The organism is Pseudomonas sp. W15Feb9B (genome assembly GCF_000828175.1).
GTDB classification, from domain to species: Bacteria; Pseudomonadota; Gammaproteobacteria; order Pseudomonadales; family Pseudomonadaceae; genus Aquipseudomonas; species Aquipseudomonas parakoreensis.
On sequence record NZ_JTKF01000018.1, the window covers coordinates 57,672 to 286,476 of the forward strand.

Annotated in this window: 192 protein-coding genes, 1 tRNA gene and 2 pseudogenes (1 of these 195 running past the window's edge); 97 read left to right on the forward strand and 98 right to left on the reverse strand. The window is 60.4% G+C overall.

The annotated features are described in order from the left end of the window. The 10 genes from OC71_RS10500 to OC71_RS10550 all read right to left on the reverse strand — a co-directional run. A protein-coding gene (locus tag OC71_RS10500; protein WP_041068329.1) for a sigma-54 dependent transcriptional regulator crosses the window boundary here: on the reverse strand, positions 1-257 show its 5' end (the start). The gene continues 1,072 nt to the left of window position 1, outside the view; 257 of the gene's 1,329 nt are visible here — the first part of the coding sequence; it begins with the start codon at positions 255-257; its stop codon lies beyond the left edge, outside the window. Then, the gene (locus OC71_RS10505; protein WP_041068331.1) at positions 254-2,155 is read right to left on the reverse strand and encodes a sensor histidine kinase; all 1,902 of its coding nucleotides are present in this window, start codon (positions 2,153-2,155) and stop codon (positions 254-256) included. Before OC71_RS10505 ends, OC71_RS10500 begins: the two co-directional genes overlap by 4 nt. Before the next feature lie 215 nt (positions 2,156-2,370). Further along, on the reverse strand, positions 2,371-3,105 hold the full coding sequence (locus OC71_RS10510) for an amino acid ABC transporter ATP-binding protein (RefSeq protein WP_041068333.1): 735 nt from the start codon (positions 3,103-3,105) through the stop codon (positions 2,371-2,373). Then, on the reverse strand, positions 3,102-3,773 hold the full coding sequence (locus tag OC71_RS10515; RefSeq protein ID WP_041068335.1) for an amino acid ABC transporter permease: 672 nt from the start codon (positions 3,771-3,773) through the stop codon (positions 3,102-3,104). The genes OC71_RS10510 and OC71_RS10515 overlap by 4 nt, the downstream gene beginning before the upstream one ends. Next, positions 3,773-4,519 (reverse strand): amino acid ABC transporter permease, encoded by a 747-nt coding sequence (locus tag OC71_RS10520; protein WP_041068336.1) that lies wholly within the window; start codon positions 4,517-4,519, stop codon positions 3,773-3,775. Before OC71_RS10520 ends, OC71_RS10515 begins: the two co-directional genes overlap by 1 nt. 191 nt (positions 4,520-4,710) lie before the next feature. Further along, the gene (locus tag OC71_RS10525; RefSeq protein ID WP_041068338.1) at positions 4,711-5,637 is read right to left on the reverse strand and encodes a glutamate/aspartate ABC transporter substrate-binding protein; all 927 of its coding nucleotides are present in this window, start codon (positions 5,635-5,637) and stop codon (positions 4,711-4,713) included. A 465-nt stretch (positions 5,638-6,102) separates the two neighbouring features. Next, entirely contained in the window at positions 6,103-7,638 is a 1,536-nt protein-coding gene (glpD, locus tag OC71_RS10535; protein WP_041068342.1) for a glycerol-3-phosphate dehydrogenase, read from the reverse strand. A 246-nt stretch (positions 7,639-7,884) separates the two neighbouring features. Next, positions 7,885-8,640 carry a DeoR/GlpR family transcriptional regulator gene (locus OC71_RS10540; RefSeq protein ID WP_007916700.1) on the reverse strand — a complete coding sequence of 252 codons (756 nt, stop codon included), beginning with the start codon at positions 8,638-8,640 and terminating at the stop codon, positions 7,885-7,887. Between the two features lie 238 nt (positions 8,641-8,878). Continuing rightward, positions 8,879-10,381 carry a glycerol kinase GlpK gene (gene glpK / locus OC71_RS10545; RefSeq protein ID WP_041068348.1) on the reverse strand — a complete coding sequence of 501 codons (1,503 nt, stop codon included), beginning with the start codon at positions 10,379-10,381 and terminating at the stop codon, positions 8,879-8,881. A 78-nt stretch (positions 10,382-10,459) separates the two neighbouring features. Then, entirely contained in the window at positions 10,460-11,311 is an 852-nt protein-coding gene (locus tag OC71_RS10550) for an MIP/aquaporin family protein (protein ID WP_041068350.1), read from the reverse strand. Between the two features lie 362 nt (positions 11,312-11,673). Here OC71_RS10550 and ybaK point away from each other — a divergent pair, with 362 nt between their 5' ends. Both ybaK and OC71_RS10560 read left to right on the forward strand, forming a co-directional pair. Further along, entirely contained in the window at positions 11,674-12,144 is a 471-nt protein-coding gene (ybaK, locus tag OC71_RS10555) for a Cys-tRNA(Pro) deacylase (protein WP_041068352.1), read from the forward strand. A 95-nt stretch (positions 12,145-12,239) separates the two neighbouring features. Next, positions 12,240-13,022, forward strand: a complete 783-nt coding sequence (locus OC71_RS10560; RefSeq protein WP_041068354.1) for a PhzF family phenazine biosynthesis protein — start codon at positions 12,240-12,242, stop codon at positions 13,020-13,022. Positions 13,023-13,109: 87 nt separating this feature from the next. Here the strand turns inward: OC71_RS10560 and OC71_RS10565 are convergent, their stop codons facing one another. Then, on the reverse strand, positions 13,110-14,219 hold the full coding sequence (locus OC71_RS10565; RefSeq protein WP_041068357.1) for an ABC transporter ATP-binding protein: 1,110 nt from the start codon (positions 14,217-14,219) through the stop codon (positions 13,110-13,112). After that, positions 14,216-15,136 carry an ornithine carbamoyltransferase gene (gene argF, locus OC71_RS10570; RefSeq protein ID WP_041068359.1) on the reverse strand — a complete coding sequence of 307 codons (921 nt, stop codon included), beginning with the start codon at positions 15,134-15,136 and terminating at the stop codon, positions 14,216-14,218. The genes OC71_RS10565 and argF overlap by 4 nt, the downstream gene beginning before the upstream one ends. A gap of 406 nt (positions 15,137-15,542) precedes the next feature. On the opposite strand from argF, the gene OC71_RS10575 reads away from it, so the two are divergent. The 3 genes from OC71_RS10575 (at position 15,543) to grxD (ending at position 18,515) form a co-directional block, all read left to right on the forward strand. Continuing rightward, the gene (locus OC71_RS10575) at positions 15,543-15,833 is read left to right on the forward strand and encodes a hypothetical protein (RefSeq protein WP_041068361.1); all 291 of its coding nucleotides are present in this window, start codon (positions 15,543-15,545) and stop codon (positions 15,831-15,833) included. A 137-nt stretch (positions 15,834-15,970) separates the two neighbouring features. Then, the gene (locus tag OC71_RS10580) at positions 15,971-18,076 is read left to right on the forward strand and encodes a molybdopterin oxidoreductase family protein (protein WP_041068363.1); all 2,106 of its coding nucleotides are present in this window, start codon (positions 15,971-15,973) and stop codon (positions 18,074-18,076) included. Between the two features lie 97 nt (positions 18,077-18,173). Then, the gene (grxD, locus tag OC71_RS10585) at positions 18,174-18,515 is read left to right on the forward strand and encodes a Grx4 family monothiol glutaredoxin (RefSeq protein ID WP_003227729.1); all 342 of its coding nucleotides are present in this window, start codon (positions 18,174-18,176) and stop codon (positions 18,513-18,515) included. A 184-nt stretch (positions 18,516-18,699) separates the two neighbouring features. On the opposite strand, the gene bfr is transcribed toward grxD, so the two are convergent. Together bfr and OC71_RS10595 are read right to left on the reverse strand one after the other, a co-directional pair. Continuing rightward, complete coding sequence (bfr, locus tag OC71_RS10590) at positions 18,700-19,173, reverse strand: bacterioferritin (RefSeq protein ID WP_041068365.1); 474 nt, start codon at positions 19,171-19,173, stop codon at positions 18,700-18,702. A gap of 200 nt (positions 19,174-19,373) precedes the next feature. Beyond that, complete coding sequence (locus OC71_RS10595) at positions 19,374-19,592, reverse strand: bacterioferritin-associated ferredoxin (RefSeq protein WP_003227725.1); 219 nt, start codon at positions 19,590-19,592, stop codon at positions 19,374-19,376. A gap of 313 nt (positions 19,593-19,905) precedes the next feature. On the opposite strand from OC71_RS10595, the gene OC71_RS10600 reads away from it, so the two are divergent. Further along, positions 19,906-20,508 carry a peroxiredoxin gene (locus tag OC71_RS10600; protein ID WP_007963972.1) on the forward strand — a complete coding sequence of 201 codons (603 nt, stop codon included), beginning with the start codon at positions 19,906-19,908 and terminating at the stop codon, positions 20,506-20,508. Positions 20,509-20,582: 74 nt separating this feature from the next. On the opposite strand, the gene rnt is transcribed toward OC71_RS10600, so the two are convergent. Further along, positions 20,583-21,260: a ribonuclease T gene (rnt, locus tag OC71_RS10605; protein WP_003227721.1), complete on the reverse strand. Its 678-nt coding sequence runs from the start codon at positions 21,258-21,260 to the stop codon at positions 20,583-20,585. Further along, positions 21,257-22,303: a dihydroorotase gene (gene pyrC, locus OC71_RS10610; protein ID WP_041068370.1), complete on the reverse strand. Its 1,047-nt coding sequence runs from the start codon at positions 22,301-22,303 to the stop codon at positions 21,257-21,259. Before pyrC ends, rnt begins: the two co-directional genes overlap by 4 nt. Positions 22,304-22,463: 160 nt before the next feature. Here pyrC and OC71_RS10615 point away from each other — a divergent pair, with 160 nt between their 5' ends. Continuing rightward, positions 22,464-23,372 carry an OmpA family protein gene (locus tag OC71_RS10615; protein WP_041068372.1) on the forward strand — a complete coding sequence of 303 codons (909 nt, stop codon included), beginning with the start codon at positions 22,464-22,466 and terminating at the stop codon, positions 23,370-23,372. Between the two features lie 129 nt (positions 23,373-23,501). Then, entirely contained in the window at positions 23,502-24,719 is a 1,218-nt protein-coding gene (locus OC71_RS10620; protein WP_027612065.1) for an argininosuccinate synthase, read from the forward strand. Between the two features lie 149 nt (positions 24,720-24,868). On the opposite strand, the gene OC71_RS10625 is transcribed toward OC71_RS10620, so the two are convergent. Beyond that, the gene (locus OC71_RS10625; RefSeq protein ID WP_041068375.1) at positions 24,869-25,573 is read right to left on the reverse strand and encodes a hypothetical protein; all 705 of its coding nucleotides are present in this window, start codon (positions 25,571-25,573) and stop codon (positions 24,869-24,871) included. Between the two features lie 496 nt (positions 25,574-26,069). Here OC71_RS10625 and OC71_RS10630 point away from each other — a divergent pair, with 496 nt between their 5' ends. Next, positions 26,070-26,696 (forward strand): response regulator transcription factor, encoded by a 627-nt coding sequence (locus OC71_RS10630; protein ID WP_003227711.1) that lies wholly within the window; start codon positions 26,070-26,072, stop codon positions 26,694-26,696. Between the two features lie 87 nt (positions 26,697-26,783). Here OC71_RS10630 and OC71_RS10635 read toward each other — a convergent pair whose 3' ends face one another. The 8 genes from OC71_RS10635 to metG form a co-directional block, all read right to left on the reverse strand. Continuing rightward, positions 26,784-26,963 carry a PA3496 family putative envelope integrity protein gene (locus OC71_RS10635; protein WP_041068377.1) on the reverse strand — a complete coding sequence of 60 codons (180 nt, stop codon included), beginning with the start codon at positions 26,961-26,963 and terminating at the stop codon, positions 26,784-26,786. Positions 26,964-27,070: 107 nt separating this feature from the next. Continuing rightward, entirely contained in the window at positions 27,071-27,709 is a 639-nt protein-coding gene (nth, locus tag OC71_RS10640) for an endonuclease III (protein ID WP_003227707.1), read from the reverse strand. After that, positions 27,706-28,287: an Rnf-Nqr domain containing protein gene (locus OC71_RS10645; RefSeq protein WP_041068379.1), complete on the reverse strand. Its 582-nt coding sequence runs from the start codon at positions 28,285-28,287 to the stop codon at positions 27,706-27,708. Before OC71_RS10645 ends, nth begins: the two co-directional genes overlap by 4 nt. Further along, positions 28,284-28,889, reverse strand: a complete 606-nt coding sequence (locus OC71_RS10650) for an RnfABCDGE type electron transport complex subunit G (protein WP_041068381.1) — start codon at positions 28,887-28,889, stop codon at positions 28,284-28,286. The genes OC71_RS10645 and OC71_RS10650 overlap by 4 nt, the downstream gene beginning before the upstream one ends. Further along, a complete protein-coding gene (locus OC71_RS10655) occupies positions 28,886-29,869 on the reverse strand; it encodes an RnfABCDGE type electron transport complex subunit D (RefSeq protein ID WP_041068382.1) in 984 nt (327 codons plus the stop codon). The genes OC71_RS10650 and OC71_RS10655 overlap by 4 nt, the downstream gene beginning before the upstream one ends. Further along, positions 29,856-31,067, reverse strand: coding sequence for an electron transport complex subunit RsxB (gene rsxB / locus OC71_RS10660; protein WP_041068384.1), 1,212 nt, complete (start codon positions 31,065-31,067; stop codon positions 29,856-29,858). The genes OC71_RS10655 and rsxB overlap by 14 nt, the downstream gene beginning before the upstream one ends. Beyond that, positions 31,064-31,633, reverse strand: a complete 570-nt coding sequence (locus OC71_RS10665; RefSeq protein ID WP_041068386.1) for an electron transport complex protein RnfA — start codon at positions 31,631-31,633, stop codon at positions 31,064-31,066. The genes rsxB and OC71_RS10665 overlap by 4 nt, the downstream gene beginning before the upstream one ends. Before the next feature lie 132 nt (positions 31,634-31,765). Next, entirely contained in the window at positions 31,766-33,817 is a 2,052-nt protein-coding gene (metG, locus tag OC71_RS10670) for a methionine--tRNA ligase (RefSeq protein WP_041068388.1), read from the reverse strand. 342 nt (positions 33,818-34,159) lie between these two features. Here metG and apbC point away from each other — a divergent pair, with 342 nt between their 5' ends. After that, entirely contained in the window at positions 34,160-35,254 is a 1,095-nt protein-coding gene (gene apbC, locus OC71_RS10675) for an iron-sulfur cluster carrier protein ApbC (RefSeq protein ID WP_041068390.1), read from the forward strand. A gap of 95 nt (positions 35,255-35,349) precedes the next feature. Here the strand turns inward: apbC and OC71_RS10680 are convergent, their stop codons facing one another. Continuing rightward, a complete protein-coding gene (locus OC71_RS10680) occupies positions 35,350-36,108 on the reverse strand; it encodes an SDR family oxidoreductase (protein WP_041068700.1) in 759 nt (252 codons plus the stop codon). Between the two features lie 163 nt (positions 36,109-36,271). On the opposite strand from OC71_RS10680, the gene OC71_RS10685 reads away from it, so the two are divergent. The 4 genes from OC71_RS10685 to groL all read left to right on the forward strand — a co-directional run bounded on the left by OC71_RS10685 (position 36,272) and on the right by groL (position 39,794). Further along, entirely contained in the window at positions 36,272-37,003 is a 732-nt protein-coding gene (locus tag OC71_RS10685) for a HugZ family protein (RefSeq protein WP_041068392.1), read from the forward strand. 65 nt (positions 37,004-37,068) lie between these two features. Beyond that, a complete protein-coding gene (locus OC71_RS10690) occupies positions 37,069-37,545 on the forward strand; it encodes an FxsA family protein (RefSeq protein ID WP_041068394.1) in 477 nt (158 codons plus the stop codon). Positions 37,546-37,803: 258 nt separating this feature from the next. After that, the gene (locus OC71_RS10695; RefSeq protein WP_003227685.1) at positions 37,804-38,097 is read left to right on the forward strand and encodes a co-chaperone GroES; all 294 of its coding nucleotides are present in this window, start codon (positions 37,804-37,806) and stop codon (positions 38,095-38,097) included. Between the two features lie 50 nt (positions 38,098-38,147). Beyond that, the gene (gene groL, locus OC71_RS10700; protein WP_041068396.1) at positions 38,148-39,794 is read left to right on the forward strand and encodes a chaperonin GroEL; all 1,647 of its coding nucleotides are present in this window, start codon (positions 38,148-38,150) and stop codon (positions 39,792-39,794) included. Positions 39,795-40,011: 217 nt separating this feature from the next. Here the strand turns inward: groL and OC71_RS10705 are convergent, their stop codons facing one another. Beyond that, positions 40,012-41,961 carry an LTA synthase family protein gene (locus OC71_RS10705; protein ID WP_041068398.1) on the reverse strand — a complete coding sequence of 650 codons (1,950 nt, stop codon included), beginning with the start codon at positions 41,959-41,961 and terminating at the stop codon, positions 40,012-40,014. A 201-nt stretch (positions 41,962-42,162) separates the two neighbouring features. On the opposite strand from OC71_RS10705, the gene colR reads away from it, so the two are divergent. The 5 genes from colR (at position 42,163) to OC71_RS10730 (ending at position 45,878) form a co-directional block, all read left to right on the forward strand. Next, entirely contained in the window at positions 42,163-42,846 is a 684-nt protein-coding gene (gene colR, locus OC71_RS10710; protein WP_041068401.1) for a two-component system response regulator ColR, read from the forward strand. After that, the gene (locus tag OC71_RS10715) at positions 42,836-44,110 is read left to right on the forward strand and encodes a HAMP domain-containing sensor histidine kinase (RefSeq protein ID WP_041068403.1); all 1,275 of its coding nucleotides are present in this window, start codon (positions 42,836-42,838) and stop codon (positions 44,108-44,110) included. Before colR ends, OC71_RS10715 begins: the two co-directional genes overlap by 11 nt. Positions 44,111-44,261: 151 nt before the next feature. After that, positions 44,262-44,930 (forward strand): class I SAM-dependent methyltransferase, encoded by a 669-nt coding sequence (locus tag OC71_RS10720; RefSeq protein ID WP_041068703.1) that lies wholly within the window; start codon positions 44,262-44,264, stop codon positions 44,928-44,930. Between the two features lie 4 nt (positions 44,931-44,934). Continuing rightward, positions 44,935-45,648, forward strand: coding sequence for a lipopolysaccharide kinase InaA family protein (locus OC71_RS10725; protein WP_041068405.1), 714 nt, complete (start codon positions 44,935-44,937; stop codon positions 45,646-45,648). Positions 45,649-45,650: 2 nt separating this feature from the next. After that, positions 45,651-45,878 (forward strand): hypothetical protein, encoded by a 228-nt coding sequence (locus OC71_RS10730; protein ID WP_041068407.1) that lies wholly within the window; start codon positions 45,651-45,653, stop codon positions 45,876-45,878. Between the two features lie 184 nt (positions 45,879-46,062). On the opposite strand, the gene OC71_RS10735 is transcribed toward OC71_RS10730, so the two are convergent. The 10 genes from OC71_RS10735 to OC71_RS10780 all read right to left on the reverse strand — a co-directional run bounded on the left by OC71_RS10735 (position 46,063) and on the right by OC71_RS10780 (position 60,136). Beyond that, positions 46,063-49,092: a multidrug efflux RND transporter permease subunit gene (locus OC71_RS10735; RefSeq protein ID WP_041068409.1), complete on the reverse strand. Its 3,030-nt coding sequence runs from the start codon at positions 49,090-49,092 to the stop codon at positions 46,063-46,065. Between the two features lie 13 nt (positions 49,093-49,105). Beyond that, positions 49,106-50,254, reverse strand: a complete 1,149-nt coding sequence (locus OC71_RS10740) for an efflux RND transporter periplasmic adaptor subunit (RefSeq protein ID WP_041068411.1) — start codon at positions 50,252-50,254, stop codon at positions 49,106-49,108. Between the two features lie 225 nt (positions 50,255-50,479). Beyond that, a complete protein-coding gene (locus OC71_RS10745; protein ID WP_041068413.1) occupies positions 50,480-51,580 on the reverse strand; it encodes a DUF1513 domain-containing protein in 1,101 nt (366 codons plus the stop codon). A 14-nt stretch (positions 51,581-51,594) separates the two neighbouring features. Then, on the reverse strand, positions 51,595-52,659 hold the full coding sequence (locus OC71_RS10750) for an imelysin family protein (protein ID WP_041068415.1): 1,065 nt from the start codon (positions 52,657-52,659) through the stop codon (positions 51,595-51,597). Positions 52,660-52,685: 26 nt separating this feature from the next. Further along, on the reverse strand, positions 52,686-54,113 hold the full coding sequence (locus tag OC71_RS10755; RefSeq protein ID WP_041068417.1) for a di-heme oxidoredictase family protein: 1,428 nt from the start codon (positions 54,111-54,113) through the stop codon (positions 52,686-52,688). A 292-nt stretch (positions 54,114-54,405) separates the two neighbouring features. Further along, a complete protein-coding gene (locus OC71_RS10760) occupies positions 54,406-55,749 on the reverse strand; it encodes an imelysin family protein (RefSeq protein WP_041068419.1) in 1,344 nt (447 codons plus the stop codon). Between the two features lie 139 nt (positions 55,750-55,888). Beyond that, a complete protein-coding gene (locus OC71_RS10765) occupies positions 55,889-57,940 on the reverse strand; it encodes a bifunctional diguanylate cyclase/phosphodiesterase (RefSeq protein WP_041068421.1) in 2,052 nt (683 codons plus the stop codon). 412 nt (positions 57,941-58,352) lie between these two features. Next, the gene (locus OC71_RS10770) at positions 58,353-58,949 is read right to left on the reverse strand and encodes a superoxide dismutase (RefSeq protein WP_003227660.1); all 597 of its coding nucleotides are present in this window, start codon (positions 58,947-58,949) and stop codon (positions 58,353-58,355) included. 176 nt (positions 58,950-59,125) lie between these two features. Continuing rightward, entirely contained in the window at positions 59,126-59,728 is a 603-nt protein-coding gene (locus OC71_RS10775; RefSeq protein ID WP_041068423.1) for a LysE/ArgO family amino acid transporter, read from the reverse strand. 6 nt (positions 59,729-59,734) lie between these two features. After that, positions 59,735-60,136, reverse strand: coding sequence for an ACT domain-containing protein (locus OC71_RS10780; RefSeq protein WP_041068425.1), 402 nt, complete (start codon positions 60,134-60,136; stop codon positions 59,735-59,737). 96 nt (positions 60,137-60,232) lie between these two features. Here OC71_RS10780 and OC71_RS10785 point away from each other — a divergent pair, with 96 nt between their 5' ends. From OC71_RS10785 to OC71_RS10800, 4 genes are all read left to right on the forward strand, one after another. Then, positions 60,233-61,126, forward strand: a complete 894-nt coding sequence (locus OC71_RS10785) for a LysR family transcriptional regulator ArgP (RefSeq protein ID WP_041068427.1) — start codon at positions 60,233-60,235, stop codon at positions 61,124-61,126. 53 nt (positions 61,127-61,179) lie between these two features. Further along, a complete protein-coding gene (locus OC71_RS10790) occupies positions 61,180-62,172 on the forward strand; it encodes an NAD(P)-dependent oxidoreductase (protein WP_027612479.1) in 993 nt (330 codons plus the stop codon). Between the two features lie 116 nt (positions 62,173-62,288). After that, positions 62,289-63,143, forward strand: coding sequence for an ATPase (locus tag OC71_RS10795; protein WP_041068430.1), 855 nt, complete (start codon positions 62,289-62,291; stop codon positions 63,141-63,143). A gap of 233 nt (positions 63,144-63,376) precedes the next feature. Next, positions 63,377-64,225: a cache domain-containing protein gene (locus OC71_RS10800; RefSeq protein WP_041068432.1), complete on the forward strand. Its 849-nt coding sequence runs from the start codon at positions 63,377-63,379 to the stop codon at positions 64,223-64,225. A gap of 97 nt (positions 64,226-64,322) precedes the next feature. On the opposite strand, the gene OC71_RS10805 is transcribed toward OC71_RS10800, so the two are convergent. Next, positions 64,323-65,840: an MDR family MFS transporter gene (locus OC71_RS10805; RefSeq protein WP_041068434.1), complete on the reverse strand. Its 1,518-nt coding sequence runs from the start codon at positions 65,838-65,840 to the stop codon at positions 64,323-64,325. 79 nt (positions 65,841-65,919) lie between these two features. Continuing rightward, positions 65,920-67,104: a 4-hydroxybenzoate 3-monooxygenase gene (gene pobA / locus OC71_RS10810; RefSeq protein ID WP_177327911.1), complete on the reverse strand. Its 1,185-nt coding sequence runs from the start codon at positions 67,102-67,104 to the stop codon at positions 65,920-65,922. Between the two features lie 187 nt (positions 67,105-67,291). On the opposite strand from pobA, the gene OC71_RS10815 reads away from it, so the two are divergent. After that, the gene (locus tag OC71_RS10815; RefSeq protein WP_041068438.1) at positions 67,292-68,176 is read left to right on the forward strand and encodes a helix-turn-helix domain-containing protein; all 885 of its coding nucleotides are present in this window, start codon (positions 67,292-67,294) and stop codon (positions 68,174-68,176) included. Between the two features lie 136 nt (positions 68,177-68,312). On the opposite strand, the gene OC71_RS28370 is transcribed toward OC71_RS10815, so the two are convergent. Both OC71_RS28370 and OC71_RS10825 read right to left on the reverse strand, forming a co-directional pair. Further along, positions 68,313-68,489: a hypothetical protein gene (locus tag OC71_RS28370; RefSeq protein ID WP_174376820.1), complete on the reverse strand. Its 177-nt coding sequence runs from the start codon at positions 68,487-68,489 to the stop codon at positions 68,313-68,315. A 140-nt stretch (positions 68,490-68,629) separates the two neighbouring features. Next, positions 68,630-69,535 carry a LysR family transcriptional regulator gene (locus OC71_RS10825; RefSeq protein WP_218186293.1) on the reverse strand — a complete coding sequence of 302 codons (906 nt, stop codon included), beginning with the start codon at positions 69,533-69,535 and terminating at the stop codon, positions 68,630-68,632. A 114-nt stretch (positions 69,536-69,649) separates the two neighbouring features. Here OC71_RS10825 and OC71_RS10830 point away from each other — a divergent pair, with 114 nt between their 5' ends. Together OC71_RS10830 and OC71_RS10835 are read left to right on the forward strand one after the other, a co-directional pair. After that, positions 69,650-70,528 (forward strand): MBL fold metallo-hydrolase, encoded by an 879-nt coding sequence (locus tag OC71_RS10830; RefSeq protein WP_041068444.1) that lies wholly within the window; start codon positions 69,650-69,652, stop codon positions 70,526-70,528. A gap of 220 nt (positions 70,529-70,748) precedes the next feature. Continuing rightward, positions 70,749-71,363, forward strand: a complete 615-nt coding sequence (locus OC71_RS10835; RefSeq protein ID WP_041068445.1) for an NAD(P)-dependent oxidoreductase — start codon at positions 70,749-70,751, stop codon at positions 71,361-71,363. A 59-nt stretch (positions 71,364-71,422) separates the two neighbouring features. Here the strand turns inward: OC71_RS10835 and OC71_RS10840 are convergent, their stop codons facing one another. Beyond that, a complete protein-coding gene (locus tag OC71_RS10840) occupies positions 71,423-72,304 on the reverse strand; it encodes a LysR substrate-binding domain-containing protein (protein ID WP_041068447.1) in 882 nt (293 codons plus the stop codon). Positions 72,305-72,529: 225 nt separating this feature from the next. Here OC71_RS10840 and OC71_RS10845 point away from each other — a divergent pair, with 225 nt between their 5' ends. The 6 genes from OC71_RS10845 to OC71_RS10870 all read left to right on the forward strand — a co-directional run bounded on the left by OC71_RS10845 (position 72,530) and on the right by OC71_RS10870 (position 79,960). Then, a complete protein-coding gene (locus tag OC71_RS10845) occupies positions 72,530-74,167 on the forward strand; it encodes a 5-guanidino-2-oxopentanoate decarboxylase (protein ID WP_041068449.1) in 1,638 nt (545 codons plus the stop codon). Next, positions 74,164-75,615: an aldehyde dehydrogenase family protein gene (locus tag OC71_RS10850; RefSeq protein ID WP_041068451.1), complete on the forward strand. Its 1,452-nt coding sequence runs from the start codon at positions 74,164-74,166 to the stop codon at positions 75,613-75,615. Before OC71_RS10845 ends, OC71_RS10850 begins: the two co-directional genes overlap by 4 nt. A gap of 217 nt (positions 75,616-75,832) precedes the next feature. Continuing rightward, a complete protein-coding gene (locus OC71_RS10855) occupies positions 75,833-76,936 on the forward strand; it encodes an ABC transporter substrate-binding protein (protein WP_041068453.1) in 1,104 nt (367 codons plus the stop codon). Positions 76,937-77,137: 201 nt separating this feature from the next. Continuing rightward, entirely contained in the window at positions 77,138-78,046 is a 909-nt protein-coding gene (locus OC71_RS10860) for an ABC transporter permease (protein WP_007965862.1), read from the forward strand. After that, the gene (locus tag OC71_RS10865) at positions 78,043-78,891 is read left to right on the forward strand and encodes an ABC transporter permease (protein WP_041068455.1); all 849 of its coding nucleotides are present in this window, start codon (positions 78,043-78,045) and stop codon (positions 78,889-78,891) included. The genes OC71_RS10860 and OC71_RS10865 overlap by 4 nt, the downstream gene beginning before the upstream one ends. A gap of 13 nt (positions 78,892-78,904) precedes the next feature. Further along, on the forward strand, positions 78,905-79,960 hold the full coding sequence (locus OC71_RS10870) for an ABC transporter ATP-binding protein (RefSeq protein WP_041068457.1): 1,056 nt from the start codon (positions 78,905-78,907) through the stop codon (positions 79,958-79,960). 151 nt (positions 79,961-80,111) lie between these two features. Here OC71_RS10870 and OC71_RS10875 read toward each other — a convergent pair whose 3' ends face one another. After that, the gene (locus OC71_RS10875; RefSeq protein ID WP_041068459.1) at positions 80,112-81,041 is read right to left on the reverse strand and encodes an AraC family transcriptional regulator; all 930 of its coding nucleotides are present in this window, start codon (positions 81,039-81,041) and stop codon (positions 80,112-80,114) included. Between the two features lie 430 nt (positions 81,042-81,471). On the opposite strand from OC71_RS10875, the gene OC71_RS10880 reads away from it, so the two are divergent. Then, a complete protein-coding gene (locus OC71_RS10880) occupies positions 81,472-81,825 on the forward strand; it encodes an antibiotic biosynthesis monooxygenase family protein (protein WP_027612495.1) in 354 nt (117 codons plus the stop codon). 43 nt (positions 81,826-81,868) lie between these two features. Further along, positions 81,869-82,111, forward strand: a complete 243-nt coding sequence (locus OC71_RS10885) for a hypothetical protein (protein ID WP_041068461.1) — start codon at positions 81,869-81,871, stop codon at positions 82,109-82,111. On the opposite strand, the gene OC71_RS10890 is transcribed toward OC71_RS10885, so the two are convergent. Together OC71_RS10890 and OC71_RS10895 are read right to left on the reverse strand one after the other, a co-directional pair. Further along, on the reverse strand, positions 82,112-82,741 hold the full coding sequence (locus OC71_RS10890) for a flavin reductase family protein (protein WP_041068463.1): 630 nt from the start codon (positions 82,739-82,741) through the stop codon (positions 82,112-82,114). It abuts the gene before it with no gap. 254 nt (positions 82,742-82,995) lie between these two features. Beyond that, positions 82,996-83,187: a hypothetical protein gene (locus tag OC71_RS10895; RefSeq protein WP_041068465.1), complete on the reverse strand. Its 192-nt coding sequence runs from the start codon at positions 83,185-83,187 to the stop codon at positions 82,996-82,998. A 342-nt stretch (positions 83,188-83,529) separates the two neighbouring features. On the opposite strand from OC71_RS10895, the gene OC71_RS10900 reads away from it, so the two are divergent. Then, on the forward strand, positions 83,530-84,285 hold the full coding sequence (locus OC71_RS10900) for a membrane protein (protein WP_041068467.1): 756 nt from the start codon (positions 83,530-83,532) through the stop codon (positions 84,283-84,285). Between the two features lie 148 nt (positions 84,286-84,433). Here the strand turns inward: OC71_RS10900 and OC71_RS10905 are convergent, their stop codons facing one another. From OC71_RS10905 to OC71_RS10935, 7 genes are all read right to left on the reverse strand, one after another. Continuing rightward, positions 84,434-85,753 carry an MFS transporter gene (locus tag OC71_RS10905; protein ID WP_041068469.1) on the reverse strand — a complete coding sequence of 440 codons (1,320 nt, stop codon included), beginning with the start codon at positions 85,751-85,753 and terminating at the stop codon, positions 84,434-84,436. A gap of 322 nt (positions 85,754-86,075) precedes the next feature. Further along, positions 86,076-87,407: a sigma-54 dependent transcriptional regulator gene (locus OC71_RS10910; RefSeq protein ID WP_041068471.1), complete on the reverse strand. Its 1,332-nt coding sequence runs from the start codon at positions 87,405-87,407 to the stop codon at positions 86,076-86,078. Beyond that, positions 87,407-89,167, reverse strand: a complete 1,761-nt coding sequence (locus OC71_RS10915) for an ATP-binding protein (protein ID WP_041068473.1) — start codon at positions 89,165-89,167, stop codon at positions 87,407-87,409. Before OC71_RS10915 ends, OC71_RS10910 begins: the two co-directional genes overlap by 1 nt. Before the next feature lie 78 nt (positions 89,168-89,245). Next, on the reverse strand, positions 89,246-92,068 hold the full coding sequence (locus tag OC71_RS10920) for an RHS repeat-associated core domain-containing protein (RefSeq protein ID WP_041068475.1): 2,823 nt from the start codon (positions 92,066-92,068) through the stop codon (positions 89,246-89,248). Between the two features lie 26 nt (positions 92,069-92,094). After that, complete coding sequence (locus tag OC71_RS10925) at positions 92,095-94,872, reverse strand: RHS repeat domain-containing protein (RefSeq protein WP_041068477.1); 2,778 nt, start codon at positions 94,870-94,872, stop codon at positions 92,095-92,097. Next, positions 94,872-99,410, reverse strand: coding sequence for a SpvB/TcaC N-terminal domain-containing protein (locus tag OC71_RS10930; RefSeq protein ID WP_041068479.1), 4,539 nt, complete (start codon positions 99,408-99,410; stop codon positions 94,872-94,874). The genes OC71_RS10925 and OC71_RS10930 overlap by 1 nt, the downstream gene beginning before the upstream one ends. 170 nt (positions 99,411-99,580) lie before the next feature. Then, positions 99,581-101,104, reverse strand: a complete 1,524-nt coding sequence (locus tag OC71_RS10935) for a fumarate hydratase (RefSeq protein ID WP_027612504.1) — start codon at positions 101,102-101,104, stop codon at positions 99,581-99,583. Between the two features lie 485 nt (positions 101,105-101,589). Between OC71_RS10935 and OC71_RS10940 the strand changes: the two genes are divergently transcribed. The 3 genes from OC71_RS10940 (at position 101,590) to OC71_RS10950 (ending at position 104,558) form a co-directional block, all read left to right on the forward strand. Further along, positions 101,590-102,696 carry a GGDEF domain-containing protein gene (locus OC71_RS10940; protein WP_041068481.1) on the forward strand — a complete coding sequence of 369 codons (1,107 nt, stop codon included), beginning with the start codon at positions 101,590-101,592 and terminating at the stop codon, positions 102,694-102,696. Further along, positions 102,689-103,624: an iron-sulfur-binding ferredoxin reductase gene (locus OC71_RS10945; RefSeq protein WP_041068483.1), complete on the forward strand. Its 936-nt coding sequence runs from the start codon at positions 102,689-102,691 to the stop codon at positions 103,622-103,624. The genes OC71_RS10940 and OC71_RS10945 overlap by 8 nt, the downstream gene beginning before the upstream one ends. A 184-nt stretch (positions 103,625-103,808) precedes the next feature. Further along, the gene (locus OC71_RS10950) at positions 103,809-104,558 is read left to right on the forward strand and encodes an enoyl-CoA hydratase-related protein (RefSeq protein WP_041068485.1); all 750 of its coding nucleotides are present in this window, start codon (positions 103,809-103,811) and stop codon (positions 104,556-104,558) included. A 204-nt stretch (positions 104,559-104,762) separates the two neighbouring features. On the opposite strand, the gene pyk is transcribed toward OC71_RS10950, so the two are convergent. Then, the gene (gene pyk / locus OC71_RS10955; protein ID WP_041068487.1) at positions 104,763-106,214 is read right to left on the reverse strand and encodes a pyruvate kinase; all 1,452 of its coding nucleotides are present in this window, start codon (positions 106,212-106,214) and stop codon (positions 104,763-104,765) included. Positions 106,215-106,386: 172 nt separating this feature from the next. On the opposite strand from pyk, the gene OC71_RS10960 reads away from it, so the two are divergent. From OC71_RS10960 to OC71_RS10985, 6 genes are all read left to right on the forward strand, one after another. Then, positions 106,387-106,773 (forward strand): tol-pal system YbgF family protein, encoded by a 387-nt coding sequence (locus tag OC71_RS10960; protein ID WP_041068489.1) that lies wholly within the window; start codon positions 106,387-106,389, stop codon positions 106,771-106,773. A 228-nt stretch (positions 106,774-107,001) separates the two neighbouring features. After that, entirely contained in the window at positions 107,002-107,361 is a 360-nt protein-coding gene (locus OC71_RS10965) for a PilZ domain-containing protein (protein WP_041068491.1), read from the forward strand. Between the two features lie 681 nt (positions 107,362-108,042). Beyond that, positions 108,043-111,570, forward strand: a complete 3,528-nt coding sequence (locus OC71_RS26800; RefSeq protein ID WP_152620444.1) for a hypothetical protein — start codon at positions 108,043-108,045, stop codon at positions 111,568-111,570. Next, positions 111,567-115,190 carry a Tc toxin subunit A gene (locus OC71_RS10975; protein WP_041068493.1) on the forward strand — a complete coding sequence of 1,208 codons (3,624 nt, stop codon included), beginning with the start codon at positions 111,567-111,569 and terminating at the stop codon, positions 115,188-115,190. Before OC71_RS26800 ends, OC71_RS10975 begins: the two co-directional genes overlap by 4 nt. A 46-nt stretch (positions 115,191-115,236) precedes the next feature. After that, complete coding sequence (locus OC71_RS10980) at positions 115,237-119,295, forward strand: neuraminidase-like domain-containing protein (RefSeq protein ID WP_041068495.1); 4,059 nt, start codon at positions 115,237-115,239, stop codon at positions 119,293-119,295. Beyond that, positions 119,288-123,598: a hypothetical protein gene (locus tag OC71_RS10985; RefSeq protein ID WP_052510594.1), complete on the forward strand. Its 4,311-nt coding sequence runs from the start codon at positions 119,288-119,290 to the stop codon at positions 123,596-123,598. Before OC71_RS10980 ends, OC71_RS10985 begins: the two co-directional genes overlap by 8 nt. A gap of 17 nt (positions 123,599-123,615) precedes the next feature. On the opposite strand, the gene OC71_RS10990 is transcribed toward OC71_RS10985, so the two are convergent. The 6 genes from OC71_RS10990 to OC71_RS11015 form a co-directional block, all read right to left on the reverse strand. Then, positions 123,616-124,947, reverse strand: coding sequence for a DUF58 domain-containing protein (locus tag OC71_RS10990; RefSeq protein WP_041068497.1), 1,332 nt, complete (start codon positions 124,945-124,947; stop codon positions 123,616-123,618). 115 nt (positions 124,948-125,062) lie between these two features. After that, positions 125,063-126,064 carry a MoxR family ATPase gene (locus OC71_RS10995; protein WP_041068499.1) on the reverse strand — a complete coding sequence of 334 codons (1,002 nt, stop codon included), beginning with the start codon at positions 126,062-126,064 and terminating at the stop codon, positions 125,063-125,065. Then, positions 126,061-127,224, reverse strand: coding sequence for a DUF4350 domain-containing protein (locus tag OC71_RS11000; RefSeq protein WP_041068500.1), 1,164 nt, complete (start codon positions 127,222-127,224; stop codon positions 126,061-126,063). Before OC71_RS11000 ends, OC71_RS10995 begins: the two co-directional genes overlap by 4 nt. Further along, positions 127,221-128,765 carry a DUF4129 domain-containing protein gene (locus OC71_RS11005; RefSeq protein WP_041068502.1) on the reverse strand — a complete coding sequence of 515 codons (1,545 nt, stop codon included), beginning with the start codon at positions 128,763-128,765 and terminating at the stop codon, positions 127,221-127,223. The genes OC71_RS11000 and OC71_RS11005 overlap by 4 nt, the downstream gene beginning before the upstream one ends. Beyond that, positions 128,752-129,729 carry a stage II sporulation protein M gene (locus OC71_RS11010; RefSeq protein ID WP_041068504.1) on the reverse strand — a complete coding sequence of 326 codons (978 nt, stop codon included), beginning with the start codon at positions 129,727-129,729 and terminating at the stop codon, positions 128,752-128,754. The genes OC71_RS11005 and OC71_RS11010 overlap by 14 nt, the downstream gene beginning before the upstream one ends. Next, positions 129,726-130,451 (reverse strand): RDD family protein, encoded by a 726-nt coding sequence (locus OC71_RS11015; protein ID WP_041068506.1) that lies wholly within the window; start codon positions 130,449-130,451, stop codon positions 129,726-129,728. The genes OC71_RS11010 and OC71_RS11015 overlap by 4 nt, the downstream gene beginning before the upstream one ends. Before the next feature lie 181 nt (positions 130,452-130,632). Between OC71_RS11015 and sbcB the strand changes: the two genes are divergently transcribed. After that, the gene (gene sbcB / locus OC71_RS11020) at positions 130,633-132,063 is read left to right on the forward strand and encodes an exodeoxyribonuclease I (RefSeq protein WP_041068508.1); all 1,431 of its coding nucleotides are present in this window, start codon (positions 130,633-130,635) and stop codon (positions 132,061-132,063) included. 103 nt (positions 132,064-132,166) lie between these two features. Here the strand turns inward: sbcB and mvaT are convergent, their stop codons facing one another. Next, positions 132,167-132,544 (reverse strand): histone-like nucleoid-structuring protein MvaT, encoded by a 378-nt coding sequence (mvaT, locus tag OC71_RS11025; protein ID WP_041068510.1) that lies wholly within the window; start codon positions 132,542-132,544, stop codon positions 132,167-132,169. A gap of 338 nt (positions 132,545-132,882) precedes the next feature. Between mvaT and purU the strand changes: the two genes are divergently transcribed. Together purU and OC71_RS28375 are read left to right on the forward strand one after the other, a co-directional pair. Then, positions 132,883-133,731, forward strand: a complete 849-nt coding sequence (purU, locus tag OC71_RS11030; protein WP_003227580.1) for a formyltetrahydrofolate deformylase — start codon at positions 132,883-132,885, stop codon at positions 133,729-133,731. Positions 133,732-133,820: 89 nt separating this feature from the next. Beyond that, the gene (locus tag OC71_RS28375) at positions 133,821-133,994 is read left to right on the forward strand and encodes a hypothetical protein (protein WP_174376823.1); all 174 of its coding nucleotides are present in this window, start codon (positions 133,821-133,823) and stop codon (positions 133,992-133,994) included. Here the strand turns inward: OC71_RS28375 and OC71_RS11035 are convergent. The 5 genes and pseudogenes from OC71_RS11035 to OC71_RS28730 all read right to left on the reverse strand — a co-directional run. Further along, a complete protein-coding gene (locus OC71_RS11035; RefSeq protein ID WP_041068512.1) occupies positions 133,978-134,976 on the reverse strand; it encodes a lysylphosphatidylglycerol synthase transmembrane domain-containing protein in 999 nt (332 codons plus the stop codon). The genes OC71_RS28375 and OC71_RS11035 overlap by 17 nt on opposite strands. Then, positions 134,973-135,749 (reverse strand): DUF2334 domain-containing protein, encoded by a 777-nt coding sequence (locus OC71_RS11040; RefSeq protein ID WP_041068514.1) that lies wholly within the window; start codon positions 135,747-135,749, stop codon positions 134,973-134,975. The genes OC71_RS11035 and OC71_RS11040 overlap by 4 nt, the downstream gene beginning before the upstream one ends. Next, positions 135,742-136,833 (reverse strand): glycosyltransferase family 1 protein, encoded by a 1,092-nt coding sequence (locus tag OC71_RS11045; protein ID WP_177327912.1) that lies wholly within the window; start codon positions 136,831-136,833, stop codon positions 135,742-135,744. The genes OC71_RS11040 and OC71_RS11045 overlap by 8 nt, the downstream gene beginning before the upstream one ends. A gap of 230 nt (positions 136,834-137,063) precedes the next feature. Continuing rightward, positions 137,064-137,828: a methyl-accepting chemotaxis protein gene (locus OC71_RS28725; protein WP_371260380.1), complete on the reverse strand. Its 765-nt coding sequence runs from the start codon at positions 137,826-137,828 to the stop codon at positions 137,064-137,066. A gap of 93 nt (positions 137,829-137,921) precedes the next feature. Next, positions 137,922-138,953 (reverse strand): annotated as a pseudogene (locus OC71_RS28730) (cache domain-containing protein); the annotation flags it as partial. 186 nt (positions 138,954-139,139) lie between these two features. On the opposite strand from OC71_RS28730, the gene OC71_RS11055 reads away from it, so the two are divergent. Further along, entirely contained in the window at positions 139,140-140,627 is a 1,488-nt protein-coding gene (locus OC71_RS11055) for a helicase HerA-like domain-containing protein (protein WP_041068519.1), read from the forward strand. A 90-nt stretch (positions 140,628-140,717) separates the two neighbouring features. Here the strand turns inward: OC71_RS11055 and OC71_RS11060 are convergent, their stop codons facing one another. After that, positions 140,718-141,173: a DUF721 domain-containing protein gene (locus OC71_RS11060; RefSeq protein WP_041068521.1), complete on the reverse strand. Its 456-nt coding sequence runs from the start codon at positions 141,171-141,173 to the stop codon at positions 140,718-140,720. Positions 141,174-141,480: 307 nt separating this feature from the next. Between OC71_RS11060 and secA the strand changes: the two genes are divergently transcribed. From secA to OC71_RS11080, 4 genes are all read left to right on the forward strand, one after another. Continuing rightward, a complete protein-coding gene (gene secA, locus OC71_RS11065; RefSeq protein ID WP_041068523.1) occupies positions 141,481-144,216 on the forward strand; it encodes a preprotein translocase subunit SecA in 2,736 nt (911 codons plus the stop codon). A gap of 122 nt (positions 144,217-144,338) precedes the next feature. Beyond that, a complete protein-coding gene (gene argJ / locus OC71_RS11070) occupies positions 144,339-145,556 on the forward strand; it encodes a bifunctional glutamate N-acetyltransferase/amino-acid acetyltransferase ArgJ (protein ID WP_041068525.1) in 1,218 nt (405 codons plus the stop codon). Positions 145,557-145,848: 292 nt separating this feature from the next. Then, positions 145,849-146,481 carry a glutathione S-transferase family protein gene (locus OC71_RS11075; RefSeq protein WP_041068527.1) on the forward strand — a complete coding sequence of 211 codons (633 nt, stop codon included), beginning with the start codon at positions 145,849-145,851 and terminating at the stop codon, positions 146,479-146,481. Further along, positions 146,478-147,425, forward strand: a complete 948-nt coding sequence (locus tag OC71_RS11080; RefSeq protein ID WP_041068529.1) for a Nudix family hydrolase — start codon at positions 146,478-146,480, stop codon at positions 147,423-147,425. The genes OC71_RS11075 and OC71_RS11080 overlap by 4 nt, the downstream gene beginning before the upstream one ends. Positions 147,426-147,525: 100 nt before the next feature. Here the strand turns inward: OC71_RS11080 and OC71_RS11085 are convergent, their stop codons facing one another. From OC71_RS11085 to OC71_RS11095, 3 genes are read right to left on the reverse strand one after another with little or no spacing between them, the layout of a single operon-like run. After that, positions 147,526-148,110, reverse strand: a complete 585-nt coding sequence (locus tag OC71_RS11085) for a cob(I)yrinic acid a,c-diamide adenosyltransferase (RefSeq protein ID WP_041068531.1) — start codon at positions 148,108-148,110, stop codon at positions 147,526-147,528. Positions 148,111-148,113: 3 nt separating this feature from the next. Beyond that, complete coding sequence (locus OC71_RS11090) at positions 148,114-150,150, reverse strand: HAMP domain-containing sensor histidine kinase (protein WP_041068533.1); 2,037 nt, start codon at positions 150,148-150,150, stop codon at positions 148,114-148,116. Between the two features lie 45 nt (positions 150,151-150,195). Continuing rightward, positions 150,196-151,113: a putative 2-dehydropantoate 2-reductase gene (locus OC71_RS11095; RefSeq protein ID WP_041068535.1), complete on the reverse strand. Its 918-nt coding sequence runs from the start codon at positions 151,111-151,113 to the stop codon at positions 150,196-150,198. Positions 151,114-151,253: 140 nt separating this feature from the next. Between OC71_RS11095 and OC71_RS11100 the strand changes: the two genes are divergently transcribed. Both OC71_RS11100 and OC71_RS11105 read left to right on the forward strand, forming a co-directional pair. Beyond that, complete coding sequence (locus OC71_RS11100; RefSeq protein WP_003227548.1) at positions 151,254-151,739, forward strand: YajQ family cyclic di-GMP-binding protein; 486 nt, start codon at positions 151,254-151,256, stop codon at positions 151,737-151,739. A gap of 180 nt (positions 151,740-151,919) precedes the next feature. After that, positions 151,920-152,762, forward strand: coding sequence for a mechanosensitive ion channel family protein (locus OC71_RS11105; protein WP_041068538.1), 843 nt, complete (start codon positions 151,920-151,922; stop codon positions 152,760-152,762). A gap of 118 nt (positions 152,763-152,880) precedes the next feature. Here OC71_RS11105 and OC71_RS11110 read toward each other — a convergent pair whose 3' ends face one another. Then, positions 152,881-154,230, reverse strand: coding sequence for an OprD family porin (locus OC71_RS11110; protein WP_041068541.1), 1,350 nt, complete (start codon positions 154,228-154,230; stop codon positions 152,881-152,883). An 894-nt stretch (positions 154,231-155,124) separates the two neighbouring features. Here OC71_RS11110 and OC71_RS11115 point away from each other — a divergent pair. Continuing rightward, on the forward strand, positions 155,125-155,550 hold the full coding sequence (locus OC71_RS11115) for an HIT domain-containing protein (RefSeq protein ID WP_041068712.1): 426 nt from the start codon (positions 155,125-155,127) through the stop codon (positions 155,548-155,550). 3 nt (positions 155,551-155,553) lie between these two features. Continuing rightward, positions 155,554-155,760 (forward strand): SlyX family protein, encoded by a 207-nt coding sequence (locus OC71_RS11120; RefSeq protein WP_007962092.1) that lies wholly within the window; start codon positions 155,554-155,556, stop codon positions 155,758-155,760. 72 nt (positions 155,761-155,832) lie between these two features. On the opposite strand, the gene OC71_RS28620 is transcribed toward OC71_RS11120, so the two are convergent. Next, the gene (locus OC71_RS28620; protein WP_041068544.1) at positions 155,833-156,435 is read right to left on the reverse strand and encodes a cold-shock protein; all 603 of its coding nucleotides are present in this window, start codon (positions 156,433-156,435) and stop codon (positions 155,833-155,835) included. 310 nt (positions 156,436-156,745) lie between these two features. Here OC71_RS28620 and OC71_RS11130 point away from each other — a divergent pair, with 310 nt between their 5' ends. The 19 genes from OC71_RS11130 (at position 156,746) to nadA (ending at position 171,793) form a co-directional block, all read left to right on the forward strand. Continuing rightward, on the forward strand, positions 156,746-157,216 hold the full coding sequence (locus OC71_RS11130) for a Dps family protein (RefSeq protein WP_003227537.1): 471 nt from the start codon (positions 156,746-156,748) through the stop codon (positions 157,214-157,216). A 183-nt stretch (positions 157,217-157,399) separates the two neighbouring features. Then, complete coding sequence (locus OC71_RS11135) at positions 157,400-157,750, forward strand: ribbon-helix-helix domain-containing protein (RefSeq protein WP_041068547.1); 351 nt, start codon at positions 157,400-157,402, stop codon at positions 157,748-157,750. A gap of 118 nt (positions 157,751-157,868) precedes the next feature. Further along, on the forward strand, positions 157,869-158,090 hold the full coding sequence (locus OC71_RS11140; RefSeq protein ID WP_003227532.1) for an FmdB family zinc ribbon protein: 222 nt from the start codon (positions 157,869-157,871) through the stop codon (positions 158,088-158,090). A 100-nt stretch (positions 158,091-158,190) separates the two neighbouring features. Further along, positions 158,191-159,966 carry an aspartate--tRNA ligase gene (aspS, locus tag OC71_RS11145; RefSeq protein WP_041068550.1) on the forward strand — a complete coding sequence of 592 codons (1,776 nt, stop codon included), beginning with the start codon at positions 158,191-158,193 and terminating at the stop codon, positions 159,964-159,966. A 127-nt stretch (positions 159,967-160,093) separates the two neighbouring features. Continuing rightward, the gene (locus OC71_RS11150) at positions 160,094-160,840 is read left to right on the forward strand and encodes a YebC/PmpR family DNA-binding transcriptional regulator (RefSeq protein ID WP_003227527.1); all 747 of its coding nucleotides are present in this window, start codon (positions 160,094-160,096) and stop codon (positions 160,838-160,840) included. A gap of 141 nt (positions 160,841-160,981) precedes the next feature. Further along, the gene (ruvC, locus tag OC71_RS11155; RefSeq protein WP_007951206.1) at positions 160,982-161,509 is read left to right on the forward strand and encodes a crossover junction endodeoxyribonuclease RuvC; all 528 of its coding nucleotides are present in this window, start codon (positions 160,982-160,984) and stop codon (positions 161,507-161,509) included. Positions 161,510-161,623: 114 nt separating this feature from the next. Then, complete coding sequence (gene ruvA / locus OC71_RS11160; protein ID WP_041068555.1) at positions 161,624-162,232, forward strand: Holliday junction branch migration protein RuvA; 609 nt, start codon at positions 161,624-161,626, stop codon at positions 162,230-162,232. Further along, positions 162,233-163,294 carry a Holliday junction branch migration DNA helicase RuvB gene (gene ruvB, locus OC71_RS11165; protein WP_041068559.1) on the forward strand — a complete coding sequence of 354 codons (1,062 nt, stop codon included), beginning with the start codon at positions 162,233-162,235 and terminating at the stop codon, positions 163,292-163,294. A gap of 127 nt (positions 163,295-163,421) precedes the next feature. Continuing rightward, positions 163,422-163,889: a tol-pal system-associated acyl-CoA thioesterase gene (ybgC, locus tag OC71_RS11170; protein WP_027612533.1), complete on the forward strand. Its 468-nt coding sequence runs from the start codon at positions 163,422-163,424 to the stop codon at positions 163,887-163,889. After that, entirely contained in the window at positions 163,879-164,574 is a 696-nt protein-coding gene (gene tolQ, locus OC71_RS11175) for a protein TolQ (RefSeq protein WP_007912733.1), read from the forward strand. The genes ybgC and tolQ overlap by 11 nt, the downstream gene beginning before the upstream one ends. Before the next feature lie 23 nt (positions 164,575-164,597). Continuing rightward, positions 164,598-165,050, forward strand: coding sequence for a protein TolR (gene tolR / locus OC71_RS11180; RefSeq protein WP_161794900.1), 453 nt, complete (start codon positions 164,598-164,600; stop codon positions 165,048-165,050). Beyond that, positions 165,050-166,126 (forward strand): cell envelope integrity protein TolA, encoded by a 1,077-nt coding sequence (gene tolA / locus OC71_RS11185; protein WP_041068568.1) that lies wholly within the window; start codon positions 165,050-165,052, stop codon positions 166,124-166,126. The genes tolR and tolA overlap by 1 nt, the downstream gene beginning before the upstream one ends. A 17-nt stretch (positions 166,127-166,143) precedes the next feature. After that, positions 166,144-167,424, forward strand: coding sequence for a Tol-Pal system beta propeller repeat protein TolB (gene tolB / locus OC71_RS11190; protein WP_164747834.1), 1,281 nt, complete (start codon positions 166,144-166,146; stop codon positions 167,422-167,424). A gap of 52 nt (positions 167,425-167,476) precedes the next feature. Then, a complete protein-coding gene (gene pal / locus OC71_RS11195; protein WP_003178634.1) occupies positions 167,477-167,974 on the forward strand; it encodes a peptidoglycan-associated lipoprotein Pal in 498 nt (165 codons plus the stop codon). Positions 167,975-167,980: 6 nt separating this feature from the next. Then, a complete protein-coding gene (gene ybgF / locus OC71_RS11200; protein ID WP_041068579.1) occupies positions 167,981-168,817 on the forward strand; it encodes a tol-pal system protein YbgF in 837 nt (278 codons plus the stop codon). A 166-nt stretch (positions 168,818-168,983) separates the two neighbouring features. Next, the gene (gene queE, locus OC71_RS11205; RefSeq protein ID WP_041068581.1) at positions 168,984-169,631 is read left to right on the forward strand and encodes a 7-carboxy-7-deazaguanine synthase QueE; all 648 of its coding nucleotides are present in this window, start codon (positions 168,984-168,986) and stop codon (positions 169,629-169,631) included. A gap of 1 nt (position 169,632) precedes the next feature. Then, positions 169,633-170,325: a 7-cyano-7-deazaguanine synthase QueC gene (gene queC / locus OC71_RS11210; RefSeq protein ID WP_003227501.1), complete on the forward strand. Its 693-nt coding sequence runs from the start codon at positions 169,633-169,635 to the stop codon at positions 170,323-170,325. A 62-nt stretch (positions 170,326-170,387) separates the two neighbouring features. Further along, positions 170,388-170,463 (forward strand) — tRNA-Lys (locus OC71_RS11215). A 271-nt stretch (positions 170,464-170,734) separates the two neighbouring features. Further along, on the forward strand, positions 170,735-171,793 hold the full coding sequence (gene nadA / locus OC71_RS11220; protein ID WP_003227499.1) for a quinolinate synthase NadA: 1,059 nt from the start codon (positions 170,735-170,737) through the stop codon (positions 171,791-171,793). 136 nt (positions 171,794-171,929) lie between these two features. On the opposite strand, the gene OC71_RS11225 is transcribed toward nadA, so the two are convergent. The 12 genes from OC71_RS11225 to arcD (OC71_RS11280) form a co-directional block, all read right to left on the reverse strand. Further along, positions 171,930-172,418, reverse strand: a complete 489-nt coding sequence (locus OC71_RS11225; RefSeq protein WP_041068583.1) for an RDD family protein — start codon at positions 172,416-172,418, stop codon at positions 171,930-171,932. Positions 172,419-172,515: 97 nt separating this feature from the next. Next, a complete protein-coding gene (locus tag OC71_RS11230; RefSeq protein WP_007951194.1) occupies positions 172,516-172,728 on the reverse strand; it encodes a cold-shock protein in 213 nt (70 codons plus the stop codon). A 404-nt stretch (positions 172,729-173,132) separates the two neighbouring features. Next, a complete protein-coding gene (gene gcvT, locus OC71_RS11235) occupies positions 173,133-174,257 on the reverse strand; it encodes a glycine cleavage system aminomethyltransferase GcvT (protein ID WP_041068588.1) in 1,125 nt (374 codons plus the stop codon). 51 nt (positions 174,258-174,308) lie between these two features. Beyond that, the gene (locus OC71_RS11240; RefSeq protein ID WP_041068596.1) at positions 174,309-175,685 is read right to left on the reverse strand and encodes an L-serine ammonia-lyase; all 1,377 of its coding nucleotides are present in this window, start codon (positions 175,683-175,685) and stop codon (positions 174,309-174,311) included. A 200-nt stretch (positions 175,686-175,885) separates the two neighbouring features. Further along, positions 175,886-178,738 (reverse strand): aminomethyl-transferring glycine dehydrogenase, encoded by a 2,853-nt coding sequence (gene gcvP / locus OC71_RS11245; protein ID WP_041068599.1) that lies wholly within the window; start codon positions 178,736-178,738, stop codon positions 175,886-175,888. 11 nt (positions 178,739-178,749) lie between these two features. Further along, positions 178,750-179,133 (reverse strand): glycine cleavage system protein GcvH, encoded by a 384-nt coding sequence (gene gcvH / locus OC71_RS11250; protein WP_003227486.1) that lies wholly within the window; start codon positions 179,131-179,133, stop codon positions 178,750-178,752. Positions 179,134-179,568: 435 nt separating this feature from the next. Further along, entirely contained in the window at positions 179,569-181,077 is a 1,509-nt protein-coding gene (locus tag OC71_RS11255; protein WP_041068602.1) for a sigma-54-dependent transcriptional regulator, read from the reverse strand. A 196-nt stretch (positions 181,078-181,273) separates the two neighbouring features. Next, positions 181,274-181,636: a DUF5064 family protein gene (locus OC71_RS11260; RefSeq protein ID WP_041068604.1), complete on the reverse strand. Its 363-nt coding sequence runs from the start codon at positions 181,634-181,636 to the stop codon at positions 181,274-181,276. Positions 181,637-181,699: 63 nt separating this feature from the next. Then, positions 181,700-182,629, reverse strand: a complete 930-nt coding sequence (gene arcC / locus OC71_RS11265) for a carbamate kinase (RefSeq protein WP_041068605.1) — start codon at positions 182,627-182,629, stop codon at positions 181,700-181,702. 176 nt (positions 182,630-182,805) lie between these two features. Continuing rightward, positions 182,806-183,816 carry an ornithine carbamoyltransferase gene (locus tag OC71_RS11270; RefSeq protein ID WP_041068606.1) on the reverse strand — a complete coding sequence of 337 codons (1,011 nt, stop codon included), beginning with the start codon at positions 183,814-183,816 and terminating at the stop codon, positions 182,806-182,808. Positions 183,817-183,885: 69 nt separating this feature from the next. Next, positions 183,886-185,142 (reverse strand): arginine deiminase, encoded by a 1,257-nt coding sequence (arcA, locus tag OC71_RS11275; protein WP_041068607.1) that lies wholly within the window; start codon positions 185,140-185,142, stop codon positions 183,886-183,888. 34 nt (positions 185,143-185,176) lie between these two features. Next, positions 185,177-186,604, reverse strand: coding sequence for an arginine-ornithine antiporter (arcD, locus tag OC71_RS11280; protein ID WP_041068609.1), 1,428 nt, complete (start codon positions 186,602-186,604; stop codon positions 185,177-185,179). A 425-nt stretch (positions 186,605-187,029) separates the two neighbouring features. On the opposite strand from arcD (OC71_RS11280), the gene arcD (OC71_RS11285) reads away from it, so the two are divergent. Further along, complete coding sequence (gene arcD, locus OC71_RS11285; RefSeq protein WP_041068612.1) at positions 187,030-188,457, forward strand: arginine-ornithine antiporter; 1,428 nt, start codon at positions 187,030-187,032, stop codon at positions 188,455-188,457. 157 nt (positions 188,458-188,614) lie between these two features. Here arcD (OC71_RS11285) and OC71_RS11290 read toward each other — a convergent pair whose 3' ends face one another. The 9 genes and pseudogenes from OC71_RS11290 to gap all read right to left on the reverse strand — a co-directional run bounded on the left by OC71_RS11290 (position 188,615) and on the right by gap (position 199,432). After that, positions 188,615-189,961, reverse strand: a complete 1,347-nt coding sequence (locus OC71_RS11290) for a CoA transferase (protein WP_041068615.1) — start codon at positions 189,959-189,961, stop codon at positions 188,615-188,617. A gap of 188 nt (positions 189,962-190,149) precedes the next feature. Beyond that, positions 190,150-190,905 carry a methyl-accepting chemotaxis protein gene (locus OC71_RS28735; RefSeq protein WP_371260381.1) on the reverse strand — a complete coding sequence of 252 codons (756 nt, stop codon included), beginning with the start codon at positions 190,903-190,905 and terminating at the stop codon, positions 190,150-190,152. A gap of 150 nt (positions 190,906-191,055) precedes the next feature. Continuing rightward, positions 191,056-192,363 (reverse strand): annotated as a pseudogene (locus OC71_RS28740) (cache domain-containing protein); the annotation flags it as partial. Positions 192,364-192,652: 289 nt separating this feature from the next. After that, positions 192,653-193,045 carry a YbaN family protein gene (locus OC71_RS11300; RefSeq protein WP_041068620.1) on the reverse strand — a complete coding sequence of 131 codons (393 nt, stop codon included), beginning with the start codon at positions 193,043-193,045 and terminating at the stop codon, positions 192,653-192,655. 168 nt (positions 193,046-193,213) lie between these two features. Then, positions 193,214-193,810: a biliverdin-producing heme oxygenase gene (locus OC71_RS11305; protein WP_041068623.1), complete on the reverse strand. Its 597-nt coding sequence runs from the start codon at positions 193,808-193,810 to the stop codon at positions 193,214-193,216. Positions 193,811-193,924: 114 nt separating this feature from the next. Continuing rightward, positions 193,925-196,510 carry a TonB-dependent receptor gene (locus OC71_RS11310; protein WP_041068625.1) on the reverse strand — a complete coding sequence of 862 codons (2,586 nt, stop codon included), beginning with the start codon at positions 196,508-196,510 and terminating at the stop codon, positions 193,925-193,927. Positions 196,511-196,632: 122 nt separating this feature from the next. Beyond that, positions 196,633-197,598, reverse strand: a complete 966-nt coding sequence (locus OC71_RS11315) for a FecR domain-containing protein (RefSeq protein ID WP_041068628.1) — start codon at positions 197,596-197,598, stop codon at positions 196,633-196,635. Between the two features lie 124 nt (positions 197,599-197,722). Further along, the gene (locus OC71_RS11320) at positions 197,723-198,241 is read right to left on the reverse strand and encodes an RNA polymerase sigma factor (protein WP_041068631.1); all 519 of its coding nucleotides are present in this window, start codon (positions 198,239-198,241) and stop codon (positions 197,723-197,725) included. A 189-nt stretch (positions 198,242-198,430) separates the two neighbouring features. Next, positions 198,431-199,432 carry a type I glyceraldehyde-3-phosphate dehydrogenase gene (gap, locus tag OC71_RS11325; protein ID WP_041068634.1) on the reverse strand — a complete coding sequence of 334 codons (1,002 nt, stop codon included), beginning with the start codon at positions 199,430-199,432 and terminating at the stop codon, positions 198,431-198,433. A gap of 220 nt (positions 199,433-199,652) precedes the next feature. Between gap and edd the strand changes: the two genes are divergently transcribed. The 11 genes from edd to OC71_RS11380 all read left to right on the forward strand — a co-directional run bounded on the left by edd (position 199,653) and on the right by OC71_RS11380 (position 213,465). After that, entirely contained in the window at positions 199,653-201,479 is a 1,827-nt protein-coding gene (edd, locus tag OC71_RS11330) for a phosphogluconate dehydratase (RefSeq protein ID WP_041068637.1), read from the forward strand. Continuing rightward, on the forward strand, positions 201,476-202,426 hold the full coding sequence (locus tag OC71_RS11335) for a glucokinase (RefSeq protein WP_041068640.1): 951 nt from the start codon (positions 201,476-201,478) through the stop codon (positions 202,424-202,426). Before edd ends, OC71_RS11335 begins: the two co-directional genes overlap by 4 nt. 177 nt (positions 202,427-202,603) lie before the next feature. Then, the gene (locus OC71_RS11340; protein WP_007917879.1) at positions 202,604-203,335 is read left to right on the forward strand and encodes a response regulator; all 732 of its coding nucleotides are present in this window, start codon (positions 202,604-202,606) and stop codon (positions 203,333-203,335) included. Beyond that, complete coding sequence (locus OC71_RS11345; protein WP_041068645.1) at positions 203,325-204,794, forward strand: ATP-binding protein; 1,470 nt, start codon at positions 203,325-203,327, stop codon at positions 204,792-204,794. The genes OC71_RS11340 and OC71_RS11345 overlap by 11 nt, the downstream gene beginning before the upstream one ends. A gap of 212 nt (positions 204,795-205,006) precedes the next feature. Further along, positions 205,007-206,266, forward strand: coding sequence for an AGE family epimerase/isomerase (locus OC71_RS11350; protein ID WP_041068648.1), 1,260 nt, complete (start codon positions 205,007-205,009; stop codon positions 206,264-206,266). Positions 206,267-206,384: 118 nt separating this feature from the next. Next, positions 206,385-207,686: an ABC transporter substrate-binding protein gene (locus OC71_RS11355; RefSeq protein ID WP_007969316.1), complete on the forward strand. Its 1,302-nt coding sequence runs from the start codon at positions 206,385-206,387 to the stop codon at positions 207,684-207,686. 153 nt (positions 207,687-207,839) lie between these two features. Further along, positions 207,840-208,748 carry a carbohydrate ABC transporter permease gene (locus OC71_RS11360; RefSeq protein WP_003227452.1) on the forward strand — a complete coding sequence of 303 codons (909 nt, stop codon included), beginning with the start codon at positions 207,840-207,842 and terminating at the stop codon, positions 208,746-208,748. After that, on the forward strand, positions 208,741-209,586 hold the full coding sequence (locus OC71_RS11365; protein ID WP_007969317.1) for a carbohydrate ABC transporter permease: 846 nt from the start codon (positions 208,741-208,743) through the stop codon (positions 209,584-209,586). The genes OC71_RS11360 and OC71_RS11365 overlap by 8 nt, the downstream gene beginning before the upstream one ends. A gap of 2 nt (positions 209,587-209,588) precedes the next feature. Continuing rightward, positions 209,589-210,749: an ABC transporter ATP-binding protein gene (locus OC71_RS11370; RefSeq protein ID WP_027612564.1), complete on the forward strand. Its 1,161-nt coding sequence runs from the start codon at positions 209,589-209,591 to the stop codon at positions 210,747-210,749. Between the two features lie 224 nt (positions 210,750-210,973). Next, entirely contained in the window at positions 210,974-212,323 is a 1,350-nt protein-coding gene (locus tag OC71_RS11375) for a carbohydrate porin (protein ID WP_041068654.1), read from the forward strand. 287 nt (positions 212,324-212,610) lie between these two features. Continuing rightward, on the forward strand, positions 212,611-213,465 hold the full coding sequence (locus OC71_RS11380) for a D-hexose-6-phosphate mutarotase (RefSeq protein ID WP_041068657.1): 855 nt from the start codon (positions 212,611-212,613) through the stop codon (positions 213,463-213,465). 147 nt (positions 213,466-213,612) lie between these two features. Here the strand turns inward: OC71_RS11380 and OC71_RS11385 are convergent, their stop codons facing one another. Then, positions 213,613-214,473, reverse strand: coding sequence for a MurR/RpiR family transcriptional regulator (locus OC71_RS11385; RefSeq protein ID WP_169842436.1), 861 nt, complete (start codon positions 214,471-214,473; stop codon positions 213,613-213,615). Positions 214,474-214,699: 226 nt separating this feature from the next. Between OC71_RS11385 and zwf the strand changes: the two genes are divergently transcribed. The 4 genes from zwf to OC71_RS11405 all read left to right on the forward strand — a co-directional run bounded on the left by zwf (position 214,700) and on the right by OC71_RS11405 (position 218,449). Further along, positions 214,700-216,166 (forward strand): glucose-6-phosphate dehydrogenase, encoded by a 1,467-nt coding sequence (gene zwf, locus OC71_RS11390; protein ID WP_041068660.1) that lies wholly within the window; start codon positions 214,700-214,702, stop codon positions 216,164-216,166. Then, complete coding sequence (pgl, locus tag OC71_RS11395; RefSeq protein WP_041068663.1) at positions 216,153-216,866, forward strand: 6-phosphogluconolactonase; 714 nt, start codon at positions 216,153-216,155, stop codon at positions 216,864-216,866. The genes zwf and pgl overlap by 14 nt, the downstream gene beginning before the upstream one ends. A gap of 17 nt (positions 216,867-216,883) precedes the next feature. Continuing rightward, entirely contained in the window at positions 216,884-217,549 is a 666-nt protein-coding gene (locus OC71_RS11400) for a bifunctional 4-hydroxy-2-oxoglutarate aldolase/2-dehydro-3-deoxy-phosphogluconate aldolase (protein ID WP_007969324.1), read from the forward strand. A gap of 174 nt (positions 217,550-217,723) precedes the next feature. After that, positions 217,724-218,449: an intradiol ring-cleavage dioxygenase gene (locus OC71_RS11405; protein ID WP_041068667.1), complete on the forward strand. Its 726-nt coding sequence runs from the start codon at positions 217,724-217,726 to the stop codon at positions 218,447-218,449. A gap of 5 nt (positions 218,450-218,454) precedes the next feature. On the opposite strand, the gene OC71_RS11410 is transcribed toward OC71_RS11405, so the two are convergent. Beyond that, positions 218,455-219,636 (reverse strand): aminotransferase class V-fold PLP-dependent enzyme, encoded by a 1,182-nt coding sequence (locus tag OC71_RS11410; RefSeq protein ID WP_041068670.1) that lies wholly within the window; start codon positions 219,634-219,636, stop codon positions 218,455-218,457. Between the two features lie 28 nt (positions 219,637-219,664). Continuing rightward, positions 219,665-219,901 (reverse strand): DUF3820 family protein, encoded by a 237-nt coding sequence (locus OC71_RS11415; protein ID WP_003213031.1) that lies wholly within the window; start codon positions 219,899-219,901, stop codon positions 219,665-219,667. A gap of 206 nt (positions 219,902-220,107) precedes the next feature. On the opposite strand from OC71_RS11415, the gene OC71_RS11420 reads away from it, so the two are divergent. Further along, the gene (locus OC71_RS11420) at positions 220,108-220,575 is read left to right on the forward strand and encodes a PA2169 family four-helix-bundle protein (RefSeq protein WP_025112834.1); all 468 of its coding nucleotides are present in this window, start codon (positions 220,108-220,110) and stop codon (positions 220,573-220,575) included. A 142-nt stretch (positions 220,576-220,717) separates the two neighbouring features. On the opposite strand, the gene OC71_RS11425 is transcribed toward OC71_RS11420, so the two are convergent. Together OC71_RS11425 and OC71_RS11430 are read right to left on the reverse strand one after the other, a co-directional pair. After that, the gene (locus tag OC71_RS11425) at positions 220,718-221,188 is read right to left on the reverse strand and encodes a MaoC family dehydratase (RefSeq protein WP_003227420.1); all 471 of its coding nucleotides are present in this window, start codon (positions 221,186-221,188) and stop codon (positions 220,718-220,720) included. A gap of 43 nt (positions 221,189-221,231) precedes the next feature. Further along, positions 221,232-222,176 (reverse strand): alpha/beta hydrolase, encoded by a 945-nt coding sequence (locus OC71_RS11430; RefSeq protein ID WP_041068683.1) that lies wholly within the window; start codon positions 222,174-222,176, stop codon positions 221,232-221,234. A gap of 241 nt (positions 222,177-222,417) precedes the next feature. Here OC71_RS11430 and fadD2 point away from each other — a divergent pair, with 241 nt between their 5' ends. Both fadD2 and fadD1 read left to right on the forward strand, forming a co-directional pair. Then, positions 222,418-224,106 carry a long-chain-fatty-acid--CoA ligase FadD2 gene (gene fadD2 / locus OC71_RS11435; protein ID WP_041068686.1) on the forward strand — a complete coding sequence of 563 codons (1,689 nt, stop codon included), beginning with the start codon at positions 222,418-222,420 and terminating at the stop codon, positions 224,104-224,106. 361 nt (positions 224,107-224,467) lie between these two features. Beyond that, entirely contained in the window at positions 224,468-226,165 is a 1,698-nt protein-coding gene (gene fadD1, locus OC71_RS11440) for a long-chain-fatty-acid--CoA ligase FadD1 (protein ID WP_041068688.1), read from the forward strand. Between the two features lie 210 nt (positions 226,166-226,375). Here the strand turns inward: fadD1 and OC71_RS11445 are convergent, their stop codons facing one another. Then, on the reverse strand, positions 226,376-226,753 hold the full coding sequence (locus tag OC71_RS11445; protein ID WP_041068691.1) for a hypothetical protein: 378 nt from the start codon (positions 226,751-226,753) through the stop codon (positions 226,376-226,378). A gap of 196 nt (positions 226,754-226,949) precedes the next feature. Between OC71_RS11445 and OC71_RS11450 the strand changes: the two genes are divergently transcribed. The 3 genes from OC71_RS11450 (at position 226,950) to def (ending at position 228,798) form a co-directional block, all read left to right on the forward strand. Next, positions 226,950-227,141: a CsbD family protein gene (locus OC71_RS11450; RefSeq protein ID WP_027612573.1), complete on the forward strand. Its 192-nt coding sequence runs from the start codon at positions 226,950-226,952 to the stop codon at positions 227,139-227,141. Positions 227,142-227,305: 164 nt separating this feature from the next. Then, positions 227,306-228,256, forward strand: coding sequence for a YihY/virulence factor BrkB family protein (locus OC71_RS11455; RefSeq protein WP_041068694.1), 951 nt, complete (start codon positions 227,306-227,308; stop codon positions 228,254-228,256). A 2-nt stretch (positions 228,257-228,258) separates the two neighbouring features. Next, positions 228,259-228,798, forward strand: coding sequence for a peptide deformylase (def, locus tag OC71_RS11460; RefSeq protein WP_003227403.1), 540 nt, complete (start codon positions 228,259-228,261; stop codon positions 228,796-228,798). Positions 228,799-228,805 lie beyond the last annotated feature (7 nt).

Consider the following 228,805-nt stretch of genomic DNA (forward strand, 5'->3'; position numbering starts at 1 on the left):
CCATGACCGGTGATCAGCACCACCGGCAGACTGCGGTCGCGTTGCTTGAGGCGGGTCAACAGTTCCAGGCCATCGATGCCCGGCAGGCGGATGTCGCTGATGACGATGCCGGCGAAGTTGTCGCCAACCTGCTCCAGCGCTTCTTCGGCACTGCCGACACCGATGCAGGGAATGTCTTCCAGGGTCAGTGCCTGCTGGCAGCCGAGCAGCACATGGGGGTCGTCTTCGACGATCAGCACACTAAGGTCGTGGTTCATATTGGCTCGGCAGGAGTAGGGCTTACCAACGGTAAACTGAGGACGAAGGTGGTGCCACCGCTGGCCGGATGTTCGACACCCAGGTGCCCGCCGGTGGCGGCAGCGAGGCTGGCGGAGAGGGTCAGGCCGAGGCCCAGGCCCTGTTCGCCGGGTTTGGTGGTGAAGAACGGCTCGAACAGATGCTTGCGCGCCTCGGCATCGACGCCGTGGCCGTTGTCGCGCACCCGCAGACGATATTTGCCGTTGAACTCTTCACCCTCCAGCCACAGTTCCGGCTGCGGCTGCGCCTGCATGGCGTCGAGGGCATTGCCGATCAGGTTGACCAGAATCTGTTCGAGGCGGGTCTGGTCGATCTGCACTTGCACGTCGATGAATTGCCGATGCAGTTGCAGTGACGCGCTCTCGACCCTGGCACCCAGCACCTGCAGCGCGGCGTCCACCGCTTTGCCGAGACTGGCCTGGCCCTTGTCGTCCCCGCGTCGGGCGAACGAGCGCAGGCTGGCGGTGATCCGGCCCATGCGGTCGATCAGGTCGTTGATGGTCTTGAGGTTGGTGCTGGCGACGTCGAGCTGGCCGCGTTCGAGGAACCGAATGGTGTTGCCAGAGAGGGTGCGCATCGCCGCCAGCGGCTGGTTCAATTCGTGGGCAATGCTGGTCGACATCTGGCCGATGGCTGCGAGTTTGCCGGCCTGCACCAGTTCGTCCTGAGCGCGGCGCAGGGTTTCTTCGGCCTGCCGTCGTTCGCGGATCTGGCTCTTGAGGCGTTCGTTGCTGGCGCGCAGGTCGCCGGTGCGTTCGGTAATCCGTCGTTCGAGTTGACCGTTGGCTTCCTGCAAGGCTTCGCGAGCGGCGAGGCGGGTGGCGATGACCTTGCGCCGCTCGTTCCAGGCAATCAGCAGGAACGCCACCAGAGCGAACGCCACCGCCACCAGAATGCCTTGGTTGATCGCTTCACGGCGCAGGTCCTGCAACGGCGTGAGCAAGGTGAAATTCCACGGTGTGTCGCTCAGTGGCCGGGTCTGAGCCAGATAGCTGATGCTGTCGTCATCGGCGCTCACTTCGCTGTTGGCGGGGAAGGTCAGTTTCTCCACGCCTTCGGCCAGGGTTTCGCGGGCCAGTGGTTGCAGTTCGTTGAGCGGGAACCAGTAATACTGCAGGCTGCGGGCGAGCTTCTCTTTGGTTTCATCGCTCAGCGGAACCACCGATTTCAGGCGCCGCGCCGGATCGCTGGAAAGAATGATGATGCCGTTCTCGTCGCTGACGAAGGCTTCCAGACGGGCGCGCTGCCAGCGTTCTTCCAGGGCTTCGAGACGCACTTTGACCACGGCGACGCCAATGATCTTGCCGTGCTCTTCCAGGCCGTGGGCCAGGTAGTAACCGGGTTCGCCGCTTGTGCTGCCGATGCCGTAGAAACGTCCGGGCTCGCCGCGCACGGCTTTCTGGAAATAGGCGCGGAACGACAGGTCTTCACCGAGGTAACTGTCGACGTCGCGCCAGTTGCTGGTGGCCATCACGCGGCCGGTGGTGTCCATGACATAGATGGCCCGACTGCGGCTGCGCCGGTTCAGGCCTTCAAGGTAAGCATTGACCGTTTGCCGGTGTTCCGGGGTTGGATCGGCCAGCAATTGCGGGACGCTGGTTTCCAGTTCCAGCAGGCTGGGCAGGTAGGTGTATTTGCTGATCTCGCTTTCGACGGTGCGCGCGTGCAGTTCAAGCTGACGCTGGCCGTTTTCGCTGAGGCTGCGGATGCCGAAATGTTCACTGGTCCAGAAACCGGCGTAACCCAGTCCGATCATCAGCACGATGATCAGCGGCGGCAGAAACAGATGGCGAATCAGACGAGGCTTCACGGCAAGTGATGGCGGCGCTGCGCGATAGAGATTGGGGTCGCATTTCATCACAGTTGCCTTGGGTCAACCAGCATGGCTAACAGCATCCTGGTTTGTTCGAGCGCGGAACCTGTGGCGAGGGAGCTTGCTCCCGCTCGGCTGCCAAGCAGTCGTAAATCCATTCAATGCGGTGTTTCAGATGGATCGCATTGGCAGGTTTTGGGGTCGCTGCGCGACCCAGCGGGAGCAAGCTCCCTCGCCACAAGGGCAAATCGGTCGTGCTTTTAGTGCTGCAGGATTTTCTCGAGGAAATGCTGCGCGCGTTCGGAGCGTTGGCTGATGTCGCCAAAGAACTCTTCTTTCTTGCAGTCTTCGATGATCTTGCCGGCATCCATGAAAATCACGCGGTCAGCCACTTTGCGGGCGAAGCCCATTTCGTGGGTTACGCACATCATGGTCATGCCTTCCTGGGCCAGTTGCACCATCACGTCGAGCACTTCGTTGACCATTTCCGGATCGAGCGCCGAGGTCGGTTCGTCGAACAGCATGACGATCGGGTCCATCGCCAGCGCACGGGCAATCGCCACACGCTGCTGCTGACCGCCGGACAGTTGCCCCGGGTGCTTGTGGGCATGCGCCGACAGGCCAACGCGTTCCAGCAGTTGCAGACCTTTTTTGGTCGCTTCTTCCTTGCTGCGGCCCAATACCTTGATCTGCGCAATGGTCAGGTTTTCGGTAATGGTCAGGTGCGGGAACAGCTCGAAATGCTGGAACACCATGCCGACGCGCGAGCGCAGTTTCGGCAGGTTGGTCTTCGGGTCGGCAATCGAGGTGCCATCGACGACGATGTCGCCTTTCTGGAACGGCTCCAGCGCGTTGACGCATTTGATCAGGGTCGACTTGCCCGAGCCCGACGGGCCGCAGACCACGATCACTTCGCCTTTCTTGACCTCGGTGCTGCAATCAGTCAGCACCTGGAAGTCGCCATACCACTTGTTGATGTTCTTGATGGAGATCATACGGCAAACCTTTTTTGCAGACGCTTGACCAGCAGCGAGGCGGAAAAGCTGATGATGAAGTAAACGACACCGGCAAAGATCAGGAACTCGTTGGAACGACCGATGATGTCGCCGCTGGAGCGGGCGGAGTTGAGGAAGTCCACCAGGCCCACGGTGTAGACCAGCGAGGTGTCCTGGAACAGGATGATCGACTGTTGCAGCAGCAACGGGGTCATCTTGCGGAACGCCTGGGGCAGGATGATCAGACGCATGGTCTGGCCATAGGTCATGCCCATCGCCTGCGCGGCGGCCATCTGGCCTTTGGGGATCGACTGCACGCCGGCCCGGACGATTTCACAGAAGTACGCGGCTTCGAACATCATGAAGGCCACGACGCAGGAGGTGAACGCGCCGATCGGGGTGTCTTCGCCGGTGATCCAGCGCAGCACGAACGGTACCGCGAGGTAGAACCAGGTGATCACCAGCAGCAGCGGGATCGAGCGGAAATAGTTCACATAGGCGCCGGCCACGCGGGACAGCAGTTTGCTGGACGACAGGCGCATCAGCGCGAGGATCGTACCGAGCACGATGCCGCCGACCACGCCCATGACCATCAGCTTCAAGGTCATGAGCATGCCGTTCCACAGGCCCGGGATCGCGGGGATGATGCCGCTGAAATCGAAGTCCATTATTTACCCCCCACGGAGATCAGGCCGGGCACCGCGACTTTCTTCTCGACCATGCGCATCAGCAGCATCAGGCTCATGTTCAGGGTGAAGTAGATCAGCGTGGCCAGGGTGAACGCTTCAAACAGGTTGGCCGAGAATTCGGCGGTCTGTTTGGTTTGCGCCAGCAGTTCCATCAGGCCGATCAGGGACGCCACGGAGGAGTTCTTGAAGACGTTGAGGAATTCCGAGGTCAGCGGCGGAATGATGATGCGGTAGGCCTGGGGCAGCAGCACGTTCCAGTAGATCTGCGGCAGCTTGAAACCCATGGCGCGGGCAGCGGATTCCTGGCCCCGTGGCAGCGCCTGGATACCGGTGCGCACTTGCTCGCAGACCCGGGCGGCGGTGAACAGGCCCAGGCACACGACGACGCTCAGGTAGGCCGAGGTGGTCGGGTTCAGATCCTGTTTGTACCAGTCCTGCAGGTTTTGCGGCAGCAGGTCGGGCACCAGGAAGTACCAGATGAACAGCTGAACCAGCAGCGGCACGTTGCGAAACAGCTCGACGTAGCACGTCGCGATGCCCGACACGAGGCGGCTCGGCACGGTGCGCATGACCCCCAGAATGGAGCCCAGCAGCAAAGCGATGATCCAGGCCACGACGGCGATGGCGATGGTCCAGCCCAGACCGGAGATGAACCAGTCGAGATACGTCTCGCTGCCCACGCCGGTGGACTTGAAGAACACGCCCCAGTCCCAGTTGTAATTCATTAGGGTCTCCCCTCGAAATCGATCGATGTACAAGCACCCGCTTGGGGAAGATCCTTTCCCGTCCGACGTTGAACGTCGGGCACACGCGATCGGCTCGGAAACCGCCTGGTCGAGTGTTCCACAGTAAAGCCAGCAGGTAGTAACAGACGTCTGAGGGAGGTTGCTCCCTCAGACGACAGGTTAGTCAGGAATCAGATTTTTACGTCAGGCGCAGGCTTGTCGCTCGGATTGGCGATCAGCTCTTTCACCTTGTCGCTCATCGGGAAGTTGAGGTTCAGGCCTTTCGGTGGGATCGGGCTTTCGAACCACTTGCTGTAGATCTTGTTGATCTCGCCGGACTTGAACAGGCCGACGATGGCGTCATCCACCGCTTTCTTGAACGCCGGGTCGTCCTTACGCACCATGCACGCGTAGGCTTCGAAGGACTGTGGCGTACCGGTGATGACCCAGTCAGTCGGCTTCTTGGCCTTGGCTTCTTCACCGGCCAGCAGGGCGTCGTCCATCATGAAGGCAACGGCGCGGCCGCTTTCCAGCATGTTGAAGGATTCGCCGTGGTCCTTGGCGGAGATGATGTTCATGCCCATCTGCTTGTCGGCGTTCATCGCTTTGATGATGCGCTCGGACGTGGTGCCGGCGGTGGTCACGACGTTTTTGCCCTTGAGGTCGGCGAAGTCTTTGTAGGACGGGTTGCCATCCTTGTCTTTCTTGACCAGCAGACGGGTGCCGATTTCGAAGATGTTGACGGTGAAATCGACCTGTTGGGCGCGTTCGGCGTTGTTGGTGGTCGAGCCGCACTCGATATCCGCGGTGCCGTTCTGGATCAGCGGGATACGGGTTTGCGAGGTCACCAGATTGTACTTGACCTGCAGGTCTGGCTTGTTCAGGTCTTTTTTCAGGGCTTCAACGATGGCCACTTGAATGTCGTGGGAGTAGCCCACTGGCTTGCCGGAAGCATCCGCGATGTAGGAAAACGGGATGGAGCTGTCGCGGTGAGCGAGGGTGATGGTGCCGGAATCGTTGATTTTCTTCAGGGTGCCGGTGAGTTCGGCGGCGAAAACTGGTGTGCTGATCAGAGCGGCCGCAATGGCTGCGCCCAGGATAGGGGGAACGATGCGCATCAAATTTTCCTCGAATTGTTTTTTTTATGGAGCCAGTTCGTCGGCCCTTTTGTGCTTCGAATGCCTGACGGCTCCTGAAGTGTTGGCACGGCAGGCATTCGTCGAGAGAGTGTAGAGCATGAGTCGTGCCAGACCAGTTGTAGTGGATCAACTGATTGATTAATAAGGAAATTAAAGTTTTTGGTTAATGTTTTTGGCTGAAATTGATCCGGTTATCCGAATCGACCAGGAGGTCGCGTTCGGAAAACCGAACGATCTATCGTCGGTTGTTTTCCGCAGCGCGACCTTTGTGGCGAGGGAGCTTGCTCCCGCTGGAATGCGCAGCAGGCCCGCTTTTATGAATGGGGCCGCTACGCGACCCAGCGGGAGCAAGCTCCCTCGCCGCAGGTAAAGTGGCCGGCCCGGATAAACAAAAAAGCCCCTGAATCGTGAGATTCAGGGGCTTCGTTTCAAGCGCTGTAAACGTCAGGCCGCTTCAATCTTGCGGTTCTGCTCGACCTTGCCCAGGTAGGCCGCCAGTTTCTCCTGCTCGGCCGGGGTGGTGAACAGGCCCAGTTTGCTGCGGCGCCACAAAATGTCGTGCGCCGTGGTCGCCCATTCTTCGCTGCACAGGTAGTCAACCTCGCGAGTGTAGAGCCCGCCACCAATGTGTTCGCCCATGTCGGCGAGGGTTTCCACGCCTTCGAGCATGCGCCAGGTGCGGCTGCCGTAGGTGGTGGCCCAGCGGCGGGCGATTTCGCTCGGGACGAAGTCGAACTTGTCGCGGATCTGTGCGCTCAAGGCTTGTGGGGTGGTCATGTCTTCGCCGCCGGGCAGGGTCGCGGTAGCGGTCCAGCTCGGGCGCATCTGGGTGAAGTACGGCATCAACTGGGCCATCGCCGACTCTGCGAGCTTGCGGTAGGTGGTCAGCTTGCCGCCGAACACCGACAGCAGCGGTGCCTCTTCGCCGCCGCCAGACAGGGCCAGGGTGTAGTCGCGGGTTACGGCCGACGGGTTGTCGGATTCGTCATTGCACAGCGGGCGCACGCCCGAGTAGCTGTGCTGGATGTCGTCGCGGCTGATCTGCTTCTTGAAGTGGGCGTTGACCACTTTCAGCAGGTAATCGGTTTCGCCGTCGGTGATTGCCACTTTCGCCGGGTCGCCGGTGTACTCACGGTCGGTGGTGCCGATCAGAGTGAAGTGGTTCAGGTACGGAATAGTGAAAACGATGCGCTGATCTTCGTTTTGCAGGATATGCGCGTGATCGCCTTCGTACAGCTTCGGCACAATGATGTGGCTGCCCTGAATCAGGCGAATGCCGTACGGCGATTCCATCTTCAGGTCGTCACGGATGAACTTGGCGACCCATGGACCGGCGGCGTTCACCAGCGCTTTGGCGGTGATCGAAAACAGGCTGCCATCGGCGCGTTCCAGGTTCAGGTACCACAGGCCCTTGGCGCGGCGGGCGCTGACGCAACGGGTCTGGGTGTGAATGTGCGCGCCGTGTTCACGGGCAGCCATCGCATTCAACACAACGAGGCGGGCGTCGTCGACCCAGCAGTCGGAGTATTCGAAGCCTTTCTTGATTTCGCTTTTCAGTGCGCTGTCGGCGCTGAACTTCAGGCTTTTCGAACCTGGCAGCTTTTCGCGCTTGCCGAGGTTGTCATAAAGGAACAGGCCCGCGCGGATCATCCACGCCGGACGCAGGTGCGGGCGGTGCGGCAGCACGAAACGCATCGGCTTGACGATGTGCGGCGCCTTGGCCAGCAGCACTTCGCGCTCGGCCAGTGCTTCACGCACCAGACGAAATTCGTAATGTTCGAGGTAGCGCAGGCCACCGTGGATCAGCTTGCTGCTGGCCGACGAAGTGTGGCTGGCCAGGTCATCCTTTTCGCAAAGGAACACCGAAAGACCGCGACCGGCGGCATCCGCTGCAATCCCCACGCCATTGATCCCGCCGCCAATCACGGCAACATCATAGATCTCGGCAATCGGGGGCGTACGCAAGGTAGAGGTGGACATCGGCTGGCCTCGGGCTCTTTTGATTTTCTGTCTTGGAAATCGAACATAAATGTTCATTTGCGAAAATGGTAGCCCATAAAGACGCGCGCAGCCAGTCGCCTTCGATTGAAAAAACTCATCGAAGGGCGGCTAAAAGAAAATATTCGAACATTAAAAGCAAAAAGATCGCAGCCTTCGGCAGCTCCTACAGGTCAAATGGATCCATGTAGGAGCTGCCGAAGGCTGCGATCTTTTGATCTTGGGGGATTAAACGACTTCCAGACGAATCTTGTGCTGGCTCAGCAGTTGCGCCAGTGCCGGCACTGGCTGCTGATCGGTCACCAGGCAGTCGATCAGGCTGATCGGCCCCAAACGAATCATCGCGTTACGCCCGAATTTGCTCGAGTCCGCCGCCAGAATCACCTGTCGCGCGTTGGCGATGATCGCCTGCGACACGCGTACTTCCTGATAATCGAAGTCGAGCAGGCTGCCGTCTTCGTCGATGCCGCTGATACCCACCAGCGCAAAATCGACCTTGAACTGATTGATGAAGTCCACGCTCGCCTGACCGACCACGCCGCCGTCACGGCGCACGTTGCCGCCGGTCAGCAGCACATCGAAATCATCCTTGGCACTGAGCATCGAGGCGACGTGCAGGTTGTTGGTGATGATCTTCAAATGGTTGTGATTGAGCAGGGCGCGGGCAATCGATTCGGTGGTGGTGCCGATGTTGATGAACAGCGAGGCGTGATCGGGGATCTGCGCGGCGATGGCTTCACCGATGCGTTGTTTTTCGTCGCGCATCTGATCGGCGCGCATCGCATAGGCGGTGTTTTCGACGCTGGAATCGTAGGCCGCGCCGCCATGGTAGCGACGCAACAGATTGGCTTCCGCGAGCTGATTGATGTCGCGGCGGATGGTTTGCGGGGTCACAACGAACAGCGTGGCCATTTCCTCGATGCTCACATAGCCGCGTTCGCGGACCAGCTCGAGGATTTGCTGCTGACGGGGAGGCAGATTCATGGGGCTTCCTTTGGGCTGCCGTGCAAAATTTGCCCATGATGACGCAGGAATCTCCTCCCGACCAGTTTCCAAACAACGTGAAAGCTACTGCGCTCGGCAATCCTGCGTTAAAAACAGGCTCGGACTGCTCATTTACAAACCCGTAAACTCCGCGTCCTCGCCTGTTTTTGCCTTGTCTTGCCTTCGCTCGCTACGCTTTCACGCTGTTTGGACAGCTTAAGTCAGTCTTCAGACTGGCTTATTCAGCGTCTTCACGCGCCCAGTCACGGGTGCGGCTGACGGCTTTTTTCCAGCCTTTGTACAGTTTCTCTTTCTCGACTTCGTCCAGGCTCGGTTCGAACTCGCGCTCGATTACCGCTTTGCCGCGCAGTTCTTCCAGGCTGCCCCAGAAACCGCACGCCAGACCGGCCAGATACGCCGCGCCCAGTGCCGTGGTTTCGCGCATTTGCGGGCGCTCGACCTGGGTGCCGAGGATGTCGGCCTGGAACTGCATGAGGAAGTTGTTGGCGACCGCGCCGCCGTCCACGCGCAGGGCCTTGAGGCGTTCGCCGGAGTCCTGTTGCATGGCGTCGAGCACATCGCGGGTCTGGTAGGCGATCGACTCCAGCGCGGCACGGATGATGTGATCCACGCGCACGCCGCGCGTCAGGCCGAACAGTGCGCCACGGGCATACGGGTCCCAGTACGGAGCGCCCAGACCGGTGAACGCCGGTACCAGGTACACGCCGTTGCTGTCCTTCACTTTGTTGGCGAAGTATTCGGTGTCGTGAGCGTCGTTGACGATCTTCAGTTCATCGCGCAGCCACTGCACGGTCGAGCCACCGTTGAAAACTGCGCCTTCCAGGGCGTAAGCCACTTCGCCACGCGGGCCGCAAGCGATGGTGGTGAGCATGCCGTGCTGCGATTTCACCGCTTTGTCGCCGGTGTTCATCAGCAGGAAGCAGCCAGTGCCGTAGGTGTTTTTTGCCTGGCCCGGCTCGACGCACATCTGGCCGAACAGTGCCGCTTGCTGGTCACCGGCGATACCGCCGATGGCGATGCCGCTCTTGGTGCGACCGTAGATTTCCGAAGACGCTTTCACTTCCGGGAGCATCTCGCGCGGGATGTCGAGGATTTCCAGCATCTTCGAATCCCACTCCAGCGAGTGGATGTTGAAGAGCATGGTGCGCGAGGCGTTGGTGTAGTCGGTGACGTGCACTTTGCCGCCGGTGAATTTCCAGATCAGCCAGCTGTCGACGGTGCCGAACAGCAGTTCGCCGTTGCGCGCACGTTCGCGGCTGCCTTCGACGTTGTCGAGGATCCACTTCAGCTTGGTGCCGGAGAAGTACGGGTCGGTGACCAGACCGGTGTTGTCGCGGATGTACTCTTCATGGCCATCGCGCTTGAGCTGCTGGCAGATCTCGGTGCTGCGGCGGCACTGCCAGACGATGGCGTTGTACACCGGACGACCGGTGGTCTTGTCCCAGACCACCGTGGTTTCACGCTGGTTGGTGATACCGATGGCGGCGACCTGATCGTGATGCAGACCGGCCTGGGCCAGCGCTTCGACCATCACCGCGCTCTGGGTGGCAAAGATTTCCATCGGATCGTGTTCGACCCAACCGGCTTGCGGGTAATGCTGGGCGAATTCGCGCTGGGCGGTGCAGACCACGTTCGCGTCGCGGTCGAAGATGATCGCGCGGGAGCTGGTCGTACCCTGATCGAGGGCAATGATGTAGTTCTTATTCTGAATGTCGGTCATGTCGATTGCCTTGGACGAAATAAGGGAGAGTGGGCCGTGGCGCGGGTTCTAAATGGGCAGGAGCCCGCGCCGACTGTTTCAAGAAGTTCTTGGTTTGCCGTCAATGGCCGGTTCTGCATCCTTTGTAGCAGGTGTGGCGCCGTTCAGGTGACGGGCAATGAGCCCGCGATACCCGGCAGCGCCGAGGCAGGCACCGACAATCGGTGCAAAAATCGGTATCAGGAAGTACGGAATATCGCGGCCGCCAGTGAAGGAAATTTCACCCCAGCCGGCGAAGAAAGTCATCAGTTTCGGACCGAAGTCCCGTGCCGGGTTCATCGCAAAACCGGTCAGCGGGCCCATCGAACTGCCGATCACGGCAATCAGCAAACCGATCAGCAGCGGGGCCATCGGGCCTTTCGGCAGGCCGTTGTTGTCGTCGGTCAGGGCCATGATCACGCCCATCAGGATCGCGGTAATGATCATCTCGACCAGGAACGCCTGGGCGGTGGACAGCACTGGATTGGGGAACGTCGAGAACACCGAGGCCAATTCGAGGCTGGCGGCCGTGCCACGCACCATGTGATGGGTTTGTTCGTAATCGAAGAACAGGTTGCTGTACAGCGTGTAAACCAACAGCGCGCCGCAGAAGGCGCCAGCGATCTGCGACAGGATATAGAACGGCAGTTTGCGCTTTTCGAAGTCGGCGAAAATGCTCAGGGCGATACTCACGGCAGGGTTCAGGTGCGCGCCGGAAACGCCGGCGGTCAGGTAGATCGCCATGCTCACGCCGACGCCCCAGATGATACTGATTTCCCACAGACCGAAGCTGGCGCCCGCGACTTTGAGCGCGGCGACACAGCCAGTGCCGAAAAAGATCAGAAGTGCAGTCCCCAGAAACTCGGCCAGGCATTGGCCGGAAAGCGATGGTTGCTGTAAAGCAGTTGTCATTGAAAACCTCGGTTTTTGTTGTTGTCTGGCGCGTTTGCCGTCAGGGCAAGGCGCGATTTTCCCCGGGGCAGGATCCCCATCCTGTTCCCGGTTTACTGCTGGGTGCTGCGGTGACGATAATTCTTACATTATTCAGATTCGAAAAAATATAGACAAGAAACAAACCTGTCAAAGGTCGAAAGTGAACCATCGGTCACAATTCAACTATCAACCTGCTGAATGGTCCTGCCGATGGCGGCGGCGATAGCCTGGCGGCTCGCGCGCAAAGCCCGGAAAACGGGGCCTGCGCTAGAGCCTTTTGCGCTGTGATGACCTAGAATCCGGCGCAGGATTTTTCTGTTGATGCCGAGCCTGGAGCTGCCATGACCCCTGCGTTGGACTTGTTGAAAAAAGTTCGTGCCGAACATCGCGTGCACAGTTACGAACATGACCCGAAGGCCGCGTCTTACGGGCTGGAGGCCGCAGAGAAACTGGCGCTGGAGCCGGCGCAGGTGTTCAAGACGTTGCTCGCTGCCAGCGAAAAAGGTGAACTGCTGGTGGCGGTGGTACCGGTCGTCGGAAGCCTTGATCTCAAGGGGCTCGCACACGCGGCGGGCGTGAAGAAAGTCGAAATGGCTGACCCGGCTGCGGCGCAGCGTTCCACCGGTTACCTGCTGGGCGGGATCAGTCCGCTGGGGCAGAAGAAGCGTCTGCGCACCTTCATCGATAACTCGGCTCAGGGTTTTGCGACTATTTATGTCAGTGCTGGCCGACGCGGCCTGGAGGTCGAGTTGGCGCCCGCCGTACTCGCCGAGCATACACAGGCCAAATTTGCCGACATCGGTCGGGTGTAACGCTGAATTCTGTATGAAGAAAATTGACCGGTTCTGTCACTGGCGCTGAACCGGCCCGCGCCGCATGCTCTGCCCACGGACTTAGGGAGAAGGTTATGCAGCTTGAGTTTCATCAGGTCGACGCGTTCAGCGACCGACCGTTCAGTGGCAATCCGGCGATGGTGTATCGGCTCGACGCATGGCTTGCGGATGAGTTGATGCAGAAGATCGCCGCCGAACACAATCTGGCGGAAACCGCGTTCGTGGTGCGCGAAGGCGCCGCGTGGCACATCCGCTGGTTCACTCCGACTACCGAAGTGCCATTGTGCGGGCATGCGACGCTGGCCAGTGCCCACGTGTTGTTCGAGGTCTACAAGGAAAACGTCGAGCGTCTGGACTTCACCTGCAAGTCCGGGCCGTTGAGCGTCAGCCGCGAAGGCGATCGCCTGTGGCTGGACTTTCCGTCGATCGTGCCATCGGCGATTGGCGTGACGCTGGATGTCGAGCGTGCGCTGGGTGTCGAGGCGGTGGATGTGCTCGGTTCCAACGAGTTGTTCGTGGTGCTGGAGTCGGAGCAGGCAGTGCTCGACTGCACACCGGACATGGTCGCGCTGGCGAAACTGCCGTGGCTCGGCGCCATCGTGACGGCGCGCGGCAATCAGCATGATTTTGTCTCGCGTTATTTCGCGCCGGCCATTGGTATCAACGAAGACCCGGTCACCGGTTCGACGCATTGCAGCTTGATTCCGTACTGGTCGAAACGTCTGGGCAAGTCGAGCCTGACCGCGTGCCAGCGTTCGGCGCGGGGCGGGGAGTTGTTCTGTCGGCTGGAAGGCGAGCGGGTGAAGATTGGCGGCAATGCGACGCTGGTTGCCAGCGGCACATTGATCCTCGGTTAACGCAAAACTTTGTTGGAGTGAGCCTTTGTAGTGAGGGGATTTATCCCCTCACCACAAAAAACCTCCACACTCCGATGTTCTGTTTGATCAGAGGGCGGTGCTGTAGCGGCGGACGCCGTTTTCCGCCGCCGGGATTTGTGCCGCGGTGCTGCCCGATGCCTGGAACAGGACCAGGTGTTCTGCAGCAACCCGAATCCCGACATTCGCACCCACCTGATGGTCGGCATGGCTGGGGAAGATCGATTCCAGCTGCGCGCCGGTCGGCAGTTGCAGGCGATACAGGGTCGAGGCACCGAGGAAGGTCTTGCCGACGATGCGTGCTTTCAACGCGCTGTCCGGTGCATAAACGATGTCATCCGGACGCAGCAACACATCCACCGCGCCGCCCACCGGCCAGGTATAGGCCCGGTTGCCGCGCAGTTCGCCGAGTTCGGTCTGCACCGATTCCGGGCTGCCGAGCTGACCGCGAATGAAATAACCCTGACCAATGAAGCTGGCCACAAACGGCGTCGCCGGCTCGTGGTAGAGGTTGTAGGGCGTGTCCCACTGTTCCAGCCGGCCTTCCTTGAATACGCCAACGTGATCGCTGACGGCGAAAGCTTCTTCCTGGTCGTGGGTCACCAGAATCGCACTGGTGCCACGGGCCTTGAGAATGTCGCGCACTTCGTGACTGAGCTTGCGGCGCAGCTCGCCATCGAGGTTGGAGAACGGTTCGTCGAGCAGCAGCAGTTGCGGTTCCGGCGCCAGGGCGCGGGCGAGGGCGACGCGTTGTTGCTGGCCGCCGGAGAGTTCGTGCGGGAAGCGTTTGCCGAGGTTCTTCAGGTTGACCAGTTCCAGCAGCTCTTCGGTGACGCGCGCCTTGTTCGGGTGCTTGCGGATCCCGAAGGCGATGTTGTCCGCGACGCTGAGGTGCGGGAACAGTGCGTAGTCCTGGAACACCATGCCGATCCGGCGTTTCTCCGGGGCCAGAGTGAAACCGGCGCTGGAAATGGTTTCGCCGCCCAAAGTGATTTCCCCTTCGTGCACCGGTTCAAAACCGGCAATCGCGCGCAGGGTGGTGGTCTTGCCGCAGCCGGACGAGCCGAGCAGGCAGCCGATGTCGCCGGCGTTGAGGTGCAGATTAAGGTTCTGCACCACGCGTTGATCTTGGTAGCCGCAAGCGAGGTTGCGCAGGTTCAGCAGTAATTCATGACTCATGCGTGGTGATATGCCGGTTCGACGAGGAACTCAAGCAGGGCCTTCTGTGCGTGGAGACGGTTTTCTGCCTGATCCCAGGCAACGGAGCGCGGGTCATCGAGCAGGTCGAGGCTGATTTCTTCACCGCGGTGCGCCGGCAGGCAGTGCATGAACAGCACATCTTCAGCCGCCAGATCGAGCAGGGCGCGGGTCACCTGGAACGGTGCAAACAGCTTCAGGCGCTTGGCAGTTTCCTCTTCCTGACCCATCGAAGTCCAGACGTCAGTGCTCACCAGGTGCGCACCGCGCACGGCGTCTTGCGGATCACGGACGATGGTCACGCGATCGCCGGCGCGGGCGACGAACTCAGGATTGGGCTCGTAGCCTTGCGGGCAGGCAACGCGCAACTGGAAGTCGAACTGGATCGCCGCTTCTATATAGCTGTTGCACATGTTGTTGCCGTCGCCGATCCACGCCACGGTCTTGCCCTGAATCGAGCCACGGTGCTCAAGGAAGGTCTGCATGTCGGCCAACAACTGGCACGGGTGCAGGTCATCGGACAGGCCGTTGATCACTGGCACGCGCGAGTTGGCGGCGAATTCGGTCAGGGTGCTGTGGGCAAAGGTACGGATCATCACCGCATCGAGCATGCTTGACATGACGATGGCGCAGTCGCCGATCGGCTCGCCACGACCCAGCTGGGTGTCACGTGGCGAGAGGAAGATCGCCTGGCCACCGAGCTGGATCATGCCGGCCTCGAAGGAGATCCGGGTACGGGTCGAGGATTTCTCGAAAATCATCCCCAGGACGCGGTTTTTCAGCGGCTCGAACAATACGCTGCGGTTACGCAGGTCCTTGAGCTCAACGCCTCGACGGATCACGCTGACCAGCTCTTCGGGCGTGCAATCCATCAGGGAGAGAAAGTGCCTTGCGCTCATCATTGACTACCTTTTTGTTACAAACCGCAGATGCTCAAAGCCTTGTTTAACGGAACAACGGGCGAGACCTGCGGCGTAAGCCGCACGGGGCGACGAAATAGGGGAAGGCGCGATATTGACACTAAATGTCGCGTTACGCCAATAGGCTACGGATTTTGCGGGATTCGGTTGAGCGTCGGATGTTGCTGTCGCACGTTTGATGAAGCCGGGTTCAGAGCCGCCACGAGCCTCTTTGTACACTGGCCTTGCAGGGCTTGGCAATTCAGCGTGGCGGGGATCGAGTCGCTTGGGTCGGTTTACGACCGTGGCGCCATGCCATCACTTGGTCGGATGCTCGGACTGAAACATTTGCTAAAGCAAAGTGCTGGGTTATAAATAAGTTTCGAGCGACGCAGGAAGCCTCCGCATGGAATCGAAAGAAAAACTGTTAATGGAACTGCTGGGTCACACGGCTCGCTCTTTGACCCATCTCACCGCGTCGGTGACCTCAATGTCCTTCGAACTGCTGCGCAGCGACGACGAAGTGGTCAAGACCGCTGGCCGTCACATGATCGATCGCATGGCGACCATCAGTGCCGGGCTCGACGAGCACTGGCGGCTGATCGGCGAACTCACCGGTGTGCACATCGCTCACGAGCAGATCGAGACCATTCAGGAAATCCAGTTGCAGGCGCCGCCGCAGCTGCCGTCGAATTGATCATGACGGCTTATCGGCTCGCCTGATAACCGTCGATTCACAAGATAAACGTCGCTGGCGCAGGATCTGCGCGGGGGCCATAGTTTTGTTCCCGCAGGCATGCCCGTTGCCTGCCCAGAACAAGACAGAGACTGGCCATGACCAAGACTCTCCATCACCGTGCCTGCCACCTGTGCGAAGCCATCTGCGGCCTGACCATCGAGACCACCGAGTCCGATGGCAACGTTGCGATCACCTCGATCAAGGGCGATGCCCTCGACACCTTCAGTCGCGGGCATATCTGCCCCAAGGCCGTGGCCTTGCAAGACATCCAGAATGACCCCGATCGCCTGCGTCAGCCGATGCGCCGGGTCGGCAGCGAATGGCTGCCGATCGAGTGGGACGAGGCCTTTGCACTGGTGGCCGAGCGTCTGGCGGCGATTCAAGAGCGTCACGGGCAGAATGCGGTGGCGGTCTACCAGGGCAACCCGAGCGTGCACAACTATGGGCTGATGACTCACAGCAACTACTTTCTCGGCCTGCTGAAGACGCGCAATCGCTTTTCGGCGACTTCGGTCGATCAGTTGCCGCATCACCTGAGCAGTTACCTGATGTACGGCCATGGCTTGCTGCTGCCGATCCCGGACATCGATCACACTGATTTCATGCTGATCCTCGGCGGCAACCCGCTGGCGTCCAACGGCAGCATCATGACCGTGCCGGATGTCGAGAAACGCCTGAAGGCGATTCAGGCGCGCGGCGGCAAAGTGGTGGTGGTCGATCCCCGGCGCAGCGAAACGGCGGCCATCGCCGATCAGCACCTGTTCGTGCGGCCCGGTGGCGACGCGGCGCTTCTGTTCGGGGTGCTCAACACCTTGTTCAGCGAAGGCCTGACCCGTGACAGCCACTTGCCGGTTGATGGCCTTGATGAAGTGCGCGCAGCCGTCGCCACGTTCACTGCCGAAGCCATGAGCCCGCTGTGTGCGGTGCCGGCCGAGCAGATCCGCCAACTGGCGCGGGATTTCGCTGCGGCGCCGAGTGCCGTGTGCTACGGGCGCATGGGCGTTTCGACTCAGGCGTTCGGCACCTTGTGTCACTGGGTGGTGCAGTTGATCAATCTGGTCACCGGCAACCTTGACCGGGTGGGCGGTGCATTGTGTACCGAGCCGGCGGTGGATCTGGTGGCATCGACCTCGGGCGGGCATTTCAACAAATGGCAAAGCCGGGTCTCCGGGCGACCCGAGTACGGCGGCGAGTTGCCGGTGTCGGCGCTGGCCGAAGAGATGCTCACCGAAGGCGAAGGGCAGATTCGCGCGCTGATCACTGTGGCCGGCAATCCGGTGTTGTCGACGCCCAACGGCCGGCAACTGGAGCAGGCGCTGGACGGTCTGGAGTTCATGCTCAGCATCGACCTGTACATCAACGAAACCACGCGTTACGCCGATTTGATCCTGCCGTCGACCTCGGCGCTGGAGAACGATCACTACGACACTACGTTCAACCTGTTCGCGGTGCGCAACGTCACTCGCTTCAACCGGGCGATTCTCGCCAAACCAGAGGGTGCGCTGCACGATTGGGAAATTTTCGTCGGCCTGGCCAAGGCTTTCGCCGAAAAGACCGGCAAGGAACTGAAACCGACCTTGCCGCCGGCGCAGATGATCGACATGGGCCTGCGCATGGGCCTGTATGGCGATGCGTCCGATCAGAAGCTGTCGTTGGCGACATTGTTCGATCATCCGCACGGGATTGATCTTGGGGCGTTGAAACCGAATCTTGCCGCTCGCCTCAAGACGCCAAATCAACGGGTGCAGGCTGCGCCGCCGGAGATCCTCGCTGATCTCGCACGCTTTGCGGCCTTGCAGGCGCCGGCAGCCGATGAGTTGTTGATGATCGGCCGGCGCCATGTGCGCAGCAATAATTCGTGGATGCATAACTACCATCGTCTGGTGAAGGGCAAGCCACGGCATCAATTGCTGATGCACCCGGATGACCTCGCCAGCCGTGGGCTCAACGATGGTCAGTTAGTTCGCGTTAGCTCGCGGGTAGGGCAGATCGAGGTCGAGGTGCTCGGCAGTCTGGATATGATGAAGGGAGTGGTCAGCCTGCCGCACGGTTGGGGACATGCTCGGCCGGGCGTGCAGATGGCGATTGCCAGTGGTCAGCCGGGGTCGAGCGCCAACGACCTGACCGATGAATGCCAGCTCGACGAGCTGTCGGGCAACGCGGCGCTCAATGGCGTGCCGGTGACGGTGGTGGCGGCTTGAATATGCCTGTCGGGGAGACCGAGCAGTGCGCTCGGGATTCCGTTACAATGCGTCACCGTGCCGACCCATGAGTCGGAAAGTTCAGCCGAGGTGCTCCATGGATATCATCGAAACGATTAAAGAGCAGATTGCCAACAACACCATTCTGCTTTACATGAAAGGCTCGCCGAATGCCCCGCAGTGTGGCTTTTCCGCGAAAGCTGCGCAGGCTGTGATGGGCTGTGGCGAGAAGTTCGCCTACGTCGACATCCTGCAGAACCCGGAAATCCGCGCCAACCTGCCGAAGTACGCCAACTGGCCGACTTTCCCGCAACTGTGGGTCGGCGGTGAACTGGTCGGCGGCAGCGACATCATGGCTGAAATGTTCGCCAACGGTGAGCTGCAGACTCTGGTCAAGGAAGCATCGGCCAAGGCGGCTGCGGCCAAGTCCGAAGCCTGATCCGGCTTTCACTCGGCACATGCTTCTGCTGTAGGAGCTGTCGAGTGAAACGAGGCTGCGATCTTTTGATCTTCAGCCAATAAAAAGCCCCGCACCTCGAAAGAGGGCGGGGCTTTTTAGTGCGCTGGAAAAGTTAACGCGAGTTGCCGGTGCAATCTGAAAAGATCGCAGCCTGCGGCAGCTTCTACTCTTCGCCCATCTGCGATTGCAGATAGTTCTCGAGACCGACTTTATCGATCAGACTCAGTTGGGTTTCCAGCCAGTCGATATGCTCTTCTTCGGATTCGAGAATGTCTTCAAGCAGTTCACGGCTGCCGAAGTCGCCAACCGATTCGCAATGGGCGATGGCGGCTTTCAGGTCGGCGTGGCCGGTCTTCTCGATACGCAGGTCACATTCCAGCATCTCCTGGGTGTGCTCGCCGATGTGCAGCTTGCCCAGATCCTGCACGTTCGGCAGGCCTTCCAGGAACAGGATGCGCTTGATCAGCTTGTCCGCGTGTTTCATCTCGTCGATGGATTCGTGGTACTCGTGCTTGCCCAGCTTGTTCAGGCCCCAATCTTCATACATGCGGGCATGCAGGAAGTACTGATTGATCGCGACCAGCTCATTGGCAAGGATCTTGTTGAGATGCTGGATGACTGTAATGTCGCCTTTCATGATGGGAGTCCTGCCCTGTAATAGCCGTATATAAGGCGGAGTTTGAGCCGGGTACTTATAAGTGTCAAACCTAAGTTATTGAATAATAAATGAAATTAAATCTGAATAAGAATGTTTGTGTTCCGCGTCTGGCACCTAAGCACTTGATTTGCGGACATAAAAAAACCGGACATAAGTCCGGTTCTTCGAAATCTGGTTAATTACGCAGCCGTAAATTCTACTGGATAGGGGATCGCGGCCTGAGCGGTTTGCAGCTTGGTCAGGGTTTCGCGAACCACTTCCTTGGCCAGGCAGGCACATTTGCCGCATTGGCTGGCGACGCCAGTGGCCTGGCGGACTTCTTTGTAGCTGCAGCAACCTTCATAGATCGCTTCGCGGATCTGTCCGTCGGTGACGCCAGTGCAGAGGCAAACATACATAAGTGAGAACCGTCGCTGGTTGTGACTCAATTGCGATGGATCTTAATGTTAACGAGAATGATTGTCAAAGTGCTTTCTGAATGGTTTTCGATCGAAAGGCCGGTCACTGACGAACGGTGATTAATGGCGGATTGCCTGGCCCGAAAATGCTGGTCCGTTATCCGCCTTGGGCAAAAAACCGTTAAGGACAGGCGAAAAACGCAGTGTATGATGGTCGGCCCTTGCGAAGCGGGTTCGTGTCACAGGGCTGTCGCCTGAGGGTGGCAGGCTGGCCCGGACCCTGAACTTCAAAGTTATTCACCAGGAGATATCCATGAGCGTACTCGTAGGCAAACAAGCCCCTGACTTCACCGTCCCGGCCGTACTCGGCAATGGCGAGATCGTTGACAGCTTCACCCTGTCCTCGGCCATCAAAGGCAAATACGGCCTGGTGTTCTTCTACCCGCTGGACTTCACCTTCGTCTGCCCGTCCGAGCTGATCGCTCTGGACAACCGCATGGCTGACTTCAAGGCGCGCAATGTGGAAGTGGTCGCCGTGTCGATCGACTCGCACTTCACCCACAACGCCTGGCGCAACACCCCCGTCAACAACGGCGGCATCGGCCAGGTGAAATACACCATGGCTGCCGACATGAAGCACGAAATCGCCAAGGCCTACGACGTTGAGTCCGAAGGCGGCGTGGCTTTCCGTGGCGCGTTCCTGATCGACGACAAGGGCGTTGTCCGCTCGCAGATCATCAACGACCTGCCGCTGGGCCGTAACATGGAAGAGCTGATCCGTCTGGTCGACGCTCTGCAATTCCACGAAGAGCACGGCGAAGTCTGCCCTGCCAACTGGAAAAAAGGTGACAAAGGCATGAACGCTTCGCCAGAAGGCGTTGCGGCTTACCTGACCGAGAACGCTGCTGCCCTGTAAGGCGCAACGTCGCGGTACAAAAAAACCGGCCCATGTGGCCGGTTTTTTTATGCGCGGGAAATACCCGACGAGGATCAGTCGTCGAAATCTTCCCAGCCGCCCATCTGTTTCCAGCGGTTGACGATGCCGCAGAACAGCTCGGCGGTCTTCTCGGTGTCGTAACGCGCCGAATGCGCTTCACGGCCGTCGAAGTCGATGTCCGCTGCCTGACAGGCTTTCGCCAGCACGGTTTGACCGTAAGCCAGACCGGCCAGCGTCGCGGTGTCGAAGCTGGAGAACGGATGGAACGGATTGCGCTTCATGTCCAGACGCGCAACCGCGGCATTCAGGAAGCCGAGGTCGAAGCTGCTGTTATGCCCGACCAGAATCGCGCGTTTGCAACCATTGGCCTTCAGCGCCTTGCGCACGCCACGGAAGATGTCGGTCAGCGCGGTTTCTTCGCTGACCGCCATGCGCAACGGGTGATCGAGCTTGATCCCGGTGAATTCCAGCGCTGCCGCTTCAATGTTCGCGCCTTCGAATGGCTCGACGCGGAAGAAGTAGGTGTGGTCCGGGTAAACGAAACCCTTTTCATCCATGGCGATGGTGGTCGCGGCAATCTCCAGCAGAGCGTCGGTGGCCGAGTTGAAGCCACCGGTCTCTACGTCGACGACAACCGGCAGGTAGCCGCGAAAACGCGCTGCCATTGGATGACGGGAACCGCCGCCGCCACCTTGACCGTCCAGTTCGTCGTCGAAATGGTCTTCACTCACGCGTGTTCCTCCAGCAGGCGCCAGCGCAGTTTTTCACCGGCGCGCAGCGGGATAACGTTCAGCTCGCCGAATGGCAGGCTGGTTGGGGCGGTCCATTCTTCGCGAACCAGGGTGATGCGATCGGTGTTGGCCGGCAGACCGTAGAAGCGCGGGCCGTTAAGGCTGGCAAACGCTTCGAGCTTGTCCAGTGCATTACGCTGTTCGAACGCTTCGGCATACAGCTCGATGGCGGCGTACGCGGTGTAGCAGCCGGCGCAGCCGCAGGCGGCTTCCTTGGCGTGCTGGGCGTGCGGCGCCGAGTCGGTGCCGAGGAAGAACTTCGCGCTGCCGCTGGTGGCGGCGTCGAGCAGGGCTTCCTGATGGGTATTGCGCTTGAGGATCGGCAGGCAGTAGAAGTGCGGCCGGATCCCGCCCACCAGCATGTGGTTGCGGTTGTACAGCAGGTGATGCGCGGTGATGGTCGCGCCAACGTTGGCCGAGGCTTCGCTGACAAACTGCACGGCGTCGCCGGTGGTGATGTGTTCGAACACCACTTTGAGCGTCGGGAATCGCTCGACCACCCGGCGCATGTGCTCATCGATGAAAATCTTTTCGCGGTCGAAGACATCGACGTCGCCACGGGTGACTTCGCCGTGGATCAGCAGCGGCATGCCGACTTCGGCCATGGCTTCCAGCGCCGGGAAGATCTTGTCGATGCTGGTGACTCCGGAATCGGAGTTGGTGGTGGCGCCAGCCGGGTACAGCTTGGCGGCGTGCACGAAACCGCTGGCCTTGGCCTCACGAATTTCTTCGGGCTGGGTGCGGTCGGTGAGGTACAGCACCATCAGCGGTTCGAAACGACTGCCGGCCGGGCGGGCAGCGAGAATCCGCTGGCGATAGCCATCGGCTTCAGCGGCGTTGCGCACCGGTGGTACCAGGTTGGGCATGATGATGGCGCGGCCAAAGGTGCGCGCCACATCGGCAACGGTATTGGTCAACACGGCACCATCGCGAAGATGAATGTGCCAGTCGTCGGGACGCAGCAGGGTCAGGCGGTCGGACATGAGGGGATTCCAGGCGGGTCAAACTGAGGGGAATGCTACCGGAAAAGACTCTTGCAGGCACTCGCTATCAAGTTTTGCCGGAACCTTCCGATAGCCCGTAGGTATGCCGTAAACATAGTGTGAATCGGTCTTTGTGTTACAGAAGCCAATGGAGCCTCCCGTGCGCCAGCGATATTTAGCCTTGCTCAGTGTGTTTGCCAGCCTCCCCGCGATGGCGCTCACCTACCAGACGCGTCTGGAGAACATTGAGTGGACGGTCGAGGGCGACAAGTTCGAGTGCCGTCTGACCCAGCCGATCACCGATTTCGGCTCGGGCCAGTTCGTGCGCAAGGCCGGCGAGCAGGCGATTTTCCGCCTCAATGCCTACAACGCCATGCTCGGCGGCGGTTCGGCGACGTTGCTCGCGGCGGCCGCGCCCTGGCAGCCGGGGCGCAACGACATCAATTTGGGCAGCGTGAGGATCGGCACCGGTAACGTGCTGTTCAACAGTTCGCAATCCCAGGCCGGCGGACTGATCAGCGGTTTGCTCGACGGGCGCAGTCCGGTGGTGCGTCGTGCGTCCGGCGATGGCCGGGTTTCTGAAGTGCGTCTGTTGCCGGTCAAGTTCAGCAAGGCGTTCAACGAATACCAGACATGCGTGGCGAAGCTGCTGCCGCAGAATTTCGACCAGGTCAAACACTCGCAGGTAGGCTTTCCTGGCGAAGGCACCGATCTGGATGCCGACGCCAAGGCCAGGCTGCAGGTGATGCTCGAGTTCATGAAGGCCGACCCGACGGTCAATCACATCGAACTGGATGGCTATTCCGACAACAGCGGTAATCGTCTGACCAATCGTGAACTGTCGCGCCGGCGCGCGCTGGCGGTGGTCGACTTCTTCAAGGCCAACGGCATCGCCGAATCGCAGATCACCGTGCGCTTCCACGGCGAGCAGTACCCGCTGGTGCCGAACAACAATGCGGCTAACCGGGCGAAGAATCGCCGGGTCAGCGTGAAGCTTGCACGAGTGGCGCCGACCACCGCGCCAGCGCCGCAAGCCAGCACACCCGCCAATGCTGCGGCGACTTCCTGACCCGCCGGTCATCGTCGCGCTCTCGACAGATTCTGTCGCTTTGTCGTCTTAAGCTGTCGCGCCTCTGTAAATTATCGGATTTGAGCGGTAGACTCCTCGGCTTTCCGTAGAACCCCGTGGAGTGATGGCATGGCGGACGTAAACAAGGTCGTTCTGGCGTATTCCGGCGGCCTGGACACTTCGGTGATCCTCAAGTGGCTGCAGGATACTTATAACTGTGAAGTGGTGACTTTCACCGCTGACCTGGGTCAGGGCGAAGAGGTCGAGCCGGCTCGCGCCAAGGCTCAGGCCATGGGCGTCAAAGAAATCTACATTGACGACCTGCGCGAAGAATTCGTGCGTGACTTCGTGTTCCCGATGTTCCGCGCCAACACCGTTTACGAAGGCGAGTACCTGCTGGGTACTTCCATCGCACGTCCGCTGATTGCCAAGCGCCTGATCGAAATCGCCAACGAAACCGGCGCCGACGCCATTTCCCATGGCGCCACCGGCAAGGGCAACGACCAGGTGCGTTTCGAACTGGGTGCCTACGCGCTCAAGCCTGGCGTGAAAGTGATCGCGCCATGGCGTGAGTGGGACCTGTTGTCGCGCGAGAAGCTGATGGACTACGCCGAGAAGCACGCGATCCCGATCGAGCGTCACGGCAAGAAGAAGTCCCCGTACTCGATGGACGCCAACCTGCTGCACATCTCTTATGAAGGCGGCGTGCTGGAAGACACCTGGACCGAGCACGAAGAAGACATGTGGCGCTGGACCGTCTCCCCGGAGAAGGCTCCCGACACCCCGCAATACCTGGAACTGACCTACCGCAACGGCGATATCGTTGCCCTCGACGGCGTCGAAATGACACCGGCCACCGTACTGGCGACGCTGAACAAGATCGGTGGTGCTCACGGCATCGGCCGTCTCGACATCGTGGAAAACCGCTATGTCGGCATGAAGTCCCGTGGCTGCTACGAAACCCCGGGCGGCACCATCATGCTGCGTGCTCACCGCGCCATCGAATCGATCACTCTGGACCGCGAAGTCGCTCACCTCAAAGACGAGTTGATGCCGAAATACGCCAGCCTGATCTACACCGGTTACTGGTGGAGCCCGGAGCGTCTGATGCTGCAACAGATGATCGACGCTTCGCAGGTCAACGTGAACGGTGTGGTTCGTCTGAAGCTGTACAAAGGCAACGTGATCGTTACCGGCCGCAAGTCCGACGATTCGTTGTTCGACGCTAATATTGCGACCTTCGAAGAAGACGGCGGCGCTTACAACCAGGCTGACGCGGCGGGCTTCATCAAGCTTAACGCGCTGCGCATGCGCATTGCAGCCAACAAGGGCCGCAAGCTGTTTTAAGTCACGCAGGTCTGTATGAAAAATGGCGGCTTGTCCCTGGACAATGCCGCCATTTTTTTATGCTCGTCTGGCGCTCTCCTGGATTGTCTGTCGCTACGGCCCACTCCGGGGTTTTCTTGAATACCCATTTCAGGCATCTGCCTTGCGTTTCATAGTTCTCTCAGAACCGTAGTGCTTTGTGTACTCACGTTATAGGCGACCAAGAGTTTCGCGCCGCCGCTTTTCTTCGACTGTCTGATAAGGCTGAGCGTCATTTGCTTGAGCAAAACCTCGGATGCGGGATCAGTCAAAAAAAGCACTGCCTTGGCCGATTGTTTGCCCAGGCGCGGAAAGTGTTCGACCAGCGTATTGAACGCCTGTGAGTTGTTCATCGGACGAACATCTATCGCACGCAACGTGCCCATGGGTTTGGGTAACTGAATGTTGTGTTCAATCCACGGTTCCTCGGGGCAGGCTATTTCAGCAGACCAATGGGATTGCGTCTGGTCAGTACCTTGTTTTGGTAGCGTTCGTTCTGGTTTATTCGAATTTGATTTCTTTCCGGTTGCAATGGAAGTGTCTGTCGGAGACAAATCCGGGTTGCTCTCGGTGGTCTTGAGTTCCTCAAAGGTTTTTAGAAAGCTGTCGTCTTTCTCGAAATCCGAGGGGGCGTACAGAGAACGGTAGTTGAAGTTCAGTGTTAGAAAAAACAGCAGCAACAAGTAAAACGGGAAGCTGATCAGAAACCAGACATAGACCTCCCTTTCGTTGTTATCTAAAAAAGGCAAGGAAATGGCGGCTGATGATTCGGAAATAAATGCAAATATCGCAATTATAGTCATGGGGTTGGTTATCTTTTTTCTGACTTTTATCATGGGGAGTGCTCATTAAATGTGTGTTTCCAATAGGTGGAGTGGTTGGGTGTGGGTTGAAGTTTATACTTGAGGCTATTTTTATATTAAAGAAAATCAGTTGGGTAGAAGTATCTTGTTTCAGACATTGATTGTTAAAGTACTTTGAATGGTTTTTATGTTGTTTTTTACAATTGGTCATCTGCCAAGTGCCGATCGCGGATGAGCCATAGGTATTCATTGAACAGCAATATTCTGTCTGCATTCGATGAGCAACTTGCTCTGAAAGCGAGTGCGCAAGGGCTTCAGGGCGTAGTATTTTTCACGTCGGTGCAGGGGGCGGAAAAACAGTTGTGTCATGGAAATAGTGCGTAAGTGGGTTTTTTTGTAGGAATAGTCTTTATTTGTTGTAGGGAATGTCTTTCGCTGGGAGTGCGATGGAACTCTCTTGTGCCATGTCGGAAGTGACTGGGCTATTGTGCGTGCTCTAAAAATTCGAACAGCGAAACTGGACTTGCCCATGAATAAAGTGCTGATCGTGGATGATCATCCCGTCATTCGTCTTGCTGTGCGTATGCTGATGGAGCGTCATGGCTACGAAGTCATTGCAGAAACGGATAACGGTGTAGATGCGTTGCAACTTGCGCGTGAACAGATGCCGGACATTGTTATTCTGGATATTGGAATACCGAAGCTTGATGGTCTTGAAGTTATTGCGCGTTTGAACTCAACACCGATGCCCTTGAAAGTTTTGGTGTTGACTTCCCAGGCTCCAGGGCATTTTTCAATGCGCTGCATGCAATCGGGGGCGGCAGGGTATGTCTGTAAACAGCAGGATCTGACAGAGCTGCTCAGTGCGATCAAAGCCGTACTGTCCGGATACAGTTATTTTCCCAATCAGGCCCTGCATACCGTACGTACCAGCCTCGGTAATGCCAGCGAGGCCGATATGGTAGACCGCCTGTCCGGGCGGGAAATGATGGTGTTGCAGCAATTGGCGCGAGGTAAAACGAACAAGGAAATCGCCGATGGCATGTTTCTCAGCAACAAGACGGTCAGCACTTACAAGACCCGCCTGCTATTGAAACTCAATGCCCGGTCGTTGGTGGATCTGATTGAACTGGCGCAACGCAACGGGCTTGTCTGATGCTCCTGAAGCCCGAGGCAACGTGGGCTGCGCCATGTCAGATGCTGCAGAAAGTAAAAAGCCTCCGGTCAGGGAGGCTTTCAAGTGTCAAAGATCAAAATCGTAGTCGGCCAATTGCTTTTGCAGTCGGCGCTCCTCAAGCAGGTTGTCGATGGTGCGGCGTTTGCTCAGATTGGTCTTGGCGACTTCGACCACCGGTTCGGCGTCGTCGGTTTCTACAGCGGTGAAATCGTCATCTACATCCAGTTGTTCTTTGCTGTCAGTCATAAGGTGAACTCCAGGCTAAGACTGCCTTTGGCGCTCCTTATATCGATATTCCTGCTGCGGGTAAAAAAGATTTTTTCAATCGATAAATCAATTATTCCAATAGCCAATCAATCGTCCGAGGTTTTGTGTTTGTACTCGCACAAATCCTCGATCCGGCAGCTGCCACAGCGTGGCTTGCGCGCCAGACACACATAGCGACCGTGCAGAATCAGCCAGTGGTGAGAATCCAGCAGGTAGTCTTTTGGCACAAATTTCATCAGCTTCTTTTCAACTTCAACGACATTTTTACCCGGGGCGATACCGGTGCGGTTGCTCACGCGAAAAATGTGCGTGTCGACCGCCATGGTCAACTGACGGAAAGCGGTATTCAGGACCACGTTGGCCGTCTTGCGGCCGACGCCGGGCAGCGCTTCCAGTTCTTCGCGCGTCTGCGGGACTTCGCCATTGTGCAGTTCGACCAGCATGCGGCAGGTCTCGATCACGTTTTTCGCTTTGCTGTTATAGAGACCGATGGTTTTGATGTATTCGGACAGCCCTTCGACGCCCAGTGCGTGGATCGCAGCGGGGGTGTTAGCCACCGGGAACAGTTTGGCCGTGGCCTTGTTGACGCCGACATCGGTTGATTGCGCCGAAAGAATGACCGCGATCAACAACTCGAACGGCGAGGAATAGGCCAGTTCGGTCTTCGGCTCGGGATTGTCTTCATGAAGTCTGCGGAAGATTTCCAGACGTTTTGCGGCATTCATGGATGATGTGTTTCCTTGGAGAGAGCGTTCGAGCGGGTCCAGGCCTGGCGGGCGGCGAGCAGAAGCCCAAGCACGATGAATGCGCCGGGAACCAGGGTGAACAGGTGCAGCCCTTCGTTGAACAGCACCAGGCCTTGCCAGTGCTCAGGCAGGCCACGGCCGATATGGCCCTGACCGAACAGTTCACGCAGTGCCGCCAGTGCTAGTAGCAGCCCGCTCGACAGGCCAAAAAACTTCAGGCGCAGGCCAAATGCCTGGGCAAAGAATCCATTGTATTCCAGCACTACGCATTGCAAGGCGATCAGCCCGGTATAGATTCCGAGTGACTGTTGCCACTGCAACGCCCAGCGTTGCGCGAGGATATTGGCGCAACTGGTCAGGGTGGCGGCCAGCAGCAGACTGGCCAGCATCCGGTCGCTGTCAGACAGTCGCGAGCGCAATGCGCCGAAACAGACACCGTAAACCGCCACGACGACGCCCGACATCAGCAGCATGCCCAGTGCGCTAGCCAGTGTTGTACTGGTGCCAAGCAGCACAATCAGCATCGAAGCATTCGTCAGGTTCGTCGGCCGGTTCATGATCCGATCCCCAGCAAGGTTGTCCGGTGCTCATCAAAGTAGCGCAGGGCGTCGTGGATGGCATTGACGGTGGCCCGGGAGGTGATGGTCGCGCCCGCCAGTTGATCGAACTGTCCCTGATCCTTTTTCAGCGCCCAGCCTGCGTCGTCAGGCGCGTGACGCGATTGCCCGGCAAATGTCGCCAGCCAGTGGTTCGGCCAGTCGCCAATCAGTCCGCCGAGTGCGGGCGTTTCGTTGTGCCGCAGGGTTTTGACCCCCAGCAGTCTGCCGTTGGCATCGATGGCGATCAGCAGCTCGATAACGCCGGCATAGCCCTCAGTCTGCGTGCGCAACAGCACCGCCACCGGCTGCCCGGCTTTGCTGGCGCGGTAACCCGCCAGCAATTTGCTGTGGCTCAACGACGCGTCAGTCAACGCCAGTGGCTGCTCCAGCGGCTGATTGTCGTATGCATCGGCCGCGAGCACATCGAGCAGCTTGCGGCTGTCGAGCAGGGCCTGCTCGCTGGCAATCTGCGGCGCACTGGCGCGTTGCACCACGTAAGTCAGGCCGAGCCCCGCGCCGGCCAGCAGCACGAGCATCACGACAGAAACCATGCGGCTCATGATTGCACCTGCGTCTGGCGGGCGGCGGCAAAACGTTCCAGCGCTGGCACGCAGAGATTCATCAGCAACACCGCAAATGCAACGCCGTCCGGGTAGCCGCCCCAGGTGCGGATCAGGTAGGTGAGCAAGCCGACGCCAACGCCGAACAGCAGCCGGGCCAGCGGACTTCTGGCGCCCGACACCGGTTCGGTAATGATGAAAAAGGCACCGAGCATGGTTGCCCCGCTCAACAGATGAAACAGCGGTGAACCGTGGGAATCGGAACCCGAACCGTTCCAGCAGAGCAGGCTGACGAGAAACAGGCTGACCAGCATGCCGACCGGCGCTTGCCAGGCGATTACCCGGCGCTGCAACAGCCACAGCCCGCCGGCGAGAAACGCCAGATTGATCCACTCCACGCCGCGTCCACCAAAGCGGCCGAACGCCGGGTTGGCGGCGAACAACTCATCCATGGTCAGGCTCTTGTTGATGCGCAGACTGTCCAGTGCAGTCGCCTGTACCCAGGCGTCCGGGGCCTGGCCCAGATTCAGGACTTGGGCAAAAGCGGCCTGCAGATTCATGCCGTGCGCCGGCCAGTGGGTCATCGGTTGTGGGAACAGCACCATCGCCAGGGCGAAACCGAGCATGGCCGGGTTGAACGGATTTTTGCCGACACCACCGTACAAATGCTTGCCGAGCAGCAGACCCGAAGCAACCGCGGTCACGGTCAGCCACCACGGGCAGTAAGGCGGCAGGGCAGCGGCCAGCAGTGTCGCGCTGACCAGCGCGCTGCCATCGCTGAGCGTCGGTTGCAAAGGTTGGCGCCGCAGGCGGGTGACGCCAGCTTCGATCAGCAGCGCCGTGCTCGCCGCCAGAATCAAATTGATCAGCACGCCCCAGCCGTAACACCAGAACAGTGCCAACAATCCCGGCAGCGTGGCCAGCAGCACCTGCCTCATCGCCTGTTGCAGGCGATCATCCGGTGCCTCACGGGGCGACATGGTCTTGCACCTGACGCTCGGCGGCCAGCAGGCGAGCGCGGGCCTTGTCGAGGATGTCATTCGGTGTGTCGGCACGGCGTTCGAGTTTGCTCAGGTCGGCGCGGGCGTAGGCCAATTCGGTTTTCAACTGGCGGAGCTGGTTGTCGATCGGGCGCTTTTCCACCCGGACCAGATCAGGCACAGGCTGCTCACTGGCCGCCTCTGCCACATGCAGGGCTTGCTCGGCATCACGCAGTGCCTGTTCCAGCGTGGCAATCTGCTGCGCGGGTGCTTCGGCGGTCTGAGCCTTTTTCAGTTCGGCGCGACGCATGGCCAACTGGATTTTTGCCCGTTTCAGATCCGCGTCTTTCGCTGGAGCCGGAGCCGCAGCGGCTGGAACGGCGGCGCTGCTTTCGAGTTTTGCCAGCGCCTGTTCTGCCGCTTCGAACTGCTGTTGCAGCACGATCAGTTGCGATTGCTGTTCGAAGGTCGGCGGATGACCGAAGGCTTTCAGCGATTTGTGCAATTGCGCGCGGCTCATGGCGACATCGATCTTGGCTTTCTTCAGCGCCGCATCGGCGGTTGCGGCTTTCTGCGCGCGCACCCGTTCCAGAGCTGCCTGCACCGGATCGAGAGTGGCCGTCGCCGGTTGCGCCGCCCGATGCGCACGGGCTTCGCGCTCAGCCTGTTTGTGCTGTTCTTCGCGTTGCAGGCGGGCGTTGCGGCGTTCGAAACGCTGGCGCGCATGATCGCGTTTGGCCGTGCGTGCGCGCAGCTCTTCAAGGCTGGTCGCCAGGCCACCGACCACCGGCAAGGTGCCGAGCGGCAGCGGGTGCATCTCGATGCAATCCACCGGACACGGTGCCACGCACAGGTCGCAACCGGTGCATTCGTCGATCAGCACGGTGTGCATCAGTTTCGCCGCGCCGACGATGGCGTCGATCGGGCAGGCCTGGATGCACTTGGTGCAGCCGATGCACTCGGCCTCGCGGATGTACGCCACTTGTGGCGGTGCCGCGCCGCGGCTGACGTCCAGTTCCAGCACCGGCACGTTCAACAGTTCAGCCAGCGCGGCGATGGTTTCGTCACCGCCGGGCGGGCACTTGTTGATCGGTTCGCCGTCGACGATGCCTTGCGCATAGGGCTTGCACCCGGGGTGGCCGCATTTGCCGCACTGGGTCTGCGGCAGGAGGGCATCGATGAGTTGAATCAGACTCATGTTTTGATCAGTCCACTGAATCCGAGAAAAATCACTGCGATCAGTCCGGCGCCGATCAGGTCGATCGGCAAGCCGCGAAAGGGCAGGGGAATGTCGTTGTCCGCCGTGCGTTCACGCAAGTCGCTGAACAGGCTCAGCACCAGCCAGAAACCTAGCCCGGCGCCGAGGCTCAGTGCCGCCGCCTGCAACAGGCCATGATCATTTTGCGCATTGATCAAGGCCAGCCCGAGCACGCCGGCATTGCCCAGCAACAATGGCCATAGCCCATCGAAGGGCCAGTCAGGCAGCGCACGGGTCAGCAGTTTCAATACCGGCGCGATCAGCAGCACGTTGAGTGGCAAGAACACGAACAGGTGCAGGGCCTGCAGTTGCAGCGGTACCAGCAGCCAGTGCCAGATTGCGTAACCGAAGATGCCGACGCTCAGCATCAGGCACCCCGTCGCCAGCCCCAGCGCATGCACCTGGCGCCGACTGCCGGCCAGCAACGGATCGACGCCCAGCGGCCAATGCAACACGAAGTTGTTGAGCAGGGCGGCACTGATCAGCGTAAGCGCAAGTTCGGTCATGGTTCTGCCGGCAGCAACGGGCGGGTGTCACTTAAGGTTAGGCATTATCCGGCACCCGCGAAGGGTGGGCCAGATATGAAAAATCCCACAGGCCTGCAGAACATGCCTGTGGGATCGTTTTACCACTGGGTCTTACTTGATGCGTTGACCCGGCTTGGCGCCGCTGTCCGGGCTCAGCAGGTAGATTTCTTCACCGCCAGGGCCGGCGGCCATCACCATGCCTTCGGACATGCCGAACTTCATTTTCCGCGGCTTGAGGTTGGCGATCATCATGGTCAGGCGACCGTCGAGTTTCGACGGGTCCGGGTAGGCGCTCTTGATTCCGGAGAACACGTTGCGCTGCTCGTCACCGATGTCCAGGGTCAGGCGCAGCAGCTTGTCGGCACCTTCCACATGTTCAGCCTTGACGATCAGCGCGACGCGCAGATCGACGGCGGCAAAGGTGTCGAAGTCGATTTCCGGCGACAGCGGATCCTTGGCCAGTTCGCCATTGCCCGCAGGTGTGGCGGCGCCGGTGTCGGTCTGGCTGGCGGTCAGGTCTTCTTTCGAGGCGTCGGTCATGGCTTGCACTTTTACCGGGTCGATGCGGGTCATCAACGGCTTGAATTCATTGAGCTGATGGTTGGCCAGCAGCGTGGTGTGGTCGTTCCAGGTCAGCGGGGCGACATTGAGGAATGCCTCGGCGTCGGCGGCCAGCAGCGGCAGCACCGGTTTGAGGAAGATCACCAGTTGGCGGAACAGGTTGATGCCGGTGGCGCAGATCGCCTGGACTTCATCCTGCTTGCCTTCCTGCTTGTTCAACGACCATGGGGCTTTGTCGGCGATCCAGGCGTTGGCGCGGTCGGCCAGGGCCATGGTTTCACGCATGGCGCGGGCGAAGTCGCGCGCTTCATAGGCGTCGGCAATGCTTGGCGCCGCGGCGAGGAAGGCTTCGGTCAGCTCTGGCGCGGCATTGTTGTCGACCAGCAGGCCGCCGTTGCCCTTGTGGATGAAACCGGCGCAACGGCTGGCGATGTTGACCACTTTGCCGACCAGGTCGGAGTTGACCTTCTGCACGAAGTCTTCGAGGTTCAGGTCGAGGTCATCGACACCACGGCCCAATTTGGCCGCGTAGTAGTAACGCAGGTATTCCGGCGACAGGTGATCCAGGTAGGTACGCGCCTTGATGAACGTGCCACGGGACTTGGACATCTTCTGGCCGTTGACGGTCAGGTAGCCGTGCACGTTGATCCCGGTCGGCTTGCGGAAACCGGCGCCTTCGAGCATGGCAGGCCAGAACAGGGCGTGGAAGTTGACGATGTCCTTGCCGATGAAGTGGTACAGCTCGGCGGTGGAGTCCTTGCCCCAGAACGCGTCGAAGTCCAGCTCCGGCGTGCGGTCGCAGAGGTTCTTGAAGCTCGCCATGTAGCCGATCGGCGCATCCAGCCACACATAGAAATATTTGCCCGGCTCGTCCGGAATCTCGAAACCGAAGTACGGCGCATCGCGGGAGATGTCCCACTGTTGCAGGCCGGCGTCCAGCCACTCGGCAATCTTGTTGGCCACGGCGTCCTGCAGGGTGCCGCTGCGGGTCCAGGTCTGCAGCATCTGCTGGAAGTCTGGCAGCTTGAAGAAGAAGTGCTGGGAATCCTTGAGCACCGGAGTCGCGCCGGAGATGGCCGACTTCGGATCCTTCAGGTCGGTCGGGGCGTAGGTCGCACCGCATTTTTCGCAGTTGTCGCCGTACTGGTCTTCAGTGCCGCATTTCGGGCAGGTGCCCTTGATGAAGCGGTCGGCCAGAAACATTTTCTTTTCCGGGTCGAAATACTGGGTAATCGAGCGCTGGGCAATGTGCCCGGCATCGCGCAGTTTCAGGTAGATCTGGCTCGACAGCTCACGGTTTTCTTCGGCGTGAGTGGAGTGGAAGTTGTCGAAGTCGACCAGGAACTCGGCAAAGTCGGCGCTGTGTTCAGCCTGCACATTGGCGATCAGTTGTTCCGGGGTGATGCCTTCCTTTTCCGCGCGCAGCATGATCGCCGAACCGTGGGCGTCGTCGGCGCAGACATAAATGCATTGATTGCCGCGATGCTTCTGGAAGCGCACCCACATATCGGTCTGGATGTATTCCAGCATATGGCCAAGGTGGATCGAACCGTTGGCGTAGGGCAGGGCGCTGGTGACGAGGATCTTGCGTGGTTCGGACATGTGGGGCTTCGCTACTTGATGAAACGGAGGTCGGCCACTATAAAGCGCTGGCGCATATTTTTCACCCTGTGCACCTGTTTCCGGATGCGGCCACTGCAATAACCGGATGGGCCGACCGCAATAAATTGTGGCGAGGGAGCTTGCTCCCGCTGGGTGGCGAAGCCGCCCCATCCCGGCAATGTCGAATAGACCGGATAAGCCTGATTGCGCCTGCTGCGCAGTCGAGCGGGAGCAAGCTCCCTCGCCACAAAGTCGAGTCAACGCATAAATCGCCTGACCACAAATCAATCTGCGGGGTACGATACCCGCCATCTTTTCCCAGTCTTGTTATCGGAGTTGCCCATGAGTGCCGTCACTCGCGCAGCGGTGGAAGCCGTCCTCAGCCAATACACCGACCCCTACCTGAACCAGGACCCGGTCAGCGCCGGTTGCGTGAAGCACATCGAGATCGATGGCGACCGCGTCAAGGTTCAGCTGGAAATCGGTTACGCCGCCGGCCTGTTCAAGAGCGGCTGGGCGCAGTTGCTGCAACTGGCCATCGAAAACCTCGATGGGGTGACGAGCGCCAAGGTCGAGGTCAACAGCGTGATCGCCGCGCACAAGGCCCAGGCGCAGATCCCGGGGCTGGCCAACGTCAAGAACGTGGTCGCCGTGGCGTCGGGCAAGGGCGGTGTGGGCAAGTCGACCACCGCGGCCAACCTCGCGCTGGCGCTGGCCCGTGAAGGCGCCAAGGTGGGGATTCTCGACGCCGACATCTATGGCCCGAGCCAAGGCATCATGTTCGGCATCCCCGAGCGCACGCGCCCCGAGGTCAAGGATCAGAAGTGGTTCGTGCCGCTCAAGGCCCACGGAGTCGAAGTCATGTCGATGGCGTTCCTGACCGACGACAACACGCCGATGGTCTGGCGTGGGCCGATGGTCTCCGGCGCACTGCTGCAACTGGTGACGCAAACCGCGTGGGGCGATCTCGATTATCTGGTCATCGACATGCCGCCAGGCACTGGCGATATCCAGCTGACCCTGGCGCAGAAAGTCCCGGTGGCCGGTGCGGTGATCGTCACCACCCCGCAGGATCTGGCGCTGCTGGACGCACGCAAAGGCGTGGAAATGTTCCGCAAGGTCAACATCCCGGTGCTGGGCGTGGTGGAAAACATGGCGGTGCACATCTGCTCGAACTGCGGACATGCCGAGCATCTGTTCGGTGAGGGCGGTGGCGAGAAACTGGCCACCCAATATGGCGTTGAACTGCTGGCCTCGCTGCCGCTGTCGATGCTGATCCGCGAGCAGGCCGATGGCGGCAAGCCAACGGTGATCGCCGAACCGGACAGCCAGATCGCGATGGTCTATCAGGAACTGGCCCGCCACGTCGGCGCGCGCATTGTGTTGCAGGAAGCGGCGACGCCGGCGATGCCTAACATCAGCATCAGCGACGATTGATCGGCGTCGTTTGCTAAAAGATCGCAGCCTGCGGCAGCTCCTACAGAAAAGCTCTGTGTAGGAGCTGCCGCAGGCTGCGATCTTTTGATCTTGCTTTAGATGCGCAACCCGCCATCCATCTCCAGAATCCGCCCGGTGTAGTAGTCGTTCTCGAAGATGTACGCTGCCGAATGGGCAATCTCTTCCGGCTTGCCCATGCGCTTGAGCGGGATACCCGAAGTCATTTTCTCCAGCGCTTCGGGCTTCATGCCCAGGGTCATCTCGGTTTCGATGAAGCCCGGCGCAATGCCCGCCACACGAATGCCGTAACGCGCCAGTTCCTTGGCCCAGGTCACAGTGGCTGCGGCCACGCCAGCCTTGGCGGCGGAATAGTTGGTCTGGCCGACGTTACCGGCGCGGGAGATCGATGAGATGTTGATGATCGCGCCGCTGGTCTTCAGCTCGACCATTTTCGCCGCCACTTCACGGGTGCACAGGAACACGCCGGTCAGGTTGACGTCGATCACCGCCTGCCACTGGGCCAGGCTCATTTTGGTCATTTCGCCATCTTTGACCTTGAGCAGCAGGCCATCGCGCAGGATCCCGGCGTTGTTGATCAGGCCGTGGATCGCACCGAAATCTTCGGCAACCTGCGCGACCATGTGCTCAACCTGTTCTTCATTGGCCACGTTGCACAGATAGCTGCGCGCCTCGACGCCCTTGGCCTTGCAGGCTGCCACCGCGTCATCGAGTTTTTCCTGATTGAGGTCGACCAGTGCGAGCCTGGCGCCTTTGCCGGCGAAATACTCGGCCATGGAGCGGCCCAAACCCTGGCAACCGCCGGTGATAATGATTACTTTGTCGTTGAGTTGCATGCGCATGCCCCGATAGCCGGTCTGAGTGGTTTTTGTTATTGGCGACGCTCGATCTGTACCGGTATGGCCAGATTGCACATGAGCATTGCCCGATGGCGTTACAGGGACTTATCCCCCGGCGCCTGTCCGTTTTTTCGACGGATTCTATTTAAGGAGTCATAAATTGAGCGTTGAAGCGGCCAAGAATGCCCGAGAATTGCTTCTCAAGGAATACCGTGGCGTATTGTCGACCCACTCCAAATCGATGCCCGGTTTCCCGTTCGGCTCAGTGGTGCCGTATTGTCTGGACGAGCAAGGCCGCCCGCTGATCCTGATCAGCCGCATCGCCCAGCACACTCACAACCTGCAGAAAGACCCGAAGTGTTCGCTGCTGGTGGGGGAACGCGAGGCCGACGACGTGCAGGCCGTTGGTCGCCTGACCTATCTGGCCGAGGCGCAAAAGCTCGAAGAACCGGCGGCTATCGAAGCCGCCGCCGAGCGTTACTACCGTTATTTCCCCGATTCGCAGAATTACCACAAGGCCCACGATTTTGATTTCTGGGTGCTCAACCCGGTACGTCACCGCTACATCGGCGGTTTCGGCGCGATTCACTGGGTCGATCAAGTGACCCAGGCCAACCCGTTTGCCGGCAAGGCGGAAATCAGCATGGTCGAGCATATGAACAGCGATCACGCCCAAGCCATCGCGCATTACGTGGAACTCAGCGGATTGCCGCAAACCGTGCCGGCGCAACTGGCCGGGATCGACAGTGAAGGCATGCACCTGCGCATCGGTCAGGCACTGTATTGGCTGCCGTTTCCAGCGCCTTGTCATACGCCGATACAAGTGCGCGAGGCCTTGGTTTCTCTGGCTCACGCCGAGGTCTGGCCAAAAAATGCAGGGGCCGACGCTTGAATTCACGAAAGGGCGACGTCATCTAAGGCTTACTGCAAGGCATTTCTTGCGTTGAGGAATCTTTGATGCGCCCTTTTTTGTTGCTCTTTCTGCTGTTTCCGGTGCTGGAGCTGTTCGTATTCGTCAAAGTGGCAGGGGCGATCGGGTTTTTCCCGGCCCTGCTGCTGATCATTCTCGGCTCGATGTTCGGTGTGTTCGTACTGCGCGTCGCCGGTCTGGCCACGGCACTGCGTGCCCGTGAAAGCCTGAATCGCGGTGAGTTGCCCGCACAGACCATGCTTGAAGGCCTGATGCTCGCCTTGGCCGGTGGCCTGTTGATCCTGCCGGGCTTCATCAGCGACGTGGTCGGTCTGGTGATGCTGCTGCCGTTCACCCGTCGCCTGCTGGCCAATAAAATGCGTCAGCGCGCCGAAGAACAGGCGATGCGTCAGCGGGCCTTCGCCGACGACCTGCAACCCCGTGGCGGTCCTGCACCGCGCCAGCCTCTGGGCCGCGAGGGTGATGTGATCGAAGGCGAGTTCGAACATCGCGACAGCCAGTAACCCCTGCATCGACACGGCACCTTCGGGTGCCGTTTCTTTATGCGCGGCATTCAAGGGGCACATGATGAAAAAATTTCTGTCCCCGCCCTTGTAATAAGCTTATGCGCCCTTATGTATCGGTCACCGAAAGGTTTCCGGCATTCAAGCCGGACAGACTTCCGCGGTTTGCTCGACGAACCGCAACCGGCGCAGGCCGGATTTGTTAAACCCGCCGGGACTACACCGGCCGATGAAAACCACAATTAGGAGAGATCGACAATGAAGCTTCGTCCTCTGCATGACCGCGTCGTCATCCGTCGCAGCGAAGAAGAAAAGAAAACCGCTGGCGGTATCGTCCTGCCAGGTTCGGCTGCTGAAAAAGCCAACCACGGTGTGATCGTCGCTGCAGGCCCAGGCAAGACTCTGGAAAACGGTGAAGTGCGTGCGCTGGCCGTTAAAGTCGGCGACAAGGTTGTGTTCGGTCCTTACTCCGGCAGCAACACTGTGAAAGTCGACGGCGAAGACCTGCTGGTAATGGCTGAGAACGAGATTCTCGCTGTACTGGAAGGCTGATTTCCCCGCTCATTTTCCCGTTACTACAAAGTATTTAAGGAATATCGATCATGGCTGCTAAAGAAGTTAAGTTCGGCGATGCCGCCCGCTCCAAGATGCTCAAAGGCGTCAACGTTCTGGCTGACGCGGTAAAAGCGACCCTGGGCCCGAAAGGCCGTAACGTGATCCTCGAGAAGAGCTTCGGCGCTCCGACCATCACCAAGGACGGCGTATCCGTCGCCAAGGAAATCGAACTCGAAGATCGCTTCGAAAACATGGGCGCGCAGCTGGTCAAAGACGTTGCCTCCCGTGCCAACGATGACGCTGGTGACGGTACTACCACCGCGACCGTTCTGGCTCAGTCGATCGTCAACGAAGGCCTGAAAGCCGTCGCTGCCGGCATGAACCCGATGGACCTGAAGCGCGGTATCGATAAAGCCACCATCGCCATCGTCAAAGAGCTGAAAGCCCTGTCCAAGCCATGCGCTGACACCAAGGCAATCGCTCAGGTCGGCACCATCTCCGCCAACTCCGACAACTCCATCGGCGACATCATTGCCGAAGCCATGGAAAAGGTCGGTAAAGAAGGCGTGATCACCGTTGAAGAAGGCTCGGGCCTGGAAAACGAACTGTCGGTTGTAGAAGGCATGCAGTTCGACCGTGGCTACCTGTCCCCGTACTTCGTCAACAAGCCGGACACCATGGTGGCCGAGCTCGACGGCCCGCTGATCCTGCTGGTCGACAAGAAGATCTCGAACATCCGCGAAATGCTGCCAGTGCTGGAAGCCGTTGCCAAAGCCGGCCGTCCACTGCTGATCGTTGCCGAAGACGTTGAAGGCGAAGCCCTGGCGACTCTGGTTGTGAACAACATGCGTGGCATCGTCAAGGTTGCAGCCGTCAAGGCTCCAGGCTTCGGCGACCGTCGCAAGGCCATGCTGCAGGACATCGCCGTTCTGACTGGCGGTACCGTGATCTCCGAAGAGATCGGCCTGAGCCTGGAAAGCACCACCCTGGAGCACCTGGGTAACGCCAAGCGTGTGACCCTGTCCAAGGAAAACACCATCATCGTTGACGGTGCTGGCGTTGAAGCCGACATCCAGGCGCGTATCGCTCAGATCCGTGCTCAGGTTGCCGAAACTTCCTCGGACTACGACCGTGAAAAACTGCAAGAGCGTCTGGCCAAACTGTCCGGCGGCGTTGCAGTGATCAAGGTTGGCGCTGGTTCCGAAGTTGAAATGAAAGAGAAGAAGGCCCGCGTTGAAGACGCCCTGCACGCAACCCGTGCAGCCGTTGAAGAAGGCGTGGTACCTGGCGGTGGCGTTGCGCTGATCCGTGCTCTGGAAGCCCTGACCGAACTGACCGGCGACAACGCTGACCAGAACGTCGGTATCGCTGTGCTGCGTCGCGCTGTTGAAGCGCCGCTGCGCCAGATCGCTGCCAACTCCGGTGACGAGCCAAGCGTAGTGGTCAACGAAGTGAAGAACGGCAAAGGTAACTTCGGTTACAACGCTGCTTCTGGCGAATACGGCGACATGATCGAAATGGGCATCCTGGACCCAACCAAGGTCACCCGTTCCGCTCTGCAAGCTGCAGCCTCGATCGGCGGTCTGATCCTGACCACCGAAGCAGCTGTTGCTGATGCACCGAAGAAAGAAGGCTCGGCTGGCGGCGGTATGCCAGACATGGGCGGCATGGGTGGCATGGGCGGCATGATGTAAGCCAGCCTTACCCCTGTAACGAAAAACCCCGCCTGCGATGAGCAGGCGGGGTTTTTTATTGCCTTCGATTTGTCGTTGGCGCTATACCGAGGTGCGCCCATCGCTGGCAAGCCAGCTCCCACAGGTTTAGCGCAATCCTTGTGGGAGCTGGCTCGCCAGCGATGGCGTCATGTCAGTCAACACAGAGGCTGACTGACACAACAACGTCCATCTTCAGTTAACGATCACTGACCTGCGGAGCCTCTTCTTTCACAGGCTTCCAGCTCAGCAACTGCTGTTTGAAGCCATAACTGGCGGTCTGGTAATAGGTGATCGCGCGGGTAATCAGCGGGTCGTCACTGCTGACCCGCGATTCACGGCTCTCGGTCAACGCATCGTCATGCCGGCGCAAGCCCTGGCGCGGACTGAGGATCGCCAGATCCTTGCCATCGAACAGGCCCAGATGTTGATAGTTGCCGACCACCACGCGCGGTGGCAGCGGGTTGTCCTGCAACAGGTTGCGGCCGAAGAACGTCGAGGTGTAATCCAGGTTCAGCAAGCCCAGCAGCGTCGGGGCCAGATCGATCTGGCTGGCCAGTTGCGCGCTTTCGCGAGCCTCGATCATTTTCGGCGCGTAGATGAACAGCGGGATCTGATAGTTGGTGATCGGCAAGTCTTCTTTACCGGCACTGCCTGCAGTGTGGTCAGCGACGAAAATGAAGATCGTATTGTCGAACCACGGTTTCTGCCGCGCCTGCTCGAGGAACTGGCCAATCGCATAGTCGGTGTACTTCACCGCGCCATCGCGGCCGTTTCCGGACTTGATGTCGATGCGGTTGTCCGGGTAGGTGTAAGGGCGATGGTTTGAGGTGGTCATCAGTTGCAGCAGAAACGGCTGCTGTTTGGCGTAGTCGGCGTCCGCCAGTTTCAGGGTCTGGCGATACAGATCTTCGTCGGCCATGCCCCAGGCGTTTTTGAAGTGGATTTCGGCTTCATCGACGCTGCTCTGATCGACGACGCGATAGCCGTTGCCGCTGAAGAACGCGTTCATGTTGTCGAAGTAACCGCGTCCGCCGTAAACGAACACACTGTCGTAACCTACGGCGCTGAGCTGTTGGCCAAGGCTGGCGAAACCGCTCTCACGACCGATGCGCTTGACGATCGAGCGGCCCGGCGTTGGCGGGATGGCCAGGGTGATGGCTTCCAGACCGCGGTCGGTGCGGGTGCCGGTGGCGTAGAAGTTATTGAAGTACAGACTCTGCTTGCGCAAGGCGTCGAGGTTCGGCGTCAGGTTGCGCCCGTCGCCGTTGCTGCCCAGGTACTTGGCGCTCAGGCTTTCGATGGTCACCAGCACGATGTTCGGCTTGCGCGGGGTGCCCGGGTTGTCGATCACCCGGCGGATGTCCTGTGGATCTTTGCCAATGAAGCGCGCGTCGCTTTCACTCAGCTCGGAACGGATCTGGCTGGCGACTTTTTCCGCCGGCAGGCTTTTGTAGAACTGGGTGTAGTCCAGTTCATTGTTACGGAACGCGGCGAAGAACTGATACGGACCGTTGCTGGCCAGTTCGTTCTGGTAGGCGTTGCCGCCCTGGGCACGAGGGGCGTCCTGGCTGAGCAGTTGCAGGCTAAGGCCCGCGACGATCAACAGGCCCAAGGCACTGAGCAGACGTCCGCGCAGCGCTGGCAGCGGAGCATTCATGGCGGCATTGAACGGCTTGCGCAAAGCGAAACTGATGACAACGGCCAATACGGCGAGGAGGCTCAGCAGTTTGCCGATCGGGTAGGATTCGAGGACGTTGTTCAGCACTTCGTCGGAGTACACCAGGTAATCGACGGCGATGAAGTTGAAGCGTACGCCGAACTCGTCCCAGAACAGCCATTCGGCCACCGCCACGAACAACATGGCGAACAGGCTGATCGTCAGCAGGACGCGCAGGAATCCGCGATGTCCGCGACGACGCCACAGGCCCGGCGGGCAGAGCAGCAGGTACAGGCCCATTGGCAGTGCCGCGTAGGCAAGGAACCCCAGGTCATACAGCGCACCGATGCCGAACACGGAAAGGGCGAGGCCACCGGCCTCATCCAGGTGAGTCAGCAGCAGGACTGCTCGCGTCAGGAGAAAAATGACCAGCCAGGCGCCGGTGATCAGCAGCAGAAAGCGCATGGGCGCTGTCTTGAAAGAGTCCATTGTCTCGTTTTCCTTATATCAATGGCGCGCGAGTGTCGCGGCGTCACTGTAATCAGGTTGTGAATCGATAGTGAAAACTTTGTTAATTATTTAATTTGTCCGGGCAAATGGACTTGCGCGTATGCCGGCCCTAGCCCTGAACCGGCGTAGGCCTTAAGCTGCGCGGGCCAAGACGGCCGTTACTGTACGGAGGAAATGCCAATGCGAATTCTATTGGTCGAAGACAACCGCGATATCCTGGCCAATCTGGCCGATTACCTGGGGCTCAAAGGCTATACCGTCGATTGCGCCCAGGACGGTTTGTCGGGCTTGCATCTGGCGGCCACCGAGCATTACGACCTGATTGTGCTCGACATCATGTTGCCCGGGATCGATGGCTACACCCTGTGCAAGCGCCTGCGTGAAGACGCGCGGCGCGACACGCCGGTGATCATGCTCACCGCCCGCGATCAACTGGACGATCGTCTGCAGGGCTTCAAGTCCGGGGCCGACGATTACCTGGTCAAGCCGTTTGCCCTGTCCGAACTGGCGGCGCGCGTCGAGGCCGTCATGCGCCGGACTCAGGGTGGCGGACGCCGTGCGCTGCAGGTCGGTGACCTGAGCTACGACCTCGACACCCTGGAAGTGACCCGCGAGGGCAAGCTGCTCAAGCTCAACCCGGTCGGCCTCAAACTGCTGGCGGTGTTGATGCAGAAGAGCCCTCACGTCCTACGGCGGGAAATTCTCGAAGAAGCGCTGTGGGGCGATGACTGCCCGGACAGCGACAGCCTGCGCAGCCATGTCCATCAATTGCGTCAGGTGATCGACAAGCCCTTCGCCAAACCGTTGCTGCAAACCGTGCACGGCGTGGGTTACCGCCTGGCCGAGGGGCGTGATGGAGTTTAAGCAAAGCCTTTCACAGCGGATCATCATCGCCTTTGCGCTGATGAGTGCGCTGGTGGCCGGGGCCTTCGCCATGGGTATTGTGGCGACCGTGCACCTGGTGGAGGAAAAACTGATTTCGGCGGGGCTGGGCGGCGACCTGCAACGTCTGTTGCTGATGGACAACGTCTCGGACTGGAGCCATCGCCCGGAACCGGATCAGTTGTTCTATTTCAGCGGTGGGCCAGGCGATTTCGAGCTGCCCAAGGATCTGCGTCACCTTGATGCGGGCTTCCACGAAGTGTTCCGCGAGCAGTTGTCTTATCACGCGATGGTCGAGATCGTCGACGGCCGTCGTTATGTCCTGCTGCAGGATCAAAGCGATTTCGAAGAGCGTGAACGCGTGCTGTTTGCCGTGGTGCTGGTGGGTTTTGTGCTCAGTCTGGCGCTGGCGGTGTTTCTCGGCTGGGTGTTGGCGCGCAAGGTCATGGCGCCAGTGGTGCGCCTGGCGCGGCAAGTGCGCCACCGCGATCAATTGCTGGGGCTGGCGCCGCCTCTGGCGCCGGATTATGCGGCTGACGAAGTCGGCGAACTGGCGGTGGCGTTCGATGCCACGCTCGGGCGTCTGCGGCAGGCGCTGACCCGCGAGCGGCTGTTCACCAGCGATGTCAGCCACGAACTGCGTACGCCGTTGATGGTGTTGGCCAGTTCCTGCGAGCTGCTTCTGGAAAACCCGGGGCTGGATCAGCGCGGTCGGGCCCAGGTCGAGCGAATTGCCCGAGCCAGCGAGGAAATGCGCGAACTGGTGCAGACCTTCTTGATGCTCGCCCGCGCTCAGCGGGAAGACGCCGGTTCCGCGCCGCAGCAGACCCTTGCCCAGGTGGCTGACGGACTGCTGGGTATCTGGCGTGAACCGATCGAGTCGAAAGGGCTGCGACTGATGTACGAGTCGGGCAACCCGCCGGACACCTGCTTCAATGCCACCCTGCTCAGCGCAGTCATGGGCAATCTGCTGCGCAATGCCTGTCACTACACCGAACATGGATTCATTCGCCTGACACTCAACGACAACGGTTTCGTTGTCGAAGACTCGGGTGTGGGTATTCCCGAGGAAAAACGCGAAGCCATGTTCCAGCCCTTCGTGCGTGGCAATGAAAAGCGCGGTGAAGGCTTGGGGCTGGGCTTGTCACTGGTGCAGCGAATCTGTGAAAACCAGGGCTGGGAGGTGACATTGAGCACCATGGAGCCTAATGGTTGCCGCTTCGAGGTCACGCTGGGCAAGCGCTGAAGATCGTTGATGGCCCCGCGCTATTGCTTTTCGCGTGTAAAACCCTGTAATAATTTGTCGGTTTACCTGACGTAATTTTCACATAGGGACGACCTGACGCTGACATGCCACTACCTATGGTAAGGGTATCAGTCAATCAGGAGCCCCCATGATGAGCAGACCGATCAAGCTCGATTTTTCCGAAAAGTATGATGACCAGCATGCACAAAAATATTTGCGCAAGCATCAGGACGGTCTAGGTCGTCGGTTGTCTCACTGGCGGGACGAGCAGTTGGCCCGCAAGGCGTTGACGCTGGCCGGCGAGCCGGGGCTGGTTCTGGATCTGCCGTGCGGTGCAGGGCGTTTCTGGCCGTTGCTGGCGGAAAAACCCAACCGGGTGATCATTGGTGCGGACAATTCCGAGTCGATGATCAAGACCGCGATGCAATCGCAACCGGCTGACGTCGTGAAACGGGTACAGCCTTTGCACACGTCAGCGTTCGACATTGCTTTGCCCGATAACGCCGTCGACAGCATTTTCTGCATGCGGTTGCTGCATCACATCGGTGAAGCCGAGCACCGGCGGGCGATTCTGCGCGAGTTCGAGCGCGTCACCCGTGATAGCGTCATCATTTCGTTGTGGGTGGACGGTAATTTCAAGGCCTGGAAACGCAAGCGCGCCGAGCGGCGTCGCGGGCAGGAAGGTTACCAGAACCGGTTTGTGTTACCGGCTGTGACAGTTGAAAAAGAATTCGAAGAAGCAGGTTTTCGCATTCAGGAACAACTCGATTTTATCCCGCTCTATGCCATGTGGCGGGTTTACGTATTACGCAAGAGGTAACAGGATGGTGGTGCAAATAGCAGCAGAAACGGAAGTCGCTCCCCAGGATCGCTTCGATTACTACTGGAACCAGCGCGGTGAATGGGTGGAAGAGCCCAACGTACGCCGTGGCGGGGAAAGTGGTGTGCAACGGGTCGTGGGCCGTGACGGCCAGTTACTGTATGCCAAGCGCCAGACCGGACATATCTATCGCAGCTGGTTGCATCCTTTCGGCCGTCCGACGGTCTTGCGCGAGCTGGATGCGCTGACCGGCGTCAGCCGTCTCGGCGTCCGCGTCCCGCAAATCGTCTTCTGCGGCGCGCAGCCCGATCCGCAATACAAGTGGCGTGCGCTGTTGGTGACCAAGTCACTGGACGGCTTCGACGAACTTGAAAAGTGGGAAGCCGCCGGTGGTCGTGCGCAATACGGCGAAGCCGTCTACGAGCGCGTGCTCAAGGACCTGGCAGAAAACCTCGCGCGCATGCACAAGGGCCGCTGGCAGCACAGCTGTATCTACATCAAACACGTATTTGTACGGGTGACCGGTGAGGGCGACGCGGCGCAGGTCGAGGTGGCATTGATCGATCTGGAAAAATGCCGCCAGCGTCTGACCGCTTATCGCGCGGCCTCCCATGACATGAAGCAATTGCGTCGCCATTCGTCGTTCAGCGACACGGACTGGAAAAAACTCGTCTACTTTTATGAGACGGCGTTTGGCAGCGCTATCAAAGGTTTATAGCGATGAAACTCGAAATTGCACGAGGTTTGTTTTTGGTTGGAGCCTTGGCAGTTGCTTCATTGGCGGTGGCGGCCTGGGAGCAGCCCCGCATGCAGGTGATCGGTGCCACTACCGGCGATGCTCACTGCGCAGTACCACGGGTGGCGAAAGCCACCGTGGCGACTAAACCCGACCATGATCTGTTGTTGTTCATGTTCGGACTTTCTCAAGGGATGAGGCCACAGAGTTGAACCGATTGAAGCCAAAATGAAAGGCCTCGCAGATGCGAGGCCTTTTTTATGCATGAATGAAAATCCCCTGTGTAGGAGCTGCCGAAGGCTGCGATCTTTTGATCTTGATCTCGGCTTTTAAAAACAAAATCAAAAGATCGTCCGAACGCGGCCCGAACCTTCGGCAGCTCCTACAGGGGTCAGGTCATGGCTTTGGATCAGGTTTGGCCAGCAGGGTGTAGATGCATGGCAAAACGAACAGGGTAAACAAGGTGCCGATCGACATCCCCGTGGCAATCACCATGCCGATATCAAACCGGCTCACCGCACCGGCACCGGTCGCCAGAATCAACGGCACCATGCCGAACACCATCGCCGCCGTGGTCATCAACACCGGGCGCAAGCGGATTGCCGCGGCTTCCTCGACCGCTTCGCGCGCGGTCAGGCCTTTGTCCTTGCGTAACTGGTTGGCGAATTCGACGATCAGGATCCCGTGCTTGCTGATCAACCCGATCAATGTCACCAGACCGACCTGGGTGTAGATGTTCATGCTCGACCAGCCAAGGAACAGCGGAATCAACGCACCACAGATCGACAGCGGCACCGTCACCAGAATCACCAACGGGTCGCGGAAGCTTTCGAACTGCGCCGCCAGCACCAGGAAAATAATCGCCAACGCGAGGGCGAAGGTTACCCACAGGGCGCTGCCTTCCTGCACGTACTGGCGCGAGGCGCCACCATAGTCGAAAGCGAAACCCGCCGGCGCTTCTTCGCGGGCGATCTGCAGCACGGTGTCGATGGCCTCGCCCATGCTGACCAGCGGGAATCCGGAAATCTTCGCCGCGTTGAGTTGCTGGAACTGGTTGAGCTGGCGCGGTCGCGCCCGGTCGCTGACCTTGATCAGCGTCGACAGCGGCAGCAGCTCGCCCTGGGTGTTCTTCACGTAGTAGTTGTTCAGCCAGCCGGGGTTTTCGCGGTACGGTCGCTCGACCTGGGCAATCACCTTGTAACTGCGGCCTTCGATGGTGAAACGGTTGATTTCCGCCTCACCCAGCAGCGTCGCCAGGGTGCCGCCCAGGTCGAGCATCGACACGCCCATCTGCGCGGCTTTGGCACGGTCGATATCGACCACCACTTCCGGTTTGTCGAATGCCAGGTCGAGGTCGACGAAGGCGAACTTGCCGGACGCCATGGCGCGTTTCTTGATCCGGTCAGCGACTTGCAACAGCAACTCGTAGTCGTTGGCCGTGTTGACCACAAACTCGAACGGCAAACCTTCGCCGGTGCCAGGCAGGGAGGGCAGGTTGAAACCGAAAATCTGCAGGCCGGGGATACTCGCCAGTTTGCCTTGCACCTCGGGCAGGATCTGCATCTGCGTGCGGCTGCGCTCGTTCCACGGCTTGAGCAGGAAGCCACCGATGCCCGCCTGCACGCCGTTGTAGCCGTTGATCTGGAACGAGGAGTAGTACTCCGGAAACTCCTTGAAGATCTTGATGAATTCGTCGGTGTAGGTGCTCAGGTAATCGAGGTTGGTCGGCTGGGGGGCCGTGGCCATCATGAAGATGATGCCCTGATCCTCATCCGGTGCCAGTTCCGACTTGGTGAACTTGAGAAACACCGGGATCAGGCACAGCACGATCACTGCGAACACCAGCACCACCGGCCGCGTGTTCAAGGTGCCGTGGAGCATGCTCTGGTAGCGGCGTTTGAGGCTGTCGAAAATGCGGTCGAGGCGGTGCGCCAGGCCACTGGGGTTTTCTTCGTGGCGCAACAGCAGGGCGCACATCATCGGCGACAGGGTCAGGGCGACAATCCCGGAAATCACCACGGCACCGGCCAGGGTCAGGGCGAACTCCTTGAACAAGGCCCCGGTCAGTCCGGTGAGGAAGCCGATCGGCGCATACACCGCCGCCAGGGTGATGGTCATCGACACCACCGGCATGGCGATTTCCCGTGCGCCTTCCAGTGCGGCCTCCAGCGGCGTCTTGCCTTCCTCGATATGCCGGTGGATGTTCTCCACCACCACGATCGCGTCGTCCACCACCAGACCGATGGCCAGCACCATTGCCAGCAGGGTCAGCAGGTTGATCGAGTAGCCCATCATCTGCATGAAGAACATCACGCCGATCATCGACAGCGGGATGGTCACCACCGGGATCACCACCGAGCGCAACGCGCCGAGGAACAGGAACACCACCACGATGACGATCAGCACCGCTTCGAACAGGGTTTTCACCACTTCATCGATCGAGGCCTGAATAAACAGCGTGGCGTCGTAGGCAATCTCGCTCTTGAGGTTGGGCGGCAGCTGCGCTTCCAGCTCCGGCATCAGCTTGCGCACTTCGCGGATCACGTCCAGCGGGTTGGCGCCGGGTGTGGCCTTGATGCCGATGTACACCGACGGCGTGCCGCCGAACGAGCTGATCGAATCGTAGTTTTCCGCGCCCATCTCGACCCGCGCCACGTCACTGAGCAGCACGCGGCTGTCGCCACTGACCTTGAGCGGAATCGCCGCGAAGGCTTCGGCGGATTTCAGTTCGGTGTTGGCGTTGATGCTGGTCACCACGTATTCGCCCTTCACCTCGCCGGCGGCGGAGAGGAAGTTGTACTGGCGCACGGCGTTGGTCACATCGCTGGCGCTGAGGCCGAAACCGGCGAGCTTCACCGGGTCGAGCCACAGGCGCATGGCGAATACCTGATTACCGAGAATCTCCGCTTCGGCCATGCCCGGCAGGGTCGCCAGTTTCGGCTGGATCACCCGCGACAGGTAGTCGGTGATCTGCGGGTTGCTCAAGTCCTTGCTGAAGAAACTGATGTACATCAGCGCCGAGGCGTCGGCTGATTCCTTGCTCAACACCGGGTCTTCGGCGTCTTGCGGCAGTTTGTTCTTCACCTCGTTGGCCTTGGCCAGCAGTTCGGTGAACAAACGGTCGGTGTTGGAACCGATGCGCGCGTAGATCGAGATCACCGAGAAGTTCTGACGGCTGACCGAGGTCATGTAGTCGATGCCTTCGGCGCTGGCCAGGCTTTGCTGCATCGGTTGGGTGATGTAGCCCTGAATGGTCTCGGCGTTCGCCCCGGGGTAGGCGGTGGTCACCGTGATCAGGGCGTTTTCCATTTGCGGGTATTGGCGCAGCGGCAGTTTGCTCCAGGCCTGGAAACCCAGCAGCACAATCAGCAGGCTGACCACGGTGGCGAGCACCGGGCGGCGGATGAACGGATCGGTAAAAGCCATGGGGATTCCTTGATCAGTCGGCGCGGGGCGGACTGTTCTGCTCGCCGAGGGTCTTGTCGTCGCTGATGGCAATGTGTGCGCCGTTGTCCAGTTTGATCTGGCCGGCGGTCACCACTTGTTCACCGCTCTGCACGCCCTTGTTGATCATTACCAGGCCATCGCGGCGTTCACCGGTCTCGATGAAACGGCGTTCGGCGATCAGCACCGGCTGGCCCTGGTCGTCCTTGATCACGCTGCCATCCTCGGCCTTCTGTTGCCCGACCACATACAGCGAGTTGCCGTAGAGGGTGTAGGTGATCGCGCTTTCCGGCACCACGATGTGTTGCTGTGGATCGGGCAGCAGCACGTCGAGGCTGGCAAACATGCCCGGCAGCAACTTGCCGTCGGGGTTGGCCAGGGTCGCGCGCACCAGAATATTGCGCGTGGTGCTCTCGACAATCGGGTTGATCGCGCTGATGGCGCCGGGGAAGGTCTGTCCGGGATAGGCCGCGACACCGATCTGCACCGGTTGGCCGATAGCCAGTTTTGGCACCGATTGCTCCGGCACATAGAAGTCGGCGTAGAGGCTGCTCAGATCCTGCAGGGTGGCGATTTTAGTGCCGCTGGCGAGGTAGTCGCCGATGTCGACCTGGCGAATCCCGATGGTGCCGCTGAACGGCGCGACGATGCGCTTTTTCGCCAGTGCTGCATTGAGCTGATTGACCGTGGCCCGCTCCTTTTGCAGCACCGCCGAGAGCCGGTCGTATTCACCTTTGGAGATGGCCCGGCTGTCGATCAACTGGCTGCCACGGCCGAAATCCAGTTGCGCCAGGCCCAGGTCAGCCTTGGCGGTTTCCAGCAGGGCGGCTTCGACGGCACTGTCGAGCTGCAGCAGTGGCTGCCCGGCCTTGACCTTCTGTCCGGATTCGAATTTGAGTTCAGTGACGGTGCCGGCGACTTCCAGACTCAGCTCGACGCCTTGCAAGGCCTTGAGCGAACCGACGGTGGGCAAACGCATCTGCCACGGCTGTTCGGTAGCGCGGGCCACGGCGACGCTGATCGGCGGTTTCGGTTTGGCAAAGCCCTGGATCATGGTGTAGATCGAAAAGGCTTTGTACCCGCCCAATACCAGGACGACCAGCAAGACAACACCCAACATGATCAGCATGCGGCGACGCAGCATTTTTCCAGTTCCTTGGATAAATCAGGTGAGACAGGCGGGCACATTACCCCGAGTCAGGTGGGGATTCCAACTGCCAGTTATTACAGTGAGGACGAATAAAACCCCTGTGGCGAGGGAGCTTGCTCCCGCTGGACTGCGCAGCAGTCCCATGCTTTTGAGTTAAAAAGCGGGGCCGCTTCGCGCCCCAGCGGGAGCAAGCTCCCTCGCCACAGTTACAGCGTTGATTCAGGCCATCAGATGAAGATGGTTATCCCAGAGCCCCGCCGGCAATTCCAGCGGTTTGGCCAGCAGTTGATCCTGGCGGCAATCGTAGTAACGGCAACGGCCCTGACCCGAGGTCACGACGAAGCCGTCCTGCACCGCACCGACGCCGGCGCAATCGGGCAGCGGCGCGTCGAGGCGCACTTCGCCGCTGTCCAGGTCCCAGATGAAGAAGCGGTTGCCGCGCGGTGCGGTCAACGCCACCAGACGCAGTTCACTGTGCACCGCAACGCTGGCGGTGTAATGCCCCATCGACTGCAACTGATGCTCCGGCACCGGGAATGCCACGAAAGGCTGGCCCGGACGCTTGATCGCCAACAGCTCGGAACGCTCATGCGAGGCGCCCATGAACTGCTGGCCGGCGACGATGGTGCCGTCGCTGGCAATGCCCAGGTGGCGCACGCTGTTCATCTGCTGGGAAAGGGTTTCCTTGCTCAGCAGCGTGCCGTCGCGCTGCATCAGCACCAGGCTCGGTTCCATGGCGTTGAGGTTCATGTCGACGCGGCTTTCGGCCTCGGTGCGGATCCCGCCGTTGGCCACCACCAGGGTTTCGCCATCGGGCATCCACGACACCTGATGCGGGCCGAGGCCATGGGTGGAAATCTCGCCGCTGTGCACCAGCCGCTCGCCTTCGAACTTGTACACCCCGAGCAGGCCACGCCCCGGATCAGTGGTGTCGTTCTCGGTGGCGTACAGGTATTCGCCGTCCTTGTGCACCACGGCGTGGCCGTAGAAATGCCGGTTCGGCTGCGAGGTCACGGTTTGCAGCAAGGTCCCGTCGCGCAGGTCGATCAGGTAGCTCTCGGTGCCCGGGCGGCGGGCGACGAACAGCGCGATCGGCAGCGTCGGGTGGTTGATGATGTCGTGACAACGCTGGCCGACTTCGGTGGCGAACACTCGCGTACCGTCCAGCCGATAACCGACGGCGTAATGCTTGCCGTCGGTGTCATCGCGCGCCGAGAGCAACAGCGGGCTCTGATCCTTGCGCTTGAACAGCGTCCAGCCGCCCAGTGTCACTGCTCCCAGCAGCAAACTACCTAAAGTCAGAGCCTGGCGTCGCAGCATGGCACTTGCCCTCATCAGTCACCGTCGTTGGCGTTGAAGCCCAGTTGGATGCCCAGCGCCTTGGCCAGTTCGCCTTCGTGCAGGCGATGGACGACGTTGAGGCTGTCGTAGAGATCGTTGAGTTGTTGACGACCGGCGTCGTCCTGGAGCATTTCGGTCAGCGAGCGCTGCGTGCTGTCGAACAGTTTCAGCGACGCGGCGTAAGCGGCGTCGATCTTGTCCGCCAACGGTTTCTGCTCGGCCGGCAGCAGACCGCGCAGGCCTTTGTTGTCGACGCCTTCCCAGACGGTTTTGGCTGCAGCGAGGCTGGCTTCCAGCGCGGTCAGCGACGACTGGCTGCGCCAGGCATCAGCCTGGAACGGCTGCGGCACGCCTTTGCTCTGACGGCCCATTGGCGTGCCGAGTTTTTTCTTCAGGGTGTCGAGGGCGGTGACCTGCACACGCAGCAGATCGGCGATCGCTTCGTGCGAGTCGGCGTAGCGCTGGTTGGGGAACTTGCTCATCTGCGCGAGCATGCCGTCGGTGTTGTTCCAGCTCTGCAGAATCTCTTCTGCCAGTTGCTTCTGGCGCTCGCCGATGGCGATCAGCAACGGGCAGTACTTGGCTTTCTGCTCGGCGTTGGCGACGTCCGGCTTTTCATCGAAAAGGATGTACTCGTACGCCGACAGGCCCTGTACCACCACGCTGGATTTGGCCAGTGCGGCGGCGTCGATCTGCGGCTGGGCGGTGACCAGTTGCTCGACCTGACGGCCGACCAGGTTCTTCTTGTCCGGCCAGAATTGCACCTGCCACGAACGGTTGCCCTCGGCCAGTGGCCCGATCAGCAACGGTTGCAGCTCGGCCCAGGCTTTCTGCGCATGCAGGAAGTCGGCGCGGGCGGTTTCCAGGGTTTCCTTGCCTTGGCAGTAGGCGAGGGCGCTGACCGCCAGTTGCTTGTCGGCTTCGACCCAACGGGTGTAGGTCGGCAGGATCACCGATTTGGCGATGGCCGCCGACGTGACTGCTTGCGGGTCCTGCGGCGAGCAGGCGCCAAGAGCAAGTGCGGCAAGGCTGGTGAACAACAACTTGGGACGGAACATGTCGGGCTCCCGATTCTTTTAAGTGTTTAAAGTGAGTTCAAGAACGCCAGCAGCGCGGCTCGCTGCTCGGCGTTAAAAGACAAAACCTGTTGCTGCGCCTGCTGCGCTTCGCCGCCATGCCAGAGCACGGCTTCGAGCAGGTTGCGGGCGCGGCCGTCATGCAGAAACTGAGTGTGGTCACTGACCGCTTGCGTCAGGCCGATGCCCCACAACGGCGGGGTGCGCCAGTCGCGGCCGGAGGCCTGGAATTCGGTGCGGTGGTCGGCCAGACCCTCGCCCATATCGTGCAGCAGCAGATCGCTGTACGGGCGAATCACTTGATTGGCCAGTTCAGGTTCGGCGGCGTTGGCGGCGGTGGTGTATTTCGGGGTGTGGCAGGACTGGCAACCGGCCTGGAAGAACAGGTTCTTGCCGGCCAGCACTTGCTCGTCGTTGACGCCACGGCGCGCCGGCACCGCCAGGTTGCGCGTGTAGAACAGCACCAGACGCAGGATGTTGTCGCTGACTTCCGGCTCGCCGTCCGGGCCATTGCCGTTGGGTGCCTGTTTGCACGCGGTTTGCGCGTCGGTGCAGTCATCGAAGGGGCGCAGGCTGGTCGTGAGGCCCATGTCTCCGGAAAACGCGTGGACATTCTGCTGATTGAGATTGGGTTGCCCGGCTTTCCAGCCGAATCGACCCATGACGGTCTTTTGCTGCGCGTCATCCCAGACCCGATTCGCTCGGCCGTTGATGCCGTTGTTCTCTTTGGCTTGCGCGGCGGCGTTGGCGAGTATCGCGTCCTCGGGAATCGCTTCGAGCAGGCCGAGGCCGATCATCGGCGGCGCAACCCGGGCCGAGAAACGCGTGTCCGGGTGCATCGGGCCGTAACCCAACTGAGTGAATTGCAGCGCCGGTTTGCGCAGCTCGACTTCGGTACCGTCCTTGAAACGAATCGACACCGGGGTGTATTCGACACGCACCTTGCCTTCCGGGGTGACACCGGGCACGGCCATGTCCTGGAACTGGCCGCCGTAGACCGGCTCCGGCACCACGCCGAGTTGCTCGATGACGTTGGCATAGGCCGGCGAATCGGGAATCGACAGGCGCACCAGCATCGACACCGCGTTCGCCGCTTCCGGTGCCGGCGGGTGGCCACGGCCGTCCTTGATGTGGCAGTTCTGGCAAGCGTTGGTGTTGAACAGCGGGCCGAGGCCATCGCGTGCGGTGGTGGTCGACGGGGCGATCACCCACGGACTGCGGAAGAAACTGTTGCCGACACTGAAGTCGACCCGACGTGATGGCGGCAGATTGGCCGAAGGCAGCGAGAACGCATTCTGATCGGTCTTGCGCACAGTCGTTGCCCCGCCCGAACGCGCTTCACCGGGCTCAGCCTTGGTAAAGCGCGGGGCGTCATCGCAGGCACTCAGGCCCAGGGCCAGAAACAGTGCGGACAAGCGAAGCAGCAGCGAGGGCATCAGACATCCTGCGGACGGGCGAAAACAAAGGCGCAAAGTCTAACAGGGCGGGGGAGTTTGAATAAGAGGAATTATCGTTTGCTTGATTTGCGGCAGGGTTTCACTCGAGACCGAGGCGCAGCCATCGCTGGCAAGCCAGCTCCCACAGTATTTGTGTTGTACTCGGAGTGTGTGAACACCGCGAAACCTGTGGGAGCTGGCTTGCCAGCGATGAGGCCATCAGCATCACCGCAAAAAGCAGGCATGAAAAAGGCGACCCGAAGGTCGCCTTTTTTGGCGCAGACGCGCGTGATCAGAATTCGTGATCAGCGTTGTCCGGGTTCAGGTCGCTGATGCCCAGCTTGCCGGCAGCGGCTTCGATCGAACCGGTCTGCTTGACCAGCGCGGCGATGGCGTCACGCACGATCTGATTGCCGGCGGTGTTGCCCGCAGCGATCAACTGGTCGTAGTGCTCACCCTTGTTGGCGTGATCGACCATGACCTGGATCTTGGCTTCGGTAGCGGCCAGATCGGCTTTCAGCGCGGTGTCGGCAGCCGGGTCAGCCTTGGCCACCAGCGACGACAGGCTGGCGCCGGTCATCTTGCTGCCATCAACCCGGGTGTACTCGCCCAGGTACACGTTACGAATGCCTTTGGCATCGTAGAAGTGCGAGTTGTGGGTGTTGTCGCTGAAGCAATCCTGTTCGTCTTCCGGCGAGTTGGCTTCCAGCGAAACTTTCATGCGCTCGCCCGCCAGTTCGCCCAGGGACAGGCTGCCCATGCCGAACAGCATTTTGCGCAGGCCGCTTTCAGCCGGTTCGGCTTCCAGGGTGGCGCGGTAGTTGTCAGCCACGTTCGGCTTCCAGTTGCCGACCATTTCTTCGAGGTCGCTGACCAGCAGTTGAGTCACGGCTTTCAGGTACGCACGGCGACGATCGTTGTGACCGCCGGTGGCGCCTGCGCCTTCCAGGTAGTCCGACGCCGGACGGTTGCCGGCGCCCGGGCCGGTGCCGTTCAGGTCCTGGCCCCAGAGCAGGAATTCGATCGCGTGGTAGCCGGTGGCGACGTTGGCTTCGGAACCGCCCAGCTCGTTGAGGCTGGCGAGTTTTTCCGGGGTGATGTCCTTCACGTCGACCTTGTCTTCGCCGACCTGCACTTCAGTGTTGGCGATGATGTTGGCGGTGGCGCCCGGGTTGCCCAGCGCGTGCTCGTAGGATTTGTCGACGTAGTCGATCAGGCCTTCGTCCAGCGGCCAGGCGTTCACCTGACCTTCCCAGTCGTCGATGATGGTGTTGCCGAAGCGGAACACTTCGCTCTGCAGGTAAGGCACGCGCGCAGCGACCCAGGCTGCACGAGCGGCTTTCAGGGTGTCGGCGTTCGGCTTGGCGAGGAACGCGTCGACCGCGGTTTGCAGGGTTTTCGCAGTGGATTCGGCATCGCTGTAAACGGCGAAGACCATGTCGGCGTAGTGCGCGACCACAGCCTTGGCGGCGGCTTCATCGACTTTACCGGCAGCGGCAGGTGCTGGAGCGGCGGCGGTGCTGGCGGCCGGCGTCGGTGCGGCCGGGGCGGCAGCCTTGTCTTTGCCTTCGCCGCAACCGGCGAGGGAAATAGCGATGGCCAGCAGACTGGCGGTAGCCAGAGGCATACGAATCATGGCGAACATCCTGCTTCGGTAATGGAATGGACAGGGCGCGGGGGTGCGCAAAGCTGCGACATAATGCAAATCTTTCGCATTATGTGTAAAGGGTTGTGGCTGGAAATATTTCTTATTTAGCCGGTTGTTATGCGCGGCATCAAAGGATCGCCGCGTTGCTACGCTGCGCCTGTTTGAGGTAGGCCGTCAGCTCCCGGGCAGGCAGCGGCTTGCTGTAGTGGTAGCCCTGACCTTCGTGGCAGCCTTCGGAGATGATGTAGGACTCCTGCTCGGCGGTTTCCACGCCTTCGGCGATCACCTGCATGCCCAGGCTTTTGCCCAACTGAATGATTGCGCGAACGATGGTCGCATCGTCGTCGTCATCCAGCAGATCCTGAACGAAGCTCTTGTCGATCTTGATCTTGTCCAGCGGCAGGCTTTTCAGGTAACTCAGCGATGAATAGCCGGTGCCGAAGTCGTCGATGGCGATCAGCGCCCCGGAACGACGCAGGCTCAGCAGATGCTGGGCGGCGGTGCTGATGTCTTCCATCAGGCCGGTTTCGGTGACTTCCAGCTCCAGGCTGCGCGGCGGCAAACGGTAGATCTGCAGCAGGTTGTTGACTACTCGCGGCAACTCGGCGTGGTGCAGTTGCACGGTGGACAGGTTGACCGCCATGCGCAGATCGACGAAGCCCTGATCGTGCCATTCGCGCAATTGCTTGCAGGCCTGATCCAGCACCCATTCGCCGATGGCGATGATGGTGCCGTTCTGCTCGGCCAGCGGGATGAACAGGTCCGGCGGCACCAGACCATGCTCCGGATGCTGCCAGCGAATCAGTGCTTCGACCCCGACCACGCGGTGATCGCGGTAGCTGATCTGCGGCTGATAAACGAGGTAGAACTGGTCGCGAATCAGTGCGTCGCGCAGGTCTTTTTCCAGTTCGCGACGGCGGCGCATCTCGCTGTCGACGCTGGCAATGTAGAACTGATAGCGATTGCGCGAGCGGGTCTTCGCCAGCGTCATGGTCTGCTCGGCTTTCTGCAACAGTTTCTCGGTGCTGTCGCCGTCTTCGGGGAACAGGGTGATGCCGATGGTCGCGCGCAGGCGGATTTGTTGATGATCGAGGTCAAACGCCGCTTCCAGATCATCAAGGATGCTTTGCGCCAGTTCTGCCGCCTCGTAAGGCTGCTCTATATCGGCCTGCACCAGCGCAAACTGGTCGCCACCCAGTCGGGCGAGGGCGCCAAGGCGACCGCTGTGGGCGCGCAGTCGGTCGGCCAGTGCCAGCAATAACTGGTCGCCGGTCTGATAGCTGAACTGCTCGTTGATCCCTTTGAAATCATCCAACCCCACGCACAGCACCGCGACCCGGCGTTGCAGCTTGCCGGCGTCGACCAGAATCTTGTCCAGTTGCTGCTGCAATTGCTGGCGGTTCGGCAGGCCGGTGAGGAAGTCGTACTGGGCCATGCGCAGCAGGCTGTTTTCCGCTTCGTGGCGCAGGTGGGTGTTGCGTTCGATGGATTCGAGCAACTGGTTGGCGGTGTTGATCCAGATCCCCAGTTCGTTTTTCTCGTGGCCCTTGAGCTGCGGAATCTTGTGCTCGCTGGGGCGATCGGGATTGATTTCGGTGAGGTGCTCGATGATCCGCGACAGCGGCTTGGTCAGCAGCCAGTGATAGACCAGATACAGCACCAGGCCCATGGCCAGGGCGCGCAATACGCCGGAAATGAAAATGATCACCGAACTGACAATGAAGCTCTCGCCATAGGTGGCGGTGTCGAGGGTGATGCTCAGGTCGCCGTAATACTCGCTGTACGGGCCGCGACCGACCAATTGGGTGGTGAAGGTGCGTTCCTGACCGAGGATCAGATCGGTCAGCCAACGGCTGTTGGAGTGCTGCAACTCACGGGACTTTTGCGCGAGCATCGCTTCATTGGGGTGGCCAATGGAGGCCTGGCGCACGGCATCGTCCTGGAACAGGCCTTCAATCACCTGCATGCCCATTTCCCGGTCCAGGCTGTAGACGGCCTGCGTCGAGGGATCACGGAACATGTCGAGGATGCGCTGCGCGTCGCCGGCCACCGCCTGGCGGGTTTTATAGGCATCGAAAACAATCTGGGCGCAGCTCAAGACCACGCCGACGATCAATGCCGAAAGGAGCACGACCCGGAGCAACTTCACCGACAAGCTGTTCTTGAGTTCCAGCTTCAAAGGGTTATTCCTTGTTCCGTGCGGGTAGCGTCAAGTTGCCATGAGTATTGGCAATCCCGTGTTGGCAGTCAAAGGGACAATCAAGCCTCGGAACATTTGCCCGTGGCCTTGGCCGAAATACTGCTGTCTGGAGTCTCAGCTCTATTTGTACTGTGTCGGTAGTTTCGGCCCTCAACTTGAGCGGTGCGGGACAATTTTTCCTCTGTTTGATGTTAGTCCGATGTGCTTCCCCGGCAAGCCGTCGCAGACAACGTTCATCGTGAGAAAAACGCTATTTCCTGTAGGAGCTGCCAAAGGCTGCTCCTACAGAAAAACAGAGGCGCCAGAAATCGTGGCACGGTGCGGCAGCTCCTACACAAAGCAAAGGCATAAAAAACCCGGCAATAGCCGGGTTTTTTGACTGGGGCGCAGCTTAAGCGGTGAAGGTTTTACCTTCGAACTGCTCGGCAACGAACTTCCAGTTGACCAGGTTCCAGAACGCTTCAACGTACTTCGGACGCAGGTTGCGGTAGTCGATGTAGTAAGCGTGTTCCCAGACGTCGCAGGTCAGCAGCGGGGTGTCGCCGCTGGTCAGCGGGTTGCCGGCGCCGATGGTGCTGGCCAGGGCCAGGGAACCGTCAGCCTTTTTCACCAGCCAGCCCCAGCCGGAACCGAAGGTGCCGATCGAGGTTTTGCTGAACTCTTCCTTGAACTTGTCGAACGAACCGAACGCTGCGTTGATGGCTTCAGCCAGTGCGCCGGTTGGTTGACCGCCGGCGTTTGGCGCCAGGCAGTTCCAGTAGAACGTGTGGTTCCAGACCTGAGCGGCGTTGTTGAAGATGCCGCCCGAGGAAGTCTTGACGATCTCTTCCAGGGTCTTGCCTTCGAACTCGGTGCCTGGCACCAGGTTGTTCAGGTTCACGACATAGGTGTTGTGGTGCTTGTCGTGGTGAAATTCCAGGGTTTCCTTGGAAATGTGCGGCTGCAGGGCATCGTGTGCGTAAGGCAGCGGCGGCAATTCGAAAGCCATGATGATTCTCCTAATCAGGTCTGTTGCGGTGAGCGCAAGGCCGATCACGGGCGGCCAGAAATGCACCGACGAGTTTTTACTCTTTGCGGCGCAGGGTTCGGATCATAGCACCGGGGTCAAGGCTTAACCACGCAACAACTGTGTGGGATAGAGGTTCCAGAGCTGTTTGGAATAAATCACTGCGCCAATATCAATTGCCCGGCGACCGTGAACATCATCAACGCCACCACCAGATCGAGAATCCGCCAAGTACTCGGCCTTGCCAGCCACGGCGCGAGCCATGCGGCACCGAGGGCGAGGGTGAAAAACCACAGCAGCGAAGCACTTGCCGCACCCACGACATAAGCGCCAGGCACCGATTGCTGCGCCCCCAGCGAGCCGATCAGCAACACCGTGTCCAGATAAACGTGCGGGTTGAGCAGCGTCACCGCCAGCGCGCTGAGCATCACCGCGCGCAACGAGCGTACGGTGTGGTTTTCTCCCTGATCCAGACTCTGTTTCGAGAACGCCCGGCGCAGCGCCTGGCTGCCATACCAGATCAGAAAGACCGCGCCGCCCCAGCGCGCCACTGCGAGCAATGTCGGGTTCTGCGCCAACACCGTGGCCAGGCCGAAAACCCCGGCCGCCACCAGCAGCGCATCACAGGCCACGCACAGCGCCGCTACCGGCACGTGATGTTCGCGTCGCAGACTCTGCGCCAGTACAAAAGCGTTCTGGGTGCCGATCGCCATGATCAGCCCCAAGGCCACCAATAGCCCGTTCACATAGCTTTGCCACATCAATAATTACTCCGCATTGGCTGCGAGATCGCGCAGCACGTGCATGGCGCGTTCGGCGTCGGCCTGACCGACAAACAAATGATCGTGGTAGTACCCGGCGATCACGTTGCAACTGATCCCGGCCTTGCCCAGTGCGCTGGCGAACGCAGCGGTCAGGCCAACGGCTTCCAGTGCCGAATGCACGTTGAGGGTGATCCACGCCGCGACATAATCGAAACTGAACCCGGCGCGTTCAGCCTGGGAACGCTCGAGAATCACGGTCAGGCCTTCCTGCTCGCGGAAGCTGCCGACAATTTCCAGACCATTGGGCAACGGCGCGTCGCGCAGGGTGCAGAACACGTATTCGCCGGCATTGAGCTGCGGGCTCATGCTGCGCAGCAGCGTCGTGAGAGAGGTTTCGCCAGCCATTGCCGTGTTCCTTGATAAAGAGTGCTTGCTGGCTATTCTCCGGTCGAAAGCGGTATAAGAAAAACCAATAGTGCTGATCGCTCATTAGGAAAACTGATGTTCGACTATAAATTACTTTCCGCGCTGGCCGCTGTGGTCGAGCAGGCCGGATTCGAACGCGCTGCACAGGTGCTGGGCTTGTCGCAATCGGCGATCTCCCAGCGGATCAAATTGCTGGAAGCGCGGGTCGGCCAACCGGTGCTGGTACGCGGCACGCCGCCATCTCCGACCGAGATTGGCCGGCGGCTGCTCAACCATGTGCAGCAGGTGCGCCTGCTCGAACGTGACTTGCAGACCCTGGTGCCAGCGCTCGACGAAGAGGGGCTGCCGGAACGTTTACGCATCGCCCTCAACGCCGACAGCCTCGCCACCTGGTGGGCCGAAGCCGTGGGCGATTTTTGCGCCGAGCAGCATTTATTGCTGGATCTGGTGGTGGAAGATCAGACCGTCGGCCTCAAGCGCATGCGGGCCGGGGAAGTGGCGGCGTGTGTCTGCGCCAGCGAACGCCCGGTGGCCGGTGCGCGCAGCGTGTTGCTCGGGGCGATGCGCTATCGAGCGCTGGCCAGTCCGGCATTCATCGAGCGGCATTTCCCCGACGGGGTACGCGCCGAACAGCTGCCGCGCACCCCGGCGCTGGTGTTTGGCCCGGACGATTTCCTTCAGCATCGCTATCTCGCATCGCTGGGTGTCGATGGCGGATTCGAGCACCATTTGTGTCCGTCCTCTGAAGGATTTGTGCGCCTGACCGAAGCCGGGTTCGGCTGGGGCCTGGTGCCGGAACTGCAAGTGCGCGAGCAACTGCAACGCGGTGTGTTGCGCGAACTGTTACCAGATAAACCGATCGATGTGCCGTTGTACTGGCATCATTGGCGCAATGGCGGTCAGCTGCTGGCCTTGCTGACCGAACAATTGCTACGTTCTTCATCGCGCTGGCTGGTGCCCTTGGGCTGATGATCAGCGTCAAGACAGACGTATCAGGTAAACGAAAGTCATCGGAGCGTTACATGAAAATTCTGGTCACCGGCGCAAGCGGCTTCATCGGCGGACGCTTTGCGCGTTTCGCCCTGGAGCAGGGCCTGGACGTGCGGGTCAACGGTCGCCGGGCCGAAAGCGTCGAGCATCTGGTGCGCCGTGGCGCCGAGTTCGTCCCGGGCGATCTCACCGATGCGGATCTGGTGCGCGAACTCTGCGCCGACGTCGAAGCCGTGGTGCACTGCGCTGGCGCCGTCGGCTTGTGGGGGCGCTATCAGGACTTTCATCAGGGCAACGTGCAGGTCACTGAAAACGTCGTCGAAGCCTGCCTCAAGCAGCGCGTGCGGCGACTGGTGCATCTGTCGTCGCCGTCGATCTACTTTGATGGCCGCGATCACCTCGGTCTGACCGAAGAACAAGTGCCCAAGCGCTTCAAACATCACTACGCGGCGACCAAATACCTGGCCGAACAAAAGGTCTTCGGTGCGCAGGAATTCGGTTTGGAAACCATTGCTCTGCGTCCGCGCTTTGTCACGGGTGCCGGCGACATGAGCATCTTCCCGCGCCTGCTGAACATGCAGCGCAAGGGGCGTCTGGCGATCATTGGCGACGGTCTGAACAAGGTCGACTTCACCAGCGTGCAGAACCTCAACGAAGCGCTGCTCAGTAGTCTGCTGGCAGCCGGTTCCGCGTTGGGCAAGGCCTACAACATCAGCAATGGCGCGCCGGTGCCGCTGTGGGATGTGGTCAATTATGTGATGCGCAAGATGGAAGTGCCGCAGGTCAGCAAATACCGCTCGTATGGCCTGGCCTACAGCGTTGCGGCGCTCAACGAAGGCGTGTGCAAACTCTGGCCGGGCCGCCCGGAGCCGACCCTGTCGCGGCTGGGCATGCAGGTCATGAAGAAAAATTTCACCCTCGACATCAGCCGCGCCCGGCATTATCTGGACTACGATCCGAAAGTCAGCCTGTGGTCGGCCCTCGACGAGTTCTGTGGCTGGTGGAAAGCCCAGGACATCCGTTGATACAAGTCGCCCGGCCAGCAATGAACCGCACTGCCGCTTGAGGGTCAATCCCTGCGGCTGCGGCGGTTATACTTCGCAGCATTTAGCCATCACCGCGTTCCACAAAGGTTGCCTCAATGTCCATGCGTAACGATGCCAACGACGATTTCGACGATGTACCGAGCCTGCGGGCCGACACCTTTGACGACGATGACATTCCGCCCAGCGCCCGCACCTCGGTGCACTCGCGCACGCCGCCGGTGGTCAAGGTCAAGGCTGCGAGCACCGGGCCGCTGTGGGCACTGGTCGGCGCGCTGTTCTTCGCCTTCATCGGTCTGGCCTGGTGGAGTTTCCAGCAGATTTCGCTGATGGAGCAGCAATTGGTCGCGACCCAGGAAAGCTTTGCGCGCATCAGCGAGGAAGCAGCGGGGCGCCTTCAGGACATTTCCGGCAAGGTCGTCGCCAGCCAGAGCAACGTCAACAGTGACAGCGAGGCCTTGAAGTTGCAGATCAAACAGCTGGAAACCCAGTTGCTGGATCAGAGCAAACAGCAGCAAGGCGTGGTCGGTCAGGCCAGTGATCTGGACAAGCGTCTGGCGCAAATGACCGCGCAGACCACCGAACAACAGAACGCCAATAGCCAGTTGCAGGCGCAGGTCAAAGCCTTGAGCGCCGAACTGGCCACTCTGAAAAGCGCCCCGGCCGACACCGGCAAGGTCGATGCCCAGCTCAAGAGTTATGACGCTCAGTTGAAAAGCCTCGGCGCTGATATCACGGCGCTGAAGAAGCAGGGCAATTCGAACGCGGCGATCGAGCGTCTGGAGCAGGAAATCGTCGTTCTCAAGAGTGAACAGGACAACCGTCCGGCCGCTGCGCAGGGTGGCGGCAATACCGCCGAGTTCGACGCATTCCGCGGGCAGATGACCCGCAACCTCAACACCCTGCAGGCGCAGATCCAGAACTTGCAGCAGCAGATCAACGCCCGGCCGTAGGGCCGAAGTCAGGATATCTGTGGCGAGGGAGCTTGCTCCCGCTGGAGTGCGAAGCGCTCCCCTGCTTTCGTTCAGGTAGAGCGCATTTGCAGGTTTTGCGACTGCTTCTCAGCCGAGCGGGAGCAAGCTCCCTCACCACAGGAAAAGCGGCAACTTCTGGATTCATCTTCGACCTCCGTCCGACCCCAAGCCGTCTACGCTCTTGAAACACCAACAAGAACGAGGGATGCGTTATGGGGTTTTTGCATAAAGTGGCGTGGCTCGGGGTGATGCTTTTTGTGGGGGCAGGGCAGGTCAACGCTGCCGCCACGCAAAAGGACGACAGCAAGGCCGCCATCGCTTTGCTGGAAAAGGCCCTGGCCTATTACCACGACAACGGCGATAAGGCCTTCGCCGCGTTCAGCCGTCAGGGCGAGTTCGTCGACAAGGATCGCTACGTGTTCGTGGTCGACACCAAGGGCGTGATGCTCGCCAGCGGCGGGCCTTCTTCAGCCTTGATCGGCCGTGACGTCAGCGAGGTGCTCGCGCCGGATTTGCAGAAAGCCTTCAAGGACGCTCTGCTGGTGCCGGAAGGCAACGGCATTCAACAGGCCGAGTACCGCTGGCAGAACTGGGCCGACGGCAAGGTCGAGCGCAAGCATGTCTACTACCAGCGCATCGGCCAGCGGATTCTGGCCGTCGGTTATTACCTGCCGCGTGCATCAGCCGAGCAGGCCAAGGCACTTCTCGACAAGGCTGCAACCGATCTGGGGAAAAACGAGAAGGGCACCCTGACCGCCATCAACTCGCTCAAGGGTGGTTATCTGCAGGATGACCTGTATGTATTCGTGGTCGATCTGCAGACCCAACGCTACGTTGCCCACGGCACCAACCTGCGCTTGATCAACACCGATTTCAGCAAGATCAAGGACCCGGAAGGCAAACCGGTGGGCGAGCCGATGCTGGCGCTGATCGCCAAACAGGACGATGGTGAATACGAATACCGCTGGAAAAACCCGGTGACCGGCAAGGTCGAGGACAAGCATGCGTACCTGAAGAAGGTCGGGCATTTTCTGGTGGCGGTGGGTTACTACAGCCCCTGAAAATCAAAAGATCGTCCGAACGCGGCCCGAGCCTTCGGCAGCTCCTACATGGGAATGCATCTCTGTAGGAGCTGCCGCAGGCTGCGATCTTTCGCTGTTATTTGGCACCATGCTCGCGCCCGCGCAGCAGGTTGTTCGGCATCGCAATCGCCGCCGCCAGCCCCAGCAACGACACCGCTGTACTCACCCACAGCAAATGCCGGAACGTGATCGAAAGCTCGGCGCGCAAGGCGTTCTGCGCATCGCCCGGTGCGGCGTTCAAACCGTCGAGCAGCACGTTGCCCGAATGCCCCTCGCTGAGCAGCGAGTTGCTCGCCAGGTGGGCAAAACTCGAATCCTGCAACAACGCCAGCAACAGCGCCGACATCAACGCCACACCCACTGCGCCGCCCAGCGAGCGGAACAGGTTGGTGGTGCTGGTGGCGACGCCGATGTCGCGCTGTTCCACCGAGTTCTGTGTGCCCACCAATGAAGTCGGGAACTGCATGCCGCCGGCAATCCCGCTGAGCAGCATGAACAGACTGCTGACCAGCGTCGCATCCGGTGGGCTGAACGCCATGCCGAGAATCGAAATCGGCATCAGGATCGCACCCGTCAGGATCTGGGGTTTGTAACGACCGGTCACCGAGGTGCGGCGTCCGGCGAAATAGGCGCCTATCGGCAGTCCCATCGCCAGCGGCAGCAAGTGCAACGCCGCCGCATCGGCACCGGCGCCAGTGACGCTCTGAAAGCGCAGCGGCATCAGCACAATCAGCGAGATCGCCTGAAAACTGGTGAAGAAAATCGTGCACCAGCACAGCAACGCGTTGCGGTTGGTGAACAGATGCATCGGCAGCAGCGGCTCACGCGCCCGGCGTTCATGCCAGACGAACACCGCCAGCACCAGCACCGCACAGGCGAACAAGCCAAGCACTTCGCTGCTGCGCCACGAATGGCCCTGACCGACCTGAGTGATGGCCAGCAGCAACGCGGTCAAACCGATGATCATCAACAGCGTGCCGAGGTAGTCGATGATCGGTTTGCGTTGCGGAATCGGCAGCCCGCGCAGGTTGCGATTGGCCACCCACCAGGCGCCCAGCCCCAGCGGCAGGTTGATCAGGAATACCCAGCGCCACGACAGGTATTCGGTCATGTAACCGCCGAGCACCGGCCCGGCGACGCTGGCCACCGCATACATGCTGCTGAAGTAACCCTGATAGCGCCCGCGTTCGCGGGGCGGGACGATGTCGCCGATGATCGCCTGACTGACCGAGATCATTCCGCCGGCGCCGATGCCCTGGAGAATCCGCGCCAGCACCAGTTGTTCCATGCTTTGCGCCATGCCGCAAAACAGCGAGGCGAGGGTGAACAGGCCCATGCCGAACAGCATCAGTTTGCGCCGCCCGTACAAATCGCCGAGCTTGCCGTAGATCGGCACGGCCACGGTCATCGCCACCATGTACCCGGAAATCACCCAGGCCAGCAGGCTGACGTCCTTGAACTGTGCGGAGATGGCAGGCATCGAGACGGCGACGATGGTCTGGTCCAATGCCCCGAGAAAGATCGCCAGCATCAGCGCGACCAGCACGCTGCGAATGGCCGGTTTGGGTGTTTCAGGCTGGTGAAGATTGGTCACGGGCGGAACCTGCGGGCAGTGAGAATCCCGCAGGCCATCGGGCGAGCGGGGATGCTCGCCAGTGTAAGTCGGTAGGAAGCTATTCGATAGCCTCATAAGGAAGCCCGACGTAATTTTCTGCAATGGTTTTCCGACCCGCTTCTGAACTGACGAAATAGTCCAGTTCCGAGGCGCTGATCCGTTGGCTGAAAGCATCATGTTCGTCGAAACGGTGCAGCATCGAGGTCATCCACCAGGAAAACCGTTCGGCTTTCCAGACCCGGCGCAGGCAGATTTCCGAGTATTTCTCCAACAGATCTGTGCGGCCTTCGCGATAAACCTTCAGCAGAATGTTGAACAAAGTGCTGACATCGCTGGCGGCCAGGTTCAGGCCCTTGGCCCCGGTGGGCGGCACAATATGCGCGGCATCGCCGAGCAGAAACATCCGCCCATACTGCATCGGCTCAACGACAAAGCTGCGCAGCGGCGCGATGCTTTTTTCAATCGACGGGCCGGTGACCAGTTTTTCGGCAAGCTCGGCGGGCAGACGGGTTTTCAGCTCAGCCCAAAAGCGCTCATCGGACCAGTCCGCGACGTTTTCTTCCGCCGGCACTTGCAAGTAGTAACGGGTGCGGGTGGCTGAACGCATGCTGCACAGGGCGAAGCCGCGTTCGTGGCGGGCGTAGACCAGTTCTTCGTGCACCGGCGGGGTGTCGGCGAGAATTCCCAGCCAGCCGAACGGGTAGACCCGTTCGAAAATCTTCAGGCAGTCTTCGGGAATCGACTGCCGGGCCACGCCGTGGAAGCCATCGCAACCGGCGATGTAATCGCAATCGACGCGCCAGGTTTCACCGTCCTTTTCGAAGGTGACAAACGCTTCGTCGCTTTTCATGCCGTGAGGAACGACATGGCTCGCCTCGTAAATCGTCGACGCACCGGCCTCCCGACGAGCGGCCATCAGGTCCCGCGTGACCTCGGTCTGGCCGTAGACCATCACGGTTTTGCCACCGGTCAGACCCTGCAGATCGATGTGGGCCAGACGCCCGTCCAGGGCCAGATCGAAACCGCCGTGCACCAGTCCTTCGGCGTCCATGCGCTGGCCGACTCCGGCCTGGCGCAACAGCTCTACCATGCCTTGTTCGAGCACGCCGGCGCGAATCCGCCCGAGTACGTAATCGGGTGTCTGGCGTTCGAGAATCAGGGTGTCGATGCCGGCGTTGTGCAGCAACTGACCGAGGAGCAATCCGGAAGGACCGGCGCCAATGATGGCGACTTGGGTTTTCAGCGTTTTCATTGTTTTTATGACTCGCAAGCTTCACGCGACGTGAGTCGGTGAATGATTTTTATGGATCGAGTGCTTGCATTTTTCCCTTGCGGGTCTGTCAATTGAAGGTGAAAACTGAGCCGATACCTGTACATTCTGCCAATCGGTGCGATTATCGCCCGCAAACCTCGAGGCCTGGATTGAAGTGATGAACAAGCCTGACCTGCCTTCGATTCCGGTGTTCAAGCTCTACGGTGAAAGCCTGGACTGGCCGACCCCTGACTTGCTGCACTGTGAAACCATTTCCAAACGCAGCCGCGAACATCAATGGGAAATCAAACCCCACCGCCACGCCGATTTGTGCCAGTTACTCTTCGTTTTCAAAGGTCAGGCAGAGCTTGAAATCGAAGGTCAACGCACGCAGCTCAACGAACCCGCCATTCAAGTCCTGCCCCCGTTGTCGGTGCATGGCTTTCGTTTTTCCGAGGACGTCGAAGGTTTCGTCGTTACCCTCGCCAATCCGTTGATCAACCACCTGCAGGCGCAACTGGGCAATTCGGTGCATGCCCTGGCGCAGGCCGAGCACTATCCGGCGGGCAAGGATGCGGAATACCTGCACAGTCTGTTTTCAGCATTGCAGGCCGAGTACAACGGCCATCAACCCGCGCGGGAAATGCTCATGCATTCGCTGGTCAGCGTGATCATGGTCTGGGTCAGCCGTCAGGCGATCGTGCGCCATAACGCCAGTCAGCGCCCACAACGCCAGCGCGAATACCTCAACGGTTTCATTCAATTGGTCGAGGAGACATACCGCCAGCATGTGAAGGTCGAAGACCTGGCGCATCGCCTGGGGATTTCGGTGTCACACCTCAACGGTACTTGCCGGGAGCTGGCAGGGCAGCCAGCGCTGCAGATCATGCACGAACGCCAGTTACTGGAAGCCAAACGTTTGCTGACCTATACCAGCATGACCATTTACGAGATGTCGGAATTGTTGGGGTTTTCCGATCCGACCAACTTCACGCGCCTGTTCCGGCGCAGGGTGGGGATTTCGCCAAAGGCGTTTCGCGACCGGCTGAAGGCCGAGCAGTGATCTTGTAAACGCTGCAAAGTCCTGTGGGAGCGAGCCTGCTCGCGAAGACGGTTTTTCATTCAGCATTGTTGTTGGCTGACACACCGCTTTCGCGAGCAGGCTCGCTCCCGCAGGATCGCATTCCAGCTCCGGCCAATCAGCGCAATGCGTTCAGCGTCGCATTGTGCGGAATACAACGCTCGAAATTGCAGCTCGCATAATCGCGGGGCAGTTGTCGCAGTTGCTCGACCCGCCAGGCCGCAGTGCCGTACAGCGCCAGCGTGGCGGCGCAGGTGATGAAGATCGCGAAGTACCTTCTTGTTCTGATGTTCATGGCGTAGACCTCTGAACGCATACCCTGCGGTATTACTTTCAGCATAGAACAAGATCAAAGGATCGCAGCCTGCGGCAGCTCCTACATTTGGAATGCATTTCCTCTGTAGGAGCTGCCGCAGGCTGCGATCTTTTGCTTTTCTACAACCCCACATCCCACTCTGGATGCTCGGGAAACCGTTGCACCAGAAAATCCAGCATGCTGCGCAGCGCCGCCGGCATGTGCTTGCGCGAGGCGTACACCGCGTAGATGTTCATCTGCCGTGGTTCGGCATCCGGCAGCAGACGCACCAGTTCTCCGGCATGCACATGCACCCCGGCCTGGTAGGTCGGCAGCATCGCCACGCCGGCTCCGGCCAGGGTTGCGCGCAGCAGGGTGCTGGCCTCGTTGGCGCTGATGTTGCCTTGCACCGGCACCGAGACCGGTTCGCCATCCTCTTCGAAATGCCACAGGCTCTTGCCGAAATACGAGTGCGTCAGGCAGTTGTGCCGGCTCAGGTCCTCGACCCGCTGCGGTGGCGGATTGTCGCGCAAGTAGGCGGGCGCGGCGCAGACCACCGAACGGCACACCGTCAGGCGCCGGGCGATCAGGTTCGGGTCCAGGTCATTGCTGGTGCGGATCGCCAGATCGATGCGTTCATCCACCAGATTCACCGTGCGGTCGAGCATTTGCAGATCGATGCTGACCCCGGGGTAGCGCTTGACGTACGCCGCCATGGCATCGGCCAGTTGTGCCTGGCCAAACGAGGTGCTGACACTGATGCGCAGCAGTCCGCGCGGCGCATCGTGGGGTTCGCTGACAGCGGCCTGCATATCGCTTGAGAGTTCGAGCATCTGTCGGCAGCGCGGCAGGATTTCGCTGCCGGCGGTGGTCAGGCTCAATTTGCGCGTGGTGCGGTGCATCAGACGCGCGCCGACCCAGTCTTCCAGCTCCGCCAGATAGCGCGACACCACCGGCCGTGACAGGTCCAGATGATCGGCGGCTGCCGACTGGCTGCCCAGATCCACCACCGTGACAAACACGCGCATTGCTTGAAGACGATCCATGATTTGCCCGCTTTCAGAAACAAACTATGTTCAAGCATCGCATTTTTTGTACCGAGTCAGGCAACTAAGCTCTGTCCCATCGCCAAACACGGCATTCGGATCACGGAGCAACAGATGATCGGCTTCACCACCCTCAAGCGCGTTTTGCTGGCCACCGCCACCCTCGGTTTTGCGGCCCATGCCGCTGCCGCCAACCTGACCCTGGACGTTTACAACCCGGGCACCAACGCGATCTTCCCGGTGACCTCGGTGCTGGTCAGCGGCGAGAAAGACGCGATTCTGGTCGACGCGCAATTCGGCAAGGCCCAGGCCGAACAGGTGGTGGAAAAGATTCGCGCCAGCGGCAAACACCTGACCACCATTTACATCAGCCACGGTGACCCGGATTACTACTTCGGCCTCGACACCCTGACCCAGGCCTTCCCCGACGCCGAGGTCCTGGCGTCGCAGCCGACCGTTGATCACATCAACAAAACCGTCGCCGGCAAACTCGCCTTCTGGGGCCCGAAAATGGGCGCCGACGTGCCGGCCAAAACCATCGTGCCGGGCGTGCTCAGAGGCGATAGCCTGATGCTCGAAGGACAGAAATTGCAGGTGGTCGGTCTTGAAGGCAAACAACCGGATCGCAGCTTCGTGTGGATTCCGTCGCTCAAGGCGGTGGTCGGTGGTGTTGTGGTCGCCGAGAACATTCATGTCTGGATGGCTGATACCCAGACTGCGCAATCCCACGCCGACTGGCTGCAAACCCTGCATTCGATTGAAACCCTGAAGCCGAAAACCGTGGTGCCCGGTCACTTTCTGGGCGAGAGCAGCCGCTCGCTGGCCAGCGTGAAATTCACCGCCGACTACATTAAGGCTTTCGACGAAGAAACCGCCAAGGCCAAGGATTCCGCCGCACTGATCAAGGCCATGCAAAAGCGCTACCCGACACTCGGCGAAGAAAGCTCGCTGGAGCTGAGCGCCAAAGTCGCCAAGGGCGAGATGCAGTGGTAAGCCGATTGATCTGAAACACAGGTCGAGAGGACTTTTGTGGCGAGGGAGCTTGCTCCCGCCCGCCTGCGCAGCAGGCGCAAAAGCTGCCAATGCGTTGTAGCTGAAACAGGCGGGGAGTGCTTCGCCCTCCAGCGGGAGCAAGCGCCCTCGCCACAGGGAATACCGCTTCAAGATTAGATTTATGCCGTCGTTGAAACTCTCAAGCCAACTGGAGAATGTCATGAGCAAGATCGCAATCATTGGTGCCACCGGTCGTGCCGGTAGCCAACTGCTGGAAGAAGCCCTGCGTCGTGGCCATAGTGTCACCGCCATCGCCCGCGACACCTCGAAGATCGGCACACGTGCCGGTGTGGTCAGCAAGAATGTCGATGTGCTGGATTCGGCAGCGCTGCAAGCCGCCGTCGCCGGTCACGACGTGGTGATCAGCGCTGCGCATTTCGCCACGGTACCGGCCAGTGCCGTGGTTGGCCCGGTGAAGCAGGCGGGCGTGAAACGTCTGCTGGTGGTCGGCGGTGCCGGTTCGCTGTTGCTGCCGGATGACACCCGAGTGATCGACAGTGCCGGTTTCCCGGCCGAGTACAAAGCCGAGGCCAGCGCCGGGGCAGCGTTTCTCGATGCCTTGCGTCAGGAGAAGGAACTGGACTGGACCTTCCTCTCGCCATCGGCCGAGTTTGTCGAAGGTGAGCGCACCGGCAGTTTCCGCGTCGGCAAGGATCACTTGCTGGTGAGTGCCGAAGGTCGCAGCTGGATCACCTTCGCCGACTACGCGATTGCGTTGATTGACGAAGTGGAAACGCCGAAGCATTCGCGTCAGCGGTTTACCGTCGGCTACTGACCTGCAAACGCCCCCTGTAGGAGCAGCCTGCGGCAGCTCCTGCAGGGTGTTTGGGTGGGTCAGCGGGTGTGCGCCTGCTCCACCAGCCAGATCATCAGTTCTTCCAGCTGCGGCGACGCCCCTGCACCCTGCGGCATCACCACGTAGTAACCCAGCCCCGTTTTCACCTTCAGCTCAAACGGCATCACCAGCCGCCCGGCGCGCAGGTCGTCGCCGATCAACGACCAGTCGCCAATCGCCACACCCGTCCCGTGGGACGCCATCGACATCGCCTGATCCAGTGTCTCGAAATGCTGGCCCGTGTTGACGTTGTTCAACTGCAATTCGGCCGCCGTCAGCCACACCGTCCAATCCTGCGTATCGCGGGTCGGATGCAATAGCAGATGCTGTTGCAGATCGGCCGGTTCGCTCAGCACCGGTGGGCCTTTCAATAACGCAGGCGAACAGACCGGCGTCAGTTGTTCATCAAACAGATGCAGCGCGGTCGATGAGTTGTCCGGCGGCGTGCCGTAGATCACCGCCGCATCGAATTGCTCGCGCTGAAAGTCGACGCCATGGGCCAGTGTAGTGGTCAGTTTGACCGGCACGTCCGGGCGTTCCTTTTGCCATTGCAACAGACGCGGCACCAGCCAGCGCATCACGCAGCTGGGCGCCTTGAGTTGCAGGGTCTGACGCTTGCGACCGATCTGCTCGGTGGCCTCGCTGATCAACCCGAAAATCTTCTCCACCCGCGGCAGCCATTCGCGCCCTTCGGCGGTCAGCTCCAGGCCTCGGGCCAGACGGATGAACAGCTCATACCCCAAATGATCTTCCAGCCCGGCGATCTGCCGGCTCACGGCGCCCTGGGTGATGTGCAACTGCTCGGCCGCCCGGGTGAAGTTGCAGCACTGCGCAGTAATCAGAAACGTGTGCAGGGCGGGCAGGGGAGGCAGTCGTTTCATGTGGATCCAAGGTATGACGTGAGGACATGGCTAGTATGACTTTTAATCGATTGTTGCCGCTACCTGCCCCCCGTTCAATGAGCCCATGTTCAGATCATGTGGGAGCGAGCCTGCTCGCGAAGGCTGTTTCACATTCAGCATTGATGTTGGCTGATCCAGCGCTTTCGCGAGCAGGCTCGCTCCCACACGGGATCTGTGTTTTTAGCTGACAGAAGGGCAATCGACATGGCGACGTGTGGCGAAGTACTGGTCAAGTTACTCGAGGATTACGGGGTCGAGCAGGTGTTCGGCATTCCCGGGGTGCACACCGTGGAGCTGTATCGCGGGCTGGCCCGTTCGAGCATCAACCATGTCACCCCACGGCATGAACAGGGCGCCGGTTTCATGGCCGACGGCTACGCGCGCACCAGCGGCAAACCGGGTGTGTGCTTCATCATCACCGGCCCGGGCATGACCAACATCACCACCGCGATGGGCCAGGCTTACGCCGACTCGATCCCGATGCTGGTGATCTCCAGCGTGCAGACCCGCAGCCAGTTGGGCGGCGGTCGCGGCAAGCTCCACGAGTTGCCGAACCAGAGCGCGCTGGTCGGCGGCGTCGCGGCGTTCTCCCACACTTTGATGTCGGCGGCAGAATTGCCGGCCGTGCTGGCCCGTGCTTTCGCACTGTTTCAGGCCGGGCGTCCGCGTCCGGTGCACATCGAGATTCCTCTGGATGTGTTGGTGGAACAGGCTGACGAACTGCTCGCCAGCGTTCCGGTGAATATTGACCGCGCCGGGGCTGCACCGGCTGCCGTACGGCGCATGAGCGAGTTGCTGGCCGGCGCTCAGCGTCCGCTGATTCTCGCCGGTGGCGGTGCCATCGATGCCGCCGCCGAACTCACCGAACTGGCCGAGTTGCTCGACGCCCCGGTGGCGCTGACCATTAATGCCAAAGGCATGTTGCCGACCAGCCATCCGCTGCTGATCGGCTCGACGCAAAGCCTGGTCGCGACGCGCGCGCTGGTGGCCGATGCCGACGTGGTGCTGGCAATCGGCACCGAACTGGCCGAAACCGATTACGACGTGACCTTCGCCGGCGGCTTCGAGATTCCCGGCAAGTTGCTGCGCATCGACATCGACGCCGATCAGACCGTGCGCAACTATCCGCCGCACGTGGCGTTGGTCGCCGACTCGCGCAACGCTGCGCAAGCGCTGCTCGGTGCGCTGTCGCAGCAGGCGCTGGCTGAGCGACGCAACGATTGGGGCCAGGTGCGGGCAGCGCGTCTGCGCGATGAGCTGGCCGCGACCTGGGACGTGCCAACCCTGGCACAGACCCGTTTTCTGGAAACCGTGCTGCACGAGTTGCCGGACGCGGTGTTCGTCGGCGACTCCACGCAACCGGTGTACACCGGCAACCTCACCTTCAACCCGGAGCGACCACGGCGCTGGTTCAACTCGTCCACCGGTTACGGCACCCTCGGTTACGCCCTGCCGGCGGCGATTGGTGCGTGGCTTGGCGGCAACCTCGAGGGCGGCGCTCGTCCGCCGGTGGTGTGCCTGATTGGCGACGGCGGCTTGCAGTTCACCCTGCCGGAACTGGCCAGCGCAGTTGAAGCGCGCACCCCGGTGATCGTGCTGCTGTGGAATAACCAGGGTTACGAAGAGATCAAGAAATACATGGTCAACCGCGCCATCGAGCCGGTCGGCGTCGACATCTACACCCCGGATTTCATCGGCGTCGCCAAGGCCCTGGGCTGCGCCGCTGAAGCGATCAGCTCGGTTGAGCAATTGCGTGGCGCGCTGCGTGCCGCCACCGATCGTCAGGGCCCGACCCTGATCGAAATCGACCAGACCCAATGGATGCAGGCGGTGGCCCAATGATCAACTTCCCGACCACACTCGACGGCCTGTACATCAACGGTCAATGGTCGGCCGGGCGTGAGCACCTGCGGGTGATCAATCCGGCCACCGAAGCACTGCTGACCACGGTCAATGGCGGCGATGAACGCGCGGTTGATCTGGCCGTCAGCGCGGCCACTGCAGCGTTCAAGAACTGGTCGAAAACCAGCGGTGCCGAACGCGGCGCGATCCTGCGCAACATTGCCAACGGTGTGCGCAACGGGCGTGACCACTTGATGAAGTTGCAGTCGAGCAACAACGGCAAGCCACAGTTCGAAGCGGCCATCGACGTCGATGATGTGATCGCCACCTTCGAGTATTACGCCGGTTTGGCCGAAGGCCTCGACGCACAACTCGACAGCAACGTGGCGCTGCCCAGCGACGATTTCAGTGCGCGTCTGCGCCGTGAACCGTGCGGTGTGGTCGGGCTGATCGTGCCGTGGAATTTTCCGATGGTCACCACTGCGTGGAAGCTCGCACCGGCCTTGGCCGCCGGTTGCTGTGTGGTGCTCAAACCGTCGGAAGTCACGCCGCTGCCGGAGCTGGAACTGGCGGCGATCATCGCTGAATCCGGTCTGCCCAATGGCGTATTCAACCTGGTGTGCGGCACCGGTCTGGCGGTCGGTGCACCGCTGTCGGCGGACCCGCGTATCGCCAAGATTTCCTTCACCGGCAGCAATGCCGTCGGCGTGCAGGTGATGCAGCGTGCCGCCGAAACCGTGAAGGGCGTGAGCCTGGAACTGGGTGGCAAGTCTTCGTTGCTGGTGCTCGAAGATGCCGATTTGGAACTGGCGGTGGAACTGGCTTGCGGCGGCGGTTTCTTCAATGCCGGGCAGATGTGCTCAGCCACCAGTCGCGTGCTGGTCGCCGATGAGCTGGGCGATGAATTTCTTGAGCGTCTGCAAAAGCGCGCGCAAGCGATTCGCGTGGCCGACCCGTTCGACCCGGACGTGGAGATGGGCGCACTGGTCAATCAGGCGCAATACCAGCGCGTGCTCGGCCACATCGACCGTGGTCTGAGCGCCGGGGCGAAGCTGGTGTGCGGCGGCAATCGTCCGGCGGATCTGCCGCGCGGCTATTTTTTGCAGCCGACGGTGTTCACCGACGTGCCCCTCGACAGTGCGTTGTGGTGTGAAGAGATCTTTGGCCCGGTGCTCTGCGTGCGCAGTTTCAGCAGCGAAGCCGAAGCGATTGCCTTGGCCAACGACAGCCAGTTCGGGCTGGTCGCCAGTGTGGTGACGCGTAACGCCGAGACCGCCGACCGGGTCGCCAACGCCCTGCAGGCGGGGCTGGTGTGGCTCAATGCGCCGCAAGTGATCTTCCCGCAGACGGCGTGGGGCGGCTACAAGCAGAGCAGCATCGGCCGTGAATTGGGGCCGTGGGGCCTGGCTGCGTTTCAGGAAATCAAACACGTGATCCGGGCGCTCTGAACGCCCAAAAAAGGTGAGCGCATGCCTCGCAACGAGGCATGCGTCGGTGTCATGGCTTCGATGAGTTTTTATCGATAGTCAGGTGTATTGCACGACCTCAGGATGAACCCGTCGGCTGCGCTGCAGGCCTTTGAATACAAGGCCTGTAGCGGATCCGGCCGCGCGGATGCAACGGTTGCGACCAACCTCATACTTAAAAGAACAAAGGGAGTCCTTCATGGGCGAGCATGATCTGAACAGGCGTCAATTCATTAAAACCGTCGGCGTCGCCTCGGTAGCGGCGGCGGCCCTGAGCATGCCCTTCATCCGGGCCAGCGCCAGCGACACACGGTTTGCCGGCAAGACCTTGCGTTTGCTGACCTGGTCGGATGACACCGGCCTCGCCGCACTGCGCAACATCGCCGCCACGTTCGAGGCCAAGACCGGCGCCAAGGTCATTGCCGACCGCACTGGCAGCACCTCTGAAATGGTCGCCAAACTCAAGGCCGGCGGTGACCGTCCGCAGTACGACATCATCACCCTGGCCGGGGTCGGCGCTGAAGGTCTGGCCGCCGCCGGGCTGCTGGAAAAGCCCGACCTCAACCGCATTCCCAACCTGATCGACGTACCGGAACAATACCGCACCGGCGCCAACGGGCATGGCATCGGTTACCTGCTGTGGTGCAACAGTCTGGTCTACAGCACCCGCACCCTCAAACAGGCTCCGGACAGTTACGCCGCGCTGTGGGATGCCGATCTGGCGCCGAACATTTTCCTGCCGCCGCCGAACTGGACCGAGGCCATGGACCTGATCATCATCGCCGCAAAACTCGCCGGTGGTGATGAACACAACATCGAGCCGGGCTTCAAGAAACTCGCCGAGCTCAAGGATCGCGTGGTCACCCTCGGCGAGAACCCGAACCAGATCGCCGAGCTGTTCCGCACCGGGTCGTTGGACATGGGTGGGCTGTACGCCCCGGCATTCTTCCCCAAGCAGATCCGCGATCCGAACTACGGTCTCGGTGCCACGTTCGGCATGAAGGAAGGTTTCTACACTGACCTGATGCTCTCGGTGATGCCGAAGAACCGTCCGGGCGACACCGACCTGGCCTACGCCTTCATCGATCACTCTCTCGATCCGCTGGTGCAGGGCAAGATGGCCGAAGACATCTTCAACGGCCCGGTCAACGCCAAGGCGATCATCTCCGCCGAAGCGCGCAAGAGCCCGTACATCCTCACCCCGGAGCAGATTGCCGAGAAGGCGATCATGCACGACAACGCCTTCCTGGCGACCGTGCATGACCAATGGATTCGTCGCTATACGGAAATTTTTTCTTCCTGATTTCCGAGGACTGAAGATCTTTTGTGGCGAGGGAGCTTGCTCCCGCTCGGCTGCGAAGCAGCCGCAATCTGAATGGCAACCTTGCGAATGCGTCTAGCCATTCATGGGGCCGCTTCGCGACCCAGCGGGAGCAAGCTCCCTCGCCACAGGGTTTATCCCGGATTTCAATCCTGTTGTTTTTCCATTGACGAGATCATTGCTATGGAACATCAATCCCTGACCCAACCGGTCGGCGCCGCTGACGTGCGTCCGGCGCGCGGTGTTTCGCCGACTGCCCGGGCGTGGTTTTTCCTCACGCCGTCGATGCTGTTTCTCGGTGTGCTGATCGCCGCCAGCCTGCTGGTGCTACGCATGAGCGTCGGCACTAAAGGCGCGGAATGGAGCGGGTTCAGCCTCGCCAGCTACGCGCAATTACTCGAACCCTATTACCTCAAATCCCTGCTGCTGACCCTGCGTCTGGCGCTGATCAGTGCGGTGATCGCGGTGCTGCTGGCGATCCCGGTGGCGTACACCATGTCGCGGCTGACCTCGCCGTTCGTGCGGCGGATTTTTCTCGCGGCGGTGCTGTTGCCGCTGCTGGTCAACCTGCTGCTGCAAAGCTACGGCTGGCTGGTGATTCTCGGCCCGGGCGGAATGCTCAACCAGACGCTGATGGGCCTGGGCCTGATCAAGCGCCCGATCATGTTGCTGTACAACCAGAACGGCGTGCTGATGGGCCTGGTGCAGACTGCGTTTCCACTGGCCGTGCTGCCGATTGCCAGCGCCATGCGCGGTGTTGCGCGCACCTACGAAGAGGCCGCCGCTACCTTGGGAGCCAGTCGTTTTCAGGTGTTCCGTCAGGTGGTGTTGCCGATGAGTCTGCCGGGGATCATCACCGGGGCGACGCTGGTGTTCGCCTACAACGCCAGCAGTTTTGTCGTGCCGTTGCTGCTCGGGGGGCGCCGTGTGCCGATGCTCGCGGTGATGGTGCATGACCAGATCGCGCCGCTGATGAACTGGCCCGCCGCATCGGCGGCCGGGGTGGTACTGATCGTCACCACGCTGGCGATCATGACTTTGTCCGAATACATCACCGGCCGTCGTCGGCGCCTGCTGGAGGCTTCGCAATGAGTACCCTGACCAACAAGCGCATGGCGCTGCTGCCCGGCGACACCGGCAAGTTCGCCGGGATCCTTTCCGGGGTCATTCTGCTGCTGGCGGTGTTGCCGATCCTGACCATGATCGTCATGTCGTTCAGCGGCGCGTCGAACCTCGACTTCCCGCCGAGCAGCTACAGCCTGCAATGGTACAAGGCGGCCTGGCACACCTTCGTTTCGCCGGACGCCAGCGACGTGCTGAGCCTCGGCCAGGCCATGGCCACCAGCCTGCTGGTGTCGTGCCTGACCATGGTCTTCGCCACGCTGATCGCGGTGCCCGCCGCCTATGCGCTGACCCGCTGCGAGTTCCGTGGCAAAGCCGTGGCGCTGCAACTGATGTCGCTGCCGCTGGTGTTTCCGATGGTGGTGTTGGGCCTGGCCTTGCTGCTGGTGTTCGACAGCCTGCCGTTTCACCTGACCACCTCGCGGCTGGTGATTGCCCACGTGATTCTGGCGCTGCCGTTCGTGGTGAAAAACTGCACCGCCGCGATGCTCTCCATCGGCAACGAAGTCGAAGAGGCGGCGCGGATGCTCGGCGCCTCACCGCTGCGGGCGATTGTCGATGTGGTGGTGCCGTTGATGAAGTCGGGGATTCTGGCGGGGATGCTGCTGGCGTTCATCGTCTCGTTCAACGAATTCACCGTGACCTATTTCCTCTACACCATCGACGTCATGACCGTGCCGATCTGGATGTACAGCCGCACCGTGTCATCGCTCGACCCTACCGTGTTCTCGTTTGCCGTGCTGATCGTGCTGATCGACTTCGTCCTGATCTGGGCGCTGGAGAAGCTGGTGGGCGAGGGCGGCGTTTCCTTTTGATTTGAGGTGCAACATGACTGGTCTGATTCTGGAAAACGTCGAGAAATTCTACGGCTCGGCGTGCGCGGTACAAGACGTCAACCTGCATTTGCCGGAAGGCAAACTGGTGTGTTTTCTCGGCCCGTCGGGCTGTGGCAAAACCACCTTGCTGCGGATGATCGCCGGGCTGGAAACCCTCAGCGGCGGTGAGATTCGCCTCGACGGCGAGGACATCGGTCGCACCCCGGCACACCTGCGCAACTTCGGCATGGTGTTCCAGTCGCTGGCGCTGTTTCCGCACATGACCGTTGGCGAGAACATCGCCTACCCGCTGAAACTGCGCGGCGTGAGCAAGGCCGAGCAGCAGACGCGGGTGGTGGAGTTGCTGGAGCTGATCCAGTTGCAAGCGATGATCGACCGGCCGGTGGCGAAACTCTCCGGCGGGCAACGACAGCGGGTAGCGATTGCCCGGGCCATCGCCTCGCGGCCGAAAATCCTTCTGCTCGACGAACCGCTGTCGGCGCTGGACGCCAAGTTGCGCGAGTCGATGCAGGTGGAAATCCGCCAGTTGCAGCAGCGCTTGAACATCACCACGATCATGGTCACCCATGATCAGCGCGAAGCCATGACCATGGCCGACATCGTCGTGGTGCTCGGCGAGCACAAGGTGCAGCAGGTGGGCACGCCGATCGAAATCTATCGGCACCCGGCCAACGAGTTCGTCGCCGACTTCATCGGTTCGGGCAACATCTTTCCGGCCACGGCGCTGGGCGACGGCAAGGTCAGCTTGCCGGGCGGTGACGCGCTGCAAGTGCCGATCTGCAGCAGCATCGAGGCGGGGCAGAAAGTGAAGATGCTGATTCGCCCGGAGGACCTGCAACTGTCCGCGCCACAAGCCACGGCGGGTAATCGCTTGCTCGGCAAGGTGACGTTCGTGCGCGATATCGGCGCGACCATCGAGACCACGGTGGAGTGTTCCGGGGTGACGTTCACCGCGTTGAGCACGCCGTGTCAGGGGATTGGTTTGGGGATCGGGCATCCGGTGTCGGTGACGTTGCCGAGCGAGGCGTGTCGGGTACTCGGTGCCTGATTCTGGATTGAGGTTGTCTTGACTGGCCCCATCGCTGGCAAGCCAGCTCCCACAGGTTTTTCGGGGGTGCACAAATTCTGTGTTCAGCACAAAACCCTGTGGGAGCTGGCTTGCCAGCGATGGCGTCAGCCGATACAACACAACACCTTGATCAGACCGACTGCCGCAACCGCGCCAGATCCCTTAACGGCGGCGCACCAAACAAGCGGCTGTACTCACGGCTGAATTGCGACGGGCTTTCATAGCCCACGCGATAGCCTGCCGCCGACGCTTCCAGCCCTTCAGCCAGCATCAGGCGTCGCGCCTCTTGCAGGCGCAATTGCTTTTGATATTGCAGCGGACTCATCGCCGTCATCGCCTTGAAACGGTGATGTAGGGTCGAGACGCTGAGGTTCACTTCTTTCGCCAGATCATCAATGCGCAGCGGTTGTTCGAAGTTGCCGTTGAGCCATTTGATCGCCTGGCTGATGCGATGGCTCTGACTGTTGGCAATCGCGATCTCATACAAGCGGTGGCCCTGCGGACTGCGCAGCAGGCGATAGAGAATCTCCCGGCGAATCAGTGGCGCGAGCATGGCAATGTCTTTCGGCGCATCCAGCAGTCGCGCCAGACGCAACACTGCGTCGAGCATCGCGCTGTCGATCTTTTCCACATACAGGCCACGCCCGGTCGGTCGGGTCGGCACGCCCATGGGGCCGGCGTCGGCGATCAGTGCGGTGATTTCCGCCGGGTCGATGTCCAGGCGCACAGCGAGGATCGGCTCCTCCGGCGAGACATTCACCACCCGCCCGCTGAGCGGCATCGAGACCGAGACCACCAGGTAATTCAGCGGGTCGTAATTGAAGAACTCATCGGCCAGCCGTACCTCTTTGCGACCCTGGGCCATGATGCACAGCGCCGGTTGCGCCAGCACCGGGGCGAAATCATGGGATTTTGTGTGGCGCGACATGAACAGTGAGCCGATGGCGGTCTGGTAACTGCCGTCGTCGGTGGTGTTGCGGCGGATGATCCCCGCGAGCTCCGCACGCTGTTTTTCCATGTCGGCATCGGGCGGAGACTGGAAACGATCGAATGACGTCATGCGCGGCATCCTCTGCTAAGACGGTGGAATGGGGCAGAGCCTATATTTGTGCAAGCGCCAGCGGTAGACACATCCTGTCAAATGCTTGCCTGATTCTGCATGGGCAGCTTTTGCTTGCCGGCCATCAGCCCGCGACCGCCACCTTACCCCTTGGGTCGAAGACCCCTGTAGGAGCTGCCGAAGGCTGCGATCTTTTGATTTTAAAAACAAAAGTCAAAAGATCGCAGCCTTCGGCAGCTCCTACACAAAAGCGTTGTGACAGCGGTGTGACAGGTTTCTACCCATCGATGCGGGGCGTTTGTGCAGTCTCGCAGGATTGTGCAACGCAGCGGCAGGAATCGACTAACGGCACCTTGCGCGCGGCCCTTAACCTTGGATCCTGTCGCAGCCCGTCCCCCGGCTGCCACGCGACTCCCTGGGAGGGTTGAACATGTCCAAGCAGATTCCCGTCAGTCATATGGCCTTCGTTCGAGCGCGCGCCGGACGCTCCGCCGAACTGGGTGTACGCCTCAGTGCCTTGATCGAACCGTCACGCAACGCCCCCGGTTGCCTGAACTTCGCCTTGCAGCATTCGCAATGCGATCCGGAACTGTGGCTGGTCTCCGGTTTCTGGAGTCATCAACAGGCAATGACTGCGTATTTCAACAGCCCGTCGATGCAGATCTTTGCCGAGCTGGTCCAGGACCTGGTGGTCAACAGCCTTGATTTCCACACCTTCAAAGAGGTGTCGGCGGCGCAGGCGCTCGGACAATGTCCGGCACCGATACACAAACTCGCCGGTTGAGGGTTTAATGTCCGGCTTATTGGTCTGAGCCGGGATGTGTGCCATGGCACGTAAAGAGTTTGAACACTTCGAAGCAGTCTCCGCAGTCGTCCCCGTCGAGTTGGGCGGCAACAAGGGTTATCACGCGGCAATCGCGGTCAAGGCCCTGGTCGATGGCGGTGTGCCACGCTTTCACAAACTGCTGGGTGACCAGGTGTTCCCCGGCGCCATCGCTGCCGATGAGGCTGCCATCAATGAGCTGGATCGCCTCAAGGGTGTCACTGATGACGCCGAGTTGATCTGGTAGTTATTTGACCGCCCCCGGGCGCCACATTTTGAACAGGGCTTCAGGCCCCAACTGGAAATAATCCGCCGGCCCGCCGCCGCGCAGAATCGGTTCTGCCGCGGCGGTGTCGTAGATCCCGTCCTTCAACAGCCACTTGGCGATATGCACGGCAACCACTTCGCCGAGAATCAGCCAGCTCGGCACGGTTTCGCCATCGGCGCGCTGCAACTGAATGATCTGCGTGACCTTGCACTCGAAAGACACCGGGCTTTCGGCGACCCGTGGCACCGCAATCACCTTCGACGCTACGGGCGTCAGTCCGGCCAGTTCAAACTCGTTGACCTGCGGCGCGACCATCGCGCAGCTCTGGTTCATCTGCTCGGCCAGCGGCCGGGTGGCGAGGTTCCAGGCGAACTCGCCGGTCTGCTCGATGTTGTTCAGGCTGTCTTTGCGCCCGACGCTGGAAAAACCAATGATCGGCGGAATGTAGTTGAACGCGTTGAAGAAGCTGTAAGGCGCCAGGTTCAACTGCCCATTGGCATCCTGCGAAGAAATCCAGCCGATGGGGCGCGGGCCGACGATGGCGTTGAACGGATCGTGGGGCAGGCCGTGGCCGTGAGCGGGTTCGTAGAAGTGGATGTCATCGGACATGGATGGAGTTCCTCAAAAGGGCAATCTGAAAGACGCCATAGTGTAAGAGCGCACCGCGTATTTCCAGTCGAACGCTGATCCCACTGTAGGAGCTGCCGAAGGCTGCGATCTTTTGATCTTGATCTTAAAAACAAAATCAAAAGATCGCAGCCTTCGGCAGCTCCTACAGGGGATTTGTATGGATTTCAGAAATTGTGCTGCCCCAGAAATGACTAAGCCCGGCCGAGGCCGGGCTGTGAATGGACTGCTGAAACTTAGCTGATGGCTGCAGCAGTACCGGTCTTGTCGAAGCCGTCAGCCGCGTAAGTGCCCGAGTGGCTGGTTTCGATGGCGGCGCTGGCGCCGGAAATGAAGTCGGCCGATTTGGTTTTGTCCGAACCATCGGCAGCGAAAGTGTTGGCGGCCAATACGGACAGGGTCAGGGCGAGGATCAGTTTGGTTTTCATGTCAGTTACTCCAGATGCGTTGGCGATGTGTCTTGCTTGGATCTAATGCTACGCCAACTAAATTGATTAAAAAGCGCAAATAAATGCTAAAAACAATCGATTAACTTGATATTAAGGGCGGCGCATTCAATTCGCTTTCGTCGTTAGAGCGAGCGCCGCGCAGGTCATCGATCAGGCAGGTGCAGGATGCGGGAGATGCATTAACCGCTAATTAATGGCCTCCTTCGGGCTGTGTGACAGATTTTTCATACATTCCCGACCGGTTTTTCACCGGTGCAACGCCAGTCTGCCCACGGCCAGAAAACCAAGAACCGGCCGTCTCACACTGGAGCTTTGCTTGCGATGAATAAACTGCCTCAAATCACCCTGGCGTTCTGGGTCATGAAAATCTGCGCGACGACCCTGGGGGAAACCGCAGGGGATTTGCTGTCGATGACCCTCAACGTCGGTTACGCCCTCAGCTCGCTGATCCTGATCAGCGTGTTCGTGCTGACCCTGATCACCCAGTTGATGGCCAAGACCTACAAGCCGCTGCTGTACTGGATCGTGATTCTGTCGACCAGCACCGCCGGCACCACCATGTCCGACTTCATGGACCGCACCCTTGAACTGGGCTACGCCACCGGATCGATGATCCTGATTGCGATTCTTCTGGCGATCTTCGCTGCCTGGCGCCTGAGCGGCGATTCGCTGAACGTCAGCAAGGTGCAAACCTTCCGCGGCGAGATGTTCTATTGGATGGCGATTCTGTTTTCCAACACCCTGGGGACCGCGCTCGGCGACTACCTGGCCGATGATTCGGGCCTGGGTTTTGCCGGTGGCGCGCTGCTGATCGGCTCGACCATTGCCGTGGTGGTTGCGCTCAAATACTTCACCAGGATTTCGACCGTGGTCTTGTTCTGGGTGGCGTTCGTGCTGACCCGGCCGTTCGGTGCGACCTTGGGCGACCTGATGACCAAATCCCATGAAAAGGGTGGCCTGGACTTCGGCACCATCGGCTCGTCGGCGGTGCTGGCAGGGATTCTGCTGGTGATGATTGTCGGCGCGTCGTATGCGCAGAAGCGTTATGGCAAGCCGCCGGTTGCCGAGTTGACTTGATACCGAGTCGCCCCAATCGCTGGCAAGCCAGCTCCCACAATGAGCGGTGATGTTCACCAAATCTGTGTGCACCACCTGAACCTGTGGGAGCTGGCTTGCCAGCGATGAGGCCACCACAGCCACCATTGCAGTGGCTGTGAAAACCCGATCAGTCAGTCACGATCCGCGAATGTTTCTGCGTGTCTTTCATGGTGATATACACCAGCAGCGACACCGCGATGCACGCGGTCACGTACCAGTAGTAACCGGTTTCCATGCCGATGCTCTTGAACCACAGTGCGATGTATTCGGCGGTACCGCCGAAGATCGACACGGTCAGTGCGTACGGCAGGCCGACGCCCAGCGCGCGGATTTCGGTCGGGAACAGCTCGGCCTTCACCACGGCGTTGATCGAGGTGTAGCCGCTGACAATGATCAGTGCCGCCATGATCAGGAAGAACGCGCCCCACCAGGTCTGGATGGTGTGCAGGGTCATCAGGATCGGCACGGTGAAGATCGTCCCGAGCACACCGAAAGCGATCAGGATCGGACGCCGGCCGATTTTATCCGACAGGCCACCGATGATCGGTTGCAGGCACATGAACAGGAACAGCGTGGCCGCGGAAATGGTGGTGGAGTCGGAGATGCTCATGCCGACGGTATTCACCAGGTATTTCTGCATGTAAGTGGTGTAGGTGTAGAACGCCAGCGTACCGCCCATGGTCAGGCCGACCACGGTGAGCAGCTCTTTCGGATGGCGCAGCAAGGTGCGCATGGCGCTTTCCTTGGACTTCTCTTTCTTGGTGAACGACTCGGTCTCTTCCATGCCGCGACGCAGGTACAGCGCAACGATCGCGCACAACGCGCCGATGGCGAACGGAATACGCCAGCCCCACGCGTACAGCTGTTCGGTGGTCAGCAGGTTCTGCAGCACGATCAACACACCCAGCGCGATGAGCTGGCCAGAGATCAGGGTCACGTACTGGAAGCTGGAGAAGAAACCGCGACGTTCCTTGGTCGCCATCTCCGACAGGTAGGTGGCCGAGGTGCCGTATTCGCCGCCCACCGACAGGCCCTGCAGCAAGCGCGCGAAGACCAGCAGGATCGGCGCGCCGATGCCGATGGTTTCGTAGTTCGGGCTGAGGGCGATCAGCAAGGAGCCGAAGCACATCAGGTAGACCGAGGCCATCAAGGCTTTCTTGCGACCGACCTTGTCGGCGTAGAGGCCCATCAGCCAGCCACCGATCGGACGCATCAGGAAGCCCACGGCGAAGATCGCGGCGGTGTTCATCAGTTGCGCGGTGGTGGAACCGGCGGGGAAGAAGGTCTTGGCGAAGTACAGCGAGAAAGCGGCGTAGACGTACCAGTCGTACCACTCGACCATGTTGCCGACCGAGCCGCTGAAGATCGATTTGATCCGGCTGGCGGTGGTTCTTTCTTTGGCGGGCGCGGCAGCCGACCCAAGGGGCAGGGCGTTGGAGTTATCCATTGAAGGATCCTTCGTTTAATTGTTTTTGTGGAGCGCGTAGAAACGCAGCCTGCAGGGGCTATAGCAGGAGCTGTGCCAACGGAGGGAGGGCCGGTTTAGAGGGGGCGGCAGGACTTTATGAGCGGAAATCCGCTTATGGCTGGATTGTGGTGAGCGGAAAGTCGCTCATTCAGGCTGATGGATAAATGTTGCCTGCGCGGGCCTCTTCGCGGGCAAGCCCGCTCCCACAGTGGTCGGTGGTGTTCACACATTCTGTGTTCAGCACAAAACCCTGTGGGAGCGTGGCTTGCCCGCGAAGAGGCCCGATCAGACACTGCAAAACTCAGCTGCCCGAAACAAACATCTCCCGATTCAACCCATGCCGCTGCAGCTTTTCATTGAAGGTGCGGCGCGGCAGCTGCAATTCTTCCAGCACCGCTTTCACATCGCCCTTGTGCCGGGTCAACGCTGCACGCAGGCACTGCGCTTCAAACGCTTCCTGCTGCGCAGCGAGGGATTGGCCGGGGTCGATGTCCTGCACCGGCTCATCCAGCCCCAGCACCTGCCGCTCGGCAACGTTCGCCAGTTCCCGCACGTTGCCCGGCCAGTCGTGGCTGAGCAGGTGACTCAATTGCGCTCCGGAAAGAGGCGCAAAGGTGCGGCCCAAACGCTGGGCGGCGTTGAAGGCGAAGGATTCGAACAGCAGCGGAATGTCTTCGCGCCGATCACGCAGCGGCGGCAGCCGCAGCTCGGCGACGTTCAGGCGATACGCCAGGTCTTCGCGAAAACGTCCGGCCCGGGCCTCATCCAGCAGATCCGGTTTGGTCGCGGCGACAATCCGCAGATCGACACGAATGCTCTGGTTCGACCCGAGGCGCTCCAGCTTCTGTTCCTGCAACACCCGCAGCAGTTTCACTTGCTGGGCCAGCGGCATGCTTTCGATTTCATCGAGAAACAGCGTGCCGCCGTCGGCGTATTCCAGCTTGCCGATACGCTTGCCGGACGCTCCGGTGAACGCACCACTTTCGTGACCGAACAACTCGGCTTCGAACAACTGCTCGGGAATCGCCGCGCAGTTCAGCGCCACGAAGGGCTTGTCAGCGCGCGGGCCGAAATCATGCAGGCAGCGGGCGATCAGTTCCTTGCCGCTGCCGGTTTCGCCGCGGATCAACACGTTGACCGGCAGCGCCGCCAGATCCAGCACCTGGCGGCGCAAGGTCTGCATGCCACGGGACACGCCGAGCAGCGTCGCATCGAGGCGGGCGCGGTGGTCGGCCTGCGCGTGCAAGGCGCGGTTTTCCAGGACCAGCCGACGCTTGTCGAGCGCGCGGCGCAGGCTGCCAAGCAGGGTGTCCGGGCTGAACGGTTTTTCGAGGAAGTCGTAGGCGCCGTCACGCATGGCTTCGACTGCCATCGGCACATCGCCGTGACCGGTCAGCAGAATCACCGGCAGATCGGCATCACGTTTCTGCACTTCGGCCAGCAACTGCAGACCACTGAGCCCGGGCATGCGTACATCGCTGAGGATCACCCCGGGAAAGTGCGCCGGCAGTGCCGCCAGGCAATCTTCGGCGCGGCTGAACAGCTGCACCTCGAATCCCGAAAGACTCAGCCATTGCTCCACGGCGTTGCGAATGCTGCTTTCGTCATCGACCACCATCACTGAATTGAGCATCAGAGGTGTGCCTCCAGATCGATCGGCAGGGTCAGGGCAAGCACCGCGCCGGCTTCGCCATTTTCCGCGCTCAGACGCCCACCGGATTCGTGCACGATAGCGAAGGATACCGCCAGCCCGAGGCCGAGTCCGTCACCCACCGGTTTGGTGGTGAAGAACGGGTCGAACACCTGATTCAGGTGTTCTTCGGCAATCCCGCCGCCATTGTCGATCACACTCAGGCGCCACAGCTGTTCGTCGGCTTCCAGGCGGATTTCCAGACGCTTGCACGGCTTGCCCTGCATCGCATCGAGGGCGTTGCGCAGCAGGTTGATCAGCACCTGTTCGAGGCGGATCGCATCACCCCGCACCCACGCCGGACGCGTCAGGTGCAGCACCAGGCTGACCTGTTCATCGCGCAGTCGGGCGTCGAGCAATTGCAGCGATTGATCGACCACCGTCGCCAGATCCAGGCGTTCGCGCAGGCCGCTGGGGCTCTTGCGGGCGAAGGTTTTCAGGTGGCCGGTGAGCGACGCCATGCGCGTGAGCATGTCGTCTACCGGTTTGAGCGCCTTGTAGGCGTCATCGACGCGGCCATGCTCGAGCAGCAGGCGCAGGGTCGCCAGTTGCATGCGTTGCGCGGTCAGCGGTTGATTGATTTCGTGGGCCAGGGCGGCGGACATCTGCCCCAGCGCCGCCAGTTTGGCCGATTGCACCAGACCGTCTTGCGCGGTGCGCAGGTCGCGGGTACGTTCCTCTACCAATTGTTCGAGTTCTTCGCGGTTGCGCTGGCGGACTTTCGACAGGCGCCAGCGCTGATTGAGGAACAACAGCAAAAACACCAGCGCCAGCCACACACCCGCAGCCGCCAGCCCGGCGTTGCGCAAGTCTTCGAACGCCACCTGCGGGCGGCGCAGCAGGTGCAGGGTCCAGCCTTCGGTGGTCAGCGGCAGCGATTCCCACAAGTAATCCGCTGTTCCGTCCGGGCCTTCGACCCGGCGCAAGTCGCTGTTGTCGTCGAAGTGACGCAGCGACAAATGCGTCAGCGGGATCAGCGATTGTTTGTCGTACTGGCGCGTGCGCTTGATCTCGTCCATGTCGCGGCTATCCAGCGGCCGTAACGAGCGATAGCGCCAGCCAGGCTGGTTGGCGATGAAGATGATCCCGCGCGCATCGCTGACCAGCAGCGTGTCACTGCCCTGGCTCCATTCGCGTTCAAGCTCGGGGAACTCCAGCTTGACCACCATCGCCCCGAGGAACTCGGCGTTGTCGCCGAGCACGGCGCTGGACAGAAAATAACCGGGGATGCCGCTGGTCACGCCCACTGCATAAAAGCGCCCGCTGCCCTGAGTGCGGGTCTGGCTGAAGTACGGACGAAAACCGTAGTTGTGGCCGACGTAACTGCTCGGCAGGCGCCAGTTGCTGGCGGCCACCGCAAGGCCAGTGTGATCGAGCAGTTCGAGGGTCGAAGACTGCGCCGCGCCGTTGATCTGCTCCAGCTTCAGATTCAGCACGCTCTGTTGTTCCGCACCTACCGGCCCGGCCAGCGCGCCGCGCAATTGCGGATCCAGCGCCAGCACGGCGGGCAGGGCGCGGTAGCGGTCGATCAGGGTATGCAGTGAATTGGCATACAACGCCAATTGCTGGCTGGCGCGGGTGGCGTCTTCCTCCAGCGCCTGACGCTCGGCGTGGCGGATGGCAAGGGTCGCGGCGATGGCCGTACCGGCAATGATCAGCAGGGTGTACAACGACAAACGCAGGGTACGAGAAGTCGGCAGCATGCTGGACTGATGAATAAGGGGACGGGCGGGCACGATAGCATGGGGCCGGCGATCCTGTTCGCTTCATGTGTCAGCGGATCAGACCGCAGTGAACTGACGGGATCTGGAGCGCAATAGAGTGCGCGTGTATTCCAGCTCGTTGATCACGGCCGCCGTGGCATGCCATAGATTGTGCGGTGTATCGCCTTCGTTTCGGCCCAATAGCCCATAGGTATTGATTGCCGTCAAACCTGCGCTTTCGAAGGCTTTTTCGATATCGAGCATGTTGGCAGACAAATAATCGATCAGGCCGCTCGCATTGGCGATGCCCTTGGCCATTTTTTCAGCGCTGAGCTCATGACTGGCTCCGGCGATTTCATGGCCTATTTCAATTGCACCCAACAGTGCCCCCGCCGTGGCGCTGATTTCAGCGGCAGCTTGCGGCAGCATTTCCTTGGCGCCAACACTGATCAGAGTCGACGCCACTTCCTTGGAGCCTTTGAGCACGCCCTTCTGCGTATCGGGGATCATTTTCGCGTACTTTTGCTGCAGGTAATTGATCGGTGCCATGGTTTTATATTCGGCTTTCTCGACAATTTTTTCTTTGGACAGACGGCTGGCCTTGAATTTGACAGAAGCGCTGGTGCCGGTGCGTTCTGCGGCGTAATCCCACAATCCGCTGATCAGTTTCTTCGCGCCAATGCCCATTGCAACCCCTACGACGTTACCTGCGCCGGGAGCGACGGCGCCCAGCGCCTGGGCGCCGATACCGACCAGAATGCCGCCGCCGTAAGCCACGACTTGGCCGGTCAGGTGTACACCGGTGCGGCGCAGGACGGCCCCGGCAAATTGCCCCGTCGAGCGCTGGTTGAGTACCTGTTGCTGGGCATCCAGACCGCGACGCAGCGACAGCGCCAGAATGTTCAGGTGACGTTCGACCTGATGCGACAGGTTTGCCCGAGCCCGGTACTGCTGCTTTTTCTCTTTGCTCAGTGCCTTTCTCTGATCGCGTTGAGCGGGTGTTTCGAGAAACCCGTCCAAGGTCTGGCCGTCGGTGTCGATGTGGCCAATCGGATTGTTGGCGACAAAGGCATACAGGTTCAGCCCGTCGATATCCAGGGCCGGATCAGCGCTGACCCAGCGTTGCAACCACGGTGCGTAATAGCGTGCGCCGTAGTAGTAAAGGCCGCTGCTGTCCATTTCCCGGCCTGAATAGCGAATGGTTTTATAGCCGACTTCCAGCGTCGAGCGAGTTGCCAGCCAGGCGGTTCCACCAAATGCGTAGTAATGCTCCAGGCTGATGACGTCAGCCTGCCGATCAAGCTCCAGTGCGCAGGAGCCAAGATGGTCATCAAGGTTGAAGCGCAGTTGATCGGCTTCGATGCCGGGCGGTCGGCCACTGAGCCAGTGCAGGCAACGCGCCCCTGGAAGAATGATGACGTGCAGTTGCTGGCCGTCGCTGCGGCTGTGGATTTCCAGGCCTGGCAGGTAGCGTACCTCGTGACGGTGGGTGACGGATGGGGTGTGGCTCAGCGCGCACTTGTAGGTCCGCTCACCTTGGCTGTAGCGGTAGGTTTCATTGTCGTCGGACAAGCCGTTGCTGTGTTGCAGCAAGGTAACGCGGATCAGTTGATCACGACTGTCCCACGCCAGAGGCTGAGCGCCGGGTTGCAGTCTCAACTGGTTACCGTGCTCGTCGAAGTGATCGCTGAACACCGGGTCGGGATCACCGGATTTGCAGCGCACCCCACGATTACTGTTCGGGTCGATCTTCATCAGTTGAGTGAAATTGTGGCCTTCGCGCACATGCACAAGCTCGACGAGGTTGTTTCCCGCGTCATATGCATAATGTTCGGTGTAGTTGTAGCGTCTCCCTGGATCGACAGGCTGTGTCGGTTGCGGTAAACCGGGCGCCTGCTGCGGGATCTCGCCTTCGAAGCCAAGACTTTCGATCAAACGATAAAGCGAGTCGTAGACAAAGAGACGGACGCCATCGACGCGCTGATTGGCAAAATACACCGTGGCCAGGGTGCGGTCTTCGATACGCAGGACATTGCCGACCGGGTCGTAGGTGTAGCGCAAGTCCTGCAGCGGTTTTTCCTGATCCTTGCCGGCCAACAGCTTCAGCAGCCGACCGTCAGCGGGATCGTATGCGCGGCGGCTGCGAACACCATTGCCGGCCAGTTGTTCCAGCGGCTGACCCGAGGCGTTGTACGTGGCAGCGTCGAGCACCGGTTGTGCCGCGTCAGCCCCGGCTATCCACAGTGATACCCGACTTAACTGGCCGGCGACATCGTAGCTCGAGCGTTGTCGGTGACCACCGGCATCGGTGACTTGCACCACATTGCCGTGCGCGTCGAAATCCATACGAGTGATGAACGCTGCCGTCTCGCCAGACAGCGTACGGGTTTCACCCAAGGCCTTGCCATGCAGGTTGTATCCGTCGACCACCACCGTGGCGCCCGGGTCGGCGCTTTCGCTCAGCTCACCGCGCAGGTTATGCCCGGGGTCGGCATTGTGGTCGGCATAGCTGTAGCGCTCGACATCGTCTTGCGCATTTTCAGTGACGGCGATCAACCGCATCAGCGGGTCGTATCGATAGTGCCATTGCTTGCCGCGCTGGTCGTGGCGTTGCAACACTTCATTGGCCAGACCGGGCAGATTGACGCGCCAGCCGGAGTCGACGCTGTCGACTCTCAGTCGTTCGCCGTCCAGACGGTAGGCGGTGGTCAGGCAGGGCTCTGGGAGCCGTGGGTCATATTGTTCGATCAGACGGCCGTGGGGGTCGTAACATTGGCGGCTGGTCAGGCATTGGACTTCGGCGTCCACCACCGCCCGCAGATAAGCAACGGTTCTGACCGGCAGCCCCCTGGGATCGTGAGCCGACAGGGTGGGCGTTCGCCAGTGCACTGAAGAACTCATGCCCGCCCCTCCGTGAAACGGATCATTCAGGCTGCCTTTTTCCGGGTTCGGCGCTGCGCCAGCAAGAACTGATTGTCAGTAGTGCCCATCGCTTTGTACGCCGTCATCATGTCTTGAGAGCGCTTGATGTTGGACAGCGTAAAACGGGTCAGACGACGCAGGTCTGAGCGAGAGATGGGGGCCAGGGTCTCTGCCGATGTCATATGGTTGATGTTCGGCAAGGAGTTGGCCGGGTAAACGATGTCGGTGCCCAGCGCATCGAATGCATTTTCAGCCCAGCCGGCGCGTTGTTCTACCGCCGTTTTCCAGTCATCGAGCATTGTGTCTATTTTCTTGATCTTTACCGGATCAAGGCGGTTTTTGATGTCTTCTGCTTCTACTGCCCGGGCAAACATGTTCAGTGCTGCGGGGATGATCGATATCCACGAAGCCATGAGCCGGCCCATCACGAAGGAGGGGTTGAGTACCGCATCAAGGCCCGGATGAATCAGGTTGTCCTTCACGTCTCGCCAAGAGTTGATTTCCTTGGCGCCCTCTCTGATGCCCAGCCCGTGATCAATGGCCTTGACCGAGATCTGCGAGGTTTGCGGAATCAGTGGGCCCGTTCTGAAACCAGCGCTGTCGGCTATCGGATCGATCATGGCTGTGGCGGAGTCGCCGCCTATATTGCCGCCGATCACCCCGCCGGTGGTGGTGTAGGGTGTGGTGCCAGGTACATTGGGCATGATCAGGTCAACCTGCTTGCCGCCTGCGACACCGCCCTCATAGCCGACGACCCCTCTCACGACTTCTCCTGCCATGTTCAGTGCCAGATTCATTGCCACACCCTCCTCATGGAGAATGTTGTGGATTTGCCCCGCCACCTGCGTGGAGTGTCCCTGGAGCCTTGAAAGAAAGGCTGAATACAGCATGATCACACTTTCCTCCCTGCTGTTCCCGTCAGGGTCCACATAGCGCAGCGGATTGTTACCGACGAACGCAAACCGGTTCGGCCCATCGACATCTCCCGCCGGATCCGCACTGACCCATCGTTGCAACCACGGCGCGTAATACCGCGCACCGTAGTAATACAAACCGCTGACATCCATTTCCTTGCCTGAATAGCGCAGCGTCTTGTAGTCAACCTCAACAGCCGAGTTCGCGCTCATCCACGCGGTCGCACCGAACGGGTAATAGCCTTCGTGGCTGATCAGGCGTGCCTGCTGGTCCAGTTCCATCACGCAGGAGCCCAAGTGATCATTGAGGGTGTAGCGCAGCTGGTTGTCGGCAACGCCCGGCGGTTTTCCGCTGAGCCAATGCAGGCAAACGACATGGGCACCGCCGGTGGCGAGGCTGATGACGTGCAATTGCTCTGCGTTGTCCTTGCTGCGGATCTCCAGTCCGGGCAGGTAGCGCACTTCGTGGAAATGCCGGGTAGAACCGTTGTAGGTGTCATGGCGTTTGTAGACGCGCGCGCCTTGGCTGTAGTGATAAAACTCGGCGTCATCCGCGCCGTTTTCGCGTTGGACCAGGGTCACCGAGGCCATTTGATCGCGGGCGTCCCAGCGTAATGTCTGTCCCGGTTGCAGGGCCATCAGGTTGCCGTGGCGGTCGAATAGCTGATCGAAATCCGGAGCGGGGTCACCTTCTTTCCAGCGCACACCGCGATTACTCGCAGCATCGATACGCATCAACCGGGTCTGGCAGGCGCCGTCGCGCACATGACACAGTTGCGTCAGGTTGCCGCCGTGATCGTAGGTATAGGTCTGCAGGTAATTGCGTCGGTCGTTGGGGTCGCTCGGTTGCGGTCGGCCGGGGAGGTCGTCGGGTGCTGCGTCGTCGTAACCGCTGGCGCTGATCAGCCGATACAGCGAGTCGTAGCTGAAGGTGCGTTCGCCGTCGACCCGCTGATTGGCGAAATGGCGGGGCGTGAAAGCGTGGTCGAGGATCCGGGTCGGATTGCCGACCGGGTCGTATTCATGCTCGAAGTCCTGCAGGGGCTGCTGCGCACCTTTCTGTGCCCATTGCCGTTGCACAAGCCCGGTGTCCGGCTCATAACGCCAGTAGCGGCTGACACCATTGCCGGCATGCTGCGCGATGATCTGTCCGGCGGCGTTGAAGTGCGCGTCGAGCAATACCGCTTGCCAAGAGTTGTGTCCGGCCAACTGCAGTTGCAGATGCTTGAGCTGACCCGCGAGGTCATAGCGCGATTGCTGGCGGTGGCCGCCGGCGTCGGTCTGTTCCAGCACCGCGTCCAGCGGGCTGAAGATGCGCTGGGTGACAAATTCCCGGGCATCGGTATAGGTGCGCCGTTCACACCGCAACTGACCGGTCAGGCTGTAGTTGTCCAGGTACAGGGTGCCGGACGGGTCGAGCTGTTTCAGCAATCGTCCGCGCTGATTGTGATCGGCCGGGGCACTGGCATCGGCATAGGTGAAGGTGTCGCTGAGCGGGTCGGCGCTGTTGCTGATCGACACCAGGCGCAGCAACTCATCGTAGCGGTTGCGCCAGTGCACGCCGCGTGCGTCCCAGCGCTGCAAGACTTGCCCCGCCAGCCCGGGCAGACTCAGGCGCCAGCCGGCATCGACGTTGCTGACCTTGAGTGGCTGGCCGTTGAGGTCGTTGAGGTGGGTGATAGTCGGACCGTTCAGGCGTGGATCGAACTGCGCCACCAGATGCCCGGCCATATCGTGCTGTTGCCGCGTCACCAAGGCCACGGCCGGTTCATCAGCCCGTGCGCGCAGGTAGGCAACCTGACGCAGCGGCAAGCCGCGACTGTCGATCACGAGGAGCGACGGCGTGCGCCGATGGAGATTAGCGTTCATCAGTGCAGGGTCCAGGGTGATGCCGGCTTCGACTCGACGGATTCGTCGGTGTCGTTGAAGTCTTCACTGGTCTGATACCACGGATGATAAGTCTCGCGAGAAAAATAGCCCTTGGCGTTGATCAACTTGACCGGACGCCCGAGCGGGTCATAGAACAGTTGATCGAAGTAGCCGTACCGTCGTAGCGATTGATCATTGACGTAGCCGTGAGTGTCGGCAAAAAACGGCCGGAACTGCCGCACCGCCAGGCCCTTGTTGTTGTATTCGACCCGGGCGCTGACCCGCCAGCGTGACTCGGCGTGTTCCTCGCGCAGCTGTCCGCGATCGACGATCAGCGACCCATCAGCGGCCACCGCACAGGCGATGCCGGGTTCGACCCGTTGCAGGGTTTGCAACGCGCGGCCAAAACCGTCCACGTAGCTGATGATGATCTGCACCTGTGCCGCCACCGGATCATCGGGATAACGGTCGGCACTCAGCGTCACGCTGTGCACCGGTATGCGCGCAACCGCGTCGATGAACTCACGCAGTGCCTGTTCGGCGGATGTCGGCGCTGTCAATTGCGCCAGCCGTCGACGCGCGCTGGCGCGAATGTGCAGGCTCGGCAACACATCGCCGCTGGCCAGCCATTGGTCAAGCAGCTGCGGCGTTGCGTTGATCGTCGCAGGCAACCGTCCCATCCAGCTGAACAAATCCCTGTGCAAGGTGCTGGCCGCTTTTTGTACGGTCGCTTGCGGGTTGGCGATGGCGGCGTCCGGGCCTGGATCTACTGGGCGGACGTATTCGTCGAGCGGTCGAAAACCGGCAGCGACAGCGTTTTCTGTGCCATGGAAACTGGTCGCAAAAGGTTGGCCGGAAGGTGCATAAAGCGCTTCCTGGATGTTCTCGTTGGCATCGATGATGCGCACGGGCTGCAGGGCATGGCGATCGTATTCGCAGCGGGTGATGCAGCCATCCGGCAGTTCGACGCTGATGACCAACAGGCGATACTCGTCGTATTGCGCCTCGGTCCAGCCGTGGCTCAGGGTTTCGCGGTACTCAAGGACCCGGAAGAAATCCTTGGCCTCGGCGTACTTCGCGTAGTTGTAATGCGCGGACCAGAGGCTTTCTGCGTCCGCATTGATCGCCGAGTCTTCGAACAGCAACGCCATCGGTGTGTAACCGATGTTCGCCAGCTCCTGCAGGATATCGAACGGTGGCGGCACAACGTCGTAGGCGGCGAGGGCCGTCTTGTCAAAGCTGGCCATTTCCAGCGGCGCTTTCAGCGCTTCGAATTGCGCCGAGCCATCGGGCAGCAGACTGCCGTCCTCTTTGTTGATATAGCGCTGCACGGATTGCCCGGTCAGCACCCGCAGGGCATTCCACTCGGGCGAGCGGACATGCTCTTTGAGTAATTCCCATGTCACCTGTTGCGGATTGAGGCCCGACGGCAGATCACCTTTGGGCAGCGCCAGCGCATTGCTGCGTTGCTGCCAGGGCAGGCCCAGCCGCCATTGATAGAGCTTGTCGTCCAGATCAATCGCGCGCGCGCGTGTTTCGTTGATATAAAACGACTGCTGCGCCGGGTCATGCGCGTCCCGCCACCACTGTTGCTCGTCGGGGTCGCTGAAAGGCGGCGGGTCACCGGGCAGGCGCCGTCGTGCATAACTGATGGTCAGGCTGTGCGTGGCGTGGCCGTATTCGCTGCTGTTGAGCAACACTTCATGCCGGCACAACGGGTCGTCAATGAAACCATCGTACTGATAGCTGAGTTTTTCCAGGGTCTGCACCAGCAGCACGGCTGCCGCTCCCTGCCGACCTGTGGGCTGGACATCTCGTACCCGATAACGAAACTCTTCTACCGCACAGAGCCGTGTATTGGCCGGCTCGTCAGTGCCGGTCCAGGTTTCGATGCGGGCGACGGCGCCGACCAGCGCGCGCGCGATTGTATGGCGTACGCCTTCGTCCTCTGGCGTTACGGGTTCATCGTATTCATCGCCGGGGTGATAGCGACTGAAGACGGTGGGTCGCAAATCAACTGCGTCACGATCACCGCCGAAGTAGCCGTGCCTTGACCGATCCATCGCCTGCCCGGTCAAGAACCAGGTACAGACCCGCACCGGTGCTGTGAAGCCAACGTCGTCATCGCCCGCCGCACGTTCACTGTCGCTCTGCTGCAGGTGACCGAAACCTCGAAACTCACGCTCGATACTGTCGTAGACGCCTTCGCGATAGAGGCACGATTGCGTCAGGCAATTGCCGGTGATTTCATCCAGTTGGCGTTGCCGGCTGACGACTTGAACCGCGAACGGTAAATGGCAGACCGGTATTTCTCCGGGATGATCGGTGAGCCACTGCTGTTTTTCATCCAGCCATTCCTGGGCAGAGCTGCGATAGACCACTTGCGTGGCGCAGCCCATGTTGTTGTTGCTAGCGGTCAGCAAGTAAGGCTTGGCCGCGACGAAGTCGTAGCGCCAGTGCTGCGGGGTCATGTGCGGCACCGTCAGAATCAGGCTGGCACAACCCAGGCCTTGCAGGTCGGCGAAACTGACCTGACACAGGCGGTCGTAACTCACGCCTTCCGGCCACGGCACGAAGACGGGCGTCTGTTCCAGGCCTTTGCCGCCGCGATTGAGGTAGATCTCGAAGCCGGCGGTTTTCAGATAAAACAAGGCCGGTGCGCCGGAGCCGTCGATGTCGGCGATCCGCAGTTGTTCGACGTTGAATTCGCCATACAGGAAGGGCAGGGCACTGATCACCCGGCCTTGGCCGAATTTGCCATGCCCCAGATTGGGCCAGGATTTGATTTCGTTGTGCCGGATCCGGCACAGCTCGCTCATGTCACTGCCGAGCATGTTGCCCAGAAACACCAGTTCTGTGGGGGCGTTGCCGAACAGCGGCAGACTGTCCTCATCGTCTTCGCGAGGCACGTCTTCGGCGCTGGAAAATCCCTGCTCCCGGCGGTTGGCATACAAGCGCACCGCGCGCGGACCGATCAGTGCCAGTGAGTTGAGGCCATCACCGACCAGGTCGCCGAGCTGCGAAAGCGTGTTGAAAAATTCCAGCGGCATGCCGTTAAACGCGATGAATGGCGCCCAACTGCGGTCGGCATTCAACGTGCGATATCCGCTGATGCCCGGTTGGGCAACGCTCCAGTCCAGTCGTCCGTTGCCGGTCAGGTCGAGCAAGATTTGCCGGGCGGCGCCGTCGCGTCTGGCCACCGGGATCTGTTCCAGTTCAGTCCAGGGCGCATAGGTGATGGCGTCAGGTCCCGCCATTGCACGAAGCGGTTCGCGGTAATACCAGCACTGCTCGTAGCGGCAGAGAAATCCCGGTACACCTTCGCCGTACAGATCGACGCACTGGTAAAACTGCCCATCCTCGATGCCTGGCACAGTGTCTTCGGCGAACATCTGTGTGGGGATTTTATTGATCTCGAAGGGCGAATAGTCAAACTCCACCGGCGGTGTCGTCTCCAGCGCGCCGCTGGCATCGAAGGCCTGATAGTGAGCGGCGTTGATCCGGTTGTAAGTCCACGGATCAGAGGGCGACGGGTATTCGAGCAGCAGCCGCCGCACCAGCTGTGGATCCGCACCGGCAGGTCGCGAGAAGTTGTGGAACATCAGGATTTGTCGGCACAGGCGCCGCGTACCCAGCTCGAAACCCTGACCGAAGGTGGAGAACGGATCCCGGCGTTTATCCCAGACAGCCAGGCTGTCGCCAGCGTACACGGGAGCCTCCGTCAGTGAACGGGTGCGCTCGCCGTAGTCGAGCAACAGATGAAAATGCCAATCCAGTTCGGCCGGATCGTCCACGGTCCAGCTGTACAAATGCTGGCTGGCCGTGACATTGCCATAGAACACCGCGTGCAAGTAACGCTGGGCGCGGTAATCGTGAATCGGGTCGAGGTCCTGATCATCGGCCAGATAGACGAAGCAGATGTGCTCGCCAAGCGCATTCATGCTCTCGCACAGCAACCAACTGCCGACGCGATGTGCATCGTCCGGATCGGCCCGGCGCGAGGCGCTGGTCTTGCCGTATACGTGCAGCGAACCGTCCGCGCCGTGTATCAGCCAGAAGGGTGGCTCCTCTGGTTCACCCTGCGCAGAGACCGGCTGCCAGCGTTCGCGCAGGGTAAAGTCGCTCTCTACCCGTGGCCAGAAGCGCACCACGTTATGAGCGCCGACGGGAATGGCGTTGTAGCTGTCTTCTACACGTGACTTTAGTGTGCCGTCACTGTTCAGTTCGGGGTGCCAGACTTCACCATCGTCACCGATGATTTCATCGAGATCGCTATAACGCGGTACACCTTTTTGAGTACGACGGCTGATCTGTCCAATGCCCAGGCTCCAGCCGATGCCGAACGGCCCGTTGCCGGCCTGGCTGCTGTAAGTCAACGTGAGTTGTGGATCCCAACCGCGTCCGGCGGACAAAGGCAGCGGCAGTTCAAATGAAGCCGCGCCAGTGGCACCCACTGCCCCCCAGCTTTTGCCGATCGTTGTGATCGATGCACTGCTGGCGATGGACGGGGTGATGATGCTCAGCTCTTGATCGGCCATGGTCGGATCCATTGCACACGTGACACACGTGAGTGCACAGACGCTACCAACAAGTAGGGAGTACGTAACCTGTCAGATCTGACAGGTGCCAAAGGGCTATTGATGTGCTGGGTACAAAAAAGGCCGGCCCGTCACAGGACGGGCCGGCCTTGTTCATGGCTATGAAGCGCTTACTGCACTTCTACCGCCAGGCTTTCGGCGATTTTCTGTTGCCAGATCGCCGGGCCGGTGATGTGTACCGACTCACCGTTGCTGTCCACCGCGACGGTGACTGGCATGTCCTTGACCTCGAACTCGTAGATCGCTTCCATGCCCAGTTCGGCGAAGGCCAGCACCTTGGATTTCTTGATGGCCTGGGCCACCAGATAAGCGGCGCCGCCCACGGCCATCAGGTACACAGCCTTGTTGTCCTTGATCGCTTCGATCGCGGTCGGGCCACGTTCGGACTTGCCGATCATGCCCAGCAGACCGGTCTGCTCAAGGATCTGACGGGTGAACTTGTCCATCCGCGTCGCGGTGGTCGGGCCAGCCGGGCCCACCACTTCGTCACCGACCGGATCCACCGGGCCGACGTAGTAGATGAAGCGACCTTTCAGATCCACTGGCAGGGTTTCACCCTTGTTCAGCATCTCGACCATACGCTTGTGCGCCGCGTCGCGGCCGGTGAGCATCTTGCCGTTGAGCAGGACGGTTTCGCCCGGCTTCCAGCTCTGCACTTCTTCCGGGGTCAGGGTGTCGAGGTTGACGCGACGGGCCGACGGGCCGGCTTCCCAGACGATTTCCGGGTAGGCGTCCAGCGATGGCGCTTCCAGCGAGGCCGGACCGCTGCCGTCGAGCACGAAGTGTGCGTGACGGGTGGCGGCGCAGTTCGGGATCATGCACACCGGCAGAGAGGCGGCGTGAGTCGGGTAGTCCATGATCTTCACGTCGAGCACGGTGGTCAGGCCACCGAGGCCCTGGGCGCCGATGCCCAACTGGTTGACCTTCTCGAACAGCTCCAGACGGATCTCTTCGATACGGTTCTGCGGGCCACGGGCTTTGAGTTCATGGATGTCGATGGACTCCATCAACACTTCCTTGGCCATGACCGCGGCTTTCTCGGCGGTGCCGCCGATGCCGATGCCGAGCATGCCCGGTGGGCACCAGCCGGCGCCCATGGTCGGAACGGTCTTCAGCACCCAGTCAACGATCGAGTCGGACGGGTTGAGCATGGCCATTTTCGACTTGTTCTCGGAACCGCCGCCCTTGGCCGCCACGTCCACTTCCACGGTGTTGCCCGGGACGATGGAGTAGTGGATGACCGCCGGGGTGTTGTCCTTGGTGTTTTTACGAGCGCCCGCCGGGTCGGCGAGGATCGAGGCACGCAGGACGTTTTCCGGCAGGTTGTAGGCGCGGCGCACGCCCTCGTTGATCATGTCGTCCAGGCTCATGGTCGCGCCATCCCAACGTACGTCCATGCCCACACGCACGAACACGGTGACGATGCCGGTGTCCTGGCAGATCGGACGGTGGCCGGTGGCGCACATGCGCGAGTTGATCAGGATCTGCGCGATCGAATCACGGGCCGCTGGCGATTCTTCGCGCAGGTAGGCTTCGTGCATCGCCTGGATGAAGTCCACGGGGTGGTAGTAGGAAATGAATTGCAGGGCGTCGGCAACGCTCTGAATCAGGTCATCTTGCTTGATCACGGTCATGAGTCGCGCTCCTCTAAAAGACGGGAACATTCAATAAGGTGCTTGCAGCTTGGGTGCATCGGTCGGTTGCAAGCACCTTTCAAGGCACGCCGGGGCTGCTGGCGCGACGCTAAAAAGGCGCGGCAGTATACCGCGCCTCTTCGGGGCATACACGCGTCGGCAGTCATTCGTTGGTCGCATACCGAACACTGCTGGCCCCTGTGGCGAGGGAGCTTGCTCCCGCTCGGCTGCGCAGCAGCCGTAAATCGGTATACACAGTGGAACTGAAATCTTGAGTTGGCTGGATTTGGGCCTGCTGCGCAGGCCAGTGGGAGCAAGCTCCCTCGCCACAGAGGGCGGCATCAATCCGACAATCGGGTCATGCATTTGACGTCAATTTTTGGCGCCGAAAATCGATGGTCATTTATCGACTACGCCTCTAAAGTGGCATCCGGTCTGTAGAGTAGGACACTCGGTCAGCCTCCTATCGCACGGTGAGTCAACGATTGACCCATAACGCCATTCAACGTCTTTTGCTCAAACGCTTCGCCCTCGCTGCGGCCACCTATGGATTGGCTTTGCTGCTGCTGTGGCTGGCGTTTTTCACCGGGCATTACCCGCAATCACTGAACAGCGTGGCCATCGGCAGCGCGCTGGTGGTGATCTGCCAGGCGACGTTGTTTGCGCTGTTCTGGTCCGGGCGCAACCAGCGCTTTGCCGACCCCAGCCTGACCGAAGCGCAAGTGCTGCTCGGGCTCGGCTGGCAGACCTGGCTGATCGCTCATCTGGACGAAGCACGCGGCGCGTTTCTGGTGTTCTACGTGCTGATCCTGCTGTTCGGCCTGTTTCATTTAACCCGTCGCGCGTTCATTCGTTGTGCGCTGCTGGTGTTTTTCAGTTTCTGTGCGATCACCCTCTGGGACGGCTACCACTTCCGTCTGCCGGATCCGGCGCTGGCGGCGTTGCAGGTGTGCATTCTGGCGATGGTCCTGGCGTGGCTGGTGATTTACGCACGCTTTGTCCAGGTCTCACGACAACGCATGCGCCAGCGCCGGTTTGCCCTGCAGGCGCATCAGGACACCCTGCGCGGCATGATGCGCCAGCTCGAAGATCTGGTGGCCACCGATGAGTTGACCGGGCTGTTCAACCGCCGGCATTTTCTGCGTCTGGCTTCCCGCGAACTCGACGACATGGAGCCGGGTGTGGTTCACGGTCTGGCGCTGATCGATCTCGACCATTTCAAGCGCATCAACGATTTGCACGGCCATGCCGCCGGCGATCAGGTGTTGCAGGCATTCGCTGGCGTGGCGGGTGCCTGTCTGCGTGACGGCGACGTGCTGGCGCGTTACGGTGGCGAGGAGTTCGTGGTGTTGCTGCCCGACTGCGATGCCGAACGCTTGACTGCTTGCTGTGAACGCCTGCGCATTGCTTTCACCGACGTTGAACTGGTGGGGCTGAATGTGCGCAACCTCAGCCTCTCGGCGGGCATGACCCTGCTGGAACTGGGCGATGATCTGGACGATGCCTTGCAGCGCGCCGATCAGGCGCTGTACCGGGCCAAGCGCGACGGGCGCAATCGCTGTGCAGCGGCGTGGGAGAATGTGGATGCCTGAACTTCGGGTCGGTGACCGGCAATGGTCGGTGACGGCGGGCAGCAATTTGCTCGACGCGCTGAATCAGCACGGCGTCGCGGTGCCTTACAGCTGCCGCGCCGGCAGTTGCCATGCCTGTCTGGTGCAGTGCGTGAACGGCTTGCCCGCCGACAGTCGCCCGGACGCCTTGAGTGCTGAACAGCGCCAGGAAGGCTGGCGGCTGGCCTGTCAGTGCCAGGTCACGCAAGACTTGCAGGTACACACGTTCGACCCGCTCACTGACGGTCGCCCGGCGCTGGTCGAGGCGCTGGACTGGCTCAGCGACAACGTGCTGCGTTTGCGCCTGACCCCGCAACGACCGCTGCGCTACAGCGCCGGGCAACATCTGGTGCTGTGGATCAACCACATCGCCCGACCGTATTCGCTGGCGAGTCTGCCGCAGGAAGACCGCTATCTCGAATTCCACCTCGACTGTCGCCAGCCCGGCGAATTCAGCGATGCGGCGCGGCGCCTGCAGATCGGCGACACGATCCGCCTCGGCGAGCTGCGCGGCGGCGCCCTGCATTACGACCCGGACTGGCACGCGCGCCCGCTGTGGCTGCTGGCCGCCGGCACCGGGCTGGGGCCACTGTTCGGCGTGCTGCGCGAAGCCTTGCGTCAGGATCACCAAGGCGCCATCCGCGTCATTCACCTGGCTCATGACGCGCGCGAGCACTATCTGGCCAAACCTCTGGCGGCGCTCGCCGCGCAGCGCGAAAACCTCAGCGTCGAGCTATGGACGGCGGCCGAGTCAGCCGCCGCTTTGGCGCAACTGCGCCTTGTTTCACGGCAGACCCTGGCCTTAGTCTGCGGCTCAACGGCCAGCGTCGATGCGTTTGCCAAGCGTCTGTACCTGGCCGGACTGCCGCGCAATCAACTGCTGGCCGATGTGTTTTTGTCCCGCCGTTAAGCGCTGATCCTTTTGGAGCAAAGCGGAACCCTGTGGCGAGGGGATTTATCCCCGATGGGCTGCGCAGCGGCCCCAGGATTTTGTGAGTGCTGCGCACTCAATCGGGGATAAATCCCCTCACCACAGAAGTTTTGCCTCACCAAAAAAGAACTTTGTCAGCCCTTTTTAATGTTGAGTAACGCTGATGACCGAAGCCATCCTGCTGGAACGCGAACGCGGTTTGCTTACCCTGCGCCTCAACCGCCCGGACAAGAAAAACGCCCTGACCCGCGCGATGTACAGTCGCCTTGCCGAGGCCCTGAAGCAGGCCGACAGCGATCCTGAAATCAATGCCGTGCTGATCACTGGCAGCGCCGAATGCTTCACCGCCGGCAACGACATCGCCGACTTCATCCAGCAACCGCCGAGCGACCTCGACAGCCCGGTGTTCCACTTCATGCTCAATCTGCTCGAATGCCGCAAGCCGGTGATCGCCGCCGTGGCAGGCGCGGCGGTGGGCATCGGCACCACGTTGCTACTGCATTGCGATCTGGTTTACGTCAGCCGCGATGCGCGGTTGCGCATGCCGTTCGTCAACCTGGGGCTGTGCCCGGAGTTCGGTTCCAGCCTGATCCTGCCGCGTTTGCTCGGGCAGGCCAAAGCGGCCGAGTTGTTGTTGCTCGGCGAAGGCTTCACGGGGGAGCAAGCGGCGCAGTGGGGCATCGCCAGCGAGGCGCTGGGCAGCGGCGAAGCGGCGCTGAACAAGGCGCGGGAGATGGCGTTGCGTTTCGATGAATTGCCGCCGGACGCGGTGCGCATCAGCAAGCAATTGATGAGGGCACCGGATCGCGAGTTGATTCGTAAGGTGATCGAGGAGGAGGGCGCGCTGTTCACCCAACGCTTGCGCTCGCCGGAGGCGTTGGCGGCATTGACCGGGTTTATCAAGCGGCATTGATAGGTTCGCTGGCCGGGCTGGCCTCATCGCTGGCAAGCCAGCTCCCACAGTTTTTGTGGTGGATGCAAGATCTGTGATCACCGCCTAGCCCTGTGGGAGCTGACTTGCCAGCGATGAGGCCAGAGCCGATACAAAATCTGTTGGATCCGAATGCAAAAAGCCCCGACACTCACATGCCGGGGCTTTTGTTTTTCAGCGAATCACTCAGACCTGTGGATCGCCCACGTGCAGGATCTTCATGCCGTTGGTGCCACCGGTGGTGTGGTAGCTGTCGCCCTTGGTCAGGATGACCCAGTCGCCTTTTTCCACGACGCCGCGCTTGACCAGCTCGTCGATGGCTTTCTGGCTGACTTCGTTCGGGGCCAGTGAAGCCGGATCGAACGGAACGGTGTACACGCCACGGAACATCGCCGCGCGGGCCTGGGCTTCGCGGTGCGGGGTGAAGCAGTAGATCGGCACCGACGAACGGATACGCGACATGATCAGCGGGGTGTAGCCGCTCTCGGTCAGCGCGATGATCGCCTTGACGCCCGGGAAGTGGTTGGCGGTGTACATGGTCGCCAACGCAATGCTCTCGTCGCAGCGCTCGAATTCCTTGCCGATGCGGTGGCTGGAGGTCTTGCTGGTCGGGTGCTTCTCGGCGCCAACGCAGATGCGCGCCATGGCCTGCACGGCTTCCAGCGGATAAGCGCCGGCAGCGGATTCGGCAGACAGCATCACGGCGTCGGTGTAGTCGAGCACGGCGTTGGCCACGTCGGACACTTCGGCGCGGGTCGGCATCGGGTTCTGGATCATCGACTCCATCATCTGGGTCGCCACGATCACCGCTTTGTTGTGGCGGCGTGCGTGCAGAATGATCTTCTTCTGAATGCCCACCAGCTCGGCGTCGCCGATTTCCACACCGAGGTCGCCACGGGCAACCATGACGGCGTCGGAGGCCTTGATCAGACCGTCGAGGGTTTCGTCATCGGCCACGGCTTCGGCGCGTTCGATCTTCGCCACCAGCCAGGCAGTGCCGCCGGCTTCGTCGCGCAGTTGACGGGCGTAGTTCATGTCGGCCGCATCACGCGGGAAGGACACGGCGAGGTAGTCGACTTCCATTTCGGCGGCGAGCTTGATGTCGGCCTTGTCTTTTTCAGTCAGGGCTGGCGCGGTCAGGCCGCCGCCGCGACGGTTGATGCCTTTGTGGTCGGACAGCGGGCCGCCGATGGTCACGATGCAGTGCAGTTCGGTCGCGGTGGCGGTTTCGACGCGCATCACCACGCGGCCGTCGTCGAGCAGCAACTCGTCGCCCACGCCGCAGTCCTTGACCAGATCCGGGTAGTCGATGCCGACCACTTGCTGGTTGCCTTCGGTCAGCGGATGGCTGGTGGAGAAGGTGAACTTGTCACCGATCTTCAGCTCGATGCGCTTGTTGGCGAATTTGGCGATACGGATTTTCGGGCCTTGCAGGTCACCCAGCAGGGCGACGAAGCGACCGTGCTTGGCCGCGAGGTCACGCACCAGCTTCGCGCGAGCCTTGTGCTCGTCGGGGGTGCCGTGGGAGAAGTTCAGACGGGCGACGTCCAGACCAGCCAGAATCAGCTGTTCGAGAACTTCCGGCGAGTTACTGGCCGGGCCAAGGGTAGCGACGATTTTGGTACGACGGACGGACATGCAAAGACTCCTCAGGTTCAAGCGCTCGCAGAGGCTACTACGCTCTTTGGGTGTAGTCATTGTTCGTTTGCACTACTTATTGTTTTCTTTATTGAACGCGACAATCGGAACAAAGGGCTCTGAAGATTTCTCGCCCGAGGTCGATAATGATCACAAGACAGGAGAATACCCCATGCGATTCGTGCCCATTGCCGCCCTTGCCCTCAGCGTCCTCGCCGTCACGGGCTGCACCCGTTGGTCGATGAACCATCATCTGAACAATGCCTACAGCGCTTATGACCGGGGCAATTGCGAGCAGGTGATGCTCGAACTGTCCAAGGTCGAACGCGCCAGCCGGGCCCGCCCGTATGTGTGGCCGGAAGTGTCGATGATGCGTGGCCAGTGTCTGGAACGGCAAAAAATGTACATCGACGCCGCGCAGACCTACCAGTTCATCATCGCCTCGTACCCCAACAGCGAATACGCCTTCCGTGCTCGCGCGCGCCTGGAAACCCTGCAGAGCCTGGGCCATTACCCGACGCGCAGCGCAGTGGCCGTGCCAGGTCCGCAACGCTTCTGATGCCGGGTGTCATACAAACGCTGGCTGACTGTACAAGCTGAGCTATAGTCCAGTGATCCGGTTCGCGCCTGGCGTCTGAACCGGGGCAACACCTGCGACTGGTAGAGGTTGAGGTGATGGCGTATTGGCGACCGTCACACCGGGAGCGGGGAGAGCGTGTCTGCGAGACAGGCACGTTCCGAAGCAAAGGTGCGGCTCCGTGATGGAGCCTTGCATGGCGTACTGCGCATGTTTACCGACCGCCGAATCGAACGGCATCAACTGCCGTACTTCCTCCGGGTGTACAACAGCGTCACCGACAAACCCATCGGTTTTCTGGGCAACGTGTCCGAAGACGGGTTGATGCTCATCAGTCAGTTGCCGATGATGATCGGCGCCGAATTCCATCTACGCCTGAAAATCCCTGCCAGCGATGCTTGCCAGCAGGTGATCGACCTCAACGCGTGTTGCCTGTGGTGCCAGGAAGACGCCACACCGTTGCATTACGATGCCGGCTTCAGCCTGCAATGCCCGCCTCCGGAATACGGGCAACTGGTCGAGGCGCTGCGCCAGTACTTCAGCTTCCAGCCATTGCCGGCTTCGGCCTGACTTCGGCGGCGCTCGCACGATTGCAATCGCGGGCAAGCCGGCTCCCACAGTGTTCTCGGTTGATCAAAGCGTTTGTGCACACTACAAATCCCTGTGGGAGCGGGCTTGCCCGCGAATGCATCAGCCCAGACAACGTCTATTCATGAGCTGACCCACAGCAATCGCCCGCTCACTGTCCAGCGTCTTCTGCGCCGCAACGGGGAACATCTGCATGCCGCGATCCACGGAATTGCGCGAGGGTGGCGGCTGGACGCAAGTTCAGTCGACCGGGGGAAACCATCACTAAAAACCGTTGCGCCCCAAGGCGACCTGCGACAGCCACCATCGAGTGCGGGGATAGGGAATACCCGACTTGATGACGCTTATGCACATTGGTGAACCCCCCGGGCGACTGAACCCGACCACTGATTGGCAGCGGCACGGATCACGTTACGGGGCATCGGCAAGGCGCACAAGCCGGCGGATTCTGACGGATCTGTAGGCAAAGGCACAAGGCGATGTAGTTTGCTGCGGGTGTCGAAATAGGGCGTGGAAAGCCTTAGCTGTTCTAGTAATCAAACAATGTTTTTTTTAGATGAATTGGATCTTTTGAACTGTCAGTTCTGACAGTGGTTGCGCGCAATGAGCACACGTATGTTGATCCCACAACGTGAGCGATCCATTGCCCGGAGCACTGCCGACATGAACGAAACCGTCGAGGACGACGAGAAAGGACGAGCCTGGCTTGAGACTGAAAAGGTTCAGATCAGTGTCGCTCAGGTCACGAAACTGGCAGACGGATCACTCAAGGAACTGGGCGATGGAGCGCAGTTTTCCGAGGTGTTCTGGGCGGATGCGGTCGAAACATCGCTTTACCAGACCCACCCCCGAGTGCCGCAGCTGCAAACTCAGATGGTGTGCCGGTACAAGTTCGAATCCGGACGCATCTATGTGAAGACCTTGCGTTACAAAATGACCACGCGCTCCGGGAACTGGTATCGCGCCAATATCGATGTGGGTCTTCAAGCTCGTGACTGGGTTCGCAAGGACTCCCCTGACTCCATGCGTCAGGACACCCAATGGCACGATTACGAAGTTCTGCTCGACTCCCCGCTCGGTCCTCCTGATTATGGCGTGTCGCTGGCAATCAGGGTTGACTACGACGGAACCAACAACGATGTTGAACCCCACGAAGGCTGGGGCCTTGATATCTATCCAGCACAGAAACCGATCATTGAGGTTCCGACTTCCGGAGCCGAGATCGATGTCGAGAAGCCGTTCACTGTTTCCGGTAGAAACGGGCTTGTCCCCGGCACAATTCACTTGAAGTGTCAGTACAACGGTACCGAAATTCCAGTGGGTACTGCTCCTGTCCTGAGCAACGGGAGGTGGAATACCTCCATCGGGTTGCCACCCGGCGTATTGGCTTTCTACGCCGAGCAAATCATTGGCAACCAGAACTCCGGTAAGTCCAATATCGTTAACCTCAAGCCAAGGTACGTGGCACCACGCGTCGACTCTCCGGCGAACGGCGCTGTGCTTCAGTCGGCCAGCGGATTGCTGATCAAAGGCCGAGGCACGCCAGGCAAAGTCATCGATGTGATGACACCGGGGGGCGCTGTGTTACACGCCACGACAACCGTCAAGCCTGACGATACATGGGAAGCATCATTCAACCAGTCCAACTACCCTGACGGCGGTCGCGTCGATATCACGGCTGGCCACCGTGACATGAATGATTGGACCACTCCGCAATTCTTCACCTTGCTTCTGCGCCCGACAATCACGACGCCGGCCGAAGGCGCAGTGACCGATCCGAGAGGCACAATCGCTGGGGGGCGAGCTGTTTCAGGCGCCGTCGTCGAAGTCCTCAAGGATTTAGAACATTCATTCAAGATTGGCCAGGGCACAGCAGATAGCAACGGACAATGGCGGGTCACGACGTTCACCCGAGACATGCCGTTCGGTTCGTTCACGATCGTCGCAAAGCAAACGGTGTCAGGGGTTACTTCCGATGCGGGTCCGCCACGTACTTTCAAGGTTCGCCCGCCCGCACTGACCGCAGTCAGCGTCATCTACCCGACACTCACTACTATCGAGTTTTCCGGTGCAGGGCTTACCAACGCCACAGTCGAGATCACGATTGTCAAAGGCCCGGCAGGTGCGACGCTGCCACCTGCTGTAGTTGTGTCCGCAGGCAGTTGGAGAGCAACTTCACAGAACTGGCCCATCGGCGACTACGATCTGAAGATCGTGCAGAAGGTTTCCGATAACGCCGGGGGCTGGATTCCCTCCCACGAGTACCTGTTCAAGACTTCATCGAAGTTGCCGGCGCCCACGGAGGTGACTTACACCGTTTCCAATTACACCCCCACCTTCACCGGAAAGGGCGTTACCAACGCATCGGTCGAGGTTACCGACGAGGCCAATGGCAATGCGGTTGCGCCGGCAACCACCGTCACGGCGCAAGGCTGGTCGACCCGGGCTTCTCAAGCCTGGGCGCCAGGTTCGACGCGCACGGTACTCATCCTGCAAAAACTGGGTAATGCGGTGTCGGATGCGGTAAAGCGGATCATCAATATCGACCGTTTTCCAGCGCCAACCGACCTGTCTTATACGGTGGTCGATTACACGCCGATACTCACTGGCAAGGGGATCAGTGGCGCGACGGTGCACGTGACGGACAAGGCTACCGGAGCGGCGATTGCGCCGCCGGCATCGGTATCGGCTCAGGTTTGGTCGGCACAGGCATCTGCACGCTGGGAACCGAACACCACCAAGGTGGTGCTATTGGTGCAAAAGGACGGTGCGCTGGCTTCCGACCCGGTGGAAATGACGATCACCGTGCCGCTGCTGGCCCCCATCATCACTGCCGTCGAGGACGATGGACTGTCACCGAAAATCTCCGGCACCTGCTGGCCCGGCGCGACGTTGAGCCTGAAGTACAGCGACAGTGCGACCGAGCACCGGCCGGTCGGCACCAGCGGCACATGGACCTTCAAGCGCGACGCGGGATTCGCTCCGGACAAGCAGCACACCGTGACAGTGATCCAGACCATTGCCGGACGTCCTTCGCCGCCAGTTTCGCAAGCGTTTTCGGTCAGCCCGGAAAAACCGGTCATCACCGAGCCGGGTGAAAACGCAGACACCCACTACGACATGACCGTGCGCGGTATCAACGGCTACAGCGGTGCGACGTTGCAACTGCGGGACGCGCAATTCGGGCGGAATCTGGGTGAGCCGAAACGGCTGACCACTCATGGCGCCTGGTTCGTCGAACTGAAAAAACTCGAGTTTCGCAAATACCAGATCGATGCCGTGCAAACCATTGCTGGCAGACCCTCTTTGCCCAGTGCCGTGCGCAGCTATTTTGTAGTGGTGGTGCCGCCGGTCATCGAGGTGCCGGCGCCGAATCAATCGCTGGCCCGTACCTCGACGCTTTCGGGCACCGCCGAACCCTTTGGTCAAGTGACGATCTGGCGTGAAAATCCGAGTGAAATCCTGCTCGATAAAGTTCCGGTCGACTCTTTGGGAAAATGGCGTGCCGAGGTAACGTCGCCGGTCGGCAATTACACCGTAAAAGGCCGGCAATTTCTCGAGACCCACGAGTCAAAGGAAAGCGCTCCGCGCACTTACAAAGTGGTGCCTGCCGCCCCCGTTATCGAAAGCCCCGGGCGAGGCGTGCATGTCGGTCGTCAGGTCGTTGTGTCCGGCTTCGGCTATCCGGGTGACACCGTTCTTGTGACGCTGACAGGCAACGGAGGCACGGTGCGAGCGAGCGCTCCGGTGCTTGAAGACCGTACCTGGTCATTGATGCTTGAAACGGGGCAGTCCCTCGGCCCCGCGGATCTGGTGGCGGTGGCTTCGCGTGATGATTTCCAATCTGCCGCCTCGGCTGCACTTCCAGTGGTACTGGGCACATATTTGCCAGCGTTCGATGAACCGGCGCCGGGGTTCTGGGTAGAAAATCCGTTGCGCTTCGTCGGCAAAGGCCGCACGGGCGTCGGGCGCGTAGTGCCCTGGTTCAACCCTGAAACCGTGCTGAGCGCAGGCATTGCCGTCACTGCTGAAGGCTGGTGCGGCGAGGCCACGCAACCCCTGCTCCCGGGCGGCCAGTGGTGTCGATTCCAACAAACCATCACCGACGCAGCGGATGGCTCGACCGTATCCGACTGGGTTGAAAGCGAGCGTTTCGAGATAGCGTCGATTGCTCCGGGAGCCCGACCATGACCGAGCCTTTGATCCGCCCAGTGCAGCAGTGGCTGAAACAAGTATTCAGTGACGAACAGCGGGAAAGCTACGCCGATTTTTGTGAACACCTCGAAAACGGTGGTTCGATTTTTCCGCTGGTCGAGCAAGGCGTTCAGGGGCTGGTCAAGCATTACCGGTTGAACCCCGACGATGCGCAGACCTTTTTACGCAGAGCCAACAGCCTGGCTGTTTTTGTCCGGCGCCGGTTCATCGAACACTCGTTGAGCGGTTCGAACGCCCGGGTCACCCGCCCCGCCAGCGGTCTGTTGTCGAGGGTCGAAGGGCCAAGCTACGAGCAACTGTTCTCCCCAGATTTCGATGGCCTGTGCCCGCCGCAGGCACTGGAGTCAATCGTCTCCCCGGTGGCCTACCTGATCGAGCTGTTGCGCTGGATCGAGGAGAAAATATACGCCGTTGGCAGCGCCGAAAAACTCGATTTGCATAGGCGTCGTCAGGATCTGAAGAGGCTGCTGGTTGACTTCAATGCCGTGCATCAGGCGGTGTCGGCGCTGGACATCATCGTCCCGGTGCTCGAAACGTTCATCAAGGAAAACGATAACACTGCTGACCTCGAAGAGGCGTTGATCCAGATCCGTTATCCCAACGGTCTGCCGTACTACCAGCACTGGGTCACGCTTGATTTTGTCGCCCGTGAACACGGCTTGTCGGTGGGCAATATCGTCCAGATGGTGGATTTGGCCTATCCCTACTTCCTGCAGCCCGAGGCGTGGGACAACGATGCAGGTCGCGCCTTTACCCATGCGTCGCGGTTGGGGCCTCACCAGCGTGAACTGTTGACGGAAGCGCCCACTGACGAGGCAAACAAACTCGAATATTACCAACGCAACTTTGGTACGACCGAAGAAGATTGGCAGGACCTCAATCAGGTGAAGTTCTTTGGCCAGCAAACAGGGCTGGACACCCGGGATATCGAGTCGTTGCTGTCGATTCGCGAATTCGCCCCGACGCGTTCGGCCAACGTCACCGTGTATGAAAGCGAGCAACCGGGCGCTGACGAGAGCCAGCGATCCGGCTCGGTGTATCTCAATGCCGCGACCAGCCCGGCACTCGGCATTGCTTACAGTGAAGACAGCGCAACTTTTCTGCATCGTTTTACACAAGACCCGGACACCATTGACCGCTACGAGCGAATGAATCGCAAGTTGCGCCTGGATCGATGGCTGGAGCTGCCCAGCGAGCAGGTGGATGCGTTGTTGACGGCGGCGATCAGGGCAGAGGCACGTCAGGCGAAACTGGCAGACCCGTGGTGGATTTCCACCCATCAGGTGCAGGCCCTTGGCTTGTTTCATTCGCTGCGTGAACGTTATGGCTGTTCGGCAGAGGACTTCGCGGTATTTATCGATGAAATCCCGATTTACGGCCGTGCCGATGCCCTGTCACTGTTCGATCGTACCTTCAACAGCCAGGGCAATTATCGTCAGCCGCTGGTGCTGGACGGCGAAGCATTTGCGACGCTGCCGGTGCAGTCTGGGGCGGAGCTGACGATCAGCCAGTTGTGCAGCGGATTGGCTATCGATCTGCAGACGTATGCCTACCTTGCGGTCGCGATCGAACGGGCACACGGGTTTAACGGCACGCTCTGGCGCACCCCGGCAGTCATTTCGAGTTTCTACCGATTGGTGAAGTTGCCACGGTTACTGGGCATCACCCCGGTCGAAGGGGTGCTGATGCTGACCCTGTTGGGTGGCGAGCGCTGGGTCGACGGGCTCGCAGGCGTACCGCGCCTGTACACACGGCTCGAAACCGAAACCCCACCGGATGTGCTCAATCTGATTGATGCCCTGCACGCCTGTGTTTCCTGGTGCAGGGATCGCGAAATCCCTGTCCTGTGGATGTTGAATCAGGTGGCACCGCTGCAGGCGCTGGCGGTGGCCACGCAAGCTGAGCGTCGGTTGTTTGAGCAGATTCTCAACCTGCTGCCGGCGACGCTGTTCAACAATGCCGGGTTGTCGATGGCTGGCGTACCCTCGCTGGAGGGGCTGGACTGGCTGCAATTGCTGACCAAGCTGGTCGACCACAAGGGGTTGATCATCGATCTGCAATTACCCGAGGCCCAATACTTGAGCCTTGCCCGGGAGATTTTCGACCAGGCCATCAGGGAAGGGCTGGGCGAGGACGATGCCAGTGTTCGGGGCGCGCTTGTCGAGCGAATGCTTGGCGTGCTGTTGCAGGCGCGGGAAGCGCAGTTCTCGGTCGCCAGGGAGTGCCTGGTGGCGTACACCGGCCTTGATATCGAACGCGGATTGCTGATGCTGACCTGGGCAAAGTCCACGGTTTATCAATTGTTGTCTCAGGTCAGCGCGCGTGCCGATCGTGATGCCGCTGATGCGCTCAGCCACGCTGCACGTGCTTCTGAACAACCCGACCCGCTGCTGAGCCTGTTGGCTGATGTGCGACGTCGCAGCGCCGTGACGAACAAGCTGGATCTGTCTGCGGTGTTGCTCGAAGATTTTCTGCAATACGGCCATAAGGCCTGGATGGCTCAGAACGATCGACATCTGCTGTCTATCCGTACCCTGTATTACCTGAGCACACTGGGTCGGGCTTTCGAGCTGAGCGAGCAGCCGGCCGGCAAACTGCTCGATTACCTGCGTCAGGTCAATGCATTGCCCAGCCCTCTGACAGGCGATGCGTTGCGCCTGGCACAGGAAGCGGCCGCGTTGCGGTTGGCGGCGTTTTTCGACTGGAGCGTGCAGGAGGTGCGTGAGTGTGTCAGCCGCATCGACCCGACGTTGAAGATTCTCAAGACACTGCCCCAGCTCGATTTGCTGATGCGCATCCGCGTATTGGCCCGGGACAGCGGCATGGATGCCCTGACGATTTTCCTCGTGGGAAACCTGCCACAGACCGTAGACAGGGAGGCTTATCGAGTCGCTGCCGAGCGCTCGCTGTTCAGCCTTTCAGGCAACCGTGAGTCGGAGGGCGCCTTCGCCGATGAGGTAGCGCAACCGCTGGTCACCATGACCTGTGTTGTAGACAAGACTGAGGTGGTGGCCGGCAAACCCGGCGAGAAAGTGACGTTTACCGTGACGCTGCGCGATGCCGACAAGCGGCCATTGAGGGGTGTCAATGTGTACTGGCAGGTGAGCCTCGGCACACTTGCGACCAAGGCCACCGATGTCGACGGAACGGTATCGGTCGAGTATCTGCCGGGCAAGGTCATGGGGCAGGAAACGCCACTGTTCTGGCTTGACCTGATCGACGCGCAACAGGCTCCGACCATCAACATCTCCGATGACCCCGAGACGCTCTCCTTCCCGGGACCATTAACGTCTCTGGTGCCGCTGGAGCCGGTTCCTGCGGGGCAGGAAGTCGCGTTGTACGCCACGCTGCGCGACAACTATCGAAACCCCGGGCGCAACCGTCTGGTGCGCTGGTTTGCCGTACCCGTCAGCGGCAGTAGCGGCTCGGCGGTGATCCGTCCCGAACAGAATTATGCCGATGCCGAGGGGATTACACGGGTGTACGTGTCGAGTTCGTCCGGTGGCACGTTCACTTTCAGCGTGCGCTGCGATGCCAATAACAGCGAAATATTTTTTGACCCGGTCACTTTCACCGAAGCCCCGATTCTCCAATGACAGCGTTGGTTGACGCAGCGTTCACCCCACGACTCAGGACAAGACCATGACCCAACGCAAATTGTCTCCCTTGTTGGAAAAACGCCGCGCAGCATTGGTCGAGTACTGCATCGGTCAGGCTGCCAGGAAGAATTACCCTTTCGTGAAAACGCCGCAGGATCTGTTCGAGTTATTGCGCATGGATCCGCTGGACAACTACCCGGTGCAAAGTTCATGGGTTGCCGAGGCGACCAGTTGCGCGCAGCAATTCATTCATGCGGCTTATCGCAAGCTTGAGCCAGGCTACCAAGACACCGCATTCCCGGCGGCGGAATTGAAGCTCTGGGAGCTGTACAGCAATTACCCCGACTGGGCGGCGCTGGCGTTGATCGCGGTCTATCCGGAAAACTTCATCAATCCCTTTGTGCGGCAACGCAAGACACGTCTGTTCAAGGCGCTGGAAAATGATTTGAATCAGACGCGTCTGACCGACGATTCGGTGCGGCGTGCGTTGCAGGGATATCTCAAGGCATTCGAACAGACCTGCAATCTGGACGTTATCAGCGCCTGTCTGGATGGCGATTCGCCAAGCCGTGCAACTTACTATTTCGTTGGTCGTCAGCGGGTGCAGCCGTTGCAGTATTACTGGCGCAAGGCCGACATCGAACTCACTGCTGCCGGTAATCCAGTCAACCCGGCGACATGGAGTGAATGGCAACCTATCGACATTCCGGTGGGGGGCCGGGTTCTGGATTTACGGCCGTTGTTCTGGGCGGGACGCATGTGTCTGGTGTGGGCCGAATGGCGCGACCAGGTGGGTAAAAAAGGGGAGGACGGCTATTTGCCCCCCAAGCTGGATATCAACCTGGCGTTCATGAGCCAGAACGCGGAATGGTCTGCACCCCTGAGCTTGTACAGCGCTGATCAGGACAGTGATACCGGTGCGGGTGCCCGGTTGCTGGCGATGACGTTGGCCGATGACCTCATTCACCCCAAGGGACGGCTGGGTGTATTGCTCACCAGCCCGGCGGGTCTGAACATACGCGCCACCCGTGATGTGTTTTTTCGTCCGCTGGCCGAAGACGACGGCACTTGGCTCAATCATCTGGCCACTCATCGCTTCACCGATATTTTGACCTTGCAACATCCGCTGACACCGAAGAATCAGCCAGTGGTCGCGATCAAGAGTGAGACTTCGGGGGCGCTGACGGATTATTACGGGCTGCAGGCGGTGTTTTCGGAGGAGGGCACAGAGGATTTTCTCTGGGTCAGGGGGCTGTGTCGGGAAAAGGGCGGAATCACCAGCGAAGTTGCCGAGTTTGAGCTGGCGTTCCGCGATGGTGCAGAAGGTGACCCTACACCTGTCAAGGCTTCAAAACCGGTTGCAGGGGGGTGGGCCACCGACTGGATGCACCTCAAGCGCTTGAAAGGAGGATTCACCGGGTTGTTCGAGTTCTCGTTGAGCAACGCCGAACAAGGCAGCAGGCAATTTACAGTCTCGCTGACCGGGATCACCCGTTTCGTGCCGCCGACGCTGGAAAAAAATACGCTGAATGCCGCGCAGTTCATCGGATTCAGACAGCCCGACATGTTGCCCCGCACACGCTTGAACTCGCTGTTCGGCCCGGAGCTGGTGCTGCGGAGCAATATTTCCGTGGATGCCGTACTGGACTGGGACACCCAGTTCCTGACGGAACCCCCTCCAGCTGCGGGTCCGATCGCTGAGCCGAACGGGGCGTTCGACGGGGCCAATGGTCTGTATTTCTGGGAGCTGTTTTTTCATCTGCCGCATTTGGTGGCGACCCGTTTGCGGGCTGAGGATCGCTATCTGGAGGCGCAGAACTGGCTGCATTATGTGTTCGATCCGCAAGCCGTTGAAACGTCGGTCGAACCGAAGAAGCCTCGTTATTGGCGCTGCCGTCCCCTGGCGAGCGAGGGGAACGCCGGGTACGAAACGCAGATGCCCACCGATCCTGATGCGATTGCCTATGCCGCGCCACGACACTATCGGATTCTGGTGTTCACCGAATACGTGAGAAACCTGGTCGCGTGGGGCGACTGGTACTACCGCCAGCTCACCCGCGATGCGCTGGTGGCGGCAAAACTGTGTTACGTACAAGCCGAGTTTCTGATGGGCAAACCGCCCTTTGCCCGAGCGGTGACTCGCTGGCAAGCGCGGACGGTAGATGACTTGTTGAAGCAGAGCACGAACCGCCCGACGCTCGAACAGTTCGAGCAGGAACTGCAGTTTTCTCCGGCAGACATTCCTCCGGCTGCCGAAGCGTCACCGTTGTTGGGCCTGCTGGCGAACGAGCCGTTCAAACTGCCGATCAACGAACAGTTGCTTGATCTGTTCGACTGGCCGGGCCAGCGTCTGAACAACCTGCGCAACAATCTGACCCTGGATGGCAAGCTACTGGATGTTCCGCTGTTCAGCCCGCCCACCGATCCCGACCAATTGTTGCGTGATCTGGCCGCTGGCGGGGTTGGCATGCCGCGGCCGATGGGCGGACGTCTGGTGGTGGGCGCCTTCCGCTGGCGGGTCACCTACGAGGCGGCCTTGCGCGCCGTGCAGACCTTGCAGGATTACGGCAGCCAGGTTTTGCGCCTGCTGGAACAGCGCGATCGGGCCGAGCAGGAAGAACTGCAACAAGAGCATCTCAAGGAACTGGGCGAATACGCCCACGCGATTCAAGAACAATCCATTGCCCAGCTTGAAGCGGGGCTCACGGCCCTGAGGCAGAGTCAGGCCATGGCCAGGCAGCGGGCCGATCGATACAAGGCCTGGTACGACGAACACATCAGCGATGCCGAATACCAGGTCATGGAAAAGCTGCAGGCCGTCAAATGGATGAATGCCGGGACGCACGCGATCAAGACCGGAGGCGCGGTCGTGGGGGCCCTGCCGAGCATTTTCGGCATGGCCAACGGTGGCCATCGTCCAGAAAAAGTCGCCGATGCCGTGGTTTTTGGTCTGGAAATCGGCGCGATGCTGTTGCAGGTCGACGCGGATAAACAGGCCATCACCGAAAGCTACCGCCTGCGCCGCAGAGAGTGGGAATTGCAACGCGATCAGGCATTGGCCGAAGTCGCGGCGCTGGCCGAGCAGATCACCGCGCAAACATTCGCCCTCGAAGCGGCCAGGACGAGTCTGGAGCAAACCCGGCGGGCCAACGGTCAGGCTCTGACGCTCTACAACTATCTGAAAAAACGTGCGACCAACGCAGAATTGTTCGGTTGGCTTCTGGGTCAGCTCAAGGCCTTGCACTATCAGGCTTACGATGCGGTGGTCAGTCTATGCCTGAGTGCCCGTGCGTCGTTGAGTGCTGAAACCGGCGATTACGAAACCGCGGAAGCGTTACCGCAGGTCTGGCTGGACAACCGTCACGGATTGACCGCCGGTGAGCATTTGCGCGAATACCTGCTGCGCATGGATCGCCTGTACCTGCAAAGCCATGAGCGCCGTCTGGAGCGGGTCAAGACCGTTTCGTTGCGACGGTTGTTCGATGACCGGGTTGATCCGCAGACGGGTTTTTCCGACTGGGCCCAGGCACTAAAAGAGCTGATCGACAAGGGCACGCTGGAGTTTCAGCTGACGCAGCTGTCATTCGATCGCGATCACCCCGGCGAGTATTGCCGGCAGATCAACCTGGTCGAGATCGATCTGCCCGGACTGCTCGGACCTTATCAGGATGTACAGGCGACGCTGCTGCAGATTGGCAGCATGACCGCTACCCAGGCCTCGGCACGCTCGGTCGAGTACCTGCATCAGCCGGCGGGCAAGGTGGCGCCGGCCGAGGTGCTGTTCAACTTGCGCAGTGGTCAGCAGATCGGTTTATCGGCAGGGCTCGCCGACACCGGCATGAACGCCGGTAAACCGGACGAGGGCTTGCTCAACCCGTTCGAGAACACCGGCGCGGTTTCGCGCTGGCAGTTGCACTTTCCTTGGCCCAAAAGCGAGGGGCAAGCGTCGATGCTCGAATCGCTTACCGACATCATTGTGCGCGTCCGGTACACGGCCAAGGCCGGTGAGCCGACGTTTACCCTCGCTGTCAAAGACCTGGTCACCCGGGCGCTGACTTCCCGCCAGTCACGTAATAATCAAGGAGCAGACCATCATGTTTGAACCGGTGATTCAGGCTAATGACAGTCTGGTGCTCAATGGGGATTTCCGTGAGGCTCTGAAGTTCTGGGAAAAGGGCGACAATCCCCGTGAGATTTCAGTCACCGGCGAGGTGTATGAAGATGTGCAGATTAAAGTGCTTACTGCGGGAAACTGTGCCTCTGTCTCTCAACAGTTCACTTTACCTTTGGAACCGGGTGCCAGCGCCAGGTATGTGCTGAGTTTTCTGTATGAAACGCGGCACACCGACCCGGGAAAAATGCTCATCACGGCTGAAAATGGCACCCTGTTGAGAGAAATACGGCTGCCGCCGGGCGACCCTCGCAACTCTGCAGAAGATCAGATCCGGATTGCCAGTGGGCAGCCGCTGGAATTCAAACCGAAGATCTACAACGCTCCGTTCGATCTGCCGGTGCAGCGCCAGGACAAGATTCGCCTCACAATCGTCGCTCCGGCCAATGCTGATCCCGAGGACTATCACCTGCAGGTTGTGATCACCCGCATTCGCCTGGACTTGCACCTTGCGCTGCCGCAGATGCGCACGGTTAGGGTAGACGCAGAGCACTTGTTGCCTGGCGAGTCGGTTTTTCTAGGTCTGGGCGCAACGGAGGACTTGCAGCACCGACTTGAGTTCATACTCGCCCCCGACAGTCCCTGGCTGCACACCAAAGCTGCGTTGGTGTGCGATGACAATCCACAAGGCGCCATTATTGCGACCCCTGACTGGGGCGTGGATCAACCACTCGATTCACCGTGGTTCCTTCAATGCCCGTTGATCGGTGACCAGGAACCTTACTTGTTCACGGTGCAACTGGTGAACCAGTTCACCGCCGAGCCTTACTCGATGCAGGTCTCGCTGGGGCATCACCGGCTGATGTTCGGTGAGGTGCTGGAGGCCGCGTATTTCCCGGTGCTGGAGTTGGAGCAATCAGTGCGTCTGGGGGTGCGAGTGGCGTCCTGGTACACCGGTCAGTTTCTGGCTGGGCGCACGGTGACCTGGGCCACAGAAGAGCGGGGGGTTCTGAGCACGACACCGACCGATCGGGAAGGCTGGGCGTATTTCGATTATCTGCCCGTTGCAGCAGGCGACATCGTCATTCTGGCCTCGGTGGCGAGCCCTTACTACGCCAGCGGGGTCGAGACCACGAAGCTGGACGTTCGTGTGCTGGCGACCGATCCATGGAAGGACGTACTGGCCGTGGTAGAAGGCGATGCCTCGCCCTGGGCGCAAAAGACCGGTTATCCCAATCGGGGTTCGACTTATCAGCTGAGTGTGCGGCTGCCTGAGGCGTTACGTGGCACCGAACTGGCGATGCGCTGGGAAGGCGATTCTGCGGCACAGTTGGGTGTGCGGGTACGTCCCGAGCTGGAGGAATGGGTGCCGTCCGACGCCGCTGACTTGAGCTGGGAACTGGACTGCCGGGACGAGCTTGACGGGCGTTTCCAGCTGCTGCTGTCGTGCTCGAAGTTGCTACTGCGTTCAAACGGGAAACAGATGTCATTGGCACGCAACCTGGTGCGCATTGGCGACGTTCAGGAGGCCAACAAGTTTCCCGTGGTGGACGAAGGCGAAAGTGTTCTGTTGCGGGTGCAGGTGGTGCATGTGGTCACCAGCGGCGACGGCGAGCCGGTCAACAATGCACGGGTGGACTGGCAGACGCCCGAAGGCACGATTGTCACCCGATCGGGGCTCGGCGGCTGGGCCAGTGTGCTGTATCAACCGAGCCGCGCCGGTGAGCTGCTGGTGACCGCTCGCGTGCGGGCACACGATGACGCGGTGCCGATGGAGCGAACGTTTGCAGTGACGGCGCTGGCCAGCAGTCCGTGGAAGAATCAGGTCAGGATTTTGTTCGACGATGTCGCAGTCGATCTGGCCGAGTTGGGGTTGCTGTGCTGGCGCGGAGCCCCCCACACACTGAAAGTCGAACCCACGGCCGGCAGTGTGCTGCTTGACCAGATGGTGACGCTGCAATGGCGGGGGGAGTCGCCGGGAATCGGGTTGACCGTCACGTCTATCGGCGAGCCGCGCAAGCTTGAGGCAAAAGGGCTGGAGTGGACGTTCAGTTCGCAGGTCGCCTCGAGTACCAGCAGTCTGTTCAGCCTGACCTTGAGCAGTCCGGTGCTGGCCGCACCCCGGGAGTTGTTCGGTCGGCTGATCTCTACGGAGCTTGTAGATGAACTGACGGTGATGCTGGATCAGATGACTGCGACCATCGCCAGTCAGAGAATGTTTCCTTGCATCGGGGCCACGCACAGCTTGCGCTACCTGCCCAATGCCTTGAGCCCTCTGGTGGGGCTGCAGGGGACGTTGATGTGGCTGGGAACCCCGGCTGAAGAGCTGGACGCGAGCGTCGAGCCTCCGCTCGATACTGCCCGGCCACTCGAAGACGGCGGTGTCGGATGGGTACTGGACTTCAGCGCGAGCAAGGTCTCCGGCACCTTTATGCTGGGTCTTTATTTGCCGGCATTGAACCTGTCCATGACCGCCAACCCGATGCAGCTCGGCCACAACAAGTTGCGAATCGAAGACTGGCGTGAGTCTGCGGTCGATGCCGTCCTTGGCAAGGATAAAGCCTGGAGCTGGATCCGGGTGGTCTCGGCTTTCACCCACCAGGCAGTCGCGCAGGTGGCGGTGCAGTGGACGAGCGCAATCGGCTCCGACACTGTCGCCAGCGATGACCTCGGCTGGTCGGGGTTTGGCCTGCTGCCGGTTACGGCGGGTCAGCAGGAGGTGGTGGCTAACGTGCACAGCCGCTTTGATGGCTACGAAGAGCAGCGTGCCCTGTCCTTTACGGCACTTGCCCGTGACCCTTGGGAGGATGTGCGGGTGCGGTTCGATGGGCATGATGAACATCCATGGGGCAGTCACACCTTCTTTCCGCGACGCAACGGTTCACATGTCGTCGAAGTGCTGTTCCCGGACAACAGCCCGTTACTGGAGCAGGATCTGACCTTGGGATCGACCGGTACCGGGCCCGTGGAACTGGGGCTGAGTTTCGAACCCGCACTCGGCGCGCCACGCCAGCCTTCAGCCTTCGGTTTTCTGCGCTATTCCTTGCGTTGCGCCGACCTGAAGGACGGCAGCTTCGCGCTGCGCCTTGGAGCCGAGCGCCTCGCCAGCCTGTCGCCGGCCAACGCGATGTCGTTGGGGGAGGGCGCGCAGGTGTGGAAGCTTCTTACCAGTAGCAGCGCTCAGCAAGTACTGGAATGGGAGCAGGAACTGGTCGAGCAGGTGAAAGTGGTGTCGTCCGTTTCCGGTCAAGGTATTGCCGGCGTATTGGTGACCTGGCGCAACGAAGATCTGGGGACGACCACCAGTCTGACCGACTTTTATGGTGTTGCCACTGTGCGCTTCAAACCGCAGACGCCGGGCCCGGCGGTAGTGACGGCGAAGGTGGGAGAGACGGCGCATGGGGAATCGGTTGAGCTGCGGTATACGCTTGAAGAACCGCGCGTCATCAGCGAATTGTACGAACCGGAAGACTCTCGTTTGCCACCCAATGAGGAACGCGCGCAAGCCATCGCCAAAGTGGTGTCGGCACGCACCGGTTTGCCGCTGGCGGGGGTGCAGGTGCGCTGGGATTTTGCTGGCAGTGCCTTGACGCCGTCGGTGACGGATGAGGAGGGGCTTGCGCGTTTGACCTTTACCTATTCTGCTGAGCAGGATGCCATATTGTCTGCCACGGTCAGTGGTGGAGTGGGCGGTTGGGATATGGCGCAGTTGGTGTATGGCGGGCTGGTGCCGGTGATTGAGTCGTTGACCAGTTGGTACAGTGACATCAACTTGGGGCAGTCAGTCAGCGCGGTTGTGCGTGTAGTTTCCCGGAATGATGGCCAACCGCTGGAAGGGATTAAAGTCCGGTGGCGGATCCCTGGTCTGGATTTGCCTGTCACCGCCACAAATGAGGATGGCAAGTCGACACTGCAACTGAGCCCGAACGAGTTGGGGCCGAACAGGCTCGAAGCGACTGTTGGTCTTGGAAGTTCCAAAACATGGACTTTCTACGTATTCGATCCTGCACAAATTCCCATGTTTGAGCGCATCACTAATCTCTCACCGCAAAATGTTGTCGGCAGCGAGGCACATGTCGAAGTCAGAATCATAGACCAGCAGACACGGCTGCCTGTAGCCAACAGAAATATTGCGTGGTTCTATTCGAATTTGTCGCTGGCCTCGATGAGGTCCGACGCTGACGGGATCGCCTACGTCAAATTCATCTTCCCGCGAGCAGGTCGGGAAAAACTGAGCGCCCAAACCTTTTTGGCCTTCGTGGAGCTGTTCATTACCGTAACTGAGAACTTGTGAGGGAACGGCAGACGGGCTCAGAGCGTACCGGCCTTCTTCCAGTTGAGGTACTCAGTAACCAGTGCGGCGCTCAGCTCTGCGGGTTGTACATCAAGCACTTGGACTGCCTGCGCATTCAACTGCTCATGCAGCTCGGCCCGGGCATTGAGGTAATCCACCGTGCCGCAATAAGCCAGTGCTTCGGGCAGCGTTTGTACCGGAGCATTGCGCACGCGATCTAGGGTTTCCTCGCGCAGGCTGACCACCAGCACTTGATGCTGCTGGCTCAGACGTTTGACGCTGGCGAGAAGGTCTTCAGTGTCCTCGTCACGCAGGTTGGTCAGCAGCACGATCAGCGCCCGGCGCTTCTGCCGCGCCAACAGCTGATTGGTCGCGGTTGAATAGTCGGCAGGACGCTGACTGCTGTCCAGATCATAAACGGCGTTGAGCAGGACCTTGAGCTGACTGGCACCCTTGATCGGCGCGAGAAAACGCGGTTGCGCGACGGCGAATGTGCTCAGCCCCACGGCATCACCCTGACGCAGGGCCACGTGGCTCAGCAGCAGACACGCATTCAGCGCATGGTCGAAATGCGACAGCTCACCATCCTGGCTGCGCATTTGCCGGCCGCAATCGAGCATGAACATGAGCTGTTGATCACGCTCGTCCTGATACTCGCGGGCAATCGGCGTGCGCTGACGGGCGGTGGCTTTCCAGTCGATCTGGCGCAGGCTGTCGCCCTCGTGAAATTCGCGCAGTTGATGAAATTCCATCCCCTGGCCACGACGCTGGCGCTGACGTACGCCGAGCTGGCTGAGCCAATTGTCCACTGCGAGCAGTTCGCCGCCGTACAGCCGGGCGAAGTCGGGATAGACGCGGATCTCGCCGCGCACGTCGAGCAGGCGTTTGCCTGTCCACAGACCGAACGGGCTGGGCAGATTGATTTCGCAATGCTCGAAGCTGAAGTGGCCACGCTTGAGCGGGCGCAGGCGATAGCCGACCTCGCTGTATTGCCCGGGTTGCAGTTCGACCGCCAGCGGCAGGTTTTCGAAGCTCAGCCCCCGTGGCACATGGTCGAAAATATCCACCGCAACCGGTTCTTTGAAGTCATGGCTGAGCTGCAGCCGTGCCTCGCTCCAGCGTCCGAGCGCCAGGCTGCCGGGCGTCTGGCGCTGTATACGCGGCGACGGCAGGTGGCTGAGGCGCAGCGCATCGATGATCGCCAGTACCAGCAGCGCCAGGAGCAAGCCCCAGTTGACCGCCGACAGCGGGGCGGGCACGTCGATGTCGAGGGCTTGCAGGGTGCCCGTGAGGATACCGATGAGGCACAGGGCGGCGAGCCAGATCAATAACAGGCGCGAAGGTTTCATGGCGCTGTACCGGGTTGTCTGCTGAAAAGATCGCAGCCTGCGGCAGCTCCTACAGGGAGCGTGATTCCGTGTAGGAGCTGCCGAAGGCTGCGATCTTTTGATCTTTCCTGAACTCTCACAAGCGCGGCGCCGGCACTTGGTCGAGCAACTGCTGCAGCACCTGATCGACCTGCAGGCCTTCGATGTCCAGCTCTGGCGCTACTCGCACCCGATGGCGCAGCACCGAGAGCGCGCAACCCTTGATGTCATCAGGGATCACGAACTCGCCGCCACGCAGCAACGCACGGGCGCGGGCGCATCGCACCAGCGCAATCGAGGCTCGCGGGCCAGCGCCGAGGGTCAGGCCGGGCCAGGAGCGGGTGCTGCGTGCCAGTCGCACCGCGTAATCCAGCACTTGGTCGTCAATCGGCAGGTCGCTGGCGATGCGTTGCAAGGCCTGCACATCCTTGGCCTGCAAGACCGTGCGCAGCGGTTGCACATCGAGCATGTCGGCACGGGTCGAGCGGCTGACCTGACGCACCATGTTCAACTCCTGCTCGGCCTCCGGGTAATCCATGCGCACCTTGAGCATGAAGCGGTCGAGCTCGGCTTCCGGCAGCGGATAAGTGCCTTCCTGTTCGATCGGGTTTTGCGTGGCGAGCACCATGAACGGCTGGGGTATCGGCAGCGCCCGGCCTTCGAGGGTGACCTGGCGTTCCTGCATGGCTTCGAGCAATGCGGCTTGAGTCTTGGCCGGGGCGCGGTTGATTTCGTCGGCCAGCAGCAGGTGGGTGAACAACGGCCCTTTGCGCAGCTTGAATTGTTCGCTTTGCAGGTCGTAGACCGCGTGGCCGGTGACGTCGCTGGGCATCAGGTCCGGGGTGAACTGGATGCGCGCGAACTCGCCGCCGAAGCATTTCGCCAGGGCGCGAACCAGCAGCGTCTTGCCAAGTCCGGGGACGCCTTCGAGCAGCACGTGGCCGCCGGCGATCAATGCGGTCAGCACGTCGTCGATCACGCTGTTCTGGCCGATCAAGGCCTTCTGCAATTCGCCGCGCAGCGCTTGCGCCAACTGGCTGGCACGCTGGCGTTGCTGGGCGGCGTGAGTGGCGCTGCCGGGCTCGATCTGTTCACTCATAGCGTGTTCCTCAAGGTTTGCAGGTGGGCCACCTGGCGACTGAAATCGGCGCTGCTCATGCGCTGTTTCGGCACCGGGCTCAGGGCTTGGCTGATGGCGCGGGTCGGCTGTCGGGTCAGGCGCGACAGCACCAGCCATTGCTCAGCCACATTCAACTGGTCGAAGCCGGGATGGCGGCGGCGAGCGCGGCGCAGCACATCCTGTTGCAGGGCTTGCAACAGCGTGTGCTGACCGTTGTGGCGCAGGATGAAATCAGCACTGGTGCGCAAGTGTTCCTGCAACTGGCGACGGCCACTCGGGGCAGGTGCCTGCAGTGGCCCCTGGCGCACAGCAACGTGCCACAAACCAAGGACGATCAGCGCCAGCAGGGCGACGATGGCTTGCGGGAAGTAGCGCCAGAGCAAGGTCAGCAGACCATCGTGCGCCGTGCTGTAAATCAGCGTGACGTCGGTGTCGGCGCTCAGGTACCAGAGCAGCCAGGCGTTGTCGTGCTTGCCGATAGCCGGGGTTTTCCACAGTTCGGCATCGGTGACCACCGTGATCGAGCCGACGCCGTAGGGTAATTGCATCATGTGCGTGGCCTTGGCGCTGTTGGCCCAGGCCTGGGCGAGATTCTTCGGGTCGTCCAGATGGAACGCGGTGTCGAAACCGGCGTAGGCCGGCGCGTCCTCGTCTTCGAGGTAGAGTTTGGTCAGGTTCGGGTACGGGTCATCGGCCAGGTCCGCCGGCGGTTCCTTGAGATCCTTGCTCAGCGACTGGTGCAACTGCACCCGGTCCAGCAACAGGTCATCGCTCTGTTTGGCCTGCTTGTCCCACAACGCTTCGGCCACGAACACGATTCGCCCGCCGGCGCGAGCCCAGTTCAACACTTGATCAACTTGCCGTGGTGTCATCCGCGAACGCTCGCCAAACAACAGCAGGGTATGCCGGCGCGGATCAATATCGGGCAGCACCGCCAGCGTTTCGGCATGGCTGACGTTGAGGCCGTGCTCGCGCAAAAACATTTCTGCCGCCAGATAAGGATTGGCTTGCGCCTGGGGCGACGGGCCGTGATCGATCACTTCCTGATAGGGCCGGGCCTTGAGGTACAGATAAACGCTCAACGCGGCGAGCAGGGCGACGATCAGCCCGACAAGCAGCCACGCGCTGCGCCGGCTCAAGCGTGCGCTCCATGGTCGAACAAGGCGCGCCAACCGTCACACAGTTCTTGTCGCAGATGGGCCGCCGGCTCGCGGTGCCCATAGGCCATGTTCTGCCAGTGCAGCGTCAGGCTGCGACTGAACGCCAGCAGTTCAGGGCGCTGCAATTGCTCAACCCGCAGCAGTACCTGATGCTCGGTGTCGGCGGGTTTCAAGGTCAGGGCAAAATCGTGCAGCAGACGGCTGAGCAATCCGCGATAGAGCAGGCCCAGCGCGGCGCGCGGCTGGGTTTGCCAGAGTTGTTCGGCGCTGGCGGCGATGTCGTCGGGCAGGGATTGCGGGTTCAGGTCAAGGCCGAATGCTTGCTGTGGAGCAGGAGGCCGGACGCGGGCGGGCGGCTTCGGCCGACGGCTGACGAAGGTGCGCAGGAATTCGCGGTAGCGCCAGACCAGCCAGCCGATAGCCGCGAGCAACGCGCCCCACAGCAGCACTTCGATCAAGACCGCCAAAGCATTGAAGCGTTGACCGTCGAGCCAGCCGAGCAGGGTTTTCAGCCATTGCGGGGCCTCGCCGGGTTTGCTCTCGGCCGGGGCTGCCGGGTCGTCACCCAAGCGATAGCGGGTCACGCTTTCCTTGTTCTTGAACGGTGGTTGCTCGAGCAGCGCCTTGATACTGTCGTGCGCAGCCTGACTGGTCAGCGGTTGATTCAGCAGGCGAGGTGCCTCCGGGGCGTTGGCCGGCGCATCCGCCCACGCCGGCGGCACTGTCGGCAACCATAGACAGACGGCCAACAGCAGGCCCAGAGCGCTGCCGCTCAGGCGCTGGCGCAAACGGCGGAATACCAGTTCGATGTCCCACGCCTCCAGTACAGTGCGTCGGTTCAGATACAGACTGAAACCGCAGGCGACATACACCGGTTCCCAGAGCACCAGTACCAGCGCGTAGAAAGCGTTGGTCAGGTGCTCCAGCCAACGCCAGTGGTGATCGCTGTCGAGGATCAGCGATTGCCAGTCCCAGTCGGTTTCGATCTGCTGCGGCAGGAGCATGTAGAACAGCACCATCAGGCCGATCCACAGCGCGGTCTCCAGGTGCATGCCGATGATCGTCAGCCATTGCGCGGCGCCGGCATTGCGTTGCAGCAACACCTGCAAGCGCTGCTGACGCGCCGTGCCGTCGAGGCCTTCGAGTTGCAGCACCGGCAGCAGGAAGCTGCGACTCAGGCTCAGGCGGCGCCAGGTCAGGCTGGCCAGCAGCTGTGGTTTCAACAGCCGCGGAAATTCGCGCAGGGCCTGTTTCAGCGTGGGCGTTTCGCCGAACAGGGCCTTGGACAGGATGTACAGCGGCAGGCGCTCGTACGCCGGTTTCAGCCACCAGAAAATCAATACCGCCAGCGACGGCGAATCCCACAGCAGCAAGGTCAGCACGGCGAACAGCGGCAGGGTGACGATGGCCCAACTGGTCATCAACAGGCGTCGATGCTGCTGGCTCATGAGCACGCCCAGGTCCATGGCTTCCCAGCTGCTGCGCGGGCGGATCGCCACGGTGGCATCACTCAGGCGCATGGCGTGTCTTTCCGGCGAGCAGCAGATAAGCCGCGACGGCGATCCACAGCGCAGCACCGACCGCGTATTTGATCTGCGGCGTGACCCCGGTCTTCGACGACCAGTACGCTTCGATGAACGCCGCGATCAACAGGAACAGCATGACCCCGCACACCAGCAGCACGCTTTTGCGCGCGGCCTCCACCAGCGCTTCGCCGCGCGTCAGCCGCCCGGGCGCAATCACGCTCCAGCCCAGTTTCAGCCCCGCCGCCCCCGCCAGGGCAATGGCCGTCAGCTCGAAGGCGCCGTGGCCGATCACGAATGACCAGAACGTCTGGCCAAAACCGATTTCGGTCAGGTGCCCGGCCACCGCACCGATGACCAGCCCGTTGTAGAACAGGAAAAATGCGCTGCCCACGCCCAGCAGCAAACCGCTAGCGAAGGTCTGGAAGGCGATACCGATGTTGTTCATCACGTAATAGCCGAACATCACCCAGTCCTCACTGGCCGCCCGCTCGGCCGAGCGCCCGAGATGCCCGGCCACCGGGTCGTACATGCTCTGCATCTCGCGCACCTGTTCGGCGGGGATCAGGTTGTAGATCAGTTCGGGAAAGGCATACACCAGCAAGGCGAAGCCGATCAGGCTGCCGAAAAACACCAGGCCAGCGGCCAGCACGAACGGCCATTCGGCGCGCACCAGCCGGGGGAAGTCAGCGAGGATGAAACCGAGCAGGTTGGCGGCGAAGCGACTGCGGTGCCGATACAGCTGCTGGTGGCCGCGCAACACCAGTTGTTGCAGCGAGTCGATCAGAAAACTGCTGTAGCCGCGCTCCTGCGCCAATGCCAGATGCTGGCAGAGGCGTCGATAAGCCTTGGGGAATCCGGCCACCTGCGAAGTGTCCTTGCCACGTTCGAGGCGTTCCAGAGCCAGCGTGAAACGCTCCCATTCGGCCTTGTGGCGAGCTTCGAAAAGACTTTGCTTCATGTCGGACCCAGCAAGCCGCGTGCGATGCCATTGAGCTCGCTGACCGCTTTGGGCGCCGGGATGTGCAGCGGCTGGGCGAGCAGGGCGGCCAGCTCATTGACCCGCGCCGGCGACAGTTCGGCCTGGCGTTCGGCGAAGGCGAGCAGGGCCCGTTGTTCACTGAGGTTGAGCGGTACGGGCGAGCGGCGCGGCTGGACGTCGGGTAATTGTGGGCGAAGCAGGGCGGGTTCGCTGTAGACCACCAGAGTGCCGGCGGCGATGTCGCCCAGGCGTTTGAAGGTGGGATGTTGCAGGCAACTGATGGCGCCAAAGGCGTAACCGAAGGGCAGCAGATCGACAAAACGCAGCAGGTTGCGCAGCAGCGACGCCGACCAGCCAACCGGTGTGCCGTTGTCGTGGATCACTCGCAGGCCCATCCATTGCTTGCCTGGCGAACGGCCCTGACGCAGCACTTCGAACAGCACCATGTACCACCAGCTGACGGCAAACAGCAGCAACGAACCCAGTCCCATTCCGAGCTGGCCAAGAAACGCCAGCACCAGGAACAGCACGCCGAGGATGGCGCCGCGAATGCCCAGGTCGATGCCGAAGGCGAGGCTGCGCACCAACAGACCGGCCGGGCGCAACGGCAGGTCGATGCCCTCCGGGGTTTCCACTGGATAGCGGGTATCGAGTGGCGGGTTCAGCGGTGCTTTCCGTGGCAGTGCTGTGTTCTCGAGCATGGGCTACCTGAGGGGGCCGGATCGGGATACGAGATTTGTCCGATGCTAGCAGCCTCTTGGGGGAAAACGACATAACTATGTATTGCACCGCGTGTGGCGAAGGCTGGCCGAATGACACGGCGCTGGCCGCAATGGCGGTTGAACGCCTAGACTTTGCCGATCTCAAGTTCAGGAACCGCCCGTGACTTCAATCTTCTGGTACGACTACGAAACCACCGGCATCAATCCGCGCAATGACCGTCCGCTGCAGGTCGCCGGGATTCGCACCGACCACGATCTCAATGAAATCGACGAACCGGTCAACCTCTACTGCCAGCCCAGCGAAGACATCCTGCCGCACCCGGCGGCGTGCGCCATTACCGGTATCACCCCGAGCCGTCTCGCCGAACAGGGTTTGAGCGAAGCCGACTTCATGACTCGGGTGCATGCGCAACTGGCGGCACCCGGAACTTGCGGTGCGGGTTACAACACCCTGCGTTTCGACGACGAGATGACCCGCTACAGCCTCTATCGCAATTTCTTCGACCCGTATGCCCGTGAATGGCAGGGCGGCAACAGTCGTTGGGACCTGATCGATGTGGTGCGCGCCGCGTATGCATTGCGCCCCGACGGTCTGGTCTGGCCGACCGATGACGAAGGCAAGGTCACCCTCAAGCTCGAACGCCTGACGGTCGCCAACAACATCGACCATGGGCATGCTCACGAAGCGCTGTCGGACGTACGTGCCACCATCGCCCTGGCGCGGTTGATCCGCGAGAAACAGCCGAAGTTGTATGAGTGGCTGTTCCAACTGCGCAGCAAACAGAAAGTCATGGATCAGATTCGCCTGTTGCAGCCGCTGGTGCACATCTCCGGGCGCTTTTCGGCGGCGCGCCACTATGTTGGTGTGGTATTGCCATTGGCCTGGCATCCGCGCAATCGCAATGCCCTGATCGTCTGTGACTTGCACCTTGACCCGCAAGGTCTGCTCGATCTGGACGCCGAAACGCTGCGTCAGCGCCTGTACACCCGTCGCGACGACCTCGCCGAGGGGGAACTGCCGGTGCCGCTCAAACTGATTCACATCAACCGTTGTCCGGTGGTGGCGCCGTTGTCGGTATTGCGTGCCGCAGATCAGCAGCGCCTGGACCTGGACATGGCGCTGTATCAGGCGCGTGCGCTGCGGCTAAGTGACGCACAACAAGTTTGGAAAGATAAAGTAACGGCAATTTATGCCAGCGAAGATTTCACCCCGAATGAAGATCCGGAACAGCAGTTGTACGATGGATTTATCGGTGATCGCGATCGGCGCCTGTGCGAGCAAGTGAGGACAGCAGATCCGGCGCAATTAGCGCAAGAGCACTGGCCGTTCGATGATGAACGTCTACCGGAATTACTCTTTCGATATCGCGCACGCAACTTTCCCGATACGTTGAGTTTTGCCGAGCAAGAGCGCTGGAGAATATTCTGTCAGCAGCGTTTGTCCGAGCCGCACATGGGCGCACCTAATACCCTGCAATCTTTTGCCGAAGCCGCGCAGCAATGGGCGCTTAGTGCTACGCCGATGCAGAATCAAGTGCTCAATGAGTGGCAGAATTATGTCCAAGCATTGCGCAAACGTTTGAATCTTTGAAATCGAACATAGTGCGTCGATGAAACATCACGCATAAAAAAACGCCAGCGTATGCTGGCGTTTTTCATGGGTCGCAGAGGCTATCGGCGACCGGCGTTGCGGCTTAGCCCAGCAGGGTAGCCCAGCCTTCAACCACGTCACCGCCCCACTTGGCTTTCCACTCTTTCAGCGTCTTGTGGTTGCCACCTTTGGTTTCGATGACTTCGCCGTTGTGCGGGTTTTTGTATTGTTTAACTTTGCGTGCGCGCTTGGTGCCAGTAGTTTTGACTGCGACGCCACGGGTGCCTTTGGTTTTCGATTCCGGATCCAGCAGGGCGATGATGTCGCGCAGGGACTTGGAGTATTCGCCCATCAGGGTGCGCAGTTTGCCTTCGAATTCCAGCTCGGCTTGCAATTTGTCGTCTTGCGACAGATTCTTCAAACGGGCTTGCAGCTCTTTGATAGCTTCTTCGGTGGCGCGATATTCGTTGATCAAGGACATGGTAACTACCTTATGCGGATGTGTTGAATGGCAGGGGACAGTGCGGCAATAATAGTCAGGCTGTTTCATCAAGTAAACATTTAAGCGGTTTTTTTATTTGAATTAGTTACGTGAAATAACCGGTAAATTGAATGGTCATCTAAATAATGTGATGCAGTCATCACGAATATTCACAATTATCTGGCCGAACAGCTTCACGAGCACATCATCGCTTTGTCGTACAGTGCGCTCAGGCGCCATGAATCGCGCCTTCTCGGGGCGAGTGCTGATCAATACTGCAGTTTCCGCGCACAGTCGCTAGAATGGCCGCCTTTGCGAAGTTCTGGAGTTTCCCCCTCATGCGCACCTTTCGGTTGGTGATTTCCTGCCCTGACCGCGTTGGCATCGTTGCCAAAGTCAGTAACTTTCTGGCATCCCACAACGGCTGGATCACCGAAGCGAGCCATCACTCGGATAATCAGAACGGCTGGTTCTTCATGCGTCACGAGATCCGCGCCGATTCGCTGCCGTTCGGTATTGAAGTGCTGCGCGAGAAGTTTGCGCCGATTGCCGAAGAGTTCTCGATGGACTGGCGAATCACTGATACCGAGCAGAAGAAACGCGTGGTGCTGATGGCCAGCCGCGAATCCCACTGCCTGGCCGACTTGCTGCACCGCTGGCACAGCGACGAGCTCGATTGCGAAATCTCCTGCGTGATTTCCAACCACAATGACCTGCGCAGCATGGTCGAGTGGCACGGCATTCCTTATTACCATGTCCCGGTCAATCCGCAGGACAAGGAGCCAGCGTTCGCCGAAGTCTCGCGTCTGGTCAAACAGCACGACGCCGAAGTGGTGGTGCTGGCGCGCTACATGCAGATCCTGCCGCCGGCGCTGTGCCGCGAATACGCGCACAAGGTGATCAACATTCACCACAGCTTCCTGCCGTCGTTCGTCGGTGCCAAGCCGTACCATCAGGCGTCGTTGCGCGGCGTGAAGCTGATCGGCGCGACTTGCCACTACGTGACCGAAGAGCTGGACGCCGGTCCGATCATCGAGCAGGACGTGGTGCGCGTCAGCCACAGCGACAGCATCGAAGACATGGTGCGTTTCGGCCGTGACGTCGAGAAGATGGTGTTGGCCCGTGGCCTGCGTTATCACCTCGAAGACCGCGTGCTGGTGCACGGCAACAAGACCGTGGTGTTCTGATCTACCCCACGCGTGCTTGAATAAAGAAGGGCCTGGGCGTTCAATCGTCCCAGGCCCTTTTTTCGTTTCAGCCCCTTGAGGAACTGCCCGTGAGCGACCCACTGGACAAAGCCACTTCGAAAGCGCCAGCCACATTGGGCGAAGGTTGTCTGAGCCGTTTTGACCCGGATGACCTGAGCCCGGAAGACGGCACCGAGTTTCCCGGCGCCGCCGAGTTGTGGGAGCAGATGAAGGAGACGGACGAACCTAAGAAGCCTGCCTGAACTTCAGCAGCTTCTTGAGCAGCGGCCGCCCGAGCATCAACAGAAACACCGGGCCGCCCACCACCAGATAGAAATAGAACGTCACCACCCGCCAGATCAGAATCGCTGCCGCCGCGGTGGATTTGCCGACCATCGGTGCCAGCAGCGCCGCCGAAGTCAGTTCCGCCGCCCCCGCGCCACCGGGCAACAGGCTCATTTGACCAGCTCCCAGCGACAGCATCTGCACCAGAAAACTCCAGGCCCACTGCAGGTCCGCGCCGAGTCCGCGCAGGGCCAGATACAGCACGCTGTAACGCAGCAGCCAGTGCATGCAGGTCAGGGCGAAAACCTTGGTCAGCGTCTGCCACGGCAACTTGAGTGTGTCGATAAACGCATCGAGAAAATGCAGCAGCTTGCGTGCCCAGCGCCGGCGCGTGGCCGGTTGCACATTGAGGCGGGCGAGCAGGCGTCCGCTCAGAAGAAGCAGTCGACGGTGGTAGCGCGCCAGCAGCACGCAACTGAACAACCCACCGAACAGTGACACGGCGCTGACCATCAGCAGCCACTCCAGACGATCACTGAGGTGCTGGAACAACGCGTAAATCAGAATCCCGCTCAGGGCGCAGAGAAAGAACAGCAGATCGCTCAACTGATCCATGGCAAACACCGCACTGCCTCGGGCCGGGCGCACGCCGCTGCGCGCCAGCAAGGCCATGATCGTCAGCGGCCCGCCACTGCCGCCGGGCGTGGCGCAGTAGGCGAACTCCGCGGCCATCACCACACCGAGGCTTTTCAGCGGCGTGACCCGATCCCGCTGATCGCCCAGCAGCAGGCGCAGGCGCAGGGTGTTGATGCCCCAGCAGAGCAGAATCATGCCGAACATGATCAGCAGCCAGTGCAGCGGAAAGTTCTGCAACCGCGCGCCGATCTCGCCGCCGCCGAGCAGCACCGGGATCAGTACAGCGGCGAGCAGTCCGATCAACAACACAATGCCGCGACTCATGCAGCGCGCTCCATTCGCTCGCGGTGCTCGGTGAGCCAGTCGATTTTGCTCATGGGCGTGCGTCCTTCTGCCAGCAGCCGTTCAAGGGTTTGCAGCCAGTAATCACGCGCGAAGGCGTGGCGCATGTCTACCGGATGCAAGCCTAGACGAATCACCGCGGCGTCGCGCCAGTGCTGTTGGCGCTGTTCGCTGACGATTTTTGACAAACCCCGGCGCCAGGCACTGCGCGCGCTCCAGACCAGACCCGGGGCGTTGATGGCGGTGAAATCCGGCAGTTGATAAAGATGTTGCGGGTCGCTGGTGTAGCTCAATGGCGTTTCACGAAGGGCCTGGCGGGTGCCCTCGCTCATCAGCCAGGCCGGGGCGACGAAGCCATGCAACGGCCAGCCATTGCGCCGGAACAGTTCGATGCCGTGGCGCAGGCGAGCCTGCGCCGCTTCCCGGGACAGGCGATAAAACTCACCCTCGTGGGTGTAGATGCGGCGCATAAACCAGTCGCGGGGCGTGGTCGGGGCTGGCTCGCGGTCGTCATGGTAATAGCCGTGCAAGGCCAGTTCATCGCCACGGACAAGCCGCTCGCCGAGCATTCGGCAGAACGCGGGATGATCCTCAAGCGCATCGTGACCATGGAAATCCGGAACGACCAGCCAGGTCATCGGCACGCCACCCATTGCGTCGACCGCCTCGACAAATGGCCGATAATCCGCCCACGTCGACGGCGCCACGTCGTGCAGCACCAGCAGCACTGCGCGGTCATTCAAGGAATCAGCCATTGGCCACTCTTTGCCGCGAGTGACCGAGCACCGCGTGGTAATGACCGAGCAGACTGTCGACCACGCTGTCCCAGGAATAACGCCGTTCGACATGTTGTCGCGCTTGTCGGCCGAGTTTCAGGCAGCCGCGACTGAACAGCTCGCGCACCGCATTGGCCATGGCTTGCGGGTTGTTCGGTGCACAGAGCAAGCCGCAGTCTTCGGCGATGATTTCTTCAAACGCACCGGCCGCCACGGCGACTACCGGAATCCCGCAGGCCATGGCTTCGAGGATCACCAAACCGAAGGTTTCCTGATCGCCGGCATGGATCAGGGCGTCGGCGCTGGCCATTAATCGCGCCACGGTGGCGGCAGGACAGAACCCGTCGATCACGCTGACATTGTCCGGCACCACGGCGGGCATCGATGAACCGACCAGCAACAGGTGATAGCGCGGGCCGAGGCGTTGCATGCATTGGAGCAGCACCGGCAGGTTCTTCTCTTTGGAGCCGCGTCCGGCAAAGATCAGCAGACGGGTGTCTTCGGCAATTCCCAGTTCGGCGCGCAAACCCTTGTCGCGGGCGCCAGGATGGAAAGTTTGCAGATCCACCCCCAGCGGCTGCACGAACACGTTGCGCACCCCCAGGCCCCGGAGCTTGTCGGCCATCACCTGACTCGGCGCCAGCACCCGGTCGAAGTTGCCGTACAGTTTGCTGACGTAAGCCTCGACATTCGGCGTGAGCCAATGGCCCATTCGGTTACTCACCAGCAACGGCAGGTCCGAGTGATAAAAGCCGATCACCGGTACATCCAGTTGACGCCGCGCGTCGAGCGCCGCCCAGGCAGTCAGGTACGGGTCGCCGACTTCGATCAGATCCGGTTGCAAGTCCTGCAGGACATTGCGCCACGGCGCAAGACGCACGGGGAAGCGATAACCTTTGCCGAAGGGCAGGGCGGGTGCGGGCACTGTGTAGACGCCGTCGTGTTCACCGAAGTGCGCACCGGGGATCAACAGGCTGTGGCGAATGCCCGGTTTGACGCCCAATCGTCGATGCTTGGCGTCCAGGTACGTGCGTACGCCGCCGCTAGCCGGGGCGTAGAACATGGTGATATCGGCGATGTGCACAATGACGAGCCCTCCGCTGTGCTGCTCTCCCTTGGTTGACCTTTATCCAGAATAGATGTTCGGTCGGGAATACGCGGAGGGGTTTTTGCGAGGTGTTGTGGTGTTTGACAGGATGCCTTCGCGAGCAAGCTCGCTCCCACAGGGATCTGCAAACGACACAGATACAATGTGGGAGCGAGCCTGCTCGCGAAGAGGCCAGTGGCAGCGCCTTAGATGCGGAAACTGCCGACCAACTGCTGCAGCCGCGAAGCCTGCTGCTCCAGATCCGAACAGGCGCGCAAGGTCGCCTGCAGGTTTTCGACGCCTTCCTGGTTCAATGTATTGATCTCGGTGATGTCGACGTTGATCGACTCGACCACCGCGGTCTGCTCTTCGGTCGCGGTGGCCACCGACTGGTTCATCCCGTCGATCTCGCCGATGCGCTGGGTCACGCTGTTCAGGCGTTCGCCGGCAAGATTGGCGATTTCCACGCTGTCCTGGCTGTGGCGCTGGCTGTCGCTCATGGTACTCACCGATTCACGGGCGCCGACTTGCAGCTCCTCGATCATGGTCTGCACCTGCTGCGCCGATTCCTGAGTGCGGTGCGCCAGGTTGCGCACTTCGTCGGCGACCACGGCAAAACCACGTCCGGCCTCACCGGCACGCGCCGCTTCGATGGCGGCGTTGAGGGCCAGCAGGTTGGTTTGCTGGGAGATGCTGGTGATCACTTCCAGAATCTGCCCGATGTTCACGGTTTTGCTGTTCAGCGACTCGATATTGGTGCTGGAGGCGCTGAGCATGCTCGACAGTTGGTTCATCGCCTTGATGCTGCGATCCACCACTTGCTGGCCGTCTTCGGCGAGGCCGCGGGCGTCGCTGGCCTGGTTCGAGGCTTGTGCGGCATTGCGCGCGATTTCCTGGGCGGCAGCGCCCAGTTGATTGATCGCGGCGGCGACACTGCTGGTGCGCGAGGCTTGCTGGTCGGAGTTGTACATCGACGAGTTGGACGCGGCGACCACGCGCAGCGCGACCTCGTTGACCTGGCCGGTGGCCGACGACACTTCGCGGATCGAGCCGTGGATACGCTCGACGAAGCGGTTGAATGCGGTACCCAGCACGCCGAATTCATCGTTGTTGACGATAGTCAGGCGCTTGGTCAGGTCGCCCTCGCCATCGGCGATGTCTTCCATGGCGCGGGTCATGACGTGCAGCGGCTGAATCAGCAGGCGAATCAGCATGCCCAGCAGCGCAATGATGATCACCACCGCAATCACGGTGGCAATCACCGCCGAGGTGCGGAACTCGCTGAGCATCGAGAAGGCTTTGTCCTTGTCCACCGACAGACCGATGTACCAGTTGACTGACGGCAGGCCTTTGATCGGGGTGAAGCTGACGATGCGCGTCTTGCCGTCGACGGTGATTTCACTGAAGTCGCTGCTGATGTGCGGGGTGTCCTGCGGATAGGCTTCTTTCAGTGACTTCATCACCAGCGCCTTGTCCGGGTGCACGAGGATCTTGCCGTCGGCGCTGACCAGGAACGCGTAGCCCATGCCGGAGAAATCCCGGGCGGTGAGGGTGTCGACCAGGGTTTGCAGGCTCAGGTCGCCGCCCACCACGCCGACGCTCTGACCAGCTTTTTTCGAGGCGGTGGCGATGGAGATGATCAACTGTCCGGTGGCAGCGTCGATGTACGGTTCGGTCAGGGTCGAGGCGCTGCTGCTCTCGGCCCCTTTATACCAAGGGCGCACCCGAGGATCGAAACCGTCCGGCATCTTCACGTCCGGACGGATGGTGAAGTGACCGGTGGCATCGCCCAGGTAAGTGGCCATGAACGTCGAGGTCAGGGATTTCTGTTCCAGCAGGCTGGCGACGTTGGCCGGCTCCGGATTGATGGCAATATTCTGGGCGGCGTTCTCGACCAGCAGAATGCGCCCGTTGAGCCAGGTCTGGATGTTATCGGCGGTGACTTCGCCCATCTCGTTGAGATAGTTGTTCAGGTCATCGCGGATCGCGTTGCGTTGCAGCCAGTCGTTGTACAGCGTGAACGAGGCGAAAGCGGCGATGACGATGAGGGCGGCGGCAAGCAAAATTTTATGGCTGAAGCGCAGGTTTTTGTTCATGGCTTGGGGTTCCGCTAAGGTCTTAATGTCCTGGGCGTGCTTTTATGAAGACGCGCAATATGGGCAAGGGTGAAAAAAACTGATATTTCCGGCTCTCCTTAGGGAAATGTCCGACCGACTTTTCAGTCAGGTTCTCGCCCTTAGCTATCGGCCACAGCGGATTAAAGATTAACCATAGGTGACAAAATGCCTGACACATCGCAACTCGTTATCGGCGCCGATCTGGCGGGGCAACCGATTGCTCAGGCCATGCGCCTGGCCAACCGCCACGGGCTGATCGCCGGTGCGACCGGGACCGGCAAGACCGTGACTTTGCAACGCCTTGCCGAAGCGTTCAGTGACGCCGGGGTCGCGGTGTTCGCCGCCGACATCAAGGGCGACCTGTGCGGCCTGGGCGCTGCCGGCAATCCGCAGGGCAAGGTCGCCGAGCGCATCGCCGGGATGCCGTGGCTCGACCACAAGCCGCAGGCCTATCCGGTAACGCTGTGGGACATTCACGGCGAATCCGGTCATCCGTTGCGCACTACCTTGAGTGAAATGGGCCCGCTGCTGATCGGCAGCCTGCTGGAACTGACCGACAGCCAGCAGGCGGCGCTGTACGCGGCATTTAAAGTGGCGGACCGTGAAGGACTGTTGTTGCTGGACCTGAAAGACCTCAAAGCGCTGCTCAACCACCTCAAGGACAACCCGCAACTGTTGGGCGAAGACGCCGCGCTGATGACCACCGGTTCCAGCCAGGCACTGTTGCGCCGGCTGGCGACCCTGGAGCAGCAGGGCGCTGAAGCCTTGTTCGGCGAACCGGCGCTGCAACTCGAAGACATTCTGCAACCGTCCGCCGATGGCCGTGGGCGGATTCATTTGCTTGATGCCAGCCGTCTGGTACACGAGGCGCCGAAGGTCTACGCGACGTTCCTGTTGTGGCTGCTGGCCGAGCTATTCGAGCAGTTGCCGGAGCGCGGCGACGCCGACAAACCGCTGCTGGCGCTGTTCTTCGATGAAGCGCATTTGTTGTTCGGCGATACGCCAAAGGCGTTGCAGGAACGTCTGGAGCAGGTGGTGCGGCTGATCCGCTCGAAAGGTGTCGGCGTGTATTTCGTCACCCAGTCGCCGGGGGATTTGCCGGATAACGTGCTGGCGCAGCTTGGCCTGCGCATCCAGCACGGTTTGCGCGCGTTTACCGCCAAGGAACAGAAATCCCTGCGCGCGGTGGCCGATGGCTTCCGGCCGAATCCGGCGTTCGATACGTTGTCGGTATTGACCGAACTGGGCATCGGCGAAGCACTGGTCGGGACGCTGCAGGAAAAGGGCACGCCGGAAATGGTCCAGCGGGTGCTCGTGGCGCCGCCGCAGTCGCGGATCGGGCCGCTGAGCGAAACCGAACGCACCGTACTGATCGCCGGGTCGCCGTTCAAGGGCCGGTATGACAAACCGATCGATCGTGAATCGGCGTATGAAATCCTGATGGGCCGCAAGGATCTGGCGCCGGAGGCGGATGCGCCAGCGGGTAAGCCGGCAGCCGAAGAACCGAGCCTGGCCGATCGGGCCGGGGAATTCCTGGGGACTGCGGCGGGGCAGGCGCTGAAGTCAGCGATGCGTCAGGCGGCCAACAATCTCGGCAAACAACTGGTGAGAGGGCTGATGGGCTCGTTGCTCGGCGGCAGCAAACGCCGCTAAAAGCAAAGATCGCAGCCTGCGGCAGCTCCTGCAGGGGAACGCATTCCCAATGTAGGAGCTGCCGCAGGCTGCGATCCTTTGATCTTGCCTTCAGCTTTTGTCTTTAGCGTGCGCCGCCAGACGCTCAAGCGCTGCACGCAGACCTGGATCGCTGATCCCGTCGGCCGTTGATTGAATCGTCTGCGCTGCATCCGTCGACAGATCCATTGAGTGTCCGCCTGGCCGATGCTGGACCAGTGGCGGTTGCACGCGGAACAGGATGCGCGTCAGGTTGGCGAATTCTTCGAACAGCTGCAGTTGGCGTTGCAGGCGTTTTTGCTGGTAACGCAGACGCGTCGCCCAGTGCCCGTCGGTCACCACCAGCGTCAATTGGCCTTCACGCCATTTGGCCACATGGCAATGCGTGCGAGCGGCAGGTTGCAGCTGGCTTTCAAGCAGGCGTTGCAGATGAGCGAGGCGTTGGGCATGACCAAGAATGGCTTTGAGCGGCTTGGCTTCGCGTAGCAGAACGGCGGGCGCTCTGGCTGTAAGAGGGCGAAATGCCATGATCGAACACCTGAAGTAACAGAAGCGCCATGTTAGCAGAAAGCAACGGAACCACTCGCCCATTGCTTTTGTCCCTGCTTTACCCATTAAATCAACAACTAACTTCTTGCCTTGATGGGTTGAAGTTGAGCAAAACGCCCTTATTTTAAGTGAGCCCCGTCAAAGCGCAGTGCCAGCATCGTGGAATATCGCCACTTTCCTCACCACCGTTTCCGGGTAGAATGCTCGTTCGCATGCGGCCATGAGGGCTGCACGGGCGACTCACGGGGCCGCCCTCCATCCCTTTAGTGTGGAAGATCCTGCCGATATGTTTGCGCCTTTGTTAAAGAAACTTTTTGGAAGCAAGAACGAGCGTGAAGTCAAACGCATGCTCAAGACGGTGCAGCTCGTCAATGCCTTCGAAGAGCAAATGGTGGCCCTTTCGGACGATCAATTGCGTGCCAAGACCAACGAGTTCAAGGCCCGTATCGCCAAAGGGGAATCCCTCGACAAGCTGTTGCCTGAAGCCTTCGCGGTCGCCCGTGAAGCCGGCAAGCGCGTCATGGGCATGCGCCACTTCGACGTCCAGTTGATCGGCGGCATGACCTTGCATGAAGGCATGATTGCCGAGATGCGTACCGGCGAGGGTAAAACCCTCGTGGCCACCTTGGGCGTTTACCTCAACGCGCTGTCCGGCAAGGGCGTGCACGTTGTGACCGTGAACGACTACCTGGCCCGCCGCGACGCCAACTGGATGCGCCCGCTGTATGAATTCCTCGGCCTGACCGTCGGCGTCGTGACGCCGTTTCAGCCGCCGGAAGAGAAGCGCGCCGCCTACGCTGCCGACATCACCTACGGCACCAACAATGAATTCGGTTTCGACTACCTGCGCGACAACATGGCGTTCAGCATGGAAGAGAAATTCCAGCGCGAACTCAATTTTGCCGTGATCGACGAAGTCGACTCCATCCTCATCGACGAAGCCCGTACCCCGCTGATCATTTCCGGTCAGGCCGAGGACAGTTCCAAGCTGTACATGGAGATCAACAAACTGATCCCGCAGCTGGAACTGCATGTCGAAGAAGTCGAAGGCCAGGTCACCAAGGCCGGTCACTACACCATCGACGAGAAGACCCGTCAGGTCGAACTCAATGAAGCCGGTCACCAGTACATCGAAGAAATGCTCACCGGCGTCGGCCTGCTGGCCGAAGGCGAGAGCCTGTACTCGGCGCATAACCTGGGCCTGCTGACCCACGTTTATTCGGGTCTGCGTGCGCACAAGCTGTTCCACCGCAACGTCGAATACATCGTGCAGGACGGTCAGGTCGTACTGGTCGACGAACACACCGGTCGTACCATGCCGGGTCGTCGTCTGTCCGAAGGCCTGCACCAGGCCATCGAAGCCAAGGAGGGTCTGAACATCCAGGCCGAGAGCCAGACCCTGGCCTCGACCACGTTCCAGAACTACTTCCGTCTGTACACCAAGCTGTCCGGCATGACCGGTACCGCTGACACCGAAGCGTTCGAATTCCACCAGATCTACGGCCTGCAGGTCATGGTGATTCCGCCGAACAAGCCGTTGGCGCGTAAAGACTACAACGACCTGGTGTTCCTGACCGCCGAAGAGAAATACGCGGCGATCATCAACGACATCAAGGAAGGCATGGCCCAGGGCCGTCCGATCCTGGTGGGTACCGCGACCATCGAAACCTCCGAGCACGTGTCCAGCCTGCTCAACAAGGAAGGTATCGAGCACAAGGTACTGAACGCCAAGTTCCACGAAAAAGAAGCCGAGATCATCGCGCAAGCCGGTCGTCCGGGCGCCCTGACCATCGCCACCAACATGGCCGGTCGTGGTACCGACATCCTGTTGGGCGGCAACTGGGAAGTGGAAGTCGCGGCGCTGGAAAACCCGAGTCCTGAGCAGATCGCCCAGATCAAGGCCGACTGGCAGAAACGTCACCAGCAAGTGCTGGAGTCCGGCGGTCTGCAGGTGATCGCCTCCGAGCGTCACGAATCCCGTCGTATCGACAACCAGCTGCGTGGCCGTGCCGGCCGTCAGGGCGATGCCGGTTCCAGCCGCTTCTACCTGTCGCTGGAAGACAGCCTGATGCGCATCTTCGCCTCTGACCGGGTGAAGAACTTCATGAAAGCCCTGGGCATGCAGCCGGGCGAAGCGATCGAGCACCGCATGGTGACCAACGCGATCGAAAAGGCGCAGCGCAAGGTGGAAGGTCGCAACTTCGACATCCGCAAGCAACTGCTCGAGTTCGACGACGTCAACAACGAACAGCGTAAGGTGATCTATCACATGCGTAACACGTTGCTGGCCGCCGACAACATCGGTGAAACCATCGCCGATTTCCGTCAGGACGTGCTCAACGCCACCGTCAGCGCGCACATTCCACCGCAATCGCTGCCAGAGCAGTGGGACGTGGCCGGTCTGGAAGCGTCGATTGCCAGCGACTTCGGGGTGAAACTGCCGATCCAGCAATGGCTCGACGAAGACGATCACCTGTACGAAGAGACCCTGCGCGAGAAGCTGATGGTCGAGCTGATGGCAGCGTACAACGAGAAAGAAGATCAGGCCGGTGCCGAAGCACTGCGCTCGTTCGAGAAACAAATCGTTCTGCGCGTTCTGGACGATCTGTGGAAAGACCACCTGTCGACCATGGATCACCTGCGTCACGGCATCCACCTGCGTGGCTACGCCCAGAAGAACCCGAAGCAGGAATACAAGCGCGAGTCGTTCACGCTGTTCTCCGAGCTGCTGGATTCGATCAAGCGCGACTCAATCCGTGTGCTGTCGCACGTTCAGGTGCGCCGCGAAGATCCGGAAGCCGAAGAACAACGCCTGCGTGAGGAAGCCGAAGCACTGGCCGCGCGCATGCAGTTCGAACACGCCGAGGCCCCTGGTCTGGAGCAGCCGGAAGTGTTGGGTGAAGAGGTCGATGTAGCCCTCGCCACCGCGCCGGTTCGCAACGAGCAGAAGCTGGGTCGCAACGAACTGTGCTACTGCGGTTCGGGCAAGAAATTCAAGCATTGCCACGGGCAGATCCAGTAAACCCCGTTTCAATCGCTGAAATACCCGCGCCGCGACCGGCTCCTGCCGTCGCGGCGTTTTGCCATTTACACCACCGCCATCACTCTGAGCGGTGCTGACATCATTGAGTAAGGAGCGCATTCATGGCTGTTGGTCTTGGTCCTTTGCCAACGTTGCACCCGGTTGCCGGTTTTGAACTCGGTATCGCTTCGGCCGGCATCAAGCGCCCCGGGCGCAAGGATGTGGTAGTGATGCGTTGTGCCGAAGGCTCGACCGTGGCCGGGGTGTTCACGCTGAACGCCTTTTGCGCCGCGCCGGTAATCCTGGCGAAAAAGCGTGTGCAGAACGACGTGCGTTATCTGCTGACCAACACCGGCAACGCCAACGCCGGCACCGGTGAGCCGGGCCTGGCGGCTGCCGAGCGCACCACGGCGAAACTGGCCGAACTGACCGGTGTCGATGCCAGCCAGATCCTGCCGTATTCCACCGGTGTGATCGGTGAACCGCTGCCGGTCGAGAAGATCGAAGGCGCGCTGCAAGCGGCGCTGGATGATCTGTCGGAAAACAACTGGGAAGCGGCCGCCACCGGCATCATGACCACCGACACCCTGCCCAAGGGCGCCAGCCGCCAGTTCCAGCATGACGGCGTGACCATCACCGTTACCGGCATCAGCAAAGGCGCCGGCATGATTCGCCCGAATATGGCAACCATGCTCGGCTACATCGCCACCGACGCCAAAGTTTCCCGCGACGTGCTGCACAACCTGATGCTCGACGGTGCGAACAAATCGTTCAACCGCATCACCATCGACGGCGACACCTCGACCAACGACTGCTGCATGCTGATTGCCACCGGCAAGGCTGCCCTCCCGGAAATCACCCGTGCCGAAGGCGAGCTGTTCGGCAAGCTGAAACAGGCGGTATTCGAAGTGTGCATGGACGTGGCCCAGGCCATCGTGCGTGACGGCGAAGGCGCAACCAAGTTCGTCACCGTTGAAGTCAACGGTGGCGGCAATCATCAGGAATGCCTGGACGTCGGCTACACCGTGGCCCACTCGCCGCTGATCAAGACCGCGCTGTTTGCTTCCGATCCGAACTGGGGCCGTATTTTGGCGGCTGTCGGCCGTGCCGGCGTGCCGAACCTGGATGTGAGCAAGATCGACGTGTTCCTCGGCGACGTGTGCATCGCCAGCCGTGGCGCGCGCGCAGCGACCTACACTGAAGCGCAGGGTTCGGCGGTGATGCAGCAGGAAGAGATCACCATCCGTATCGAACTGGGTCGCGGCGACTGCAGCGAAACCATCTGGACCACCGACCTGTCGCATGAGTACGTGAAGATCAACGCCGAGTACCGCACCTGATTTAATCTGAGACCGAGTCGCCGCCATCGCGCGCGGGCTCACTCCTACAGTAGATTAGTGAACGACACGGATCCCCTGTAGCAGTGAGCCTGCTCGCGATGGCGTTGTGTCAGGCAACATCAATGTTGAATGTGTCGGCCTCTTCGCGGGCAAGCCCGCTCCCACAGGGTTCTGTGGTGTACACGAGATTTGTGCACGACCGAAACTACTGTGGGGGCGGGCTTGCCCGCGAAAGCGTCGGTCCAGTCACTACAAGTCTTGAAGCTTTCCACTGACGAAAAGGCGCCACACCATGTCCCTGCACCTGATCATCGGCGACAAACTGCTTTCCTCCTGGTCTTTGCGCGCCGCCCTGGCGTTGGAGCTGACCGGCGCCCCTTACAGCGAAGAACTGATCAAGCTCGGCAAGCCCGACACCCGCGAGCGGCTGCTCAAGCATTCGCCGACCGCCAAGGTGCCGTTGCTGCAAACCTCTCGCGGCACCATCGCCGACTCTCTGGCGATTGCCGAATACCTGGCCGAGCAGTTCCCGGCCGAACAGCTCTGGCCGAGCGATCTATTCGCTCGCGCGCAGGCCCGCTCTGCGTGTGCGCAGATGCACAGTGGCTTTTTCGCCATGCGCAATCACATGCCGTTCAACCTGAGTCACGACGCTCCGCTCAACCCGGTACCGCCGGAGGTGAGGGTCGATATCGAACGCATGCTCGCGTTGTGGGCTGAATGCCGCGCCGCCGCCACGGAGCCCGGGCCGTATCTGTTTGGCCGGGTTAGCCTGGCTGACGCGTTCTTCGCACCGATTGCCGTGCGTCTGCGAACTTACCAGGTGCCGTTACCGGCGGTTGATCAAGCCTATGTTGAAACCGTCTACCAATGGCCCGCCTTCAAGGCATGGCAAAAGGCTGGACTGGAGGAGTTGAATCCGTGAAACGCGTACATGTCGCCGCTGCCGTCATTCGTGACGACAGTGGCAAAATCCTGATCGCCCGCCGTGCTGATACCCAGCATCAGGGAGGTCTATGGGAATTTCCCGGTGGCAAGGTCGAGGCTGATGAATCCGTCGAAAGCGCCTTGGCGCGCGAGCTGCACGAAGAGCTGGGCATTGTCGTCGGCGCTGCTCGTCCGCTGATCAAGGTCCGCCATGATTACCCGGACAAGCAGGTGTTGCTGGATGTCTGGGAAGTGTCGCAGTTCAGCGGCGAACCGCACGGTGCCGAAGGTCAGCCATTGGCCTGGGTGACCGCCAAGGATCTGCTGAACTACGAATTCCCGGCCGCCAACCAGCCGATTGTCGCCGCCGCGCGTTTGCCCGGCGAATACTTGATCACTCCGGAAGATCTGGAAGCCCCGGCCTTGCTGCGCGGCATTCAGAAGGCGATTGCCGGCGGGATCAAACTGATCCAGCTGCGCGCACCGAACGGCTATGACCCCAAGTATCGAGACCTGGCGGTGGATGCGGTCGGCCTGTGTGCTGGCAAGGCGCAGTTGATGATCAAGGGGCCGTTCGAATGGCTCGGTGATTTCCCGTCGGCCGGTTGGCACATTACCGCCGCGCAACTGCGCAAATACGCCGAAGCGGGGCGCCCGTTGCCGGCGGAGCGCTGGCTCGCGGCTTCGTGCCATAACGCTGAGGAGCTGGCGCTGGCCGAGCAAATGGGCGTGGATTTCGTCACGCTGTCGCCGGTACAGCCGACCCTGACCCATCCGGATGCGCAGCCGTTGGGCTGGGAGCAAGCGTCGATGTTGATCGAGGGCTTCAGCAAGCCGGTGTTCTTGCTCGGCGGCGTTGGCCCGGCGGAGCGCGAGAAGGCTTGGGGTGTCGGGGCTCAGGGTGTAGCGGGGATTCGCGCATTCTGGCCGGATTCTCTGTAGAGGCTGCTGGCCTCTTCGCGAGCAGGCTCGCTCCCACAGGTTCTATGTCGTTCACATACCTGTGGGAGCGAGCTTGCTCGCGAAGGCGTCCTTACAGGCGCTAGATATCTGAAGGTTTGGCCGCCGGCTGCCACAGAATCTCTGCAATCCCCTGCCGCCGCGCAATCAACCTTGCGGCCACAAACAGCAAATCTGACAACCGATTGATGTACGCCAACCCCACCCCGGTCAACGGCTCAATCGCATTCAAATGCTGACAGCGCCGCTCGGCACTGCGCGCCAGGCTGCGGCATACATGAGCCTGGGCGATCAGCATCGAACCGCCGGGCAGAATGAAATTCTCCAGCGGCCCCAATTCTTCGTTCCACACATCAATCGCTGCTTCCAGGCGTTCGATTTCCGCCGTGTTCAGCGCCTGATAGGCCGGCATCGCCAGCTCACCGCCCAGATCGAACAAACGATGCTGGCAAGGCGCGAGCACCTCGATCAGTTCATTCAGATCGGGGAACGCCTCGCGCTCGGCGATCAGCCCGGCCAGCAGCACACCGACCTGACTGTTCAGTGTGTCGACTTCGCCAATGGCTTCGATGCGCGGGTGATCCTTGGGCACGCGGCGGCCATCGCCCAGGCCGGTTTCGCCTTTGTCGCCGGTGCGGGTGTAGATCTTCGACAAGCGAAAGCCCATGGGTTACCTCGTTAGTTGATTGGTTTCGGCGGCGATGGCTGCCGGTTGTGTCAGCGGCAGACGCAGGGTGAAACAGGTGCCCTGGCCCGGCGCCGATTGCACTTCCATCTGGCCTTTATGGTTGTTGGTAATGATGAAGTACGACACCGACAGCCCCAGCCCCGTGCCCTGGCCGATTTCCTTGGTGGTGAAAAAGGGCTCGAAGGTGCGTTTGCGCACGCTCTCGCTCATGCCGATGCCGTTGTCTTCGACCTGAATCTCGGCCCATGGCGGATTGAGTCGGGTGCGCAGGATGATCCGCCCGGGCTCGCTGTCATCGTCGCGCTGATGAATGGCTTGCGCAGCGTTTTTCAGCAGGTTGAGCAGCACCTGCTCCAGTTCGTTGGCGGTGCCTGGCACCGGGCCGAGCGCCGGGTCGAACTGGCGGATAATCGCCTGACCCTTGAAGTCGAAACCGATCGCCAGATCGAAGTCGTTGCCGGCAATTTCCACCGCTTGATCGATCAACGCGGGCAGATCGCACGGGGCCATTTGCCGGGTGCTGCGCCGGCTGAAACTGAGCATGTGGGTGACGATTTTTGCCGCGCGGGCGCCGGCCTGCTGGATGCCGTCGAGCAGTTTCGGCACTTCGCGGCTTTGCAGGTAACGGTTGACCGTGTCCAGTTCGATGCCGAGCTGTTCAGCGGTTTCGAGGTTCTTCGGCAGATCCGCCGACAGCCGCCGGCGAATGTTCTGTACGTTGTGCAGGATCGCGCCGAGCGGATTGTTGATCTCATGGGCCATGCCGGCGGCGAGGCCACCGACCGAAAGCATTTTTTCCGATTGCACCATCATTTCTTCCAGCGACAGGCGCTGGGTGATGTCGTCGATGCGGATCACCACACCGCGCCCGGCACCGCCCATCAGTGGGTAGAAGGTCAGGGCGTAATGCTTGGGCTCGTCGTCCTTGAACCAGGTCACTCGTTCGATCTTCGCCACCGTGTGTTCTTCCACGGTCTGCTTGAGTTGCGGCAGAAACGGCTTGAGCGGTTCGAAGGCGAGGAAGATCGGCTGGTTCAACGCTTCATCCAGGCGCGTGCCGGAGAGGGCGCTGGCCTCCTGGTTCCACTGCGTCACGTAGAGCTGTTCGTCGAGGGCGATCAGCGCCGAGGGCATGGAGTCGATGATGCTGTTGAGGTAGTTCTGGAAGCCGGTGAGCTTCTTCTCGATCTTGCTGCGAACCTGGACTTCCAGTTCCAGCTTGCGGTTGGTGTGACGGGTTTCTTCGGCCAGCCCCTGAGCCTGATCGTAGGCGGCCTGCGAGTCATCGCGGGCGCGCTTGAGCTGCTGCTCGCGGGCTTCGATGCGCGAGAGCATGGTGTTGAACGCCTCGGCGAGGCTGCCGATTTCGTCGTGATTGCCGCGCGAGGCGCGCAGGGCGTAGTTCTCTTCGCGAGTGACCTGGCGCGAGAGCTCCTCCAGCTCATGGATCGGGCGGGTGATCAGGCGTTTGATCTGCCGCGCGATTACCAGCCATAGCAGCACGCTGAAAATCAGGATGCCGAGGCTGGCAGTCAGGGTGCCGGTGTAAAACGCCATCGGCAGTTCACTGCTGGCCACCAGCAGCAGATGACCCGGTGCAGTGCCCGGGCGAGGCAAGGTGATCAATTGGTTGCTGCGAAACTCGGTGAGTTGCCAGGCTTCGATGTGTCGATAGTGTTCCGGCAGATTGAGCTTGTCGCCACGCTGCACCTGAGCGAGACGGTCACCTTTGCCGTCATACAGCGCTGCCGCGCGCAGCGGCGAATAACTGTCGAGTTCCTTGAGCAGGCGTTCGGCGCTTTGTGGCGATTCCAGAGCTTGCGCGACCAGGCTCGGGTTGGAGATCAGCCGGCCGATGGTCTGCAGCGCCTGTGGCGCCATGCTTTCCTGGGAGATGTAATAGGCGGCGCTGATAAAAGTCAGGTTGGCGACCAGCAGAACGGTGGTCAACAACACCAGCAGGGCGGCCAGCAGTTTCTGGCCGACCGGCAGGTTTTCAAGGCGCTGGCGCAATGGCATCAGGTTTATCGCAGCAAAGGAACAAGTGGGCAGCGTAGCCGCTGCTCAGTCGCTGGGCAATCCAAGGCTGCGCAGATGCTCGACCAGACGCTGCTGCAATTGCTTGAGGTGCGGCAGGTTCAGTTGATGACGGGTGGCGACTTTGCAGGCGTGGCCCAGCAAGTAGCTGATTTCGGTGCGGCGCTGGTTCGCCACGTCCTGATACATCGACGAGTAGTTGGCCGCCGTGGCGTGGATTACTCGTTCGACTTCCTGTTGCAGATTGAGCGCGGCTGCCGGTTGACCGCAACGCTCCAGCAACTCGGCCAGTTCTGCGCACAGCGTGGCGACTTCGCATTGATGCTGCTCCAGTCCGCCGTTACGGCAATCGTGAAGCACGGTCAAAGGATTGATCGCACAATTGAGCGCCAGTTTGCGCCACAGCCGGGTGAGGATGTCGGTGCTCCATTCGTGGGGGATGTTCGCCGCTTGCAGGTCGTCCAGCCAGATCGGCGCCACCGGATGACCGGCATCGCCCAGCCAGGTGAAACCGTGCCCGGCAAACACCACGCGCCAGTCGCCGTCGCGGAATGCGCCTTCGGTGCTGGAGGCGCTGATGCAGCGTGCCTGCGGAACCACCGCTGCGACCGCGTCCTGGCTGCCGAGGCCGTTCTGCAGCAGGATCAGCTCGGCGTCTGCGCTCAGGCGCGGGGCGAGGCGGGCGACCGCGCTTTCGGCATCATAGGCTTTGCAGGCGACGAGCAGGCGGCGGATGGGCTCCGGGTCATCCGCCGTTTGCGCGGGGACGGCGTAGGTGGTGGCTGCGCCGTGCTCGACCAGAGTCAGCCCGCCGGCCGCCTGATAGCTGCGCAAACGCTCGGCATCACGCACGATCAGCCGCACCGGCAGACCCGCGCGGGCCAGACGCGTGGCCCAGAGGGTGCCGAGGCTGCCGGCGCCGAGAACGTGCCAAGGGGTGGACATCAGTTTTTCACTCGGTAAGGTACTGGCATGCAAGGCTCGCCGTGTCGGTGGGAAAAGACCCGTTATAATGAGCCGGATTTTAACCGCAAGCCAAGCGCGCTCCTTCCTGATCGAGCGCGCCTTTTTATTGGAGAGACTACATGCCGTCGTTCGACGTGGTATCCGAACTGGACAAACACGAGCTGACCAACGCGGTCGAGAACGCCGTGAAGGAACTCGATCGTCGTTATGACCTGAAAGGCAAAGGCAGCTTCGAGTTCAAGGAAAAGGACCTGACCGTCAACCTCACCGCTGAAGCCGGGTTCCAGCTGGAAGCGATGATCGAGATCCTGAAGCTGGCCCTGACCAAGCGCAAGATCGATGTGCAGTGCCTTGAAGTCAAAGACGCTTATGCCTCGGGCAAACTGATGAAGCAGGACGCGATCCTCAAGGAAGGCATCGACAAGGAGCTGGCGAAGAAAATCGTCGCTCACATCAAGGACGCCAAGCTCAAGGTGCAGGCCGCCATTCAGGGCGAACAGGTGCGTGTGACCGGCAAGAAGCGCGATGACCTGCAGGAAGCCATCGCGGCCCTGCGCGCCAAGGAATTCGGCATGCCGCTGCAGTTCAACAACTTCCGCGACTAAGTCCGGTCAGATGATCTGTGGGAGCGAGCTTGCTCGCGAAAGCTGTATGTCATTCAGCCATGAGTTGACTGACACATCGCCTTCGCGAGCAAGCTCGCTCCCACATTGTTTTATGTATACCTGGCGGTTTCTGCCGCTGATTTTTTACAGCCCGGGTAGCCGGAAATCAGGAGATGGAAGATGGATTTGAATGCTGAGGTAGACAACCTGGTCAAGGCGTCCCAGGCGTGGATTCCGATGATCATGGAATACGGCAGTCGTGTGCTGCTGGCGGTGATTACCCTGGCGATCGGCTGGTGGCTGATCAACAAGGTCACGCAAAAGCTTGGCGGTCTGCTGGCCCTGCGCAATGCCGACCTGGCGCTGCAAGGCTTTATCAGCAGCCTGGCGAACATCATCCTCAAGGTGTTGCTGATCGTCAGCGTCGCCTCAATGATCGGCGTGGAAACCACCTCGTTCGTGGCCGCGATCGGTGCTGCTGGCCTGGCCATCGGTCTGGCGTTGCAGGGCAGCCTGGCGAATTTCGCTGGCGGCGTGCTGATTCTGCTGTTCCGTCCGTTCCGTATCGGCGACTGGATCGAAGCGCAAGGCGTGGCGGGTACTGTCGACAGCATCCAGATTTTCCACACCGTGCTGCGTACCGGTGACAACAAGACCATCATCGTCCCGAACGGCAATCTGTCGAACGGCATCATCACCAACACCAACCGTCAGCCAACCCGTAAAGTGGTGTTCGACGTAGGTGTGGATTACGAAGCGGATCTGCAGAAAGCCCGTCAGGTACTGCTGGATCTGGCCAAGGATGAGCGCGTATTGCAGGACCCTGCGCCACAAGCGGTCATTTCAACGCTGGGTGACAGTTCGATCACTGTTTCCCTGCGTGTATGGGTTAAAACTGCAGACTACTGGGACGTGATGTTCATGTTTAACGAACAGTCGCGTGATCGTTTGAAGACGGCCGGTATTGATATTCCGTTTCCACAGCGGGTGATTCGTGTGGTTCAGGAAACAGCTACACAATGATAGGTTGCTAATTAAATGCCTGACTTGTTGGTCAGGCATTTATGACAAGTGACAGGCAATAAAAAAGGCCCATCCGAAGATGGGCCTTTTTTTATGCTTCCAAACTAACCACTGATAATTACAGGATGTTCAGTGGGTATTCGGTGATCAGGCGGAACTCTTTAACGTCGCCTTCGCCTTCGTCAGCGTTAGCAACGTGCCAGGCTTGACGGATGCGGAAGGACAGGTCTTTCGCTGGGCCAGACTGAACAACGTACTTGGCTTCGAAGTTGGTTTCGTGGTGTTTACCGTCTTCACCGTACAGGCCGGCGTAAGCGCTACCCGCTGGAGTGTGGGTACCGTCGATATCCCAACCTTTAACGTAACGAACCATGAAGCTCAGGCCAGGAACGCCGTACTCGGCCATTTTCAGGTCGTAACGGGCTTGCAGGGATTTCTCGCCTGCACCGTTGAAGTCGGAGTACTGGATGGAGTTGGCGAGGAAGATCGAGTCGCCACCACGGTTGTTCTTGCCTACGCCGATGTAGTCGAACGGAGTGTCGCCGTTGACCTTCTGGAAGGCCAGGGTGAAGGTGTGTGCCTTCAGGAACGACAGGGCGGTTGCCAGCGAGAAGGCGGTGTTGCTGATGTCGCCCGCTTTGGCGCTGCCGGTGTCGGTGGTGCGGTAGATGTTGAAGTCAGTGTTCAGCGAAGTGTCGCCACCGAATGGGGTGGTGAGGTTCACGTTGGCGTAGTACTGGTTCCAGATGTCTTCCAGCTTGGCGCCGTACAGCGAGGCAGTCAGGTTGTCAGTGATGCCGTATTTGCCACCGAAGTAGTCGATGTTTTTGGCTTCAACACCCGCGTAAGTGGCGTAAAGGCCGCCTTCACGAGCGTTTTTGTCCTGGCTGGTGGCCGAGTAGAAGTGACCGGCTTCGAGGTCAAGGTCTTTGACTTCGCTGCTCTGCAACTGGAAGCCAGTGGCCGTTTGCGGAAGGATACGGGAGCCGCCAACAGCGAATACCGGAGCGGTGCTTGGCTGCATGTCACCAAATTTCAGCTCGGTTTTGGAGATGCGGAATTTAACGGCTGCGCCGGCTTTGCCTTGGCTGTCGTTAACGTCGTGTGCATAACCGTTGGCTTTGACGGTGTCGCTACGGCTCATGTTACCGGTGCCGGAAGTACCATCACCGCCATCCAGTTTGACCGCCAGGTAACCGAATGCATCGATACCGACGCCTACGGTGCCTTGGGTGTAACCGGAAGTGAAGTTACCGAGAAAGCCCTGAGTCCAGTCTTTCTGGTCGTGGCCGCCGTTCTTGTTGTCGCGGTTGAAGTAGTAGTTCTTCAACGTTTCGGTGAGTTTTGCATCTTCAACGAAACCTTTGGCTTCTGCCTGGTCACTAACAAACGGGGCGGCCGTAGCCAACTGAGTGCTGGCTGCTGCTGCAACTGCCAGTGCGATTGTGCTCCACTTCATCACGCGCATCGTGATTTGCTCCTTTGGTTTTAGAAGAGTACTGCCGTCCCACCTGTTTTATTATCTGGGCGGCTCTTTCTTTTTGTGTCGGCGCAAACTTATATCACGCCGACAATGTTGGCGATACTTGCTCATACAACCTTTCATGATCTTTACGACGACGTCGCAAACAGCTGGGTTGATGTCGCAAATTCACGTTACCCATGCAGCCGGGCTGACAACTTTATCGCTGTTTCTGGGCCTTTTTGCATCGGTAAAAAAGAGTCCCTGGCAAAACACTTGAATCTCCATTGGGGCAACCCTGCCACCGTATTTGTTTGGTCTCAAGCTGCCACTTCCCGTGGTGCGCTATAGACCATGTGTGTCTCAATGCAACAAGCGTGCACAAAGTGCAGGGTTGCCACGTTTATTTTTCTGCACACCCGCCTTTCGCTGTAAAAACCGCATAAAAACGGGGGTTCAAGCCCTTTTGTATCAGGGGCTTGACGCATACCTTTGCATCGTGTTGTCAGGTTCGCGTGGGGCCATGACAACCAAAAACGTTACCGGTTCACCCCGTCAGTGAGTATTTGGCGGATGCCCGACGCACTGAGCGTAGACGCACTGTGCGGTTTTGGTGCAAAAAATTTACAGGCTGTACCGGATTCATACAGCTTGTGACGAGCCCGCTGTCAATGAATCTGCCCATTTCGGGTGTTTGCCCGTGTCCGGGCACCGTCCTGGCGCTGTAATGGTGCGCGGTCTCTGCAAATGTCCCTTGCCTGGGCTGTGATGGCCTGGGTGGGCACGGCGCTCGTGAAGCCTGATGGATTCGCAGGTATGCTGCCTGCCTGTCGCTTGGTGTGTCGCCTGTCTTTCATGGCCGCTAAGCTGAATTATGTCGATCAGCCGGGAGTGCACGCAGTGTTTGCTTTAGATTCACGACTTCAACAGGACACCCTGACCATCGGTGACTTCCCGCTCTGCCGGCTGCTGCTGTCCAACGATGCCAATTACCCGTGGTTCATCCTGGTGCCACGTCGCGACGATATCAGCGAGTTGTTTCAGTTGGATGTCGCCGATCAGCAGCAGTTGTGGCAGGAGACCACGGCGCTGGCCGAGCTGCTGAAGGATCTGTTCGACGCCGACAAGTTGAACGTTGCAACGCTGGGCAACGTTGTCAGCCAGTTGCACATGCATGTGATCGTGCGCAAGCGTGATGACGCGGCCTGGCCGGCGCCGGTCTGGGGTAAACACCCGGCCAGACCCTACAGCGCCGAGGAGGTTGCGGGCATTCGTGAGCGGCTGAGTCTGGTGCTGACCGAACACTTCACGTTTCTGGAGGGTTGAACCATGAACCTTGAAGAACGCGTCACCGATCTGGAAAGCCGTCTGGCTTTTCAGGATGACACCATTCAGGCGTTGAACGACGAACTGGTGGCGCAGCAGCGCGTGATCGAACGCCTGCAACTGCAGATGGCGGCCCTGCTCAAGCGTCAGGAAGAGATGGTCGGGCAATTCGATTCTTTCGAGGAAGAAGCACCACCGCCGCATTACTGATGCCAACACGTTTGTGCAGGCGTAAAAAAACCGCGAGCAGCCTGGCTGCTCGCGGTTTTTTGTTGCCTCGAATCAGCGACGCGGCAGGGCGGCGATCACGTCCTCGGCTTGCAGGCCTTTGTCCCGGTTCATCACCGAGAACTCCACGCGTTGGCCTTCGACCAGGACGCGGTGGCCTTCGCCACGGATTGCACGAAAGTGCACGAAAATATCATCGCCGGAATCCCGGGAGATAAAGCCGAAGCCTTTGGACGTGTTGAACCACTTGACGGTACCGGTATCGCGGTTGCTCATGTCATAGGTAGTCGGTGCGGCGGCCGGTGAAGACTTGTAGAAGCTGATGGCCAGATGCAGGACCACGGCAACCAGGGCGATCACCAGGCTGAACAACACGGCCGGTTGACCGGCGATGACAGGCATCGGTGCGATCAGGGTCAGGGTTTGCAGGACGACAGTCAGCACGAGAAGAGCGCTGACCAGATTTTGCAGATGCTGGCGCGGGCCTTTGTTCCAGTAAGGAATCACTGGAGCGATGACCAGATTCAGCAGGCCGAAAAAGGCCAGGTAAAGTGCATCGGGTTGTTGCAGGTAAGGAACAGCTTCGGCTTTCAAGCTGGGTATGAACGACAGCAGCAAAGCCGCTGCGCCCATTAGCAGGTGGACGATTTTCAACATTTTGATTGGCTCACGTTATGACGGCTCACAAGGAAGAGCTGAAGGCGCACGGTTCGCTTCGGAAACAATAAAGAGGCGTTGGACACGTGCCCGGCATCAGCCTATGCGCGAGGCCCCGAAAAATGGGGCATAGCGACACACTGCCTATTTAACAGCAAAGCCTGCAGCGACTCAAATCACCCCGGCCAGCGGCACCTGCCCGGTCGATTTGTCGCACGGCGAGCGAAAATTGCCGGCTGCGAGGTCGCGGCTCCCTTGCTAGAGTGGGTCTGCACCTGTTGGATGAATTCAATCGCCTTAGGGGGTAAGCATGGCAATCGATATCGGTATCAGTGAAGAAGACCGCAAGTCCATCGTCGAGGGGCTGTCGCGGTTGTTGTCGGACACCTATGTGCTGTATCTGAAAACCCATAACTTCCACTGGAACGTCACAGGTCCCATGTTCAGGACCCTGCATCTGATGTTCGAAGAACAATACAACGAGCTGGCGCTGGCGGTGGATCTGATCGCCGAGCGTATCCGCGCCCTGGGTTTTCCGGCGCCGGGTGCCTACGCGACTTACGCGCGACTCTCCTCCATTAAAGAGGAAGTCGGCGTGCCAAGCGCCGAGGACATGATCAAGCAGTTGGTCGAGGGCCAAGAGGCTGTGACTCGTACCGCTCGCGGGATCTTCCCGCTGTTGGACAAGGTCAGTGACGAGCCGACAGCCGACCTGCTGACTCAGCGCATGCAGGTGCATGAGAAGACTGCGTGGATGCTGCGCGCGTTGCTCGAGACCTGACAAGCGTTTGCGCGGATGTCCGGGGGGATGTCCGCGTACTGTTTCAAATCTTACTGAACATGTCGGCTTATCCTACGTTGCTGGGCAACTAGTCATCTGGCGCTGACTTTGCGTCTGCGTTTTTATGAAGGCACAGGATGTTGTCTTTATTACAAGCAGCGATGGCAAAGGAGTGTCAGCGATATGGTAGGTGGAGACAGGCGATGCGAGCATGTCGGTTCGCAACGGGAAATGAAGGTCGATCCGTTTGTCAGCGATTTTGATTTTGAGTTGATCCGGCCGCTGGCAAGGTCGGTGCGTTTGAACGGGTTTGCCACTTGCTTGAGGCTCGAGCAGGTTTACTGGAACATTCTTGGTGACATGGCCGGGCACAACGGCTGTTCGGTCAGTACGCTGCTGTCACATGTGGACCGTGAAGTGCACCTGCGCCACGGCGGGGTGAAAAACTTCAGCGGTCTGGTGCGGGTGGTGTGTGTGATGAATGGTCTGCGGGATACCCCGGCGACCGTCATGCCCGGAACGACCAATACTTGAAATGACGTGGCGGGCTGTGCAGTCTTACGGCTGCACAGCCCGCATTTAATGGATATAATCCCGCTCTTTCGCCGCAAAGCCCTGCGCGCGGTGGCAATCTGATCGCCGAGACACCCCCATGCCGATGTACGATTACCAATGTGCTTCCTGTGGTCATCAGTTGGAAGCCATTCAAAAGATCAGCGAGGCACCGCTGGTCGACTGCCCTGCCTGTCAGGCGCCAGAGCTCAAAAAACAGCTGTCCATGCCGGGTTTTCGCCTCAGCGGCAGCGGTTGGTACGAAACCGATTTCAAGACCGGAGCCAAGAAGAATCTGGCCGGTGGCGACAAATCTGACTAGGGTTCAGGCCCAGGTCGAACGACACGCGTGAGATTCCGCAGTGCTTGAGTGCGACGGTATCTCCACCGAATTTCGAATTACGAGAAGCGAAACCACTACCATGATGCGCAGCCATTATTGCGGCCAACTGAACGAAAGCCTGGAAGGCCAGGAAATTACCCTTTGCGGATGGGTTCACCGTCGTCGCGACCACGGCGGGGTGATTTTCCTCGATATCCGTGATCGTGATGGTCTGGCGCAGGTGGTGTTCGATCCGGATCGCGCCGAAAGCTTCGCCGCCGCCGATCGCGTGCGCAGCGAGTACGTGGTGAAAATCACCGGCAAGGTGCGTCTGCGTCCGGCTGGTGCAACCAATGCCAACATGGCGTCGGGCATGATCGAAGTGCTGGGCTACGAGCTGGAAGTGCTGAACGAAGCGGAAACCCCGCCGTTCCCGCTCAACGAATACTCCGACGTCGGCGAAGAAACCCGTCTGCGCTACCGCTTCCTCGATCTGCGTCGTCCGGAAATGGCCGAGAAGCTGCGTCTGCGTTCGCGCATGACCACCAGTATCCGTCGCTTCCTCGACGAGAACGGCTTCCTTGACGTGGAAACGCCGATCCTGACCCGCGCGACCCCGGAAGGTGCTCGCGACTACCTGGTGCCGAGCCGTACTCACGCCGGTTCCTTCTTCGCCTTGCCGCAATCGCCTCAGCTGTTCAAGCAACTGCTGATGGTTGCCGGTTTCGACCGCTACTACCAGATCGCCAAGTGCTTCCGTGACGAAGACCTGCGTGCCGACCGTCAGCCTGAGTTCACTCAGATCGACATCGAGACCAGCTTCCTCGACGAAAGAGACATCATGGGCCTGACCGAAGGCATGATCCGCAACCTGTTCAAGGAAGTGCTGGATCTGGAGTTCGGCGAATTCCCGCACATGACCTTCGAAGAAGCCATGCGTCGTTACGGCTCCGACAAGCCGGACCTGCGTAACCCGCTGGAACTGGTCGACGTTGCCGATCAACTCAAAGAAGTCGAATTCAAGGTCTTCAGCGGCCCGGCCAACGATCCGAAATGCCGTATCGCTGCACTGCGTGTTCCAGGCGGAGCGAGCATGCCGCGCAAGCAGATCGACGACTACACCAAGTTCGTCGGCATCTACGGTGCCAAGGGCCTGGCGTACATCAAGGTCAACGAGCGCGCTGCCGGTGTTGACGGTCTGCAATCGCCGATCGTGAAAAACATCCCTGAAGCCAACCTGAACGTGATCCTTGATCGCGTTGGTGCAGTTGACGGCGACATCGTGTTCTTCGGCGCCGACAAGGCCAAGATCGTCAGCGAAGCCCTCGGCGCGCTGCGTATCAAGCTGGGCCACGACCTCGACCTGCTGACCTGCAAATGGGCGCCAATGTGGGTCGTCGACTTCCCGATGTTCGAAGAAAACGACGACGGTAGCTTCTCTGCGTTGCACCACCCGTTCACCGCACCGAAGTGCTCGCCTGAAGAGCTGGAAGCCAATCCGGCCGGCGCTCTGTCCCGTGCCTACGACATGGTACTGAACGGCACCGAGCTGGGCGGCGGTTCGATCCGTATCCACCGCAAGGAAATGCAGCAAGCGGTGTTCCGCCTGCTGGGCATCAACGAAGCGGAACAGGAAGAGAAGTTCGGCTTCCTGCTCGACGCGCTGAAGTACGGTGCGCCGCCGCACGGTGGTCTGGCCTTCGGTCTGGACCGTCTGGTGATGCTGATGACCGGCGCCCAGTCGATCCGTGAAGTGATTGCTTTCCCGAAAACCCAGAGTGCTGCGGACGTCATGACGCAAGCGCCGGGTGTGGTGGATGCCAAGGCGCTGCGCGAGCTGCACATTCGTTTGCGCGAAACGCCAAAGGCTGAGTAAGACGGGCCTGAAGGCGCATCTTCGGATGCGCCTTTTTTCTTTCTATAGAGAGCAGGTCGAGATTTTTTGTTTGCTGGCCACTGCGTGAGCAGGGCGGGCAACGTTTCAAGAGAATTCGGAGCGAGTTATGGCAGGTCATTCCAAGTGGGCGAACATCAAGCACCGCAAAGAACGTCAGGATGCCAAGAGAGGCAAGATCTTCACCAAGTGGATCCGTGAACTGACCGTTGCGGCCCGTCAGGGCGGCGGCGATCCGGGTTCCAACCCGCGTCTGCGCCTGGCCCTGGACAAGGCCCTCGGTGCGAACATGAGCCGCGACATCATCGACCGCGCCGTGGCACGTGGCGCCGGTGCGACGGAAGCGGACAACGTTGAAGAGCTGACCTATGAAGGTTACGGCCCGGGCGGCGTGGCGGTGATGGTCGAATGCATGACCGACAACCGCAACCGTACCGCTGCAGCCGTCCGCCATGCATTCAGCAAATGCGGCGGCAACCTCGGCACCGACGGTTCGGTGGCGTACCTGTTCGAGCGCAAAGGGCAGATCAGCTTTGCCCCGGGCGTCGATGAAGACGCCCTGACCGAAGCGGCGCTGGAAGCCGATGCCGACGACGTGGTCAGCCATGAAGACGGCTCGATCGACGTGTTCACCTCGTTCACCAGCTTCTATGCCGTGCGCAACGCGCTGGAAGCGGCGGGGTTCAAGGGCGACGACGCGGAAATCGTCATGCAGCCGACCACCAGCGCCGAACTGGATCTGGAAGGCGCGGAGAAGGTGCTCAAGCTGATCGACATGCTTGAGGATCTGGATGACGTGCAGAACGTCTATTCCAACGCGGACATTCCGGAAGACGTGGCCGCTCAGCTCGGTTAAGAGCGACTACGATTCAATGTGGGAGCTGGCTTGCCAGCGATGGCGTCGGCACCTCAGGCAATGATGGCGCCTGACACTCCGTCATCGCTGGCAAGCCAGCTCCCACATTTGTTTTTGTGTTATTTCGAACCAGCAGGCGTTATGACATTAATTCTGGGTATCGACCCCGGCTCGCGCATCACCGGTTACGGGATTGTTCGCGATACCGGACGTGGCGGCTGCATCTATGTGGCCTCGGGCTGCATCCGTACCGGCGCTGGCGAGCTGCATGAGCGGCTGCAGATCGTTTATCGCGGTGTGCGTGAAATCATTCAGACCTATGGCCCGGTGACCATGGGCATCGAAAAAGTGTTCATGGCGAAAAACGCCGATTCCGCCCTCAAACTCGGGCAGGCCCGCGGCGCCGCCATTGTGGCTGGCGCCGAGGAGAGCCTGGAGATTGCCGAGTACACCGCGACTCAGGTCAAGCAAGCCGTGGTCGGCACCGGCGCGGCCAATAAAGAACAGGTGCAGATGATGGTCATGCACATGCTCAAGCTGACCAGCAAGCCGCAGATCGATGCCTCGGATGCTCTGGCCATTGCCATTTGTCACGCGCATACCCGTTCCAGCCTGCTGCCGCATGGTTTGGGAACCGCACGCAGTCGTGGCGGGCGCCTGCGTCTCTGATAGCATCAGCAATCATTTTTGCGGAACGCGGATTTCGCGCCTGGGTCGTCGGCCCGATTCCCGCCTTCCATCTGTCGCCAGCCCACGGCTGGCCAACGCTCAAGGATCTGAAACGTGATTGGACGCTTGCGCGGCACCCTGGCTGAGAAACAGCCGCCGCACCTGATTCTGGATGTAAACGGCCTCGGGTATGAGCTAGAAGTGCCCATGACCACCCTTTATCGTCTGCCGTCGGTCGGTGAACCGCTGACGCTGCACACCCATTTGGTCGTACGCGAAGACGCGCAGTTACTCTATGGCTTCGCTGGCAAGCGTGAGCGAGACTTTTTTCGTGAGTTGATCCGTCTCAATGGTGTCGGGCCGAAACTGGCCCTGGCGCTGATGTCGAGTCTGGAAGTCGATGATCTGATCCGCTGCGTGCAATCGCAGGACACCTCGGCGTTGACCAAGGTCCCGGGTGTCGGCAAGAAAACCGCTGAGCGCCTGTTGGTCGAACTCAAGGATCGCTTCAAGGCCTGGGAAACCTCGCCAGCCATGTTCGCTCTGGTGCCGAACCAGCCGGACGGCCCGGCGCCGGTCAGCACTGCCGAGAACGATGCCGTCAGTGCGCTGATTTCCCTGGGCTACAAGCCGCAGGAAGCGAGCAAGGCGATTACCGCCATCAAGGACAAGAATTTGAGCAGTGAAGACCTGATCCGCCGTGCCCTGAAGGGAATGATTTAAGTGATTGAAGCTGATCGTCTGATCGCCGCCGCGCACAGTCCGCGCGAGCGCGAAGAAGTCCAGGATCGGGCCATTCGTCCGGTCAGTCTGGCCGACTATATTGGCCAGCCGACCGTGCGCGAGCAGATGGAACTGTTCATCCAGGCGGCGCGTGGCCGTAGTGAATCCCTCGACCACACGCTGATCTTCGGCCCGCCGGGTCTGGGCAAAACCACACTGGCCAACATCATCGCCGAGGAAATGGGCGTGTCGATCAAGAGCACGTCCGGTCCGGTACTTGAACGTCCGGGCGATCTGGCGGCTCTGCTGACCAACCTTGAGCCGCACGACGTGTTGTTCATCGACGAAATCCATCGTCTGTCACCCATCGTTGAAGAAGTGCTGTACCCGGCGATGGAGGACTTCCAGCTCGACATCATGATCGGTGAAGGGCCGGCGGCACGCTCGATCAAGCTGGATCTGCCACCGTTCACTCTCGTGGGCGCCACAACCCGTGCCGGCATGCTGACCAATCCGTTGCGTGACCGCTTCGGTATCGTCCAGCGTCTTGAGTTCTACAGCACGGCGGATCTGGCGACGATTGTCAGTCGTTCGGCGTCTATTCTCGGACTGCCGCTGGACCCGGAGGGCTCTTTTGAAATTGCTCGTCGTGCTCGCGGTACGCCGCGGATCGCCAACCGTCTGCTGCGGCGGGTACGCGATTTTGCCGAAGTGCGGGCCAAGGGCCACATCACCAAGTCGGTGGCCGATCTGGCGTTGAACCTGCTGGACGTCGACGAACACGGCTTCGATCACCAGGACCGGCGCTTGCTGCTGACCATGATCGAGAAGTTCGATGGCGGCCCGGTGGGCATTGACAGTCTGGCGGCGGCGATCAGTGAAGAGCGCCACACCATCGAGGACGTGCTGGAGCCGTACCTGATTCAACAGGGCTACATCATGCGTACGCCGCGGGGCAGGGTGGTGACGCGGCATGCGTACCTGCATTTCGGTTTAAACATTCCGTCACGAATGGGCGAGATGCCCGTGGCAGACGAGTTTCTCGATGCCGTGGACGATTGATACACATTTTTTGGCGATTTATTCAGCGTTTGTACTGTCACAGGACGGTACTTTTGCGGTAAAGCCTTAAACACTGAAAAAACAGTTGCCTGGCCGGATTGGCAACCCGAGGAGTAAGCACTAGAGTATGCGCGCGCAAAACGGGCTTGAGCCGTTCGCACATCGTTGTCGCGTTTATTACGAGGACACCGATGCGGGCGGCATCGTGTATTACGTTAATTACCTCAAGTTTATGGAACGGGCTCGAACCGAGCGGCTCCGGACGCTGGGCTTTGCCCAGTCGGAACTGGCCGGAGAGGACCTGTTGTTTGTCGTGCATTCCAGCGAAGCGCGCTACCACGCGCCGGCGCGACTGGACGACGAACTGCTGGTAAGCGCTGATGTAATCGAATTGAACCGTGCCAGCCTGCGCTTCAAACAGCAGGTCAGGCGGGCCACGGATAATGTGCTGCTCTGTGAAGGGCAGTTTCTGGTGGCCTGCGTGCGCACCGACAGTTTGAAACCCCGGGCCATGCCCGAATCCTTGCGTGCGGCCTTTGCCGACGCGGGCGGCACGGGTACACACTCAAAGCAGGAGATAAAGCGTGGAAGCTAACGTCGTCGACCATTCCTCCATGTGGAGCCTGGTCAGCAATGCCAGCATCGTGGTGCAGTTGGTAATGTTGACCCTGGTGGCCGCATCGGTGACCTCATGGATCATGATCTTTCAGCGCAGCAATCTGCTGCGCGCCGGTCGACGCGCCCTGGAGAGCTTTGAAGAGCGCTTCTGGTCGGGTATCGACCTGTCCAAGCTGTACCGTCAGGCCGGCAGCAACCCGGATCCGGATTCCGGCGTGGAGCAGATCTTCCGTGCCGGCTTCAAGGAATTCTCCCGTCTGCGTCAGCAGCCAGGTGTTGACCCGGAAGCGGTGATGGAAGGTGTGGCGCGGGCCATGCGCGTTGCCATCTCCCGCGAAGAAGAAAAGCTGGAGCAGAGCCTGCCGTTTCTCGCCACCGTGGGTTCGGTCAGCCCGTACATCGGTCTGTTCGGTACCGTGTGGGGCATCATGAACTCCTTCCGCGGTCTGGCCAGCGCCCAGCAGGCGACCCTGGCCACCGTGGCCCCGGGCATCGCCGAAGCCCTGATCGCCACTGCGATCGGCCTGTTTGCCGCGATCCCGGCCGTTATCGCTTACAACCGTTTCTCTGCCCGCAGCGAAACCTTGCTGAGCCGCTACTACACCTTCGCCGATGAGTTCCAGGCGATCCTGCACCGCAAAGTGCACACCAGCGAAGAATAAGCAGGTATTTCCCGATGGCTTTAATCGCTCGAGCCCGAAACAAGCGCAAGCCGGTCGCCGAGATGAACGTGGTGCCATACATCGACGTGATGCTGGTGCTGCTGGTTATCTTCATGGTGACCGCGCCGATGCTCAATCAGGGCGTGAAAGTGGATCTGCCCAAGGTTTCCAGCGAAGCCTTGCCGCAGGACAACAACACTCAGGTGCTGACCATTTCGATCAAGGCTGACAAGACCTACTACTGGAACCTTGGCAGCGAAGTCGATACTGAAAAGCAGCAGGACAGGGCAATGACGCTGCCACAGATGACTGACGCAGTGACCAAGATCATTCGCGCCGGCACCGAAGGCGGCAAGCGTACCCAGGTCTTTATCCGTGGCGACAAGTCGGTCGACTACGGCGCCGTCATGGGTGCCATGGGCGGGTTGCAGAAAGCCGGGGTCGGTAATGTTGGTTTGATTACCGAGGCCCCCTGATGCAGCAACAGCGAGAGCCGTCCGCCTCGGAAAGCTACTTCTGGCCCAGTGTTCTGGCGATTGTCCTGCACGTGCTGGTGTTCGGCATGCTGTTCGTCAGTTTCGCCTTCACACCCGAGTTGCCGCCGGCCAAGCCGATTGTCCAGGCGACCCTGTACCAGCTGAAATCGAAAAGTCAGGCAACCACCCAGACCAATCAGAAGATTGCGGGTGAGGCGAAGAAATCCGCCGCGCGCCAGACCGAAGTCGAGCAGATGGAACAGAAAAAGGTCGAGCAGGAAGCGGTGAAGGCTGCGGAACAAAAGAAAGAAGAAGCGGCTCAAAAGGCCGAGGAAGCCAAGAAGGCCGACGAGGCGAAGAAAGCGGACGAGGCGAAAAAGGCTGATGAAGCCAAGAAAGCCGACGATGCGAAGAAAGCCGAGGCCAAGAAGGCAGAAGAGAAACAATTGGCTGATATAGCCAAGAAGAAAGCCGAAGAAGAAGCCAAGAAGGCGGCTGAAGAAGAGGCCAAGAAAGCGGCCGCTGAAGAAGCCAAGAAGAAGATCGTCGAAGACGCGAAGAAGAAAGCCGCCGAAGACGCCAAGAAAAAAGCTGAAGCTGAAGAGGCGAAGAAGAAAGTCGCCGACGAAGCGAAGAAGAAAGCTGCTGCCGATGCTGCGAAGAAAAAATCGCAGGAAGCGGCACGTAAATCCGCCGAAGAGAAAAAGGCTCAGGCCCTGGCAGATTTGCTTTCCGATACGCCACAGCGTCAGCAGGCCTTGGCCGATGAGCAGGGTGACGAAGTCGCGGGCAGTTTCGATGACCTGATTCGTGCGCGGGCAGCGGAAGGCTGGGCTCGTCCTCCTTCGGCACGCAAAGGCATGACGGTCGTGCTGCAAATCGGCATGTTGCCGGACGGTACGGTGACTTCGGTCAGCGTGGCCAAATCCAGTGGCGACGGTCCGTTCGATGCTTCGGCGGTCGCGGCGGTCAAAAATATTGGACGTTTGACGGAAATGCAGGGAATGAAGCCGAGCGATTTCGCTCCGTATCGTTCATTCAAGATGACATTCACACCTGAGGATCTAGCCTTGTGAGAAACCTTCTTCGAGGAATGCTGGTCGTGATCTGCTGCATGGCAGGGATCGCGATGGCTGATGAAAAGAACATTCTGGTCACCAGCGGCAGCGATCGGGCGACTCCGATTGCCGTCGTACCGTTCGGTATGCAGGGCGGTGCCGTGTTGCCGGACGACATGGCTGAAATCATTGGTAACGATTTGCGGAACTCGGGCTATTACTCGCCGATTCCAAAGCAGAACATGATCAGCCAGCCAAGCCAGCCGAGCGAAATCATCTTCCGTGACTGGAAGGCGGTGGGTGCTCAATACATGATGGTTGGCAGCATTGCGCCAGCGGGCGGTCGTCTGCAGGTGCAGTGGGCACTGTTCAACGTGGCCACCGAGCAGAAAGTGGCTGACGGCAGTGTTTCCGGTACCACCGAGCAACTGCGTGACATGGCGCACTTCATTTCGGACCAGTCGTTCGAAAAACTCACCGGTATCAAAGGTGCGTTTTCGACCCGTCTGCTGTACGTGACAGCCGAGCGTTTCTCCGAGAAGAACACTCGCTACACCCTGCAGCGTTCGGACTACGACGGTGCCCGTGCCGTGACTCTGCTGCAATCGCGCGAGCCGATCCTGTCGCCGCGTTTCGCACCGGATGGCAAGCGCATTGCCTACGTGTCGTTCGAGCAGAAGCGTCCACGGATCTTCATGCAGAACATCGACACCGGTCGCCGTGAGCAGATCACCAACTTCGAAGGCCTGAACGGCGCACCAGCCTGGTCGCCGGATGGCAATCGCCTGGCGTTCGTACTGTCGAAAGACGGCAACCCGGACATCTATGTGATGAACCTGGGTTCGCGTCAGATCACTCGTGTGACTGCAGGCCCTGGCATCAACACCGAACCGTACTGGGGCAAGGATGGTTCGACCATCTACTTCACCTCGGACCGTGGCGGCAAGCCGCAGATCTACAAGACCAGCGCCAGCGGCGGTGGTGCCGAGCGTGTGACCTTCATTGGCAACTACAACGCCAACCCGAAGCTTTCGGCTGATGAAAAGACCCTGGTGATGATCCATCGCCAGGACGGTTTCACCAATTTCAAGGTGGCGGCCCAGGATTTGCAGCGAGGCAGTGTAAAGATCCTCACTGATAGCACTCTGGACGAGTCACCCACTGTTGCGCCCAACGGCACCATGGTAATCTACGCCACCCGCCAGCAGGGCCGGGGAGTCTTGATGCTCGTGTCCATTAATGGACGCGTGAGGCTCCCGCTTCCTACCGCACAAGGCGAAGTCAGAGAACCGTCCTGGTCCCCTTACCTGAACTGACGCGGCGCTTTACGTTTTACTTAACACACTGGGGTTCATTAGGAGTTTCACGATGGAAATGCTGAAGTTTGGTAAATTTGCTGCGCTGGCTCTGGCCATGGCTGTAGCTGTAGGTTGCTCGTCCAAAGGCGGCGACAACGCCGGTGAAGGCGCTGTTGATCCAAACGCTGGTTACGGCGCAAACACTGGTGCCGTTGACGGTTCCCTGAGCGAAGAAGCTGCTCTGCGCGCAATCACCACCTTCTACTTCGAATACGACAGCTCGGACCTGAAGCCAGAAGCCATGCGCGCTCTGGACGTTCACGCCAAAGACCTGAAAGCAAACGGCGCTCGCGTTGTTCTGGAAGGCAACACCGACGAACGTGGTACTCGTGAGTACAACATGGCACTGGGCGAGCGTCGTGCGAAAGCCGTTCAGCGCTACCTGGTACTGCAAGGTGTTTCCCCAGCTCAGTTGGAACTGGTTTCCTACGGCGAAGAGCGTCCAGTTGCTACCGGCAACGACGAGCAGTCCTGGGCTCAAAACCGTCGCGTCGAACTGCGTAAGTAATTCGATATGCGAACGTGCCGTCGTGCTGTAACTGTTCTGGCTCTCAGCCTCGCGCCGCTTGCGGCGTGGGCTGCGGTTCCTGTGGTCGATGACAACTCCGGTTATAACAATAGCGGGAGCAGTTATCCGCCTGCGGGTTACGGTACGAACGGCGCCTATGCCGGGGGAGCGGCTTCGGCCCCTGCCTCGGCACAGGGCATGCTGTTCAACCAACTGCAACAGATGCAGGATCAGATATCGCGCCAGCAAGGTGTGATCGAAGAACTGCAGAATCAGGTTGCGCGCATGAAGCAGGAATCCCTGGAGCGATACCAGGATCTTGATCGGCGCATAGGATCCGGTGCTGCACCTGCCGCGACTCCTGAGAATTCTTCTGCCGGTGGCGATGCAAGTGCTGCTGCCGGTGCTGCCGCTGGCGCCGGGGCTACTGCCGCCCAGGCACCTGCTGCCAGTAGCGAACCGGGTGATCCGGCCAAGGAAAAGCTGTATTACGATGCGGCTTTCGACCTGATCAAAGCCAAGGATTTCGACAAGGCCAGCCAGGCTTTCTCGGCATTCCTGCGCAAATACCCGAACAGCCAATATGCGGGCAATGCCCAGTACTGGTTGGGCGAAGTGAACCTGGCCAAGGGCGATCTGCAAGGTGCGGGTCAGGCTTTTGCCAAGGTTTCACAGCTCTATCCCAAGCACGCCAAAGTGCCGGATTCGCTGTACAAGCTGGCTGATGTAGAGCGCCGCCTCGGTCATACCGACAAGGTCAAAGGCATACTGCAACAGGTGGTTTCCCAATACCCGGGGACCTCCGCTGCTCAGTTGGCCCAACGCGATCTGCAACGCATGTAAGTGTGTTTGACCCGTTTGGAAGAAACCCGCGCTTGTCGCGGGTTTTTTCGTTAGAATTCACGCCCTTTTTCTGAAACACGCTTCTGGTGATCTACGCGTTGGCGGGGTTGCCTGAAGTGCCTGACGGAGGCGGACAGCCTGTTTAGCTGTTACGCCCGTGGCGACTATGCAAGACACATTGAGAATCACCGAAGTTTTCTACTCGTTGCAGGGGGAAACGCGGACTGCCGGGCTGCCCACGGTTTTTGTGCGCCTGACCGGTTGCCCATTGCGTTGCCAATACTGCGACAGTGCCTATGCGTTCAGCGGCGGTACGATCCGCACCCTCGACGACATCCTCGAGCAAGTGGCCGGGTTTCGCCCACGCTATGTCTGTGTGACCGGCGGTGAGCCTTTGGCACAGCCCAATGCCATCCCTTTGCTCAAGCAGCTGTGCGATGCCGGTTATGAAGTGTCACTGGAAACCAGCGGTGCGCTCGATATCTCGGCGGTCGATCCGCGCGTCAGTCGCGTTGTCGACCTGAAGACGCCGGACTCCAAAGAGGCGCACCGCAACCGCTACGAAAACATCGAACTGTTGACGCCCAACGATCAGGTGAAGTTTGTCATCTGCTCGCGGGACGACTATGACTGGGCGGTCTCGAAGCTGATCCAGTACGGTCTTGATCGCCGTGCGGGTGAAGTGCTGTTTTCCCCAAGTCATCATGACCTCAATGCCAGGGATCTGGCGGACTGGGTGGTGGCAGATAACCTGCCAGTGCGGTTGCAGTTGCAGCTGCATAAATATCTATGGAATGACGAGCCGGGGCGCTGATATGACTGAACAACTGAACACTCACGAAAAACGTGCGGTAATCCTGTTATCGGGTGGCCTCGATTCGGCCACTGTGGTCGCGATGGCCCGGGCTGAAGGTTACGCCTGCTACACCATGAGTTTCGATTACGGCCAGCGCTCTCATGCGGAGCTGCATGCCGCCGCGCGCGTCGCTCGCGATCTGGGTGTGGTCGAGCACAAAGTGATCGGCCTGAACCTCAACGGCATGGGCGGCTCGGCGCTGACCGACACCAGCATCGACATCCCGGAAGAGCTGGGCGAGGGCATCCCGGTGACCTACGTGCCGGCGCGCAACACGGTGTTTCTGTCGCTGGCACTGGGCTGGGCCGAAGTGCTCGGCGCGCGTGACATCTTTATCGGCGTCAACGCCGTGGACTATTCCGGTTACCCGGATTGCCGTCCCGAGTTCATTGAATCGTTCGAGCGCATGGCCAACCTGGCAACCAAGGCGGGTGTGGAAGGCAACGGTTTCCGTATCCAGGCGCCGCTGCAGAACCTGAGCAAGGCGCAGATCGTCCAGGCGGGCGTGAAGCTGGGCGTCGATTATGGCCTGACCGTTTCCTGCTATCAGGCGGACGATGAAGGCCGCGCGTGCGGCAAATGCGACAGCTGCCGCCTGCGTGCAGAGGGCTTTGCGGCGGCCGGTGTGAGCGATCCAACACCTTATTTTTGATTTTTTTCAAAAAGGTGTTGAATAGTCCTTAAAAATCAGTATTATACGCGCCACCACACAGCGGGTCGTTAGCTCAGTTGGTAGAGCAGTTGGCTTTTAACCAATTGGTCGTAGGTTCGAATCCCACACGACCCACCATATTTGGCGGTTTAGAAAATCCGGAAGGCCCACGAAAGTGAGGATTTCCGGGTTTTTTTTTGCCTGCGAATCAGGCACCGCTCCTTTCATCATTGCCTGCGCTGACACAGGTCAGAATCATCTTTTGTATCAACGGGATATTCTGTAGCCTTGCGCAGCTTCAATGCTGTCCGTGCCTGATAATACTCACTCTCCCGGCGGTACCCTCAAGTGGTCCGGAGCCGGGTGTATACTCGACTTTCGCGCGAAAGCGCCTGCAGGTCTTGCGAACATGACGCAGATTTCCGAACGCCTTCTGGTTCAAGCCCACCTCGATGCCAAACAGCCCAAACCGCTGACTGCCGAGGAAGAGGCCTACTACCGTTCTGCCATCGCCGCCGAGCTCAAGGCTCAGGACGCGGTGCTGGTGGCCCACTTCTATTGCGATCCGGTGATTCAGGCCTTGGCCGAAGAAACCGGCGGCTGTGTGTCCGACTCCCTCGAAATGGCGCGCTTCGGCAACGCTCACCCGGCCAAGACCGTGGTGGTCGCCGGCGTAAAGTTCATGGGCGAGACCGCGAAGATCCTCAACCCGGAAAAACGCGTGCTGATGCCGACCCTGGACGCGACCTGCTCGCTGGACCTGGGTTGCCCGGTGGACGAGTTTTCGGCGTTCTGCGATCAGCACCCGGAGCGCACAGTGGTGGTGTACGCCAACACTTCGGCCGCAGTCAAAGCCCGCGCTGACTGGGTGGTGACGTCGAGCTGCGCACTGGAGATCGTCGAAAGCCTGATGGACAACGGCGAGACCATCATCTGGGGCCCGGACAAGCATCTGGGCACTTACATTCAGCGCAAGACCGGCGCCGACATGCTGCTGTGGGACGGTGCCTGCATCGTCCACGAAGAGTTCAAGTCCAAGCAGCTTGAAGACATGAAGGCGTTGTACCCGGACGCCGCGATTCTGGTGCACCCGGAGTCGCCGACCTCGGTGATCGAGCTGGCCGACGCCGTCGGTTCCACCAGTCAGTTGATCGCTGCCGCGCAAAGCCTGCCGAACAAGACCCTGATCGTCGCCACCGACCGCGGCATTTTCTACAAGATGCAGCAGTTGTGCCCGGACAAGGTCTTCATCGAGGCGCCAACCGCCGGTAACGGCGCCGCGTGCCGCAGTTGCGCACATTGCCCGTGGATGGCCATGAACACCCTTGAGCGCACGCTCAAGAGCCTGAAGGAAGGGACGAACGAGATCTTTGTCGATCCGGCGCTGATTCCACAGGCGATCCGCCCATTGAAGCGCATGCTGGATTTCACCCAGGCAGCGCGGATGAAGCTGGCGGGTAACGCCTGAGGTCCTTCAGAAACACCCCAAAACCTGTGGGAGCGAGCTTGCTCGCGAAGGCGGTGAATCAGCAAACATAAATGTCGGCTGATGCTACGCTTTTGCGAGCAGGCTCGCTCCCACAGTGGTATTCGGTGTCAGGAAATTATTTGCTCTTCTTCGGAATCCGCACCACGCGGGTATCGGAATAGATGTCATGCCAGGTGCGCTTCTGCTTGTCGTACAGCGACCAGAGAAATCCAAGCCCTGCGCACAGCCACGACGCGATCGACACCATGAAGCGCAGCAGCGCCTGCCACAGGCTGATCGCGCTGCCATCGGCGTTCTGCACTCGAATCCCCCACACCTGCATGCCCAGTGTCTGCCCGCCGTGAGTCCAGAACTTGGCGAAGAACGCAAACAGCACCAGCAACAGCACCGTGGAATACAGCGGATCGCCATCCATCTTGCCGGCATCGGTCAGTGCACGCAGGCGTTCTTCACCGATGATCGCTGCCTGGATCAACTTGTAAACGAAGCCGGTGACGATCAGCAGGGCGGTGCACAGCAGGAAGTCATAGAACATTGCTGCCAGACGCCGGCCAAGGCCAACAGCAGGGAAGTCGCCCTGGGGAGTGAGCAGGTTTTTCGACATGGCAGCCTCTGGGCGCAAAATGAAGCGCCATTTTACGGATTCGCGCGCACAAAAAAGCCCCTGATATCAATATCAGGGGCTTTTTTGTGACAGAAAATCAGGCTTCGGCGATGACTTCGTCAGCCTGCATGCCTTTCTGACCTTGCACAGCAACGAAGGTCACTTTCTGGCCTTCTTTCAGGCTCTTGAAGCCGTTGCCCTGAATGGCGCGGAAATGCACGAACAGATCCGGACCGCTTTCTGGAGTGATAAAACCAAAACCTTTCTCGTCGTTAAACCACTTGACGGTACCGCTCTGACGTGTCGACATTTCTTATTTCCTTTGACGCATAAATTGATGACAGTCTCTTTCTCATGAAAGAGTACTGGGGCTGGTTGCAGGAGAGTAAGAAGACGTCGAGCGGGATGTAGCTAACTTTGTAGGCTACTGCCCAGGTCACGATTCCAAGCTGACCCATGCAAACACAGTGGACAAACTCTACGCCAACTACGGGAGAAAAAACAAGCCCCGCGAAGGCCCGGTTTTCCTGCACTTGCTGGCAGTTAGTCAATCCACTAGTGTCGGCTTAGACGATGAACGGGTTCAATTGTTTTCGATCGTTATAAGCAAAGTTCATATTCGAATCAGATGTTAGAAAATGCACTTTTTTGTGGCGATTGCGTTACACATTAGTGCACGCATAACGCAATCGCGTTACTTATAGAAACAGTCAATCAACCACGATAGTAGCGTTGTGGAACAAATGGCATTTTGCTTACAAGCATTTGCACCTTTTTCCCACGAACGATGGCCCAGACTGGCGTGTCCAGTGCCACATAAGCGCTGTCGAGATAACCCATCGCCAACGGCCCGCCCAGGGTCGGACCGAAGCCGCCGCTGCACACGCTGCCGATGATTTCGCCGGCTTCGTTGACGATTTCCGCACCTTCACGTACTGGCGTGCGTTCTTGCGGCAGCAAGCCGACACGTTTGCGTGCCACGCCGTTTTGCTGCTGAGCAAATACTTGCTCTGCGCCCGGGAAACCGCCGGCTCGCGCGCCGTCGGCGCGGCGTGGCTTGGAGATCGCCCACAACAGGCTGGCTTCGATGGGGGTGGTGTCGGTGTTCATGTCGTGGCCGTACAGGCACAGGCCGGCTTCCAGGCGCAGCGAGTCGCGGGCGCCGAGGCCAATGGCCTGGACTTCCGGTTCGGCCAGCAGGGCACGGGCGAGTTTCTCCGCATCGGCTGCCGGTACGGAAATCTCAAAACCGTCTTCACCGGTGTAACCCGAACGGCTGACGAAGCAATCGATGCCCAGCAGCTGCACGCGGTTGAACTGCATGAACGTCATCTTCGCCACCTCTGGTGCAAGACGCGCCAGTACGGTGACTGCAGCCGGACCTTGCAACGCCAGCAACGCACGCGCTTCGAACAGCTCCGTTATGGTGCACTGATCACCGATGTGCTTTTGCAGATGCGCCAGGTCCTGATCCTTGCACGCGGCGTTGACCACCAGGAACAGCTCGTCGTTACCGAGGTTGGCGACCATCAGGTCGTCGAGGATGCCGCCGTTGTCGTTGGTGAACATCGCGTAGCGCTGCATGCCCACCGGCAGGTCGATGATGTCCACCGGCACCAGGGTTTCCAGGGCCTTGGCGGCATTGGCGCCGGTCAGGCGAATCTGGCCCATGTGCGAGACATCGAACAGCCCGGCCTGCTCACGGGTGTGTTGGTGCTCTTTCATCACGCCGAGCGGGTATTGCACCGGCATGTCGTAGCCGGCGAACGGCACCATGCGGGCGCCGAGTTCGAGGTGCAGAGCGTGCAGCGGGGTTTTCGACAGTTGTTCGGTGGACATGCGTGACTCCTTGATTCATACCAGCTCTCTCCCGGAGGAAGAGGGGACTAATTAGCATTCGATAATGTTGACTGCCAGACCGCCGCGGGCGGTCTCCTTGTATTTGCTTTTCATGTCGGCGCCGGTCTGGCGCATGGTGCGGATGACCTTGTCGAGCGAGACGAAGTGTTGCCCGTCGCCGCGCATGGCCATGCGCACCGCGTTGATCGCTTTCACCGAGCCCATGGCATTGCGCTCGATGCACGGCACCTGCACCAGCCCGCCAATCGGGTCGCAGGTCAGGCCGAGGTTATGTTCCATGCCGATTTCCGCGGCGTTCTCCACTTGCTGCACGCTGCCGCCGAGCACTTCGCACAACGCGCCGGCGGCCATCGAGCAGGCCACGCCGACTTCGCCCTGGCAGCCGACTTCGGCGCCGGAGATCGAGGCGTTTTCCTTGTACAGAATGCCGATGGCGGCGGCGGTCAGCAGAAAGCGCACCACGCCGTCATCGTTCGCACCCGGGATAAACCGCATGTAGTAATGCAGCACCGCCGGAATAATCCCGGCCGCACCGTTGGTCGGCGCGGTGACCACGCGCCCGCCGTTGGCGTTTTCTTCGTTGACGGCGAGGGCGTAGAGGTTGACCCAGTCGAGCACCGACAGCGGATCGCGCAGCGCCGATTCCGGGTTCTTGCACAGCTGTCGATGCAGTGCCGCCGCCCGGCGCTTGACCTTCAGCCCGCCCGGCAGAATGCCTTCGTTGCGACAGCCCGCGGCGACGCAGTCCTGCATCACTTGCCAGATTTTCAGCAGACCGGCGCGGGTCTCGGCCTCCGGGCGCCAGGCGCTTTCGTTGGTCAACATCACCTGACTGATCGACAGGCCGTAGGTGGCGCAATGGCCGAGCAAGTCCTTGGCGCTTTTGAACGGGAAGGTCAGCGGTGTGGCGTCTTCGACAATGCGGTCAGCGCCGGCGGCATCCTCATCGACGACGAAACCACCGCCGACCGAGTAGTACTCGCGGCTGCGGATCTGAATACCGGCTGCATCGAATGCGCGAAAGATCATGCCGTTGGGGTGATAGGCCAACGGTTTGCGGATCATCGCCAGGTGTTCTTTCTCATTGAAGGCAATGCCGTGTTCGCCGAGCAGATTCAGCCGGCCATTGCCACGAATATCCTGCAGGCGCGCGGCGACAGTTTCGGTATCGACGGTGTCCGGGTGTTCACCCTCAAGACCGAGCAGAACAGCCTTGTCGCTGCCGTGACCTTTGCCGGTGGCGCCGAGCGAGCCGTACAACTCGACTTTGACGGTGCTGGTGGCCGACAGCAGGTCATCGCGGCGCAGGCCTTCGGCGAAGCGCGCAGCGGCACGCATCGGGCCGACGGTGTGGGAGCTGGAAGGGCCGATGCCAATCTTGAACAGGTCGAACACGCTTAACGACATGAGTGGTTCTCCGGTTTCTTGTTATAGGAATTGGCGGAATATCAGGCTTGATGCGTTTCTTGTGGGAGCTGGCTTGCCAGCGATGGCGGTGTGTCAGGCAACAGAGATGGAGACGATCCACCCTCATCGCTGGCAAGCCAGCTCCCACAGGGATTTGTGGTGTTCTGGAGAAAGGGGCAGGTGACCTGCCCCTCTTTCGTTTAAGCGTAGCTTTCGATCGACGGGCAGGCGCAGACCAGGTTGCGGTCGCCGAACACGTTGTCGACGCGACCGACCGGCGGCCAGTACTTGCCTTCGATCAACGACGCCACTGGATATACCGCTTGCTCGCGGCTGTACGGGTGCGTCCACTCGCCGACCAGCTCTGCCGCCGTGTGCGGGGCGTTCTTCAGCGGGTTGTCGTCCTTGTCCAGCGTGCCGTTTTCCACTGCGCGGATTTCTTCGCGGATGCGGATCATGGCGTCGCAGAAGCGGTCCAGTTCTTCCTTGGATTCGCTTTCGGTCGGCTCGATCATCAGCGTGCCGGCCACCGGGAACGACATGGTCGGGGCGTGGAAGCCGAAGTCGATCAGGCGCTTGGCGACGTCATCGACGCTGATGCCGCTGCTGTCTTTCAGCGGGCGCAGATCGAGGATGCATTCGTGCGCCACCAGACCGTTGCTGCCGGTGTACAGCACTGGATAGTGCTCTTCCAGACGACGGGAAATGTAGTTGGCGTTGAGGATTGCCAGTTGCGAAGCCCGCTTCAGACCGGCGCCACCCATCATGCGAATGTACATCCAGGTGATCGGCAGAATGCTCGCGCTGCCGAACGGCGCTGCGCAGACCGCGCCTTCCTTGCGTTGCATCCGGCCATGGCCCGGCAGGAACGGGGTCAGGTGCGACTTGACGCCGATCGGGCCGACGCCCGGGCCGCCACCGCCGTGCGGGATGCAGAAGGTTTTGTGCAGGTTCAGGTGCGAGACGTCGCCGCCGAACTTGCCCGGTGCGCAGAGGCCGACCATCGCGTTCATGTTGGCGCCGTCGATGTACACTTGGCCGCCGTTGTCGTGAATGATCCCGCAGATTTCGCGGATGCCTTCTTCGAACACGCCGTGGGTCGACGGGTAGGTGATCATCAGCGCTGCGAGGTGTTCGCGGTGCTCGATGGCTTTGGCGCGCAGGTCTTCGATGTCGACGTTGCCACGGGCATCGCACGCGGTCACGACCACGCGCATGCCGGCCATGTTGGCGGTGGCCGGGTTGGTGCCGTGGGCGGACGACGGGATCAGGCAGATGTCGCGGCGCTCGTCACCACGGCTCTGGTGGTAAGCGCGGATTGCCAAGAGACCCGCATATTCACCCTGCGAACCGGCGTTCGGTTGCAGCGAGATCGCGTCGTAACCGGTGGCGGCGCAGAGCATCGCTTCCAGTTCATCGGTCAGTTGCTGGTAGCCGGCGCTTTGCTCGGCCGGAGCGAACGGGTGCAGGGCGCCGAATTCGGCCCAGGTCACCGGAATCATTTCGCTGGCAGCGTTGAGTTTCATGGTGCACGAGCCCAGCGGGATCATGGTGCGATCCAGTGCCAGATCCTTGTCCGCCAGTTTGCGCAGGTAGCGCATCAGCTCGGTTTCCGAGTGATAACGGTTGAACACCGGGTGGCTGAGGATCGGCGACTGACGCACCAGCGCCGCCGGGATGGTGCTGTGCACCGAAGCGGCCAGTGCAGCGAAGTCCGGCAGGGTCTTGCCGTCGGCGAATAGGCCCCACAGCGTTTCGATGTCAGCCTGAGTGGTGGTTTCGTCGACCGACAGGCCCAGACGCTGAGTGTCGATTACGCGCAGGTTGATCTGTGCAGCGTGCGCCTTGTCGTGCAGCGCGGCAGTGTGCGCGCCGGTGGCGAGGGTCAGGGTATCGAAGAAGCTTGCCTGTTCGACGGTCTGGCCCAGTGCGCTCAGGCCCTTGGCGAGAATCGCGGTCAGGTGATGCACGCGGTTGGCGATCTGGGTCAGGCCTTTCGGGCCGTGGTAGACCGCGTACATGCTGGCGATGTTGGCCAGCAGCACTTGCGCGGTGCAGATGTTCGAGGTGGCTTTCTCACGGCGGATGTGTTGCTCGCGAGTCTGCATCGCCAGGCGCAGGGCCGGCTTGCCGAAACGGTCAACCGAAACACCGACCAGACGGCCCGGCATGTCACGCTTGAATGCATCCTTGGTGGAGAAGTAGGCGGCGTGCGGGCCGCCGAAGCCCAGCGGTACACCGAAGCGTTGCGCCGAACCGATGGCGACGTCCGCGCCGAACTCGCCTGGAGCGGTCAGCAAAGTCAGGGCCAGCAGATCGGCAGCCACGGCCACCAGCGCGTTGGCGGCGTGGAAGCGCTCGGTCAGTTCGCGGTAGTCGAACAGGTCACCGTTGCTCGCCGGGTATTGCAGCAGCGCGCCGAAGAACGGCGTGACATCCGTCAGTTCACGCTCATCGCCAACCACCACTTCGATGCCCAGCGGCTCGGCACGGGTGCGCAGCACGTCGAGGGTTTGCGGGTGGCTGTGGATCGAGGCGAAGAATTGGTGGCTGCCCTTGTTCTTGCTCAGGCGTTTGCAGAAAGTCATGGCTTCGGCAGCGGCGGTGGCTTCGTCGAGCAACGAGGCGTTGGCGATCGGCAGGCCGGTGAGGTCGCTGATCAGGGTCTGGAAGTTCAGCAGCGCTTCGAGACGGCCCTGGGAAATTTCCGGCTGGTACGGCGTGTAAGCGGTGTACCAGGCCGGGTTTTCCAGCAGGTTGCGCAGGATCGGCGACGGCGTGTGACAGTTGTAGTAGCCCTGGCCGATGTAGGTCTTGAACAGCTGGTTCTTGCCGGCGATGGATTTGATCATCGCCAGGGCGTCGGCTTCGCTCAGGCCGTCGTCCATGCCGAGCACGCTGGTGCCCTTGATGCTTTCAGGAATGACGCTGGCGCTCAGCGCTTCGAGCGAGTCGAAACCGAGGCTGTTGAGCATGGCTTGCTCGTCACCGGCGCGCGGGCCGATGTGACGGGCGATGAATTCGTTGGCAGTGCCGAGGTTTACTTGGGTCATGTCGTTACTCCTCAGGCTTCGGCTTGGGCTTTGATCAGACGGTCGTAGGCGTCCTGATCCAGCAATTTCGCCACCGCCGAGGCGTCGCTTGGCTGGAAGCGGAAGAACCAGCCTTCGCCCAGCGGATCTTCGTTGACCAGTTCCGGGCTGCCGTCCAGTGCCGGGTTCACTTCCACAACTTCACCGTCGAGCGGCATGTACACGCCGCTGGCGGCTTTCACCGATTCCACGGTGGCGGCTTCAGCGCCTTTTTCGTAAGCCTGCAGCTCAGGCAGTTGCACGAACACCACGTCGCCCAGGGCGTTCTGCGCGAAAGCGGTGATGCCGACAGTAACGCTGCCGTCAGCTTCGGTGCGCAGCCATTCGTGATCTTCAGTAAAACGCAACTCGCTCATGGAAACTCCTAAGGGGCCAGACTCGTCTGGTGGACGCGGTGGAAGGCGTGGGCATGAAAGCCCTGATTTTATGAGCGGTTACTTAGCAAGAACGCGGCCATCTTGGATTTATCTATATAAAACAATGGCTTATTAATTATCTGTGAGCCTGAAGAAGGGATAGCTGTAGCGAAATCGCTACAGATCAGGGCGGGGAGAAAAGCTGAAGCGGATCAAAGCCTTGCACAGCGGTCGCTGGCGAAGGGTGTAGCGATATCGTTCCGCTGTAGCGCTTTCAGTACAGATGGAGGTCGTTTTTGAACGGATTTCGAATCCGTCACAGAACTCTGTGGGAGCTGGCTCGCCAGCGATAGCGCTGGATCAGTCACCCTCAATGGTGCATGTGCCGACGTCATCGCTGGCAAGCCAGCTCCCACAGGGAAATTTACGGTGAGTTTAAGACTTGCCCGGAATGCCGTACTTGCGCAGGCGATGGGCAATCGCGGTGTGCGAGGTCTGCAGGCGGCTGGCCAGTTGGCGGGTCGAGGGGTAGCTGGCGTAGAGTTTTTCCAGCAGCGATTTTTCGAAGGACTCGACGGCTTGTTCAAGGCTCTCGACGTCGCTGTCGGTCTGCCGCGCCACCGAAGTGCCGGCAATGTCGAGGTCACCGATGTCGACCAGGCTGCTTTCGCAGATCGCCGCCGCGCGGAAGATCACGTTCTGCAACTGCCGCACGTTGCCCGGCCAGCGGTTGCCGAGCAGTGCCGGATAGGTACCGGGCGCGAGGCGACAGACCGGCCGCTGAATCTGCGCACAGGCCTGCTGCATGAAGTAGCGCGCCAGCAACAGGATGTCCTGACCGCGTTCGCGCAGCGGCGGCACTTCGACGTTGAGCACGTTGAGGCGATAGAACAGGTCTTCGCGGAACAGACCTTCGCTGACCATTTTCTCCAGGTCGCGGTGGGTCGCGCTGAGGATCCGCACGTTGACCTTCACCTCGCGATCGCCACCCACCCGGCGGAAGCTGCCGTCGTTCAGAAAGCGCAGCAGTTTCGCCTGCAAGTACGGCGACATCTCGCCGATTTCGTCGAGAAACACTGTGCCCTGGTTCGCCAGTTCCATCAGCCCCGGTTTGCCGCCACGCTGCGCGCCGGTGAAGGCGCCGGGGGCATAGCCGAACAGCTCGCTCTCGGCGAGGTTCTCCGGCAGGGCCGCGCAGTTCAGGGCGAGGAACGGCGCACTGTGTCGCGCACTGATCGCATGGCAGGCGCGGGCCACCAGCTCTTTGCCGGTGCCGGTTTCGCCCTGAATCAGCAGTGGCGCATCGAGTGCGGCGACCCGTTGCGCGCGGGCCTTGAGGGTACGGATCGCCGGGGATTCGCCGAGCAGCGCATCGAAACCTTCGGCATGGTCGTGGTGCAACGCCGAGAGCTGTTCGCCGATACGGTTCGGTTGATACAGGGTCAGTAGCGCGCCGGCGTCGGTGATCGGCGTGGCGTCGAGCAACAGGGTCTGGCCGTTGACGGTGATCTCGCGCAGCGGCAGACGGAAGCCTTGTTCGAGCAGGGTTTCCAGCAGGCCGGGATCGTTGAACAGTTCAGAGACGCTTTCACCCGCCGGTTCGCGTCCGTACAGCGCGATCAGTGCCGGGTTGGCCAGCAGCACTTTCCCGGCGCTGTCGAGGGCGAGCACCGGATCGGTCATCGCCGCGAGCAATGCATCGAGCTGCAGGTGCCGACGCTGGCCGGGGAGGATGTCGACCACCGTGACCGCTTCGACACCGCGCACCCGAAACAGCGCATCTTTGAGTTCTTCGAGCACTTGCGGGCTCAAGGTCGGGGCGTCGATGTAGACGTTGGGCGGAATCATCTCCACCGCATCCAGATTGAGATTGCGCCCACCGAGGATCGCCAGGACTTCCTGGGTGATGCCGACGCGGTCGATGAAGCTGACGTGGATACGCATGGGGCGGTTCAGTGTTCTGGAATGCGGAGGGGGGCAAGTATGCCTTGGGGCGGGGGATTGGTGAAATGGACAACGATTTTCCGGGCAACTCAAATCCCCGGTGGGAGCGAGCCTGCTCGCGAAAGCGGTGTGTCAGAAGTGAAAATATTGACTGACAGATGGCTTTCGCGAGCAGGCTCCTCCCACAGGGGAATGGTTATTCGAAGTGCTCGGGATTGACCGGATCTCCGGATTGCATATTCAACTTCTGCCGAATGTCCTCAAACATCAGGTCGTAATGCTTGTGCACCGAGCCGATCTGGCTGTGAGCCTTTGGAATCCCGTACTTCTCGGCAATCCGGGTCACGTCGCGGGCGAAGTTGTAAGCCTCTTCCTTGGGCAGGAAAAACGCTTCCTTCATGTCCTTGCCCTGCATATTGCCGTGCAGGGTGAACTGTATCCCTTTGCCTTTTTGCGGATCGGTGAACACTTCATAGTCGAGGCACAGGTCGTAACTGACGTCATCTGGCGTCAACGCATGTCGCTCGATGTGCAAATGACCGGGGTTGAATATGGCCATGGGTTTCTCCTTCTCAAGGCATGGGAGAAGGGCAGACCCTGGGCCTGCCCCCGGAGTTTCTGGTTATCGATAGCTGATGCCCGGCTTCGCGGTGCTGACACGGGTTCCGGCGGTGCCCTGAACGATGGCTTCGATGTCCGCCAGCGAACCGATCACTGCGACCTTGCCAGTATGGCGCGCGAACTCGCAAGCTGCCTGTACCTTCGGCCCCATGGAACCGGCGGCAAAACCGAGGCGTTCCAGTTCGTCCGGGTGCGCTTCGGCGATGGCTTTCTGGGTTGGCTTGCCGTAATCGATGAATGCCGCGTTGACGTCCGTGGCGATCACCAGCAAATCGGCCTCCAGTTGCTCGGCCAGCAGCGACGAGCACAGATCCTTGTCGATCACCGCCTCGATGCCCTTGAGGTTACGGTGCTCGTCGTACATCGTCGGAATGCCGCCGCCACCGGCGCAAATCACGATGCTGCCCTTGTCCAGCAGCCACTTGATCGGACGGATTTCGAAGATGCGTTTTGGCCGAGGGCTGGCCACCACGCGGCGGAATTTGTCACCGTCCGCAGCGATGGCCCAGCCTTTTTCAGCGGCGAGCTTTTCTGCTTCGGCTTTCTCGTAGACCGGGCCGATCGGTTTGCTCGGGTTCTGGAAGGCCGGGTCCTTGGCGTCGACCTCGACCTGGGTCAACAGGGTGGCGAACGGCACCTCGAAGTCCAGCAGGTTGCCCAGTTCCTGTTCGATGATGTAGCCGATCATGCCTTCGGTTTCGGCACCGAGCACGTCCAGCGGGTAAGGGGTGACGGAGGTGTACGCCGCCGCTTGCAGCGACAGCAGGCCGACTTGCGGGCCATTGCCATGGGCGATGACCAGTTGGTTGCCAGGATGGATCTTGGCGATTTGCTCGGTGGCGATGCGGATGTTGGCGCGCTGGTTGTCAGCGGTCATCGGCTCGCCACGGCGGAGCAGGGCGTTACCGCCCAGAGCTACGACGATGCGCATAATGCATGTCCTTCTGGAAAACAGTGAAAGCTCGCAGGACGAATGCGGTCCCTGTGGGAGCCGGGCTTGCCCGCGATGGCGGTGGATCAGGCAACGTTGTCGCTGGCTGACACACGGCATCGCTGGCAAGCCAGCTCCCACAGTGACCGTGTCGTGTCAGTGAGAGCTGTATTGGTTTACAGATCAGCCAGGGTCGAGACCAGAATCGCCTTGATCGTGTGCATGCGGTTTTCCGCTTGCTCGAAGGCGATGCAGGCGGGCGACTCGAACACGTCGTCGGTGACTTCGATACCGTTGGCCAGGTGCGGGTACTGTTCGGCGATCTGTTTGCCGACCTTGGTATCGCTGTTGTGGAACGCCGGCAGGCAGTGCATGAACTTGGTGCGCGGGTTGCCGGTGGCTTTCATCAGATCGGCGTTGACCTGATACGGCAGCAGTTGCTGGATACGCTCGGCCCAGGCTTCCACCGGTTCGCCCATCGACACCCAGACGTCGGTGTGGATGAAGTCGACGCCTTTGACCGCCGCTTTCGGGTCTTCGGTGAGGGTGATGCGTGCACCGGATTCTTCCGCGTATTTCTTGCAGCGATCCACCAGATCGTCATGCGGCCACAGGGCTTTTGGCGCGCAGATGCGCACGTCCATGCCGAGTTTGGCACCGACCAGCAGCAGCGAATTGCCCATGTTGTTGCGCGCATCGCCGAGGTAGGCGTAGCTGATTTCGTGGATCGGCTTGTCGGCGTGTTCACGCATGGTCAACACGTCGGCGATCATCTGCGTTGGGTGATATTCATCGGTCAGGCCGTTGAACACCGGCACCCCGGCGAACTTCGCCAGCTCTTCGACAATTTCCTGTTTGAAGCCACGGTACTCGATGGCGTCGTACATGCGACCCAGCACGCGGGCCGTGTCTTTCATGCTTTCCTTGTGGCCGATCTGCGACGAGTTCGGGTCAATGTAGGTGACATTGGCGCCTTGGTCATAGGCCGCCACTTCGAACGCGCAGCGGGTACGGGTCGAGGTCTTTTCGAAGATCAGGGCGATGTTGTTGCCCTTGAGGTGTTGCTGCTCGGTGCCGGTGTATTTCGCGCGTTTCAGATCGCGGGACAGGTCGAGCAGATAACGCAGCTCGCGCGGGGTGTGGTGTTCCAGGCTGAGCAGGTTACGGTTGTGGATGTTGAACGCCATGATGATTCTCCTTGGATTCGGTAATCGGCCCGACCGCTACGGGGTAGGTGCGGCCGGGGAGATGGTCGTTTAGTAATCGATTGGGTCGCGGATGATCGGGCAGGTCATGCAGTGGCCGCCGCCGCGACCACGGCCGAGTTCGCCGGCGCTGATGGTGATGACTTCCACGCCTGCCTTGCGCAGCAGGGTGTTGGTGTAGGTGTTGCGGTCGTAGCCGATGACCACGCCCGGTTCCACCGCCACCACGTTGTTGCCGTCGTCCCATTGCTCGCGTTCGGCAGCGAAGCTGTTGCCGCCGGTTTCCACCACGCGCAGCTTCGACAGGTTGAGGGCTTTGGCCACGGTGTCGAGGAAGCTGCCTTCTTCGCGGCGGATGTCGATGCCGCCCTGTTTGCTTTCGTCAGGGCGCAGGGTGAACGCGACGATCTGGTTCACCACTTCCGGGAAAATCGTCACCAGGTCGCGGTCGCAGAAACTGAACACGGTGTCCAGGTGCATCGCGGCGCGGGACTTCGGCAGGCCGGCGACGATGACTTTCTCCACGGCTTTGTTCTTGAACAGGTTCAGCGCCAGTTGGCCGATGGCCTGTCGGGATGAGCGTTCGCCCATGCCGATCAACACCACGCCGTTACCGATCGGCATCACGTCGCCGCCTTCCAGCGTCGAGCTGCCGTGGTCCTTGTCCGGATCGCCGTACCAGATCTCGAAATCGGCGTTGGTGAATTGCGGATGGAATTTGTAGATGGCAGTGGTCAGCAGGGTTTCCTGACGGCGCGCCGGCCAGTACATCGGGTTCAGCGTCACGCCACCGTAGATCCAGCAAGTGGTGTCGCGGGTGAACTGGGTGTTCGGCAGCGGCGGCAGGATGAAGCTGGAGTGGCCGAGGAAGTCGCGGAACATCTGGATGGTCTTGCCACCAAAGCTGTCCGGCAGATCGTCGGCGGACACGCCACCGATCAGGAATTCGGCGATGTGCCGTGGCTCAAGGCTTTTCAGCCAGGATTTGACTTCGCTGATCAGGCCCAGGCCCACCGAATCGGCAGTGACCTTGCGCTCGAGGATCCAGTCCAGTGCTTCCGGGATGGCGACGATGTCGGTCAGCAGGTTGTGCATTTCCAGCACGTCGATCCCGCGTTCACGCATTTTGGTCACGAAGTCGAAGTGGTCGCGCTTGGCCTGGGCGACCCACAGCACGTCGTCAAACAGCAGTTCGTCGCAGTTGTTCGGGGTCAGCCGCTGGTGGGCCAGACCTGGGGAGCAAACCATGACTTTGCGCAGTTTGCCGGCTTCGGAATGGACGCCGTACTTAACTTTTTCCGTGGTCATTGCAGTGATCCTCCAGAGGTAAAAACTTGGGCAATTACAGGGTCAGGAAGCCGTCGTAGAGACCGTAGGCTGCCACCAGGGCACCGACGACCACCGCAGCGAAAATCAGCTTCTCGACGTTGGTGAAAACCGCTTGTTTGAGTTCGAGCTTGGCCTTGGCGAACAGGATCGCGCCGGGGGCATACAGCAGGGCCGAGAGCAGCAGGTACTTGACCCCACCGGCATACAGCAGCCAGACCGCGTAGATCAGGGCGATACCACCGATGATCAGGTCCTTGCGGCGCTCGGCGGCGAAGCCTTCGTAGGTTTCGCCGCGTACGGCGAGCAACAGGGCGTAGGCCGCCGACCACAGGTACGGCACCAGAATCATCGAAGTGGCGAGGTAGATCAGCGACAGGTAAGTGCTGGCCGAAAACAGGGTGATGATCAGGAACAACTGAACCATCGCGTTGGTCAGCCACAACGCATTGACCGGTACGTGGTTGGCGTTCTCCTTGCGCAGGAACTCCGGCATGGTGTGGTCTTTGGCGGCGGCGAACATGATCTCCGCACACAGCAGCACCCACGACAGCAGCGCGCCCAGCAGCGAGATGATCAGGCCGACGCTGATCAGCACCGCGCCCCAGTGACCGACCACGTGCTCGAGCACGGCCGCCATCGACGGGTTCTGCAGTTTGGCCAGTTCCGGTTGGGTCATGATGCCCAGCGACAGCACGTTGACCAGCACCAGGAACAGCAGCACGGTGATGAAACCGATCACGGTGGCCTTGCCGACGTCGGAGCGTTTTTCCGCCCGGGCCGAGAAGATGCTCGCGCCTTCAATGCCGATGAACACCCACACGGTGACCAGCATCATGTTGCGCACCTGGTTCATCACGCTGCCCAGATCCGGGTTTTTCACGCCCCAGATGTCAGCGGTGAAGATGTCCAGTTTGAAGGCGAAGACCGCGATCAGGACGAACAGCAGCAGCGGTACGACCTTGGCGACGGTGGTCACGAGGTTGATGAACGCCGCTTCCTTGATTCCGCGCAGCACCAGGAAATGCACGGCCCACAGCAGCACCGAGGCGCCGATCACGGCGGCCACCGTGTTGCCTTCGCCGAAAACCGGAAAGAAATACCCGAGGGTACTGAACAACAGAACAAAGTAACCGACGTTACCCAGCCAGGCGCTGATCCAGTAGCCCCAGGCGGACGAGAAACCCATGTAATCGCCGAATCCGGCCTTGGCGTAGGCGTAGACGCCGCCGTCCAGGTCAGGCTTGCGATTGGCGAGGGTTTGAAAGACAAAAGCGAGGGTGAGCATGCCGACAGCGGTGATGGCCCAACCGATCAGCACCGCACCGACGTCGGCGCTGGCGGCCATGTTTTGTGGCAAAGAGAATATCCCGCCACCGATCATTGAACCGACTACCAATGCAACCAGTGCACCGAGTCGTAGTTTTCCGGGAGCTTCAGACATTGCATGACTCCATTGCAGGAGAGAAGAGTTCACAGCGTAGTGCCGTTGTCTGTTCAAACAGCTGACTTAGATCAGTTCATGGCCACATTCCATTGTTAATGAATGACTTATGAAAAGGCTGATGGCATAAAGCTGCTGCCCGAAGAGGCCCATTCCAGAGGCTTGCGGCAGATGTGGTTGGGAATTTCTCCTATTACTTTGGAATTATCACGCTAGTTGGTTTTCAGCTTTTGGCAAATTTTTCACATCTGTTTTCAGTACAGAATTGATTTATCAGGATCAGCGCACAAAACTGTCTCGACGTGCTATGCGTTAGCGTCAGTCGCTATATATAAGTGGGTATTGGTCGGCATTACCTGATAAGCGTCATTCGGTATCAGACATTTAGTTAATAGTTGTTACAAAATGAATTAAGGGAGACAAGAATGTCGCAACCGACGCAAAAGCTGCGCCTTGGTGCGTTGATCGCCCTGGTTGTAGGTTCGATGATTGGCGGGGGGATTTTTTCCCTGCCGCAGAACATGGCGGCGCGCGCCGATGCCGGGGCGATCCTGATCGGCTGGGGAATCACCGCCATCGGCATGCTGACCCTGGCGTTCGTGTTCCAGACCCTCGCCAACCGCAAGCCTGAGCTGGACTCCGGCGTCTACGCCTACGCCAAGGCCGGGTTTGGCGACTACATGGGTTTCTCGTCCGCCTGGGGTTACTGGATCAGCGCCTGGCTGGGCAACGTCGGTTATTTCGTGTTGCTGTTCAGCACGCTCGGTTACTTCTTCCCAGTGTTTGGCCAGGGCAATACGCCGGTCGCCATCGGCTGTGCGTCGGTGCTGTTGTGGGCCGTGCATTTTCTGGTGATGCGCGGGATCAAGGAGGCGGCCTTCATCAATCAGGTGACCACGGTCGCCAAGATCGTGCCGCTGATCATGTTCATCGTGATTGCGGCGGTGGCGTTCAAGGCCGATATCTTCACCCGCGACATCTGGGGCCGAAGCAACCCGAGCTTCGGCGGGGTGATGGATCAGGTGCGCAACATGATGCTGGTGACGGTGTTCGTGTTCATCGGCATCGAGGGCGCCAGTGTGTACTCGGCACGGGCGGAGAAACGCACCGATGTCGGCCGCGCCACGGTGATCGGTTTTCTCGGCGTGCTGGCGCTGCTGGTGCTGGTCAATGTGCTGTCGCTGGGGATCATGAGCCAGCCAGAACTGGCGACCCTGCAAAACCCGTCGCTGGCGGCGGTGCTGGAACACATCGTCGGGCCATGGGGCGCGTTGTTGATCAGCCTTGGGCTGGCGGTGTCGCTGCTCGGCGCGTTGCTGTCGTGGGCGTTGTTGTGCGCCGAAATCCTGTTTGCCACGGCGCGGGACAAGACCATGCCCGCGTTTCTGAAAAAGGAAAACGCCAACCACGTGCCGGTCAATGCGCTGTGGCTGACCAACGTGATGATTCAGATTTTCCTGCTGATCACGCTGTTTTCCGCCGGCACCTACACCAGCCTGATCTACCTCGCCTCGTCGATGATTCTGGTGCCGTACCTGTGGTCGGCGGCGTACGCGGTGTTGCTCAGCGGGCGTGGCGAAACCTATGAACATGCCTCGGCCGAGCGCACCAAGGACCTGCTGATCGGCGGCATAGCGCTGTGCTACGCGGTGTGGCTGTTGTATGCCGGCGGGGTGAAATACCTGCTGCTGTCGGCGCTGCTGTATGCGCCAGGCGTGGTGCTGTTCGCCAAGGCCAAGCATGAGCAGGGCGAGCCGTTGTTCACCCATGTCGAGAAGGTGATTTTCACCGGCGTGATCATTGGTGCGGGGTTGGCAGCGTATGGGTTGTACAGCGGGGTGTTGTCGTTGTGAGGTTGACGCTCGCCTTTCGGTGACCCGGATTATGTGTTGTCAGTTGTTGCCACATCGCTGGCAAGCCAGCTCCCACAGTGTCCGTGTCGAGCACAGGGTTTGTGAACATCCCTGAACCTGTGGGAGCTGGCTTGCCAGCGAAGAGGCCTCCATGGTTTCACCATAGCGGGCTGTGTGCACCCAATTCTGTGGCCGGCAACTGCCATTGCAGCGGCGTCCCGCTGATCTTCACCGGTACCAGCAAGCGGTGCGCAGGCCCCCAAGGTGTTTGTTCCAGAAGCGGGTTCTGATCCTGCGCATCTTCAGACCGCAACGCTTCGCTCGACCCCGGCCCCTGTTCGATCAACAGCTTGGCGGTGCGCGCCAGCGACAAGCGTGCCGAGCCACCTCGACCCGTCTTCAAACGTTGCGTCAACAGCTGGATCGCACTCGCCGCCAGCAGATAACCGGTTGCATGGTCCAGCGCTTGCACCGGCAGCGGCGTCGGTTGATCCGCGTGCTTCCAGCGTTGCCCGGCCTCGGCGATGCCGCTGCTCATCTGCACCAGGCTGTCGAAGCCACGGCGGTTCTGCCACGGGCCGCTCCAGCCGTAGGCGTTGAGGCAGACGTCGATCAGCCCCGGCGCCAGTTGCCGCCGGCGCTCGGAGCCGAAGCCGAGGTGTTCCAGCGCGTCGGCACGGTAGCCGTGCACGAGGATGTCGGCGTCCTGCAACAAGTGTTCAAACACCACGCGATCTGCCGGTTGCTGCAGATCCAGCCGCGCGCAGCGTTTGCCAAGGGTCATGTCCGGGATAACGCCCGGTTCGTTCCAGGTCGGCGGATCGATGCGCAGCACATTGGCGCCGAGACCGGCAAGGAAACGGCTGGCAGTGGGGCCGGCAAGCACGCGGGTCAGGTCCAGCACCTTGAGGCCGGCCAGCGGCCGCGCTGCCGAGCCTTGCCAGGCGTTGGTGTGTTCATCCTGCGCATCGAGGAAATGCACCAGCGGTTCGGCACTCACTGCCAGCCCCTGCGGATGCTGCTGCCACTGCGCCCAACTGCGCATTTCGGCGGCGCAGCCGTTGGCGTCGACGACTGCTTGTTCCAGATCGGCACTGCGCCATTGCGCGACGTTCGCTGCCATGGCGGCACGGTCGGCGCAGGTGCCCAGTACGCGTTCGGCGGCGGCGCGGTGATGCGGGGCGTTGGTGTGCAGGCGGATCCAGCCGTCCTCGGTTGCGTAGTCACCGGCCACCGGATCCCACAGCGGCGGAACGTTCCAGCCCATCGGACGCAGCGAAGTGGCGAACCAGAACGAGGCCAGACGTCGATCGACTTCCACCGGGGGCAAGTGCCCGGTCTGTTGCCGGAGCAGTTCGCTGACGGCCTGCCCGGCAGCGCCGATGCTGGCGCAGGCCAGGTCGGTCACGGCGAATGCCGAGGGCAGGGCGCCATGGCCCGTGAACGGAATCGGCGTGTGGGGCAAGCCGAGTGCGGCTTGAATGGACGTGAGTAGATCAGTCATCGAAGGCCCTCCGGGAGAGAGGGCGATGATAGTGCAAAAGAATCTCGGGCCAGATGAAATTCCGGACAACCCACGCTGCCCCCTGTGGGAGCTGGCTTGCCAGCGATGACGGTGGATCAGTCAGTACATGAGTGACTGACACACCGCAATCGCTGGCAAGCCAGCTCCCACAGGGACGGTGGTGATTATCAGACGCGGAACTGGTCCATCAGCTTCATCTGCTGGCTCGCCAGGGCATTCAACTGACTGCTGATCGCCGCTGATTCAGTCGCCTGCTCGGTCAGCGTTTCAGTCACGGTGCGAATCGCCGAGACGTTGCGGTTGACCTCTTCGGCCACGGCGCTCTGTTGTTCGGCGGCACTGGCGATCTGCAGGTTCATGTCGCTGATCACGGTGACCGCGTCGCTGATCTTGCCCAGCGCGTCCACGGCCTGACGGATCTGCCCGGCGTTGTTGTGTGCCTGGGTCTGGCTCGAATGCATGGTCGCGACCACGCCACGGGTGCCGGTCTGGATGCGCTCGATGACGATGCGGATTTCTTCCACCGAATCCTGAGTGCGCTTGGCCAGGTTGCGCACCTCGTCGGCGACCACTGCGAAACCACGACCGCTTTCCCCGGCGCGGGCCGCTTCGATGGCGGCGTTGAGCGCCAGCAGGTTGGTCTGTTCGGCGATGCTGCGGATCACTTCCAGCACCGAACCGATCTGCTCGCTGTTGACCGCCAGTGCTTCGACCTCGGTCACCGCTTTGCTGACTTCGTCGGCCAGTTGATTGATGTCGCGGGTGCTGCGTTCGATGATCGACATGCCGTCGCGGGCCGACTGATCGGCGCCCTTGGCGGCGTTTGCTGCGTTCGACGCGCTGTTGGCGACGTCGTGGGCGGTGGCGCTCATTTCGTTGGACGCGGTGGCGACCTGATCGATTTCGCGGAACTGCACCTGCATGCCTTCGCTGGTCTGGCGGGCGATTTCCGAGGACTGATCAGCAGTGCCACGCGCTTCGGTGATGCTCTGTTTGATCTGGGCGATGGTCGGTTGCAGCTTGTCGAGGAAGCGGTTGAACCAGTTCACCAGTTCGCCCAGTTCATCCTTCTTGCTGTAGTTCAGGCGCTGGGTCAGATCGCCTTCACCGCTGGCGATGTTCTTCAGCATTTCAGCGACACTGTTGATCGGCCGGGTCACGCCCGAGGCGGTGAGCCAGATCAGCAGCAAACCGATCAGACCCGCGACCACGGCCACCAGCAACGCGCTGACCAAACCGCTTTTCTGCGCATCGTCGAGCACCGCTTGCAGCTTGACCGAGTCGGCCAGCAGCACCTGTTTCGGCAGGTCGATGACCACGCCCCAGGCCCGCGAATTGCCAATCGGATCGACCGGGTACACCGCGCGAATCAGCTCGCCCTGTTCAAGAATCTTCGGCGTACCGCTGCTGACCAGTTGCAGCAGGTCCTTGCCGTCGGCGCCGAGGGTATCGCTGATTTTTTTGCCGACCCTGGTCGCGTCGGAACTGTCGGCGCCGAGTACGCCGCTGCCGGAGACGATCAGCATGTGCCCGGCGTTGTTGAACAGGTCGCGCTGGGAGTCCACCGCCGCTGCTTGCAGGGCATCGAGGGCGATATCGACGCCGACCACACCGATGGCCTTGCCGTCGACGATCAGCGGCACGGAAATGGTGGTCATCAACATTTCCTTGCCGCCCACGGTGTCGGCGTACGGGTCGAGCAGGCAGGTACGCTTGTTGTCGCGAGGGCAGGTGTACCAGCTGTTATACGGCGTGCCGCTGACGCTGAGGGTGGTCTTGGTCATGTCTTCTTCGACCATGATCGTGTTCAGCGCGGACCCGGCAGCGCGGCTCCAGTAGGTCGCAAAGCGCCCGGCTTCGTTGGACTGGCGCGCGGCGTCGTTGACGAACTCGCTGTCCTTGCCATCGAGGCCGTTGGGTTCGAAGGCGAGCCAGATGCCGAGCACCTTGTCGTTGCGCTCGAACGCGGTTTTCAGGCTCTGGTTCAACTCTTCACGCAGGGCACCGGCGTCCAGCGAACGCTTGGCGGCCATCACCCGCATGTCCTTGATCTGGTCGGCCAGGGCAGTGATCACCGTCAGGCTTTCGCCAAAGGTTTTCTGTACCCGCACCGCTTGCTCGGCTGCCTTGGCCTGCAACAGGTTTTGCACACTGGCGGTGAGCATCTTGCTGCTGGAGTCACTGACCAGATCGTCGTTTTGGTTGGTCTGGTAAATGTTCATGCCGACGATCAGCGCAACCACACCGAGCAGACACAGACCGGAGAGCAGGACGATTTTCAGGCGAATGGAAAGAGAGTCGAACATGGGGCGATCTCGTGAATGAATGAGCAGGTGGCCACGGGATGAACTACCCGGTTCGCCAAATCCATTCAGCGCCATGCATTGCTCATCGGCGCACAGCGACCGCGCATGAGTTGCTTGCCGACGAACGGTCAGCGCTAAACGTTTGCGCAGGGGATTGTGCTGAAAAGGCGATTAATTACAGGGAAGTTTCAGCCGGGTGACGCTGAGGAACTGGTGATGATAAGGCTGTTGTGGCGAGGGAGCTTGCTCCCGCTGGAGTGCGCAGCGCTCCCCAGCATGCTTGCCGATTCACCGCATGCGGAGGTTTTGCGACGGCTTCGCCGCCGAGCGGGAGCAAGCTCCCTCGCCACAGGGAATCTATGAGTCAGGAGGAGGCGATGGTTTCCGGGCGCGACCAAATCCACAGATTGCCCAGGCTCATCCCGGCAATCGCCAGATACACCGGCCAGCCGTGGTCGAGCATCACCAGCATCAGTGTCGCGCACAGCAGCATGCTGACGGTGGCGCTGACCTTGGCCTTGCGCGCGATGATCTTGCCGTTGCGCCAGTTGCTCAGGATCGGCCCGAACAGCCGATGGTTTTCCAGCCAGGCGCTCAGGCGCGGCGAGCTGCGGGTCGCAGCCCAGGCGGCGAGCAGGATGAACTCGGTGGTCGGCAGGCCGGGCACGACGATGGCGATCAGGCCAATGCCGAGGCTGACGTAGGCCAGCAGGCCGAACAGCAGACGGGCGAGTTTTGAGGTGGCGGGTTGCGGCATGGGCTCGGGGTTGCAGTGAGGCGAAACGGGAATCTTACAGACTTGTGGAGACCCCTGTGGGAGCTGGCTTGCCAGCGATAGCGATGTATCAGTCGAAATAGATCCTGTCTGACCCGCCGCCATCGCTGGCAAGCCAGCTCCCACAGGGTTTTGTGTTGTGCCGGTAAATCAGGCCGGTTCGGCTTCGGTGGCGTAAGCCTGTTCCAGCAGCACGGTGAAGCGGTTGAACGCGTCGATTGCGCCTTGCTCGACTTCGGCTTCCTCTTCGGCGGTGAACGGCAGGGAGTCGAGAGTACGCACGAAGCTTTTCCAACCCTCGGCGCGGCCACCTTCCGGTTCACCGAGGTGGCGGGCGCCGAAGGTTTCGCTCAGCTCCAGCGCCACCGCGCGTTTGATCAGGAACGCTGCGCCAAGCTTCGAACCTTCGGAGACGAAGATCCAGCCGAGGGCACGGGCCTTGCTCGGGTTTTTCAGCGCGCCGGCCACCGGTGGCGGGATGTCGGTGTCGAGATCCGCCAGGTCAGCCTTGGCCGCATCCGCGCGGCAACGGGCCGGCAGATCCGGGACGATTGCAGCCAGTTCGGCGTTGTTATAGAAATCGACCAGTTCCGACTGGAACAGGTACTGCGCGACCACGAAACGCGCGAAGTTGGCGCGGGTTTCGAACGGCGCGTGGGCCTTGACCAGGGCGTCGAGCTTGCTGTGCGGCTCGTGGGTGATCTGGTTCAGGCGCTGTGAACGCAGGGCTTTTTCCGAAGTGGTCATGGGGGTGTCCTTGATAAAAGAGAGGCGCTTGATAACGAGACGAACGGGCAGCTGCCCAACCGTAAAAAAAGCCCCGCGACGCGCTGATCAATGCGTATCGCAGGGCTGTGCGGATCAGATGTCCCAGATCAGATTGATTGCGAAGTTGCGGCCCGGCTGGGTCAGACGATCGAGGTTGGCCGGCTGCGTTACAGAGGCTTCGCCAACGCTGTCGTAGCCGCGCACGTCATCCCACAGCCAGTACTTCTTGTCGGTCAGGTTGTAGATGCCGCCGCTGACCGTGACGTCGTCGGTGACTTTGTAATAGCCGGCCAGATCGAGAATGCCGAAGCCCGGGGTCTTGAACTGGCTGCTGACGCCATCCGGCGACTTGAAGTTGCTGTCGTCGACGCGGTCCTTTTTCTTCACCACGGTCCAGCTCAGCAGGCCGCCGTAATTGTCCTGGTCGTAACCCAGACCGAATACGCCAGTCAGCGGATTGACGCTGTTGAGTGGCTCGCCGTTGTCGTTGTTGCGACCGTAGGCGTAGGCGATCGAGCCTTGGGTGTAGAGGCCTTGCGGCGTGCCGAACGCATCGAGGTTCAGACGACCTTTGACTTCGGCGCCCTTGATGGTCGCGTGTTTGATGTTGCTCGACTGGAAGGTCAGCTCGTCGTAGCCAGGCGTGACGGCGTCTTCGTTGATGAAGTCGCGGTACTTGTTATAGAACACCGCCACGTCGAACGAGCCTTGCTCGAAGTTGCCGCGCAGACCGGTTTCATAGCTTTTGCTTTTTTCCGGTTCCAGGTTCGGGTTCGGCGCCACGTTGTAGCCGGTGGTGCTGTTTTCAAAGCGCCCGTACAGCGCTTTCGCAGTCGGTGTACGGAAGCCTTCGGCGTACTGGCCGTACCAGGTGTAGTTGTCGGTCAGGGCGTAGGTCAGGCCGAATTTGGGCGAGACTTTGTGCCAGGTCTTGTTCTCGTCGCTGACGGTGCCGTTGCCGTCGGCGGCCACGGTGTTGAGGAATTCTTCAGTGATGTGCGGCTTGAGCTGGGTGTAGTCGTAGCGCAGGCCCGGCAGGAAGGTCCATTTGTTCCAGCTGATCTGATCCTGGGCAAACAGGCTGTAGGTGTTGATGGTCGGGTCCGGGAAGTCGCTGGATTTTTTCAGCACGTCTGCCGCACTGGTGGCGCCGATGGCGGTGCAGCCACGGCCGACTGCCAGGCATTTGCCGTCGCCACTGCGCGAGCCGGTGACCTTCTGCTGTTTGATCGTGGTGCCGTAGGTCAGCACGTGATCGGTGTCACCGATGGCGAAGGCCTTGTCCAGTTGCGCATCGAATACCCACTGTTTTTCCTCGTAGACCGTGTCGCGGGTGCGCAGCACTTTACGGGTCATCGGGTAGTAGAACTCTTCAGTGCTCTGGTCGGTCTTGGCGATCTGGTGGTTGAGGCTCCACTTCACGTTGTCGGCCAGCAGGCTGTCGAGGGCGAAGCTGTGTTCGAGGCCGAAACGCTCGCGGGTGATGGTGTCGTTGCCGGTGCGCCACTGGTACATGCCGCCGGGCAGCACGCTGTTGGGGATGGTCGGGGCACCGTTGAAGTACGGGCCGCCGTAGGCACTTTTCTGATCAGTGTCGCGGTCGTCCTTGTACTTCTCGTAGGTCAGGCCCAGACGCGAATCGTCGTGGTAGTTCCAGCCGATCTTGGCCAGCACGTTGGTGGCTTTGACGTCTTCCGGGTTGGCGGCGGTGCGGGCGAGGCCGGTGCCGTTGTTGCTGCCGTAGGAATCGGTTTCGTGACCGTCGCGCTGGCTGAAGTGCAGCAAGCCGTCGAACTGCTCGGCACGCCCGGCAACCGTGGCGGATTTCAGCCAGCTCTCATCGGCGGAGCTGTAGCCGGTCTTCAACCGGGCACCGACATCTTTGCCGGGCTTGATGATGTCGTCCGGGTCGAGGGTGTAGTAGCTGACGGCGCCGCCGATGGCGTTGCTGCCGTACAGCACCGAGGCTGGGCCCCGGAGGATTTCCACGCGTTTGACGATCTCCGGATCGACGTAATTGCGCTGGGTCTTGGCGTACGGGCCGTTGAAGAAACCGTCCGGCACCTCGACGCCGTCAACCTGAGTGAGGATGCGGTCGCCGTCGATGCCGCGAATGTTGTAGCCACTGATACCGCCGCGCTGACCGGCGCCGCCGACGGACACGCCCGGCTCGTAGCGCACCAGATCCTTGAGGGTGTTGACGTTGTTGCGGTCCAGATCCTGCCGGGTCTGCACGGTGACAGTGGCCGGCACGCTGTTGACCGACTGTTCCTGGCGGGTGGCGCTGATGGTCACCTGATCCAGATTCAAGGTGCCGCTGGTGCTGCGTTTTTCCAGCACCACGTTGTTGTTGCTCAGCTTGCGGAAGCTCAGGTTGGTCCCCACCAACAGGCGTTCCAGGGCTTTCTCCGGCGGCAGCGAACCGCGCACGCCCGGCGACGACACGCCCTGACCCAGTTCCGCCGGCAAGCCGACCTGCCAACCGGTCACGCTGGTAAAGGCATTGAGCGCCGACACCAGCGGTTGCTGGCCGATCGAGAACGAGTAATCACCCATGTTGCGTGCCGGTTGCTCGGTGGCAGCCATCAGCGGTGCGGTGCCGGCCATGAGGATGGCAGCCGTCAGCAGCGACAATACGCGGGAAGGGGAAGCAGTCTGGCGGGTAAGGCGAGAGGACATCGATAGCGCTCCGTGTCGCACGAATCTTTATAGGTGCTGATCCGCCTCCGAAGATGCGAATCAATTGCATTGGCTATAACGAGACGAACGGGGTTTCGCTATCGAGTAAAAATAATTCTCATTTAGTTCAGGATCACCAGCGCCGGGAATTCCTGCAGGCGCGCCGAGGTGATGTGGGCGAGGGAACGTACGACGTCCAGCGGCTGGTCGAGACGGTAATTGCCGGTGACGTTGACGTCGGCCAACTGCTCGTTGGTGTTGATGATCCAGCCCGGGTAGTAGCGGCGCAGTTCGGCCAGCACCTTGTCGAGCGGACAGTTTTCAAAGATCAATCGGCCCTGGACCCAGGCCAGGTCGGTGGCGGCATCGAGTTTGGCCGGACGATCGAAACCGTTGGGGCCGATACGGATGCTTTCGCCGGCGCTCAAACGCACGCGCGCGTCATTGTGGGTGGCACGCAGATCGACATCGCCGCGTTGCACATTGACCTGCGCCACGCCGTCCAGATAGCGCACGGCGAACGCGGTGTCGCGCACGCTGGCCTGCACCGGGCCGGCATCGATTTCCAGTGGCTGAGCCCGGTTGGCCGCTACCTCGAAAAACGCTTCGCCCTGATACAGCCGCGCCACGCGCTGGCGCTCATTGATGCTGCTGGAAAAGGCCGAATTGGTGTTGAGCAGCACCTTGGAGCCGTCCTCCAGTTGCAGGCGCTGACGCTCGCCGACCACGGTCAGATGATCGGCCTGCAGGCGCATCGGCAGATTGCTGAAACTGAACAGGCCGAGGATCAGCACCGCAGCAGTCGCCAACGGTTTCCAGTGCGGGCGCAGACGTTTGATGAGCGTCACTTTCGCGGGTTTCGCAGCGAGACTCTGCGCGCATTGCACCACTTGCGGCCCGTCCCAGATCGCCTGGGCCCTGGCGAACGCCTCGGCATTCAACGGATCGGCCGCCAACCACGCGTGAAATTGCCGGGTCTGCTCTTCGTCCGCACTGCCGAGCACAATGAGCCAGTCCAGAGCCTGGTCCATTGCACGGGCAGCGTCCTGCGCCGTGTCGGGCGAAGGCGGGCGGTGGGTGTCCGTCACGGTGTTTCCTCGGCAGTGTCTGTGCACGGCTGTTTTTTTAGTGAAGCGTAAAAGTCGGGCAAGGGTAGCAAAGCCCGCTGATCAGTGCAGTCGATGCTGATGCTGACAGAAATCGCCTGCGACCTCAGGCACCATTCAAGCGCTCGGCGACACCGATGCAGATCGACATGATCAGCTTGAGTTCCTTCTGCACGGTGCTGAGCGACACGTTCAACTCGTCGGCGATTTCCTGATAACTGTGCCCGTGCAGGCGGCTGAGGATGAAAATCTGCTGCTGACGCGGGCTGAGTTGACTGAGGCTCACGTTCAGGCGCTCCAGCAATTGTTCAGCGTGGGCGGCGTCTTCGGCGCTGCTGGCGGGGGCGGCGACGCTGTGCACCACGTCCTGCGGCACGTCATCAACCATGGTTCGCGAATGGATCTTGCGCGCACGCAGGTGATCCAGCGCCAGGTTGCGCGCGGTCTGGAACACGAAGGGTTCAAGGTGATCGATGGCGCGCTCGCTCAACGCCCGCGTGACGCGCAGGTAGGTTTCCTGCAACAGGTCTTCGGCGGTGCTGTGATTGTTGACCATCCGCTCGATCGTACGCAGCAGGGATGTGCGCTGAGAGAGGAAGACGTGATTGAAGCGCGATTGACTCACGGGGGAACCTGATCCATTTCGAGCGAATGATAATGCTTATCATCTAGTCGAGTGGTCAACCCCTGATTTTGAATACAACGAAAAACCTTGTGGGAGCGAGCTTGCTCGCGAAGGCGTAGTGTCAGGCAATTCAACTTGCGACTGACCCAGCGCTTTCGCGAGCAAGCTCGCTCCCACAAGGACAGGGAATTATTCGGCGTTGCAGAGCGCCAGGCAGTTATCCAGCATGCGGTTGGAGAAGCCCCATTCGTTGTCGTACCAGGCCAGCACCTTCAGCAGTTTACCGCTGGATTTGGTGTGATTGGCGTCGAAGATCGACGACAGCGGGTTGTGGTTGAAGTCGCTGGAAACCAGCGGCAACGTGCTGTAACCCAAAATTTTCGAGTGTTGGCTGGCGGCTTTCATCAGCGCGTTGACTTCGTCGGCCGTGGCTTCCTTCTTCAACTGCACAGTCAGGTCCACCAGCGACACATTGATCACCGGCACCCGCACGGCCATGCCAGTCAGTTTGCCCGCCAGTTCCGGAAGCACCAGGCCTACCGCTTCGGCGGCGCCGGTCTTGCTCGGGATCATGTTCTGCGTGGCCGAACGCGCGCGGTACGGGTCGGTGTGATAGACGTCGGTGAGGTTCTGGTCGTTGGTGTAGGCATGAATCGTGGTCATCAGACCGCTTTCAATGCCCAGCTCGCGGTGCAGCACCTGCGCCACGGGCGCCAGGCAGTTGGTGGTGCACGAAGCGTTGGAGATGATCTGGTGCGACTGGCGCAGAATGTCGTGGTTCACACCGTAAACAACGGTAGCGTCGGCGCCTTTGGCCGGGGCCGAGATGATGACTTTGCGCGCGCCGGCAGTAAGATGCGCGGCCGCTTTGGCGCGGTCGGTGAACAGACCGGTGCATTCGAACACCACATCGATCTTTTCCGCGGCCCATGGCAGCTCGGCCGGGTTGCGAATGGCGCTGACCGCAATGCGGTCGCCATTGACCGTCAGGCTCTCATTGTCATGGGCCACTTCGGCGTCGAATGTGCCGTGAACGGTGTCGTATTTGAGCAGATGGGCATTGATGGCGCTGTCGCCCAGATCGTTGATGGCGACGATTTGCAAATCCTGTCGATAGCCTTGGGTATACAGTGCGCGCAGGACATTACGGCCGATGCGGCCAAAACCATTGATTGCGATTCGAAGAGTCATTGAACAGCGCCGCCGTCGTTTTGTTGTTGGAATTACAAGATTATTCGCATAAAAATAGAAAACAAGCCTTTTTAGTGGCAATATTTTGTTTTATCTACAACGAGTGACCTGAATCAACTGGTCCGAATGGTCAAAAAAGCCGTCTGTCATTCCAACAACAACGGCGTTTGATCAGCATAGACAATCAGGTCGCCACATCCGTTAGCCTGGAGTTCTACACATGCATCCCCGCGTTCTTGAGGTCACCGAACGGCTTATCGCCCGCAGCCGCGCCACGCGTCAGGCTTACCTTGCACTGATTCGCGGCGCCGCCACTGACGGGCCGATGCGCGGCAAGCTGCAATGCGCCAACTTCGCCCACGGCGTGGCCGGATGTGGCAGCGAAGACAAGCACAGCCTGCGGATGATGAACTCGGCGAACATCGCCATTGTTTCTTCGTATAACGACATGCTCTCGGCGCACCAGCCGTACGAAGTGTTTCCCCAGCAGATCAAAAACGCCTTGCGCGAAATCGGCTCGGTCGGCCAGTTCGCTGGCGGTACGCCGGCAATGTGCGATGGCGTGACCCAGGGCGAGCCGGGCATGGAGCTGAGCCTGCCGAGCCGCGAAGTGATCGCGATGTCGACGGCGGTGGCGCTGTCGCACAACATGTTCGACGGCGCCCTGATGCTCGGCATCTGCGACAAGATCGTCCCGGGCCTGATGATGGGCTCGCTGCGCTTCGGCCATCTGCCGACGATCTTCGTCCCGGGCGGGCCGATGGTCTCGGGGATTTCCAACAAGGAAAAAGCCGACGTGCGGCAGAAGTACGCCGAAGGCAAGGCGACCCGCGAAGAGCTGCTGGAATCGGAAATGAAGTCCTACCACAGCCCGGGCACCTGCACCTTCTACGGCACCGCCAATACCAACCAGTTGCTGATGGAAGTCATGGGCCTGCACTTGCCGGGCGCGTCTTTCGTCAACCCGAACACGCCGCTGCGTGATGCCCTGACCCGCGAAGCCGCGCATCAGGTCACGCGTCTGACCAAGCAAAACGGCAACTTCATGCCGATCGGCGAAATCGTCGACGAGAAGGCGCTGGTCAACTCGATCGTCGCGCTGCACGCCACCGGCGGCTCGACCAACCACACCCTGCACATGCCGGCCATCGCCATGGCTGCAGGCATCCAGCTGACCTGGCAGGACATGGCCGACCTCTCCGAAGTCGTGCCGACCCTGAGCCACGTTTACCCGAACGGCAAAGCCGACATCAACCACTTCCAGGCTGCTGGCGGCATGTCGTTCCTGATCCGCGAACTGCTCGAGGCCGGCCTGCTGCACGAGGACGTCAACACCGTGCTCGGCCACGGCTTGAGCCAGTACACCAAGGAGCCATTCCTCGATAACGGTGAGTTGGTGTGGCGCGAAGGCCCGACCGAAAGCCTCGACGAAAACATCCTGCGTCCGGTCGCCCGTGCATTCTCCGCCGAGGGCGGTCTGCGGGTGATGGAAGGCAACCTCGGTCGCGGCGTGATGAAGGTCTCCGCGGTGGCGCTGGAAAACCAGATCGTCGAAGCGCCAGCCATGGTGTTCCAGGATCAGCAGGACCTGGCCGACGCGTTCAAGGCCGGTTTGCTGGAGAAGGATTTTGTTGCGGTGATGCGCTTCCAGGGCCCGCGCTCCAACGGCATGCCCGAGCTGCACAAGATGACGCCGTTCCTCGGCGTGCTGCAGGATCGCGGCTTCAAAGTCGCGCTGGTGACCGATGGGCGCATGTCCGGCGCGTCGGGGAAAATCCCGGCGGCGATTCACGTCAGCCCTGAAGCGTATGTCGGTGGTGCTTTGGCGCGGGTGCAAGAGGGCGATATCATCCGCGTCGATGGCGTCAAAGGCACTTTGGAACTCAAGGTCGACGCCGCCGAATTTGCAGCGCGCGAACCCGCCAAAGGCCTGTTGGGCAACAACATCGGCAGCGGTCGCGAACTGTTTGGCTTCATGCGTTTGGCCTTCAGCTCGGCGGAGCAGGGCGCCAGCGCCTTCACTTCTGCCCTGGAGACGCTTAATTGAAACTGGCTTTGGTCGGTGATATCGGAGGCACCAACGCGCGGTTCGCGTTGTGGAAAAACCAGCAACTGGAATCGGTTCAGGTGCTGGCCACAGCCGACCACGCCAGCCCGGAAGAGGCGATCAGCCTGTACCTGAGTGGCCTCGGTCTGGCGCCGGGTTCGATCGGTTCGGTGTGCCTGTCGGTGGCGGGACCGGTGAGTGGTGATGAATTCAAATTCACCAACAACCACTGGCGCTTGAGTCGCACGGCGTTCTGCAAGACCTTGCAGGTCGAACAACTGCTGCTGATCAACGACTTCTCGGCGATGGCGCTGGGCATGACCCGTTTGCAGCCCGGGGAATTCCGTGTGGTCTGCGAAGGCACGCCGGAGCCGTTGCGCCCGGCGGTGGTGATCGGTCCGGGCACGGGGCTGGGCGTCGGTACCTTGCTTGATCTCGGCGAAGGGCGGTTTGCCGCGCTGCCGGGGGAGGGCGGGCACGTCGATCTGCCGCTGAGCAGTCCGCGAGAAACCCAACTCTGGCAGCACATCCACAACGAGATTGGCCACGTCAGCGCGGAAACGGCGCTGAGCGGTGGTGGCTTGCCTCGGGTGTATCGGGCGATCTGTGCGGTGGATGGGCATGAACCAAAGCTTGATACGCCGGAAGCGATTACCGCGGCCGGTCTGGCTGGCGATCCGATCGCCCTGGAAGTGTTGGAACAGTTCTGCTGCTGGCTCGGCCGCGTGGCCGGCAACAACGTGCTGACCACCGGTGGGCGTGGCGGCGTGTACATCGTTGGCGGGGTGATTCCGCGTTTTGCCGATTTCTTCGTCAATAGCGGTTTTGCCCGCAGCTTCGCCGACAAGGGCTGCATGAGCGACTACTTCAAGGGCATTCCGGTGTGGCTGGTAACAGCGCCGTATTCCGGGCTGGTGGGTGCCGGTGTGGCTCTCGAACAGGCTTGAGACCGAGTCGCCTGCATCGCTGGCAAGCCAGCTCCCACAGGATCGAAGACATCCTCAGGATGTGTACAAGACCTTGTGGGAGCTGGCTTGCCAGCGATGGGGCCAGAACAGACAACAAATTTCCAAGGTTCATCAGGCATAATCCGCCCCAATTCCAACAACAAGGATGCCTTCGAAGTGAGCTCAGTCAACAAGTCGATATTGTTGGTCGATGACGACCAGGAAATACGCGAGTTGCTGGAAACCTACCTGACCCGCGCCGGGTTTCAGGTGCGGGCCACGGCCGATGGCGCCAGTTTCCGCCAGGCACTCAACGAGGCGCCGAGCGATCTGGTGATCCTCGATGTGATGCTGCCCGACGAGGACGGTTTCAGCCTGTGCCGCTGGGTGCGTCAGCATCCGCGTCAGGCGCAGGTGCCGATCATCATGCTCACCGCCAGTTCCGACGAAGCCGACCGCGTGATCGGGCTGGAGCTCGGCGCTGACGACTACCTCGGCAAACCTTTCAGCCCCCGCGAGCTGCAAGCGCGGATCAAGGCGCTGCTGCGACGAGCGCAGTTCGGTCAGGAACGCAGCGGCAGCGACGTGCTGGCCTTCGACGAGTGGCGACTGGACATGGTCAGTCATCGACTGTTCCACACCGACGGCGAAGAAGTGATTCTCTCCGGCGCCGACTTCGCGCTGCTGAAGTTGTTTCTCGATCATCCGCAGGAAATTCTCGACCGCGACACCATTGGCAACGCCACCCGTGGCCGTGACCTGATGCCGCTCGACCGGATTGTCGACATGGCCGTCAGCCGCTTGCGCCAGCGCCTGCGTGACACGGAAAAACCGCCACGGCTGATCCGCACCGTGCGCGGCAGTGGCTACCAACTGGCAGCCAATGTGGTTGCCGGCAATGCTCACTGAGTCGCTGCGCAGGCTCGCCAACACAGTACCGGTGCCGCGTTCGCTGCTCGGGCGGATGCTGCTGCTGACGTTGCTCGCGGTGCTGTTCGCGCAAACTTTGTCGAGCGTGATCTGGGTCTCGCAACTGCGCGCTACCCAGCTCGAAGGTCTGGTCACCAGCGCCCGCAGCCTCGCCCATTCGATGACCGCCAGCGTCAGTTATTTCCGCTCGTTGCCAGTAGCCTATCGGCCATTGGTGCTCGACCAGTTGCGCAGCATGGGCGGCACCCGTTTCGTGGTGACGCTCAATGACAAACCGCTGGGCATGGACGTGTTGCCGATCACCCCGCGCAAAGCTGCGGTGATTCAAGCGGTGGATGAAGTGCTGCGTCAGTCGCTGGGCCATGACACGGATATTTCGGTGACCTTCGTCAGCCCCGAGGATCTGCGGATCTTCAATGCCGGGCTGAAACTCGATGAGTTGCCGCGCTCCTGGGCGCATTACGCGTTGACCCTGGAACCGGTGAATCCGCCGGTGCTGGTGACGCAGATTCAAATGGCCCCGGGCGAGTGGCTGTACATCGCCTCGTTGCTGCCCGAGCCCTACACCAGTCTTGAAGAACAAGGCCTGCCGGCGCAGCAGGTGTGGTTCATCGTCCTCACCAGCGGCTTTTTGCTGCTGTTTATCGGCTTGCTGGTGCACTGGCAGAGCCGGCCGCTCAAGCGTCTGGCGCGCGCGGCGCGGGATCTGTCGCTGGGCGCCGATGTCGAGCCGGTGGCCGAGGGCGGCGGCAGTGAAGTGGTGGAAGTGGGCCGTGCGTTCAACACCATGCGCGAACGCATCAGCCGTTACTTGACCGAGCGCAGCCAATTGTTCAGCGCGATTTCCCATGACCTGCGCACGCCGATCACTCGCCTGCGTTTGCGCGTCGAATTGCTCGAAGACGAGCAGCTGCAAGCCAAGTTCGGCCGCGATCTGGATGAGCTGGAGTTGCTGGTCAAGGGCGCGCTGCAATGCGTGAAAGACACCGATATCCACGAGAACATCGAGCCGGTGGATCTCAATCATGTACTCGACTGCCTCGTAGAACCGTACCTGGCGCCCAACGGCAATGGTCGCGTGACCCTGCAAGGCAAGGCGTTGGCGGCGTATCCGGGCAAGCCTTTGGCGTTGAAACGCTGCATCGGCAACCTCATCGACAATGCGCTGAAGTACGGGCAGAACGCGCACCTGCACATCGATGACGATGAGCGCGCGTTTGTCCTGCACGTCGATGACGAAGGCCCGGGCGTACCGGAGCAGCGGCTGGAGCAGGTGTTCGAGCCGCACTTCCGACTGGCCGGGCAGCAGCAGGGTTATGGCCTGGGTCTGGGCATCGCGCGCAACATTGCCCACAGCCATGGTGGTGAGGTGACGTTGCAGAACCTGCGTGAGGGCGGGTTGCGGGTGACGTTGCAATTGCCGCGCAGTGTTGACTGATACTGCCCCCGTGGCGAGGGAGCTTGCTCCCGCTGGCTGCGCAGCAGGCCTCTTTTTGGTGCCGCTTCGCGCCACAGCGGGAGCAAGCTCCCTCGCCACAGGTAATATGTGAATGTCACGAGCTGGTGACAAAACCCGTCCCCTTCGTTACAAGCCCACCCCGGCCCGTTGTTTAGACTGCCCGCAGTCATAACAACAAAAAAGGGCCACTCATGGACACCTTTCACCCAGACTTCAGCAGTTGGCTGAATGTCCCTGCCCACCAGCAATGGCTCGCCGACGAAGGTCTGCGCCTGCTGGCATTCGCCAAGGCTGCCAGGTTGCCCGAGGGTTTCGGCAACCTCGACGAGCGCGGCCATCTGCCGGCGCACGCGCAAGCCGAAACCATGAACACCGCGCGCATGACCCACAGTTTCGCCATGGCTCACATTCAGGGTCTGCCGGGGTTCGCGGAGCTGGTCGATCACGGCATTGCGGCGCTGCGCGGGCCGTTGCGGGATGCGCTGCACGGCGGCTGGTTTGCGGTCGCCGAACATCGCGATGGCAACACCGGCAAGAACGCCTATCTGCATGCCTTTGTCGCGCTCGCGGCCAGCTCGGCGGTGGTCGCGCAGCGTCCCGGCGCCCAGGCGTTGCTGGATGATGCGATCGACATCATCGACACGTATTTCTGGAGCGAAGAAGAGGGCGCCATGCGCGAATTCTTCAATCGCGACTGGCGCGAAGAAGAGGCGTACCGCGGCGCCAACAGCAACATGCACGCCACCGAAGCGTTCCTTGCGCTGGCCGATGTCACTGAAGATCCGCGCTGGCTGGTACGTGCGCAGCGCATCGTCGAGCGGGTGATCCACGGTCACGCCGCCGCCAACGGCTACATGGTCATCGAACACTTCGACCGCGACTGGCAACCGCTGCGCGAGTACAACCACGACAACCCCGCTGACGGCTTCCGCCCTTACGGCACCACCCCAGGCCACGGTTTCGAGTGGGCGCGGCTGCTGCTGCACCTCGAAGCGGCGCGGGTCCAGGCCGGGATGCTCACGCCCGGTTGGCTGGCGACCGATGCGCAAAAACTCTTCGAGCAGAATTGCCGAAACGGCTGGGACGTCGATGGCGCGCCGGGGATCGTTTATACCCTCGACTGGGACAACAAAGCCGTGGTGCGTCATCGCTTGCACTGGACCCATGCCGAAGCCAGCGCGGCGGCCAGCGCCTTGCTCAAACGCACCGGTGATGCGCAATACGAAACCTGGTACCGCCAGTTTTGGGAATTCTGCGAGATGTATTTCATCGATCGCTGCGACGGCAGCTGGCATCACGAACTCGATCCGCAAAACCGTCCGAGCGCCGATATCTGGCCGGGCAAACCCGATCTGTATCATGCCTGGCAGGCGGTATTGATCCCTCGTCTACCCTTGTCACCGAGTATGGCAACCGCTCTGGCGCAAATATCCCGGGCTGTTCCTGTGTAACCATGTGGTGACATTTGCACGTCCCTTCGTTACCTGCGAAGGGAATCGCCCTGTTTAAACTCCTGTGCAGCGCAAGCACCAGACTTGCATGCATAACAACAAGAAAGGTACATCTCAGATGAATGCGATTTCTCGCCTCGCTACTGTCATTTCTGTCGCCTCCCTGTTCCCGCTCGCAATTCTGCCTCTCAGTGTGTCCGCTGCCGAATCCAAAGGTTCGGTCGAAGTCGTGCACTGGTGGACGTCCGGTGGCGAAAAAGCCGCTGTCGATGTGCTCAAGGCGCAAGTTGAAAAAGACGGTTTCACCTGGAAAGACGGCGCTGTCGCCGGCGGTGGCGGTGCCACGGCCATGACCGTGCTTAAGAGCCGCGCCGTGGCCGGCAACCCGCCGGGCGTGGCCCAGATCAAAGGCCCGGATATTCAGGAATGGGCCTCCACCGGTCTGCTCGACACCGACGTCCTGAAGGACGTGGCCAAAGAAGAGAAGTGGGACAGCCTGCTCGACAAGAAAGTCTCCGATACCGTGAAGTACGACGGTGATTACGTGGCCGTACCGGTGAACATTCACCGGGTGAACTGGCTGTGGATCAACCCGGAAGTGTTCAAGAAAGCCGGCATCACCAAGAACCCGACCACCCTCGAAGAATTCTACGCCGCCGGCGACAAGCTCAAGGCTGCGGGCTTCATCCCGCTGGCTCACGGCGGTCAGCCTTGGCAGGACAGCACCGTGTTCGAAGCCGTTGTGCTCTCGGTCATGGGCGTTGATGGCTACAAGAAAGCCCTGGTCGATCTGGACAACAAAGCGCTGACCGGCCCGGAAATGGTCAAGGCGCTGACCGAGCTGAAGAAAGTCGCGACCTACATGGACGCCGACGGCAAGGGTCAGGACTGGAACCTGGAAGCGGCCAAGGTCATCAACGGCAAGGCCGGAATGCAGATCATGGGTGACTGGGCCAAGTCCGAATGGACCGCTGCCAAGAAAGTCGCCGGCAAGGACTACGAGTGCGTAGCCTTCCCGGGCACCGACAAGGCGTTCACCTACAACATCGACTCCCTGGCGGTGTTCAAGCAGAAAGACAAAGGCACTGCGGCCGGTCAGCAAGACATCGCCAAAGTCGTGCTGGGGGAAAACTTCCAGAAAGTCTTCAGCATCAACAAAGGCTCGATCCCGGTACGTAACGACATGTTGAACAACATGGACAAACTCGGTTTCGACTCCTGCGCGCAGACCGCTGCCAAGGACTTCCTGGCTGACGCCAAGTCCGGGGGCCTGCAACCGAGCATGGCGCACAACATGGCGACCACGCTGGCGGTGCAGGGCGCGTTCTTTGATGTCGTGACCAACTACATCAACGACCCGAAAGCCGACCCGGCCGATGCGGCCAAGAAGCTGGGCGCGGCGGTTCAGTCGGCCAAATAAGCATCAGCACCGCAGCCCCTGTGGGAGCGAGCTTGCTCGCGAAAGCGGAGTGTCAGGCAATCGAAATATCAACTGACAGGACGCCTTCGCGAGCAAGCTTGCTCCCACAAGGGGAAAGCGTGTGAATTTTCTACCCTCGTACTGGATTTCCCCATGAGTTCTGTTGCTGTGTTCAGCAAAGCCTCGCCGTTCGATGCACTGCAGCGCTGGCTACCGAAACTGGTGCTGGCGCCGAGCATGTTCATCGTACTGGTGGGCTTCTATGGCTACATCCTGTGGACGTTCGTGCTGTCGTTCACCACCTCGACATTCCTGCCCAACTACAAGTGGGCCGGTCTGGCGCAATACGCCCGGCTGTTCGACAACGATCGCTGGTGGGTGGCGAGCAAGAACCTCGCGGTGTTCGGTGGCATGTTCATCGGCATCACCCTGGTGATCGGCGTGCTGCTGGCGGTGTTCCTCGACCAGCGCATCCGTCGCGAAGGCTTTATCCGCACCATTTACCTGTACCCGATGGCGCTCTCGATGATCGTCACCGGTACCGCGTGGAAATGGCTGCTCAACCCGGGCATGGGCCTGGACAAATTGTTGCGTGACTGGGGCTGGGAAGGCTTCCGTCTGGACTGGTTGATCGACCCGGATCGCGTGGTTTACTGCCTGGTGATCGCCGCTGTGTGGCAAGCCTCGGGCTTCATCATGGCGATGTTCCTCGCCGGCCTGCGCGGAGTTGATCAGTCGATCATCCGTGCCGCACAGATCGACGGTGCGAGCATGCCGACCATCTACTGGAAAGTCGTGCTGCCAAGCCTGCGTCCGGTGTTCTTCAGTGCGGTGATGATTCTGGCGCACATCGCGATCAAGAGCTTCGACCTGGTCGCGGCGATGACGGCGGGTGGCCCGGGTTATTCCTCCGACCTGCCGGCGATGTTCATGTACTCCTTCACCTTCAGTCGCGGCCAGATGGGCATGGGCTCGGCCAGTGCGATTCTGATGCTCGGTGCGATTCTCGCGATCATCGTGCCTTACCTGTACTCCGAGCTGAGGACCAAGCGTCATGACTAGTCTCGCTGCCAAACCCGCGTTCAGCCTGAGTCGCGTCGCGATCTACGCGGTGCTGATCCTCGCGGTATTGCTGTATCTGATTCCGCTGGTTGTGATGCTGCTGACCAGTTTCAAGACCCCGGAAGACATCAGCACCGGCAACCTGCTCAGTTGGCCGACCGTGGTCAGCGGCATCGGCTGGGTCAAGGCCTGGGCCACGGTGGACGGCTACTTCTGGAACTCGATCAAGATCACCGTGCCGGCCGTGGTCATCTCCACCGCCATCGGCGCGTTGAACGGTTACGTGCTGTCGTTCTGGCGCTTTCGTGGTTCGCAGCTGTTCTTCGGTCTGCTGCTGTTCGGCTGCTTCCTGCCGTTCCAGACCGTGCTGCTGCCGGCCTCGTTCACCCTCGGCAAGATGGGCCTGGCGAGCACCACCACCGGCCTTGTGTTCGTGCACGTGGTCTATGGTCTGGCGTTCACCACGCTGTTCTTCCGCAACTACTACGTGAGCATTCCCGATGCGCTGATCAAGGCAGCACGGCTGGATGGCGCGGGGTTCTTCACGATTTTCCGGCAGATCATTCTGCCGATGTCGACCCCGATCATCATGGTCTGCCTGATCTGGCAGTTCACCCAGATCTGGAACGACTTCCTGTTCGGTGTGGTGTTCTCCAGCGGTGATTCGCAACCGATCACGGTGGCGCTGAACAACCTGGTCAACACCAGCACCGGGGCCAAGGAATACAACGTTGATATGGCAGCGGCGATGATCGCCGGGCTGCCGACCCTGCTGGTCTATGTGGTCGCAGGCAAGTATTTCGTGCGCGGGCTGACGGCCGGCGCAGTCAAGGGGTAATCATGGCAACGCTCGAACTTCGCAACGTCAACAAGACCTACGGTGCCGGCCTGCCGGATACCCTGAAGAACATCGAACTGTCGATCAAGGACGGTGAGTTCCTGATCCTGGTCGGCCCGTCGGGCTGCGGCAAGTCGACCCTGATGAACTGCATCGCCGGCCTCGAGACCATCACCGGTGGCGCGATCATGATCGGCGACCAGGACGTCAGCGGCATGAGCCCGAAGGATCGCGACATCGCCATGGTGTTCCAGTCCTACGCGCTGTACCCGACCATGAGCGTGCGCGAGAACATCGAGTTCGGTCTGAAAATTCGCAAGATGAGCCAGTCGGCGATCGACGAAGAGGTCGCGCGCGTGGCCAAGCTGCTGCAGATCGAACACCTGCTCAACCGCAAGCCGGGTCAGCTCTCCGGTGGCCAGCAACAGCGCGTGGCAATGGGTCGTGCGTTGGCGCGGCGGCCGAAGATCTATCTGTTCGACGAACCGCTGTCCAACCTCGACGCCAAGCTGCGCGTCGAGATGCGCACCGAAATGAAACTGATGCACCAGCGTCTGAAAACCACCACCGTTTACGTGACCCACGACCAGATCGAAGCGATGACCCTGGGCGACAAGGTTGCGGTGATGAAGGACGGCATCATTCAGCAGTTCGGCACGCCGAAAGAGATTTACAACGACCCGGCCAACCTGTTTGTGGCGAGCTTCATCGGTTCGCCGCCGATGAACTTCATTCCGCTGCGTCTGCAACGCAAGGACGGTCGTCTGCTGGCACTGCTCGACAGCGGTCAGGCGCGTTGCGAGTTGCCGATGAGCATGCAGGATGCAGGGCTGGAAGATCGCGAAGTGATCCTCGGCCTGCGCCCGGAGCAGATTGTTCTGGCGAACGGCGAGGGCAATGGTCTGCCGAGCATCAAGGCCGAAGTGCAGGTCACCGAGCCGACCGGTCCGGACACCCTGGTGTTCGTCAACCTGAATGAGACCAAGGTCTGCTGCCGCCTGGCACCGGACGTGGCGCCGCAGGTGGGCGAAACCCTGACCCTGCAATTCGATCCGTCGAAAGTGTTGTTGTTCGATGCCAAGACTGGCGAGCGTCTGGGCGTTGCGGGCCAGGCGCAGACCGAGGCGCGGTCGGCGAACGTGGCGCAGTTCAAAGGTCGCTGAAGATCAATGCTGGAATGCGGTCATGTGGGAGCTGGCTTGCCAGCGATGGGGCCGGCACATCCAACATGGATGTCGCCTGAATCACCGCCATCGCTGGCAAGCCAGCTCCCACAGGGATCGGGTTCCAAACAGGAGCACGCGCTGGATTGCCTGTAATCCAGCGCAATTTATGTAAACCGCGTTGGAAAAAAACAGTTAATAACAATAAAGACGAGGATGTAGGGATGAAAAAGAAACACGTCAATGCCCGGTTGATCTGCCAAGTGTCAGCCGCGGCGGCATTGGTGCTGGCCGGCAATGCAATGGCTGCGGATGCGTTCAGCTCCGACTCGAAATGGATGACCGGTGACTGGGGTGGCGAGCGGACCAAGCTGATCGAGCAGGGTATCGACATCAAGGCCGACTATGTTGGGGAAATGGGTGCCAACCTGCATGGCGGCTACAACGACGACAAGACCGGTCGCTACAGCGATCAGTTCGGTCTGGGCGTGGCGCTGGACCTGCAAAAACTCTGGGGCTGGGACAACACTCAGGCCAAGATCCAGTTGACCAACCGTAACGGTCAGAACATCTCCAACGATCGTATTGGCGATCCGCGTGCCGGCACTCTGTCGTCTTCGCAGGAAGTCTACGGCCGTGGCCACATGGTGCGTCTGACCCAGTTGTGGATTCAGCACCAGTTCTTCGACAACAAACTCGACGTCAAGGCCGGTTACTTCGGTGAGGGCGAAGACTTCAACACCTTCCCGTGCGACTTCCAGAACCTGGCGTTCTGCGGCTCGCAAGTGGGTAACTGGGCGACCAACATCTGGTACAACTGGCCGGTCAGCCAGGCCGCGATCCGCGTGAAGTACAACATCAACGACGAGCTCTACGCGCAGATCGGTGCGTACAACCAGAACCCGTCGCAGCTGGAACACGGTAACGGCTTCAAGCTCAGCGGCAGCGGCACCAAAGGGACTGTTCTGCCAGTCGAACTGGTCTGGTCGCCGAAGGTCAACAGCCTGCCGGGCGAATACCGCATCGGTTACTACAAGAGCACCGCTGACGCCAGCGACGTGCGTGAAGACGTCAACGGTTTCGACGCGGCGACCACTGGCGACGCCTACAAGACCCACAGCAGCAAACACGGTTACTGGTTCGTCGCGCAGCAGCAACTCACCAGCCACAACGGTGATGCCAGCCGCGGTCTGAACATTGCCGCCAACGCGACCTTCCACGACAAGGACACCAACTTCATCGATAACTACCAGTCGGTGATGTTTGTCTACAAAGGCCCGTTCGACGCCCGTCCGAAGGATGACGTCGGCATTGGCGCGGCGCGTATCCACGTCAACGATGACGTGAAGAAAAACGCCGAACTGCTGAATGCCTCCAACGGTGTCTCGGATTACGACAATCCGGTGTTCTCGCCGATTCGTGAAACCGAATACAACTACGAGATCAACTACGGCTTCCACGTCACCAACTGGCTGACCGTGCGTCCTAACCTGCAGTACATCACTCACCCGGGCGGTGTTGATGCCGTGGACAACGCTTTGGTCGCTGGCCTGAAAATTCAGTCTACGTTCTGACGCGTCTGCGATAAGCTCCTCTCCATGTGCGCATATTTGCGGACAGCCCAGGCTGTCCGCTTTTTTTTGCGACACTCGTATACAAGGTTTGTGTCGTACCCATTTGTGGCGAGGGAGCTCGCTCCCGCTCGGCTGCGCAGCAGTCGTAAATCCTGATGATGAGGTTTAAATGACACACCGCAGTGAATGGTTTTGGGGCCGCTTCGCAGCCCAGCGGGAGCAAGCTCCCATGCCACAAGAGCAATGTGGATTGTTGAGTACCCTCATGATTTTCAGGACCGTGGCCAATGCATGAGCATCCGCTGCAACGCTTCTTCAAATCCCTGCGCGAACGACCGGTGTTTGCCTGGGAGCGCTATCAGATGCGCGATGTGCTGGTGATCGACCATCCGCTGTGTCAGGCGGTGTTCAGTCGCCAGGGCGCGCAGTTGTTGCACTTTCAGCCGCGCGGGCAGAAACCGTGGTTGTGGTGCGCGGCGAAGTGGCCGCACGTGGGCGCCATTCGCGGTGGTGTACCGGTGTGCTGGCCATGGTATGGCCGCCATCCGAGCGAAAACGCCTGGCCGTCCCATGGCTGGGCGCGACTGCTCGACTGGAAACTGATCGACAGCAGCAGTGCCGAGGATGGCGTGCGCCTGCATTGGCAATTGCAGCTGTGCGACTGGCAGGTCGACCTGCACGCGCATTTGGGCGAACGCATGGAATTACGCCTGAGCACCGAGCATCAGGACGACATGCCGTGCCAGTTGAGCCAGGCTTTGCATGCTTACTGGCGTATTGGTGATGTCGGTGAGATAGCGCTGTCTGGGCTCGAAGGTGCGCAGGGTTATGACCAACTGAGCCGCCAGTCCTGCCAGCAGGAAGGCGAGTTACGCGTCGATGGCGGTTGTCAGCGGGTGTTCCAGCACGACGGCGAATTGCAGCTCAAGGATCACGCCTGGCAGCGCGAATTGTGCATCGATACCGGTGACAGCGGCGACACCGTGGTCTGGCATCCTGGCTCGCGACCATTGCTGGGGGTGAGCTGGGATGAAGTGGCGGAGTTTGTCTGTGTCGAAGCGGCGGCGGGCGGTACCGACAGCCTGCATCTGGCGCCGGGGGAGAAGGCGCATTTGAGTTTGCAGGCGTGGGCTGCTGCCTGAGTTTGTACGGTGGCTGCTGGCCCCATCGCTGGCAAGCCAGCTCCCACAGATTCAGTGGCGGTCATGGATTTTGTGGACGACCCGGACACTGTGGGAGCTGGCTTGCCAGCGATGAGGCCGGATCATTCAATAAAGAATTATCAGGCCTCAGTTGAACTCGTCACCCACCGGATACCGGCTGGCATTCAAGCTCTCCTTGATCTTGCGCAGATGCGGCTGGAAATCCACCCCGCGACGCAGGGTCATGCCGGTCGCCAGCACATCCAGCACTGTCAACTGAATGATCCGTGAGGTCATCGGCATATAGATGTCGGTGTCTTCCGGCAGCGGAATATTCAGGCTCAGGGTACTGGCCTTGGCCAGCGGCGAATTCTCTGCGGTCAGGCCCAACACCGAAGCGCCGTTCTCACGGGCGATGCGCGCCACTTCCACCAGTTCGCGGGTGCGCCCGGTGTAGGAAATGATCACGAACAGCTCGCCGGTGTGTGCCACTGACGCAATCATCCGCTGCATCAGCACATCGGCATGCGCGGTGACGGCGAGGTTGAAACGGAAGAATTTGTGCTGCGCATCCAGCGCCACCGGAGCCGAAGCACCCAGGCCGAAAAAGTGGATCTGCCGCGCCTGGATCAACAGGTCGACGGCGCGGCTGATCAGGTTCGGATCGAGCGCCTGGCAAGCGCTGTCCAGCGAGGCGATGGCGCTGCCGAAAATCTTCTGCGTGTACGCCTCGGGATTGTCATCGGCCTCCACCGCGCGGCTGACATACGCCGCGCCACTGGCCAGGCTCTGCGCCAGTTGCAGCTTGAGTTCAGGGTAGCCGCTGACACCGAACGAACGGCAGAAACGGTTGACCGTCGGCTCGCTCACCGACGCGGCCTGGGCGAGGGCGGCGATGCTGAAGCGGGTGGCCTGCTGTGGGTTGAGCAGGATCACCTCGGCGACTTTGCGTTCGGCCTTGTTCAGCTCTTCAAGGCGACTCTGGATCTGTTCCAGTAAATTTCGCACGCGGTCCATATGGAATTCCTAATTCACCTGCGCAAAGGTGCGCCGGGCTATGCAAATTGGGCCTTTGATGTGGCCCGTGACGGTGGCCTATCCTACTGATGGCTCCGACCGACCACCACTCGGAATCTGTATTTTGCGAAAATGTTGTGGTTATTACTACATTTTCCCTTGAGTGATGCCTTGAAAAAAGGTATTTGTAGCTTAACTTGATAAAAGAACAAACATCATGCCTTCGATTACGGTTGAACCGTGCACCTTTGCCTTGTTCGGCGCTCTGGGCGATCTGGCCCTGCGCAAGCTGTTTCCTGCCCTTTATCACCTCGATGGCGCCGACCTGTTGCACGAGAACACGCGCATTATTGCGCTGGCCCGTGAACCCGGTTCCGAGCAGCAGCACCTGGCGTTTATCGCCGCCGAATTGCGCCGTTACGTCGGCAAAGAGCTGGACGAGGCGGTGGCCGAGCGCTTTCTCGCGCGCCTGAGCTATCTGCACGTCGACTTCCTCAAGGCTGAAGACTATGTGGCGCTGGCCGAAGCGGCCGGCAGCGGGCAACGCATGATTGCCTACTTCGCCACACCGGCAGCGGTGTACGGCGCGATCTGCGAGAACCTGGCGAAAGTCGGTCTGGCAGAAAACACCCGCGTGGTTCTGGAAAAGCCGATCGGCTCCGATCTGGAATCCTCGCGCAAGGTGAACGACGCCGTGGCGCAGTTCTTCCCGGAGAACCGCACCTATCGCATCGACCACTACCTGGGCAAAGAGACCGTCCAGAACCTGATCGCCCTGCGTTTCGCCAACAGCCTGTTCGAAACCCAGTGGAACCAGAATTACATCTCCCACGTGGAAATCACCGTGGCCGAGAAGGTCGGTATCGAAGGCCGTTGGGGCTACTTCGACAAGGCCGGCCAGCTGCGCGACATGATCCAGAATCACCTGTTGCAGCTGCTGTGCCTGATCGCCATGGACCCGCCGGCCGACCTGTCCGCCGACAGCATTCGTGATGAAAAGGTAAAGGTGCTCAAGGCCCTGGCGCCGATCAGCCCGGAAGGCCTGACCACGCAAGTGGTGCGCGGTCAGTACATCGCCGGCCACAGCGAAGGCAAATCCGTACCGGGCTACCTCGAAGAGCCGAATTCCAACACCCAGAGCGACACCGAAACCTTCGTTGCCCTGCGTGCCGACATCCGCAACTGGCGCTGGGCCGGCGTGCCGTTCTACCTGCGGACTGGCAAGCGCATGCCGCAGAAGCTGTCGCAGATCGTCATTCACTTCAAGGAGCCGTCGCACTATATCTTTGCGCCGGAACAGCGCCTGCAGATCAGCAACAAACTGATCATCCGTCTGCAACCGGACGAAGGCATTTCCTTGCGTGTGATGACCAAGGAGCAGGGTCTGGACAAGGGCATGCAACTGCGCAGCGGCCCGCTGCAACTGAATTTCTCCGACACCTGGCGCAGTGCGCGGATCCCCGACGCCTACGAGCGGTTGTTGCTGGAAGTGATGAACGGCAATCAGAACCTGTTTGTCCGTAAAGATGAAATCGAAGCCGCGTGGAAGTGGTGTGACCAGTTGATCGCCGGCTGGAAAAAATCCGGTGACGCGCCCAAGCCGTATGCGGCCGGGTCGTGGGGGCCGATGAGCTCGATTGCACTGATCACGCGGGACGGGAGGTCGTGGTATGGCGATATCTGATGTGAAACTGCCCGCGGGCGTGAATGCCCACGAATTCAAGAGTCCGGTGCTGTTGGCCGAAGGTCTGGCACTGAATGTCGCCAAGCAGCTGAGCGAAGCCATTTCGGCACGCGGCAACGCGGTGCTGGTGGTTTCTGGCGGTCGCAGCCCGGTGGCGTTTTTCCAGCACTTGGCCAAGCAGGAGCTGGACTGGTCGAAGGTCGTCGTGACCCTCGCCGACGAGCGCTGGGTACCGGTCGAACACGCCGACAGCAACGCCGGCCTGCTCAAGCAGTACCTGCTCAAGGGACCGGCGGCCAAGGCGCAGTTCCTCAGCCTCTACAGCGCGGCGGCCAACGTCGAGCAGGCTGCGGAGCAGGCCGACCGTCTGCTCGCGGAATTGCCGCCGATCGACGTGCTGGTGCTGGGCATGGGCGATGACGGTCACACCGCGTCGCTGTTCCCCGACAGCCCGAACCTGACGCAAGCGTTGCAGGCTGACGGCAGCCGTCGCTGCTGGCCGATGCTGGCGCCGAGCGTACCGCGTCAACGCCTGACCATGAGCCGAGCGCTGCTGGCTTCGGCGAAGCACAAGATTCTGTCGATTTCCGGTCAATCGAAACTGACCACACTGAATGCCGCACTGGCATCCGACGACGTCGCGGCCATGCCGGTGCGCGCGTTTCTGCAACCTACGTTAGAGATTTACTGGTGCCCATGAGCCAAGGAACAGCCGCTATGACAACCCCATCCCCGACCGTTTCCATGGCGGACAAAGTTGCCCTGATCGACAGCCTCTGCGCCAAGGCGCGGATCCTGCCGGTGATCACCATCGCCCGTGAACAGGACGTGCTACCGCTGGCCGACGCCCTGGCCGCTGGTGGTCTGACGGCGCTGGAAGTGACCCTGCGTTCGCAGTTCGGCCTCAAGGCGATCCAGATCCTGCGTGAGCAGCGTCCGGAACTGGTGACCGGCGCCGGCACCGTGCTTGATCGCAACATGCTTGCGGCGGCTGAAGCGGCGGGTTCGCAGTTCATCGTCACCCCGGGTATCACCCGTGACCTGCTCGAAGCCAGCGTCGACAGCCCGATTCCGCTGCTGCCAGGCATCAGTAATGCCTCCGGCATCATGGAAGGCTATGGCCTGGGCTATCGCCGCTTCAAGCTGTTCCCGGCGGAAGTCAGCGGTGGCGTGGCGGCGATCAAGGCCCTCGGCGGCCCGTTCGGTGAAGTGAAATTCTGCCCGACCGGTGGCGTCGGCCCGGCCAATATCAAGAGCTACATGGCGCTGAAAAACGTCATGTGCGTGGGCGGCAGCTGGATGCTCGATCCGGAGTGGATCAAGAACGGCGACTGGGCGCGCATTCAGGAATGCACTGCCGAGGCCCTGGCACTGCTGGACTAAACGTTTTACCTGACACTTCGTTGTGTGTTCTACGGCTTTACGGTGCGCTTGGTCGGTGCACCGTTTTTTTTTTGCCCGGAAAAAGTCATGAGAAATGACGCGATACATAGTTACCGCACCGAGAGCGGCGCGCGCCGTTAATCTGCGTTCATCTTATGGAAGAGAGAACGCGTCATGGAACGAGACACTTCAGCCGCAACACCCCAACCGGTGTATCAACTGGCGCCCGAGCAGATCGCCGGGCCGTATTTCCGCAACCCCAAATTACTGCGACGCAATATCAGCGAGGGCGCCGAGGGCCTGCCACTGCTGCTGCGCCTGACGATCGTCGACGCGATGACCGGCGAGCCGGTGAGCGGCGCGCTGGTGGATATCTGGCACTGCAATGCGCGGGGCGCCTATTCGGGGTGGAGCCGGATCAATCCGGATCGGGAGGTCGACACCGATGCCATCGGCTCGATCCCGCGTACCGATGATGACACCTACCTGCGCGGCAGCCAGTTCTGTGATCAGCAGGGACGGGCGCGCTTCACCACCATCTATCCGGGGTTCTATGCCGGTCGGGCGCTGCACATTCATGTGGCCGTGCGCATGGTTACCGGCAGTGAATATCTGGATGAGCGCAACGTGGCCTGGGTCGGTCAGCTGTATTTTCCCGAGGTGGTGTCACGCGCCGTGCTCAATGCCCGGGACTATCGCGGGCGGGCCTCTGCACCGTTGAACAATGCCGAGGACAGCTACTACGCCAACATGGGCGGCGAGGGCTCAACCTTGACGGTGTGGCCGATCGGGCGTGAATCGCACGAGGACGGTTTTTTCGGCCACCTGACCATCGGCATCGACACCTTTGCCGCCTCGTCGCAGATCAAGCCCGAGGACTTCGACAAGTACACTGTGTGAACGGATCAGCGCAGCTCGTTGAGTGCACGGGTCAGCAACTGCATGTCAGCCGCCGTGGTGGTCAATCCCGGAGTGATACGGATGCTCGGCCCGCTCGCCGCACCGTTACGCACCACGGTGAACAAGTGGTACTCATCGAGCAGACGTTCGACCATCGCCTGTTGATCGGTGTGGCGAGTGAAGCGCATCGAGGTGATGCCGCAATACAAGCGCGGATCGTCCGGGGTCATCACTTCGATCCCCGGCAAGTGGCGCACGGCGCTGACCCACAGGTTGCGCAGGTAATTCAGTCGCGCGCCCTTGGCTGCTGCGCCGCCGAGCGAACGATGCTCCTCGAGCGCCAGCGGCAGGGACATCAACGCCGGAATGTTCGGTGTGCTGTACGGCGTGCGCGCGCGGATATCGCTGGCCGGAAAGTGCATTTCGCCCATGTCCGGATCAATGTCGGCAAGGCGCTGCGGGGCGATGTACAGAAAACCCAGAGTCAACGGTGCACCAATCCATTTGTGCAGATTGAAACCAGCGAACGAGATGCCCAAGGCTTCAAGGTTGAACTCTATCTGGCCGAGGGCGTGGGCGCCGTCGAGGATAATGTCTACGTCATGTTGTTTCGCCAGCGCAGCGATGGCCTGCACCGGCATCACCAGCCCCGTGCGATGAGTCACGTGGGTCAGGGCCATCAGCTTGAGTTTTGGATAGCGGACGAAGGCTTCGCGATAGGTATCCAGCAGGCTGTCGAAAGTGGCCGGATGGGTGTGGCTGATCTCGATCACCTCCACACCGCGATGGCGCGCCAGCCAGCGCATGGCGCCTTTGACCGTGTCGTATTCCAGGTCGCAGATCAGCACCTGATCGCCCGGCTGCAGGCGATTGTAATTGCGGATAAGCGACTGCAGCGCATCGCTGGCGTTGCGGGTGAAGGCGATGCTCTGCGCGCGCACGCCGATCGTCTCGGCCAGTTGCGCGCGGATGTCGAGGCTGTCGTGTTGCTCGAAACGCTGGCGCACATACACCGAGTTGCGGGTGTTGATCAGCTCGATGTTGCGCTGGTAGTCCTCGATCACCGTGCGCGACATGCGTCCGAAGTAGCCGTTTTCCAGGTTCAGCGGACCGGTTTGTGCTTCGTAGCGATCGGCGAAGGTTTGCCAGAATGCTTCGTCACGGGCGCGGCGGGTGTTGTCAGGCATGGTCGACTCGGCTTGGGGGGAGGGCGCTTCAGTGGCGCGGGGCGGGTTTGCCGTGTTTGGCGCGTAGCGGTTCAAGCAGCTCCGACAGACCGTTATGGTCGATTTCCTGCATCAGCGCCAACAGTCCGCCGAGCTCGCCGTGAGGGAAGCCTTCGCGAGCGAACCAGTTCAAATAAGGGCCCGGCAGGTCGGCAATGATCCGGCCCTTGTACTTGCCAAAGGGCATTTCACGGGTGATCAGCAGTTCGAGTTTTTCAGGATTCATCAGGGGCAATCATCTGGCTTCGGAACACTCTGGAAAATACAGGCATTCTGCATGCAGGCCAAATGACAGATCATGCAAATAACCGTGATACAGATAGTTCAAATATATTTAACTTGTTGAAAAACAAGGATTTATTTTTTATCAAAAAGCTGGCACGCACACTGCAATAACCCTTGCATCTTCAACCAACCGCAAGGAATTGAAAAATGACTGACATGAACAAAGAAGCCATCTCTGTACTCAACGACCTGATCGAAACCAGCAAGGACGGTCAGGAAGGGTTCAAGACTTGCGCCGAAGACATCAAGCATCCAGAACTCAAAGCGCTGTTCGCCAAGCGTTCTGCCGATTGCGCCACTGCCGCTGCCGAACTGCAGGCTACCGTGCGCTCGATGGGCGGTGATCCGGAAACCTCTACCAGCGTCAGCGGTGACCTGCACCGTCGCTGGGTCGACGTCAAAGCCATGTTCACCGGCAAGGACGAAGAGGCTGTACTGAACGAAGCCGAGCGCGGTGAAGATCATGCACTCAAGGCTTATCGTGAAGCCATCGAGAAAATCAACAAGCACAACCTGGTCGGCATCCGTGACCTGGTTGAGCGTCAGTACCACGGCGTGCAACGCAATCACGACCAGGTGAAAGCCCTGCGTAACCAGGCTCGCGCGCGTTCGTAAGCGTTTGCAGGTTATAAAAAACGCCAGCTAGTCTGGCGTTTTTTTTATGCGTGAGGGAAAAGCCAAAGATCGCAGCCTGCGGCAGCTCCTACCTTGGAATGCGTTCCCCGGCAGGAGCTGCCGAAGGCTGCGATCTTTTCCATCAGCCGATGCTGATCGCCGGCAACGTCGGCAGGGTCACGGTCTGTTGCTTGCGCGGCGCGAGAATCTCGGCCTCGCCATCCACCACCAATTCATCACGCTGATTGAACACGCGAGTGGCGATGCGCACGCGAAACTTCGGCAATTTCTCGAGAATTTCCAGACGCACGGTCAGGGTGTCGCCAATCTTCACCGGCTTCTGAAAGCTCATTTGCTGACCGATGTAGATGGTGCCCGGCCCAGGCAGCTCGCACGCCACGGCCGCGCTGATCAACGCACCACTGAACATGCCATGGGCGATGCGTTCCTTGAACATGCTGGCGGCGGCGAACTCGGCGTCCAGGTGCACCGGGTTGTGGTCGCCGGACATCGCGGCGAACAGCTGAATGTCGCGCTCTTCGACAGTCTTGCTGTAGCTGGCGGTCTGGCCGACTTCGAGGGCTTCGTAAGGGATGTTGGTAACCTGGGTCATCGGTCTTGATTCCTGTGACGGATTAAAGTGAATCCACAAAAAATTATTCGCTGCGATGGGGGCGGCGATGGCTCAGCGCCTGGTCGATCCAGGCCAGCACATCGGCGATCACTTCGTCGCGATTGGTTTCATTGAACAATTCGTGCCGCGCCTGCGGGTAGATCTTCAGTTGCAGGTTCTGGCTGCCGGCCGAGCGCAACGCTTCGGCCAGATCTGTCAGACGCTTGCCTTCGCTCACCGGATCACATTCACCGCCGATCACCAGCAGCGGCAGGCCCGGGTCGATCTGGGCGAGATTGGACGCTTTGCTGATCTGCTGCAAGCCGCCGAGCAAGTCGATCCACAGTTGGTTGGTGCAGCGAAAGCCGCAAAGCGGGTCGCTGGCATAGCGATCGACCTCCACCGGGTCGCGGCTCAGCCAGTCGAACGGGGTACGCGCCGGTTTGAATTTTTTGTTGAACGAGCCGAATGACAACCACTCGATCAACGCGCTGCGGCCCTTGCCACCCTGACGCAGTTTTTCGAAACGGGCGATTTGCCGCGCCGCGCCGTAAAGCGCGACAGGCTGAAAATTCGAGCCGCTGAGAATCGCCCCGTGCAGGCTGGCGCTGTGATGCAGCAGGTAACCCTGGGCGAGGTAGCTGCCCATGCTGTGCCCGAGCAGGATGATCGGTACCTCGGGATGCTGCTGGCCGATGTGCTGATTGAGGCTGGCCAGATCGCCGATCACTTTGCACCAGCCGTCGTCATCGGCGAAATGCCCGAGCGTCCCGTGTTCGGCGGTTTTGCCATGCCCGCGCAAATCCGGGGCGTACACACCGTAGCCTTGTTCGCAGAACGCATTCGCCAGCCTTTCGTAGCGAGCGCTGTGTTCGGCCATGCCGTGGGCCAGCAGGATCACTGCTTTCAATGGCGCGGCGGGCAGCCACTGGTTGACGAACAGGCGGCTGCGGTCACTCGCGTCCAGCCAGAAGGCACGGTGGATCATGGCAATTCCTTTTTATCGAGCGGTTACGGCCCGCAGTCGTAGCATTGTATAGCGCGTCCGATCAGCTCACGCCACGGCAGGAAGATTCATACGATCAATGTCGCCATTGCCCTTATTTGCCTCAATGGCCATAACTGCTAGTGTCCGTGAAGCTCCGCTTTTTGCTTTGTGCCCTCAGGGGTAAGCGCGAAACCACAGAAAAGCGGCTCCCGGATCGATTCAGGTAAAGAGGACAAGAACAATGCAACCTGATTTCTGGAATGACAAACGCCCCGCCGGCGTACCCCTGGACATCGACATGGGCGAGTTCAAGTCGGTGATCGAGGTGTTTGAGCGTTCCTGCAAGAAATTCGCGGACCGTCCGGCCTTCAGTAATATGGGCGTGACCCTGACCTACGCGGAACTCGAGCGCTACAGCGCGGCGTTCGCCGGTTACCTGCAAGCCCACACCGATCTGGTGCCGGGGGATCGCATCGCGGTGCAGATGCCCAATGTGCTGCAATATCCGATTGCCGTGTTCGGCGCCTTGCGCGCCGGGCTGATCGTGGTCAACACCAACCCGCTGTACACCGCGCGCGAGATGCGCCACCAGTTCAAGGACTCCGGTGCCCGGGCGCTGGTGTACCTGAACATGTTCGGGCAGAAGGTCCAGGAAGTACTGCCGGACACCGACCTGCAATACCTGATCGAAGCGAAAATGGGCGATCTGATGCCCACCGCCAAGGGCTGGCTGATCAACACTGTGGTCAGCAAAGTGAAGAAAATGGTCCCGGACTATTCGCTGCCGCAGGCCATCTCGTTCAAGAGTGCGCTGCGGCTGGGCCGTGGTTTGGGAATCAAACCGCTGAAAGTCAGCCTCGACGACATCGCCGTGTTGCAATACACCGGTGGCACCACCGGGCTGGCCAAGGGCGCGATGCTGACCCACGGCAACCTCGTGGCGAACATGCAACAAGTGCGCGCCTGTCTCGCCCAACTGGGGCCTGACGGTCAGCCACTGCTGCGTGAAGGGCAGGAGGTGATGGTGGCGCCGCTGCCGCTGTATCACATCTATGCCTTCACCGCGAACTGCATGTGCATGATGGTTTCCGGCAACCACAACGTGCTGATCACCAATCCGCGAGACATCGCCGGCTTCATCAAGGAACTGAAGAACTGGCGCTTCTCGGCGTTGCTCGGGCTGAACACGTTGTTCGTCGCGCTGATGGATCACCCGGACTTCAAGACCCTGGATTTCTCCAGCCTCAAGCTGACCAACTCCGGCGGTACCGCGCTGGTCAAGGCCACCGCCGAGCGCTGGGAGCAGATCACCGGTTGCCGCATTACCGAAGGTTACGGTCTGACCGAAACCTCGCCGGTGGCCTGCACCAACCCGTATGGCGAAAAGTCGCGCCTGGGCACGGTCGGCCTGCCGGTGCCGGGTACGCTGCTGAAAGTCATCGATGACGAGGGCGTCGAGCAGCCGATGGGCGAGCGTGGCGAGCTGTGTATCAAAGGCCCGCAGATCATGAAGGGCTACTGGCACAAGCCAGAAGCCACCGCCGAAGTGCTGGATGCCGAGGGCTGGTTCAAGTCCGGTGATATCGCGGTGATCGACCCGGACGGCTTCGTGCGCATCGTCGACCGCAAGAAGGACATGATCATCGTCTCCGGTTTCAACGTGTACCCCAACGAGATCGAGGACGTGGTGATGGCTCACCCGAAAGTCGCCAACTGCGCGGTGATCGGTGTGCCGGACGAGCGTTCGGGCGAGGCGGTGAAGCTGTTTGTGGTGGCGCGGGAAACCGGGGTCAGCCTCGAAGAGCTCAAGGCGTACTGCAAAGAGAATTTCACGGCCTACAAGGTGCCGAAACACATCGTGCTGCGTGAGTCATTGCCGATGACGCCGGTCGGCAAGATTTTGCGGCGGGAGTTGCGCGATATTGCCTGATCGGTGAATGGCCGCGCGTTGCGCGGATCGCGGGCAAGCCACGCTCTCACAGGGATCTCCATCAACCTTGTGGGAGCGGGCTTGCCCGCGATGCTTTTTGGGGGTGAAGGCCCGGAAAACCGGGGCTTTCAGGGTGATATAGGATTTTTGCTCTAAAATGACTGTTAGAAAGTCTTGAGTCATTAAAGTGACCATGGAGGCCGCTTTTGGCTCTAGTCGGCCCTTGGCAAAGCTGCTACTCTCGGCGCGCTTTGTGACTTCTCGGCCTGTAGAAAAGCCAGATTCACCAATACAAAACACACACCAATAATAATCGCATCAAATGCGGTGAAGAATTCGCGTTGCTGAGGAGTGGGCTTCCATGATCGAAGACTTTTGGAAGGATAAATACCCGGCTGGAATTGCTGCCGACATCAATCCAGACGAGTACCCGAATATTCAGGCAGTGTTGAAGCAGTCCTGCCAACGCTTCGCCAACAAACCGGCTTTCAGCAACCTGGGCAAGACAATCACCTACGGTGAACTGTACGAATTGTCCGGTGCGTTTGCCGCGTATCTGCAACAGCATACCGACTTGCAGCCCGGTGATCGAATCGCCGTGCAACTGCCCAACGTTCTGCAGTACCCGGTCGCCGTCTTCGGTGCGATCCGCGCCGGGCTGATCGTGGTCAACACCAACCCGCTGTACACCGCGCGGGAAATGGAACACCAATTCAACGACTCCGGCGCCAAAGCCCTGGTGTGTCTGGCCAATATGGCGCACCTGGCGGAAGCCGTGGTGCCGAAGACCGGCGTCAAACACGTCATCGTCACCGAAGTCGCCGACCTGCTGCCGCCGGTCAAGCGCCTGCTGATCAACAGCGTGATCAAGTACGTGAAGAAGATGGTGCCGGCCTATCACCTGCCTAAGGCCGTCAAGTTCAATGACGTGCTGAGCAAGGGCCAGGGCCAGCCTGTGACCGAAGCCAACCCGCACAGCAGCGACGTCGCGGTACTGCAATACACCGGCGGCACCACCGGCGTGGCAAAGGGCGCGATGCTCACCCATCGCAACCTCGTCGCCAACATGCTGCAGTGCAAGGCGCTGATGGGCTCCAACCTCAACGAAGGCTGCGAGATCCTGATCACCCCGTTGCCGCTGTACCACATCTATGCGTTCACCTTTCATTGCATGGCGATGATGCTGATCGGCAACCACAACATCCTGATCAGCAACCCGCGCGACCTGCCAGCGATGGTCAAGGAACTGTCGAAGTGGAAGTTCAGCGGCTTCGTTGGCCTGAACACACTGTTCGTGGCGCTGTGCAACAACGAAGGTTTCCGCAAGCTGGATTTCTCCAACCTGAAAGTCACCCTGTCCGGCGGTATGGCCCTGCAACTGGCCGCGGCCGAGCGTTGGAAAGCCGTGACCGGCTGCTCGATCTGCGAAGGTTACGGCATGACCGAAACCAGCCCGGTGGCCACGGTCAACCCGATCCAGAACATCCAGATCGGCACCATCGGTATTCCGGTGCCGTCGACCCTGTGCAAAGTCATCGACGATGCCGGTGTCGAGCAGCCCATGGGCGAAATCGGCGAGCTGTGCGTCAAGGGCCCGCAAGTGATGAAGGGCTACTGGCAGCGTCAGGAAGCCACCGACGAGATCCTCGACAGCGAAGGCTGGCTGAAGACCGGTGATATCGCGCTGATCCAGCCCGATGGCTACATGCGCATTGTCGATCGCAAGAAGGACATGATCCTGGTGTCCGGTTTCAACGTTTACCCGAACGAACTGGAAGACGTGCTGGCAACCTTGCCGGGCGTGTTGCAGTGCGCGGCCATCGGCGTGCCGGACGAGAAGTCGGGCGAAGCGATCAAGATCTTCATCGTGGCCAAACCGGGCGTGAGCCTGACCAAGGAAACCGTGATGGAACACATGCGCGCCAACGTCACCGGTTACAAGGTGCCGCGTTCGGTGGAATTCCGCGATGCACTGCCGACCACCAACGTCGGCAAGATCCTGCGCCGCGAGCTGCGTGACGAAGAGCTGAAGAAGATCAAGGCGAAGTCCGCCGCGTAAAACAGAAAGCCCCGCAAATGCGGGGCTTTTTGTTGGGCGGCGTTCTTCGATCCTGTGGCGAGGGAGCTTGCTCCCGCTCGGCTGCGCAGCAGTCGTAAGTCCGGTGAATGTGGTGTGTCAGGACTCAACTGACACGGGGTTATGGGGCTGCTTCACAGCCCAGCGGGAGCAAGCTCCCTCGCCACAGAGTCCAGTTGCCACAAGGAATGCTTACTGCCGGAACGGCGCGAAATTCACGTTGGTCCCCGCCGGACGCATGTCCTGCAGGTACGAATCCTTGTCTGCACTCAATTCCAGGCTCAACGCCGCCTTGCGCTTGCCTTCGTTGCGAATCACCAGGCCTTCGAGCTTTTCCCGCAGGAACACGGTCGGCACTTTCAGGTGCAGCAGTTCGTCGGTAGCCGGGGTGTGCATCAGCAGGTGAATCCACTCGTACTGACCGACGGCCAGACGCGACACCGGCAGGTCGAACCACCAGATGTTGCGGTTGCGGTTCAGTTCGGCGAAGTGGCAGTTGTTGGTGCCGAGCACAGCGCCGCCCAGTTCCTGGTTGCGACGGGCAATGGCCTGCTTTTTATCGAGTTTCATAACATTCCTGCGGGGTCTGATCGTTGGCGCAGCGCGCCCATAGCTGCGCATTCTCGGGGCTTGGGGGGCAAACATAAAGCCCAACCTGCATTGCACGACGAAATGAAGGGCAAAAATAAATGAAACTCGTGGCAAACCCGGCCAGTCAATCATTACGTACTGACTTTTCCCCTTCAATGCACCAAGGAGAAACACCATGAGTAGCACTGGCGATAAAGTAAAAGGCATGGCCAACGAAGCCGTCGGCAACGTCAAGCAAGGTGTCGGTAAAGCCACCGACAACACCAAGCTGCAAGCCGAAGGCAAGCTGCAAGAGAAAAAAGGCGAAGCCCAGCAAGCTGTCGGCAAAGCCAAAGACGCCATCAAGAAAGGTGTCGACAAGGCGTAATTCCCGCCTTGAACGAAACACACGAACGGCCATCCAAGGATGGCCGTTTTTGTGTCAAAACCCGACGGTCATCCACGAAGGTCGCCAAGTAGGCTACCGTGATGTAAAAAACGGCCCCTGAGTCGCCACGACTTCAACCTGTAATGCGGCGAAAGGAGACGCGAATGATTTTTCCGGACATGAAAGGTCTGCCCCTGCATCGAGTGATGGTGCGCACGGTCACTGAATTCGTCGACGACGAAATGTCGACCTACGCCTCGGCACTGGCCTACCAGATGCTGTTCTCGCTGTTCCCGTTCATCCTGTTTTTGATCGCCTTGATCGGTTTCCTGCACCTGCCGGACTTCTTCACCTGGCTGCGCCTGCAGTCGGAGCTGGTATTGCCGCCGCAGGCACTGGAGCAGGTCAACCCGGTGATCGATCAGTTGCAGCAGTCCAAGGGCGGCTTGCTCTCGGTGGGTATCGTCATCGCCCTGTACACCGCGTCTGCCGGTGTGCGCCTGATGATGAGCGCGATGAACGCCGCGTATGACGTGGTCGAGGGACGGCCGATCTGGAAACGTTTTCCGCTGTCGATTTTCTACACCGTGGGCATTGCCGGCATGTTGCTGGTGGCCGCCGCGCTGATGGTGCTCGGGCCGCAAGTGATGGGCTGGATTGCCGCGCAGGTAGGGCTGGAAGACTTCATCGTCACGGTCTGGACGATTGCGCGCTGGCCGGTGATCGTGATTCTGATGATGGTCGCGGTGGCGCTGATCTACTACGTGATGCCCGACGTCAAACAGGAGTTCCGCTTCATCACCCCCGGCTCGGTACTGGCCGTGGTGGTGTGGATCATCGCCTCGCTGGGCTTTGCGTTCTACGTCAAAACCTTCGCCAACTACAACGCGATGTATGGCAGCATCGGGGCGATCATCGTGCTGTTGCTGTATTTCTACATTTCCTCGGCGGTGCTGCTGCTCGGCGCCGAGATGAATGCGGTGATCGAACACATGTCCAGCGAGGGCAAGGACGCGGGCGAGAAAGTCCCCGGCGAACTCGATGTACATCCCAAACAACACGTCTCGGGCCTGGGGCGCGATCATTCGCTCAAGCCGGACACTGACGAAGCCTGATCATGATTCGTGAAATCCTCAAAATGGGCGACGAACGCCTGCTGCGCATCGCCCCGCCAGTGCCGCCGGAGATGTTCGACAGCCCCGAGCTGTGGCAACTGATCGATGACATGTTCCAGACCATGGAAAGCGTCGGCGGAGTTGGTCTGGCCGCGCCGCAGATCGGCGTCGATCTGCAATTGGTGATCTTCGGTTTCGAGCACAGCGAACGCTACCCGGACGCCGAAGCGGTGCCGCAGACGATCCTGATCAATCCGCTGATCACGCCGTTGAGTCCGCTGACCGAGGAGGGTTTCGAAGGCTGCCTGTCGGTGCCCGGCCTGCGTGGCGCGGTGGATCGTTATCAGCAGATTCGCTACGAAGGTTTTGATCCCAAGGGCGAACCGATCGTACGCGTGGCGTCAGGCTTCCATGCGCGGGTAGTGCAGCACGAATGCGATCATCTGATCGGCCGCTTGTATCCTTCGCGGATTACCGATTTCAGCAAATTCGGTTTTACCGAAGTGATGTTCCCGGATCTTGACCCCACAGCTGACGATTGATCTCGCT

Bases quoted from the DNA above. Each gene is read 5' to 3' on its own strand.
- OC71_RS10505 (WP_041068331.1), bottom strand. From the start codon at position 2,155: ATGAAATGCGACCCCAATCTCTATCGCGCAGCGCCGCCATCACTTGCC.
- OC71_RS10510 (WP_041068333.1), bottom strand. From the start codon at position 3,105: ATGATCTCCATCAAGAACATCAACAAGTGGTATGGCGACTTCCAGGTG.
- OC71_RS10515 (WP_041068335.1), bottom strand. From the start codon at position 3,773: ATGGACTTCGATTTCAGCGGCATCATCCCCGCGATCCCGGGCCTGTGG.
- OC71_RS10520 (WP_041068336.1), bottom strand. From the start codon at position 4,519: ATGAATTACAACTGGGACTGGGGCGTGTTCTTCAAGTCCACCGGCGTG.
- OC71_RS10525 (WP_041068338.1), bottom strand. From the start codon at position 5,637: ATGCGCATCGTTCCCCCTATCCTGGGCGCAGCCATTGCGGCCGCTCTG.
- glpD (WP_041068342.1), bottom strand. From the start codon at position 7,638: ATGTCCACCTCTACCTTGCGTACGCCCCCGATTGCCGAGATCTATGAT.
- OC71_RS10540 (WP_007916700.1), bottom strand. From the start codon at position 8,640: ATGAATCTGCCTCCCCGTCAGCAGCAAATCCTCGAGCTGGTCCGCGAA.
- glpK (WP_041068348.1), bottom strand. From the start codon at position 10,381: ATGACCGACATTCAGAATAAGAACTACATCATTGCCCTCGATCAGGGT.
- OC71_RS10550 (WP_041068350.1), bottom strand. From the start codon at position 11,311: ATGACAACTGCTTTACAGCAACCATCGCTTTCCGGCCAATGCCTGGCC.
- ybaK (WP_041068352.1), top strand. From the start codon at position 11,674: ATGACCCCTGCGTTGGACTTGTTGAAAAAAGTTCGTGCCGAACATCGC.
- OC71_RS10560 (WP_041068354.1), top strand. From the start codon at position 12,240: ATGCAGCTTGAGTTTCATCAGGTCGACGCGTTCAGCGACCGACCGTTC.
- OC71_RS10565 (WP_041068357.1), bottom strand. From the start codon at position 14,219: ATGAGTCATGAATTACTGCTGAACCTGCGCAACCTCGCTTGCGGCTAC.
- argF (WP_041068359.1), bottom strand. From the start codon at position 15,136: ATGAGCGCAAGGCACTTTCTCTCCCTGATGGATTGCACGCCCGAAGAG.
- OC71_RS10575 (WP_041068361.1), top strand. From the start codon at position 15,543: ATGGAATCGAAAGAAAAACTGTTAATGGAACTGCTGGGTCACACGGCT.
- OC71_RS10580 (WP_041068363.1), top strand. From the start codon at position 15,971: ATGACCAAGACTCTCCATCACCGTGCCTGCCACCTGTGCGAAGCCATC.
- grxD (WP_003227729.1), top strand. From the start codon at position 18,174: ATGGATATCATCGAAACGATTAAAGAGCAGATTGCCAACAACACCATT.
- bfr (WP_041068365.1), bottom strand. From the start codon at position 19,173: ATGAAAGGCGACATTACAGTCATCCAGCATCTCAACAAGATCCTTGCC.
- OC71_RS10595 (WP_003227725.1), bottom strand. From the start codon at position 19,592: ATGTATGTTTGCCTCTGCACTGGCGTCACCGACGGACAGATCCGCGAA.
- OC71_RS10600 (WP_007963972.1), top strand. From the start codon at position 19,906: ATGAGCGTACTCGTAGGCAAACAAGCCCCTGACTTCACCGTCCCGGCC.
- pyrC (WP_041068370.1), bottom strand. From the start codon at position 22,303: ATGTCCGACCGCCTGACCCTGCTGCGTCCCGACGACTGGCACATTCAT.
- OC71_RS10620 (WP_027612065.1), top strand. From the start codon at position 23,502: ATGGCGGACGTAAACAAGGTCGTTCTGGCGTATTCCGGCGGCCTGGAC.
- OC71_RS10625 (WP_041068375.1), bottom strand. From the start codon at position 25,573: ATGATAAAAGTCAGAAAAAAGATAACCAACCCCATGACTATAATTGCG.
- OC71_RS10630 (WP_003227711.1), top strand. From the start codon at position 26,070: ATGAATAAAGTGCTGATCGTGGATGATCATCCCGTCATTCGTCTTGCT.
- OC71_RS10635 (WP_041068377.1), bottom strand. From the start codon at position 26,963: ATGACTGACAGCAAAGAACAACTGGATGTAGATGACGATTTCACCGCT.
- nth (WP_003227707.1), bottom strand. From the start codon at position 27,709: ATGAATGCCGCAAAACGTCTGGAAATCTTCCGCAGACTTCATGAAGAC.
- OC71_RS10645 (WP_041068379.1), bottom strand. From the start codon at position 28,287: ATGAACCGGCCGACGAACCTGACGAATGCTTCGATGCTGATTGTGCTG.
- OC71_RS10650 (WP_041068381.1), bottom strand. From the start codon at position 28,889: ATGAGCCGCATGGTTTCTGTCGTGATGCTCGTGCTGCTGGCCGGCGCG.
- OC71_RS10655 (WP_041068382.1), bottom strand. From the start codon at position 29,869: ATGTCGCCCCGTGAGGCACCGGATGATCGCCTGCAACAGGCGATGAGG.
- rsxB (WP_041068384.1), bottom strand. From the start codon at position 31,067: ATGAGTCTGATTCAACTCATCGATGCCCTCCTGCCGCAGACCCAGTGC.
- OC71_RS10665 (WP_041068386.1), bottom strand. From the start codon at position 31,633: ATGACCGAACTTGCGCTTACGCTGATCAGTGCCGCCCTGCTCAACAAC.
- metG (WP_041068388.1), bottom strand. From the start codon at position 33,817: ATGTCCGAACCACGCAAGATCCTCGTCACCAGCGCCCTGCCCTACGCC.
- apbC (WP_041068390.1), top strand. From the start codon at position 34,160: ATGAGTGCCGTCACTCGCGCAGCGGTGGAAGCCGTCCTCAGCCAATAC.
- OC71_RS10680 (WP_041068700.1), bottom strand. From the start codon at position 36,108: ATGCAACTCAACGACAAAGTAATCATTATCACCGGCGGTTGCCAGGGT.
- OC71_RS10690 (WP_041068394.1), top strand. From the start codon at position 37,069: ATGCGCCCTTTTTTGTTGCTCTTTCTGCTGTTTCCGGTGCTGGAGCTG.
- OC71_RS10695 (WP_003227685.1), top strand. From the start codon at position 37,804: ATGAAGCTTCGTCCTCTGCATGACCGCGTCGTCATCCGTCGCAGCGAA.
- groL (WP_041068396.1), top strand. From the start codon at position 38,148: ATGGCTGCTAAAGAAGTTAAGTTCGGCGATGCCGCCCGCTCCAAGATG.
- OC71_RS10705 (WP_041068398.1), bottom strand. From the start codon at position 41,961: ATGGACTCTTTCAAGACAGCGCCCATGCGCTTTCTGCTGCTGATCACC.
- colR (WP_041068401.1), top strand. From the start codon at position 42,163: ATGCGAATTCTATTGGTCGAAGACAACCGCGATATCCTGGCCAATCTG.
- OC71_RS10715 (WP_041068403.1), top strand. From the start codon at position 42,836: ATGGAGTTTAAGCAAAGCCTTTCACAGCGGATCATCATCGCCTTTGCG.
- OC71_RS10720 (WP_041068703.1), top strand. From the start codon at position 44,262: ATGAGCAGACCGATCAAGCTCGATTTTTCCGAAAAGTATGATGACCAG.
- OC71_RS10725 (WP_041068405.1), top strand. From the start codon at position 44,935: ATGGTGGTGCAAATAGCAGCAGAAACGGAAGTCGCTCCCCAGGATCGC.
- OC71_RS10730 (WP_041068407.1), top strand. From the start codon at position 45,651: ATGAAACTCGAAATTGCACGAGGTTTGTTTTTGGTTGGAGCCTTGGCA.
- OC71_RS10735 (WP_041068409.1), bottom strand. From the start codon at position 49,092: ATGGCTTTTACCGATCCGTTCATCCGCCGCCCGGTGCTCGCCACCGTG.
- OC71_RS10740 (WP_041068411.1), bottom strand. From the start codon at position 50,254: ATGCTGCGTCGCCGCATGCTGATCATGTTGGGTGTTGTCTTGCTGGTC.
- OC71_RS10745 (WP_041068413.1), bottom strand. From the start codon at position 51,580: ATGCTGCGACGCCAGGCTCTGACTTTAGGTAGTTTGCTGCTGGGAGCA.
- OC71_RS10750 (WP_041068415.1), bottom strand. From the start codon at position 52,659: ATGTTCCGTCCCAAGTTGTTGTTCACCAGCCTTGCCGCACTTGCTCTT.
- OC71_RS10755 (WP_041068417.1), bottom strand. From the start codon at position 54,113: ATGCCCTCGCTGCTGCTTCGCTTGTCCGCACTGTTTCTGGCCCTGGGC.
- OC71_RS10760 (WP_041068419.1), bottom strand. From the start codon at position 55,749: ATGATTCGTATGCCTCTGGCTACCGCCAGTCTGCTGGCCATCGCTATT.
- OC71_RS10770 (WP_003227660.1), bottom strand. From the start codon at position 58,949: ATGGCTTTCGAATTGCCGCCGCTGCCTTACGCACACGATGCCCTGCAG.
- OC71_RS10775 (WP_041068423.1), bottom strand. From the start codon at position 59,728: ATGTGGCAAAGCTATGTGAACGGGCTATTGGTGGCCTTGGGGCTGATC.
- OC71_RS10780 (WP_041068425.1), bottom strand. From the start codon at position 60,136: ATGGCTGGCGAAACCTCTCTCACGACGCTGCTGCGCAGCATGAGCCCG.
- OC71_RS10785 (WP_041068427.1), top strand. From the start codon at position 60,233: ATGTTCGACTATAAATTACTTTCCGCGCTGGCCGCTGTGGTCGAGCAG.
- OC71_RS10790 (WP_027612479.1), top strand. From the start codon at position 61,180: ATGAAAATTCTGGTCACCGGCGCAAGCGGCTTCATCGGCGGACGCTTT.
- OC71_RS10795 (WP_041068430.1), top strand. From the start codon at position 62,289: ATGTCCATGCGTAACGATGCCAACGACGATTTCGACGATGTACCGAGC.
- OC71_RS10800 (WP_041068432.1), top strand. From the start codon at position 63,377: ATGGGGTTTTTGCATAAAGTGGCGTGGCTCGGGGTGATGCTTTTTGTG.
- OC71_RS10815 (WP_041068438.1), top strand. From the start codon at position 67,292: ATGAACAAGCCTGACCTGCCTTCGATTCCGGTGTTCAAGCTCTACGGT.
- OC71_RS28370 (WP_174376820.1), bottom strand. From the start codon at position 68,489: ATGAACATCAGAACAAGAAGGTACTTCGCGATCTTCATCACCTGCGCC.
- OC71_RS10825 (WP_218186293.1), bottom strand. From the start codon at position 69,535: ATGGATCGTCTTCAAGCAATGCGCGTGTTTGTCACGGTGGTGGATCTG.
- OC71_RS10830 (WP_041068444.1), top strand. From the start codon at position 69,650: ATGATCGGCTTCACCACCCTCAAGCGCGTTTTGCTGGCCACCGCCACC.
- OC71_RS10835 (WP_041068445.1), top strand. From the start codon at position 70,749: ATGAGCAAGATCGCAATCATTGGTGCCACCGGTCGTGCCGGTAGCCAA.
- OC71_RS10840 (WP_041068447.1), bottom strand. From the start codon at position 72,304: ATGAAACGACTGCCTCCCCTGCCCGCCCTGCACACGTTTCTGATTACT.
- OC71_RS10845 (WP_041068449.1), top strand. From the start codon at position 72,530: ATGGCGACGTGTGGCGAAGTACTGGTCAAGTTACTCGAGGATTACGGG.
- OC71_RS10850 (WP_041068451.1), top strand. From the start codon at position 74,164: ATGATCAACTTCCCGACCACACTCGACGGCCTGTACATCAACGGTCAA.
- OC71_RS10855 (WP_041068453.1), top strand. From the start codon at position 75,833: ATGGGCGAGCATGATCTGAACAGGCGTCAATTCATTAAAACCGTCGGC.
- OC71_RS10860 (WP_007965862.1), top strand. From the start codon at position 77,138: ATGGAACATCAATCCCTGACCCAACCGGTCGGCGCCGCTGACGTGCGT.
- OC71_RS10865 (WP_041068455.1), top strand. From the start codon at position 78,043: ATGAGTACCCTGACCAACAAGCGCATGGCGCTGCTGCCCGGCGACACC.
- OC71_RS10870 (WP_041068457.1), top strand. From the start codon at position 78,905: ATGACTGGTCTGATTCTGGAAAACGTCGAGAAATTCTACGGCTCGGCG.
- OC71_RS10875 (WP_041068459.1), bottom strand. From the start codon at position 81,041: ATGACGTCATTCGATCGTTTCCAGTCTCCGCCCGATGCCGACATGGAA.
- OC71_RS10880 (WP_027612495.1), top strand. From the start codon at position 81,472: ATGTCCAAGCAGATTCCCGTCAGTCATATGGCCTTCGTTCGAGCGCGC.
- OC71_RS10885 (WP_041068461.1), top strand. From the start codon at position 81,869: ATGGCACGTAAAGAGTTTGAACACTTCGAAGCAGTCTCCGCAGTCGTC.
- OC71_RS10890 (WP_041068463.1), bottom strand. From the start codon at position 82,741: ATGTCCGATGACATCCACTTCTACGAACCCGCTCACGGCCACGGCCTG.
- OC71_RS10895 (WP_041068465.1), bottom strand. From the start codon at position 83,187: ATGAAAACCAAACTGATCCTCGCCCTGACCCTGTCCGTATTGGCCGCC.
- OC71_RS10900 (WP_041068467.1), top strand. From the start codon at position 83,530: ATGAATAAACTGCCTCAAATCACCCTGGCGTTCTGGGTCATGAAAATC.
- OC71_RS10905 (WP_041068469.1), bottom strand. From the start codon at position 85,753: ATGGATAACTCCAACGCCCTGCCCCTTGGGTCGGCTGCCGCGCCCGCC.
- OC71_RS10910 (WP_041068471.1), bottom strand. From the start codon at position 87,407: ATGCTCAATTCAGTGATGGTGGTCGATGACGAAAGCAGCATTCGCAAC.
- OC71_RS10915 (WP_041068473.1), bottom strand. From the start codon at position 89,167: ATGCTGCCGACTTCTCGTACCCTGCGTTTGTCGTTGTACACCCTGCTG.
- OC71_RS10920 (WP_041068475.1), bottom strand. From the start codon at position 92,068: ATGAGTTCTTCAGTGCACTGGCGAACGCCCACCCTGTCGGCTCACGAT.
- OC71_RS10925 (WP_041068477.1), bottom strand. From the start codon at position 94,872: ATGAACGCTAATCTCCATCGGCGCACGCCGTCGCTCCTCGTGATCGAC.
- OC71_RS10930 (WP_041068479.1), bottom strand. From the start codon at position 99,410: ATGGCCGATCAAGAGCTGAGCATCATCACCCCGTCCATCGCCAGCAGT.
- OC71_RS10935 (WP_027612504.1), bottom strand. From the start codon at position 101,104: ATGACCGTGATCAAGCAAGATGACCTGATTCAGAGCGTTGCCGACGCC.
- OC71_RS10945 (WP_041068483.1), top strand. From the start codon at position 102,689: ATGCCTGAACTTCGGGTCGGTGACCGGCAATGGTCGGTGACGGCGGGC.
- OC71_RS10950 (WP_041068485.1), top strand. From the start codon at position 103,809: ATGACCGAAGCCATCCTGCTGGAACGCGAACGCGGTTTGCTTACCCTG.
- pyk (WP_041068487.1), bottom strand. From the start codon at position 106,214: ATGTCCGTCCGTCGTACCAAAATCGTCGCTACCCTTGGCCCGGCCAGT.
- OC71_RS10960 (WP_041068489.1), top strand. From the start codon at position 106,387: ATGCGATTCGTGCCCATTGCCGCCCTTGCCCTCAGCGTCCTCGCCGTC.
- OC71_RS10965 (WP_041068491.1), top strand. From the start codon at position 107,002: ATGTTTACCGACCGCCGAATCGAACGGCATCAACTGCCGTACTTCCTC.
- OC71_RS26800 (WP_152620444.1), top strand. From the start codon at position 108,043: ATGAACGAAACCGTCGAGGACGACGAGAAAGGACGAGCCTGGCTTGAG.
- OC71_RS10975 (WP_041068493.1), top strand. From the start codon at position 111,567: ATGACCGAGCCTTTGATCCGCCCAGTGCAGCAGTGGCTGAAACAAGTA.
- OC71_RS10980 (WP_041068495.1), top strand. From the start codon at position 115,237: ATGACCCAACGCAAATTGTCTCCCTTGTTGGAAAAACGCCGCGCAGCA.
- OC71_RS10985 (WP_052510594.1), top strand. From the start codon at position 119,288: ATGTTTGAACCGGTGATTCAGGCTAATGACAGTCTGGTGCTCAATGGG.
- OC71_RS10990 (WP_041068497.1), bottom strand. From the start codon at position 124,947: ATGAAACCTTCGCGCCTGTTATTGATCTGGCTCGCCGCCCTGTGCCTC.
- OC71_RS10995 (WP_041068499.1), bottom strand. From the start codon at position 126,064: ATGAGTGAACAGATCGAGCCCGGCAGCGCCACTCACGCCGCCCAGCAA.
- OC71_RS11005 (WP_041068502.1), bottom strand. From the start codon at position 128,765: ATGCGCCTGAGTGATGCCACCGTGGCGATCCGCCCGCGCAGCAGCTGG.
- OC71_RS11010 (WP_041068504.1), bottom strand. From the start codon at position 129,729: ATGAAGCAAAGTCTTTTCGAAGCTCGCCACAAGGCCGAATGGGAGCGT.
- OC71_RS11015 (WP_041068506.1), bottom strand. From the start codon at position 130,451: ATGCTCGAGAACACAGCACTGCCACGGAAAGCACCGCTGAACCCGCCA.
- mvaT (WP_041068510.1), bottom strand. From the start codon at position 132,544: ATGTCCTTGATCAACGAATATCGCGCCACCGAAGAAGCTATCAAAGAG.
- purU (WP_003227580.1), top strand. From the start codon at position 132,883: ATGCGCACCTTTCGGTTGGTGATTTCCTGCCCTGACCGCGTTGGCATC.
- OC71_RS11035 (WP_041068512.1), bottom strand. From the start codon at position 134,976: ATGAGTCGCGGCATTGTGTTGTTGATCGGACTGCTCGCCGCTGTACTG.
- OC71_RS11040 (WP_041068514.1), bottom strand. From the start codon at position 135,749: ATGGCTGATTCCTTGAATGACCGCGCAGTGCTGCTGGTGCTGCACGAC.
- OC71_RS11045 (WP_177327912.1), bottom strand. From the start codon at position 136,833: ATGTTCTACGCCCCGGCTAGCGGCGGCGTACGCACGTACCTGGACGCC.
- OC71_RS28725 (WP_371260380.1), bottom strand. From the start codon at position 137,828: ATGTACAACTCCGACCAGCAAGCCTCGCGCACCAGCAGTGTCGCCGCC.
- OC71_RS11055 (WP_041068519.1), top strand. From the start codon at position 139,140: ATGCCTGACACATCGCAACTCGTTATCGGCGCCGATCTGGCGGGGCAA.
- OC71_RS11060 (WP_041068521.1), bottom strand. From the start codon at position 141,173: ATGGCATTTCGCCCTCTTACAGCCAGAGCGCCCGCCGTTCTGCTACGC.
- secA (WP_041068523.1), top strand. From the start codon at position 141,481: ATGTTTGCGCCTTTGTTAAAGAAACTTTTTGGAAGCAAGAACGAGCGT.
- argJ (WP_041068525.1), top strand. From the start codon at position 144,339: ATGGCTGTTGGTCTTGGTCCTTTGCCAACGTTGCACCCGGTTGCCGGT.
- OC71_RS11075 (WP_041068527.1), top strand. From the start codon at position 145,849: ATGTCCCTGCACCTGATCATCGGCGACAAACTGCTTTCCTCCTGGTCT.
- OC71_RS11085 (WP_041068531.1), bottom strand. From the start codon at position 148,110: ATGGGCTTTCGCTTGTCGAAGATCTACACCCGCACCGGCGACAAAGGC.
- OC71_RS11090 (WP_041068533.1), bottom strand. From the start codon at position 150,150: ATGCCATTGCGCCAGCGCCTTGAAAACCTGCCGGTCGGCCAGAAACTG.
- OC71_RS11095 (WP_041068535.1), bottom strand. From the start codon at position 151,113: ATGTCCACCCCTTGGCACGTTCTCGGCGCCGGCAGCCTCGGCACCCTC.
- OC71_RS11100 (WP_003227548.1), top strand. From the start codon at position 151,254: ATGCCGTCGTTCGACGTGGTATCCGAACTGGACAAACACGAGCTGACC.
- OC71_RS11105 (WP_041068538.1), top strand. From the start codon at position 151,920: ATGGATTTGAATGCTGAGGTAGACAACCTGGTCAAGGCGTCCCAGGCG.
- OC71_RS11110 (WP_041068541.1), bottom strand. From the start codon at position 154,230: ATGCGCGTGATGAAGTGGAGCACAATCGCACTGGCAGTTGCAGCAGCA.
- OC71_RS11120 (WP_007962092.1), top strand. From the start codon at position 155,554: ATGAACCTTGAAGAACGCGTCACCGATCTGGAAAGCCGTCTGGCTTTT.
- OC71_RS28620 (WP_041068544.1), bottom strand. From the start codon at position 156,435: ATGTTGAAAATCGTCCACCTGCTAATGGGCGCAGCGGCTTTGCTGCTG.
- OC71_RS11130 (WP_003227537.1), top strand. From the start codon at position 156,746: ATGGCAATCGATATCGGTATCAGTGAAGAAGACCGCAAGTCCATCGTC.
- OC71_RS11135 (WP_041068547.1), top strand. From the start codon at position 157,400: ATGGTAGGTGGAGACAGGCGATGCGAGCATGTCGGTTCGCAACGGGAA.
- OC71_RS11140 (WP_003227532.1), top strand. From the start codon at position 157,869: ATGCCGATGTACGATTACCAATGTGCTTCCTGTGGTCATCAGTTGGAA.
- aspS (WP_041068550.1), top strand. From the start codon at position 158,191: ATGATGCGCAGCCATTATTGCGGCCAACTGAACGAAAGCCTGGAAGGC.
- OC71_RS11150 (WP_003227527.1), top strand. From the start codon at position 160,094: ATGGCAGGTCATTCCAAGTGGGCGAACATCAAGCACCGCAAAGAACGT.
- ruvC (WP_007951206.1), top strand. From the start codon at position 160,982: ATGACATTAATTCTGGGTATCGACCCCGGCTCGCGCATCACCGGTTAC.
- ybgC (WP_027612533.1), top strand. From the start codon at position 163,422: ATGCGCGCGCAAAACGGGCTTGAGCCGTTCGCACATCGTTGTCGCGTT.
- tolA (WP_041068568.1), top strand. From the start codon at position 165,050: ATGCAGCAACAGCGAGAGCCGTCCGCCTCGGAAAGCTACTTCTGGCCC.
- tolB (WP_164747834.1), top strand. From the start codon at position 166,144: ATGCTGGTCGTGATCTGCTGCATGGCAGGGATCGCGATGGCTGATGAA.
- pal (WP_003178634.1), top strand. From the start codon at position 167,477: ATGGAAATGCTGAAGTTTGGTAAATTTGCTGCGCTGGCTCTGGCCATG.
- ybgF (WP_041068579.1), top strand. From the start codon at position 167,981: ATGCGAACGTGCCGTCGTGCTGTAACTGTTCTGGCTCTCAGCCTCGCG.
- queE (WP_041068581.1), top strand. From the start codon at position 168,984: ATGCAAGACACATTGAGAATCACCGAAGTTTTCTACTCGTTGCAGGGG.
- queC (WP_003227501.1), top strand. From the start codon at position 169,633: ATGACTGAACAACTGAACACTCACGAAAAACGTGCGGTAATCCTGTTA.
- nadA (WP_003227499.1), top strand. From the start codon at position 170,735: ATGACGCAGATTTCCGAACGCCTTCTGGTTCAAGCCCACCTCGATGCC.
- OC71_RS11225 (WP_041068583.1), bottom strand. From the start codon at position 172,418: ATGTCGAAAAACCTGCTCACTCCCCAGGGCGACTTCCCTGCTGTTGGC.
- OC71_RS11230 (WP_007951194.1), bottom strand. From the start codon at position 172,728: ATGTCGACACGTCAGAGCGGTACCGTCAAGTGGTTTAACGACGAGAAA.
- gcvT (WP_041068588.1), bottom strand. From the start codon at position 174,257: ATGTCCACCGAACAACTGTCGAAAACCCCGCTGCACGCTCTGCACCTC.
- OC71_RS11240 (WP_041068596.1), bottom strand. From the start codon at position 175,685: ATGTCGTTAAGCGTGTTCGACCTGTTCAAGATTGGCATCGGCCCTTCC.
- gcvP (WP_041068599.1), bottom strand. From the start codon at position 178,738: ATGACCCAAGTAAACCTCGGCACTGCCAACGAATTCATCGCCCGTCAC.
- gcvH (WP_003227486.1), bottom strand. From the start codon at position 179,133: ATGAGCGAGTTGCGTTTTACTGAAGATCACGAATGGCTGCGCACCGAA.
- OC71_RS11255 (WP_041068602.1), bottom strand. From the start codon at position 181,077: ATGCGTATCCACGTCAGCTTCATCGACCGCGTCGGCATCACCCAGGAA.
- OC71_RS11260 (WP_041068604.1), bottom strand. From the start codon at position 181,636: ATGGCCATATTCAACCCCGGTCATTTGCACATCGAGCGACATGCGTTG.
- arcC (WP_041068605.1), bottom strand. From the start codon at position 182,629: ATGCGCATCGTCGTAGCTCTGGGCGGTAACGCCCTGCTCCGCCGTGGC.
- OC71_RS11270 (WP_041068606.1), bottom strand. From the start codon at position 183,816: ATGGCGTTCAACATCCACAACCGTAACCTGCTCAGCCTGGAACACCAC.
- arcA (WP_041068607.1), bottom strand. From the start codon at position 185,142: ATGACCACGGAAAAAGTTAAGTACGGCGTCCATTCCGAAGCCGGCAAA.
- arcD (WP_041068609.1), bottom strand. From the start codon at position 186,604: ATGTCTGAAGCTCCCGGAAAACTACGACTCGGTGCACTGGTTGCATTG.
- arcD (WP_041068612.1), top strand. From the start codon at position 187,030: ATGTCGCAACCGACGCAAAAGCTGCGCCTTGGTGCGTTGATCGCCCTG.
- OC71_RS11290 (WP_041068615.1), bottom strand. From the start codon at position 189,961: ATGACTGATCTACTCACGTCCATTCAAGCCGCACTCGGCTTGCCCCAC.
- OC71_RS28735 (WP_371260381.1), bottom strand. From the start codon at position 190,905: ATGCAGGTGCAGTTCCGCGAAATCGATCAGGTCGCCACCGCGTCCAAC.
- OC71_RS11300 (WP_041068620.1), bottom strand. From the start codon at position 193,045: ATGCCGCAACCCGCCACCTCAAAACTCGCCCGTCTGCTGTTCGGCCTG.
- OC71_RS11305 (WP_041068623.1), bottom strand. From the start codon at position 193,810: ATGACCACTTCGGAAAAAGCCCTGCGTTCACAGCGCCTGAACCAGATC.
- OC71_RS11310 (WP_041068625.1), bottom strand. From the start codon at position 196,510: ATGTCCTCTCGCCTTACCCGCCAGACTGCTTCCCCTTCCCGCGTATTG.
- gap (WP_041068634.1), bottom strand. From the start codon at position 199,432: ATGACTCTTCGAATCGCAATCAATGGTTTTGGCCGCATCGGCCGTAAT.
- edd (WP_041068637.1), top strand. From the start codon at position 199,653: ATGCATCCCCGCGTTCTTGAGGTCACCGAACGGCTTATCGCCCGCAGC.
- OC71_RS11345 (WP_041068645.1), top strand. From the start codon at position 203,325: ATGCTCACTGAGTCGCTGCGCAGGCTCGCCAACACAGTACCGGTGCCG.
- OC71_RS11350 (WP_041068648.1), top strand. From the start codon at position 205,007: ATGGACACCTTTCACCCAGACTTCAGCAGTTGGCTGAATGTCCCTGCC.
- OC71_RS11355 (WP_007969316.1), top strand. From the start codon at position 206,385: ATGAATGCGATTTCTCGCCTCGCTACTGTCATTTCTGTCGCCTCCCTG.
- OC71_RS11360 (WP_003227452.1), top strand. From the start codon at position 207,840: ATGAGTTCTGTTGCTGTGTTCAGCAAAGCCTCGCCGTTCGATGCACTG.
- OC71_RS11365 (WP_007969317.1), top strand. From the start codon at position 208,741: ATGACTAGTCTCGCTGCCAAACCCGCGTTCAGCCTGAGTCGCGTCGCG.
- OC71_RS11370 (WP_027612564.1), top strand. From the start codon at position 209,589: ATGGCAACGCTCGAACTTCGCAACGTCAACAAGACCTACGGTGCCGGC.
- OC71_RS11375 (WP_041068654.1), top strand. From the start codon at position 210,974: ATGAAAAAGAAACACGTCAATGCCCGGTTGATCTGCCAAGTGTCAGCC.
- OC71_RS11380 (WP_041068657.1), top strand. From the start codon at position 212,611: ATGCATGAGCATCCGCTGCAACGCTTCTTCAAATCCCTGCGCGAACGA.
- zwf (WP_041068660.1), top strand. From the start codon at position 214,700: ATGCCTTCGATTACGGTTGAACCGTGCACCTTTGCCTTGTTCGGCGCT.
- pgl (WP_041068663.1), top strand. From the start codon at position 216,153: ATGGCGATATCTGATGTGAAACTGCCCGCGGGCGTGAATGCCCACGAA.
- OC71_RS11400 (WP_007969324.1), top strand. From the start codon at position 216,884: ATGACAACCCCATCCCCGACCGTTTCCATGGCGGACAAAGTTGCCCTG.
- OC71_RS11405 (WP_041068667.1), top strand. From the start codon at position 217,724: ATGGAACGAGACACTTCAGCCGCAACACCCCAACCGGTGTATCAACTG.
- OC71_RS11410 (WP_041068670.1), bottom strand. From the start codon at position 219,636: ATGCCTGACAACACCCGCCGCGCCCGTGACGAAGCATTCTGGCAAACC.
- OC71_RS11415 (WP_003213031.1), bottom strand. From the start codon at position 219,901: ATGAATCCTGAAAAACTCGAACTGCTGATCACCCGTGAAATGCCCTTT.
- OC71_RS11420 (WP_025112834.1), top strand. From the start codon at position 220,108: ATGACTGACATGAACAAAGAAGCCATCTCTGTACTCAACGACCTGATC.
- OC71_RS11425 (WP_003227420.1), bottom strand. From the start codon at position 221,188: ATGACCCAGGTTACCAACATCCCTTACGAAGCCCTCGAAGTCGGCCAG.
- OC71_RS11430 (WP_041068683.1), bottom strand. From the start codon at position 222,176: ATGATCCACCGTGCCTTCTGGCTGGACGCGAGTGACCGCAGCCGCCTG.
- fadD2 (WP_041068686.1), top strand. From the start codon at position 222,418: ATGCAACCTGATTTCTGGAATGACAAACGCCCCGCCGGCGTACCCCTG.
- fadD1 (WP_041068688.1), top strand. From the start codon at position 224,468: ATGATCGAAGACTTTTGGAAGGATAAATACCCGGCTGGAATTGCTGCC.
- OC71_RS11445 (WP_041068691.1), bottom strand. From the start codon at position 226,753: ATGAAACTCGATAAAAAGCAGGCCATTGCCCGTCGCAACCAGGAACTG.
- OC71_RS11450 (WP_027612573.1), top strand. From the start codon at position 226,950: ATGAGTAGCACTGGCGATAAAGTAAAAGGCATGGCCAACGAAGCCGTC.
- OC71_RS11455 (WP_041068694.1), top strand. From the start codon at position 227,306: ATGATTTTTCCGGACATGAAAGGTCTGCCCCTGCATCGAGTGATGGTG.
- def (WP_003227403.1), top strand. From the start codon at position 228,259: ATGATTCGTGAAATCCTCAAAATGGGCGACGAACGCCTGCTGCGCATC.